Genomic DNA, 167,472 nt, shown 5'->3' with positions numbered 1-167,472 from the left:
CGACTCGTGCGGCGCCGCCCACAGCCATGACTCACTGGCTCCTCATGGCTCAGGCCGCGTACCCCTTCGGCGGGATCAGGGTGGCGAGCTGGTCGAAGGAGAGCCAGTAGATCTGGTTGCCGCCGAAGGAGGCGGGGTCGGCGATGAGGACGGTACGGTTCGCCTCGTCGTAACCGATGACCGTGAAGTAGTGGTAGATCGTCTGGTCCGACGGGTAGCCGGGCGGCTGGTTGCCGGGCGGGGCCACGATGTTGGTCACGAGCGGGTAGTTGCTGTCGATGTCCAGGACGATGTCGTGCCACAGCAGGTCCTTCTGGGCCTGGGTGGGCGGATCGTTCGGCATCTCCTTGGTCTCGTACCAGCCGGTGCCGAGGTTGGCGTTGAGCACGCCGGTCACCTGGCTGATGTGGTCGGTGCCCGCCTCGGTGGTGCCGAGCTGCGCGGCCAGTGCGCCCTGGCTCGGCGGGGCGATCCGTGCGGACAGGGCGATGCGGGTGGCGGCGGGGCCGCACCAGTAGCCGGTCTCCTGGACCTGGTAGTCCACCGGGAGCGTGTGCGCGCTCGCCGTCCGCGCCCCGCCGATACGCAGCCGGGTTCCGGGCTCGTTCTGTCCGCTGACGACGGCGGTCCCGGCCTTCGAGCCGTCGCCGAGCACCGACACGCTCCGGGGGTGCGCGGGTTCCGCCTGGGCGGCGGCCGGAGTGAGGAGGGCGCCGGCCGCGGTCACGGCGATCGCTGTGGAGACAAGTCTCTTGCGCATACGGGCTCCTGGTGTGAGGGCATGCCTGCTGTGAGGGGTGGGGAGTGCGGGGGTGTGTGCGTGCGTACGCGGTTCAGGGAATCGGCGGAACCGAAGGACCTTCCTGGGCGAGCAGGTCACGGGCGAACTGCTCCCACTGCGCGTAGCGGTCGGGGTAGGCCGAGACCTGGACGGCCTGGCAGACCTCACCCGGCGGCATCGTCTCCCATCCCGCGATCTGGATCAGTCCCGGATTGCTGCCGAAGGGGGCCACTCCGTAGAAGGACTTGGACGAGGTGGCGACGTCGGTGATCTGCTCGGGAGTGCCCCAGCCGGTGCTGGGGCGCTGCTGGAAGATGCCCAGGGAGTCGTGGTCCACAGGCGTCAGGTAGTTGACGAACTTGGACTCCTGCATGGCTGTCATCAACGCGATGACCTGGCCCTGTTCGGGAATCTGGGCACCCTTGCCGACACCGATGACGGTGCGCGCGTTGGCCAGTTCCTCGGGTCCGAGGTCGGCCGCGGTCCGGAACGTCCGGTGCAGTTCGGCGTCGGAGGCCCGGCTCAGGGCGTCGGCGGTAGCGCCGTCGACCGAGCCGGTCCGGGGCAGGCCGTGCCGCTCCTGGAACCACTTGACGCCGTGCCCGGAGGACGCCGCCGAGGCCGAGGGGGGCACGGCACAGAGGGTGCCGGCCACGACGAGTACGGCGGCGACGGCCGCGCGGCGGGTGAGGATACGAGTAGTGCGCAACGCCACTCCTTCATCGGATCGTCGATGCGTTCCCTCGTACCGTGCCCGGGAGTTCACACGTGGACGCGCGTTGAACGGCGCGCGGGGCAAGGTGGCGGGACGCAACGCGGTGGGGGGATGCGTGGGTAGGTGGGGGGTGCGTGTGCGACAGCTCGGACAGCTTCCTTGCATGCCCATGCCAGGCGCAATCAATGAAAGCCCAGACTTACGACCCGCTGCCGCGCAGCAGCGCGCGCCCCTCCGCGGTCGCGACATGGAGCGACCGTCCCGCCCTGCGGACCGTGGTCACAAGTCCCGCCGCACGCAGCACCTTGATGTGCTGGCTTATGGCCGGGTGGGTGACCTCCAGGAGGCGGGCGAGCTCGACCGTGGACGAGCCGGTGCGGGCCGCCCTGAGGACGGCGGCACGTGTGTGCCCGATGAGCGGACCCAGCGCGCCGCCGTCCGGACGGTCCAGGGGTGTGGGGTGGGTCCAGTCCATCGCGTGGTCGATGGGATACACCAGGACGGGGCGCAGTTCACCGTCGGCGAGCGTGATGGGAGTGGGCCAGCAGAAGAACGAGGGCTGCAGGGTGATCCCCCTGCCGTCGAGACGCAGATCCTGATCCACGGGGTAGTCGACCTCCAACACCGGTGGATGCCAGCGCAGTTGGGGCCCGAGTCCCGCGAGGAGCCCATTGGTGCCGCCGTCGAGGAGGCTGTGCAGCCGGATGATGCGGTCGGCGTCGATCTGGGCGTGGACGCGCGGCCAGAAGGGCTCGAGCGCCTCCAGGTGATACGTGTGGAGGGCCTGCCCCAACTGCCGCAGGGCGGCGCCGTCGCCGCGCGCGAGCGACTCCGTCCACCCCGGGAGCCGACGCGAGGCGGCCACTCGCGTCAAGTCCGTGCGCAACCGCGGACGGGGGGTGCGCACAAGGGTGTCGACCGCCGCGTGGAGCGTCTCGCCCTCTCCGTGGGTGGGGGTGAGGAAGTCCGGGGAGCAGCCGTGCGGCGGCAGGAGCGGCGACAGAAGCCGGGCACTGTCCGAGAGGCGCGGCCTCGCCCACCGGCGCCACTCCCCGAACACCCGCGCCCCGTCACGACGTTGGAGCGTCTGCACGCTGTTGCTGATCTCCCAGAGGAAGTCGGGCCCCGAGGCGACCCGCACCCGCGCCAGGTCCTCGGCCGTGAAGTGCACCCGCAACATGACCTGCCCCTCCCCCTGTGCCCGCGCCCGGCTCCGTGGCCGCCGCGTCGCCGCGCGGCAGGGCACCAGGCCATCGCCGCGAGGCGGGTGCTGTCAAGAGAGGCGGGTGGGGCCAGGGCCCTCAAGTCCTGCTCTGAAGCGGCGGGAGAGAGGTGCGCGCTGGCCGTGAAGGCGGCGGGGGCGACTGAGGGGGGGAACACCGCAGCAGCCCCCGCGCGCGGGTTACTGCGGCACGTTCAACACGAAGTCGAAGTCCGCCTCCTTCGCGTTGCCGACGGTGCGTACGTTCATGAGCAGCCGGTCGTCGAAGAGCGGGTCCGTGTTGTTGCGCGGCTCGCCGGGGAAGTACAGCTGGGTCGTGAGGACCGGGCGTCCCGGTGCCTGCACCTTGACGTGCAGGTGCCGGGTGCGGCCCGGGTAGAGGCCGGGCACGATCGTGGTGAGCCTGAACGCGCCTGAGGCGTCGGTGAATTGATGGCCTCGGAAGCGAAATCCCGTGTTGTCGTACGTCCCGTAGGTGTCGGCCTGCCAGAAGTCCATCAGGACCCGTGGGATCGGCCGGCAGGCACGCCCGAAGACATAGCCGGTGGCGGTGAGCCGTAAGCCCGGCACGCCGGGCTGGAGGAGCGAGGTGCGCTGGGGGGAGTTGGGTTTGAAGTACGGCCCCTCCATCTGCGGGGGCGTCGGGTCGTCGCCGTCGTCACAGGCCGGGGTCGCCTCGGGGACCACGCCCCGCTCGCCCGCGGTCCGGGCGAGGGCGGGAACTCCCATGAGGGCCACGGGCAGGGCCATGCCCACCGCTGCGGCCGCTCTCAGTACGGTCTTCCGGCTGGGTCCGCTTCCGTCTCCGGTCGTGCCGATCTCGTGCTCCATCGCTCCTCCTGAGGGGTGGGGTGGGTTCCGGATCGGCACCGAAGCTATGCGGAAGGCCGGGCGCGGGCGATGGACTCAAGACGGTGGTCGTGGTGAATATCGCCGCCGCCGCGCCGGAAGTCCCCGGGACTCGCGCCGGTCTCGCGGCGGAAGAAACGGCAGAAGTAGGCCGGGTCCCCGAAACCGACCCGAGCGGCTACCTGACGGACCGACAACTCCGTACGCAGGAGCAGGCGTTTGGCCTCGTGCACCCGCGTCTGCCGGATCAGTTCGCCGGGCGTGCGGCCGGTGGAAGCCTTCACCGCCTCGCCGAGGTAGCTCACGGAGACACCGAGGTGCCCCGCGCAGGCGCGCACGGACAGCGGGGAACCCTCCGGGGTGCCGAGCAGGGCCACGAACTCCGCGGCGACCGCGCCGGGCCGTGAGCGCGGTGCGGACGGGGCCGCCGCCGGATGCCGCGCGGGCAGCCGCGCCGAACGCACCACGAGAACATGGAGCAAGGCCCGCAGCACGCTCTGGAATCCGTCGGCCCCCGCCCGGTACTCGCCGTCCAACTCGGCGACGAGGCGCGCGGCCTGGTCCGCCGACTCGTCGGGCAGTTCGAGCCAGGAGCGCCGCCCGAGCCCCCGCAGCGCCCGGCGGTCCGCGGGGTGGTCGAGGAGAAAGTCGTCGGTGAAGAGGATGACGCTCCCCTCGAGGCCGGTGACGTTCTCCCAGTGGTGGACCTGGCCGGGGGCGATGAAGCACAGGTTCGGCGGCCGCAGCGGGAAGCGGGTCAGGTCGACGACGTGCCTGCCGGTGCCGCCGGTGACGTGGACGATCTCGTGGAAGGTGTGCCGGTGCGGGAACGACGCACGCGACATCGGCCCGATGGTGTCGAACGTGCCGATGGCGAACGGCAGCGCGTTGGGCATGGGCACTTCCAGGCGATGCGTCGGCAGGCCCTCCTCACCGGGTAATCCGCTGTTCCCCTCGCCGGGCAAGACCGTTGTACCGCGCATGCGTACGCTCCTCACCACACCGGAGACTGGTCCAGACCAGTCGACTCCCCCACCATGGCATGCGCGGTCACCTACGGGGCAGAGGGTGGCCACGGGCCGTCACTGAGCCGTGAGCGGCCGTCGGCGTGACAATGGTGGTGCGGAGCACGCCTGCCGTTACGGAGAGGCGGGACAGGGATGCCGTACATAACAGTCACCGCGCTGAGCCACCCGGGGCTCGCACGCGACAACAACGAGGACAGTCTGGGCGTCGGTCCATGGACGCTGTGCGGGACCATGACCGAGAACCCGCAGACCCTGGGGTTCCCGCTCGGCACCCCCCTCGTCGTCGCGGTCGCCGACGGCATCGGCGGCCAGCCCGGCGGCGAGGTGGCCAGTGGCATCGTCGTACGACGGCTGGCGTCGCTCGGGCCCTTGCTGGACAGCGAGCAGGCCGTTCGTGACGCGCTGAACGCCTGCAATCACGCCGTGTACGAGGCGGCCGAGCACGATCCCAAGCTGGCCACCATGGGGACGACGGTCGCGGGTGTCGTGGTCCTGGGGACGGAACTCCTCGTGTTCAACGTCGGTGACAGCAGGGTGCTCGACGTGAGCCGCAGCGGCGCCCCCAGGCCGCTCCGCCAGGTGAGCGTCGACGACAGCCCACCTCCGGTGCCGGGGCGGCGCACCACGTCGATCGTCACGCAGGCGCTCGGCGGCGCGCTCCGGTTCAGCGCGGTCACCCCGCACGTCAGCACACTGCCGCTCGTCGCGGGTGAACGCTATGTGGTGTGCAGCGACGGCCTGACCGACCCTGTGCCCGAGGACGTCCTCGACGAGCTGCTCGCGGCCCACGACGGCGGCCGGGCGGTCTTCGAGCTGTGGAAGGCCGCCATCGACGCGGGTGGCCCCGACAACATCACGCTCGCGCTGATCAGCGTGGTCGACGACGACTGACCGCACCGACCGCACCCTGCGCGACCGGGGATGCGGCTGTGGCCTCGGACCTTGCGGCTGCGCCCGCTGGGGAACCGGGGACTTCTGTTGCGATCACGTACGCTCGGCGGATGGCCAAGTATTTTGACGTGCATCCCGACAATCCCCAGCCGCGCAGCATCGGCACCGTGGCCGACAGCATCCGCTCCGGCGCGCTCATCGCGTATCCGACGGACTCCTGTTTCGCCCTGGGATGCCAGCTGGGCAACCGTGACGGCCTCGACCGCATCCGCAAGATCCGCAACCTCGACGATCGCCACCACTTCACCCTGGTCTGCCAGAACTTCGCGCAGCTGGGTCAGTTCGTGCACGTCGACAACGACGTGTTCCGCGCGATCAAGGCCGCGACGCCGGGCAGTTACACCTTCATCCTCCCCGCGACGAAGGAGGTGCCGCGTCAGCTCCTGCACCCGAAGAAGAAGACCGTCGGGGTCCGGATTCCCGACCATGTCGTCACGCAGGCCCTGCTCACCGAGCTCGGTGAGCCGCTGCTCTCCAGCACCCTGCTCCTGCCCGACGAGGAGGAGCCGCTGACGCAGGGCTGGGAGATCAAGGAACGGCTCGACCACCAGGTGGACGCCGTGGTCGACTCGGGTGACTGCGGCACGAGCCCGACCACCGTCATCGACTTCTCCGGTGGCGAGGCCGAGATCGTGCGCCGCGGGGCGGGCGACACCTCGCGGTTCGAGTAACCGCTTTCGCGTAGCCGCGCGGGTCCGGGCATCCTGGTCAGCCGGTGAGACCGGTGACCCGCATCGTGATGTTCAGGCGGCCCGAGGTCAGACCGGTCGCGGGGTCCGCGGTGCCCTCGTGGACCTTGGGCACGCCGTGGAAGATGTAGCGCGAGGGCCCGCCGAAGACGAACAGGTCACCCGAGGTCAGTTCGATGTCGGTGTAGGGCTTGGTGCGGGTCTCGGTGTTGCCCACGCGGAACACGCAGGTGTCGCCGATGGACAGGGAGACCACAGGGGCCGACGACCGCTCGTCCTTGTCCTGGTGCATGCCCATCTTGGCCTGCCCGTCATAGAAGTTGATCAGCGCCGTGTCCGGCGTGTAGTCGGCCGCGGCCGCCGCGTCCGCGTACGCCTCGGTCAGCGCCCGGCGGCCGAGCTCGACCATCCAGTCCGGGAACGCCGCGACCTGCCGGCCGTTCACGTCGCCGGCGGTGCGGGTGTACCGGTACGGCTGCCAGTGCCAGCCGACGCACACCGTCTGTACGGACATGACCCCGCCGCGCGGCAGCTCGGTGTGGCGGATCGGCACAGGACCGGTGGCCCAGCTTCGGCACGCCGTGACGAGTTCACGCTGCTGTTCCAGGGTGAGCCACTGCGGCACGTGCACCGCGCCGGGGGCGATCTCCGTGGCGGGGCGGGGGATCAGGGCGCTCACGCGGTCACCTCGGCGGGCAGGTGGGTGGTGACCCAGCGGTGGCGTACGTCCCAGGTGGCGCCGTCGGCTGTCGCGCCGCGCAGTCCGTGGAGCACGTCGTCTCCGGCGAGGGCCGGAACGCGGGAGTCCTTGAGCGAGGCGAAGGCGTAACTGCGGGCCGGGTCCCAGTCGGTGGAGTGGCGCAGGCGACGGGCCAGCTGGGCGAGGCCGAGCGGCGCGGCTGCCATGACCCAGGCGTCCGGGAGCTCCGTGGTGAGGCGGCGGGCGGGGCGCAGCCAGGACGCGGCCGTCTCGGGCCAGCTCACCGTGGTGAGGATCGTGCCGCCGCGGTCCTTCCACGCGGCGGCGAAGGCCTCGGCGGCGGCCCGGGATGCGGTGTCGCGGCTGTGGCCGACGGTGACGGTCTCGATTCGCGCCTTCGGCAGGGTCAACAGGCCGATCAGGGCGGCGAGTTCGGCCTCGGTGTGCGCTGCCGGGGCGGGCAGGTCCGCGTGGGCGGCCAGGTCGGCGGCGCCGATCAGGGGTGAGCGGGAGTTCTCCCGCTCCTTCAGGATGCTCATGGTGTGCCGGTGCTTTCTGGGTCTGCTTTCCATCGAGCGTACTGAGCGGGCAGGCACACCGCGCAGGGACGGTAACCGGCCGCGACCGCGGTGCCCTCGTCGGGGAAGAACACCCGGTGGGTGGAGTAGGGGCCGCGGGCGAGGGCCCGCAGCGCGGAAGGGCAGTCCAGGCGGCCGTACAGTCGCCCGCGGCGATGTCCGGCCAGAGTGCCCGGAGCGCTGCTGGGGTACGGCTTTCCGTCCTGGCCGCACAGGGTGTACGAACGCGGGTACGGGCGCCCGGCGGCCGGGTCGGGGTTCATGCCGCGTCGTGGAAGACCAGGCCGAGCGTGCGCCGCCGCCCGGAGCGGACGGTGCTCACGCCGTGCCGCATCGGCGCGGTCGACCAGCCGCGCTTGGAGGCCACGGGCCGGTCCCGGGTCGTGAAGACGAGCCCGTGGCCCAGCGGCAGGGTCGTGGACGATCCGCGCGACTGGGCGCGGGGGCGCTGCTCGGTCATGATGAACTCGCCACCGGTGAAATCGGCCCCGGGGGCGTCGAGGCCGATGACGACCTGGAGCGGGAAGAGCATGTCGCCGAAGACGTCGCGGTGCAGGGCGTTCCAGTCGCCGGGCCCGTAGCGCAGGAGGATCTGGGCGGACTTGACCTGCCCGGCCGCGTGGCACATCCCCACCCACTCCTCCAGGCTCCCGGGCCAGGGGGCGGGCTTGCCGAGCTTCTCGGCCCAGTCGCGGGCGATGGGCAGCAGGCGAGGGTAGAACGCTGCACGCAACTCGCGTACTACATCGGGGAGTTCGTGGGTGAAGTAGCGGTAGCGGCCGGAGCCGAAGCGGTAGCGGCCCATGTCGACGGTCGCGCGGAAGCGGTCGGTGTCGTCGTACAGGGCGGCGATGTCGCGGCAGACGCCGGGGGTCAGAAGCGGGCCGGTGAGGGCGTGGCCGTACTCGTCGAGCTCGGCGGTCAGCGCGTCCCAGTTCTCGGCGGCGACGCGTTCACCGACACGGGTATCCGCCACGTGAGTGGTGTCGATCATGATCAGAACCCTTCGTGGTCGTGCGGATCGGAGGCGGGTGTCGCGATCACGCGTGTTGACGGCATGGGGACGTCACGCCGCGCACTGCCGTCAGCGGGCATTGTGGAAGATCACGCCGAGCGTGTTGCGGTGGCCGGATTCCACGGCGTTGGTGCCGTGCCGCATGGGGTGACGTCGGTAGCCGTCGCGGCCGCGGACGGGCCGGTGCCGGACAGGGAAGATCATGCCCTGGCCGAGCTGCGGCTTGACGACCACGGCGCGCGACTGGAAGCGCGGCCGCTGCTCCACGAAGACGTTCTCCCCGCCGGTGAAGTCCTCGCCGGCCTCGTTCAGCATGACGGCGATCTGCAGCGGGAAGACGATGTCTCCGTAGACGTCTTGATGCAGACAGGCGTAGTCGCCCTCGCCGTAGTTCAGGATCAGCGGGGTGGGGCGCCGCTGCCCGTTCTCCGCGCACTCGGCGAGCAACTCCTCCAGCGTGGGCGGGAAGGTGCGCTCGTCGAGCTGCGGGGCCCACTGGTTGGCCATCCACGCCATCGGCGGATACAGCTTCTCGCGCAGTGTCCGCACGAGCGGGACGGAGGCCGGGTCGGCGAAGTACTTGTAGGTGCCACGGCCGAAGTTGTGCCGCTGCATGACCACGGTCGAGCGGAAGCGGCTCGGCTCGTCGAACGTGGCGATGATCTCCTGACACTGCTCACGCGACAGCAGCGGAGGCGTGAGCGCCACGCCCTCCGCGTTCAACTGGGCATAGAGATCAGCCCACTTCAGTTCTCCGAGTGCGGGAATCGTCGGTTCGGACGGACCGCGGGGCGGGGCGTCCGACCCGGGCTCGGGGCCGAAGAGGTCGGGGGTGAGGATGGTCTTGTGCATGATTCCGTGTCCTTCGTACCGTGGGGCAGGCTGGCCCGCGCGTACTCGATGTTCGCCGCCCGCGGGTACGCGTGCTGGCGGCATTCGGACACGGCGTTCCGCCGACGGGTCATGCCGACGCCGACAAGCACGACCGCCATCCCCACGGCCACCCGGATGCTGAACGCCTCGTCGAGCACGATGGCGCCCAGCGCCACGGAGACCACCGGCAGCAGATACCCGACGGTCGCCGCGTTGGTCGCGCCCTCGTCCGCGATGATCCGGTAGGTGAGGTGGAAGGTGACGCCGGTGGCGAAGATCCCCAGGACGACCACGGCGATCAGCGCGGTGCGATCCACGTGGATCGTCTCCAGGCCGCCGACCGGCAGGGCCAGTGCCGTCAGGCCCGTGGCCGCCATGAGCTGGGCGGCGGAGAGGGAGAGGGTGGGCACACCCTTCCCGACGAGGTGGTGCCCCATGTACGCGAAACCGACGGCGTAGCTCGCCGCCGCGCCCACGATGGCGAGCGCGCCCCAACTCGTCAGGCCTGACTGCTGCCATGGCGCGAAGATCAGCGACGTACCCGCGAAACCGATGAGGAGCCCGGCGAGGCGGATGGGGCGCAGGCCTCGTTCCGTACCGATGGCGAGGCCGATCAGGACGGACCACAGCGGAGTCGTCGCGTTCAGGGCGCCCGCCACACCGGAGTCGACGGTCTGCTGGCCGACGCTGAAGAGGCCGAAGGGCAGGGCGTTGCAGAAGAAGGCGGCGACGAAGACGTGCTTCCACGTCGCACGGCCCCGGGGAAGGCGGCCCCGCGTACCGAAGAGCAGGACCGTCAGGGTCGCCGCGCCGAGTGCGCAGCGAAGGAGGGTGACCTGCACGGGAGACAGGCCTTCCAGGGCCAGTTTGATCCAGAGGAAGGTCGATCCCCACAGGAGGGCGAGTACGCCCACTCTCACCGCTGCCCGGGTTCTTCCGGGGACGCCATTCACTGTTCGCTCTCGCTCTCCTTGGCCGGATCCTTGTCAGGGAACGATGCCGTCACCGACATGAAAGGACAAGCAACAAGATTTGAACTTTCATTAAGCTCAGCTACATCCGCAATACCAGCGCCCCTCGTCCCGCACCGTCCCTTAGGCTGAGAGGCGGGCCGTGACTGGCGCTGAGGTGGAGCACCACCGGGGAGCGGCCTGACATCGTGTCGATGCCGCGCGCCTGGGCGACTCACCCTGAAGCTCAGGAGTGGCACATGCCCCAGACGCAGACAGCTCGCCCGATGGACGGCACCGGCCTCGCCCGTCGCATCGTCGAATCGAGCTCCGCGACCGCCGCCGACATCCGCCGTCGCACCGGTGTGTCCCCGTGCCTCGCGACCGTCCTCGTCGGTGAGGACCCCGCCTCGGTGACCTACGTCCGTATGAAGCGCTCCCGCTGCGAGAAGGCCGGCATCGAGTCACGGCACGTCGCCCTGCCCGCTTCGGTCGGCACCGCCGAACTGGTCGCGACGATCACCGCGCTCTCCCAGGACCCGACCGTCCACGGCATCCTGCTGCAGCACCCCGCAGGTCCCCACATCGACGAGCGCGCCGCCTTCGAGGCGATCGCGCCGGACAAGGACGTCGACGGGGTGACCATGCACTCCTTCGCGGCGATGGGCTTCGGCCTGCCCGGCTTCGTGTCCTGCACCCCCGGCGGCATCATGCGCCTGCTCGACGAGTACGACGTCGACCTCACCGGCAAGCACGCAGTCGTCGTGGGACGCAGCGCCATCCTCGGCAAGCCCGCGGGGATGCTGCTCCTGGGCAGGGACGCGACGGTCACGTACTGCCACTCGCGCACCGCGGACCTGTCAGCGATCGTGCGGCAGGCCGATGTCCTGCTCGCCGCGGTCGGACGCCCGCGCTTCATCACCGGCGCGGACATCAAGCCCGGCGCCGTGGTGATCGACGCGGGCTACAACCCGGGGAACGTCGGCGACATCGACTTCGACACCGCCCGTGACCGGGCGAGCCTGATCACGCCCGTACCCGGCGGCGTCGGACCCATGACCATCGCCGTGCTCCTCGCCCAGACGGTCGAGGCGGCGACGCGGCAGCTCGGCCTGAGCTGATCACGGTCGTCTGAGAAGGGAGTGGCTCAGGAACGGCTCAGGACGCTGACCCCGTTCGCCGTCACGATCGCCGCGATGGCGAGGCACTCCACCCAGTCGAGGGCCTGGCCCAGGACGACCATGCCCACCAGCGCCGCGAGGACCGGGTTGACGCTCATGAAGATCCCGAAGAAGCGGGCGTCGACCCGGCGCAGGGCGAGCAGGTCGGCGAGGAAGGGGACCGCGGAGGAGAGGATGCCCGCGGTGGCGGCGCAGGCAAGGGCGGTGGCCGTCGGCGGGTGGTGGGCGAGGACCACGATGCCGACCGGCAGATAGAGGAGCCCGGAGATCCCCGCGGCGGCGGCCGAGCCCTCGACGCCCGGGAGGCGGGCTCCGACCGTACGGTTGAGCAGGATGTACGAGGCCCAGCAGGCCGCGGCGAGCAGGCCGAGCGCGATACCGACGTAATCCGTGCTGGGCCGCGGGCGGGCCAGGGCCACCACCGCCACCCCCGCGACGGCCGCACAGCCGAGGTCCACCGCACGGCGGGACGCGGCCAGCGCGACCGACAGCGGGCCCAGGAACTCAAGGGTCACCGCGAGGCCGAGGCCCACGCGGTCGATCGCGGTGTAGAGGGAGAGGTTCATGGTGGCGAAGACCGCCGCCAGGCACAGCAGCGGCCACCACTGACGCCAGGTGAAGGCGCGTATCCTGGGCCTGCCCACCGTCAGGAGCACGGCTCCCGCGACCCACTGCCGCACGGCCACGACACCGGCGGGGCCGATGACACCGAACGCCAAGGCGCCTGTGGCAGCGCCGACTTGGTTGGACAGGCCGCTGCCGAACATCATCGCCATGCCCGGCAGACGGCCTCGTGCACTCGCGCCCTCGCCGGCCGGGCCGCCCTGACCGGCCGGAACGACAGCGGACGCGGCTTGGCTCTGAGACGTTCGCATGCATCGCAGGATGCATCACCCGCGCGCATACTAAAAATGCATGCACGCGCTCATCTATACGCTCTGGTCATCCATACGTCCCGGTTGTGTCTACGCTGTGGTCATGGATCTGGAACTGCGGCATCTGCGCTGCCTGGTCGCCATCGTCGACACGGGCGGCTTCACCGATGCCGCCGCCGAGTTGGGGGTCTCCCAGGCGGCCGTCTCACGGACCCTCGGCGGGCTCGAGGAGGTGCTGGGGGCGCGCCTCCTGCACCGCACCAGCCGGAGCGTCACGCCCACGACCGCGGGGGTGCAGGTTCTCGCCCGGGCCCGGCATCTGCTCGCGGAGGCCGACGACCTCATCCGGGAGGCGACCACCGGACACACGCGGCTGCGCATCGGCCACGCCTGGTCGGCGATGGGCCGCCACACGGCGGAGTTCCAGCGCCGCTGGGCCGCCGGACATCCCGACGTCGAGCTGTACTTGATCCGGACGAACTCCGCGACCGGCGGCCTAGCCGAGGGCCTGTGCGACCTCGCCGTCGTCCGCACCACCTTCAACGAGGCCCGCTTCGCCAGCGCCGTCGTCGGTCACGAGCGCCGCTTCTGCGCACTGGCGAGCGACGACCCATGGGCCAGGCGGCGTTCCGTTCCGCTGGCCGACATACAGGGCCGTACGCTCCTCATCGACCGGCGCACCGGCACCACCACCGCCGAGCTGTGGCCCGAAGAGGCCCGGCCCCCGGTGGAGTACACCCAGGACATCGACGACTGGCTCGCCATCATCGCGTCGGGCCGCTGCGTCGGTCTCACCCCGGAGAGCACCGCCAATCAGTACCGCCGCGACGGCGTCGTGTTCCGCCCGCTGCGCGACGCCGACCCGATCGCCGTACACCTCATCTGGCGCCGCCACGACCCGCATCCCATGACGCACGCCGCCGTGGCTCTCCTGACGGACCTCTACCGGAACTGAGGCGGCGGTTCGCCCGTGCCGAGCTGCAGACCGGGCCGCCCCACGGTCGCGCCCACCGACTCACCGCCGGGTCCCTTGGGCCCGGGGCCCGCGAGGATCCGCTTCCCCGCGGCTCCGTACACGTGCTTGACGTGCAGCCGGATCACCAGGCGACGCTCCCTCACCATCGCCGCGCGGAACCCTTCCCAGTCGGGATGCTCGCCCTGGAACCCCTGGAAGACCAGCGCCAGTTCATCCGCGACCGCGTCATGCGGATCGGTCACGACCGGCGTCAGCTCGGCGTCGCCCTCGGCGATCATGTAGGAGAAGCCCGCGCCGTCGGTGACGAGGAAGCTCGCGCGCGGATCGCGGCGCAGATTGCGGGTCTTGGCGCGGCTGTCGGTGACCATGAGGCGGATGAGGCGGGCCTCGGGGTCGTAGGCGTAGCCGACGTTGGAGAGTTGCGGGCGGCCGTCACGTTTGAGGGTGACGAGCGTGCCGATGCGCTGTTCCTGGAGCAGGTCGAGCAGGCTGCTTTCGTCGACTTTCCCTAAGTGCTCAGTCATGTGGTGAGAATACGAGAGGCGGTGGCCGTCCAGACAGCGCGGCCGGGGTGGGCGGCACAGAGCGATGCCCTCGTCGCCCGCGGGGGATTTAGGCTGACGAAGGCACCGCGTCCGCTGGGGCGAGTTCCTGCGAAGTCGCCCCCTATGGCCATCTGGTCAGGTCGTGGCGAGCGCCTCCGTGGGAGGAAGCCGCGCCGCGCGGACCGCGGGGTAGAACCCGGCAAGACCGCCGATGACCAAGGTCGCGCCCACCCCGCCCGCCATCGCCCAGACTGGCACCACCGATGGCCAGCCCTGGTAGGTGGAGTAGCCGGAGGTGACGGCGATGCCGAGCAGGACTCCGCCCAGGCCGCCGAGCGCGGAGAGCAGCAGGGCCTCGCAGAGGAACTGCGTACGGATCTGGCCGCGGGTGGCGCCGAGGGAGCGGCGCAGCCCTATCTCGGAGCGCCGCTCAAGGACCGAGATGACCATGGTGTTGGCGACGCCGACCCCGCCGACGAGCAGGGCCACAGCGCCCAGGCCCAGGAGCAGACCGCTGAGGGTGTCGTCGGTGGCCGCCTTGGCCTCAAGGACGTCGGAGGGGCGGGAGACGTTGGCCTCGCTGGGGTTCTCCGGGTTGGCGGTGGCGCCGAGCACGGACTGGACGTCGCTCACGGCGGATTCCTCGGCGCGGGTGTAGACCGTCGTCGGGTGGCCGTCGAAGTCCAGCTCCTGCTCCGCGACGGGCCAGCCGACCAGCGCGGCCGAGTCCAGATCGGGTACGAGCTCGTTGGGCGCGAGAATCCCCACCACGGTGAACCACTGCCCGCCGAGCCACACCTTGGTGTCGGGTCCTGCGCTGAAGACACCCAGTTGCTCGGCGGCCTTGGGGCCGAGCACGACGGCCGGGTAGCGGCGGTTCGCGGCGTTGAGCCAGCGGCCGTCGACGATCTCCGCGCCCGCGGTCTTCGGCAGGTCGGTGCGGGAGGCGTAGACGTTGAGTCCGCCGGTCTCCTCCTTCTTGATGTGGTCGTTGCGGTAGACCTTGGCGCTCGTCTTGCCGATGGCGGAGACCGAATCGACGTCCTTGATGTTGCCGATCATGTCGACGGAGGAGTCGGGCAGATGGGCCGCGTCGCCGGCGAAGGACTGGCCCGGGGAGACGGTGAGCAGGTTGGTGCCGAGCGCCGCGAGCCGCCGGTTGAGGTCTTCGCTGCTCGATGTGGAGATGCCCACCACGCCGACCATCGCCGCGATGCCGATGGCGATGCCGAGAGCCGAGAGGAAGACCCGCATGGGGCGCGAGCGCAGGCCCGAGCCGCCGACCCGCAGCACGTCGGCCGGGCCCATCCGGGCCGGTTTGGGGCGCGGCGGTGGCGCGGGGCGGGGCAGCTCGTGCGCCGCGCCCCGCTCCCCTGTCGTGCTCAACTCCTTGGTGGCGCTCATCGCAGGGCCTCCTCGAGGAGCGGGGCGGGCGTGTCTTCTTCCGGGTGGTTCGCGTCTTCCTCGATGCGGCCGTCCTTGATCCGGACCTCGCGCGGCAGGGAGCCCGCGATGTCCCGGTCGTGGGTGATGACCACGACCGTGGTCCCCGCCCGGTGCAGTTCGTGCAGGAGCTCGATCACCACCGCGCCGGAACGGGAGTCGAGTGCGCCGGTCGGCTCGTCCGCCAGGAGCAGCGGAGGATCGCCCAGTACCGCGCGCGCGATGGCGACGCGCTGCTTCTCGCCGCCGGAGAGCTGATGCGGCTCGTGGTAGAGCCGGTGGCCGAGGCCGACCCGGCGCAGGGCCCGCTCGGCGAGTCCGCGCCGCTCGGGCCGCGGCCTGCCGCTGTAGAGGAGCCCGTTCGCGACGCTGTCCAACGCCGGTACGCCGGGGGCGAGATGGAACTGCTGGAAGACGAATCCGATCGTCCCGGCCCGCAGCGCGGAGAGCTCCCGGTCGCTGAGCCGGTCGATGTCGTGACCGTCGATGTGCACGGTGCCGGTGGTGGGGCGGTCGAGGGTGCCCATGATGTTGAGCATGGTGGACTTGCCCGAGCCGGAGGGTCCGACGACGGCGAGCAGCTCGCCGCGCCGGATGACGAGATCGGCGCCTTTGAGCGCCGCGACCTCTCCGTACGTCTTGGAGACTCCGGCGAGTTCGACCACCGGGTGGGCCGCAGTGGTCACTTGGGGACCCCCACGACGGTGCCATCCGTGATGCCGGTACCGGACACCTCGACCGTGCTGTCGGCGAACATGCCGACCTTGACCGTCCGCGTCCTCACGTCGCCGTTCGCCGCGACGACCTGCACGGCGTAGCCACCTCCGCGCTGTGCCACCAGGGCGTTGACGGGGACGACGAGCACGTCCTTCCGGGTCTCCGCCTTCAGGGAGATCTGCACGGCCGCCGCCTGGTAGCGGCCGAGGCCCTTCTGGTTGGCGACCTTCATCTCGACCGGCAGGGTGGGCTTGTCGTTGCCTCCCGACTGGCCGCCGCCCGAGCCGCCGGAGCCGCTGTCCTGGGAAGGCGTGGAGGGGGTACCGACGTCGGTCACCTCGGCCTGGACGGTGCTGTCGTCGGGAAGGGTGACGGTGGCCTTGGTGCCCTTGTCGACCATGTCCTCGTACTGCACGTCGAGGTCGATGGTCACGGTGCGCTCGGTGCCGGTCCAGGTGAGGACGGGCCCGTTCGACGGGGCTCCGGCCGTGGCCTTCACCTGGGCGACGCGCCTGGCGCCAGGGGCGACCACAGCGTCGGACGGCTGCACTGCCCCGGTCCGCGCACGCCCCAGGTCGTCCTGCCAGTTCTTCACGGCCTCGGCGGTGCCCGCGTCGTACGTGTCGTCGACGGTGAAGCCGGTGTAGCCGAGCGCGGAGAGGTTCTTCTCCAGGATCTCCACGTCCCTGCCCTCGCTGCCCGTCTTCAGCGGGCGGTAGAAGGGTGTGGAGCCGTAGAGCAGCGGGACCTTCTGCTCCGCCACCTTGTAGGCGCTCTCGCCGCGCTTGATGGTGTCGCCGTCTCCCGGCACCCAGGTGATGATCCCGGCGCCCGCCCTGGTGGCGGCCGGGGCCTGTACGGCTGTCGCGTCGCCGTAGCCGAGGTTTCCGTCCACGCTCTCCGTGCGCGTCAGCGTGGTCCGTTCCACCTTGGCGGTCTTCGGCGGCCCCGAGGGTGCGTCGGCGGCCGATCCGGAGCCGTCGTCACCGAGGACGCCGGTGGTGGCGGCGCCCGCGGCGGCGACCACGGCGATCGCGGCGACGACGATCAGCGACATCCGCAGCGGGCGGCGCCTGCGGCGGGCCTCCGGTGGGGGTGTGGTCCCTTCCCCACCGGATCCGCCGTCTCCGCCGTCCGCCTCGGGGGCGGTCTCGTCACGTTCGGGTGCGACGCCGTCGGGAGTCCGTTCGGACACCGCCGCAGGCTTGTGCAGTTCCAGAGCGGCTCCGGAGCCGGCGGCCGGCTCTTCGGTCTCCGGCTCTTCGGTCCCCGGCTCTTCGGTCCCGGGTCGCCCCGCATCGGGCTCCCGTAATCCGGGCTCCCTCTCCCGGGTCTCGTCCGGCGCGGTCATCAGGCACCGCCGCCGGAACCGGTGAGGCCGCCGCCGGGCCACTTGTCCTGGCAGGCGACCCTGGCCTTCTGGAACGCGTCGCTGCCGGGGTCGATGCCGCTCGCCCCGAAGTCGAGCGACATGTTGCCGCCGTTGATCTCCGGGTCCGGCAGCTTGGGCAGGCCGTTCTCGCGCATGCACTTCGCCCAGGCCGAGACCTTGGCCGAGTCGAGGGCTTTGCCGCCGCCTCCGCCCCCGCCGAGCTGGCCGCCCTGGGGCATCTTGTCGCGGCAGGCCTCCGTCGCGCTCTGGAACTCCTGGGAGTTGGGGTCGACATCGCCGCCCGGTGTGAGCGCGATGCCGCCGCCCGCGTCCTTCTGCGGGTCGGGGAAGCCGGACACGCCGTTCTTGCGCATGCACTGGGAGAAGGCCAGAGCCTGGTCGAAGGGGCTGGTGGGCGAGGCGTCCGGCTTCTTCGGGTCGTCTTTCGACGCGGCCGACGAGTCTCCGGAGCAGCCGCTGACGAAGACGCCGGCCACGAGCGCCGACGCCGCGAGCAGTGTCTGTGCGGTTCGCTTGTGTGTGGTGGACATGGGGCCAAGTTCTACGCGGGCACCGGTCACACGGCGGATACAAGCGGTGGTGTCCGTACAGGCTCGCCCGGCAGTCGGACGTCAGCGTGGACGGCACCCCGCCTCAGCCACTGCGTGCGGCACTTCACTTCGCGCGGCGGGAGGCGGCCTGTCCAGTTCCCCCACCCCGGCGGCACCGCGGTCGAGGAGGTCCACCAGGGTGTGCCTGCTCTTGCCGGACAGCTCCCTCCCCCGTTCCGGGTCGGCGAGGTCGTACAGGGCGGCGACGACGCTCGTGAGGTCCTCCTGGACACGGGTGAGGATGTCGGCGACCGCCGCCGCGTTCGACTCGACGATGTCGCTCCACAGCCGGGAGTCGCCGCGGGCGATCCTGGTGGTGTCGCGCAGCCCCTGCCCCGCCAGATGGGCCGCCTCCGCGGGCCCTTCGCGCAGGCGCGCCGCCATCAGGCTCGCGACCAGGTGCGGGGCGTGGGAGGTCAGTGCCACCGCGTCGTCGTGGGCACGGGCCCGCATCACGCGGGGCACCGCGCCGCACAGCCCGATGAGGTCCAGGGCGCGGCCGAAAGCGGCCCTGGAGGTGAGGCGGGTCGGGGTGAGCACCCAGGGCCTGTCCCGGAACAGTTCCGCGCGGGCCGCGAGGGGGCCCGACCGCTCGCGGCCCGCCAGGGGGTGGCCGCCGATGTAGCGGGACGGCTCGGGGGCGGTGTCCAGGATCTCCCGCTCGGCGTGCACCTTCACGCTCGCCACGTCGGTGTAGCTCAACGCGAGACCATCCGCCTGGAGTTCGGCGAGGACCGGGGCGATCTGGCTGGGCGGTACCGCTAGCACGGCCAGGTCCACGGGAGCCTGCGGGGACTCGGGCCGTCCGGCGCCGAGGACCGCTGCGGCGCGGACGGCCGACTCGTCGCGGTCCGAGAGGTAGACGGTCACACCGTGCAGGCGGGCCGCGAGGGCCACGGAGGTGCCGATCAGGCCGGTGCCGACGACGGCCATGGTGCGGATCGTCACGCGACCTCACCCGGCGATGACTCCCCGGCCCCCTCCTGCGCCGAAGACGCGTCGAACTGGGCGAGCCGCTCTCCCGGCCGCTCCCCCAGTTGCTCGTCGATCAGGGCGGCCAGGCGGTCAAGGCCCTCTTCGATCCGCTCGTACGTCAACGTACTGATCGAAAGCCGGAGTTGGCGGAATCCGTCCGACGCGCCGTAGAAGTGGTGCATGGGCGTGAACAGCACGCCGTGGCGGCGCGCGGCATGTTCAAGGAGTGCGTCGTCGACGGTGAACGGCACGGTGAGCACGATGAAGAACCCGCCGGTCGGCGCGTTCCAGGTGACTTCCGCGCGCCCTTCGAGGCGCCGGTCCAGGCCGTCGAGCACCTGCCGCAGATTGCGCTCGTAGACCTCCGTCTCCTGGCGGTTGGCGGCGACGAGGCTGCAGTCGTGGGCGAGGAGTTTGCCGCCGATCACCGCCTGCGCGATCGGTGAGGTGTTCACGGTGAGCATGCTCTTGAGCTTCGACAGCTCGTCGGCGAGCAGGACCTCGCCGCTGCTGGTGCCGGTCACCCGCTGATCGGCGACCACGTAGCCCACGCGGGCGCCCGGCATCCCGGTCTTGGCGAACGAGCCGAGATATACGACGCGTTGGTGTCGGTCGAGGGCCTTGAGCGTGGGCGGCCGGTCGGTGGCGCTGCTCAGCAGGCCGTACGCGTTGTCCTCCAGGAGCAGGAGGTCCTCGTCGGCGGCGATGTCCAGGAGGCGGTGCCGGTCGGCGAGCGGCAGACTGACACCCACCGGATTGGCGAAGTCGGGCGTCACGTAACAGGCGCGGACCCGTTTTCCTTCGGCGCGCGCCCGGCGCAACTGGACCAGCAGGTCGTCGAGGTCGATGCCGTGCTCCCCGGTGCGCACCGGGAGCACGGGCATGTCGGCGAGCAGCGCCGCCCCCGTCAGGCCGACATAGGTAGGGCTCGGCGCGAGCACGGCATCGCTGCCGTCGGCGCGCAGCGCGCGAAGGAGCAGGAACATCGCCTCCTGGCAGCCGACCGTGACGACCACGGACGAAGGGTCGACGTCGATGCCCTCGTCCACGGCGAGGCCGCGCGCCACGAGGTCGCCGATGATCCCCTTCGTCGCGCCGTACTGGAACAGCGTGCGGGCGGTCTCCGCCTCGCTCAGGCCGACGCGGGTGCGGAGGTGGTCGCAGAAGACCTGGAGGTATTCGTGGATCTGGGCCACGTCGTAGAAGCCCTCGTAAGGGCGTCCCGCCGCGAACGAGATCGCGTCCGGATAGGTGTCGGCGACCTGGTTGAGGAGGTTCATGGACTCCATCGACACATCGGCGAGCGACGCGTGCAGCGTGGCCGCCCTCAACTCGGCGACGGCGATTTCCGTTTGCAGGATTTCCATGACGTCAGCGTCTCCCGACCGCTGATCCACAGCAATGGCTTGACAGGTGCGGAAACCGCGAAGGCAGTCATATCATCGGGCCGCAACGAGAATTCAGCCTCGCGACCCGACGACAAGGTCCGGAATTTTCCGCGGCACATTCCGCGGTCCGGAATTCCGTGATCCGGCGCGACGGAGCCTATCCGCATTCTTCTTCCCACGAGGACTCTGATGACGGATTTACCCGCAACGGCCCAGAACAATGAACTCACGGATCTCGCGATCGACTATGTGGAGATGTACGTCGACGGCCTGGAGGCGGCAGTGTTCGCCTGGGTCGACAAGTACGCCTTCACGGTCGTCGGCACCGGCGGATCCACCGATCACCGCAGCATCGCCCTGCGCCAGGGACGGATGACCCTGGTGCTCACCGAGGCGACCGCGGAGCGCCACCCCGCCACCACGTACGTCACCACGCACGGCGACGGCGTGGCCGACATCGCCCTGCGCACCGCCGACGTGTCGGCGGCCTTCGCCTCCGCCGTGGCGGGCGGCGCCCGTCCCGTGCGCAGGCCGACACGGCACGCGGGCGAAGGCCCCGCGGTCACGGCCGCCGTCTCGGGCTTCGGCGACGTGGTGCACACACTCGTCGAGCGGACCCCGGGGGAAGGCCCCGGGCTGCCGCCCGGATTCGTTCCGGCGCTCGGCTCGCGCGAGGCACGCACCAGTGAGGCGGGACTCCTGGACATCGACCACATCGCGGTGTGCCTGAACGCCGGCGATCTCGAATCGACGGCCCTCTTCTATCAACAGGCCCTGGGGTTCCGTGAGGTCTTCGAGGAGCACATCGTCGTAGGCGCCCAGGCAATGGACTCCAAGGTCGTGCAGAGCGCGGCGACCGGAGCGGTCACACTGACGCTGATAGAGCCCGATCCGCTGGCACAGCCCGGTCAGATCGACGAATTCCTCAAGAGCCACCACGGTGCCGGTGTCCAGCATCTGGCTTTCTCCAGCAAAGACGCCGTCCGCTCGGTGCGCACGCTCTCCTCGCGCGGTGTCGCATTTCTCCAGACCCCGTCGACGTACTACGACCTGCTCTCCGAAAGGATCGGGCTCAAGTCCCACACCCTGGACGAGCTGCGCGCGACGAATCTCCTCGTCGACGAGGACCACGACGGCCAGCTGTTCCAGATCTTCACCGCGTCGGCGCACCCGCGAGGGACGATCTTCTTCGAGGTCATCGAGCGCAAGGGCGCGCAGACCTTCGGCAGCTCCAACATCAAGGCGCTGTACGAGGCCGTGGAGCTGGAACGGACCGGGCAGCGTGCGGCGCGCTGACCCCACGGCCGTGCGCGATCTGGGCGACATCGAGAGGGCCGCGGCCGCGGCCCTGCCACCCGAGGTGTGGGACTTCATCTCGGGTGGCAGCGGCCGCGAGCGGTCCCTCACCGCGAACCGGGAGGCGTTCGACCGCATCTACATCGCGTCGCGGGTGCTCAGGGACGTCTCGCGATGCACCACGGACGCGACGCTCCTGGGGCGTCCGGTGCGGATGCCGGTGGCGATCGCCCCGGTCGCGTACCACCGACTCGTGCACCCGGAGGGCGAGTTGGCCACCGCGCGGGCGGCGAAGGCGGCGGGGGTGCCGTTCACGGTCGCCACGCTGAGCAGCGTCCCCGTCGAGGAGGTCACGGCCGTCGGCGGCTCGGTGTGGTTCCAGCTCTACTGGCTCCGCGAGCGGCGGCGCTCCCTGGACCTGGCGCGGCGGGCCGAGGACGCCGGCTGTGAGGCGTTGATGCTGACCGTGGACGTGCCCTGGATGGGCCGCCGCCTGCGGGACGTCCGCAACGGCTTCGCTCTGCCGGGCCATGTGCGGGCGGCGCATCTGGACGGCGGTGCGGCCTCGGCGGCGCACCGCCCCTCGGGGAACGGCTCGGCGGTGGCCGCGCACACGGCCGAGGCGTTCTCGCCCGCGGTGACCTGGTCGTGCGTGCGGGAGCTGCGGGCGGCCACCCGTATCCCCCTGGTGGTGAAGGGGATTCTCGCCCCCGAGGACGCGGTACGGGCGGCGGAACTCGGCGCGGACGCCGTCGTGGTGTCGAACCACGGCGGCCGCCAGCTCGACGGCGCGCTGCCCGGCGTCGACGCCCTGCCCGAGGTCGTCGACTCGGTCGGCGGCGCGTGCGAGGTCATGGTGGACGGCGGCGTCCGCGGCGGAACGGACGTACTCAAGGCGCTGGCGTCGGGAGCCGACGCGGTCCTGGTGGGGCGCCCGCCGGTGTGGGGGCTCGCCGCCGCCGGAGAGGCCGGTGTCCGGCAGGTGCTCGACCTGCTTGCCGACGAACTCCACGACGCGATGGGGCTCGCGGGCTGCGCCGATGTCGGGGCGGCCGGGGAGCTGCGTACGGTACGCATCGCCGAGCACGCACGGAGGTGAGCGGGCGGCGGCGGGCGTCAGCGGGCGGCGGTGTCGTGTTCGTGCAGCGTGATCGCGCCGGACGGGCAGCGCGCGGCAGCCGCGCGCACGGCCCCGGCCAGTTCGGGGCCGGGGCTCGGTGCGTTGAGCAGGACCTTGCCGTCTTCGTCCGACTGGTCGAAGACGGCGGGGACCTGGGCCATGCAGAGTCCGGAGCCCGCGCATCGTTGGCGGTCGACCCGTATGTCCATGTGTTCGTCCTCCGCGTTCTCATTCACTGGATGAGGGCTCACCAGGTGACCGGCAGTCGGTCCACGCCGTGGGCGAGCGCGTGCACCCGGAACGGCACCTCGTGCTCGGGCACGGCGAGGCGCAGGCCGGGGAAGCGCCGCAGCAGCGCGGGGTAGGCGATCCGCAGTTCCATCCGGGCCAGTGCCGCGCCCAGGCAGTGGTGGATGCCGTGGCCGAAGGCGACATGGGCGCCGGGCTCGCGCGTGATGTCGAACCGGTCGGGCTCGGCGAGCAACGCGGGGTCGCGGTTGGCCATGGGCAGCGAGCACAGGACGTGTTCACCCGCGCTGATGAGCTGCTCCCCGACGACGACGTCCTCCAGGGCCCTCCGGGGTGTCGGCGCGTGCGGCACCGACAGATGGCGCAGCAGCTCCTCGACGGCTCGGTCCACCGTCCCGGGGTCGTCGCGCACCGCGGCGAGCTGCTCGGGGTGGCCGAGGAGAAGCAGGGTGCCGAGCCCCAGCATCCCCGAGATGTTGTCGAGGCCGGCGAGCACCAACAGGACGCAGACGCCCCGCAGTTCCTTGTCCGTGACCTGGTCGCCGTGGTCGCGGACCAGCGCGCCGAGAAAGCCTTCGTCGGGGTCCGAGCGCTGCCGGGCGACCATCGCGGCGACGTACCGCGAGAGCAGTTCCCCTGCCGCCGCCCGGCGCTGGCGCCCCCGGCCGGGGGCGAGGAAGGCATGGCAGCGGCGCAGGAAGTCGCCGCGGTCGTCGCGGGGCACGCCGATCAGTTCGCACAGCGCGGCTCCGGGGACGGGCGACGCGAACGCCCCCACGAGTTCGGCGGGCGGACCCGTGCGCTCCATGGCGTCGAGGTGCTCGGTGACGATGGCGGTGATTCCCGGCTCGATCCTGCGCATCCGGCGCAGGGTGAACTCCGGCGTGAGGATCTGCCGGAGCCGGGTGTGTTCGGGCGGGTCGTAGTCCATGAGCTGCCCGATCAGCTCCTCGGGCCGCGGGCCCTCGGCCCGCCCCGCCGACGAGGGCGGCCCGAAGCGCCGCCGGGTGGAGAACCGCCGGTGGTCACCCAGGACTTGGCGTACCTCGGCGTGGCCCGTGACGAGCCAGACGGGCACGCCGTCGGTCCCCGGGCCCACGTCGATCCGGGTGACGGGCCGCCCCTCGGACAGCCTGCGCAGCTCCTCGGCCGGGCCGAAGCGTTCGCGCCGGGTGTGGACGAGGCCGTGCTCGGTCGTCGATGTCATCACTCCACCACTCCCCTACCAGGTGACCGGCAGTGTCTCCACGCCGTACGGCGCCTGGGTCCTGAAGCGGATCTCCTGGGGCGGCACTGCGCAGCGCAGCTCGGGAAAGCGGCGCAGTACCGCCAGATAGGCGCTCCTGAGCTCCATCCGCACCAGCGAGGCGCCGATGCAGTAGTGGATGCCGTGGCCGAGCCCGACATGGGCGGTGGCCTCCCGGGTGATGTCGAGGACGTCCGGCGGCGCGCCGGGCGGCCTGACGCGGTTGGCCGCGAACAGCGAACAGGCCACCTGGTCACCGGCCTTGATCACCTTGCCCGCGAGGGGTACGTCCTCGCGTGCGGTGCGCGGCGACGCCGTCGGGATGATCGAGAGGTAGCGGATGAACTCCTCCACCGCCTGGTCGATCAGGTGCGGGCACTGCCGCAACAGGCCCAGCTGGTCGGGGTGTTCGAGCAGCGTGAGGATGCCCAGGCCCAGCATGCTGGCCATGTTCTCGACGCCGGAGCCCATGACGAACGCGGTGAGGCCGACCAGTTCGTCGTCGTCGATGTCGTCGCCGTGCTGGCGCACCAGCCTGCCGAGCAGGTCGTCGCCGGGTGCGCGCCGGTTCCGGGCCACGAGTTGGTCGACGTACGCGAGATAGGCGGCGCCTGCGGTCATCTGCAGCTGCCTGCCGCGGAAGGCGGGGCGGCTGACCTTGAGCAGCCGCGCGAGCTCCGCCCGGTCGTCGCGGGGTACGCCGAACAGCTCGCACATGACGAGGCCCGGCACGGACCAGGCGACGTGCCGCATGAAGTCGGCGGGCCGCCCGGCCTTCTCCATGATGTCGAGGCAGTCCGCCACGACGGCTTCGACGGCGGGTTCCAGGCCACGCATCCGGCGGACCGTGAACTCCGGTGTGAGCAGCAGCCGCAGCCGGGCGTGGTCGGGCGGGTCGTACTGGATGAGGTTGCCCGCCTGGACCGGCCGGCTGCCGCCCGCGGGCGGGGCCGTACTGAACCGCTCCGCGTCGCCGAGGACCGCGCGCACCTCGTCGTGGCCCGTGACGAGCCAGCCCGTGGACGAGCTGGGTCCGTCGCCGAGTTCGACCTCGGACAGCGGTGCCCGCGCGCTGAGTTCGCTGAGCTCGGGCAGTGGGTCGAGTCGGTCCCTGCGGTTGTGCATGGAGAGGTCTGACGGCCGCGCCATGCGCGGACCTCCTTCTCTGCTCGGCTGCTGCTCGGCTGCTACTCGGCCGGGCTCGGGGCGGGCTGGGGCTGCTGCCAGAACATGCCGTCCGGTGAGGGCACCAGACCACCGCTGAACAGGGGGGCCTCCACTTCGGCGTCCTCCCCGAGCAGGGCGCGCATCTGGACCTGGCCGCCCTCCTGCATGACTTCGCGCACCACCGAGGACTTGAACAGCGGCACCATGCTTCCCTCCTCGCTGCCGGCCAGTTCGTCGACGGCGGCGGCGAACTCCGCGGAGTCCGACGAGAAGCGCTTGGCGAGGATCTCGGCCTCCGTCAGGACCCGCTCGCCGGAGGAGACACCGCCGATGAGCTCGACGAACGACTGGAGTTCGGGCCGCTCGGTCCTTGTGACCTTCTTGGCCCGCCAGAAGTAGGAGTCCTCGTCGTGGTGCATCTCGTAGAAGGACAGCAGGAATTCGTAGAAGACGCCGTACTCGCGCCGGTAGCGGTCCTCGAACTCCTTCAACGCCCTTTCCTCGTCGACGCGCTCGGACAGGACGCTGTTGATGGAACGTGCCGCGAGCAGCGCGCTGTACGTCGCCAGGTGCACGCCCGATGAGAACACCGGGTCGACGAAGCACGCCGCGTCACCGATGAGGACGAGCCCGGGACGGGAGAAGGTCGTCTGGTGGTACGAGTAGTCCTTGCGGACGCGCAGCTCGCCGTACTGCCCGGTGGTGACCCGCGTGGCGTCCGCGAGGTACTCGCCGATCAGGGGGCACTCGTCGACGAGCGCCATGAGCGCCTTCTCCCGGTCCCCCTGGATCTTCTCGGCCATCTCGCGCCGCACCACGACGCCGACGCTCGTCAGCGTGTCGCTCAGGGGGATGTACCAGAACCAGCCGCTCGGGAACGCGACCGACAGGATGTTGCCCGAGTTCGGTTCCGGCAGCCGCTTGCCGCCTTCGAAGTAGCCGAACAGGGCCAGGCTGCGGAAGAACTCCGAGTACTCGCGCGTGCCTCCCACCCGCTGGTACACGCGGCTCTTGTTCCCCGAAGCGTCCACGACGAACGTGGCGAGCGCCCGGCGTTCGTTGCCGTCGGCGTCGGTGTACGTGACGCCCCGGACCCGCTCGTCGTCGTCGATGACGTCGAGCACCGAGCAGCCTTCGCGCACCTCGGCGCCCACCTTGCGGGCGTGCTTGAGCAGGATGTCGTCGAACTTGGACCGCTCCACCTGGTAGGCGTACGACGTGGGGCCGCTCATGCGCGGGGAGACCGCGAAGGAGAAGGTCCAGGGATCCGGGTTGGCCCCCCACCGGAACGTGCCGCCGCGCTTGCGCGGGAACCCCGCCTTCGCCAGTTCGTCCGCGACACCGGTCAGCCTGCACACACCGTGCACGGTGGACGGCAGCAGCGACTCGCCGATCTGGTGGCGCGGAAAGAACTCCTTCTCCAGGACAAGGACCCGCCGCCCCTGCATGGCCACCAGTGCGGCGAGCGTCGATCCGGCGGGCCCTCCGCCGACCACCACCACGTCGAATTCCTCGGATTTAGGCAAGGTCATCCCTCTTCCCCTTTCCTCCCGGGCGGGAACCGAATAGTCCGGCACCCGCCCGGGGAGCCCCATTGCTCGATCCCCATTGCTCAATTGATTCTGAAATCGCCCCTACTGGGCGTCAAGGTTGTCCATCCGCCAGCGCGCGAACGACCTTCTCCTTCGGGCCGAGCGGGGTTTCCCGCTCGCGCCTGCGCCCTATCAGAGAAAGCAGCGGCCCCGTCATGAAGGTGGTGACCAATGCCATGAGTACGAGAACGGTGAAAAGCGCCGGGCCGATGATTCCCGCGTCAAGGGCGACGTTCAGAACGATCAGTTCCGTGAGCCCCCGGGTGTTCACCAGCGCGGCGACGGTGGCCGACCGGTGCGGGTCCATGCCGCTGATCCGCGATGCCGCGTACGCGGGACCGAACTTGCCCAGGGTGGCGATGGCGAGGATCAACAGCAGCAGGAGGCCGCCGTTCCCGTCCAGCGAGCCGATGTTGAAGGAGAGTCCCGTCGTCACGAAGAACAGCGGGAGCAGCAGGTCGGAGGTCTGCTCCATCGGCCGCAGCACGTCGGCGTCCGGCACACCGTCCCTGCGGGGCATCGCGAGGCCCGCGAGGAGACCACCGAACACGGGGTGCAGACCGAGCTCCGCGGTCACCCAGGCGCTGCCCAGGGCGAGGCCGAGCGCGATCGTGAGCTGGTGGGACGTCACCACTCTGGACCGACGCATCCACCACGCGAGCACCGGACGCACCACCAGGAACAGGGCCGCCACGAACAGGGAGATCAGAAGCAGCGTCAGCTGCCACGAATACCCCGTGGCGTGACCGGTGCCGGCGAGCGCGGCTGCGAGGACCAGCCACGCCACCACGTCCATGAGCCCGGCGGCGGTCGTGGCCACGGTGCCCTCGGGGCTGCCCGCGAGCCCTCGCTCGCGGACGATCGCCGCGAGCACGGGCAGCGCGGTGACGGAGACCGCCACTGCCATGAACAGCCAGAACGTCCTGCCGTCCGCGTGCCCCGGCTGGACCGCGTCGAACGCCCCGTGGAACACCCCCACCGCGCCCATGCCGAGTCCCGCGGGGACCAGGAACGCGCACAGGGCCACCGTGGCCGAGGCTCTCCCGCCCTGGCGCAGCTGCCGCCAGTCCATCTCGTACCCCACGACGAACATGAAGATCACGATGGCGATCTGCGAGAGCACGGTCAGGAACGGCAGCACCTCCGACGGGAAGAGCCGCGAGGTCGGATCGCCTGGCAGGCGGCCGAGCAGCGTCGGGCCAAGGGCGATTCCGGCGACGATCTGGCCGATGACCACGGGCTGTCCGCAGCGGCGGGCGAGGGCTCCAAGGAGGCGAGAGGCGATGACGATGAGGGCTACATCGCCGATCGCCACGGTCACCATTGATTCCGTGTCCACCTAGGGAACCGCCGTCTCGTTCCTGCTCATCTCCGCGACGAGGCTCTTGGGGCGCATGTCCGTCCAGTTCTCCTCGATGTACGCGAGGCATTCCTGCCGGGTGCCTTCACCGTGTGCGGTGGTCCAGCCTTCCGGGATCTCGGCGAACGCGGGCCACAGGGAATGCTGTCCCTCGTCGTTGACGAGAACCAGGAAGGTGCCGTCTTCGTTGTCGAACGGGTTGGTCATCGTTCAGTCCTTTTCGGTCGCTGTCCGCTGTTCCGGATTCTTTTCCTTCGCCTTGCCTGTCGTCGCGCCGAGTTTCTGCGCGACGACGCGCGTGATGCGCGAGAGGGCTTCGGGCTTGAGCATGTCGTAATGGCCGACGGGCACTTCGTGCGATTCGATGTCGCCCTCGATGAAGGGCTCCCAGCTCGCGACGGAATCCGCCACGGACTGTTCCTCGGTCCGGTCGGCCGCCGCCACGAAGAGCAGCAGGTCGCCGCGGGAGACGCTGGGCGTGTGGTCCGGCGCGAACCCGGACATGTTGCGAACGACCGTCTCCAGGTTCGACAGGGCCTGTTCGCTCATGCCCGACGAGCGGTAGAGGTCGGCCACGTCGGCGCCCTGCCTCTGTTGCAGTACGCCATATCCCTCCGCCGCCTGTCCTTCCTCGCCGCGGAACCGCGACTTGGCGGCGCCGCTGGCGGGATAGGCGTCGAGCAGCGCCAGCAGCGCCACCTCTTCGCCCAGTTCCTCGAGACGGGCGGCGACGGCTTGAGCGATGGTTCCGCCGATGGACCAGCCCAGGAGGTGGTAGGGGCCGACGGGCTGTACGGCGCGGATCTCGTCCGCGTAGTCGGCCGCCATCTCCGCGACGCTGCGCGGCAGTTGACCTGACTGCGGCTGCGTGATCCCGCGTGCCTGCACCCCGTACACCGGCTGGTCCTGCGGGAGGTACGGCAGGAGAGCCGCGTACGTCCAGCTCAGGCCCATGCCGGTGTGCAGGCAGAACAGCGGGGGGCGGCTGCCTTCCGGCCGCAGGGGCAGGATGACTCCCAGGTCGCCGCGGTTCCTGCCCATCCGCCGCCCTGCGCCGGCGCCCCGCTTCGGCTCCTGGTCCTCGGGCTGTACGGCGATGCGGCCCGTGTGTGTCAGCTTCGCGCGTTCGCCGGTACGGAACATGCGCTCTCCCGCGAGGCCGAAGGGGTACGCGACGAACCGCCCGCCCGTGCGCCCGGAGTCGCCCGCGTAGCCGCGCGCCAGCGTGGTGCCTGCCAGGTAGAGGTCACCCGTGACGCCCGGCGGCACCGGACGCAGGCGCTCGTCGAGCACGAAGGCACGGGTGTCCAGGACGGGGGCGCCGGTGCGGGGCTCCCACCCGACGGACTCGTCGGGGCCTGGCCCGTGCTCCAGCTCTGGGCCTGTCCGGTGTTCCAGCCACACTCCGCCCGTCTCCGGCGCTCCGTAGCCGCTCACCAGCGGGGTCGAGGGGTGCCGCTCCTGCCATCCGTGCAACTGGTCCACGGCCTGCGGTTCGCCCGCCAGGTCCACGACCAGGGCCGCGGGAGCGGCGTCAAGGAGTTCGGGGGTGGTGACCACCAGTGTCCCGGCCTCCCCCGCCACGAGGTCCTCGCCGGGTACGCCGAGCCGCACGCTCCCTCCCGCGCAGAGCGCCGCGAGCAGTGGCGTCACGAGCGCCGCGGACGGAGCCCGGGCGTCAAGGAGCGGCGCCGCGCCCAACGCCGGGGAGGCATGCATGCGGTACGTCGTGTGGGAGGCGAGCGTGCGGTGTTCGATGACGGCGCCCGCCAGGACGAGCGCCGGGTGCCCCAGGAGGACGGAACGTGCCTTCGCCGTCGCCCTGGTGGTCGCGTCCGGCTCAGAGTCTTCGAGTACCACCACCGGAATCCCGGCGCTGCCGGCCACCGAAGCGACGGACGCCTCGGAGCAGACCAGGATCCCGCCGTCCGGGAGTTCGGCGCCCTCCAGCGGGCGTGCGGGATCCTCGGCGAGGCAGCAGGCCGCACCGGATTTCAGCACTCCGAGCAGCGCGACAACCAGGGCGTTGCCGACGGGCTGGGCCACGACGACGACGCTCTCCGGGCCCGCCCCCTGCTCGATCAGCCGCCCGGCGAGCCGCTCCGCCGCGGCGCCCAACGCCTCGTACGTCAAGGAGCCGTGGAGATCCGTGACGGCGATCGCATCCGGTGTACGTGCCGCCTGCGCGTCCAGCGCCTCCACCACGGTGCGCGTGACGGGCTGCGCCGCCGTGTCGTTCGCGCTCGCCACGAGCCGCCGGGCTTCGTCGGTGTCCAGCAGCACGTCGAGCGCGCTCAGCCGCTGCTCCGGATCGGTCGTCACCTGCTCGAGCACGCGGACGAACCGCTGCGCGAGTGTCTGGGCGGTCCGCCGGTCGAACAGCTCGGTCGCGTAGCGGAGTTGTCCTTCGACGCCTCCGAGATCGCCGTCGGACTCGTACCGTTCGGTGAGGCTGAACGACAGGTCGAGCTCGGTGGCTTGCGTACCGACGTCCAGGCGCGTGGTGCGCAGTCCTGGCAGCTCCCACGGATCCCACGGCTCGTCGACGCTGTCGTCGACCTCCAGGAGGACCTGGAACACCGGGTGGCGTGCGAGGGACGGCGGCAGCTCAAGGGCGTCCACCAGGCGTTCGAACGGTACGTCCCTGTGTTCGCGCGCCTCCTGGTTCACCGCGAGGACCCTGCCGAGCAGCTCGCGGAACGTGGGATCGCCGGACGCGTCCGTACGCAGGGCGAGCGCCCCCGCGAAGGGGCCCACCAGTGTTTCGAGACCGGACTCGTCCCGGCGCGGGACCCGTGTGCCGATCGTGATGTCGGTGCCCGCGCCGAGCCGGGCGAGCAGCATCACGAGAGCCGCCTGCACCACCATGAACGTCGTCGTCGCGTCGTCCTCGGTCAGATCGGCGAGTCGCCCGTGCGTCTCGGCGTCGAGGCGCAGCGGGACGCTGCCTGCCCGGTGCGACGCGACGGACGGCCGTGGCCGGTCGGCGGGCAGCTCGATCTCGGCGTCGATGCCCGCCAAGGTGTCATGCCAGTAGGAGAGTTGATCGTTGACCAGGCTCTCCGGTTCCTGCTCGCCCTGGAGCAGGGCCTGTTCCCAGAGCGCGTAGTCGGCGAACTGGAGGGGCAGCGGGGCCCGTTCCGGCACCCGCCCCTCGCGGCGCGCGCCGTACGCGGTGGCCAGGTCACGGACCAGAACGTCCAGGGAGGTGTCGTCGGCGGCGATCCGGTGCACCACCAGAAGCAGTACGTGCTCGGTGTCCGAGAGGCGCAGGAGCGTCTGCGTCCACGGCGTCCGGCTGCCGAGGTCGAACGCGTGCCCGGCGCGGGCGGCCAGCAGGTCCGGCAGCTCCGCCTCGGCCGCCCCCGTCACGTCCGGCGCCGGACGTGACTCGGCGGCGTCCAGGACGCGCTGCCGCATGGCGCCGCCCCGCGTCCCGTCGAAGGTGGTGCGCAGGATCTCGTGCCGTGCGGCCACATCGCCGAGGGCCGCCCGCAGCGCCTCCTGGTCGAGATCACCGCTCAGCCGCAGCGCCACCGGGATGCGGTCGATCCCCGACTCGTCATCGAGCCGTGACATCAGCCAGGTGCGGAACTGTCCCGCTGTGACGGGGACTTCGTCTCGGTGCTCGACGGGTTGCAGCACGGGCCGCGCCTTCGTGGCGAGCAGTCGGGCCACCCCGACCGGTGTCGGCGAGCCGAAGAACTGCCGGATGCCTACCTCGGCGTCGAACTCCTCGCGGATCCGTCCCGCGAGGCGCATCGCGAGGCCCGAGTCGCCTCCCAGGTCGAAGAAGCTGTCGTCGGGCCCGACCCGCTCCAGGTCGAGCACCTCGGCGAACAGACGGCACAGCGTCTCCTCGGCGGCGGTCTGGGGCTTGCGCCCCGAGACGCGCTCGGCGAAGTCCGGGGCGGGCAGTGCCTTGCGGTCGACCTTGCCGTTGCGGGTCACGGGCAGGGCGCCCAGGGCCAGTACGGCGGCCGGGACCATGTAGTCGGGCAGGCTCTCGGCGACGTGGGCGCGGACGAGTTGGGGGTCGATGGCCTCCGTCCCCTCGGGGACGACGTAGCCGACGAGGCGGCGCTCGCCCGGCCCGTCCTCGCGGGCGACGACGACCGCCTGGGCCACGTCGGGATGAGCGGCCAGCGCCGCCTCCACCTCTCCCAGCTCCACCCGGAAGCCCCGGATCTTGACCTGCGCGTCCGCACGGCCGGCGAAGAGCAGTTCGCCGTCCTTGGACCGGCGCACCAGATCCCCGGTGCGGTACATCCGCTCTCCCGGTACGTACGGGCAGGCCACGAAGCGTTCAGCGGTCAGGCCTTGGCCGTTCCAGTAGCCCTGCGCCAACCCGGCGCCCGCGATATACAGCTCACCGGTCACGCCCGGCGGCACCGGCTGCAGGAACGCGTCCAGGACGAAAGCCCGCCGGTGGGGCAGCGGGCTCCCGATCGGGAGTACGGGGCCCATCTCGTCGCCCGGCTCCAGTACATGCCAGGTCGCGCACAGTGTCGTCTCGGTCGGCCCGTACATGTGCCGGACCGACACATCCGGGCAGACCTCGCGCACACGGGCGACCGAGGCGGCCGGAACCACGTCGCCGCCGGTCAGCACCTCGCGCAGCCCGGTGAAGCAGTCGGGGGATTCCTCGGCGAGGACGCGGAACGAACCGGCGGTCAGATGCACCGCCGTCACACCGCCCTTGACGTGCTCACGCACCTGCTGGGCATCCACCACGCCGGGCTCGGCCAGCACCACACGGCCTCCCGCGACCAGCGGGACCCACATCTCGAAGAGCGACGCGTCGAAGGCGTGCGGGGCGTGCATGAGGACCGCGTCCGCCGGGCCCACCGCCCAGTCCCGCTCCCCCACCAGGGCCGCCACACTCCCGTGCGGCACCGCGACTCCCTTGGGCACGCCGGTCGAGCCCGACGTGTACATCACGTACGCCACGTCCTGCGCCACCAACGGAACGATCGGCTTGTCGGTTCCGCACGCCTCAAGCGCCACCCGCACCCGCGGGTCGTCGAGGACCACAAGGCGCGTGGCAGCTTCCTCCGGCACCAAGCCCCGGCTCTCCGCCGTGCACACCACCCTCGCCGGAGCCGCGTCGTCCAGGACGAACGCGACCCGCTCCACCGGCCACCCCACGTCCACGGGCACGTAGGCGGCACCGGCCCGCCAGATCCCCAGCAGGAGCTTCACCAGGTCCGGCGACCGCTCCATGACCACCGCGACACGGTCGCCCCGCCGCACCCCCATGCCCGCCAGGTACTGGGCCCAGCGACCGGACTGCGCCCACAACTCCCCGTACGAGCACGCTTGTTCACCTTGGACGGCCACGGCACCCGGAGACGACACCACCCGACCGGCGATCAGTTCGGGCACCACCTCGCGCGGCGGCACGGTAGCCGCCCCACGCTCGACCGTCGCCATCGCCCCGACGCGCCCCACCACCACGGCGGGGTCGCTCACCACCCGCTCCAGCACCCGCATCAGCGATTCGAGCGCCGCCACGGCGACGCCCCGGTCGAACAGGTCCGGTCGGTACTCGAGCTTCAGGTGCATGCGTTCACCGGGGCCGACCACCAGCGTCAGCGGATAGTGCGCCGCCTCACGCGTGAACCCCGCCGGCCTGAGCGAGAGGCTCTCGCGGTCCGGTGCGGGGGAGGCGGCCGGAGGCTGGGGAAAGCTCTCGAACACCAGGAGCGTGTCGAATCCCGCTCCCGGGCCCGCGGCCTTCTGGATCTGCGGGAGGCCCAGGTGCTGATGGGCCATTAGCGCCGACTGACGCTCCTGCAGTGCACGGAACATGTCCCATACCGGCTGCGCTCCGTCGATTGGGACCCGGACCGGCAGCGTGTTGATGAGGAGTCCCACCATCGATTCCACGCCCGGCAGCTCAGGAGGCCGTCCCGCCACCGTCGCGCCGAACACCACATCCGTGCGCCCCGCGAGCCGGGCGAGGACCAGTGCCCAGGCGCCCTGCACCACGGTGTTCACCGTCAGGCCATGGGTACGGGCCAGTTCCGCCACGCCTCGTGTGACCTTCTCGGTGAGGTCCACGCTCACGTTCTCGGGGAAGACGGGGAGCCGGTCGGGGACGGCCGGTGCCACGAGTGTCGGCTCGTCCGTGCCCGCGAGCTCTGCCTGCCAGGCGGCCTGCGCGGCTTCCCTGTCCTGCCGGGCGAGCCACTTCAGGTACTCGCTGTACGAGGTGGTGCGCCCCAGCCGGGACGCGTCGCCTCCCGCCGCGTAGATCTCGGAGAGTTCACCGATCAGGACCGGGGCCGACCAGCCGTCCATGAGGATGTGGTGGCTGGTGATGACGAGGCGGTGGCGGTGCGCGCCGCGGCGGATCAGGAGGAGGCGCAGCAGCGGCGGCGCCGCCAGGTCGAAGGGCTCGGCCCGTTCGCTCTCCGCCAGGTGTTCCAGGGCGGCGGGCTCATCGGACTCGGCCAGGCCCGACACGTCCTTGGTACGCCAGGGCAGCACCACGTCCCGCGCGATGACCTGCACCATCTGCGCCCCGCTCACCTGCCGGAAGCAGGCGCGCAGCGCGGCGTGCCGGGTGAGGAGCGCCTCCCACGATGCCCGCAGCCTGGCCGGGTCCACGGGTCCTTCGATGTCGAGCGCGGACTGCACGGTGTACACGTCCGGACCCTGGTCGTCGAAGGCGGCGTGGAAGAGCATCCCTTCCTGCAGCGGCGACAGCGGCCACACGTCCTCGACCGGTGATCGGGTCATCTCGTCTCTCCTCGGAGCCTTGGAGCCTCAGGGCTTCAGAGCGGGTTGAATCCGGCTTCGAGATCCTCGATCTGGCTCTGCGCGAGGCCGAGGAGGGGGAAGTCGGAAGGTGTGTGTCCACCGGCCGTGGGATCGGTGGTGTGGGCGGCGAGGCCGCCGAGCATGTCCAGCCAGAGTCGGCCGATGCGTTGTGCCGAGGCACCGTCGATGACCTGGCCCGCCCAGCTGAGCGAGATGGTCAGCTCGGGCCCGTCAGCAGTGTCCACGATGGCCGCGCCCGCTTCCAGGGCGTGCATGGACGGCATGTCCGGATCGGCCGAACCGCCGATCGCCGTGTCCGTGGCCATCTGCCAGGCCGCGACCGTACGGCTTTCGGACGGGTCACCGGCGGTGAACCGGCCCAGGTAGTTGAAGCCGATCTGCGGGCGCGGCAGGGCGGCGAGCACCGGGCCCGTCTCGGGGTTCAGGTGCCGCAGCAGCCCGTATCCGAGCCCGTCGCCCGGCACCGCACGCACCTGTTCCTTGACCGCCTTCAGGAGCGAGCCGGCCGCCGGACCGCCGTCCGTCACTTCGGTCAGGGCCACGTCGGCGACGGCGAGGCGCAGTGGGTGGGTGTTGGTGAACCAGCCCAGCGTGCGCGAGAGTTCAGCGCCTTCGACCGGTTCACGGCCGTGGCCCTCCACATCGAGCAGTACGTGATCCGGCGGTGCCTGATCGGGAGTCGTGTGCCCGCCCTCGCCTCGCCAGCGTGTGATGGAGCCCGCGAGCGTCGCCAGGAGCACCTCGTGCACCCCGCAGTGGAACAGCGCGGGGGTCTGGCCTGCCAGCGTGGCCGCCTCTTCCCGCGGGACCCGCCAGGACGCGCGGTGTGTGGTCGCGGCGGTGTCGAGCGCCGGGTCCAGCGGACGCCGGCCCAGGAGCGGTTCCGCGCCGCCGAGCAAATCGCTCCACGCGTCGAGTTCCGCCACCCGGTCCGGTGCCGCGGCCTGCGCGGACAGGAGTTCCGACCAGCGCCTGAACGATGTCCCCACGGGGTCGAGCACGGGTTCCTGTCCCGCCGCGGCGGCCTCGCAGGCGAGGGCCAGGTCGGGCACCAGGACCCGCCAGGACACTCCGTCCACGGCCAGGTGATGGACCATGAGGACCAGTCGGCCTACGCGCTCCGGGCCCGCGTCCACCCACACGACCTGGAGCATCGCGCCCCGCGCAGGGTCGAGGCGCTCGACGGCCTCCTTCGCCGCGCGTTCCGCGATCTCGTCGAGTGATTCGTCCGCCGTCTCCTCGGCGGCCACCCGGGTGACCAGGTCCGCGGGGTCCACGGATCCTTGTTCTCCGACGACGAGACGCGGCTCGGCGCCGCCGTCGTCCGCCGTGACCACGCGTGCGCGCAACATGTCGTGCGTGTCCAGGACGGCGGTCAGACCGGTCAGGAGCACGTCTTGTTCGAGGCCGGCCGGAGCACCGATGACGGCCCACTGCGCGAACCTCGGGCGGCGTGCGGGCTCGCCCAACTCGCGCATCACCGGGGTCCATGGCACCTCGCCGACGCCGATGTCCTCGACGGCGTCCTGCCCGGCGCCGTCGGCCGCCTCCGCCACCGTCGCGAGGCGCTCGGGGGTCTTTTCCTCGAAGATCTGCCGGGGTGTCACCACGAGTCCCGAGCGCCGGGCGCGGGAGGCCAGTTGCATCGAGGAGATCGAGTCGCCGCCCAGCACGAAGAAGCTGTCCGTCACGCCGACCCGTTCCAGGCCGAGCACCTCGGCGAACAGACCGCACAGCAGTGCCTCGGTCTCCGTGCGCGGCTCCCGTCCCGACACCTTCCCCGCGAAGTCGGGGGCGGGCAGCGCACGCCTGTCCACCTTCCCGTTCGCGGTGAGGGGCAGGCGGTCCAGCGGGACGAACGCCGACGGGACCATGAAGGCGGGAAGCCGCTCCACCGCGATGTCCCGGACAGAGGTGAGGAGTTGATCGGTGCGCCATGCCTCCGAAGGGTCGGCGACAACGTACGCGACCAGCTGGTGCTCACCGGCCCGCCGGTCGTCACGCGCCACGACCACCACTTGGGCGACCCCGGCGTGCGCGGCGATGGCCGCTTCGACCTCGCCGGGTTCGATCCGGTGGCCCCGCACCTTCACCTGCGCGTCCGCGCGGCCGGCGAAGACGAGTTCGCCGTCGTCCGTCCAGCGCCCCAGGTCCCCGGTCCGGTACATCCGCTCCCCGGGCGCGTAGGGGCACGCCACGAAGCGCTCGGCGGTCAGGCCGGGCCGCGCCCAGTATCCGCGGGCCACCCCCGCCCCCGCGACGTACAGCTCACCGGGCGTTCCCGGCGGGACCGGCTGGAGGAAGCGGTCCAGGACGAACACCTTCACGTTGGCCATCGGGCGGCCGATCGGCACCGCGTCCCGGCCTGTCTCCTCGCACGGTGACAGGGGCGCGCTCATGGCCGCGCACACCGTCAGCTCGGTGGGCCCGTACGCGTTCACCATCCGCCGCCCGCCGGACCACCGGTCCACGAGCGCCGGGGGGCACGTCTCCCCCGCCACCACCAGCGTCTCCAGTGCCGTGGGGAGTTCCTCCTCCGCGGCGAGGACGCTCGGGGGCACGGTGACATGGGTGGCGCCCAGGGCCCGGAGCGCCTGCCCGAGGGGCACCTGTGGCGGCAGCGCGTCCGCCCCGGCCACCACGAGCGATCCTCCCGAGAGCAACGCCATGCACAGTTCGGAGACCGCCGCGTCGAAGCTCAGCGAGGCGAACTGGAGCACCCGTGCGTCAGGACCCACCGCGAACCGCTCGATCTGGGCCCGCGCGAGATTGGCCAACCCCACATGCGGCACGACCACGCCCTTCGGGGTCCCCGTCGATCCCGAGGTGTAGATCACGTACGCCGCGTTGTCCGCGCCGAGCGGCCCGGCCTGCTCTTCGGGGCCGATGGATCCCGCCGCCTGCCCGGCGACGGCCTCGGCGGTGTCAGGATCATCGAGGACGATCAGAGGGCCCGCGAACCCCGTCGGCACCGCGGCCCGCGTCTGACGCGTGCACAGCACCACGGCCGGGTCCGCGTCGGCGAGCACGAACGCCACCCGCTCCGGCGGGTATCCCGGGTCCACCGGCACGAATACCCCGCCCGCCATGGAAACGGCGAGTACGCAGACCACCGTCGCCACCGATCCCGGCGCGAGGACGGCCACCCTGCGCTCCGGCCCCACACCGGCCGCGATCAGGCAGCGGGCCCAGCGTCCGGCCTCGTCCTCCAGTTCCGCGTACGACAGTGAGCGCTCGCCCGACTCCAGGGCGACGGCATCCGGCGATCGCTCCACCTGGCGCCGGAACAGCGCGGGCAGCGTCTCCGCGGCCACCGGCGCCTGCGTACGGTTCCACTCGCCCACGACGAGGTCGCGCCGGTCCCCGCCCAGTACGCCCACCCGTGCGACGGGCGCCGACGGGTCGGCGGCCATTCCTTCGAGCACGCAGCCGAGCGCCGCCACCATCTCCTCGGCCCAGGCGCGGTGGAACACGCCGGGCCGGTAGATGAACTCGCCGTGCAGGCGATCGCCCGGCACCGCGATCAACGTCAGCGGATAGTGGCCCGTGTCCTGCGGTGTGCCGCCGGGGCGGATCGACAGGGTGTCGGGTTCGAAGTCGCTAAGAGGCGGGCGCGGGTAGTTCTCGTACACGACGAGCGTGTCGAAGGCGGCGCCGGGACCCGCGGCCTTGCGGATCTCGGAGAGGCCGATGTGCTGGTGGGACATGAGCGCGACCTGTCGCTCCTGGAGACTGGTCAGCATCGCGGCCACCGACTGCTCCGCCGACAGTTCGACCCGTACGGGCAGCGTGTTGATGAAGAGGCCGACCATCGACTCCACGCGCGGCAGCTCGGCGGGGCGTCCCGCGGCCGTCGCGCCGAACACCACGTCCGTACGCCCGACGAGCCGGGCGAGCAGCAGCGCCCAGGCGCCCTGCACGACCGTGTTCACCGTCAGACCATGGCCGCGCGCCAAGTCGACGACGCCCCGGGTGAGTTCTTCGCTGAACTCGAAGGCAACGCGTTCCGGTACGGCGGGCGCCGCGGACGGGTCCTCCGGCACCGTGAGCGTCGCCTCCTCCGTACCCGCGAACTCCGTGCGCCAGGCGCTCCGTGCGGCTTCCCCGTCCTGGCGCTCCAGCCAGGACAGGTACTCCCGGTACGAGGTCGCGGCGGGCAGGGCGTGCCCGTCACCGCCCGCCGCGTAGATCGTGGACATCTCGGCGATCAGGACCGGCAGCGACCAGCCGTCCGTGACGATGTGGTGGTTGATGACCACCTGGGCATGACGGTTCTCGCCGAGCCGGATCAGCAGCAGGCGAAGCAGCGGGGCCGCGGTCACGTCCAGTCGGCGGGTGCGCTCGCCCTCGACGATCCGGTCCATCTCGGTGCGCGCCTCGGCTGCCGGGAGGCCCGACAAGTCGGCCTCGCGCCAGGGCAGTTCCACGTGCCGTGAGATGACCTGCACCGCCTGGCCGGATGTGCGCCGGTGGAAGCCGGCCCGCAGAATCGGGTGCCGGGCGAGGATCGCCTCCCACGAGGCCCGCAGCCGGTCCACGTCCAGTGGCCCGTCGAGGTCGAGTACGCGCAGCCCTTCGTAGAGGTCCGGTCCCTGCTCGTCGAAGCCCGCGTGGAACAGCAGCCCTTCCTGCAACGGCGAGAGCGGCCATATGTCCGCCAACTCCGGTACGGCGGATTCGAGTGCGTCGACCTCGTGCTGCGTGAGGTCGAGGAGGGAGAAGTCGGAGGGAGTGTGTCCGCCCGCCGTGGTGCCGGTAAGGGCGTCGGTGGCGGGGGCCGGGTCCGTGGTGTGCGCGGCCAGACCCGCGAGCAGGTCGAGCCAGATCCGGGCGAGGTGCTCCGCACCGGCCTCGTCCACCACTCCGGTGGGCCATGTCAGCGTGACGGTCAGTTTCGGCCCTTCAGGGGTGTCCCGCACCGCGGCGCCCGCTTCCAGGGCGTGCAGGGCCGGCATGTCCGGGTCGACGGAACCGCCGATCGCCTCACCGCCGGCGAGCTGCCAGGGAGCGACAGGTCCGGCCGCCGTCTCCGTCGCGAACCTGCCCAGGTAGTTGAAGCCGATCTGCGGGGTCGCCAGCGCCGCCAGGGCCGGTGCGGTGGTGGGGTTGAGATGGCGCAGGAGGCCGAAGCCGAGCCCGTCGGCGGGTATCGCCCGCGCCTGCTCCTTGACCGACTTCAGCAGCGCTCCGGCCGCGGGGCCACCGGCCCTTGCTTCGTCCAGGTCGATACCGGCCGCGTCAAGGCGAACCGGGTGTGTGGTGGTGAACCAGCCGACCGTGCGCGACAGTTCCGCGCCCGCGAGCGGGTCCCTGCCGTGCCCCTCCACGTCGAGGAGTACGGGACCGTCCTCGCCGCTCCTCCACCGCGTGATGGCGCCCGCGAGCGTCGACAGGAGCACCTCGTGCACCCCGCAGTGGAACAGCGCGGGGGTAGGGCCCGCCAGCGTGGCCGCGAGGTGCGTCGGCACGGTCCAGGAACGGCGGCGCATGGTGGCCGCGGTGTCCAGGGCCGGGTCCAGGTCCCGCTTGCCGAGCGGGGGTTCGGGTGCCCCGAGCAGCGCGGTCCAGTCCGCGAGCTCGGCGGTCCGGCTCTCGCTGGTGGACTGCTCGACCAGGACGTCCGACCAGTGTTTGAACGACGTCCCGACCGGGTCGAGCTCCGGCTCCCGACCGGCCGCCAACGCCTCGCACGCGGCCCGCAGATCCGGCACGAGGATGCGCCACGACAGCCCGTCGACCACCAAGTGATGGACGGCGATGGCCAGTCGGCCGGTCCGCTCCGGTCCCGCGTCCACCCAGACGGCCTGGAACAGCACACCCGCCGACGGATCGAGACGCCTGGTGGCCTCACGGGCCGACTCCTGCGCCAGGCCGTCCAGGGAGTCGTCCGGCGCGTCCGCCGCGTCGATGCGCGTGACCAGGTCCGCGGCATCGACGGAACCACGCTGCCCTACGGACAGCTTGAGGCCGTCCTCGCCGTCCCCGCCGTTCATGGCGTCCCCGCCGTCCCCGCCGTTCGTGGCGCGGGCCCGCAGCATGTCGTGCGTGTCGAGGACGGCAGCCACCCCACTCACCAGGACGTCACGGCCCAGGCCCGCCGGAGCGCCGACGATCGTCCACTGCGCGAACCTGCCCCGCAGACCCCGCTCGCCGAGCCCCCGCATCACTGGTGTCCAGGGCACGTTCCCGATGCCGGAAGCCGACGTGGCCGTCTCGGCACCCACATGCCCGGCCACAGCCGCGAGGCCCGCGGGCGTCTCGTGCTCGAAGACGTCCTGCACCTTGAGGATGAGGTTCGCGCGTCGGGCGCGGGCCACCAGTTGCATCGACATGATCGAGTCGCCGCCGAGCTCGAAGAAGCTGTCGTCGGGTCCGACCCGTTCCAGGCCAAGGAGTTCGGCGATCAGCGCGCACAGGATCGCTTCGGTCTCCGTACGCGGCGCGCGCTCGGTGACCTTGCCGGCGAAGTCGGGGGCGGGCAGGGCGTCGCGGTCCACCTTGCCGTTGCGGGTCACCGGGAGCGTGTCCAGGGTGAGTACCGCCGTGGGGACCATGTACTCGGGCAGGGTCTTGGCCGCGTGGGCGCGGATGGTTTCCGGGTCGGGCGACGTACCGTCCGGGACCACGTAGCCGACGAGGCGGCGTTCCGCCTGCCGGTCCTCGCGGGCGACGACGACCGCCTGAGCCACGGAGGGGTGGGCGGCCAGGACCGCCTCAACCTCACCCAGCTCAACTCGGTAGCCACGGATCTTGACCTGCGCGTCCGCGCGGCCGACGAAGAGGAGCTCGCCGTCCGCGGACCACCGCACCAGGTCGCCGGTGCGGTACATCCGCTCTCCCGGTACGTACGGGCAGGCCACGAACCGCTCGGCGGTCAGGCCCGCCCGACGCCAGTAGCCCTGCGCCAACCCGGCGCCCGCTACGTACAGTTCGCCGGTCACACCCGGTGCCACCGGCCGCAGGAACGCGTCCAGGACGAAGGTCCGCCGGCTGCTCATCGGACGCCCGATGGGCAGTACGGGACCCATCTCGTCGCCCGGCTCCAGCACATGCCAGGTCGCGCACAAGGTCACCTCGGTCGGCCCGTACATGTGCCGCACCGTGACGTCCGGGCAGGCCTCCCGCAGCCGGGCGACCGAGGCGCGCGGAACGACGTCTCCGCCCGTCAGCACCTCACGCAGCCCGCTGAAGCACTCGGGGGTCTCCTCGGTGAGCGCCCGGAACTGGCCGGCCGTGGCATGGACGGACGTCACCCCGCGCTTCACGTGCTCGCGCACCTGCTGGGCGTCCACCACACCCGGCCCGGCCATGACCACACGGCCACCGGCGGCCAGCGGAACCCACATCTCGTAGAGCGATACGTCAAAGGCATGCGGAGCGTGCATCAGCACGGCATCCCCCCGACCCACCGACCAGCCACGCTCCCCCACCAACGCCGCCACACTCCCATGCGGCACCGCCACCCCCTTGGGCACACCCGTCGAACCCGACGTATACATCACATACGCCACGTCCCCCGCCACCACGGGCACCATCTGCCGCCCGGTGTCCCGACCGGCCAGCGCTGCCCGCACCTGCGGGTCGTCGATGACCACGACGTGGGCGGCAGCCCCGTCCGGCACCACACCCCGGCTTCCCGATGTGCACACCACGGCCACCGGAGCCGCGTCCTCCACGACGAAGGCGACCCGCTCGACCGGCCATCCCACATCCACCGGCACATAGGCGGCGCCCGCCCGCCAGATCCCCAGGAGCAGCGTCGGCAGGTCCGGCGAACGCTCCATCACCACCGCGACACGCTCACCCCGCCGCACCCCCACGTCCGCCAAGTACTGGGCCCAGCGACCGGACTGATCCCACAACTCCCCGTAGAGCAGCGTCCGTTCCCCCTCGACCGCCACCATGTCCGGCGCCGATTCCACCCGCCCGGCGATCAGTTCAGGCACGGTTCCCTCGAAGGCCCGCTCCCCTGTGGCGTTCCACTCCTCCACGACCGACACGCGATCCGCGGCGTCCAGCGCGTCCACCCGTGCCACAAGCACCGAGGGGTCCGCCACCAGTTGTTCAAGGATCCGGATGACCTGACGGGCCGTCCGGAGAGAGCTCTCCCGATCGATCAGATCGGGCCTGTAGGTCACAAGGACACGGAGCCGCTCGGCGGGGACGACTCCGACCGCGAGCGGGTAGTGGGTTCCGGCCAGGGTGCTCAGCTGGCTGATCGTGATCTCGTCGCCGTCGGCCGTTCCGGGCAGGGTGGCCGAGTTCCGCGGGTAGTTCTCGAACATCAGCATGGTGTCGAAGGTCGCGCCGGGACCGGCGAGTTGCTGGATCTCCGACAGGCCCAGGTGCTGGTGGGCGATCAGCGCCGACTGGTGCTCCTGGACCTCGGCGAGCATCTTCAGGACCGGCTGGCCGGCGTCGAGCCGCACGCGTACGGGCAGGGTGTTGATGAAGAGGCCGATCATGGACTCGGCGTCGGGCAGCTCCGGGGGGCGCCCTGCCACGGTGCCGCCGAACACGACGTCCGTGCGCCCGGCGAGGCGCGCGAGAACCAGTGCCCAGGCGCCCTGCACGACGGTGTTCACCGTAAGACCATGGGTGCGGGCCAGCTCGGTCAGCGCACGGGTCTTCTCCGGGGAGAGCTCCGCCGAGCCGACCTCGGGCACGACCGGCGGCCGGCCGGGGTCCACGGGCGCCACCAGTGTCGGTTCGTCCGCGCCGGTCAGCTCCGTCTGCCAGGCGGTACGAGCGGCCTCCTTGTCCTGCTGCTCCAGCCACGCCAGGTAATCGCGATAGGAGGCGGTCGGCTTCAGGTGCGCCGCGTGATCACTCGACGCGTCGCCGCTCGCCGCGTACAGCGCGGACACCTCGTTGAGGATGACCGGCATCGACCAGCCGTCCACCAGGATGTGGTGGCTCGTGACGGCGAGACGGTGCCGGTTCTCGCCGAAGCGGATGAGCAGCAGGCGCAGCAGAGGCCCCCTCGTCAGATCGAAGCGCTCAGCCATCTCGTGCTCGGCCAGGCGCTCGGCCTCGGCGTGCGCGTCGGCGTCCGCCAGCCGCGACACATCGGCCTCGCGCCAGGGGAGTTCAACTCGCCGCGCGACGACCTGCACCGCCCGGCCCGACGCGGGCCGGTGGAAGCTCGCCCGCAGTGCCGCGTGCCGGGTGAGGAGGGCCTCCCAGGACGCACGCAACCTGTCCACGTCCAGCGGCCCGTCCAGTGCCATGAGCCGCTGGCTCTGATAGACGTCCGGCCCTTCCTCGTCGAACGTGGCGTGGAACAGCATCCCCTCCTGCAACGGCGACAGCGGCCATACGTCAGCCAACTCACCCGGCACAGACTCCAGTTCCGTGACGTTGTGCTGTGTGAGGTCCAGGAGAGGGAAGTCGGAGGGGGTGTGTCCGCCGGCGCCGGGGTCGGTGGCGTGGGCGGCCAGACCGCCGAGCACCTGTTCCCAGACGTGGCCGAGCTCTGCCGCCTCGGCGTCGTCGAGAAGCCCGGTGGGCCAGCTCAACGTGACGGTCAACTCCGGCCCGTCAGGCGTGTCCTGTACGGCGGCGCTCGCTTCCAGGGTGTGCAAGACCGGCGTTTCCGGGTCGATCGAGCCCCCGATGGCCTCGCTTCCGGACAGCTGCCAGGGAGCCGCCGCGCCGTTCGCCGTGTCCGTGGTGAAGCGGCCCAGGTAGTTGAAGCCGATCTGCGGGCGCGGCAGGGCGGCGAGCACCGGTGCCGTCTCGGGATTGAGATGACGCAGAAGACCGAACCCGAGCCCGTCACCCGGCACCGCCCGCGCCTGCTCCTTGACCGACTTCAACAACACCCCGGCCGCCGGACCACCCGCCACCACCTGACCCACATCGACGGCACCGACATCCAACCTGACAGGGTGCGAGCTGGTGAACCAGCCCACCGTGCGCGACAGATCCGCACCGCCGAGCGCCACCCGCCCATGCCCCTCCACATCCACCAGCACCGAGGCCGCGGACTGACCCCACCACCCGGCGACCGCACCGGCCAGGGACGCGAGAAGCACCTCATGCACACCGCAGTGAAAGACCGTCGGCGCCCTGCCCACCAGAGTCGCGGCGCGTTCCGCCGTCACTGTCCACGAACGGCGGTGCATGGTCGCCGCGGTGTCTCGACTCGGCACCAACTCACTTACGCCTATGGGGAGTTCGGCCGCGCCGAGCAGCTCCGACCATTGCGCCAGTTCGGCCGTCCGCCCCTCACCCCTCGCCTCTTCGACCAGTGCCCCGGCCCACTGCTTGAACGGTGTTCCCACCGGGTCCGGCTGTGGATCCCGACCTGCCGCCACCGACTCGCAGGCGGCTTTCAGGTCCGGCAGAAGAATCCGCCACGAAACGCCGTCCACCACCAAGTGATGCACCACGAAGGCCAGTCGACCGACGCGCCCCGGCCCCGCATCCACCCACACCACCTGGACCATCACGCCTGCGCCGGGATCAAGCCTCCCCACCGCCTCGCGTGCGGCCCCCGCCGCGACGTCGTCCAGCGAATCGGCCGACGCGTCCTGAGCATCGACACGGACGACCAGAGCCTCGGCAGCCACCGAACCCCTGGGCCCCACCGACAACTTGGGTTCGACTCCACCATCCGCCACGCGCGCCCGCAGCATGTCGTGGGTGTCGAGTACGGCACCCACACCGCCCACCAGCACATCCCGGCCGAGGCTTTCCGGAGCGCCGACGATCATCCACTGCGCGAACCCGCCGCGCAGACCGCGCTCGCCCAGCTCCCGCATCACCGGTGTCCAGGGCACATCGCCCACCCCCGCGTCCCGCGAGGATTCGACGCCGTGCCCCCGCTGCCCGGTCTGTCCGGCGACGAGCGCGAGCCGCTCCGGGGTCTTCTCGTCGAAGACCTGCCGAGGCGTGAGGACCAGGCCGGCGCGGCGTGCTCGGGCGACCAATTGCATCGACATGATCGAGTCGCCGCCGAGCTCGAAGAAGCTGTCCTCGACGCCCACCCGCTCAAGACCGAGCAGTTCGGTGAACAGGCCGCACAGGATCGACTCGGCCTGGGTGCGCGGCGCGCGCCCGGTCGCCCGTGCCGCGAAGTCGGGGGCGGGCAGGGCCCTGTGGTCGACCTTGCCGTTGCGGGTGACGGGGAGTTCGTCCAGGGGGAGCACCGCGGTCGGCACCATGTAGTCGGGCAGTGTCCTGGCCACGTGCGCGCGGACCAGGGCGGGGTCCACGCCTGCTGGACTCCTGGGTACGACGTAGCCGACCAGACGGCGCTCGCCCGGACCGTCCTCACGGGCGACCACCACCGCCTGCGCCACGTCGGGATGAGCGGCCAGCGCGGCCTCCACCTCTCCCAGCTCCACCCGGAAGCCGCGCACCTTGACCTGCGCGTCCGCGCGGCCGACGAAGAGCAGTTCGCCGGTGTCCGACCAGCGCACCAGGTCACCGGTGCGGTACATCCGCCCGCCCAGCACGAACGGGCAGGCCACAAAGCGTTCCGCCGTCAGTTCCGCCCGGCCCCAGTACCCCTGTGCCAGGCCGTCGCCCGCCACGTACAGCTCCCCGGTCACGCCCGACGGCACGGGCTGGAGGAACGCGTCCAGGACGAAGACACGCCGGTTTTCCAAGGGGCGCCCGATCGGCAGTACCGACCCCACCGCGTCACTCGGGCCCCAGACCCGCCAGGTCGCGCACAGGGTCACCTCGGTGGGCCCGTACAGATGCCGTACGACCACGTCGGGGCAGGCCTCGCGCACCCGTGCCACCGACGCGACCGGGACCACGTCCCCGCCCGTCAGGACCTCGCGCAGGCCGGCGAAGCAGTCCGGCGACTCCCCTGCCAGAACACGGAACGAACCGGCGGTCAGATGTACCGAGGTGACCCCGTGCGCCGCGTGCTCCCGCACCTGCTCGGCGTCCACCGCACCCGGTCCCGCGACCACCACACGGGCACCCGCGGCCAGCGGGACCCACACCTCGAAGAGCGATACGTCGAAGGCGTGCGGAGCGTGCATGAGGACCGCGTCGTCCGGGCCGACCGACCAGCCACGCTCCCCCACCAGCGCCACGACACTGCCGTGCGACACCGCCACGCCCTTCGGCACCCCCGTGGAACCCGACGTGTACATCACGTACGCCACGTCGTCCGCGCCCACGAGCACAGGGGAGTCGCCGGCAGCGGACGCGGCCAGTGCCTCCCGCACGCGCGGGTCATCGATCACGACCAGTTCGGCGGCGCCCTCCGGCACAGCGGCCCGGGTCTTCTCCGTGCACAGCACGACGGCCGGAGCCGAGTCCTCAAGGACGAAGCCCACGCGCTCCAGCGGAGAGCCCGCGTCGACCGGCACATGGGCGGCGCCCGCCCGCCACACCCCAAGGAGCAGCGGAAGGAGATCGGCCGACCGCTCCATCACGACCGCCACGCGGTCTCCGCGTCGCACCCCCGCATCCGCCAAGTAGCGAGCCCAGCGACCGGACTCCGTCCACAACTCCGCGTACGACAGTGTCCGTTCACCCTCGACCGCCACCGCGCCCGGAGACGACTCCACCCGTCCCGCTATCAGCTCCGGCACCAGGCCGCCCGGCAGCTCGCCCGACGTCCCGCCCCACCCCTCCACGACCAGGCCGCGCTCGGGCTCCGTGAGGACCCCGACCCGCCCCACGGGGACCGAGGGATCCGTCACCAGTTGATCGAGCACCCGCACCAGCCACGCGAACACCGACTCCGCGGTCTCCCGGTCGAAGAGGTCGGGCCGGTAGTCGAGCTTGCAGAGCATCCGTTCGCCGACGGGCGCCACCACCAGCGTGAACGGATAGTGCGCGGTCTCCTGACCAGCGGCGACGCGCACAGTGAAAGTGTCCTGCGACGGGGGCCGTGCGGGCGGGAGGGGATAGTTCTCATACACCACGAGCGTGTCGAAGACCGCGCCGCCCGATTCGGCGAGCCCTTGCACCTCGGGCAGGCCCAGATGCTGATGCGCCATCAGCGACGACTGGCGTTCCTGGAGTCCGGCCAGCATCCGCGCGACCGGCTGTTCGGCGTCGAGCCGGACGCGTACGGGCAGGGTGTTGATGAACAGGCCGACCATCGACTCGACGCCCTGCAGTTCCATGGGCCGTCCCGCCACGGTGGCACCGAACACCACGTCCGTGCGTCCGGCGAGCCGCGCGAGGACCAGCGCCCACGCGCCCTGCACCACCGTGTTGACGGTCAGACCATGGCCGCGGGCGAACCGGGTCAGGCCCTCCGTCAGTTCCTCGGGGATCTCGTTGACCAGACTCTCCGGGGGCATGGGCGACCGGCCCGAGTCCGCCGGTGCCACCAGCGTCGGCTCGTCCGTCCCCGCCAGTTCCGCCTGCCAGGCGGCCCGTGCCGCGTCCTTGTCCTGGCGGGACAGCCAGGACAGGTACTCCCGGTAGGACGTGACGGGCGGCAGCCCGGAGGTGTCGCCGCCCGCCGCATAGGTGGCCGAGAGTTCACCCAGGAGCACCGGCATGGACCATCCGTCCATCAGGACGTGGTGGCTCGTGACCACCAGGCGGTGCCGCTCCGCCCCGATCCGGATCAGCAGGAGCCGCAGCAGCGGCGCGGCAGCGAGGTCGAAGCGCTCGGCCCGCTCCCGGCCCGCGAGCCGGTCCGCCTCGGCCGACGCGTCCTCTTCCGCGAGCCCGGAGAGGTCGGCCGCACGCCACGGCAGCTCCACGTCCCGCGCGATGACCTGCACCGCCTCCCCCGTCTTGCGCCTGCGGAAGCCCGCCCGCAGTGCCGCGTGCCGGGCGAGGAGCGCCTGCCATGAGGCCCGCAGCCGGTCCGCGTCCAGAGGGCCGGTCAGTTCGAGCAGCCGCTGCCCTTGGTAGACGTCGGGACCCTCGCTGTCGAAGGCGGCGTGGAAGAGCAGCCCTTCCTGCAGTGGCGACAGCGGCCACACGTCCTCGACAAGGGATCGGGTCATCGCTTCTCTCCTCAGAGCGAGTTGCTTCGAGCGGGTTCAGGGCCTGGACCGGCCGGATGGCTGATGACGGCTGACGGCTACGGGATGCCGTCGGCGAAACCGGCTTCGAGCTCGTCGACCTCGTCCTGCGCGAGGTCGAGCAGCGGGAAGTCGGAGGACGTGTGTCCGCCCGCCGTGGGGTCGGCGGTGTGGGCGGCCAGACCGCCGAGCAGGTCGATCCAGAGCCGGCCGAGGCGTTCTGCCGCCGCCTCGGCCAACAGCGCGGCGGCCCAGCTCAGCGTGAGGGTCAGCCTGGGTCCGTCTGCCGTGTCGACGATCACCGCGCCCGCCTCGATGGTGTGGATCGCGGGCATGGACGGGTCGAGCGAGCCGCCGATCGTGACGTTCGCCGTGTCCGCCGTGAAGCGGCCCAGGTAGTTGAAGCCGATCTGCGGGCGCGGCAACGCCGCGAGCACCGGTGCGGTCTCGGGATTGAGATGACGCAGAAGACCGAACCCGAGCCCGTCACCCGGCACCGCCCGCGCCTGCTCCTTGACCGACTTCAACAACACCCCGGCCGCCGGACCACCCGCCACCACCTGACCCACATCGACGGCACCGACATCCAACCTGACAGGGTGCGAGCTGGTGAACCAGCCCACCGTCCGCGACAGATCCGCACCACCGAGCGCCACCCGCCCATGCCCCTCCACATCCACCAGCACCGAGGCCGCGGACTGACCCCGCCACCCGGCGACCGCACCGGCCAGGGACGCGAGAAGCACCTCATGCACACCACAGTGAAAGACCGTCGGCGTCCGGCTCGTCAACGTCTCGGCCTGCCGGGTCGGCACGGTCCACGACCGGCGGCGCACGGTCGCCGCGGTGTCGTGCTCGGGGTCCAGCTCACGCTCGCCCAGGAAGGGTTCCCGCTGCCCCAGCAGAGCGGACCACTCCAGGAGTTCGGCGACCCGCGCCTCCCCGGCGGCCTGCTCGACCAGCAGTCGCGACCAGTGCCTGAAGGTCGTACCCACCGGGTCGAGCCGCGGCTCACGACCGGCCGCCGCCGCTTCGCACGCGGACTTCAGGTCCGGGACCAGGATCCGCCACGAGACGCCGTCGACCGCCAGGTGGTGGGCCACGAAGACCAGTCGACCGACCCGCCCCGGACCGGCGTCCACCCAAACCACCTGAAGCATCACGCCCGCCGAGGGGTCAAGGCGCTCCACGGCCTCCTGTGCCGCCTCGTCCGCGATGTCGTCAAGGGTGCCGGCCACCGCATAGGTCGCGTTCACGCGGGTGACCAGAGCCCCGGCATCGACCGTCCCCTGCTCGCGGACGAGCAGCCGCGGCCCCGCCGCGCTCCCGGCCACCACCGAGCGGAGCACGTCATGGGTGTCGACAACGGCGCTCAACGCGGCGACCAGAACCTGTCGTTCAAGCCTGGAGGGCGCGCTGACGATCGTCCACTGGGCGAACTTCGGGCGGACGGCGGCCCGCTCGCCGAGCTCCCGCATCACGGGCGTCCAGGGCACCTCGCCCACACCCACGTCCGGCGGGGCCGACACCTCGTCGGCCAGGCGGCCGACGGCCGCGAGCCCGGCGGGGGTCTCGTGCTCGAAGACGTCCTGCGCCTTGAAGAGCAGGTTCGCGCGGCGGGCGCGCGCGGCCAGCTGCATCGACATGATCGAGTCGCCGCCCAGCTCGAAGAAGCTGTCCTCGACGCCCACCCGCTCAAGACCGAGCACCTCGGCGAAGAGACGGCACAGCGTCTCCTCGGCCTCGGTCCGGGGCTCACGGCCGACGACGCGTTCCGCGAAGTCGGGCGCGGGCAGAGCCGCGCGGTCGACCTTGCCGTTGCGGGTCACCGGCAGAGCGTCAAGGACGAGCACGACGCCGGGCACCATGTAGTCGGGCAGCGCCTGAGCGACGTCATCGCGTACGCGCTGCGGATCGAGCGCCTGACCGTCCGGGAGGACGTAGCCGACGAGGCGGCGCTCGCCCGGACCGTCCTCGCGGGCGACCACCACCGCCTGCGCCACGTCGGGATGAGCGGCCAGGGCCGCCTCCACCTCACCCAGCTCCACCCGGTAGCCCCGGATCTTGACCTGCGCGTCCGCGCGGCCGACGAAGAGCAGCTCGCCGTCCGCGGACCGGCGCACCAGGTCGCCGGTGCGGTACATCCGCTGCCCAGGCGCGTACGGGCAGGCCACGAACCGTTCAGCGGTCAGACCTCGGCCGTTCCAGTAGCCCTGCGCCAACCCGGCGCCCGCCACATACAACTCTCCGGCCACGCCCGGCGGAACGGCCTTGAGGAACGCGTCCAGGACGAACGTCCGGCGTTGCGGCAGCGGGCTCCCGATCGGCAGTGCGGGACCCATCTCGTCGCCCGGCTCCAGCACGTGCCAGGTCGCGCACAAGGTCGTCTCCGTCGGCCCGTACATGTGCCGGACGGAAACATCCGGGCACGCCTCGCGCACACGGGCGACCGAGGCGGCCGGAACCACGTCCCCGCCGGTCAGCACCTCCCGCAGTCCCACAAGGCATTCCGGGGACTCCTCCGCAAGCACCCGGAACGACCCGGCGGTCAGATGCACCGCCGTCACGCCACCCGCCACGTGCTCGCGCACCTGCTGGGCGTCCACCACACCCGGCCCGGCCATGACCACACGGCCACCGGCGGCCAGCGGAACCCACATCTCGTAGAGCGATACGTCAAAGGCATGCGGAGCATGCATCAGCACGGCATCCCCCCGACCCACCGACCAGCCCCGCTCCCCCACCAGCGCCGCCACACTCCCATGCGGCACCGCCACCCCCTTGGGCACACCCGTCGAACCCGACGTATACATCACATACGCCACGTCCCCCGCCACCACCGGCGCGGCGGACCCGCCGCCGTCAACAGCAGCCAGCGCCCCCACGACCCTCGGGTCATCCGCGATCAGCAGCCGCTCGGCAACGCCCTCCGGCACCACACCCCGGCTCGCCGCCGCGCACACCACCACCACCGGAGCCGCGTCCCGCAGCACGAAAGCCACCCGCTCCAGCGGCGAACCCACATCCACCGGCACATAGGCGGCGCCCGCCCGCCACACCCCGAGGAGCACGGCCACCAGCTCCGGCGACCGCTCCATCACCACCGCGACACGCTCACCCCGTGTCACGCCGAGTGAGGTCAGATGCGCCGCCCAGCGCCCCGCCCGATCCCACAACTCCCCGTACGTCTGGTTCCGTTCGCCCTGGACGGCCACCGCACCCGGTGTCGCCTCCACCTGCCTCGCGATCAACTGCGGCACCGACTCACCCGCCTCCGAAGCGGCCGTCTCCGCCCCGGACTCGGACAGCGCGCCTGCGACACCTACGCGCCCGACCGCCACCGCCGGATCCACCACCATGCGTTCCAGCACGCCCGTGAGCAGCCCGGCCAGTGCCTCGCCCACCCCCTCGTCGACCATGTCGGGCTGGTAGGTCACATCCACCCGGAGACGCTCGCCGGGGGCGACGCCGATCGACAGCGGATAGTGGGTGGCCTGGCGCGACTTGACCGTCGTCAAGGAGATCGTGTCGCGTGTGGGCGCGTCTTGGGGCGGCCGAGGGTAGTTCTCGTACACCAGGAGGCTGTCGAAACCGGCGCCGGGACCGGCCAGTTGCTGGATCTCCGAGAGGCCCAGGTGCTGGTGGGCAAGGAGCGCGGACTGACGTTCCTGAAGCTCCCGGAGCAGGTCGAGCAGCGGCTGCGATCCGTCGAGCCGTACCCGTACCGGCAGTGTGTTGATGAAGAGACCGATCATGGAATCGGCGCCGGGCAGCTCCGGGGGGCGTCCGGCCACCGTCGCGCCGAAGACCACGTCCCTGCGTCCGGCGAGACGGGCGAGCACCAGTGCCCAGGCGCCCTGCACCACGGTGTTCACCGTCAGGCCGTTGACGCGGGCCAGCGCGGCGAGCGCCACGGTCGTCGTCTCGGTGAGGGAGGCGGAGCGTTTCTTCGGAGGTGTGTCGCCGCGTGCCGGGTTCGCGGGGCCCACGACCAGCGTCGGTTCCTCGGCTCCGGCCAGCTCCGCCTTCCAGGCGGCTCGTGCGGCCTCCTTGTCCTGGCGGGAGAGCCAGGCCAGGTACTCCCGGTAGGAGGTCACCGGCGTGAGTCCCGAGGCGTCGCCGCCTGCCGCGTAGATCGCGGAGAGTTCGTTCAGCAGGATCGGGGCCGACCAGCCGTCCATGAGGATGTGATGGCTGGTCATCACCAGGCTGTGCCGGTGCTCGCCGGTGCGGATCAGGAGCAGACGCATCAGCGGCGCCGCCGCCGGATCGATCCTGTGTGCGCGTTCGCGTGCGGCCAGGCGTTCCGCCTCGGCCGTCGCCTCGGGCTCGGTGAGGTCCGCGACGTCGGCCTCGCTCCACGGCAGGACGACCTCGCGGGTGATGAGCTGCACGGCCTCGCCCGTCTTGCGCCGCTGGAAGCTCGCCCGCAGCGCCGCGTGCCGGGCGAGCAGCGCCTCCCAGGAGGCTCGGAAGCGGTTCGCGTCCAGGCGCCCTTCGACCGCCAGGATGTTCTGCACGGTGTAGACGTCGGGTCCCTGCCCGTTGAAGTCGGCGTGGAACAGGAGCCCTTCCTGCAAGGGCGACAGCGGCCAGACCTCCGCGAGCGCCGAACCCTTGGCCTGGGGCACCGGCCGGTGGGCGGCGGGTGTGTGACTTATGGCGGGAATGGGAGTCTTCACAGCGAACGCCCTCCTTCGAGCTCTGCTGCTATCGCTTCGAACTGCTCGACCTCGTCCTGTGCGAGCTCGATGAGGGGGAAGTCGGACGGGGTGTGGCCGCCCGCCGTCGGGTCCGTGGTGTGGGCGGCGAGGCCCGCGAGAAGATCCAGCCAGCGGCGGCCGACGCGTTCCGCCACCGCTTCGTCGACGACCTCGCTGTGCCAGCTCAGCGAGACGGTCAGCTCCGGCCCTTCGGCCGCGTCGCGGATGGTCGCACCGGCCTCAAGCGTGTGCGTGGCGGGCATGGCATCGGCGGTGGAGCTTCCTATCGCCTCTTCACCGGCCATCTGCCAGGGCTCCACGGCACCTGTTCCGGTGACGGCGGGGAAGCGGCCCATGTAGTTGAAGCCGATCTGCGGGCGCGGCAGGGCGGCGAGCACCGGGCCCGTCTCGGGGTTCAGGTGCCGCAGCAGCCCGTATCCGAGTCCGTCGCCCGGGACCGCCCGCGCCTGTTCCTTGACCGCCTTCAGGAGCGAGCCGGTGTCCGGGGCACCGGCTGCCGTCTCCGTGGTGTCGATGCCGGACCGACCGGTGCCGGGCAGACCGATGCCGGAAAGGTCCAGGCGGATGGGATGCACGCTGGTGAACCAACCGACGGTGCGCAGCAGATCCGCGTCGCCGACCGGCTTGCGTCCATGTCCCTCGACGTCGATGAGGACTGTTGCGTGCGTGCCTCGCCGCTCTTGGACGACCGCCCCGGCCAGCGTGGCGAGCAGCACCTCGTGCACACCGCAGTGGAAGAGCGCCGGTGTCGGTCCCGCGAGCGTGGCCGCCTGCCGGGCCTGCACCGTCCAGGACCGGTGGCGCATGCCTGCCGCCGTGTCCCGCGCCGGGTCGAGGGCCCGGTCGCCGAGGAGTGGTTCCGCCCGGCTGCCGAGGAGGGCGGTCCAGTCTTCGAGTTCCGCGACGCGATTCCTGCCGGTCGCCTCCTCCACCAGGAGCCGCGACCAGCGCCTGAAGGACGTTCCCACCGGGTCGAGCCCCGGCTCCTGCCCGGCGGCTGCCGCCTCGCAGGCGGCGCGCAGGTCCGGGGCCAGGATCCGCCACGAGACCCCGTCGACCACCAAGTGGTGTACCACCAGGGCGAGTCGGCCGACTCGCTCCGGACCCGCGTCGAGCCACACCACCTGGACCATCACTCCGGTGAAGGGGTCCAGCCGCAGGACCGCGTCCCGCGCGGCGCGGCCCGCGAGCGCGTCCAGATCGTCCGTCGGTACGTTCGCCGCGTCGACCCGGGTGATCAGGCGGGCGGCGTCCACGGATCCGCGCTCGCCCGCGACCAGGCGGGGCCCGGTGTCGCCGTCCGCCACGGCCCGCGCGCGCAGCATGTCGTGGGTGTCGAGCACGGCGCCCACACCCGCGGTGAGGACTTCGCCGCCGAGGCCCGCGGGAGTGCCCATCACCACCCACTGGGTGAAACCGCCGCCGAGGGCCTGCTCGCCCAGGGCCCGCATCACGGGCGTCCAGGCCACCTCGCCCTCGCCGACGTCGGGTCCCGACAGGTGCCCGGCGCCGAGCCTGACGACCCGTGCGAGGCCCTCCGGCGACCCGTGCTCGAAGACGTCCTGGGCGCTGAAGAAGGCGCCTGCCCTGCGGGCGCGGCTCACCAGCTGCATCGAGCTGATCGAGTCCCCGCCGAGCCGGAAGAAGTTGTCGTCGGCGCCGACCCGCTCAAGGCCGAGTACCTCTGCGAACAGGACACAGAGGATCTTCTCCGCCTCGCCCTCCGGCGCCCGGCCCACCGCGTGGTCGGCGAAGTCGGGAGCGGGCAGCGCGGGGACGTCGACCTTGCCGTTGGGGGTGACCGGCAGTGCGTCGAGACCGATCACGGCCGCGGGCACCATGTAGTCGGGCAGCGCCTTCACGGCGTACTCGCGTACCGACGGCCCGTCCACGGTCCGTGTGTCGGCCCGGGCGTCGGTCCCCACCACGTACCCGACCAGGCGGCGCTCCCCTTTCCTGTCCTGCTTGAGGATCACCACGGCCCGGTCGACGGCGGGATGCCCGGTGAGGGCCGCCTCGATCTCGCCCAGCTCCACCCGGAACCCGCGCACCTTCACCTGGGCATCGGCCCGACCGGCGTAGACGAGATCGCCGGCGCCGGTCCTGCGCACCAGGTCCCCGGTCCGGTACATCCGCTCGCCGTGCGCGAACGGGCTGGCCACGAAACGCCGCGCCGTCAGCCTCGTCCGCCGCAGGTAGCCGCGCGCCAGGCCCGCGCCCGCCACATACAGCTCGCCCACCGTGCCCGCGGGCACCGGATGCAGGAACGCGTCAAGGACATGGGCGGAGGTGTTGGCGACCGGGCGGCCGATCGACGGCTCGTCGTGCGTGTTGAGCGGGCGGCTCACCGTCGAGGCGACCGTCGCCTCGGTGACTCCGTACTCGCTGTAGATCTCGCGGTTCGCCGACCACTGACGGCGCAGTTCGTCGGAGACGGGTTCGCCGCCGATGACCAGGACGCGCAGCGCGGGCAGTTCCTCCGGCGGCAGCTGCGCCAGGAGGGTCGGTGTCATCGCGACGTGCGTCACCCGCTCCGCGCGCATCAGGTGGACCAGCTCCTCGCCGGTCGCGTGCCGTCGCGCGGGTGGCGCGAGGACCAGTCGGCCGCCCGCGCAGAGCACCGGCCAGATGTCCGACATGGAGACGTCGAAACTCGGCGAGACGAGTTGGAGCACCGCGCTGTCCGCGTCGATCCGGTAGCGCTCGACACGGTCGTCGACGAGGTTGCGCAGGCCTCGGTGGGGAACGACCGCGCCCTTGGGGGTGCCGGTCGAACCGGAGGTGTAGATGATGTACGCCGCGTTGGACGCGGTCAGCGGTGTGTGCCGCTCCGCGTCCCTCATCCGGCTATCCGGGTACTCGGCCACGGTCTGGGAGCTCAACGGGTCGTCCAATATCACCAGTTGGCCGGTGAACTCATCCGGTACCGCGTCCCGGCTCTCCCGCACGCAGATCAGGACCGATGGGGCCACGTCGTCGAGGAGCATGCGCAGCCGCGCCGGCGGAAGTCCCGGGTCCACGGGGACGTAGACGCCGCCCGCCGTCGAGACCGCGAGGAGGGCGGTCACCAGTTCCGTCGAGCGGTCCGCCATGACGGCCACCCGTGTCTCCGGCCTCACTCCCCTGTCTGTCAAGTACCGGGCGAGACTAGCTGCTTGGGCGGCCAGTTCGCCGTACGTCAGTACTCGCCGCCCGTCCACCACCGCCACCGCGGCGGGCGTGGCCGCCGCCTGTTCGGCGAAGAGGTCCGGTGCTGTCACGTCGGGCACGGGCAGTGCCGATGCGTCCCGTTCCCGCGCCGCGATCGCCCGGTCAGCGGCCGGAAGGACGTCGAGCCGTCCCACTGGCGCCGACGGGTCCGCCACCATCTGTTCAAGAACCCGGATCAGCGAGGAGATCACAGCCTGGGCCCGTTCGCGTCCCACCACGTCCGGGCGGTGCACGAGCAGCCCCCGCAGCCGGGCGTCGGGGACAACGATCAGCGCCATCGGGTAGTGCCCCCTGTCCTCGGGCTCCCCGACGGGGCGGATGGCCAGACCGGCTTCGGCGCCAGGATCGCCGGATGTCCGGGGAAGGTTCTCGAACACCACGAGGGTGTCGAACGCCGCGCCGGGCCCGGCCAGTTGACGGATCTCGCGGAGGCCAAGGTGCTGCCCGGCCATCAGCCCGACCTGCCGCTCCCGCAGGTCCGCGAGCATCCCGGCGACCGACTGATCCGCCGCCAGACTCACCCGCACGGGAACGGTGTTGATGAACAGGCCGACCGCCGACTCCACGCCCGGCAGATCGGCGGGCCTGCCCGCCACGGGAGTACCGAACACGACGTCCGCCCGCCCCACGAGCCGGGCGAGGATCTGAGCCCACGCTCCCTGTACGACGGTGTTGACGGTCACCCCTTGGGAGCGTGCCAACTCCACCACACCGCGCGTGAGTTCCTCGGCCAGTTCGAACGGCACCGGCTCCGGAACGACCTGCGCCCCGGTCAGCTCCCCGGGCACCACCAGCGTCGGCTCGTCCGCACCGGCGAACTCCGCGCGCCATGCCTCACGCGCCGCTTCCTTGTCCTGCCGGTCGAGCCAGGCCAGGTACGTCCGGTACGACGTCGTCGTGGGCAGCGTCCGGCCATCACCGCCCGCCGCGTACACCTGGGACAGTTCCGCGAAGACGACGTCGGTGGACCAGCCGTCCACCAGGGAATGGTGGACGGTGACGATCTGGCGATGGCGATCGGCACCGAGGCGTATCAGCAACAGCCGCAGCAGCGGCGGCGACCCGAGATCGAACCTCTCGGCCCGCTCGGCCTGGGCCAGGCGCGCCACCTCGGCGGACACCTCGCCCTCCGGCAGCCCCGAAAGGTCCGCCTCGCGCCAGGGCAACTCCGCCCCGGCCGTGACGACTTGCACCGTCCGTCCCGAGTCGCGCTGATGGAAGCTCGCGCGCAGCACGGCGTGTCGGGCGAGCAGCGTCCTCCACGACGTCCGCAGGCGGTCCGCGTCAAGGGGGCCGTCCAGTGCGAGCGTCCGCTGGCTCGCGTACACGTCGGGACCGTCGTCCCCGTCGTCCCCGTCGTCGTCGAAGGTGGCGTGGAAGAGGATCCCTTCCTGCAGCGGCGACAGCGGCCACACGTCCACCATGCCGGGCACCGCGGCCCGCAGCCGGTCGGCCTCGTCCTGCCGGAGGTCGGCCATGAGCGAACCGGCGAAGGCGTCGCGCACGGCGGGTTCCTGGTGTTCCCCGGATCGCGCGATCGCGGCCAGGGCCGCCGGTGTCGCGTGCTCGAAGACGTCCTCCGCCTTGAAGAACAGCTTCGCGCGGCGGGCGCGTGCGGCCAGTTGCATCGACATGATCGAGTCGCCGCCCAGCTCGAAGAAGCTGTCCTCGACGCCGACGCGTTCCAGACCGAGCAGCCCCGCCATCAGCGCACACAGGATCGCCTCGACCTCGGTGCGGGGCGCGCGTCCGGTGACCATCCCGGCGAAGTCGGGGGCGGGCAGGGCGTCGCGGTCGACCTTGCCGTTGCGGGTCACGGGGAGAGCTGTGAGGGGCAGTACCGCGGTGGGGACCATGTAGTCGGGCAGGGTCCTGGCGACGCCGTCGCGGACGAGTCGGGGGTCGAGACCGTCCGGCTCCTCGGGGACGACGTAACCGACCAGGCGGCGCTCGCCCTGTCGGTCCTCGCGGGCGACGACGACCGCCTGGGCCACGGCGGGGTGGGCGGCCAGAGCCGCCTCCACCTCTCCCAGTTCTACGCGGAAGCCCCGCACTTTGACCTGGTCGTCCGCGCGGCCGACGAAGAGGAGGTCACCGGCGTCGGTCTCGCGCACCAGGTCGCCGGTACGGTACATCCGCTCGCCCGGTACGTACGGGCAGGCCACGAAGCGTTCGGCGCTCTGTCCCGGCCGGTTCCAGTAACCCCGCGCCAGGCTCGATCCCGCCACGTACAGCTCCCCGACCGTGCCGGCGGGCAGCCGCCGGAGAGCCGTGTCCAGGACGAAGGTCCGCCTGTGGGACAGGGCGCGGCCGATCGGGAGTACGGCTCCCTGCTCGTCGCCCGGCCTCAGCACGTGCCAGGTGGCGCACAGGGTCGTCTCGGTCGGCCCGTACAGATGCCGGACCGTCACGTCCGGGCAGGCCTCGCGCACCCTGGCCACCGCACCGGGCGGTACCACGTCCCCGCCGGTGAGCACCTCCCGTAATCCGGTGAAGCAGTCCGGCGACTCCTCGGCGAGCACGCGGAACGACCCCGCGGTCACATGCACGGCGCTCACCCCGCCCCGCACCTGCTCGCGCACCCGCCGGCCGTCCACCACGCCCGGCTCGGCGATCACCACGCGGGCTCCCGCGGCGAGCGGCACCCACACCTCGAAGAGCGTGACGTCGAAGGCGTGCGGGGCGTGCATCAGGACCGCGTCGCCCTGGCCGACCGGCCAGCCGTCCTCGCCCACCAGTGCCGCCACGCTCGCGTGCGGCACCGCGACGCCCTTCGGCACCCCGGTCGAACCCGACGTGTACATCACGTACGCCACGTCCTGTCCGCCCACCGGTTCGTGGACGTCCGCGCCGTCACAGGCGGCCACCGCCGCCCGCACCCGCGGGTCGTCGACCACCTGCACGGCGGCGCCGCGCGGCACCACACCCTGGCTCCGCGCGGTGCACAGCACCACCGCCGGAGCCGAGTCCTCGATGACGAGGGCGACGCGCTCCGCCGGGGAGCCCGCGTCGACGGGGACGTAGGCGGCGCCCGCCCGCCATACGCCCAGGAGCAGCGCCACCAGGTCCGGCGACCGCTCCATCACCACCGCGACGCGCTCACCCCGGCCCACGCCGAGCGCGGCCAGGTATGCCGCCCACTGCCCGGACTCCGCCCACAACTCCCCGTACGACAGGGCCCGTTCGCCCTCGACCGCCACCGCACCGGGCGTTGACTCCACCCGTGCGGCGATCAGCTCCGCCACCACCGACGACTCCACTACTTCCCCCTTCAGGCGGGCGCTCAGCGCTCGTCCGGTTCGCCACCGAGGCGCAGGATGTGCTCCCCGCCGACTCCAGGCGGCGGCCCGCCGCCGCCGAGCACGGGTCCGCTCCCGCCCAGGACGGGGCCGCCCCCGAGGACCGGTCCCCGCAGTGCAGGCTCCTTGTGTCCGTTCGGGCCCGCTCCGTTGGTGCCCGGGCGGTTGAACTGCGTGTGGTAGAGCTCGGCGTAGAGACCTCCTGCCGCGAGGAGTTCCTCGTGCGTCCCGCTCTCGCGCACCTCGCCCTCGTCGATGACGAGGATCTGGTCCGCCTCGCGGATGGTGGACAGACGGTGCGCGATGACCAGGGAGGTCCTGTCCCGCAGCGCGGTGGTCAGCGCCTGTTGGATGGCCGCCTCGGACTCGGAGTCCAGGTGCGCGGTGGCCTCGTCGAGCACGACGACGGAAGGTGCCTTGAGGAGCAGCCTGGCGAGGGCGAGACGTTGTTTCTCGCCGCCGGAGAGGCGGTGGCCGCGGTCGCCGACCACGGTGTCGAGGCCGCTCGGCAGTGAGCGGATCAGGTCCCCGATCTGGGCCGCGTCGCAGGCTCGGAGCAGATCGCGCTGCGTGGCGTCGGGGCGTGCGTAGGACAGGTTGACGCGAATCGTGTCGTGGTAGAAGTGCGCGTCCTGGCTGACCACGCCGACGACGTCGCGCAGCGAGTCGAGGCTGACGTCGCGGATGTCGTGGCCGTCGATGCGGACGCTTCCCGACGTCGGGTCGTAGAGGCGGGACACGAGATGGGTGGTGGTGGTCTTGCCGCCGCCCGACGGGCCGACGAGGGCCGTGAGTTTGCCGGCCGGCACCCGGAAGGTCATCCCGTGGAGCACCTCCGCCGTCTCCTTGGCCCGTTCGACCGCGGACAGGGCGTTGGACTCCAGGGAGGCGAGGGACACCTCGCTGGCGCGCGGATAGCGGAAGGACACCTGGTCGAACTCGATCTCCGGCGCGGGGCCGCCGCCCGGCGCGGGGAGAGCGACCGCGTCCGGCTTCTCCTCGATGAGGGGCTTGAGGTCGAGGACCTCGAAGATCCGGTCGAAGCTGACGATCGCGGTCAGCGCGTTGGACTGCAGGGCGGACAGTTGCGTGATCGGCCCGTACAGCCGGCCGAGCAGCGCGGCCAGGGCCACCAGCGTGCCGATGCGGAACACGTCGTCGAGCACCAGGCGGCCGCCGACGCCGTAGACGAGGGCGGTCGTCAGTGACGCGAGGAGCGCCATGAAGATGAAGGAGAGCCTGCTGTAGACCGTCCAGACGACGCCGATCTGGCGCACGTCGCCCGCTCGGGCCTCGAACGCGGCGGCCTCCTCGCGCGGACGCCCGAAGAGCTTGGCGAGCATCGCGCCGCCCACGTTGAACCGCTCGTTGATGATGCCGCCCAGCTCGCCGTTCGCCTGCATCTGCGCCCTGGAGTAGTGCTGCAGGCGCCGCCCCACATAGATGCCGGGCGCGATGAACAGCGGCAGCATGACGATGGCGATCAGACTGATGAGCCAGGACAGATAGAACATCTCGGTGAGTACGAGCAGGACGGTGAGCACGCTGGTCGCGGAGACGAGCATCGTGGTGAGCGCCTGCTGGGCCAGCATGACGTCGCCGTTGAGGCGGCTGGCGAGCAGCCCCGTCTGCGTCCGGGTGAAGAACGCCATCGGCTGCCGCTGCACGTGCTTGAAGGCCTCGACCCGCAGATCGCGGCTGACGCCCTGTCCGATGCGCCCCGAGAAGTAGCTCTGTACGAGCTGCGCCACCGCGTCGACGAGGGCGAGTCCGGCGACGACGAGAGCCACGGCCGTGATGACTCCCGCATCGTCCTTGAGTATTCCGTCGTCGATGATCTTTTTCAGCAACAAGGGAGTCGACACGACGACGACGGAATCCACCACGGTAGTCAGCAGCAGAAAGAAGAACGCGGTTTTGTGCGGCTTCATGTAGGACATCGCCCGGCGCACTGATCCCGGCCGGAGCGATTGCCTCTGGGCCCCGGATTGTGGCCCTCCGACGGTAGGCCCACCAGGCCCTTGGGTGATCAACACTCGACGGAATCCTCCTGCTTCGGCATTACAGAACAGGGCTTGCTGATATTTCCTGAATTTCACTCACCCGCAGGACGATACCTTTCTGCATTCCAGCCATCTAGGCCCGGAATTTGGCACGGCAATGCGCAAGCGTAGAAAAAGCAACACGCGTGATTGCGCAGGGTGAACTGGCCCAGCGGAGAGGAGTGACTGAACAGGCGGAAGCGGTTGAGCAGGGCAGTGCTCACCTGGAGATTTCGACGGTCAGACGGTCATGGGAATTCCGGCGGTTTACGAGACCCGGCGTCCAACCGGGCAGTCTGCCCACTTGGACGCCCAGGACGTCCTACGCCGTCTCGGCGACCTTGCGCTGGACGCGGACCGCGACCTCCGCCCACATATCGGCGCACTCGTTGGCCAGGTAGGCCACGATCCGGCCGCAGTGCGGCGGCGTCTTGTCGATGATCTCGTCCCATTCCTCCGCGCTGATCGAGTGGAAGTTCAGCAGCCGCAGCAAGGTGCGGCCGGTCTCGCTGAAGCGCAGCGCCGGGTCCGCGTTGAGGCGTTTGATGACCGCGGCACGGTCCTGGACCGCGTCACGGACCGGCACGACGGTGGGTCCGGTGCCGCTCCTCGGGGCGCTCGTGAGGCTTTCGCCGCCACCTCGTTTCCCGCGCTGCGGCAGCGGGTCCTCCCCGCGCATCATCCGGTTGCGTACGTCGCGGACCGTCTCCGGGGAGATGGACGCGACCCGCGCTACCTGACGCAGGGACAACTGGGGGTTCTCCGCGATGAGTTCGCTCGCCACCCTGCGCCCCTCGGCGCCGTTGACCGGGCGCACCCGGCCGTCGTGGCCGATCCTGCTCGCTTCGCCGGCCTGCTCGGCCGGAGCGCGTCTGCGGATCTCCGCGACGGTTCCCGGGGCGATGCCGCTCACCGAGGCGATCATCCGGTCCGACCACTGCGGGTGCGAGGCGATGATGCGCCCCGCGGCACGCTTGCGATCCGCCGTGGTCAGCGGCAGACCGTGCGTGACGTTGGACTCGACGGCCAGGACGAAGGCGTCGGCCGTACCCCCTTCGAAGAACTTCACCGCGATCTTGCGTTGCCCCCGCAGCTCGGCGGCCCGCAGGCGGTGCAGTCCGTCGATGACGCGCATGGTCGAGCGGTGCACCGTGATGGGCGGCAGCGGGCTCTGCACCACCGCCAGCGCTTCCACGTGGTCCTGGTCTATTCCGGAGATCCGCGGTGAGTCGGCCGTCGACAGCGAACTGATCTCGATTTCGACGACCATAAGATGGTCTAACTGCTCATGCCCGAGTATTACCAACTCAAGTCCCCCTAGTGATCTGTTTTCACCCGTGCGCGCATGACCACCCGCCGGTCAGAATCGGCGCGGCATACGGGAGAGATCGACCATGAAGTGAAAAGTGGCACACACTCGGAAGACCGGTGCCCCCGGTGTCCGGGTGACGAACGAGGTGCATGGAAATACATCACCGCCACCGCGGTGATGAGCCCGAGCCGCACACCTCTCGTCGATTCGCAGAACTACACCCGCACTCGACGCCACTTCCCCTCCGGCGGGATTCCGCTCCGGTCCTGAACAAGAGCGGAATCCCACTGGCCGAACCACGCTCACCCTAACAACGTGCTTACAGGCCTGGTACCCCTCACTAGCAGAATTGATCTAGAGCTGGAAACCCCTATTCACCCCTATCGGGCGCCCAGTCCGACCCCGGCTCGCGCCGGAGGCCGCGTCAGCGTGCGGCCCATCAGCGGCGAAAGGACCGCGGCGATGTTCGCGAGCTCGCCGATCTCCGCCCCGGTCACGGCCTGATCGCCGTCGCAGAGCGCCGTACCGGGGTCGGGATGTACGTCGATGATGACGCCGTCCGCGCCGACGGCGACGGCGGCACGGGTGAGGGGGACGACGAGGTCGCGGCGGCCGCCCGAGTGCGAGGGGTCCACGATCACCGGCAGGTGGGAGAGCCGCTGGACCACCGGCACCGCGCTGATGTCAAGGGTGTTGCGGGTGGCGGTCTCGAACGTACGGATGCCGCGCTCGCAGAGCACGATGTCGAGGTTGCCCCGCTGCGCGATGTACTCCGCCGCCATCAGCCACTCCTCGATCGTGGCGCCGAAGCCGCGCTTGAGCAGCACGGGCCGCCCGGCCGCGCCGACCGCCTGAAGGAGCGCGAAGTTGTGCATGTTGCGGGTGCCGATCTGCAGCATGTCCGCGTAGGGGGCGACCAGTTCGACACCGGCCGGGTCGATGACCTCGGTGACCACCGGGAGCCCCGTCTCGTCCCTGACGTCGGCGAGGATGCGCAGCCCCCTCTCGCCGAGGCCCTGGTAGGCGTACGGGGATGTACGCGGTTTGAAGGCCCCGCCGCGCAGCAGCGAGGCCCCGGCCGCCTTGGCCAAGTGCGCCGCGGCCAGCGCCTGTTCGGGGCTCTCCACCGCGCACGGCCCCGCGATCACGGTCAGGGTGTCGGGCCCGATGGGTACGCCTGACACCCTGACCACGGACCGGTCGGGGTGGTGCTCCCTGCTGACCAGCTTGTACGGCACCGAGATCCGCACGACGTCGAGGACACCGCGCCGGTTGGACAGATTGAGGGAGTCGAAGGCGTCCACGTCTCCCACGAGACCGACGATGGTGCGAGTCACGCCGCGGCTGACGAACGCGTCACCGCCCGCCGCCCGCACCAGCTCGACGACCGCGTCCACGTCCTGCTGTGTGGCCTCGGGGGCCATCACGACCACCATGTGGGTTCCTCCCGTTGTCTGGGACGGCTTCGCCGTGTCCGGTGGCGCGTGCGGTCGGGGGATTCCGTCAAGCGCCGTGACCACGCTAAGAGTTCGCGGCCGGACCCTCAACGGATTGCCGGGTCATCGTCCAACTGCGCAAATTCCAGCCCACGTTGGAGCGGGCCCGTCCGCGGCGGGAAGGAGACCTCGATCACGAGTCCGCCACCGGGGCGGGCGTGAGCGCTGATCACGGCGTCGTGAGCGGTGGCGATGGCGCGGACGATGGAGAGACCGAGCCCGTGATGGCCGTCGCCCGCGGTGCGGCCGAGCCGCTGGAACGGTTCGAAGAGCTGCTCCACCTGGTCGGGCGGCACCTTGGGCCCGGTGTTCGCCACGGCGACGACCGCCCGCCCGGCGTCGGTGCGCGTGGTGATCTCCACCCGCCCGCCGGGGGTGTTGTAGCCCATCGCGTTGTCCACCAGATTGGCCACGAGGCGTTGGACGAGCGCCGTGTCGCCCGACGCTTCGGCGGGCCCGATGGTCGTCTCGATGCGCACACGCCGTGGCCCCGCCTCCGGGCGCGAGGCCTCCACGACCTCCTCGGCGACGGCCGCCAGGTCGAGCGGTTCGCGGCGGTCGAGACCGCGCTCGCTGCTGGACAGGGTGAGCAGCGACTCCAGGAGCCGGGCCTGCTGCTCGCTGATCGCGAGGAGCCGTTCGAAGTTCGACCGGAACGATTCACGGGTGGCGTCGCGGTCGATGAGGGACTCCTCAAGAAGCGCGTGCTCCAGGGTGAGCGGCGTACGCAGCTCGTGCGCGGCGTTGGCGACGAAGCGTTTGTGGGAGTCCAGAGCCGTCTCCAGACGGCCGAGGAGTCCGTCGACGGTGTCGGCGAGGTCCTTCAGCTCGTCGGCGGGACCGACGACGGCAAGCCGCTCGTGGACGTTGCGGGCCGAGATGCGCTGGATGCTGCCCGTCATCGTGCGCAGGGGACGCAGGACGCGCCCGGCGACCAGCCAGCCGAGGACGATCGCGATCACGGCCATGATCGCCAGCGCGATGCCCGACTGGACAAGGAGGTGGTCCATCTCGATCTCGTGCTGCCGCAGCGCCTGGTCGCGCAGTTGCTGCGTGATGTCGTTCAGCTGGACGGAGGAGTTGGCCTCGGGATAGCCGAGGTAGAGCCGTCCGTCCGCGCCCGGCGAGAGCACGGGTTCGCCGCCCCGGTTCTTGACGAGGACGAGGTTCGCCGGAGTGCGGGCGACGAGCAGATTGGTGATGGCGAGCAGCACCACGCCCGAGGCGACGAACAGCACCCCGTACAGAAGGGTCAGGCGGACGCGGACGCGCCGCGGCAGCAGTCGGCGGACCAGTCCCTGTGACACGGTGACGAGCGAGCGCAGGCGCATGGGCATCTCAAATCCGGTAGCCGCCCCGGGGAACGGTCTCGATCACGGGCGGGTCGCCGAGCTTCGGGCGCAGCCGGTTGATGGTCGCCTTGACCGTCGTGGTGAACGGATCGGCCGCCTCGTCCCACACCCGCTCGAGGAGCTCCTCCGCCGGCACCACCCGGCCCTGGGCGGCGAGCAGATACTCGAGTACCGCGAATTCCTTGGGTGTCAGCGCGAGGCGCACCCCGGCACGCGACGCGATCCGCTGGGCCGGGTCGAGCCGCAGGTCGCCCTGTTCGAGGATCGGCGGCAGCGCGGGCTGCGAACGGCGGGCGAGCGCGCGGATGCGGGCGACGAGTTCGGCGTACGCGAAGGGCTTGGGGAGGTAGTCGTCCGCGCCGAGGCTGAACCCCTCCACCCGGTGGGCGATCGTGCCGGACGCGGTGAGCATCAGGACCCGGGCGTGCACCGGCTGGGTGGCGAGCGCGCTGCACACCTGGTCGCCGTGGACTCCGGGGAGGTCCCGGTCGAGCACGACCACGTCGTATTCGACAACCGTTGTGCGCTCCAGTGCATCGGAGCCGTCGTACACGACGTCGACCGCCATCCCCTCGCGGCGCAGCACGCGCGCCACCGAATGTGCGAGCTCGGCGTGATCCTCGACCACCAGTACCCTCATCGCCCACCCCTCGTCCGGCACGTCACGAACGGAGGGGAGGAGTGGCGGACAACGCCGCCGCGGCAGAGGCTGATCATGCGGCACCACGTTGCCCGATCCCACGTCACACACCGGTCACAGCTCCGGCGACGGCCCCCCGCCAACATGCTCTCGTGTTCGACCTTCCGCTGACGGAAGCCTACCGCCGCGGTGGCGGATCCTCCGGTCACAGATTCGCGGACCGCAGTGTGACCGGCCGCCGCGTAGAAACGGAAGCGCGATCGCAACGCCCTTACGTGGAGCGCCCGTACATGGTCAGAGAGGAGATGCAGGCCGTGGTCACCCACCCGCACGGCGACCCGCATCTCCCGCAGCCTCTACACGACGCGAAGACGGTCGCAGGCCCCACCGTCCTTGTGCCCCTCGCGGCGCCCCTCCCGGCGCCCCTCCCGCCTGCCGGGCACCGCGACGGGTACGGGAGCGGGGCTGAGTTTCGCCGCCAGGTCAGCCCGGCGTTGGACGGCGAGCTTGCGGTAGGCGCGCGTGAGGTGCTGCTCGACGGTACTGATCGTGATGAACAGCTTGTCGGCGATCTGCCGGTTGGTGTGACCGCGGGCCGCGAGCGTCGCCACCCGCAGCTCCGCGTCGCTGAGCTCGTCGGCCTTGCGGCGGGCACCGGACGGCCATGGCTCGGCGGCGGTGAGGGAGTTCCCGGTGTCGGCCACCGACGACACCCTGGGGACGGGGACCCCGCACTCCCGTCCCAACTGCTGCGCCTTGCGGGCCAGTGCCCGTGCCTGACCGCTGTTGCCGAGCTCTCGATGGGCGCGGGCCAGCTCGTCCGTCGCGCGGGCCAGCTCCACGCGGTGGCCGCGCTCCCGCAGGATGTCGATGGCTTCGCCGAGGAGCGGCAGCCGGCGCCCCGGGCGGAGCGCGCTCGCCAGGACCCGCAGCGAGACGCCTCGTGTCCACGCCTCCGGGCCGGACGTGCCGCCGGACAGGACCAGTTGCTCCTGCGCGAGCGTCCGGGCCCGGTCCTCGTCACCGAGCAGCAGGTGGGCCTCGGCCGCGTCGGTCCGCCACGGGACCAGGGCGGGCAGGTCGAACTCCCAGCGGGCCATGAGGTCGCCGCAGGTGTGGAAGTCGTCGAGCGCGGCATAGGGGCGTCCGGCGGCGAGGTAGTAGTGACCGCGCGCCCGGAGGTAGAGCAGTCCGTCGGGGGTGTGGAACGCCGTCTCCGGTATCGGGACGCCCAGTTGGGCCGCGGCCTCGTCGAGCCGGCCCATGGCGGTCTTGGCGTAGACCGAGGTGGCGATCGGCGAGGCGATGGCCACGCCCCACCCCTCGGGCGGTACGAGCGTGACCGCCAGGTCCGCCGACTCCGCCGCGGCGGCGAGCCCGCCAAGCCTGAGTTCGACGCGCGCCTTGGCCGCGGCGAGCAGGGCCTGCCACATGGGTGCGCGACGCTCGGCGGCTTCCTTGCACAGGGTCTCGCACCAGAAGGCCGCCGTGTCCAGACGGTCGGCGAGGACAAGGGAGTTGAGGGCGACCATGAGCGCCGTCAGCGTGCCGTCGTCGAGACGGGTGCTCTGCAGGATCTGCTCCGCCCGGACCACCACGTCGTCGCCCGCGCCGTCGAGAACCGACTTCATCAGGGTCGCCGCACGCTGATGGGGACTGCGCGCCGGCGTCCGCGCGCGCCGCTCGGTTTCGCCGTGGCGGGCGCGGGCGCGGGCGGAGCCGGGGAGTCCCGGATATTCGTACGCCATCCAGGACCGGACGGAGTCGAGCCCGCGCGAGGCTTCCGCCTCCGGCTGCCGGGAGACTTCGGTGCCGTTCCCGGTGCCGTTTCGCTCGGCGGCGCCGAGTATCTCAAGGGCCGGGTCCACCTGGCCGAACCAGAGCAGGTGGCAGACGAGTTCGAGGGTTTGCCGACTACCGAGGCCGCCGTCGAGCGCGTCGGCCGTGAGCTCGGGCAGATGCCGGGCGGCGGTGGCCGGGTTCTGCCGCCATCCGGCCCGGGTGAGCGCCTCCCTGATCGCCACGGACTGCCGGGCGTCGGTGCAGGTGTCGCGAGCCGCGCGCAGGCAGGTGAGGGCCAGCTCGACCTCGTCGTCGGCCAGCGCGCGCTCGGCCGCTTCGAGGAGCGTGCTGAGCGCCCATGGGGCGTCGATGGGCTCGGCCGCGATCAGATGCTGCACCACCACGGTCGCCGCCTCGCCGTGCTCGTGCAGCACTTGGGCGACGCGGGCCTCGAGGCGGGCGCGGTGTGCGGGCTCCATGCTCCGCAGGACCGCCGCCTTGCCCGCTTCGTGGCGGAACCAGCCGGAGTCGAGCAGCCCCGCGTCGTTCAGGGCGCGCAGGCTGCGGTGGACCGACTCCCGGCTGGTTCCCAGGACTTCCACCAGTTCGGCGAGCGGCACCTCCGGGCCGACGACCGCGAGGGCCCACGCGGTGTGCCGCGTCGACACGTCGTTGCGGAACAGGCCGGTGGCGACGGCCTGTGCGAAGGCCTCGCCCGGCACGAGGCCCGTGGTGCCGCAGCCGCCGCCGTCCGACGCACGGCGGTCCTCGATCAACGCCCGCGTGAGGAGCGGATTGCCGCCGCCCGTCCGATGGAGCTCCGAGACGAGCTGGCGCGTCCCCCACCCCTCGCCACCGAATCCGGAGATCATTTCGGCCACTCCATGCCGCCCGAGTGGCCCGAGCCTGATACTGCGGCAGCCCGGCAGACGCAGCAAGTCAACGTGTAATCGCGTATTTCCGGCCAGAAATCCGTTGTTCTCTCCCAGGACCACCAGAATTCGGCTGGCGTCAAGTCGACGTGCCAGGTACAGGACGCATTCCAGGGAGTGCCTGTCGGCGTGATGCACGTCGTCGATGCTGAGGACCACCGGCCTTTCTCTGGCCTGCTCCAGGACAATCCCACAGAGCTTGGGAATCTCATTCATCATGGCGGCCGGCAACACCCCCTCGGCCCGGCGAATCTGTGCGGCCACCGCCATCAGCTCCACGAGGCGGGCCGCCCGCCTGGCGTCGGCGCCCGGCAGATCCGCGCCGAGCAACAACTGCCCCATCACACCAAGAGGCAGATCACTCTCCGCCTCTGACGCCGTGGCCTGCAGGAACAACGCACCCGCAGCATTTGCGCGTTCACTGAACGCACGCAACAGCGCGGTTTTCCCGCTGGCCACCGCGCCGCTTACCAAGAGAACTCCACCATGCCCCGCCACGCAGGCGTCGAGCATGCCATCCATGATCGAGAATTCTTCCCCACGCTCCACCAAGTTCATGAGCCGACTTCTCCCCCGCGCCTGACGGCTGATCCTAGAGCGGCCGGACGGTCAGCCGGTTCTCACCTTTCGACATGCCCGGCCACTTGCTTGAATACTCTGCCATATCTGAAAATCAACCACCAGCGTTATTTGACTCAATGGTGTCGAATAACCGTCGTGAACGCGCCACTTGGCCGACGACCGGACCTCCCTGTTCCATATCGACGACAAACTCCCGCGATATTGCCGGAGACACGGAAAACAATGGATTCCCGGAAGGTTCTGCCGGAGACGCGCAAAGAGACTCCAGAGACGGCAGACAACCCTTGTGACGATTGAACCGACAGAACGATTGGCGCGATCGGCACGGCTCGGCCGCACGGGGTGTGACTGATTCATCGCACTCACGCACCCGCGACGACTTCCGCATCGCCCGTCGCTTCCCCACTGTCTGCGACGCATCCGTGACCTGCGGCGATCGGTGCCCAACACCCCATGCTCAAGGTGATGTTGCTATGGCAGACTGCGGCAGTCCAAGCGCCGCTCAGCAGCAACGGAGTACGTCATGAACGCAGATGCGCCCAGGCAGACGATCGACACCAGCCACCCGCATCCCGCGCGTGTCTACGACTGGCTGCTCGGCGGCAAGGACAACTACCCCGTGGACGAGGCGGTGGGCGAGAAGCTGCCGCCCGAGGCGAAGGACGCCGCACGGCAGAACCGCGCGTTCATGAACCGCGCGGCCGCCTGGCTCGCCTCCCAGGGCGTGGACCAGTTCCTCGACATCGGCACCGGAATCCCCACCGCTCCGAACCTGCACCAGATCGTCCAGGAGGTCGTGCCGTCGGCGCGCGTCGTCTACACCGACAACGACCCCATCGTGCTGCGCCATGCGGAGGCCCTGCTGGTCAGCCGTCCCGAGGGGATGACCGACTACATACAGGCGGATGTCCGCGAGCCGCGGGAGATCCTCGACCACGCCCGCACCCTGCTCGACTTCGAGCGCCCGATCGCCCTCTCCCTGATCGCGCTCATGCACTTCCTGCCCGACGACCAGGACCCCTACGGCATCGTGGGCACACTGGTCGACGCCCTGCCCTCCGGCAGCCACCTGGTCCTCTCGCACGCCTCGTCCGACGTCTTCCCGGAGCTGTCCGCGCAGGTCACCGCGGAGTACGCGAAGGGCGGCATCGAGCTCGGCTTCCGTACCCGCGCCGAGTTCGGCCGCTTCTTCGACGGCCTCGACCTCGTTGAGCCGGGCCTGGTGACGGCCACGGAGTGGTTCAAGGACACCGCGCGGCCGGACACGGCGGACGGCGGGATCTACGCGGCCGTGGCGCGCATTCCCTGACCCGCACGAGGGTGCCGGTCACATGGTCCGGGCAGAGAGGCTCAGGGGGAACGCTGAGCCTCGTACGCCTCAGCCTCAGCCGTCACCCGAGCCGTCGGCCGCCGATTCGCTGCGCTCATTGGCGCGGTCGATCTCCACCATGTGCTCCTCGGCCCACGCCCTGACCGCGGCGAGCGGAACCTCCAGGGAAAGCCCCAGGCCGGTCAGCCGGTAGTGCACCCGTGGCGGCACCGTCGGCTCCACCCGGCGGGCGACCAGGCCGTCGCGCGCCATGCCCCGCAGGGTCGTGGACAGCATCTTCTGCGATACGCCAGGCATCCGGCGCCGCAGCTCGGCGAAGCGCACCTCGTCCGGCTCGGCCTCCGCGAGGATCTTGACCGCCATCGACGTCCACTTCGTACCGATGCGGTCGAGGAGGCGACGCGTCGGGCATTCGGGATCGAAGAGATCGCCGCGCGCCCCCGGCTTGGGAGGGGTGGTCACTTCGGGCTCACCACCTGTCCAGAAAGTGCCTTCTTGGCAGTCCAGGCACGGTTACCTAGCCTCATTTAGTCACCAATGGTAACCACCTCGGAGTCAACCCATCATGCGCCTCCCCCCGACTGAACCCCCCTCGCCCGCCACCCCTGCCCCCACCGTCTCCGCGCCCGCCGTCTCCCTGCGGCAGATCACCACCAACGGCATCACCGCCAACGTGGCGATCGCCGGCACCGGCCCCGCCGTCCTGCTGCTCCACGGCTTCCCCCACACCTGGCAGCTCTGGAGCGAGGTCATTGAGCAGCTCGCCCTGCGGCACCGCGTCATCGCCCCGGACCTGCGCGGACTCGGCGCCAGCACGCGCGCGGCCGACGGCTACGACGCGGGGACTCTCGCCACCGACGCCGAAGGTCTCCTCGACGCGCTCGGGGAGCGGAGTGCGGCGGTCGTCGGCATCGACGCGGGCACGCCGCCCGCCTTCCTTCTCGCGCACCGACGACCCGATCTCGTACGCAGGCTCGTGGTCATGGAGTCACTCCTGGGGCCGCTGCCCGGCGCGGAGGACTTCCTCGCCGGTGGTCCGCCGTGGTGGTTCGGCTTCCACTCGGTGCCGGGGCTCGCCGAGAGCGTCCTGGCCGGGCACGAGGCGGAGTACGTCGACTATTTCCTGAGCACCGGCACGCGGGGCCGCGGTGTCTCCGAGCACGTCCGCGACGCCTTCCTCGGCGCCTACACCGGGCATGACGCTCTGCGTTGCGCCTTCTCCCACTACCGGGCCATGCCCACGAGCGGGCGGCAGATCCAGGACGCCGCCGCACACGCCCGGCTCACCATGCCGACGATGGCGATCGGCTCCCACCCCGTCGGAGCGGCTCTTGAACGGCAGCTGCGCCCCATAGCCGACGACCTGACCGGCCACCTCATCGAGGACTGCGGCCACATCATCCCGCTGGACCGCCCCCGGGCCCTGCTCGACCTGATCGCCCCTTTCCTCGCCGCCGATCGCCCCGGCCGGGAGGGCCGGTGACCCGGCTAGTGACCGGTTAGTGACCGGCGAACATGTCGAGAAGGCCCTGCGGCGCGTCGGCCCGGAAGCAGCGGACGAGACTGTCGGCGGACTCGGCGGCGGCGTTCTCGCTGCGCGGGAACAGCGCCTCTTCGTAGGCGGCGAGCGCGGCTTCGGTGTCGCCGGGGCGCGCGGCGATGGCACCGGCGAGTTCGGCCCCGTCGAACATGGCGAGGTTGGCACCCTCCCCCGCGAAGGGGGACATGAGGTGGGCCGCGTCGCCGAGCAGCGTGACCCCCGGGACACGGTCCCAGCGGTGGCCGATCGGCAGGGTGTGGACGCGGCGCGGGATCAGTGCGCCGTCGGCGTCGGCGACGAGTGCCTGGAGGCTCTTGTCCCAGTCGGCGAAGTGCTCCAGTACGGCGGCCTTGGCGAGGTCGGTGCGGTCGGCGGTGAAGTCGATGGAGGAGATCCAGTCCTCCGGGACCTTGAGCGCGGTGTAGATGTGCAGGCTGCCGTCGATCTCGCGGTGGGCGAGGAATCCCTTGCCCTCGCCGAGCGCGAAGAGCATGCCGCCGCCCACGACGGCGGCGCTGTCGGGGTGACGGACATCGGCGTCGACGAGGTCCACCTCGACGAAGGAGATGCCGGAGTAGGCGGGGGAGGCGTCCGAGACCAGGGGGCGGATCCGGGACCAGGCCCCGTCGGCGCCGATGAGCAGGTCGGTGGTGAAGGTGGAGTCGTCGGCGAGGGTCACCTCGTGGCGACCGCCACCGAGCGGACGCGCACCGGTGACCTTCGCGCCCCAGTGGACTGCGCCGTCGGGCAGCGAACCGAGCAGCAGGTCGCGCAGTTGGCCGCGCTCGACCTCGGGGCGCCCGCCGTCCCCGTCGTCCGCCTCCTCCATGCGGACGACGGCGTCCTTGTCGAGGACGCGCATGGCCTGGCCGCCGGAGTGGATGAGCGCGCGGAAGTCTTCGTACAGGTCGGCGGCGCGCAGGGCCGCCTGCCCGGACTCCTCGTGGATGTCGAGCATGCCGCCCTGGCCGCGGGCGGCCTGTGACGCCTCCAGGTCGTACAGGGCGGCGTCGATGCCGTTGACGTGCAGAACGCGGGCGAGGGTAAGGCCCCCGAGGCCCGCGCCGACGATGGCGATGGGGTGATGAGGCCGGTGAGCGGTCTGGGAGTGGTGCGTGGTCATGGCGCTGCTCCTTCGCGTGACGGGGGTGCGGTGGGGGTGCCGGCGCTCAGCTCCGGATGCCGTCGGCCGGGACGGGTGTGCTCAGGATTCCGTTGATCAGCGTGCGGAAGCCCCAGGAGACGCGGGCCTCCGGCCGGCCGGACAGGAGCTCGGCAGCCAGTCCGGCGACGTGCGGATGGGTCTCTTCCGACGCGCCCCTCAGCGCTCCGGCGACCGCGTCCCACTCCCCCTGGGCGGCGCCGGGAGCCCGGTCGTCCGGGGAGTGCTCGGCGGCGGTCGCTGTGGCGTACTGCAGCAGCAGGTCGACGCCCCAGGCCGCCTGCCCGGGCGGGACCCCGCCCTCGTCGAGCAGGGCGAGCAGCGTCTCGATCAGACGCAGGTAGTGCTCACCGCTCGGCCGCGCCACGAGCGCGGCCCTGGCGAGGCCGCGGTACCGGAAGAGCACGCCGGTGTAGGAGGTGAGCACCTCCTCCAGGCGCTCGCGCCAGTCGCCCCCGTCCGGCGCCGCCTCGACCGTGCCGAGGAGCTCGTCGAGGATCGCCGCGTGCAGCTCGGCGGTGCCGCCGACGTAGACGTAGAGGGAGGCGGGCCCGGTGTCGAGCTCCTGGGCGAGCCGACGCATGGTCACCTTGCCCAGGCCGTCGGCGCGCACGATCTCCACGGCGACGGCCACGATCCCGGCCCGTGTCAGGGCCGGTTTCGCCGGGCGCTCACGGCGGCTGCGCGGGGCATCGGAATCAGCTGTCATACGAACAGCATAACGAACATGTTCGTCACGAGCACGTTCGGAGCGAACGCGTTCGCTCCGAAGCCGCCCACAAGGTCTCGCGGCACTGTGACATCCGCGCTTGCAGTGGCTTGGTTGGCGATCAGCAGGGGCGGGCATCACCGTGGGGCAGGATCGACCACGCAAGACATGCCGGGGGCCCGGTGAGTGGATCCCGTCACGAACGCACCGGTTGTCCCAGGGGAGGGAAGTGAGTCGCCATGCGTGCGTACCAGCGCACCCATCGGCACGTCGCCCGCGTCGAGTACGCACTGCCGCAGGAGGCCGCATCGGCCGGCCGGGCGCGGAGGTTGACCTCCGCGTTCCTGACCCGGCCCCGTCGGCACCTCACGGAAGTGGACGCCGAACGGGTGGACGACGCCACGCTGATCGTGTCCGAACTTGTCACCAACGCCACCCAGCACGGTCACAGCCCCTGCCGCCTGCGCCTTGAGGTGTCCGACGACCACGTGACCGTCGAAGTCCACGACGCGAGCCCTGTCGGCCCACGGGTCCTCAAGCCGAGCACCGAGCGGGACAGCGGACGGGGCCTCGCGATGGTGCGGCACCTCGCCGCGCGCCTCGAGGTCGTCGGCAGCGGCCGCCACGGCAAGGCGGTCCGTGCGGTGCTCGCCCTACGGCACCTGGAGCCCCGGCCTCGGCTGCAACCTCCGCGCAACCTCGTCCGGAGTTGACTGGGCCACCGCCTCGACGGCGGCCCGGTGACCGGTGACCAAGGAGCGGCAGCCCATGACCGACGACCCGCGCGTGGAGCTGACCCCCGCCGCAGCCGATCTGCTGCGGCGGCTGCGGGAGGCCCACGGACCGCTGATGTTCCATCAGTCCGGCGGCTGCTGCGACGGCAGCGCGCCCATGTGCTACCCGGAGGGCGAGTTCCGGACCGGCGACTCCGATGTGCGCCTGGCGTCGCTCGACGTCGAAGGGGTGGCGGAACCGGTCGCGTTCTGGATGTCGAGGAGTCAGTTCGACGTGTGGAGCCATACCCGGCTGATCGTCGACGTGGTGCCGGGCCGCGGCAGCGGCTTCTCCCTCGAAGCCCCGGAAGGCGTACGTTTCCTCATTCGTTCCCGGCTGATCGGCGCCTAGCCACCGGCCCTGCACCCGTCCGGCGGTGCCCTCTGGTGCGCTCTCCGACCGGCCCTCACACTGGGTCAGTTGGTCGGCCAGGGCGACTTCAGGGGGCACGGTGGCAACAGGGCGCAAGCAGACCTCAAGACGGTTCAGAACAGCGAGAGTCGCACTCTCGGTACTGACGGCATTCGGCACGCTGGCCGGTGCGGCTCTGATGGGAGCGGCACCGGCCGGCGGCGTGGAGGCGGACGGAAAGACGGTCACGTCGCGGATCGCGCCGGGCGTGCAGTACTGGCACTTCGACATCCCGGCGTCGCACGGCACGACCCGCGCGCACGTGCTCGACATCGACCTGAACGATCCCCGGACCGGCGTCGGGCTGCTCTATCCGGGTGAAGTCGGCGCCCGTTCCGCCGTGTCCACGCTCGCGGACGGGGCGGGAGCGGTCGGCGGGATCAACGGCGACTTCTTCAACATCTCCGAGGGCCAGCATCCGGGCGTCGAGGCCACCGGCGCGCCCGTCGGCCCGGCGGTCGCACAAGGCCGCGCCCTCAAGGGTGCGGTGCCGGACGGTCAGCGCTTCGGCCCCGCGATGCCTCCCGGTGTGACCACCCAAGCGGTGCTCGGCGTGGGCTTCGACCGCCGGGCCCGCCTGGACAGCCTCCGGCTCGAAGGCGAAGTACGCACCCCCCGGACCCGGCTGCCGCTCGGCGGGCTCAATCAGTACGCCCTTCCCGTGGGTTCCGTCGGCGCGTTCACCAGCGACTGGGGCAGCACCTCCCGGGTGCGCTCCACCTGCGGCACCGACACGAATCGTGGCGCCCCGTGCAGCACGGACACCCATGAGGTGGCGGTGCGCGGCGGCCGAGTCGTGCAGTCGGCGGACACGCCGGGCAGCGGACCCGTCGCCGCCGGCACCACGGTCCTCGTCGGGCGTGAGGCGGGCGCGCAGGCGTTGCGCAAGCTCTCGATCGGCGACCGGGTGCACGAGTGGCACCGCCTGGTGGCGGCCCGGTCGCACGTCCCGTTCCGTTTCGCGCTCGGCGGCTTTCCGGTCCTGCGCGGCGGCGCCCCGCTGCCCGGCCTCGACTCCGTCACCTCGGCCGTGCGGACGGCTGCCGGAATCTCCGCCGACGGCAGGCGCCTCCTGCTCCTCTCCCTCGACGGCTCCCCCGAGTTCCGTACGGGGCTGACCATCGCCGAAGTGGCCCGGACACTCAAGGGGCTGGGCGCGCAGGAGGGCTTCAGCCTGGACGGCGGCGGTTCCTCCACCCTGGTCTCGTCCGCCACCCTGGTCGCGAGGGCCCCGGGCGCGGAGGCCGTCACCGTACGCAATCACCCGAGCGGCGGCGCCGAACGCCCGGTGGCGAACGGCATCGGCGTGTTCTCGCGGGGCTAGCCGGTGACGGGGCGCGAACTCAGGTCGGGGATCTCGACAGCTCTCCACGGCTACTTCGCGCGCCGGGCACCCGCTGCCGCCGACGATCTGCTCGCCGAGCTCTGGCTCCAGGCGTACGCGGCCAGGCGTGGCTTCGACGCGATCCGCGGACCCGCCAGGGCCTGGTTGTTCGGCGTGGCCCGCAACGTGTTGTCGGCGCACTGGCGGCGGATCGAGCGGCAGCGCCCAGGACCGCCGGGCGACGGCCGTGACGATCCGTGGGAGGCGGTGGACGCGCGGCTCGACGCGGCGGCGGTGACTGCGCACCTTCGCGAGCTGCTTGCCTCAATCCCTGCGGAGGAACGGGAGTTGCCGCTTCTGGAGACGAACCACAAGAGTCGCGGCGAGAACGCCGCCACGGACCGCTGCACCTGGCTGGACGTGGGCCCGGCCGACCGCGTCGGCTGAGCCCTGGCCCATCGTGCGAGTGCGGGCGTGGCACCTTCACTCGGTGTCCCGGACCGCCACCAGACCGTTGAACACGCCCACGTACGCCGTGCCGTCCGGCCCCAGGGTGACCGGCGCCCAGTTGTTGTCGTACGCGATGCCCGTGCCTGCGAGACGCTTCCACTTGGTCCCGCCGGTGCGGAAGTCGACGGCCGTCAGGTACCAGGCATCGATGCCGAGGCTGTTGGGCTCCTTCGTGTAGAAGTACAGCAGTCCGGAGGCGGTCGACAGTTTGGGCACGTTCGAGGGGGCGCGGACGTCGCTCTCCCACACGGTGTCGCAGCCGCTGCCGTCCTCGCGTACGTCGATCCTGCTGACGCCGCCGACGACGCTGCGGCCGAAGGTGAGCGAGGTGATGTTCTCGTAGCCGTAGTTGTTCTCGACGACGAGGCTGTTGCCCCAGGTGATCAGTGAGTTGTCGGTGGTGGACGCGCCGGAGCCGAAGACGGGGACCTTGCACACCAGGCGCTTGTCGTCGGCGACGTCGGCGCCCCTGCGGTAGACGAGGACGTTCATGCGGTCGTCGGCGTTGTCGGTGATCGCCACGTAGTCGGCGTCGCCCTTGCCGAAGAGGTCGGGCGTGGTGCCCGAACCCTGGTTCACCGAGCCGGGCTTGGTGCCTGTCCCCCGTTCGTAGGTCTGGCGCCAGTCGGCCTTCGGGGTGCCGTCCGGCCCGGCCCGGAAACTGTAGAGCGCGTGGTCGGAGACGATCGACACGCCGTCCCGCGCGACGGAGAACGAGTTCTGGATCTCCTCGCCGTCGAGCCGGATGGAGTGGATGTCACCGGACCCGGGGTCCACCGTGCCGACGCGCCCCTGCCGGGTCACCCACCAGATACGGCCTTCCCAGTCGGGCATGACCGAGGTGACCGGGTCGCATTCGCCACTCGGGTAGAGATTTGACCAGGTGACGCAGTCGTGCGGGACCTGTGCCGTCAGATCCCAGTCCTTGTCGACGACGAAGCGCCAACTGCCGTCCGCCGCCTGCTCGTGCGCGAGCCGGACGATGTGCTGCCGGGAGTCGGCCAGGACGAGCCGGTCCTCGTTGTCGAGATACGAGTAGGCACCGCCCGAGGTGTCCTTGAAGATCTTCGAGAAGTCGAGGCGCGTGATGGCCTCGACGGTGGAGGGGCGCTGCGGCAGCTTGTACTCGGCGAGCGTCGTCATCGTGTCCGGGTCGAGCAGCTTGACCAGGAAGCCGGTGAACGTGCCGCAGACAGTGACGATGCGGCCGTCCTTGTCGAAGGTGACGGTGGCGCACTCACCGCCGAGCGCCGCCATCTTCTCGCTGCTGACCTGCGGCTTCTTCCCCAGGGGGCCGTTCCAGGGATACGTTCCGCTGCCCGCCGCGTCCGCGTGCATCCCGCTGCGGCCGTTGGCTGCCAGGTACGGGTGCTGGGGCGGTTGTTCGCCGGGCAGGGGGCGGGCGTCCGCGGGCCCGCCGGTGTACTGGTCGACGAGCCTGTGCCCCGGCGCCTTCGGTATGTCGTCCGCCTGGGCCGGAGACGCGAAGGACACGCCGAAGACCGTGAGCGCGGTCAGGACGAGGGCACTGTTGAGGGTTCTGCGACGCGGCATGCGCCGAAGCTAGGGCCAGCTCCCTGAAGTGTCCATGGAAAGATGACAGTTGTTCATGAACACGCAATGATCATGACTGAACGATCACGGTTGCAGGCCGCTGACGATGTCCGCGGCGGCCGTGACCCCGTTGTGAATGGTCGGCGCCATGCTCGAACTCGCCAGATAGAAGCCGAGCAGCGCACAGACCAGGGCGTGCGAGAACTTCAGTGCGCCGTTGCGCAGAAAAACCACCGCCAGGATCACCAGCAGCAGCACCACAGAGACCGAAATGGCCATCGGGACAACCTCCTCCGCCACGTCGGCACCGCGGCTCTGGGCCGAGTGTGGCGCAGCGGAGGGACCGTCCGGGCGACCGGCATGTCCTCCGAACGGGTGTTATGTGCCGGGGCGTTGCTTCAGCCGAGCCGCATCCGAACCGTATCCGGGCCGGGAACTACTGTCCGTGGGCTCCGAGGAAGGCCTCGAGCCCCGCGAGGTCGTCCGTGTTCAGGTGGTCGACACCGGCGGCGAGGAGCTCGCCCCACACCGCGTCGCGTGCCGGTCCCGCCAGATCCGGTGTCGCCCAGAAGCGGACGCGCTGCCCGCGCTTGTGGGCGGCCGAGACGATGCCGCGCAGCTTGTCGCGTTCGGCGGCGGAAATCTCGCCGACTCCCTGCCAGCCGAAGTTGAGCGTCCAGTTGTCGCTGATCAGCGGGATGAGTGAGGCAGGCGCCGCGCTGCCCAGGTCGGCGAGGCGGCCGTCGTAGAAGGCGCGGCGCACACGCTGGGCCTCCATCGGCGCGCGGGCGGCACGGTCACCTGATATCACCGCCGTCACGGGGCCGCGGCGCACCTTGCCGTAGGAGTACGTGGTGAACAGGTGCCGGTAGCGGCTCAGGTGACGGTCGAGTTCGAGGTACGTCGCCGCGCCCTCGGTCTTGATGTCGATCAGGAGTTGAAAGGGGGTGCGGTGATAACCCCGGTACACGGACCCGCGGTTGGCGCGCACCCGGGTGGACAGGGGGTCCAGGTAGAGCGATTCGAGGGTGCGGGTGGGGTCGAGGTCGATCGGGTCGTGTGCGACCAGGAGTTGGCCGTCGACGAGGTAGATGTCGGCCTCGACGCTGCCGAAGCGGTGGCCGAGCGCGTCGAACAGGGGCCGGGGGTGGTCGTAGTCGTTGTGCGCGTGGGCCCGGATGAGGGGGCGGGGGCCGTGTCCGCGCTCGCTCGCCTGGGCGTACGCGGGGACGGCGGCGGTGCCGGCGAGCGCGGCACCGATGGTGAGGGCTCTACGACGGGTGACAAGTGCCATGGAGACTCCCGGAAGGGGCGGGGGGACGACGGGGGGCCTCAGTGAGTATGAGGCCATGCCCGCGTCAAGAAACCCCTTGCAGAACGGAGTTGGCGCTTTCGACGCTCCGCGTTAACTCCGGGAGACGCGCGCCGCCTCACGCCCGTTCGCCAGCTCCTGTGGCCACGTTCTCATCGGTGACGAGATCGCCCCAGTGGACGGTCCGTTCGCACCAACGCTCCAGGAGCACCCGGTCGTGCCCGACAGCGAGCAGCCCTGCGCCGCTCCCTCGCCGGTACTCCTCCACGGCGTGCACGAGTGCCGCCGTCGTAGAGGCGTCCAGCATCGCCGTCATCTCGTCGCAGATCAGCCAGCGCGGGCGGAGCACCAGGGCGCGGGCCAGGCAGGCGCGCTGCAACTGGCCGTCGCTCACCTCGTGCGGCCTGCGGCTCAGGAGGTCGTCGCCGAGTCCGACCGTGGCCGTCAACTCCCGTACCCGGTCGACGGCTTCGCTCCCGCGCCCGGTCGCGCGGAGCGGCTCGGCGATCAGGTTCGAGAGGGTCAGGCGCGGGTCGGCGGACAGCCGGGGCTGCTGGAAGACGACGCCGAAGGCGGTGCGCTGGGCGCGGGGAGCACGGTGCCGCCAGCCGCGCGCGGGCTCGCCGTCGATGACGACACGGCCCGCGTCGGGCTTGTGGAGCAGGGCGGCGACCCGGGCCAGGGTCGACTTGCCGCAGCCGCTGGGGCCGAGGAGGCCGACGGAGTCGCCGGGCGCGAGGGTGAGGTCAACGCCGCGCACGACGGGGGCGCGGCGGTCGTATCCGGCGGTGATGGAACGGAGTTCAAGCACGGGGCGCCTCCAGCACGGCCGCCGGATCGGGGTGGTGGCAGGCGACGCCGCTCTTGGGCCGCGGCACGGCTTCGCAGGCCTCGTCCGCCCTGGGGCAGCGCGCCGCGAACGCACACCCCGAGGGCAGCGCGGAGAGTTCGGGCGGCATGCCGGGGATTGGCGTGAACTCCCGCTCCGGGAGGGCGTTCAGGAGGCCGCGCGCGTAGGGGTGCCGGGGCCCGGGGGTACCGAAGAAGTCCTCGGCTTCGGCGATCTCGACGATGCGTCCCGCGTACATCACGGCGACGCGGTCCGCGATGCGTTCGGCGGCGGCCAGATCGTGGGTGATCAGGAGCAGCGCGCGGTCGTCGCCCACGTGCCGTCGCAGCTCGTCCACCGTGCGGTCGACGAGGTCGCGGTCGAGGCCCGTCGTCGGCTCGTCGGCGAGCAGCAGCGGCGCGTCACCGATGAGCGCGAGCGCGGTGGCGGCGCGCTGGGCGAGGCCGCCGGAGAGCTCGTGCGGGTAGCGGTCCAGGTGTCCGGCGGGGAATGCGGCACGCTCGGCGGCGGCCTCGGCGGCACTGCGCAGCTGCGGGCGGCGTACATCCGTCAGCTCCCGCAGGGTCTCCTCCAGCTGGGCGCGGACCGTCCGCACCGGCGTCAGGTGCGCGGCCGGGCTCTGCGGTACGAGACCGACGCGGCGCCCCCGGACCGTGCGGGCCAGGGTGCGTTCGTCGGCGGTCGGCAGGTCCACGTCGCCGATGAGCGCGGACCCGGCCGTCTCCGCGTTCCGCGGAAGGAGTCCGAGCAGCGCGGACGCCAGCACGGACTTTCCGCAGCCGCTCTCGCCGACGAGGGCCAGGCACTCCCCCGCCGCCAGGTCGAAGTGGGCGTCGGTGACGGCGGAGACGAAGGTGGCGCCACGCATGCGGAACCGTACGGAGAGACCTCGTACGGAGAGCACCGGGGACGAAGGAGATGAGTGCGAGAGGGACGGGTTCGAGACGGGCTCGGTCACAGCATCAGCTCCGATCGGCGCCGGGGATTGATCCGTTCCCGCCAGGCGCCCGCGAGGCCCGCGATCGCCAGGGTGGGCACGATGATGAACAGGCCGGGGAAGAGCGTCGGCCACCAGTCCCCCGCGAGGAGCGAGCCGCGCGCGCTCTGCACGAGGGTGCCCAGGCTCGCCTGGTGGGTGGGGAGTCCAAGGCCCAGGAAGGACAGCGCGGACTCGTGCCAGATGGCGTGCGGCACCATCAGGACGGCGGCGAGTCCGGCCTGCGGAAGGACGCCGGGCAGCAGATGGCGCAGGGTGACGCGCACGCGGGAAGCGCCGCCGGAGATGGCCGCGTCGACGTACGGACGCGAGCGCAGCGACAGGACCTCGGCGCGCACGATGCGGGCCGTGGACAGCCAGTGCGTGAGCGCGACGGATACGACCACCGGCCACACGCCGGGGCGGAACATCGCCACGATGAAGATGCCGAGCAGCAGGTGGGGTACGGACGAGAAGACGTCCACGAGCCGCATCACGACCCGGTCCACCCAGCCGCCCGACGCGGCGGCGAGCGCGCCCACGGCCGTACCGATGACGGTCGCCACGACCGCCGCCACCACGCCCACGAGCAGCGAGACCCGCAGCCCGTACACACAGCGCAGGAGCAGGTCGCGCCCTACGTCATCGGTGCCGAAGGGGTGCGACCAGGAGGGTGGTCGAAGCTTGGCCGCGAGGTTCACGGCCTGTTCGTCGAGGTTCACCAGCGGGGGTACGAGGAGCACGGCGAGCACGATGGCCGCGACGATCACCGCGGATGAACGCACCCGCCACGCGCGCGTGGAGCGAGTTTTGGAGGCGCCGCCCGAGGAGGCGCGCCACGTCGTCGTCTCAGCCATCGAATCCCACCCTCGGGTCGGCGAGTCCGTACAGCAGGTCGGCGAGGAGGTTGCCCAGGAGCACCGCCACCGTGGCGAGGACCGTGAGCGCGGCGAGCAGCGGGAAGTCCACGGCGGTCGCCGCCGACACGGTGGCCGCCGCGATGCCGGGCCAGCTGAAGACGGTCTCCACCAGGAGCGCCCCGGTGATCAGTTCGGGCACGCGTGAGCCGATCAGGGTGAGTACCGGCAGCATCCCCGAGCGCAGTGCGTGTCCCAGGAGCACGGTCCGCTCGACGAGCCCGCGCGCGCGGGCGCCACGTACGGGGTCGTCACCGAGTGCGTCGCCGACCCCTTGGCGTACGTAGAGCACGAACCACGGAAGCTGCGAGATCGCGAGGACGCCGGCGGGCAGCACGAGATGACTCGCGACCTGTCCGGCCGTGACGGCCGAGCTCGCGGTGTCCGTGAGCCCGCCCGATGGCAGCACCCCCAGCTTCAGGGCGAAGAGCCAGACGGCGAGGAGGCCGATCCAGAACGGCGGCGCCGCTTCGAGTGTGTACGCGAGCGAGGCCACGGCGCGGTCGAGCCAGCCGCCGGGGCGGCGCGCGGCGAGGACGCCGAGCGTGGTGCCGACGAGGATGGCGAGCAGGAACGCGGTGGCGGCGAGCAGTACGGACCAGCCGATGCGTTCACCGATGACGTCGGAGACGGGCTGGCGCAGGGTGCTGGAGTCCCCTAGGTCGCCGCTCACGGCCGACGTCAGCCAGTGCCACCAGCGCTGCACGAGCGGCTGGTCGACGCCGAGGTTGGCGCGCAGCTGGTCGAGGTTCTCCTGCGACGCGGTGAGTCCGGCGGTGCCCGCGTATGCCTTGACGGGGTCGAAGGGGGACGCGGCGGCGATCGCGAAGACGCCGAAGGTCACGGCGAGCAGGACAGGGACGGCGAACAGGGCCCGCCGTCCCGTCATGCGCGCCATCGGCCCCCAGGGGAGCTTGTGGAGCGCGGATCTCACTGCTCGGGCTGCCAGTCCTCGACGTTCCACCACGGCCCGGACGCGAGGCCGTGGTCGTGCGGCTCGGTCTGGGTGGTCAGGTCGCCGAAGCGCTTGTCGACGACGTAGAGGTGGTCGATGTGGGTGAGGAAGGTGTAGCCCGGGTTCTTCACGAGCTCACGCTGGACGGTGTCGTACGCGGCCTGCCGCTCGGCGTGCTCACCGCTCTCGCGGGCCTTGTCGAGCGCCTTGTCCACCTTGGGGTTGTCGTAGTGGGCCATGTTGTTGAAGCCGTCACCGGCGAGCGAGGACTTCAGGAGCGTGTACTGGTCGAAGTCCGGGTCGGCCGGGGAGCCGCCGCCCGCGAGGACCGCGTCCTTGGGCATGCGCGGCTGGATGACCTCCCACGTACCGGCCTGCACCGCTACCTTGATGCCGAGCTTCTTGGCGTCGGAGGCGTAGGCGAGCGCGTGGTCCTGGCGGAGCTTGTCGCCGGAGAGGTACCAGAGCGGGAACGCGGCCTGGACGCCGTCCTTCTCGCGGACGCCGCTCTTGCCCGGCTTCCAGCCCGCCTTGTCGAGGATCCTCTTCGCCGCGGCGAGGTCGTGCCTCCGCTCGGTGCCCTTGGTGAACCAGGGGCTGTCGGTCGGGACCGGGCCATAGGCCTCCTTGCCCGCGCCGTCCAGGATCGAGTCGACCATCGCCTTGCGGTCGACGCCGGTGTCGAGCGCGCGCCGGATGTCGGCGTCGCCCGCGACCTTGTTGCCGGTGGGCAGGGTCACCACGCGGTAGTCGAAGGTCTTGGCGGCGTACGAGGCCTTATTGCCGTCGTTGCCGTCGTTCTTGTACTTCTTCGCGAGGTTGGGCGGCAGGATCGCGCCGTCGAGCTCACCGGCGTCGAGCCGGGTGGCCCGGATGTCGTCGTCCTTGATGATCGCCATGGTGAAGTTCTTGACCTTCGGGGCCCCGCCCCAGTAGCCGGGGTTGGCCTTGAAGGTGAGCTTCTCGCCCTTGGACCACTTCACGAGCTCGTACGGGCCCGTGCCGACCGGCTTGGTGGTGAACTCACCAGTGTTCACATCCTGCTTGCCCGCTATGTGCTCGGGCGCGATCGGCAGGACGGTGCGCTCGGCGAACGGCGCGTAGGGGTACTTGAGGTGGAAGACGACGGTGTCGTCACCCTTCGCCTCGACCTGTCTGACGGCGTCGAGCTCGGTCTTGGCGGCGTTGTTGGTCTTCTTGTCGAGGATCGTCTCGTAGGTGAAGACGACGTCCTTGGCCGTGAAGGGCTTCCCGTCGCTGAACTTGACGCCTTCGCGCAGCTTGAAGGTGTAGGTCTTGCCGTCGTCACCGACCTTGGGGAGCGCGGCGGCGAGCGCGGGCTTGAGCTTCATGTCGGCGTCGTGTGTGAGCAGACCGTCGAAGATCTTGGAGTTGCCGTCCTTGCCGTAACCGAGGAGCGGGCTCAGGGTGTCCGGTTCGTACGCGATGCCGACGACCGCTGAGTCCTTGGCCCCGCCCGCGCCCTTGCCGTCGCCCGGCGCCGAACAGGCCGTAGCGGCGACCGCCAGTGAGGCGGCCGCCGCTACCGCGCCCGTACCCCGTATCGATCGGGCCCTCATGCTCCACACTCCTACTGAAGATCAAACGTTATTGCGAACGAGTCGCAATTATGCCTGAAGTAATGGGTGGGTAAACCGCGCGGGCCGTACCGAGCGGATCACGGCGACCGCGCAGTCGTCGAGGTCAGGGCGCGGGCAGGTCGACCAGTGCGGCCAGCTCCTCCCGGTGGCGTCCCACCGTGCCGAGCGCGATCGAGTCGGCCTTGGCCCGCTTGAGGTAGAGGTGGACGGGGTGCTCCCAGGTCATGCCGATCCCGCCGTGCAGTTGGAGAGCCTCCTCGGCGATGTGCACCGTGGCGGGCGACGCGTACGCCTGCGCGAGAGCCGCCGCGACATCCGCGTCCTCGCTGCCCGCGGCGAGGGTGTCGGCCGCGTTGCGGGCGGCGGCACGCATGTTGACCACCTCCAGCCAGAGCTGGGCGAGCCGGTGCTTGAGCGCCTGGAAGGAGCCGACGGGCCGGTTGAACTGATGCCGTTCCTTCGTGTGACGGACGGTCTCGGTCAAGCACCAGTCGGCGAGGCCCAGTTGCTCGGACGCCAGGAGCCCGGCCCCCGCCCGCAGTCCGCGCCGTACGGCGGGTCCGGATCGCGCACCGACCACGCGCGCGCGTGCCCCTTCGAAGGTGACCGTGGCGAGCGGCCGCGTGAGGTCGAGCGAGGTCTGCGGCACGATGGTCACACCGTCCAGGCCCGCGTCCACCGCGAAGAGCCCGGCGCTCGTCGGTACGAGGAGCACATCCGCGGCGACCGCGTCGGCGACACCGGTGACGCTGCCGTGCAGCACCTGCCCCTCCGCCCGTACGTCGGGCAGGATGCCGCCCGGAGCGGTGGCCAGTGGCACGGTGAGCACGCCGATCCTGCGTCCCGACGCGAGCGCGCCCAGGAGTTCCCTCGCCGCGTCGCTGTCGCAGGCAAGGAGCGCCTCGGTCGCGATGACGGCACTGGTCAGATAGGGCACGGGTGCGACCGCGCGCCCCAACTCCTCAAGGACGAGGGCGGCTTCACGGTGCGTGGCCCCTTGCCCGCCGAGCTCATCGGGCACAAGAAGACCGGCGAGACCCATGCCGTCCGTGAGCGCCTTCCACAGCTCACGGTCGTGCGGCTCGGCGGACTCGGTGCGGGTGATCACTGCGGCGGCGTCGCAGTGATCGGCGAGCAGACCGCGCACCACCGCGCGCAGCGCCTCTTCGTCCTCGGAGTACAGCAGGTCGCGCTGCGAGCTCTGTGATGTCGGCGTCGGCGGCGTCGGCGGCGTTGTCGGCGTTGTCGGCGTGTTCATCGGGCGAGGTCCTTCCACGCGACGTCCTTGTCGGTACGCGGCTCGGAGGGCAGTCCAAGGACGCGCTCGGCGACGATGTTGAGCAGCACTTCGCTGGTGCCGCCCTCGATGCTGTTGCCCTTGGCCCGCAGATAGCGGTAGCCCGCGTCACGGCCGACGAAGTCGACCTTCGCGGGGCGCCGCATCGTCCAGTCCTCGTACAACAGCCCCTCCGCGCCGAGGAGTTCCACCTCCAGGCCGCTGATCTCCTGGTTCAGGCGCGCGAACCCGAGCTTCATGCCCGAACCCTCGGGACCCGGGTGCCCCGCGACGAGCTGCTGGCGAAGCCGCTCCCCGGTGACCCGGGCGACCTCGGCCTCGACCCACAGCTTGAGGAGCCGTTGGTGCAGGTCGTGCGTGCGCAGCTCGGGGCGCTCCCGCCAAGCGTCGACCACCGGGCCGATCATGCCGCCCTCGCGCGGTATGCGGGAGCCGCCGATGGACACGCGCTCGTTCATGAGGGTGGTCTGCGCGACCTTCCATCCGTCGCCGATCTCGCCGAGGCGGTGCGCGTCAGGGATCCTCACATCGGTGAGGAAGACCTCGTTGAACTCGGCCTCGCCGGTGATCTGACGCAGCGGGCGCACCTCGACGCCGGGGTCGGTCATGTCGCAGACGAAGTAGGTGATGCCTCGGTGCTTGGGGACCTCCGGGTCGGTGCGGGCGATGAGGATGGCCCAGCGGGCGGCGTGCGCGCCGGACGTCCACACCTTCTGCCCGTTGACCACCCAGGCGTCGCCGTCACGAACGGCGCGGGTCCCGAGCGCCGCGAGGTCGGACCCGGCGCCCGGCTCGCTGAAGAGCTGGCACCACACCTCGTCGCCGACCCACAGCGGACGCAGGAAGCCGCGCTTCTGCTCCTCGGTGCCAAAGCGCAGGATGGTCGGTGCCGCCATGCCGAGGCCGATCCCGATGCGGCGCGGGTCGTTGTCGGGCGCGCCCGCGGCCTCCAACTCGGCGTCCACGACGGCCTGCAGGGAGCGTGGGGCCCCGAGCCCGCCGAGCCCTATCGGGTAGTGCACCCATGCGAGTCCGGCGTCGAAGCGGGCTTTGAGGAACACCGCCCGCTCCGTCGTCGCGGGCGGATGCGCGGCGAGGAACTCCTCGGTGCGGCGGCGCAGTTCAGCGGCATCCGGCACGGCATCCGTCATACGTCGCCTCCCTCGGGGAGCACGGCCACCCGTCCCGTGGTGACGCCGTCGGCGACCCGCTGGACAGCGGCGGCAGCGTCGCTCAGCCCCACGCGCTCACTGATGAGCGGTTTGATCGCACCCTTCGCCGCGAGCTGGGTGAGCTCCTCGTGGCAGCGGAGGATCGCCTGCGGATCCTTGGCGTTGTACAGGCCCCAGTGCAGGCCGACGACCGAGTAGTTCTTCACCAGGGCGTGGTTGAGGCCGGGAGTCGGGATGACACCGCTCACGAAGCCGACGACGACGATCCGCCCCTCGAAGGCGACGCACTTGGTCGACTGGAGGTACGCGTCGCCGCCGACGGGGTCGTAGATGACGTCGGCGCCACGGCCGCCGGTGGCTTCCTTGACGGCGCCGATGACATTCTCCGTACGCCGGTCGATGACCACGTCGCAGCCGAGCTCGCGCGCCACCTCGACCTTCGCGGCGCCGCCGACGACACCGATGACCTTGGCGCCCGCCGCCTTGCCGAGCTGGACGGCGGCGGTGCCGACGCCGCCGGCGGCCGCGTGCACCAGAAGGGTCTCGCCCTCCTGGAGGTGCGCGCGGCGGTGCAGGCCGAACCAGCCGGTCTGGTAGCCGATGTGCAGCGCGGCGGCTTCCGCGTCGTCCAGGGAGTCGGGCGCGGGCAGTACGGCCGCCGCGTCCGCGATCGCGTACTCGGCGAAGCCGCCGTACGGAAGAGCGGGGTTGGCGATCACGCGCCGCCCGTCCTCGGTCTCACCGCAGATCTCCACGCCGGGCGTGAACGGCAGCGGCGGCGTGACCTGGTACTGCCCTCGGCAGAGCAGCGCGTCGGGAAAGTTGATGTTGGCGGCGCGGACCTTGAGGAGCAGTTGCCCCTCGCCCGGCACCGGCCGGTCCACCTCTTCGAGGCGCATCACCGCGCCCGGCTCGCCGTTCTGGTGCACTTGCCATGCCTGCATGCGGGGCCTCCACGGGGCTTTCGTAGACCGGGCTCCGTCGCATACTAAGCGGTCGCTTGCGGGCAGGGGAACCGTCTCGTCAGTCCGCTTCGGGCTTGTGCCGCGCGGACCGCTGAGCGGGCCGCGCCCGGACGTGCATCCGCTCCCCCTGCGGCCCGAACAGGCTGAGGAATTCCGCGGGCCCCTCCCCCGTGGACCCGAACCAGTGCGGAAGGCGCGTGTCGAACTCCGCGGCCTCGCCCGCCGTGAGGACCACGTCATGATCGGCGAGCACGAGCCGCAGCCGCCCTGACAGGACGTACAGCCACTCGTACCCCTCGTGCGTCTGCGGGTCGGGCCGGACGGAGCGGGAGGGTTCGACCACCTTGTACGCCTGGAGGCCACCGGGCTGCCGGGTCAGCGGGACCATCGTGCGGCCGTGGCGGACGATCGGCTTGGCCCGCACCCGGGGGTCGCCGACGGGCGGGGCGCCCACGAGCTCGTCCAGGGCGACCTGGTGGGCGCGGGCGATGGGGAGCAGGAGTTCGAGGCTGGGCTTGCGGTGTCCGGACTCCAGACGCGAGAGGGTACTCACGGAGATGCCGGTGGCGGCGGCGAGACCCGCGAGCGTCGCGCCGCGTTCCTTGCGGATGCGGCGCAGGCGGGGGCCCACCTCGGCAAGAACGCCGTTCATGGCCGCGTCGTCTTCGTCGCCTTCCACGCCTTCCACGCCGTCGGCTCCGGTGACGGTCGCGGTCTTGCTGCTTTCGGTCGCCTTCATGACTCCATTGCAGAATCGGCAAAGGCATTTGTCAATCCTTACCCACACCCGGGCGGGTGACGCCGTCCATCAGGAGGTCGAGCAGCCGCTCGGCCTGCTCGCGCTGATGGAGATCCCCGGCCACGAGGGTGACACCCGCAAGGGCCATGAGGATGTCGGGCGACGGCACGTCCGCGCGGATCACCCCCTGAGTGATCCCGGCGAGACGGAACTCCTCGATCGCGCCGGTCAGCTGCTCGCGCGTCTGCGAGCTCAGCCGCTCGTCGTTCCGCAGAAGAGTCTTGAGCGTGTCGGCCATCCCGTGCTTGGCGGCGAGATAGTCGAGCACCTGGGACATCCACGTCCGCAGGGCCCGGTCGGCGGGCAGCTCACCGAGGAGGTCCGACGTCCGGGCGGCGAGCCGAGCCGTCTCGTAGCGGTAGGTGGCGTCGACCAGTTGCTCGCGGGTCGGGAAGCGTCGGTAGAGGGTGGCGATCCCTACGCCCGCGTCCTTCGCGATCTGCTTCAGGGTCGCGGCTCCGCCGTCACGGGCGAAGGCCAGGGCGGCCGCGGCGAGCAGCTTGTCCTCGTTGGCCCGCGCGTCGGCCCGGATCGGTCGGCCTGACGGCTCAGGCATGCGGTTCTCCCTCTCGGCTTGCGGCTTCAGCTGCGGCTTGCGGCTTGCGGCTTGCGGCTTGCGGCTTGCGGCTTGCAATGCGGAGTCGACTCCGTTTAGCGTGAAGAGCAAGCGGAGTCGACTCCGTTTAAGGTGACGGTAGCAGGTTCCGCAGGCCGTCCCCTCGCACCAGCGCGACCACAGAAGGACCGCCCACGTCATGCAGTACCGCACGCTCGGCAGTACAGGAGTCCGCGTCAGCTCGTTGTGTCTGGGCGCGATGATGTTCGGGGAGTGGGGAAACCCGGATCACGACGCCTCGATCGGCATCATCCGCACGGCACTCGACGCGGGCGTCAACATCATCGACACGGCCGACGTCTATTCGGGCGGCGAGTCCGAGACCATCGTCGGGAAGGCGGTCGCCGGACGGCGCGACGATGTCGTCCTGGCGACCAAGGTGTCGAGCCCCATGGGTCCTGGCCTCAACGAGCGCGGAGCTTCACGGCGCTGGATCGTCCGGGCCTGCGAGGAGAGCCTGCGCCGTCTGGGCACCGATCACATCGACCTGTACCAGGTACACCGGCCCGATGACGCGACGGACCTCGACGAGACCTTGGGCGCGCTCTCCGATCTCGTCCGCGCGGGAAAGATCCGCTACGCGGGCTCCTCGACGTTCGCCCCCTCGACGATCGTGCGGGCGCAGTGGACCGCCGAGCGACGGCATCGCGAACGCTTCGTCTGCGAACAGCCGCCCTACTCCCTCCTGGCCCGGGGCATCGAGGGTGACGTACTACCCACCTGCGAGACGTATCGGATGGGGGTACTCACCTGGAGTCCGCTGGCCGGAGGCTGGCTCTCCGGCCGCTGGCACCGCGAGGCGGCCGACCTCGGCAGTCACCGCACACGGACGATGCCCTTCCGCACCACGCTCTCCCATTACGACCTGGCCGTACCGGGCAACCAGGCCAAGCTCGACGCCGCCACCGAACTCGCCGGCATCGCCGACGAAGCGGGCCTGACACTGATCCAGCTGGCGCTGGCCTTCGTCACCACGCACCCCGCGGTCACCGCAGCGATCATCGGCCCCCGCACCGCCGGGCATCTGCACGACCAGCTCAGCGCCGCGGACATCGTCCTGGAGCCCGACGTCCTCGACCGCATCGACCGCGTCGTGGCACCCGGCACCGACCTCAACTCCGAGGACACGGGCTACCACGCGGCCGTCCTGGCCGACCCGAAGCGTCGCCGCCGTACCCCCGAAGGGGCCTGAGGGCATGGCACTTTGAGGCGTTCCGCGATATCGATGCGGCCATGACGGACGATGCGAACGAAGGGACCCCGCCGGGGCTTGCGGCTCCCGCCCCGCCGGGCACGAGCGCCTTGCCGGAGGGGACGTACGACGGGGCGGCCGTCCTCGTGACCGGTGGCGGGACAGGCCTGGGCAGAGCGATCGCCGCGGAGTTCGCGCGACTCGGCGCCGACCTGGTGATCGCCAGCCGCAAGGAGGAGCGGCTGAAGGCGGCGCGGGACGAACTCGGCGCTCTCGGTGGGCGGGTGGCGGCGGTGGCGTGCGACATCCGGGACCCCGAGCGCGTCGCCGAGGTCTTCGACGCGGCGCAGGACGCGTTCGGCCTGCCGGGCGTCCTGGTCAACAACGCGGCGGCGAACTTCCCCGTGCCGGCCGAGGACATGTCCCCGAACGCGTGGCGAGCGGTCGTGGACACCACCCTGACCGGGACGTTCTTCATGACGCGCGAGTTCGCCCGCCGTCATCTCGCGGCGGGCTCACCCGGCTCCGTCATCAACATCGGGGCGTCGTACGCGTGGACGGGCGGCCCCGGCTTCGCACACAGCGCGGCGGCGAAGGCGGGCGTGAAGAGCCTCGTCGAGAGCCTGGCGGTGGAGTGGGGTCCGTACGGGATCCAGGTCAACGGCCTGGTGCCGGGGCTGATGCCGCACGAGGACATGACCGACGACATCCGCGACAATCTGGACCGGGCGGCGCCCGCACAAGCTTCGCAGGCAGGGCAGTTGGGCGCTCGCCAGCCCGCCCTCCGCGTCGGCGCCCCGCGCGAACTGGGCTGGGCCGCGACCTTCCTCGCCTCGCCCTACGCCCGCTTCATCACCGGGCACACGTTGGTGGTCGACGGCGCGAACTGGCAGCGGCGGGGTCTGGTGAGCCCGGAAGTGGTGACGGTGCGCGAACAGATGGGGCGAGGTCCCTTCGAGCGATAACCGCGCGCCTCACTCCCCATCCAGCGACAGCCGCGCACCTCACTTCCCCTCGAACGTCGCCGCCCGCCGCTCCCGCTTCGCCGCGTACCCCGCACGCGAGTCCTCCGACGTCAGCGTGATCGCCGCGTTCATCGCGACCCGGTCGAGGGCGGCGTCCATCCCCGCGTCCGCGTACGCGTCGATGGCCCGCTTGATGCCCTGGACGGCCAGCGGACCGTTCGCCGCGATCTCCTCGGCGACTTCACGGGCCGTCCCGCCCACCTCAGCGAGCCGGGTGACGAGTTGGACAAGACGCAGCCGCTCGGCCGTGGCCGCGTCGATGCGGCGTCCGGTGAGCGAGAGCAGCTTGGCCCAGCCCGCGCCCGCGTCGCGCGCGATGCGCAGATCGCCGCCCGCGTCCACCGCGAGGCCGATCTGCGCCTCGGGCAGCGCGAACACCGCGTCGTCGGACGCGATCCGCACATCCGCCATCAGCGCCAGCTCGAAGCCGAAGCCCAGGCAGTATCCCTGCACGGCGGCGACGATGGGCTGCGGCAGACCCGCGAAGGCACGGAAACGTTCGTGGACCCAGCGCAGGCCCTCGTAGTAATTGCGGGTGCGCTCTGATCCCGAACGTCCGCCGATCGCACCGCTGTTGCTCGCGGTGACGTCGATCCCGGCGCAGAACGCCCGCCCCTCGGCCCGCAGGAGCACCACCCTGACCGAGTCGTCGAAGCGGATCCGGTCGGCGAAGATGCCCAGCTGGCGCGTGGACTCCCAACTCCACGCGTTGAGCTTGCGCGGACAGCAGAGGGTGAGGACGCCGATGCCGTCCTCGATGTCGAGGCGCAGCCGTTCCTCACCCTCCGCGATGTGCGTACCGATGGTGTCGATCATCCAGGACCAGCTCCTGCCGACGCTCCTGACGGCCCGTCAATTAGCTGACGGGCCGTCAGCTTAGCGGGAGCCGCTCAGCGGCTGAAGACCTCGAAGGACACCGCGGGCCTCCCGCCGAAGCGCGGAGCCAGCCGCTCCGCGTTGCCGGTGAGGAACTCGCGGCAGTACTTCTCGGGGTCCTCCCGCGTCAACACCTCGATGTACGTGCGGTGTTCGAGGAGCGAGCGCACGGAACGCTCAAGACCGGCCGTCGCGTCCACCGCGTGCGTGGGCGACGAGGAACCGGCGACGGCCACCCATCGCACACCGCCCCAGGGCTCGAGCCCGTCCTCCTCGATCAGCTCGGGAAAGATCCAGCGGTTGCCCGCGTCCCCCACGGCGTCCAAAGTGGCGCGGCCGACGGCGACGTGGTCCGGGGTGTTCCAGGCGACGCCGCCCCAGGTGTCGCGGTGGTTGAGCGTGATCACGAGCTCGGGGCGGTGCCTGCGGACCGCGACGGCGATGTCGCGGCGCAGGGCCGTCCCGTACTCGATCACGCCGTCCTTGTGGTCGAGGAACTCCACGGTCGACACACCGACGACCGCCGCGCTTGCCCGCTGCTCCCTCTCGCGCAGCGGCCCGCAGGTGACGGGGTCCAGGGTGTCGATGCCCGCCTCACCACGACTGGCCAGGAGGTAGGCGACCTCGTGACCGCCGTCCGTCCAACCGGCGACCGCGGCCGAGCAGCCGTACTCCAGGTCGTCGGGGTGGGCCACGACGGCGAGGGCGCGCTGCCAGTCCTCGGGCATGGGTGTGAGCTGGTCGTTCACATGCAACGGCTCTGTCATGCCCGCAGCCTAGCTTCGCGGATCCCCCGGGCGGGGTGACCTCAGGCCTCGCCCCGGGCGAGCGCGAGGAGCCGGTCCAGGACGCGCGGTGAACCCACCCGCAGGCCGTCGTGCTCGTACTCGTCGGTGACCCAGGTCCGCAGGCCGCGGATGGAGCGCGCCGTACGCAGTGAGTGCTCGGTGTCCACATACAGATCGTCGTGGTAGATGGCAGCGGCGGCGGGCACCTCGTTCGCGGCGAGGCGTGCCGTGTCGTACAGAGGCGCCCAATCGGTGCGTGCGGCGAGGAGCTCGGCGGTCTCGCGCAAGGGCCGCAGGGCCGGATCGCAGTCGAACTGCCAGCGCTGGACCGCTTCCCCGGTGAACAGCAGCGGCGCGTCCCCGGCGAGAGTCCTGCCGGGGTCGAACTGCGGGAACTCGCCGCGCAGCCGCTCGGCCGACCAGTCGGTGGGCCGCTCGCCCTGGCCGTAGATCGTCTCGTGCATCAGCGCGAAGAGCGGGCGGCTCGCGAGGGACAGGCTGGCCTGTACGTCTTCCTGGAACGCGTCGGAGAGCGTGTGCCCCGCCGGGGTCCGCACGAAGGCGTCCTCGATGAGGTAGTGCAGGCGGTGGCTGCCGTCCTTCGAGCCGAGCAGCATGCCGAGGGACTGGAACGCCTCGACGGTGAGGCGGTAGCCGCCGTTCAGGACCGGCTCGTGCTCGGCGAGGTGGGCGGCGATGCGGCGGGCGCGCTCCACGTCCTGGGGGTAGCGGGCGTAGTGGGCGGCGGTCTTGCGTTCCATGCGCGGGTAGGCGGCGCGGTAGACGTCGTCCGCGTGGCCGTCGAGCGTGGGCAGGCCGCCGGTGATGATGGCGGTGTGCAGGCCTTCGGGAGCCGCCGACAGGTAGTGGGTCGCGCAGAAGCCGCCGAAGCTCTGGCCGAGGACGGTCCAGGGTGCTCCGCCGGTCAGCTCGCGCCGGATCAGCTCGCAGTCGCGGACGATGGAGTCGGCGCGGAAGTGCGTGAGGTGGTCGGCCTGTTCGCGGGGGCCGCCGCGCAGCGGAAGCGTCTGGCGCGTGGCCGGAGTGGAGCTGCCCGTTCCGCGCTGGTCGAGAAGCAGCACCCTGAAGTCCTGCAGCGCCCGGCCGAGCCACGCCTCCTTGCCCGCGAACCGGTTGGCCCCGCATCCCGGGCCGCCCTGCAGATACACCAGCCACGGCAGGTCCGCGGCGTCCCCGTGCGCGCTCGCCACGGCCTCGCGGGCGAAGACCTCGATCCGCTCCCCCGCCGGGTCGTCGTGGTCGAGGGGAACGGAGAAGCGGTGGTCGGTGAGGACGACGCCGGGCTGACGGTAGGAGGCGGTGGCGGTCAAGAGGGCTCCTGGACGTGGGCGAATACGGAACGGGACACTTCGCCACAGTTCAGCACACCCGCCGTGGGAGCGTTCAGCGGGGCGCAAGGCTGGAGCGCCGCACCACCAGCTCCGGCTGGAGCACCACGCGCCGGTGATCATGTTCTTCGGAGTCGGCGTCCGACTCGGACTCCTCCAGGAGGAGTTCCGCGGCCATCGCGCCCATCTTGATGGCGGGCTGACGCACCGAGGTGAGCGGGACGACGGCCGCGGCGGCGAATTCGATGTCGTCGTAGCCGACGATGGCGATGTCCTCGGGCACGCCGACCCCGGCCGCGTACATCGACTGGAGCACCCCGAGGGCGAGCAGGTCGTTGGCGCAGAAGACGGCGGTCGGCCGCTCGGCGAGCCCCAGGACGCGGGCGCCCGCGTCGCGCCCCGCGGCCACGTCGAGGTGTTCGGTGGGCAGTTCCCGCAGCGCCGACGCCGGCAGACCGGCCTCGGCCAGGGCCTGCAACGCTCCCTGCCTGCGGTCCTTGACCTGGTTGAGTCCGGGCGGGCCACTCACGTACGCGATGCTGCGGTGCCCCGTGTCGAGAAGGTGGCGCACGGCGAGTGCTCCGCCGAGGACGTCGTCCACGGAGACGGAGCACTCGGTGGCGCCTTCGGCGACCCGGTCGACCAGGACGAACGGGATGGCGTGTCTGCGAAAAGCCTCGATGTTGCGCCCCGTCGCGTCGGCCGGGGTCAGCAGGACGCCACGTACCCGCTGTTCCGCGAAGAGCGCCAGATACTCGGCCTCTTCGGAGGGGCTCTGTCCGCTGTTGCACATCATGACGCGGAGCCCGGCGTCGCGCGCGGCCCGCTCGGCACCGCGCGCGACGTCCACGAAGAAGGGGTTGCCCATGTCGAGCACGAGGAGCGCCATGATGCGGCTCTGGCCCGCGCGCAGCTGCCGTGCGGACTCGCTGCGGACGTAGCCGAGCCGTTCGATCACGGACTGCACCCGGTGACGGGTCTCTTCGGAGACCACGTCCGGACGGTTGATCACGTTCGACACCGTGCCCACCGACACACCGGCGTGCTTCGCCACGTCTTTGATGCCGACCATGCGTCCCCTTGTTCCTCTGCTCGTGCGACGCCTTGTGCGGTGCCGCGTGCGATCCCCTCAGAATTTGTACTGGTCGATGTTCTTCTTGTCGAAAACGGTCGGTTCGCCGAGATCGACGACTCCCTTGTCACCGATGGTGAAGGTGCCGAGGTCGCCCGCCTCGAACTTCTCGCCCTTCTTGCCCGTGATCTGGCCGGACTTCAGAGCCACGGCGGCGTGGGCGGCGAGCGCGCCGAGCTTGGCCGGGTCCCACAGTTCGAAGCCCTCGACGGTGCCGTTCTTCACGTACTGGCGCATGTCGTTGGGCGTGCCGAGGCCGGTGAGCTTCACCTTGCCCTTGTACTTGGATCCCGAGAGGTACTGGGCGGCCGCCTTGATGCCGACCGTCGTCGGCGAGATGATCCCGGCCAGCTTCGGGTGCTCCTGCAACAGTCCCTGGGTCTGCTGGAAGGACTGCTGGGCGTCGTCGTTGCCGTAGGCCGTCTTGACCAGCTTCATGTCCTTGTACTTGGGCTTCTTCAGCTCCTTCTTCATGTAGCCGATCCAGGTGTTCTGGTTCGTCGCGGTCTGGGCGGCGGAGAGGATCGCGATGTCGCCCTTGTAGCCGAGCTGCTTGCCGAGGAGCTCCACCTGGGTGCGGCCGAGCGCCTCCGCGCTGGACTGCGAGACGAAGACGTCACGGCATCCGGGGTTGGTGTCGGAGTCGTACGTGACGATCTTGATGTCGTTCTTCATGGCCTGCTTGAGGGCGGTGCACAGGGCGCCGGGGTCCTGCGCGGAGACGGCCATGGCGTCGACCTGCTGCTGGGTGAGCGTGTTGACGTAGCTGACCTGCCCGCTGGTGTCGGTGGCGCTGTTGGGCCCTGTCTCCTTGTACGAGGAACCGAGCTCCTTGAGCGCCTTCTCGCCGCCCTTGTCGGCGACGGTGAAGTACGGGTTGTTGACCTGCTTGGGCAGGAAGGCGACGGTGAGGCCCTTCTTGGTGGCCGCGTCCGGGTCGGCCTTGGCGTTCGAGGCCTTGCCCGCGTCGTCGTTCTTCGAGGACTCCTTGGTGGTGCCTGAGCAGGCGGTGGCGGTGAGGGCGAGCGAGGTGACGGCGGCCAGGGTCACACAGGCGCGGGTGAGGGCGGAGCGGCGGACAGATCGGCGAGGAGAGAGCATCGGTGGTCCCTTTCGGACTTATCGACTTGTCGGCGGTACGAGGGGTCAGCGGGCGGGCGCGGCGGCGCGGCGGCCCGCTCTGGCGACGGCGATCTGACGGGCCACGCGCGGCCCGAGCACGGAGACCACGAGCAGCACGCCGGTGACGACGATCTGCGACTGTGCGGAGACGTTGAGCAGGCTCATCGCGTTCTGAAGGCCGCCGAGCAGGAAGACTCCGGCGATCGCGCCGCCGAGGGTCCCCTTGCCGCCGTCGAAGTCGATGCCGCCGAGCAGTACGGCGGCGACGACGGACAGTTCGAGCCCGGTGGCGTTGTCGTAGCGGGCGCTCGCGTAGTGCAGGGCCCAGAAGATTCCCGTGAGCGAGGCCATGAGCCCGGTGAGGACGAACAGCCAGAGCTTGTGCCGCTTGACCCGGACGCCGGCGAACCGCGCCGCCTCCTCGTTGGCGCCGATCGCGAAGAGCGAGCGGCCGAAGGGCGTGGCGTGCAGGACGACGACGGCGATCGCGAGCAGCGCGAGGAAGGGCAGGAAAGCGTACGGCAGGAATGTGCCGCCGACTTGTCCGGCCGCGAAGTCCAGGTACCGCGAGGGAAAGTCGGTGACGGCGTCGGAGCCGAGGACGATCTGCGCGATGCCCCGGTAGGCGGCCATGGTGCCGATGGTCACGGCGAGCGAGGGCAGCCCCAGGCGGGTCACCAGGAGGCCGTTGACGAGGCCGCAGACGACTCCGAGGAGGAGCACGAGCGGAATGATCGTCTCGATGGCCATGCCCGCGTTCCAGAGAGCGCCCATCACCGCTCCGGAGAGCCCCGCCGTCGAGGCCACCGACAGATCGATCTCTCCGGAGACGACGAGGAGCGTCATCGGTAGGGCGATGAGGGCGATGGGCAACGTGTTTCCGATGAGGAACGACAGGTTGAGGGCGTTCCCGAATCCGTCCACAAAGGAGAACGACATCAGGAGGAGGACGACAAGGAGAGCGCCGACAACGGTGTCCCAGCGGATGGCGTGCGTCAGCGTGAACCGGTTCGTGAGCCGGTTGGAGTCAGCCATGGCGGGCGTTCCTCTTCTTCAGGGCCTTGGCGACGCGCAGGGCGACGACCCGGTCGACGGCGATGGCCAGGACGAGCAGTACGCCGTTGATGGCGAGCACCCATACAGAGCTGACGCCGAGCGCGGGAAGCACGCTGTTGATGGACGTGAGCAGCAAGGCGCCGAGTGCCGCACCGTAGACGCTGCCGGAGCCGCCGGTGAACACGACGCCACCGACCACTACGGCGCTGACGACGGTGAGTTCATAGCCGTTGCCTGTGGCGGAGTCGACGTTGCCGAAGCGGGCCAGGTAGAGCGCGCCGGCCAGTCCGGCGAGCGCTCCGCACGCGGTGTAGGCGGCGAGGATGCGCTTGCGTACCGGGATGCCCGCGAGCCGCGCGGCCTCGGGGTTGGATCCGAGTGCGTAGAGCTCGCGTCCGCCGCCGAAGTGCCGCAGGTAGTACGCGACCGCGACCAGGACGGCGAGCGCGATCAGCGCCAGATACGGCACGGCCGAGATCCCGCCCGAGCCGAAGTCGACGAAGCCGTCCGGCAGGTCGGACGCAGTGATCTGCCGGGAGCCCACCCAGATCGAGTCGATGCCCCGGATGATGTAGAGGGTGCCGAGTGTCACGACGAGCGCGGGCACCTGGCCGAGGCTGACGAGTGCTCCGTTGAGCAGGCCGCAGCCGACGCCGAGCGCCACGGCGAGGAGGATCGCGAGTGTCGGGTCGCCGCCGCCCTGGAGGTAGTTGCCCGCGGCGAAGGCGCTGATCCCGAGTGTGGAGCCGACCGACAGGTCGACGTTGCGGGTGATGACGACCAGGGCCTGTCCCGTCGCGACGAGGACGAGGATGGTCGCGTTCAGAAGCAGGTCCTTGATGCCCTGCTCGGACAGGAACTCGCTGTTGCCCGCCTGGGTGATGCCGATCATCACCAGGAAGACAAGCAGGATGGCCAGTTCGCGCATCTTGAAGACGCGGTCGACCAGGCGCGTACCCGCGGCCTTCTCCGGGTCGACGGCGGGTGCGGGGCTCCGCGTGGTCACGCTCATGCCGTCCTTCCTGTGGCGGCCGCCATCACGGTCTCCTCGGTCGCCCGCGCGCGCGGGATCTCGGCGGTGAGCCGTCCTTCGTGCATGACGAGGACCCGGTCGGCCATGCCGAGGATCTCGGGCAGATCGGAGGAGATCATCAGGACCGCGACCCCCTCGGCGGCGAGTTCGGAGAGCAAGCGGTGCACTTCGGCCTTGGTGCCGACGTCGATGCCGCGGGTGGGTTCGTCCACGATCAGCACCTGGGGCCTGGTGGCCAGCCACTTGGCGAGGACGACCTTCTGCTGGTTGCCGCCCGACAGGGTGCCGACGGCGTCGGCGATCCGCGCGTACTTCACCTGGAGCCGCACCGCCCAGTCGAGCGAGCGGCTGCGTTCGGCGCCGCGGTCCATGAGGCCGGCCCGCACGGTCGTACGCAGCCCGGTGAGCCCGATGTTGCGCTCGATGGACATGTCCATCACCAGGCCCTGCGCGCGACGGTCCTCGGGGACGAGCGCGAGCCCGGCGGCCATGGCGGTGCTGGGGGCGCCGTTGATCAGCGTCTTCCCCTGCACCTCGACCGTTCCGGCATCCCACCGGTCGACGCCGAACACGGCCCGCGCGACCTCACTGCGACCGGCGCCGACGAGTCCCGCGAGCCCGACGATCTCGCCGCGCCGCACGTCGAACGACACGTCGGTGAAGACGCCCTCACGGGTCAGCCTGCGGACGCTGAGCGCGACTTCGCCGACCTGTGTGTCCTGCTTCGGGTAGAGCTCGTCGAGATCGCGGCCCACCATGCGGCGCACGAGATCGTCCTCGGCCAGGCCGTCCAGCGGCTCGCTCGCGATCAGGCCACCGTCCCGGAGCGTGGTGACGCGCTGGCACAGCTCGAAGATCTCCTCGAGACGGTGCGAGATGAAGAGCACCGCGGCGCCCTGTTCGCGCAGGGTGCGCACGACGCCGAAGAGGCGGGCCACTTCGCTGCCGGTGAGCGCCGCGGTCGGTTCGTCCATGATCAGGACCCGGGCGTCGAAGGAGAGCGCCTTGGCGATCTCGACGATCTGCTGGTCAGCGATGGAGAGCCCGCGAGCGGGCTGTTCGGGGTCGAGGTCCACGGCAAGGCGCTTGAAGAGCGCGTCGGCCGCCGCGTGTACGGCCTTGTGGTCGACGCGGCCGAAGGAACGGCGAGGCTGACGCCCCATGAAGATGTTCTCCGCGACGGAGAGGTCGGGGAAGAGCGTCGGCTCCTGGTAGATGACGGCGACGCCCGCGTCCCTGGCGTCACCGGGGCCGTGGAAGACGACCGGGGACCCCTCGAGCGACAGCTCCCCCGTGTCCGGCCGGTGGACCCCGGCGAGGGTCTTGATGAGGGTGGATTTCCCTGCGCCGTTCTCGCCCGCGAGGGCGTGCGCCTCACCGGCGTACAGCTCCAGGGAGACATCGTGCAGGGCGCGCACGGCCCCGAAGGACTTGCTCAGGCCCTGCACGGCAAGGACGGGGGGCTCTCTCATAGGTAGCACCGATCGGTCACGAAGGGCATGCGGCTCTGGCATGGGGAATCAGGTGTCGTGCGTACGGCATCCGACGCGCTGGGCGTCGGGTGTCGGACGTCATGGGGAGTCACTCGCCGGACACTTGGCGTGAAAGGTTTCAATCAATTTTCAGGGAAGCTAAACCCGCACCAACTCCGGCGTCAATGGTCGTGACTTGAAAATCCTGCTGTCACTCCATGCACCAAGGGTGAAGCACTCAAGGCCCCTTGACAGGAGTCAGCAGGCTCCCTAGCTTCGCCTCTCGTGAAACGATTCATCGTCGAGTCGTTACGGAGTCGAGTTGTGATCAGCAGAAGACGACTGCTCAGCACCACCGCCACGGCCGCCCTGGGCACGGCCATGGCCGCCGGAGCCGTTTCCCCCGTACAGGCCGCCCGAGCCGTACCCTCCGCCAAAGGACGCGCCCTACGTGTGACCAGACCGACCGTCGAGTACGTGCGAAACCCGCTCGGCCTCGACGTGCCGCGTCCCAGGCTGAGTTGGCCCCTGACGTCCGACAAGGACGGCCAGGAGCAGACGGCCTATCAGGTGCGCGTCGCCACCGCCCCGGGCCGCCTCACCGAGCCCAACGTCTGGGACAGCGGCAAGGTCGCGTCCAGCGACTCCGTCCTGGTCCCATACACGGGCCCCGACCTCAAGTCCCGTACGCGCTACCACTGGTCGGTCCGGGTCTGGGACGCCTCGGGCAAGGCCTCCGCCTGGAGTGAGCCCTCCTGGTGGGAGACCGGGCTCTCCGCGGCGAAGGACTGGTCGGCACAGTGGATCGGCGCACCCGCCTCCCTGGTAGGCGCGCCCGCCCTGGACGACGCCTCGTGGATCTGGTTTCCCGAGGGAGACCCCGCGACCAGCGCCCCTGCGGCCACCCGTTGGTTCCGCGGCCGCGTCGATGTCCCCGAAGGGGTCACTCGCGCGCGGGTGGTCATGACGGCCGACGACGGCTACACCGCGTACGTGAACGGCGCGCAGGTGGCACACACCGAGGCGGACGGCGCCGCCGACAACTGGCGCCGCCCCGTGGTCGTCGACGTGACCGACCGGCTGCGCCCCGGTGCCGCGGTCGTCGCCGTCTCCGCCACCAATGCCACGACCGGGCCAGCCGGTCTGCTCGGCGTGCTCGAACTGACGACCGCCGACGGCGTACGCACCCTCACCACCGACGGCACGTGGAGGACGACCGACAAGGAACCTTCGGGCGACTGGCAGTCGGCGGAGTACGACGACGGTTCCTGGGCCGCGTCGAAGACCCTCGCCCCTTGGGGTTCGGGTCCCTGGGGCAAGGTCGCCCCCAACCACTGCCCCGCCGCCCAGTTGCGCCACGAGTTCCGTCTGCGGGCGGGCAGGAAGGTCGCGCGGGCCCGGCTGTACTCCACGGCCCTGGGCCTCTACGACGCGTGGCTGAACGGCGAGCGTGTCGGCGACGACCGTCTGGCGCCGGGCTGGACCGACTACAACAAGCGGGTCCAGTACCAGACGTACGACGTGACCGAGCAGCTCAAGTCCGGCGCCAACGCGCTCGGCGTGACGGTCGCGGTCGGTTGGTACGCGGGGAACGTCGGCATGTTCGGTCCGCACCAGTACGGCGATCGACCGGCGTTCCTTGGCCAGCTTGAGGTCACGTACACCGACGGCTCGACCGACCGTGTGCTCTCCGGCACCCAATGGCGCGCCACCACCGGTCCGGTGACCGCCGCCGACCTGCTGTCGGGCGAGGACTACGACGCCCGTCTGGAGACCGCGGGCTGGACGCGCGCCGGGTTCGACGACTCGGACTGGATCGCGGCGGACGCCGTCGACAAGGTCAAGGCCGCTGTCGTGGCCCAGATCGACGGGCACGCGCGCGTGGAGAGCGAGATATCCGCCCGGAAGGTGAGTGAGCCCAAGCCCGGCGTGTTCGTCTTCGACCTCGGTCAGAACATGGTCGGAGCGGTCCGCCTGAACGTCTCCGGGAAGGCCGGCACGAAGGTCCGGCTGCGCCACGCGGAGGTCCTCAACCCCGACGGCACGCCCTACACCACCAATCTGCGGACCGCGCGTGCCACGGACACCTACACGCTCAAGGGCGGCGGCAAGGAGACGTACGAGCCGCGGTTCACCTTCCACGGCTTCCGCTACGTCGAGGTGACGGGCTATCCGGGCAAGCCACCGCTGGACGCCGTGGTGGGCCGCGTGATCCACACGTCGGCGCCGTTCACCATGGACTTCAAGACGAACGTTCCCATGCTCAACCAGCTGCACAGCAACATCACATGGGGGCAGCGCGGCAACTTCCTCTCCATCCCCACCGACACCCCCGCACGCGACGAGCGGCTCGGCTGGACCGGCGATATCAACGTCTTCGCGCCGACCGCCGCCTACACGATGGAGTCGGCGCGCTTCCTCACCAAGTGGCTCGACGACCTGCGCGACGGGCAGCCGGACGACGGCGCCTTCCCGGACGTGGCCCCGTTCGTCGGTACGGTGGGCAAGGGCGTGGCCGGCTGGGGCGACGCGGGAGTGACCGTCCCCTGGGCGCTGTACCAGGCCTACGGGGACAAACGCGTCCTGGAGCAGTCCTGGTCGTCGATGCTGAAGTGGCTGGCGTACCTGGAGAAGCACAGCAGCGGATATCTGCGCCCCGCCGAGGGCTACGGGGACTGGCTCAACATCCAGGACGAGACCCCCAAGGACGTCATCGGCACGGCCTACTTCGCGCACAGCGCCGACCTGGTCTCGCGGACCGCCGAGGCGCTCGGCAAGGACCCGGCCCCGTACAAGAAGCTCTTCGGCAGTGTCCGGGACGCCTTCCGTGCGGCGTACGTGACCGGCGGCGGCCGGGTGAAGGGCGACACGCAGACCGCGTACGTCCTGGCCCTGTCCATGGACCTGCTCACGGACGGCGACCGCGCACCGGCGGCCGCCCGCCTGGTGGAGCTCATCAAGTCCAAGGAATGGCACCTGTCGACGGGCTTCCTGGGCACCCCGCGCCTGCTGCCCGTCCTCACCGCCACCGGCCACACGGACGTGGCCTATCGCCTCCTCGTCCAGAAGTCCTTCCCCAGCTGGGGTTACCAGATCGACAAGGGCGCCACGACGATGTGGGAGCGCTGGGACTCCATCAAGCCTGACGGCAGCTTCCAGGACGCCGGCATGAACTCCTTCAACCACTACGCGTACGGCTCGGTGGGCGAGTGGATGTACGCGAACATCGCGGGCATCGCACCGGCCGACCCTGGCTTCCGCAAGATCCTCGTCCGCCCGCGCCCCGGCGGCGGCGTGACCGAGGCGACGAGCAGCTTCGACGCGCTCTACGGCCCCGTCACCACCCACTGGAAGACGGACTCCGACGGATTCCGTCTCACTCTCACCCTGCCCGCCAACACCACCGCGGAGGTGTGGATCCCCGCCGACGAACGCACGCAAGTGGAGCACGACGCGGCGGAGTTCCTGCGCATGGAGGACGGCTGCGCCGTATTCGCCGCCGCCTCCGGCACCCACCGCTTCTCCAACTGACCCACCTCGACCGCTCTTTCGGAAGGCTGCGCGATGACCGCCGGAACCAGCAAGGACGCCGTGAAAGCGGCACTCACCACCCAGGCCCTGGAGACCCCGTCCTGGGCGTACGGCAACTCCGGTACGCGCTTCAAGGTCTTCGCGCAGCCAGGTGTCCCCCGCACGACCCGGGAGAAGATCGATGACGCCGCCCGGGTGCACGCACACACAGGTGTGGCGCCCAGGGTGGCTCTGCACATCCCCTGGGACAGGGTCGACGACTACGCGGCCCTCGCGGAGTACGCCACCGGGCAAGGCGTGCGGCTCGGAGCGATCAACACCAATGTCTTCCAGGACGACGACTACAGGCTCGGCTCGGTCACCAACCCGGACCCGGCGATCCGGCGCAAGGCACTCGGCCATCTCCTGGAGTGCGTGGACGTCATGGACGCGACGGGTTCGCGCGACCTGAAGCTCTGGTTCTCCGACGGCATCAACTACCCCGGCCAGGACGACATCCGCAGCCGCCAGGACCGCCTGTCCGAAGCCCTGCGGGCCACCTACGAACGTCTCGGCGACGACCAGCGCATGCTCATCGAGTACAAGCTCTTCGAGCCTGCCTTCTACGCCACGGACATCCCGGACTGGGGCACGGCGTACGCGCACTGCCTGAAGCTCGGGCCCAAGGCACAGGTCGTCGTCGACACCGGCCACCACGCGCCCGGCACCAACATCGAGTTCATCGTCGCCACGCTGCTGCGCGAGGGCCGTCTCGGCGCCTTCGACTTCAACTCGCGCTTCTACGCGGACGACGACCTGATGGCGGGCGCCGCCGACCCCTTCCAGCTGTTCCGGATCATGTACGAGGTCATCCGCGGCGGCGGCTTGAACTCCGACATCGCGTTCATGCTCGACCAGTGCCACAACATCGAGGCGAAGATCCCGGCGATCATCCGCTCGGTGATGAACGTGCAGGAGGCCACGGCGAAGGCACTTCTCGTCGACGCCGACGCGCTGGCCGATGCCCAGCGGACCGGCGACGTCCTCGCCGCCAACGCCGCCCTGATGGACGCCTTCAACACGGACGTTCGTCCCCTACTGGCAGAAGTCAGGGAGGACTCGGGGATCGACCCGGATCCCATGAGGGCCTATCAGCGGTCAGGCTGGCAGGAGCAGATCGTCAAGGACCGCGTGGGCGGCGAGCAGGCCGGATGGGGGGCATGAGCGACATGACACAGCACGCACGGATCAAGGAACTCCTGGAGCGCGCGCACCGCTTGGGCGCCGACCCGCGCAACACGAATTACGCGGGCGGCAACGCCTCGGCGAAGGGCACGGCCCCCGACCCGGTCACCGGCGCGGACACGGACCTGATGTGGGTCAAGGGCTCGGGCGGCGACCTGGGCACCCTCACCGAGGAGGGCCTCGCGGTCCTGCGCCTCGACCGCCTCCACGCGCTCAAGGAGGTGTACGGGGGCGCGGACCGTGAGGACGAGATGGTCGCCGCCTTCGACTACTGCCTGCACGGCAAGGGCGGCGCGGCCCCTTCCATCGACACGGCGATGCACGCCCTGGTGGACGCACCGCACGTGGACCACCTCCACCCCGACTCGGGCATCGCCCTGGCGTGCGCCGCGGACGGCGAGAAGCTGACGGCCGAGTGCTTCGGCTCCACGGTGGCCTGGGTGCCCTGGCGCCGCCCCGGCTTCCAACTGGGCCTGGACATCGCCGAAGTACAGGCGGCGAACCCCGATGCGATCGGCTGCGTCCTTGGCGGTCACGGCATCACGGCGTGGGGCGCCACGGCGGACGAGTGCGAGCGCAACTCCCTGCACATCATCCGCACGGCGGAGGCGTTCCTCGCCGAACGCGGCAAGAGCACCCCCTTCGGCGACCCCCTGGACGACTGCGCCCCTCTCCCCACCGCCGCCCGCCACCGGCGCGCGGCCGAACTGGCTCCGCACATCCGCTCGCTGGCCTCGCGGGACCGCGTCCAGATCGGCCACTTCACCGACACGGACACCGTCCTCGACTTCCTGGCCTCCACCGAACACCCGCGCCTGGCAGCCCTGGGCACCTCCTGCCCGGACCACTTCCTGCGCACGAAGGTCAGGCCGCTGGTCCTGGACCTCCCGCCCACCGCCCCGCTCTCCGAGGCCATCACCCGCCTCAAGGAGTTGCACACCGCGTACCGAGAGGAGTACGCGGCCTACTACACCCGCCACGCCGACCCGGCCTCGCCCGCGATGCGCGGTGCCGACCCGGCGATCGTTCTCGTTCCAGGCGTGGGCATGTTCTCCTTCGGCAAGGACAAGCAGACAGCGCGCGTGGCGGGCGAGTTCTATGTGAACGCCATCAACGTCATGCACGGCGCCGAGGCCGTCTCCACGTACGCCCCGATCGACGAGTCGGAGAAGTTCCGCATCGAGTACTGGCCGCTGGAGGAGGCAAAACTCCAGCGCCTGCCCAAGCCCAAGCCGCTGGCCACCCGAGTGGCCCTGGTGACCGGCGCGGGCAGCGGCATCGGCAAGGCGATCGCGCACCGCCTGGTCGCTGAGGGTGCCTGCGTAGCGGTGGCGGACCTCGACACGGAGAACGCCGAGACGGTGGCGCGGGAGTTGGGCGGGCCCGACAAGGCCATCGCCGTCTCCATGGACGTCACGTCCGAAGACCAGATCACTGCCGCCTTCAACGCCACAGCCCTGGCTTTCGGCGGAGTGGACCTGGTGGTGAACAACGCGGGCATCTCCATCTCCAAGCCGCTGCTCGACACCACGGCCCGTGACTGGGACCTGCAGCACGACATCATGGCCCGCGGCTCCTTCCTCGTCTCCCGCGAGGCGGCCCGCGTCATGCGGGACCAGGCCTTGGGCGGCGACATCATCTACATCACGTCCAAGAACGCGGTGTTCGCGGGCCCGAACAACATCGCGTACTCCGCCACCAAGGCCGACCAGGCCCACCAGGTCCGCCTGCTGGCAGCCGAGTTGGGCGAGTTCGGCATACGCGTCAACGGCATCAACCCGGACGGCGTGGTCCGCGGCTCGGGCATTTTCGCGGGCGGCTGGGGCGCGCAGCGCGCGGCGACGTACGGGATCGAGGAGGAGAACCTGGGCGCCTTCTACGCCCAACGAACCCTCCTCAAGCGAGAGGTGCTCCCCGAGCACGTGGCCAACGCGGTCTTCGCCCTGACGGCGGGCGACCTCACTCACACGACAGGCCTGCACATACCCGTGGACGCGGGCGTCGCGGCAGCGTTCCTCAGGTAGCCACAGCCCCCTCCGGTCGGCGCAGCACACCCGGCCGGAGGGACGTTCCCGAGTCGGCCGAGAGGACACCGGCCCGCAGCCGCCCACCACACCGAGCGGAAGCGGTCCTCGGGCGGCCGGGAGGCCCCCACCGACCCGCGGACGCCCACCCGACCGGAGGGACGCTCCCGACGTGACCGAGGGGACACATCGCCCCGCAGCCGCACACCGCCCCGAGAGGACGATCCTCCAGACGCCGAGAGTCACCGGCCGCCAGCACCGCGCATCCGACCCGAGGAGGCGTCCGCGGGCGCCCGCGAATGCCCACCGGCCCGCAGCCGCCCGCCCGACCAGAAGGGACGTGCAGGTAGGTCCGCCCGGAGCACGGCCCACAGCACTCCTGATCCGAAGTAGCCAGCGCCCAGTAGCGGATGGCGAGGACGGACACACCGGCCCGCCCCGCCCCGCCCCGAAGAATCACGACGCGACCACCACGCACCCGTACGGGCACCCACACCGCACCCGCACCTACCCCCGCACCCTCGTCCTCGACCCTGAACCCTTGCGAGCCCCGATGCCCATCGTCAGCCCCCATGCCAAAGCCGGCCCTCGCTCACCCCACCGCTTCGCCGCGATCGACCTGGGCGCCTCCAGCGGACGCGTCATGCTGGCCCGGACAGGCCCCGACACCCTCGACCTCCAAGAGGCACACCGCTTCCCCAACCGCCCGGTCCGCGCCGCCGGCACCCTGCACTGGGACGTCCTCTCCCTGTACGCCGGAATCCTCGACGGCCTCCGCGCCGCCGGCTCCGCCGCCCCCCTCACCTCCATCGGCATGGACGGCTGGGCAGTCGACTACGGCCTACTGGACGCCGACGGCGCGCTCCTCGGCAATCCGGTGCACTACCGGGACCCTCGCACCGAGGGCTTCGCGGCCAGGGCAGGGACTACCGTCCCGGCCGCCGAGCTCTACGCCGCAACGGGCATCCAGCACGCCCCCTTCAACACCCTGTACCAACTCATGGCCGCTCAGGGATCAGCCCAACTGGCCGCCGCCCAGCACCTGCTGCTCATCCCGGATCTGCTGACGTACTGGCTGACGGGCGAACTCGGCACAGAACTGACCAACGCCTCCACCACGCAGCTCATGGACCCCGGCACAGGAGACTGGTCTCAGGAGGTGGCGACGCGTCTCGGCATCGACCTCGGACTGTTCTCGCCCCTGCGACAACCGGGCGACCCCGCGGGCCACCTGCTTCCGCAGGTACTGCACGACACCGGCCTGAACACGCCCACCCCCGTCACAACGGTCGCCTCCCACGACACCGCGTCAGCGGTAGCCGCCGTCCCCGCCACCACCGAGAACTTCGCCTACATCTGCACCGGCACATGGTCGCTCGCGGGCCTGGAACTGACCGCCCCCATCCGCACGGAGGAGAGCCGCGAAGCCAACTTCACCAACGAGCTTGGCATCGAAGGCACGGTCCGCTACCTGCGCAACATCATGGGCCTGTGGCTGCTCCAGGAGTGCCTGCGCACCTGGGCCACCGATACCGATACCGGCACCAGCATCCCCACCACCACAGGCGCCCCCGACCTGGAAAGCCTCCTCCACGACGCCGCCACCGCCCCCGCTCTCCGCTCGCTCGTCGACGCGGCCGACCCCGCCTTCCTCTCCCCCGGCGACATGCCGCACCGCATCGCCCAGGCCTGCCGGGCCACGGGCCAGCCCGCCCCCGGCACCCCCGCCGAGACGACGCGCTGCATCCTCGACTCCCTGGCCCTGGCCCACCGCCGCGCCATCGAGGACGCCCAACGCCTCGCGGACCGGGCCGTGGACGTCGTCCACATAGTCGGCGGCGGTGCCCGCAACGCCCTCCTGTGCCAGCTGACCGCGGACGCCTGCGGTCTGCCCGTCGTCGCGGGCCCGGCAGAGGCCGCCGCGCTCGGCAACGTACTCGTGCAGGCGAGAGCGCACGGCCTCATGCGCGACCGTCATGAGATGCGCGCCCTGCTGGCCCGCACCCAGCACCTGACTCGCTACGAGCCGACCAGCGACCCGGCGCGCCGCGCGGCATGGGACGAGGCAGCCCGACGCGTCCCGGCATCATGACTCCCGCAAAGTCCGCGTAGCGCATACGCTGCATCCATCCGATGACCGACGAGGAGGAACCCGCGGTGCGAGTCGCTCTGTTCCTGACCTGTGTCAACGACACGCTCTACCCGGACACAGGACGAGCGGTGGTGAAACTGCTGACCAGACTGGGAGTTCACGTCGACTTCCCGATGGCGCAGACCTGCTGCGGGCAGGCGCACTACAACACGGGCTACCGCCACCAGACAGAGCCGCTCGCTCGCCACTTCTCCGATGTTTTCGGTTCGGACGAGTACGACGCGATCGTGACGCCCTCCGGCTCGTGCGGCGCGATGGTCCGCGAGCTGTACCCCCGTATGGGAGAACGGGCCCGCTCCGAGGGGCGCGGGAACGGCCTCGCCGCCACGCTGGCCCCGGTCGTCCCCAAGACGTACGAACTCACCGAATTCCTGGTGGACATCCTCGGTGTGACGGACGTCGGGGCGTACTACCCGCACACGGTGACGTACCACCCGACCTGCCACGGACTGCGCAGTCTCGGACTGGGCGACCGTCCCACGCGGCTGCTCCAAGCGGTCAAGGGTCTTGAACTGGTCGAGCTCCCCGGCGCCGAGGAGTGCTGCGGTTTCGGCGGCACCTTCGCGATGAAGAACTCCGATGTCTCGTCGGCGATGGGCACGGACAAGGTGCGCAACGCCGAGTCGACGGGCGCCGACACCCTGTGCGCGGCGGACAACTCCTGCCTGATGCACATCGGGGGCACGATGACCCGCCTCAGGAGCGGCGTGCGCCCGGTCCACATCGCGGAGATCCTGGCGAGCACGGAAGAGGAGCCCCTCTCATGAGCGGCACGAGCAGCACGTTCGTAGGCATGCCCGCCTTCCCCACGGCCGCCCGCGAGGCCGTGGGCAACAAGACCCTGCGCGCCAATCTGCGGCACGCCACGCACACCATCCGCGACAAACGGGCCCGCGCGGTCGCCGAGCTGGACGACTGGGCGCAGCTGCGCGAGGCGGGCAAACGGATCAAGGACGAGACCCTGCGCCATCTCGACCGTCACCTGGTCCGGCTCGAGGAGTCGGTCACCGCGGCGGGCGGCACCGTGCACTGGGCGGCGGACGCCGACGAGGCGAACCGCATCGTGACAGCGCTGGTCAAGGACACCGGCGAGACCGAAGTGGTCAAGGTCAAGTCGATGGCCACCCAGGAGATCGGGCTCAACGAAGCGCTGGAGGCCGAGGGCATCCACGCGTACGAGACCGACCTCGCCGAGCTCATCGTGCAGCTCGGCAAGGACCGCCCCTCGCACATCCTCGTCCCGGCCATCCACCGCAACCGCGGCGAGATCCGTGACATCTTCGCGCGCGAGATGAGCGAATGGGGCCGCCCCGCCCCGGACGGACTCACCGACACCCCGGCCGAACTGGCGGAGGCCGCCCGTCTCCACCTCCGGGAGAAGTTCCTGCGCGCCAAGGTCGGTGTCTCCGGGGCGAACTTCATGGTCGCCGAGACGGGCACGCTGGTGGTCGTCGAGTCGGAGGGCAACGGCCGTATGTGCCTCACGCTCCCCGAGACGCTGATCTCGGTCGTCGGCATCGAGAAGATCGTGCCGACCTGGCGGGACCTGGAGGTCTTCCTCCAGACGCTCCCGCGCTCCTCGACGGCCGAGCGGATGAACCCGTACACGTCGATGTGGACCGGCACTGCTCAGGAGGACGGCCCGAGCACCTTCCACCTGGTGCTCCTCGACAACGGCCGCACCGACACGCTCGCCGACGAGGTGGGCCGCCAGGCACTGCGCTGCATCCGCTGTTCGGCCTGTCTCAACGTCTGCCCCGTGTACGAACGAGCGGGCGGCCACGCGTACGGCTCGGTCTACCCCGGCCCTATCGGAGCGATCCTCAGCCCTCAACTACGCGGCACCCAGAGCGAGATCGACGCCTCGCTCCCTTACGCATCCTCCCTCTGCGGCGCCTGCTACGAGGTGTGCCCGGTCGCCATCGACATCCCCGAAGTCCTCGTCCACCTGCGCGAACGGGTGGTCCAGGGCGGCGAAGTGGTACGCCACGGCACGAAGGTGACCCTGCGGCCCGCGAAGGGGCACGCATCCGAGCGGGCCGCGATGCGTGCGGCGGGCTGGGCGTTCAGCCGTCCGGGGACGCTGCGAGCCGGGCAGCGGCTCGCGTCCGGGACCCGGCGCTTCCACCCGCGCACGCTTCCCGGCCCCGGCCGGGCGTGGAGCGCGACGCGGGATCTGCCGAAGGTGCCCGCGGAGCCGTTCCGCGACTGGTGGCGGCGTACGAATGGCGGCCAGGCGGAGAAGGGCGGCGCGAAGTGAGCAGCAGGGACCAGATCCTGGGCCGCGTCCGACGCGCCCTTGCGGACGTACCGGACGCGGAGCCGAAGGACACCTACGGCACCTCCGTCCCCCGCGACTACCTGCGCGAGCACGGTGACCGCACGGCCGAGCAGACCGTCGAGCTGCTCGCGGAGAACCTCGCCGACTATCGCGCGCTCGTGCACCGCTGCGCCGAGGAGGAGCTGCCCGAGCTGCTCACTCGGCTGCTCGCGGCACGCGACGCGCGGACCGTGCTCGTGCCGTCCGGCCTGCCGCCGCACTGGCTCGAGGCCGCCGACGCGACCCGTGTCGCCGACCGCGCCACGAGCACCCCGGGCGAACTCGACGAAGTCAGCAGCGTCGTCACCGGCTGCGCGGTGGCCGTGGCCGAGACCGGCACGATCGTCCTGGACGGCGGCCACGACCAGGGCCGCCGGCGCATCACGCTCGTCCCCGATCACCACATCTGTGTCGTACGGGTCCCTGACCAGGTCGTCTCCTCCGTCCCGCAGGCACTCGAACGGCTCGATCCCGTCCGCCCACTGACCTGGATCTCGGGACCGTCCGCGACCAGCGACATCGAACTGGACCGGGTGGAGGGCGTGCACGGCCCGCGCACTCTGGAGGTGGTGCTGGTGAGCGGAGTCTGAAGGGCGCGGTTAGCGTGAGTGCATGATCCGGTTCGAGCAGGTGAGCAAGCGCTACCCGGACGGCACGATGGCCGTGGACGACCTGTCCTTCGAGGTCGCCCAGGGGGAACTCGTCACGCTCGTCGGACCGTCCGGGTGCGGCAAGACGACCACGATGATGATGGTGAACCGTCTCATCGAGCCGACCGCGGGCCGCATCTTCGTCAACGGCGAGAACATCGCGGACGTCGACCCGGTCCGCCTCCGCCGCCGTATCGGCTATGTCATCCAGCAGGTGGGGCTCTTCCCGCACCGCACGGTCCTCGACAACACGGCGACGGTCCCCGCCCTCGTGGGCTGGAAGAAGTCGAAGGCGCGGGCCCGGGCGGCCGAGCTGCTCGACCTGGTGGGCCTCGACCCGAAGACCTACGGCTCCCGCTACCCCGAACAGCTGTCCGGCGGCCAGCGCCAGCGCGTCGGTGTGGCACGAGCCCTCGCGGCCGATCCGCCCGTACTCCTCATGGACGAGCCGTTCGGGGCCGTCGACCCCGTCGTGCGCGAGCAGTTGCAGGACGAGTTCCTGCGGATGCAGGCGGCGGTCCGCAAGACGGTTCTCCTGGTCACGCACGACATCGAGGAGGCCGTCAGGCTCGGTGACCGGATCGCGGTGTACGGGCAGGGGCACATCGAGCAGTTCGACACGCCCGGGGCGGTGCTCGGCACCCCGGCGACGCCTTACGTCGCCGAGTTCGTGGGCGCCGACCGGGGCCTGAAGCGTCTGTCGGTCACCGAGATCCAGGCGGACGATCTGGAGCAGCCGTCGGTGGTGCGCCTGGACGAGCCGGCAGCGCACGCCGCGGCTCGCCTTCGCGAGCAGGGCGCCCGCTGGGGCGTCGTCCTGGACACGGACGGAGATCTGCACGGCTGGGTCGGCATCGACGAGGTGGCGCTCGCCGGTGAGGGCCGCGGAGTGGGCGATCTGGCCCACCGTATGAAGGCGTGGGTCCCGGTCGGCGCCCCGCTCAAGCAGGCGTTCGGCGTGATGCTCCAGCACGACGCGGGCTGGGTCGCGGTCCTCGACGGGGCACGCTTCCTCGGCGTGCTGACCCCGGCGAAGCTGCACGAGGCACTGCGCCGCTCGGTGGACGCCGACGCGCAGGGCGTGCCCCGGGACCAGGTGGATTTCGACTCCGTGGCCGACGCGTAGAGCACTGGTCGTGGGCCGGTCGTGGGCTACAGCAGCCCCTTGTCCTCCAGGTAGGTCCGAGCCACGTCCTCGGGCAGCCTGCGCCAGCTGTCCACCTGTTCGTTCATGGACGCCAGGTCCGCCGTCGTCAGTACGGCGTTGAGGCGGCCGAGTGCCTTCGCGACGCCCTCGCTTCCCGCGCGGGAGCGGTTGACGACCGGCACGATGTAGTCGGCGTTCTGGAGCTTCTTGTCGTCCTTCAGGAGGACGAGCCCGAAGTCGTCGAGCGTGGCGTCCGTCGACGTGGTCAGGACCATCTGGTCCTGACCGCTCTGCACGGCCTTCTTCGCCTGGGTCGTGCCCACGCCCTTGGGGTCGACGGAGGTGATGTCGATGCCGTAGACCTTCTTCAGACCGGGTTCGCAGTACGGGCGTTGCACGCATTCGTCACCCGCGGCGAGGCGTACCTTCAAGCCGGACTTGCCGAGGTCGCTCAGTGTCTTCAGGCGGTGCTGCTCGGCGTAGGACGCGGTGACGGCGAACGCGTTCTGGTCGACGGCCTTGCCCGGGTCGAGGACGGTGAGACCTCGCGGCGCCGCGAGGCCACGCAGGGCGCTCAGGGTGGCGTCGAGGTCGGGCGATCCGACCGGCTCGGCGTCCGCGCCGTTCTTCTTGGCGTTCAGCCAGTCCGCGAACGTAGCCGCGTACTCGGGGACGACGTCGATCTGCCCGGACTCCAGAGCGGGTTCGTACAGCTCGCGGTTGGCCACGGAGAGGATCTCCGCGCCGTATCCGGCCTTCCGCAGGAGCAGGGAGTACATCTGGGCGAGCAGATCGCTCTCGGTGAACCCGGCCGAACCGACGACCAGCTGATGGCTGTCGCCGGGCGGTGCGGTGACCTCGCCCTGGGTCTCCAGGGACGGCCCCGACGCACACCCGGAGAGCAGCAGAGCGATCCCGGCCGCGGCAGCCGTCGCGCCCCGCGCCGTACGCGGCCCCGTGTCCCGCCTCATCCGGTCCGCCCTCTCCCCCGCGCCCACCCGGGGGCGAGCCGTTCGCCGATCTCGAAGAGTCCCTCGACGATCAGCGCGAACACGGCGACAAGGACGGCGCCCGCCACCACCTGCGGGGTGCTCGCGAGGTTGAACCCGGCCGTGATGATCCGGCCGAGCCCCCCGCCGCCCGCGAGCGCCGCGATCGTGGCGGTGGCCACGAGCTGCACGGCGGCGATCCGCACCCCGCTCAGGACCAGCGGCATCGCGAGCGGCAGCTCGACCCGCCACAGCATCTGCCGTCCCGTCATTCCCATGCCGCGAGCGGCCTGTACGACGCTGCGGTCGACCCCGCGCATCCCGACGTACGCGTTGGTGAGCAGCGGCGGCACGGCGAACAGGACGAGCGCGACGACGGTGGGCCCCTCGCCCCACTGTCCGATGGGGGTGAGCAGGAGCAGGACGAGGACCGCGAAGGTCGGCACCGCGCGGCCGACGTTGGAAATGTTGACCGCAAGGGCCCCGCCCTTGCCGAGGTGGCCCAGGACGAGTGCGACCGGAAGGGCGATCAGGCAGCTCAGCACCAGGCAGACCACGGTGAGGACGAGGTGCTGGGTGAGCCGGTGCCAGATGCCGTCGTCGCCGGCCCAGTGCGCCGAGTCGGTGAGCCACTGCCAGGCGTCGCTGATGGTGTTCATGAGCGGACCGCCCTCGTCCACGGAGTGAGGATCCGCTGCACGCCCAGGAGCAGCAGATCTGCCAGTACGGCGATGACGACACACAGCACGGAGGCGGTGAGTACCTGCGCCTTGAAGTAGGTGTTCATGCCCGCGTAGATGAGGTTGCCGAGCCCGCCGAAGCCGACGATCGCGCCGACCGTGACCAGGGAGACCGCGGAGACGGTGGCGATGCGCAGGCCCGCCATCGCGGCGGGAAGGGCGAGCGGAAGTTCGACGGTGAGCAGCAGCCGGATCGGCCCGTAGCCCATGCCGCGGGCGGCCTGCCGGGTGTCCTCGGGGACGGCGCGCAGGCCGGCCAGGATGTTGCGCACGAGCAGCGTCAGTGAGTACAGGACGAGTCCCGCGACGACGAGGGACGCGGAGAGGCCGTACACGGGAAGCAGCAGCGAGAACATCGCGAGCGAGGGAATCGTGTAGAGGACCGTGGTGAGCGCGAGCACGGGACCGGCCGCAAGGGCCCAGCGGCGCGCGACGACGGCCAGCGGGACGGCGATGACGAGCGCGATGAGCACGGAGACCGCCGTCAGCTCCAGATGCTGGAGGACCGCGTCGACGATGATCTGGCGGCGGGTGCTCAGATACTCACCGCAGATCCACTCGTTGCGCGCGAGGCAGTCGTCCGGGGGCGCGGTCACCTCTCCATTCCAGCGGGAAGAGGCGGGGGTCAGCGCGTTCTGGTCCCCCGTACGGGCGTCGGGGCGATCCCCCGCGCCGTCCCCGCCCCCTTCACTGCTCCTATTCGCGCGTCCGCAACCCCCTGCGCAGGCGGGCGAGGGTCTGGGAGAGCAACCGCGACACGTGCACCTGCGAAAGCCCCATCGCCGTGCCGATCTCGGCCTGCGTCATCTCCTGTCCGAAGCGCATCTCGATGATCCGGCGTTCGCGCTCGTCGAGCTCCGCCAGGAGCGGCGCCAGGGCGTGGAGGTGCTCGAAGACCTCTATGGCGGGGTCCGGGGCACCCATGGCGTCGGCGAGCGAGCGGCCTTTCCGGTACGTGTCTGCGGCCTCACCCGGGTCCTGCGGGGCGTCCAGGGAGCCTGCCGCGTAGCCGTTGGCGGCCACGACCCCCTCCAGGACCTCCTCCTCGGCCACCGCGAGATCGGCCGCGAGCTCCTTGACCGTCGGTTCACGGCCGAGCACGGAGGCGAGCCGCTCCTGGGCCTTGACCAGTTCACCCCGGAGCTCCTGCAGTCTGCGCGGGACGTGCACGGCCCAGCTGGTGTCACGGAAGTGGCGCTTGATCTCCCCGAGGATGCACGGGACGGCGAACGAGACGAACTCGCAGCCTCGGCTCACGTCGAACCGGTCGATCGCCTTGATCAGGCCGATGGTCCCGACCTGGACGAGATCCTCCAGCTGACCGTTGCCGCGGTTGCGGTAACGGCCCGCGACGTAGTGCACCAGGGTCAGGTTCATCTCGATCAGGGTGTCGCGCGTGTACGTATGGTCGGGCGATCCTCGTTCCAGCGTCCGGAGCCGCTCGAAGAAGAGCTTCGACAGCTCCCGCGCGTCCACGGGCGCGACCTGGTCGGCTTCCTCGATCCACGGCAGCCCGACGGCCTCCCCCCGCGACCGCTCAGCCGGCCGCGACGAATCCGCCGACACCACCGAATCCGCCGGGCGGAACGTCGTCTGCTCGCCCTCCACACTCTCGACCGGCATGCCTCACTCCGCCACGATCGCGAAGGGAATCCCTTCGTGGTCCGCCAGCACGGCCTCGCGCGGGGTGTGGGAGCCCCGCGGTGGTGAGATGACACGTCCGCCGCAGGCCACGGCCGCTTCCGCGGTCGCGTCGACATCGGCCACGCGGAAGCACGTGTGCCAGCGGTGCCGCCCCTCGAGGCCCGGTACGGCGTCCTCCCTGAGCGCGGCGACCGGACGCGATCCGGCACGCACCACGATGCGTCCGCCGGTGTACTCCACCTGGCAGCTGTCGCCGGTCTCGCCTGCCCAGCCGAGCACGCCACCGTAGAACAGGGCTGCCGCGAAGACGTCCCCCGTGTGCAGTTCGAGCCGTGCCACAGGGCCATCCCCCACCGTCCAGCGGCGGTCGAGGGCCTGGTGCCGCAGACCGAACACCACGTCGTGGGGTCCGGCCGCCACGGCGGCACGTCCGGCCGCTGTGGTCAGCGGTCCGACCGCCACGGTGGCGCCCCGGTCACGGATCCGTCCCACCGCGCGGTCCAGGTCGTCGACGGCGAAGTGCGGCATCCAGCCCGCGTGGACCCCCAGGTCGCGGGATGCCTCACTGATGGTCCCCACCGGCGCTCCGGCCTTCAGGGCCAGGGACCGTGCGGTGCCTGGCGAGCCCAGGAGCGGCACGTGGCACCAGCCGAGGACCCGCTCGTAGAACTCCTTGGCGGCCTTCGCGTCACGCGAGGCCAGACTCAGCCAGCACGGCGCGCCGCCCGCTCTTCGCAAGGCACGCGGTGCGCGGCTTCCCCCGAGCACGGCGGACCGCCGCTCACCGGACGGAACGAGACGGACCCCACGTTCCCTCTCGTCGGTGACCCCGATGTCCCTTGTCACAGCGCCTTCTCCTCACCCGAGTTTCTGCGGTCCTGACTGTGGTTCCGCGGACGACGGGTTCGGATACGGGACCTTCTTCACTGATCCCGGGGACCAAGGCCATCTGACCGCAGGACCGAAGGGCCCGAGCGGTCAGACGGCGTCAGGCCATGTCAGGCGGCGCGGCGCGCCTGCCCCTGGTGGCCGCGGATGATGTCGGTGTAGCGGCGGCCGCTGCCCTTGACGGTGCGGCGCTGCGTCTCGTAATCGACGTGCACGAGGCCGAACCGCTTGTCGTAGCCGTAGGCCCACTCGAAGTTGTCGAGCAGCGACCAGGCGTAGTACCCGGCGATGGGCGCTCCCTTGCGGGCGGCGCTCGCACAGGCGGCGAGGTGGCGGACCAGGTAGTCGGTGCGCTCCGGGTCGTCGATCGTTCCGTCGGGGCGTACGACGTCGGGATAGGCCGAGCCGTTCTCGGTGACGTACAGCTTGCGCGCCCCGTACTCGTTCGTGAGGCGCAGCAGGAGCGTCTCGATGCCGTTCGCGTCGATCTCCCAGTCCATGCCGGTGCGGGGCACGCCGTCGCGGCGCACCTCGTGGGCGTAGGGGGCGGGGCCCGTGGGGTCGTCGGAGACGACGGCCGGGAAGTAGTAGTTCAGGCCCAGCCAGTCGAGCGGCTGCGCGATGGTCGCCAAGTCGCCTGCGCGCTCCGGGAGTTCGACGCCGTAGACCTCTTGCATGTCGGCGGGAAAGCCGCGGCCGTGGACCGGGTCGAGCCACCAGCGATTGGTGTGGCCGTCCACCCGGCGGGCGGCGGCGACATCCTCGGGGCGGTCGCTCGCGGGCTCGACCGTGGAGAGGTTGTTGACGATGCCGATCTGCGCGCCGGGCGCCGCGGCGCGGATCGCCTGGGTGGCGAGGCCGTGCCCGAGCAGCAGGTGGTACGAGGCGCGTACGGCGGCGGTCAGGTCGGTCAGGCCGGGTGCCATCCGGCCTTCGAGGTGGCCGATCCAGGCCGAGCAGAGGGGCTCGTTGAGCGTGGCCCACTGGGTGACGCGGTCACCGAAGCGCTCGGCGGCGATGGAGGCGTACGCGGCGAAGTGCTCGGCGCTCTCGCGCTCGGGCCAGCCGCCGCGGTCCTGGAGGACCTGCGGCAGGTCCCAGTGGTAGAGGGTCACCGACGGCGTGATGCCCGCGTCGAGCAGTCCGTCGATCAACTGGTCGTAGAAGTCGAGACCCTTGGCGTTGGGCGGCCCGTCGCCGCCGGGCACGACGCGCGGCCAGGCGAGGGACAACCGGTAGGCGTTGGTGCCCAGTTGCTTCATCAGCGCGATGTCCTCGCGCCAGCGATTGTAGTGGTCGCAGGCCACATCGCCGTGATCGTCGTTGTCGATCTTTCCGGGGGTGTGCGAGAAGGTGTCCCAGATCGAGGGAGACCGGCCGTCCTGGGTGACGGCCCCCTCGATCTGGTACGCCGATGTGGCCGTGCCCCACGCGAAGTCGTGCGGGAGTGCGGCAAGGTCGATGAGCTCGGACACGGACGTCCTCTCAGACGGGGTTGTGGCAAGGAGATGGGTCACTTGACGGCTCCGGCGGTCAGGCCGGCGACCAGATAGCGCTGGAGCAGGAGGAAGCCCGCCACCACCGGGATGCTCACGACCAGCGACGCGGCCATGATCTGGTTCCAGTAGACGTCGTTCTGCGTGGAGTAGCCCTGCAGGCCGATGGCGAGCGTGCGGGTGGCGTCGTTCGTCATGACGGAGGCGAAGAGCACTTCTCCCCACGCGGTCATGAAGGCGTAGACGCCGACCGCGACGATGCCTGGGATCGCGGCAGGAACGACGACCCTGAAGAGCGCGCCGATCGGCCCGCAGCCGTCGACGAGCGCCGCCTCGTCCAGATCGCGCGGCACCGAGTCGAAGTACCCGATCAGCATCCAGATCGAGAAGGGCAGCGAGAAGGTCAGATAGGTGAGGATGAGCCCGCCCCGCGAGCCGAACAGGGCGATCCCCGTGGCGTTGCCGATGTTGACGTACATCAGGAACAGCGGCAGCAGGAACAGGATGCCGGGGAACATCTGGGTGGACAGGACCGTCACCGTGAAGACGCGCTTGCCGCGGAACTGGTAGCGGCTGACGGCGTAGGCGGCGAAGACCGCGATCACCACCGAGCAGACGGTGGCCGCACCCGCCACGATCAGCGAGTTCATGAAGTACTTCGCCAGCGGAACGGTCTTCCAGATGTCGATGTACGGGCGGATCGTGAACCCGCTCGGAATCCAGCGGAACTTGCCCGACACGTCCTCAAGGGGCTTGAGCGAGCTGGACACCATCACGAACACCGGGAGCAGCACGAAGGCCGTGAGCAGCGTCAGGAAGATCCGCCGCGACCAGAGGAAGGACCGGGGGGCCGCCATCGGCGACCGGGGTTTCGCGGCCCCGCGGGGACGCGCGGCCATGCGGACGCTAGACATGCACGGACTTCCTCTCGCGCGAGGTGACCCACAGATAGACGCCCGTCACCGCGAGCAGGAACAGGAGCAGCAGTACGGACATGGCGGAGCCTGTGCCGAAGTTCCAGGTGGCGAACGAGGACTGGTAGATGTGGATCGAGATCAGATCCGCCGCCTCGGGCGCCGACCTGCCGAACAGGACGTACGGAGTGTTGAAGTCGTTGAACGTCCACAGGAAGAGGACGAGCACGAGGACCTGGTTGACGGAGCGCAGGGAGGGCAGTGTGATGCGGCGGATCTGCTGCCACATGCCCGCGCCGTCGAGCGCCGCCGCCTCGTACATCTCCCTGGGAATGTTCTGCAGCCCGGCCATCATGATGAGGAAGGCGAACGGCCAGCCCTTCCACACCGACACGGTGAGCAGCGCCACGAAGCTGTTGTCGCCGATGAGCCAGAACGGCGCGGTGTCGGTGAGGCCCAACTGGTCGTGAAGGACGTGGTTGATGAGGCCGTTGTCACGCTGGAACATGAATCCCCAGGTGATCACGGCGGCATAGACGGGCAGCGCGTACGGGATGAGGAAGAGCGCCCTGAGGAAGCCCCGCCCCTTGAACGTCTCCTGCAGATAGATCGCGGCGGTCGTCCCGATCAGCCAGCAGAGGCCGACGGAGAGCAGGGTGAACGCACAGGTGACCAAGAACGAGTGCAGCAGCGCCTCGCCCACCGGGGCGTCGAAGTCCACCGACACCTTGTAGTTGTCCAGGCCCGACCAGGGCGCGGCGCCCCAGTCGCGGATGAAGAACTGGGTGAGCTCCTTGAAGCTCATCACGGCGCCGATGACGATCGGCAGCAGATGGACGAGGAGTTCGAGCAGGAGGGCGGGGAGCAGCAGGAGGTACGGGAGGGCGATACGGCGGAGCCGGCCGGGACGGCGGGGGCGCGGGCCCCGCCCCGCGTGCGGGGCGGTCGCGGGCGGCTCCTTCGCACCCTGGACGACGGTCGTGGTTCCGGTGGTTCCCGTGTTCACGGTCGTGTCGCTCACTGCTTGGACATCTGCTGCTGAGCCTTGACCAGTTCGGCCTTCACGGACGCGGTGGTGACCTCGCGGCCGGCCGCGGCGTTCGCGAAGAGGTTCTTCACGGCGGTGCCGACCGCGGTCTCGAACTGCGACTCGTTGGCCACCTGGGGCAGGGGCGCGGCACTCTTGGCCAGGGTGTCGCGCAGGACCTTCAGTTCGGGGCGGTCGAAGGCGGCGTCCTCCTGTGCGGCCTTGACGGGCGGCACGGAGCCGTAGGACTTGCAGAGCAGCTTCTGCTCCGCGTCGCTCGTCATGAACTTCACGAACTTCAACGAGCCGTCGATGTTCTTGGTGTTCTTGAAGACGGCCATGTTGATCCCGGCCACCATCGAGTTGGTGGCCTTGCCCTGCCCCGGAGCACCGGCCTGGACCGGCACGGGCGCCACGCCCCACTCGTCGTCGCTCATGCCCTGCGACTTGAAGGTGGTGGCGGCGGCCTGCCACAGCACCATCGCGGTCTTGCCCTTGGAGAAGTCGCTCAGGGACTGGTTCTGCGCGTACTCGGCGTTGCCAGGGGCGACGATCTTGTCCTTCGCCATCATGTCGACGTACTGCTTCACGGCCGCGACGGCGCCGTCGGAGGCGAAGTCGGGCTTGCCGTCCTCGGTGAAGAAGTCGGCGCCGTGCTGCTTGCCGAGGGCGAAGACCTGGTGGATGTTGTTGGAGAGGTTCGACCCCTCCGCGCCGAGGGCCCACTTGCCGCCCTTGGAGATCTTCTTGCCGTCCTCGACCATCTCGTCCCAGGTGGCGGGCGCCTTGTCGATGCCTGCCTCCTTGAACATCTTCTTGTTGTAGTAGAGGGCGTACGCCATGGAGTACAGCGGGACGGCGGCCGGGTCCTTGTCCGACGCCCCGGCCGAACCGAGCGCCGACTCCACGAAGCGGTCCTTGCCGCCGATCTTGGCGAAGTTCTTCTCGTCCCAGGGCAGCAGGGCTCCGCTTGCCTGCAGCGACGCGCTCCAGGTGTTGCCGATGTTCAGGACGTCGGGGCCCTGGCCCGACGTCGTCGCGGTCAGGATCCGGTTGAGCAGCTCCGACCAGGGGACGACCTCGAGCTTCACCTTGATGCCCGTCTGCTTCTCGAACTTGGCGAGTTCGGGCCCCAGGATCTTCTTGTCCGCCTCTAGGTTGGGCCCTTGGTTCGAGGCCCAGTAGGTCAACGTCTTCGGCGAGTCGTTGGACCCCTCACCGCCCGTCGACGAACCTCCGCCACAGGCGGACGCGGTGAGGGCGAGCGAGAGAGTGACGGCGCCGACGGCGGCGGCTCGGATTCTGCGCATGGCTCCAGGTGTCCCTTCCGGAGGGAGTCATGGGGCGGATGGCTCAGCGCCGGCTGGAGGCAGCGCTGCGTTCAACTCTTGAATGGCCTCATGACTTAATTTAGGACGTGAGTTAAACCGGCAGGGAAGATACCGTCAAGGGGTCGCACAGAACCAACTTCGAGGCAGAGCAGGCCGGAAGGAACCACATGGCTGGGCAGCGCAACGGGCGCACGGTGCACGACCTGCGGCGGGAGAACCGCGCCGCCGTACTGCAGCGGTTGTATTTCGAGGGGCCGATGAGCCGCTTCACGCTGGGCCCCGCCACCGGGCTGAGTTCAGGTTCCATCAGCAACGTCGTGGCCGAGCTGGTGACGGAGGGGTGGGTGGAGGAGGCGGGCAGCGTGGAGTCCGACGGCGGACGCCCGCGTACGCTGCTTCGGGTCGCGCCGGGCCGTGGTCAGCTGATCGGGGTGGACGTCGGCGAGACCCGCGTACGCATCGAGCTCTTCGACCTCTCCCTCTCCGAACTCGCCCGCACCGAACGCCCGTTGACGCTCAAGGGCCATGACGTCGGCGGCATCGCGGAGCACATCCGTGACGGGATCGGCGAGGTGCTCGCCGCGGCGGGCGTCACGGATGAGGGGCTGCTCGGCGTCGGGATCGGCGTACCCGGAATCGTCGCGCGCCAAGGCGAACTCGGCGCCGTCGTGCACGGGCAGACCATCGGCTGGGACGCGGTGCCGCTGGAGTCACTGCTGCGGGATTCGAGTCGGGGGTCGCACCAACTGCCGCACTCCGTACCGTACTTCATCGACAACGGAGCCAAGACGCTCGGCCAGGCGGAGATGTGGTTCGGCGCCGGTCGCGGGACCCGCAACGCGGTGGTGGTCCTGTTCGGCTCGGGTGTCGGAGCGTGCGTCGTCACCGAGGACGTGGAGCAGGGCCGCGCCGTCGAGTGGGGGCACCTCACGGTGCGGGTGCAGGGCAGGCGGTGCCGGTGCGGGTCGCTGGGGTGCCTGGAGGCGTACGCGGGTGCGGAGGCGCTGCTCGAACGGTGGCAGGAGGCGGGCGGGCGGCCACCCGGGGGGACGGACGAGGAGCACGCGCTCACCGCCATGCTCAACGCCGCCTACCCGCAGGACGACGGCGCGGCCGACCCGACGGCCCTGATGGTCCTGGAGGAAACCGCCGAGTACCTCGGCGCCGGCCTTTCCGACCTCATCAACCTCTTCCAGCCCGAGCGGATCCTCGTCGGCGGCTGGGCCGGGCTCCAGCTGGGGCAGCGCTTCCTGACCGCGGTGAAGCGCTACATCCCCACGTACGCCCTCTCCTACCCGGCGGGGCGCGTCACCATCGGCCTGGGCCGCCTCGGCCCGGACGCGGTGACGGTGGGAGCGGCCACGCTGCCGCTCGCCGACTTCTTCGCGCGGGGCGGGCGGCGGGCGGCACCGGCGCGCGAGGCCGAACTGCCGGGCTGGCAGACCGCGTTGCAGGGGCGCGGGCCGTCCTAGGGCTGCTCTGCTCCGGGGCCACGGGCGACGCTCACGGCGGTGGCGGTGTCAGTACCGGTGGCGGTGGCGGCTTGCCCGAGGAGTGTCACCGCCTCCCTCGACGGCGAGCCGGGCTCGGTGACGGCGAGCACCAGGTTCTGGTCCGCGGCCTGGGGGAGATGGAGGCTCTGCTGGGTCACGGTGAGGGTGCCGACAAGGGGGTGACGCATCTCGTAGCTGGCGAAGTCGCAGGGGCGCACCCCGTGATCGGCCCACATCGCGGCGAACTCGTCGCTCTTGACGGTGAGTTCGCCGATGAGTGAGGTGAGCAGCGTGTCGTCGGGGTAGCGTCCCGCGACCATCCGGAGATTCTCGACGACGGCCTTGGCCTTCCCGGTCCAGTCGGTGTACAACGCGCGGGTGTGGGGGTCGAGGAACAGCATCCTGGCGAGGTTCGGGCGCTCCGCCACCCGCTCGGGGCTGTCCGGACTCACGTGCGCCGCGAACAGCGCGTGGCCGAGCCGGTTCCAGGCGAGCACGTCGGCGCGACGGCCGCTGACCAGCGCCGGGACACTCTCCAGCGTGCTCAGCAGATGGAGCGTGGTGGTCCCCACGTGCTCGGGCCGCGGTCGGCGAGACGGGGCCCGCCTTCTGCCGGCGTCGGCGAGGTCGTGCAGGTGTCCGCGCTCCGACTCGTCGAGGCCCAGGGCCCGGGCGACGGCGTCCAGGATCTCCGGGGACGCCCCTACCGACTGGCCCTGCTCCAGCCTCGTGTAGTACGAGGCACTGACACCGGCGAGCAACGCGAGCTCTTCCCTGCGCAGGCCCGTCACACGCCGCCGCTCGCCGTAATCCTTCAGGCCGACGTCCGCGGGACGCAGCTGGGAGCGCCGTACGTACAGGAAGTCGCCGAGCCGGCCTCGTTCACCCATGTCCCCCAGTCTGCATCCGGCCGCGCGCGACAGCCTGACCCTGTGCGGGGTAGGCAGCGGCGGGTCTGGCTGACCTGCGGGGATGCGGCGACGGTGGTGGTCCGAAGCCATTCACCCGGTCATGGAGCACCCCGATGGAACACATGGAACTGACGGAACAGATCACCCTCGGCGATGTCACCGTCACCCGCGTCAAGGAGTACTACGGCCCCGTCGGCATGACGCCCGGCGCCTTCATTCCCACCAGCCCGGAGGGCGCCTGGCGCGACACCGACGCCTGGCACGCGCCCGACTTCCTCGACCCTGTGACGAACATCGTCAACGCCGCGGTCCAGAGCTGGCTGCTGCGCAGCGAGGGAAAGACCATCCTCGTCGACACCGGCGCCGGCAACCACAAGGAGCGTCCGTACTCCCCGGTCTGGAGTCACCTGCGCACCGACTTCCTGGCCACCCTTGCGCGCGCCGGTGTCGCCCCCGAAGACGTGGACATCGTGATCAACACGCATCTGCACGTGGACCACGTCGGCTGGAACACCCGCCTGGACGACAGGGACTGGGTTCCCACCTTCCCGAACGCCACCTATCTGCTGCCCAAGGACGACTTCGACTTCTGGAATCCCGAGAACGGCCACAAGCCCCTGCTCGGCCGCGGCAACCAGAACGTCTTCGAGGACAGCGTCGCCCCCGTGCACCGGGCGGGACAGGTTCACCTGTGGGAGGGAGGTCACCGGATCGACGCCAATCTGCGCCTCGACGCGGCCCCCGGACACACCCCCGGCTCCAGCGTTCTCACCCTCGTCAGCGGCACGGACCGCGCGGTCTTCGTCGGCGATCTGCTGCACAGTCCCGTCCAGCTCGTCGACCCGGACCACAACAGCTGCTTCTGCGAGGACCCCGTCGGCGCCCGCGCCACCCGCCGTCGGTTCCTCGGCTGGGCCGCCGACCACAACGCGCTCGTCGTCCCCGCACACCTGGGAGGCCACGGCGCCGCCGAGGTCGAACGTTCGGGCGGCGCGTTCGCCATCAAGGGGTGGGCGCCCTTCACGCCGTACACGCGCGCGAAGGGAGACGAGACTCAGGTGACGAACGCATGACCACAGCGAACCGCACCACGAACCGCCGCACCGCGCACCGCACCGTGTCCACAGCGCAGGGCGCGGTCGTCGGCGCCCGCCACGGGAACGTCACGGTCTTCCGCGGCATCCCGTACGCCGCGCCCCCGGCCCGGGCCGGACGCTTCGCCGCGCCCGCGCCGCACGCCCCGTGGGACGGCGTCCGGGACGCGACCGCCGCGGGCCCGACAGCGCCGCAGGCCGAGCGGAACCTGGGCGCCATCGACATGTCGCCCTACTTCGGGCCCGGTTGGATCCCCGGCGACGACTACCTCACCCTCGACATCTGGACCCCTGACCGCCCCGGCCGACAAGGGCAGGACCACGCCCTTCCCGTCATGGTCTTCGTGCACGGCGGAGGCTTCGTGGCGGGCTCGACGAGGGCGGGCCTGTACGACGGCACCGCTTTCGCGCGCGACGGCGTCGTCCTGGTGAGCGTCAACTACCGCCTCGGGATCGCCGGTTTCCTCGACCTGCCCCGAGCTCCGCGCAACCGCGGCCTCCTCGACATCCTCGCCGCCCTGCGCTGGGTACGCGAGAACATCGCCGCGTTCGGCGGGGACCCCGACCACGTCACGCTCTTCGGCCAGTCCGCCGGCGCCACCCTCACCGGTGCCGTCATCGCCATGCCACAGAGCAGGGGCCTGGTCCGGCGGGCAGTCGTGCAGAGCGGCAGCGGACTGGGGGCCTTCTCGCCCGAGCAGGCCGCCCGGGTGACGAAGGCGGCAGCGTCCGCCCTGGGCATCGCGCCGCACGCCGACGCCTTCGACGCCGTCCCCGACACGCGCCTGGTCGAGGCCTCGGCCCGAATCGGCGGGATCGACCTGCGGACCGCGACCGCCCACGACCCGCTGATCGGGCTCAGCCCCTTCAGCGTGGTCGCGGACCGTCAGCCCGCCGATGCCGTCGCCGCCGGACAGGGCAGTGCCGATATCGATCTCCTCATCGGCACCAACGCCGAGGAGGGCAACCTCTACCTCGTCCCCTCCGGCGCCCACACCACCTCGACCATGGCCGATGTCCGGGCCGCCGCCGAGCGCTCGCACCCCCGGCCGGACTTGCTTCTCGACACGTACCGCGCGGCGCACCCCGAAGCGGCACCGGGACGGCTGCGGTCCGCCGTCATGGGTGACGCCCTGTTCGGCGCGGGAAGCTGGGCCCTGGCGGACGCGCACGCCGACCGGTCCTCGGGCGGCACCTACAGCTACCGGTTCGACTGGCGCTCGCGCGCCTTCGACGGCCTGCTCGGCGCCACGCACACGATGGAACTCCCCTTCGTCTTCGACCTCGACACGGAGCAACTCAGCGCCCCCGGCGGCCTGTTCGGCCCCGATTCCGTCCCTCCTCCCGACCTGGCACCCCGCATGCACGCCGCCTGGGTCCGCTTCGCCCGGACCGGCGACCCCGGCTGGGTTCCGTACGACACCGTCCGCCGGACCACGATGGTCATCGGGCACTCGTGGACGCCCCGTGAGGACCTCCGTGGCGATGTGCGCCGAGCCTGGGAGGTGAGCAGGTAGGCGCACGCGGGTCGGGCCGCCGGGTGTCCCTGCCGAAGAGACGGTATGAACTCAATTCTCGGCCGGGCCGCCGTCTTCCTCTTCCCCGACGCCGAGGGGCACCACGGCGTGCTGCCTCCGCTCCTCGTCCTGTTGACCTTTGTCACGGGTCTTGTCGACGCCGTCAGCTATCTGGGCCTCGACCGTGTCTTCGTCGCCAACATGACCGGCAATGTGGTCTTCCTGGGCTTCGCGCTCGCGGGCGACGTACAGCTGTCCGCGACGGCGTCGCTCCTCGCGGGCTCTGCCTTCGTGGCCGGAGCGTGGGCGGGCGGTCGCATCGCGCCACGGGTCGCGGATCCGCACCGGCTGTTCGCGCTCCTTGTCGCGGCGCACGCCGTACTGGTGGCCGCCGCCCTGGTGCTCGACCTGGCCGCCGACGTCGGTCAGGTACTGATCGTGCTGCTCGCGCTCGGCATGGGGGCGCAGAACGCCGTGGTCGGCAAACTCGCCGTACCCGATCTGAACACCACCGTCCTGACCCGCACCCTGACGGGTCTTGCCGCCGACCGCTTCGGCCCGGCTTCCGTACGCAGGTTCGTGTCGGTCGCCGCGATGTTCGCCGGTGCCCTCGTGGGTGGGCTGCTGCAGCTCCGTCACGGCACGGCCGCCGCGCTGGCGCCCGCGATCGCGCTGCTCGCCGTCGTCGCCCTCGCGGCGTACCTGTCCGGACGTACTCGCGACTGAGCCGCCCGATCCACCACGCGGCTGCTACCGCGCCCCTTCGACGAGCCGGGCCAGATTCGCCAACGCCATGCGCGTCCCCGTCTCGTTGTCGGCGGCGGGGACACTGTCGGGGATCCCCTCGTGCACGACGAGGACATCGGTTCCGCCGTCCACGTCGGTGAGTGTGGTCGTCATCGTCATCGTGCCGCGCAGCGCGGGATCCTCGGTCTCGAAGGCGAGCACTTCGACCACCTGCTCGTTCGGCACGAGCTTCGCGAAGTGGCCGTGGTACGTGTCGGTGTGCGCGGCCGACTTGCCGGTGCCGGACCGCTCGTCGTAGGTGAGCGAGACGCGGAACTGCCCGCCCTCGCACGCGTCGAAGGTGTGCACGTGGCCGCTCATGCCGTCCGGCACCCGCCAGCGTGCGATCGCGTCGGCGTCAAGAAGCGCCTGGTACACCGCGGCCCGCGGCGCGTTCACGTGACCGGACACCTGTGTCGAGTACATGAGCGCCAATCTAGAGCGCCCCTCGCCGGACGGCGACATCGTCCTGGGCCGGGAGCTGGTTCCCCAGGCGCGCCAGCGGGGAGAGTGCCATGAACAGCGGGGAGAGCGCCAGACAGACAGCGGTGAGCAGCAGACTCGTGCGCGGCCCCCACGCGCCTGCCAGGAAGCCGCCGAGCAGCGAGCCGAGCGGTGTCAGTCCCATGCCGACGAAGTTGATGGTCGCGACGGCACGCCCCTGCATACGGACGGGCGTGCTGGCCTGCCGTACGGCCATCATCGTGACGTTGACCAGCTGGCCGAAGGCGCCGAAGACGAAGTTGATCGCCATGAGCGAGCCGATGGTGACGGCCGAGGAGCCGTGCAGCGCGGGAGCGCAGAGCATCACGCCGTCGGCTAGCACCGCCGAGGCCACAAGGACCGTGCCGTAACCGAACCTCCCCGGCAGCCTCGCCGAGAGCAGGGAGCCCACCACCGCGCCCGGCCCCATGGCGGCGAGAGCCAGGCCGACCGCCATGCCCGACAGGTGCAACTCGCGCGGCAGGAAGAGCAGATAGACGGTCATCACGGCGGCGAACGAGAACTGGAAGAGGGCTGTGGCGACACCCACGGCCCGCAACGACGTGTTGCCGACCACGAGGCGGAGACCTTCCAGGATCTGCCGCCGGACGCGCGAGGGCCGCTCTCCCCGCTCGGCGCCCGCCGTCCCCTCGACCGAATCCGGCAGCGACTCACCTCGTCGGACGCGCCGGATCGACAGGAAGGACAGCGCGAAGAAGAACGCGGCGACCACAGTGGCGATCGGCGCGGAGAACAGCGAAACCGTCGCGCCGCCGAGCGCGGGCCCGCCGATCTGTGCCGCGGATCTGCTGCCTTCCAGCGCACTGTTTCCCGCCAGCAGCCGATCGCGGTCCAACAGCCTTACGAGCGAGGCCTGGTAGGCCACATCGAAGAACACGCTGAGCACGCCGACGAGGAAGGCGACCACGAGCAACGCCGGAATCCCGAGCACTCCGAGTACGTACGCCAGAGGGATCGCGGCCAGCGCGAGAGCGCGCCCGAGATCCGCGACGACCATCACGTTGCGGGAGCGCCGACGGTCCACCCACGCCCCGGCGAAGAGCGAGAAGAGCAGAATCGGCGCCTGCTCCACCGCACGAAGGACACCGAGCTGACCGGCGCCCGCGTCGAGTGCCACCACGGCGATGAGCGGCAGCGTCACCTGCCCTGCCTGCGCTCCGAGTTGCGAGGCGGTCTGCCCCAGCCAGAGCCTTCGGAAGTCGGCGTCCCGCCACAGGCTCGAAGGAGGACGCGCGGAAACAGCATGAGAAGCGGCACGAGAGAGGGACGGCACCGGGACCCCTTGAGGCAGCGAAAGGTTCGCCGTGCCGCAGCTCGATGGCAGCACGCGATGACAGGCCGACAGCGGCCTACGACGTCAACGCGTGCTCAGTGACCGGGCATCTCGATCTCGACTCCTCGGGGGATCATGTGGAGTTGGCACACTAGCCTTCCGCCCGCGTGCCCCGGAAGCCCCCGCGACGGCCGGCCCGCACGGAGTACGGGCCGGCCGATGGAGCCTTCTGCTGTCCGGAGCCTTTCCCAGAAGCGTCAGGCCGCGGCGGGCGCCGCCTTCTCGGTGAGGCGGGTGACGACCTCGGTGAGGGCCGCGGTGACCTCGGTGTCGTCGGCCGGGTGGATTTCGGCGAAGCGCGTCAGGGAGGCGGGGATGGACAGCTTGACGTCCTCCAGGACCGCGCCACCGGCGAGGCCCGCGGCCTTGCGGGCCTCGTCCTGCGCCCACACGCCGCCGTACTGGCCGAACGCGGTACCGACGACGGCGACCGGCTTGCCGGAGATCGCACCGGCGCCGAACGGGCGGGACAGCCAGTCGATCGCGTTCTTGAGGACGGCGGGCATGGTGCCGTTGTACTCGGGCGAGAAGAGGAGGAAGGCGTCGACGCCGCCGGCCACCTCGCGCAGACGGGCCGCGGCGGCCGGGACGCTGCCCTCGACGTCGATGTCCTCGTTGTAGAAGGGCACGTCCGCGAGACCCTCGAACAGCTCGACGTCGACGCCCGCGGGCGCGTGCTTGGCGGCGGCCTCGGCGAGCTGGCGGTTGTGGGAGCCGGCGCGGAGGCTGCCGACGAGGGCGAGGATGCGTACAGACATGGCGGAACTCCTGAAAAAGGTGCGGACGGAACTCACCTGCGGGACATGAGAACAAGCGGACCGGGGTCCGTTTAAAGTTGTACCACCTATCCGGACTGCGGTCCACTTAGCTGCTCACGGCGTTACGCTGGTCCCATGACCGGCTCCCTTCCTCCGCCCCTCCCCCTGCCCGACCCACCGGGCGGGGCGGCTGAGCTCGTCATCACCCCGGTCGGCGGACCGCCGTCGCTCAGGGCCGACGCGGCACGCAACCGCACGCGCCTGCTGGAGGCCGCCTCACAGCTGATGGCCGGGTGCGGGGCCGCGCAGCTGACCATGGACGCGGTGGCCGCGGCGGCCGGAGTCGGCAAGGGGACCGTCTTCCGGCGCTTCGGTGACCGCACCGGGCTCCTCGTCGCCCTGCTCGACCACCACGAGCAGCAGCTCCAGGCCGCCTTCCTCTCGGGCCCCGCTCCGCTGGGCCCCGGCGCTCCGCCCCTGGAGCGCCTGCACGCGTTCGGTCCCGCCCTCATCCGCCACGAACGCGACCACCACGAGCTGATCCTGTCCTCACGGACCGATCCACTGCGCACCTACGACGTCCCCGCGAACCGGCTGCGCTTCACGCACATCGCGATGCTGCTGCGCCGGGCGGGCGTCGCGGGAGACACGGAACTCCTCGCGCACACCCTGCTCGGCTCCGTCGACAGCGCGCTGGTCCATCACCTGGTCGTCGAGCGCGGCCTGTCGATCGACCGCGTGGAGGCCGGGTGGCACGACCTCGTCACCCGCCTGGTGACTCGACCGCACTCAGCTGCCTGATTCCGCCGCCCCGTGAACGGCGTGCGGCGCACCCGTCCCGTTCTTCCACTGGTCTTCCACTGGTCGTGCCGGCCATCCGACCCGGGAGGTCACGTGCGGGGCCAGTAGTCGGCGGCGGCCGGGGCGATCATGTGGTCGTCGCGAGGAACTGCGTCGCCGCAAGCTCCCCGTACAGCGGATCGGCCGCCACCAGCTCCTCGTGGGTGCCGGAGGCGCGGACCCGTCCCGCGTCCATCACCACGATCCGGTCGGCCAGCGTCACCGTCGAGAGGCGGTGCGCCACCACGAGGACCGTCACATCGCGGGAGACCTCGGCGACGGCGTCGCGCAGCGCCAGTTCGTTCACCGCGTCGAGCTGTGAGGTCGCCTCGTCCAGGAGCAGGAGGCGCGGCTTGCGCAGCAGCGCCCTGGCGATGGCCACGCGTTGGCGTTCACCGCCGGACAGCTGGGACCCGCGGTGTCCGACCAGCGTCTCCAGGCCGTCCGGCAACCGTTCGACGAGGGTGTCGAGGCGGGCGCGTACGAGTACGTCCTGGATCTCGTCGCCGGTCGCGCCGGGTGCCCCGAAGAGGAGGTTCTCGCGCAGGGTGCCGGCGAGGACGGGCGCGTCCTGCTCCACGTATCCGATGACGGAGCGCAGTTCGGCGAGCGGCCACTCGTGCACATCACGGCCGTCGACGAGGACACGGCCGCCCGTCGCGTCGTAGAACCGCTCCAGGAGGCCGAAGACGGTGGTCTTGCCCGCGCCCGACGGGCCGACGAAGGCGGTCATGCCGGGGCCCGGGATGTCGAAGCTCACGCCGTGGTGGACGTACGGAAGGCCCTCGCGGTAGCGGAAGGTCACGTCCTCGAAGGCGACGGCGGCGGGTCCCTGCCGCTCCGGCGGGCGCGCGGGCTCGGTGACGTCCTCCGTCTCCAGGCGTTCCGCCCGTACGATCCGCGCGATGGCCGCCGAGCCGACCTGATACTGCGTGACACCCTCGACGAGTCGGGACACGGGGTCGATCAGATAGAAGAGGAAGAGCAGGAAGGCCACGAGCGTCGAGACCGAGATCGCGCCGGACGCGACCCGCGCGCCGCCGATGCCCAGGACGGCCAGGAACGAGACCTGCACGGCCAGACCGACCGAACTCCAGGCCACCGCCTGCCACTTGGCGGACCGCACCCCGTACCGCCAGGCCTCCTGCGCGGCGGCCTGCACGGCGGCGGTCTCGCGCTCTTCGGCGCCCGAGGCCTTGAGGGTACGGAACGCGCCGAACGCGCGCTCCAACGCGGTCGAGATGGTGCCGACCGCCTCCTGGGCCCGCTCGGTCGACCGCGCGATCCTGGGCATCACCAGACTCACCGCGCCGCCGATGAGCACGATCACGCCGAGCGTGACGCCGAGCAGGACGGCGTCCATGAGGCCCATCATCACGATCGTCGCGATGAAGGTGAGCCCGCCCGCCACGGCGGCCACCACGGACTGTGTGGTGACCGCGCGCAGCAGTGTCGTGTCCGAGGTGATCCGGGACATCAGGTCGCCGGGCTGGGTCCGCTCCACCTCCGGCAGGCGCAGCCGCAGCAGCCGCCCTATGAGGGTGCGCCGCGCCGCGAGCACCACGGATTCGGCGGTGCGCTCAAGGACGTACGCGCCGACGGACTCGATGGCGGTGCCGAGCACCACGAGCGCGGTGAGCAGGAGGATGATCCCTGCGATCGAGTCGTCGCTGCCGAGCCGGTCCACCAGGGCTTTCGCGGCGAGCGGCTGGGCGAGGCCGGTCGCCGCGCCGATCAATGTGCACAGGGCGCCGAGGGCGACGGCCGCGCGGTGCGGGCGGAAGTAGCGGTACAGCGCCCGCCAGGTCTCGGCTGCGGGGAGCCGCTCCCGCATCGCTCTCGTCGGCGCCGACGTCGGCCTCTCCTGGGCCGGCTGCTCCGGCTCGCTCTTGGTCACGTCAGGCAGGACGCGGACAACGGGTGATCTGCCTGACAGTTGTCCGCCGCGATCGAGCGCGGGCGCGCCCCCGATGATGAGCCATCAGATCTTACGCTCCGTCACTCGCCCGGCGGGGCAGCGACTCCGCTTCCGCGTGTCATACCCCCTGAAAACTACCCGTTTCGGGTCAAAAAACGTAAAAACATATCTTCAGCCGATTCGTTGATCTTCCTGCGGTCTACACATGGTTGCGAACAGGAAGCGAGCGAACGGAGTGAGTATGCGCTCAGTCGGCCGAAGGCACGCGCTGGGTCTCGGACTTGCGGTGACAGCGGGCGCGGGTCTTGCCGGGTGCGGTGCGAAGGAGTGGGGATCCGAGGATTCCGCTTCCCCGTCGCCGTCGGGACGGCAGGGGCATGGGCGCGGGCATGGCCACGAGGGAGAGGACGGTCAGCACGGCGCCCAGCGGAAGCAGCATCCGGCGAGGCCGATCGGCGACGGTTCGACGACGTATACCGGGAAGCAGCCGAAGCAGCCGGATGCCCCGGTGCCCCTGGAGCCGGGTGAGACGCCCCCGCAGTTCGTCGTCTTCTCCTGGGACGGCGCGGGCGAGGTCGGCAACGGCCTCTTCCCGCGCTTCCTGAAGCTGGCCGAGGACCACGACGCGAAGATGACGTTCTTCCTCTCCGGGCTCTATCTCCTTCCCGAATCCAAGAAGCGTCTCTACAAGCCGCCGAACAACGCGGTCGGCGCCTCCGACATCGGTTATCTCACCGACGGTCACATCAAGGAGACGCTGAAGTACGTCCGGCAGGCCTGGCTCGAAGGCCATGAGATCGGCACGCACTTCAACGGGCACTTCTGCACGGGCACGGGCAGCGTCGCCAACTGGACGCCCGCGCAATGGCACAGCGAAATCGACCAGGCCGCCGCCTTCGTGAAGGAATGGCGCACGAATACCGGCTGGACCGATCTGCCGTCGCTGCCTTTCGACTACGACAAGGAACTCGTCGGCGGCCGCACCCCCTGCCTCCTCGGCCAGAACAACCTGCTGCCCGTCGCCCGCGAACGCGGCTGGCGTTACGACTCCTCGTCACCCGGCGGATCACAGCGGTGGCCGGGGAAACGCCACGGTGTATGGGACCTGCCGCTCCAGCAGATCCCTTTCCCCGGGCACCGTTTCGAGGTCCTGTCCATGGATTACAACGTCCTGGCCAACCAGTCGAAGAATTCGACGCGGGCACCCTCGTACAACTATCCCGGCTGGCGCACCCAGGCGACCCACTCGTATCTCGCCGGTTTCCGGCGCGCGTACGAGACGAACCGTGCCCCCTATTTCATCGGCAACCACTTCGAGGAGTGGAACGGCGGCATCTACATGGACGCCGTCGAGGAAGCCTTCAGGGGAATGGCCGGGAAGAAGGACGTACGCCTCGTCTCCTTCCGGCAGTTCGTCGACTGGCTCGACGTCCAGGATCCAGCCGTCCTCGCCAAGTTGCGCGGGCTCGAAGTGGGAGAGCGCCCCGAAGGCGGCTGGCACAGCTTTCTCGGCAAGTCGACCAAGCGAGAAATCAACAGAGAGATGGAGACAAGAAGTTGACCGCGAATCGGTTGAAGCAGAAGTACGCGCCGGTGAAGTACACGTCGGTGAAGTACGCGACGGTGGCGGGAATCGCGGCCGTCGCCGTTCTGGCGGGCCCGGCGGCGGCCGGTGCCGCTGCCGTGAGCCCGCACGCCCCGCACCCGCCCGGGGCCGCCGCGACCGCGGCCCCGCGACCCACGCTGACGGCGAAGTCCACCGTGGGCAGCGTGCACGCGTGGCATGACTTCCACATCTACGGCGTCAGCCACCACATGCGGGCGGGCACGCGCGTCACGCTGCAGCAGAAGCAGGGCAAGCGGTGGGTGTCGCTGCCCGCGTCGGTGTACACCGCGCGCTCCGGGGCGTACAACATGCGGGTCAAGCTCGGCTGGAAGGGACGCAACTCCCTGCGCGTCGTGGGCGGCGGCGCCATCTCGCCCGTCATCTATGTGACGGTGCTGCGCTGAGCCGACGGCCCCACCCGGTTGCCCGAACCCGGGCATGAGCTCACGAGCCCGTGCCCGGGCGACGGCGGTCGGGGGCCTCAGCCGACGTCCCGCTTGCCGAGCCCGGTCCGGGGCGCGAGCCCGAGCACGCCGACCTTTCCGGTGTGGCGGTTGGTCTTTTCACGCACAAGGCGTTCAAGGCGGCCCGCCCCTGAAGATCGCCCTCGCGGTGGCCAGGGCGCACTGCCTGCTCGGGACGATCTCGACGCTCGCGGGCCAGAAGATCGAGGACAACACCACGGACGGACTGAGCCTTGAGCGGCTCTACGCGCTCAAGGGCACGGACGGCAGGACGTGGGGCCAGGTCGTCGACGGGCAGAAGCTCGGCGTCGGCATCGGCCGCGCGGGCTCCGGCGCCACGCACGAGATCGGCTTCCCCGTCCTTCAGTACCGCGGCTCGCTGGAGGAAGTCATCCCGATCGAGACCGAGGACGCGACGCGCGAGGCGTACCGCAAGGCCAACATCACCACCCGGTGGAAGACCTATCCGGGCGAGCACCTGACGGCCGATCAACTGGCGAAGGACGACACGGTGAAGTGGCTCGGCGACCGCTTCGAAGGCAAGCCGGAGTTCGGCAACTGTCTGCTCCCGTGAGTTGTCTCGCACTCGCTGCCTCTTGTCACCCGGGTGACAAGAGGCAGCATCATGTCCATCCGTCCTTGATGGGCCGCCGCGCACCCGTGGCGGTATCTTCACCCAACCTTTGTCCCCCGCGCGCAGAGGGAGCACTCCATGGTGAACGGTTCGCCGCTGCCCGCCGGTGTACCCCCGGCAGGCGGCCCCGCGTCCGCGGGCACCCCGGCAGAGGAGTCGCACGCCGCGTTCAGAGCGTTCCCCTCGGGCCTCCACGATCACGTGAGACCGTTCCTCGACGACATCACGTCGGAGGTGGTGCGGGCGATCCGCACGGAGATACCGGAGTACGCGCGCCCGACCAATGACACGTACATGCATGTCGTGAACCGGGGCGTGGAACAGGCCCTGGAGGGTTTTCTGGCCCGGATGGCCCACCCGGACACCGACTGGGAGTCGGTGAAGGCCACGTACCAGAACATCGGCAGGGGCGAGGCGGACGAGGGCCGCAGCCTCGACTCCTTCCAGTCGGCGCTGCGTCTGGGCGCGCGCGTCACCTGGCGCCGGGTGAACGCGATGGTCGACGCCGACCTGCTGCCCCGGCATGTGCTCGCCGCGTTCGGCGAGGCGCTGTTCCTGCACCTGGACGAGATGGCCGCGGCGACGACCGCCGGCTACACCGAGGCCAGGCTGCACGCGGCGGGCGAACTGCAGCAGCGCCGGGCCCGCCTCATCGACCTGCTGACTGCCGATCCTCCCGCGTCGGCGGAGGCCATCGCCGACCTCGCGCAGACCGCCCAGTGGCCCATCCCGCGCGAGGTGGCGGTCGTCGTCATCGACCACGCCCTCACCCCGGAGACCGTCAGGCCCATCGTGCCGCCGGAGTTCCTCGCGCGCTTCTCCGAGCAGCCCGGCTGCATCGTGGTGCCCGACCCGGAGGGCCCGGGGCGGGCCCGCTCGATCGCCGCCGCGCTGCAAGGGCTGCGTGCGGTGATCGGCCCCACGGTCCCGCTGCACGAGGGCGCGCGCTCGCTGCGCTGGGCGCTCGATGCCCTGGAGCTGTCCCGGCGCGGCATCCTGCCCCGGGCGGGCCTGCTGCACTGCGCCGACCATCTGGCGACGCTGCTGCTCTTCCACGACGAGGCGCTGATCGACGCGCTCGCACAGCGGCATCTGCTGCCCCTTGACGAGGTGCGCTCACCACAGCGGGAGCGCCTGGCCGAGACCCTGCTGTGCTGGCTGCGGTGCGGGCACAACGCGAGCGAGGTCGCCACGCGCCTCGCCGTGCACCCGCAGACGGTCCGCTACCGCCTGCGGCAGCTGGAAGAGGTCTTCGGTGACCGGCTGCACGATCCGGTGGCGCAGTTCGAGATGCAGTTGGCGCTGCACGCGTTGAGCCTGCGCCCGGCTCCCGGTTAGGCCCACAGGCGTGTCCCCGGCACGTCACCCGGACGCGCCGCGGGGGCGGCCGCCCCCGACCGTTATCGAGCCGTAATGTCCCCTTCGTCCCACGTCCCAGGCGAAGGAGAGTTCTTACGTGCGTGCCCGCCTCATGGCCGCTGCCATCGAACCGACCGCCCCGACCGTCCTGACCACGACGCGGACCCCCTCCCGGCCCCTCCCGCGCCTCGTGGTTCTCTTCCTCCTCCCCCTGCTCACCGCCCTCAGCGGCCCCCTGCTCGCCCCGGCGCACGCCCACGCGGACGCGCCGGTACGGCACGCCCCGTCCGTCACCAGCCTGCTGGCCCCGCCGCGCGCCCCCGACGACCCCTGCACCAGCAAGGACCCAGCGGTCTGCCTGATCCGGCAGATGACTCCGGAGGAGCGGGAGCGGGCGCGCGAGGTGCGGCTGCGTTACCACGCGCTCCTGGACACCATGGAGCGCGTGGCCGACCGTATGCACGAGGAAGGGCGCTCCGACGAGGAGATCGCCCGCGTCCTCGTCGACATGCGCAACGATGCCAAGGACATCACCCGCGCCGGAATGACCCCCGAGGCGGTGCAGGCCCTGGAGCAGCGGAACATGAAGAAGTACGGCAATCCCCTGGGCCCGACGGCGGAGCAGCAGTTCCTCAAGTACGGCAGCTGGCACAAGGTCATCGAGGCGGCGACCCGCAGCAGCGCCGCCGTCGACCAGGAACTCGGCATCCCGCCGCGCGTCTGACCTCCATGCTGCTTCAGGATTACGACCGTCACGGCCGGACGTGGGCCCTCGACCCCCGGACGGGTCTCGTCTCCCCCGGGTCCGGCCGCTGTCACGGCTTCGTCCACGTGAGCGACGAGGCGACAGCGGCGCTGTACGCCGACCCCTCCGACGGCGAACCGGCCCTCTGGCTCCAGTACCGCCAACGCCGCTGGAACTGCGCCACGGTGATGGCCCATCAGTCGCCCGGGCCGAACGGCACCCGCCGCTTCACCGTCGAGGACGCGCGGGGAACAGCTCTCGAACTGCTCTACCCCGCGCCGGATCCCGGCCCCTTCGACCCGACATACGACTGGATCGACGCGGAGGGCGACGATTTCTTCCTCTGGGCGGCCGGTCGCCTGAGGGACGCGAACGCGGACACCACGGCGCGTACCACACTCCTGTCGCACTTCCGGGCCGGTTTCCTCCCCGCCTGAGATCGCAAGTAGCCTTTCCGAGCGATGAGTTGATGCCTCCCGCCGAGTCTTCACTCACACGAGGAGCAACCGAACAAGACCGGGCCGCGCACAAGGTTCGCGACCCCCACCAGGAGGTACACCATGTGCGCCCACCAGCCCCCGTGCCCGCCCGCCGAGAGCCCCGACCACGTCGCGGCCCGGATCCTCTCCGCCCACCCTGAACAGGGCTGGAGCCTGCTGTGCAACGGCACGATCGTCTTCGACGACACCGGCGAACTGCTGCCGGACGGACGCGTGGTCGCTGTGGCGCGGACGCTGGCGATGGCGGCCTGATCCCGCGCGGGTCACCTCACGGCGCGATCGCGCCCAGCAGCGCCCTCGCGCACAGGTCCCGCACCTGTGCGCGCGCCAGCTGCTCCGGCTCCTCCAGCCACTCCAGGCAGACGGCCACCATGAAGGCCAGCCAGCCGCGCACAGCCAGGCGCAGAGTGGGCAGTTCGTGCGGGGTGGATGCCGTCTCGGGGTCCGCGGCGAGGGCCTCCAGGATCTGGTCCTCGTGGGCCGCCAGGCCCTCGCGGTAGATCCTGCGGACCGTGGCGTCGCCCGTCTCCTGCGCCCGGTGGAAGGCGCGGAAGCCCTCCGCGTGCGATTCGACGTACGCCAGGAACATGTCGAGGCCCGTGCCGATCTGCTCGCGGACCGGCACTCCGGGCACGGCCGCCGTCAGGCGCAGCATGCGATGGCTCTCGCGCCGCACCACGGCGGCGAAGAAATCGCTCTTGGTCGGGAAGTAGTGGTAGAGCAGGCCGCGTGAGACTCCGGCGATCTCCGCCACCCGCTCGATCCACACATCGTCGTACGGACTCTGGGCGAAGAGACACGCCCCTGCCGAGAGCAGCTGCTCCCTGCGCTCCTCGCTGCTGAGTCTGCGGCGCGTGCGCTCCCGCGGGTTCGTGCGCTCCTGCGGGTCCGCGGCCATGGGAGCACCTTACTTGACGTGGATTCAACAGCGGGACCAGACTGTGAGTCCTTATTGAATCCGCGTACAACAGGCTCAATGGGTCTGCGGCACAAGGGAGATGGCACACATGGCGCAGGTGTCGCAGTCGTCGCAGGCGACGGAGGGAGCCGAGCAGGGTGGGTCCGCCGGACCCACTGAGCCCGGCGGACCCGCCGGGCTCCCCAAGGGGTTCCGCAGTGCCGAGCTGGGGTGGCCGCGCCTCGACCTCGTCCCGCATCCGCCGCGCCGCCTGCCCCTGATCGGTGATGTCCTGGGCTCCCATGTCCGCACACCCGTACAGGACTCGATGCGGATCGGCGGCAGCCTGGGGCCCATATTCCGCCGCAAGGCCTTCGGCAAGGAGATCGTCTTCGTCTGGGGCGCCGAACTCGCGGCCGAGCTCGCCGACGAGTCGCGGTTCGCCAAGCACGTGGGCCTGGGGGTGGCCAATCTGCGGCCGGTCGCCGGGGACGGCCTGTTCACCGCGTACAACCACGAACCCAACTGGCAGCTGGCGCACGACATCCTCGCGCCGGGCTTCAGCCGGGACGCGATGGCCGGCTACCACCCGCTGATGCTGGACGTCGCCCGGCATCTGACCGCCCGCTGGGACGAGCGCGAGGAGACCGGGCGGTCCGTGGACGTGCCCGGCGACATGACGAAGCTGACCCTGGAGACGATCGCCCGCACCGGCTTCGGGCACGACTTCGGTTCCTTCGAGCGGTCCAGGCCCCACCCCTTCGTGTCGGCCATGGTCGGCACGCTCTCCCACGCCCAGCGCCGCAACGTCGTGCCGCCCGCGCTCGCCCCGCTGCTGCTGCGCGGCGCCACCCGGCGCAACGCCGCCGACATGGCCTACCTCAACCGCACCGTCGACGACGTGGTCGCAGCCCGCCGCGCCGCGTCAGGTCCGGGCGACGGAGATCTGCTCGACCGGATGCTGGAGGTCGCCCACCCCGACACCGGCGAGCGGCTCTCCGCCGAGAACATCCGCCGGCAGGTCATCACCTTCCTGGTCGCCGGGCACGAGACGACCTCGGGCGCCCTGTCGTTCGCCCTGCACTACCTCGCGCGCTCACCCGAAGTCCTGGCACGCGCCCAGGCGGAGGTGGACGAGGTCTGGGGCGACGCCGCGGAACCGGCGTACGAACAGGTCGCCAAGCTCCGCTATCTGCGCCGCGTCCTCGACGAGTCGCTGCGGCTGTGGCCGACCGCCCCCGGCTTCTCCCGCCAGGCCCTGCGGGACACGACCATCGGTGGCGTGCACCCCATGCGCCAGGGAGCCTGGGCGCTCGTCCTCGCCACGCTCCTGCACCGCGATCCGGCGGCCTGGGGCGAGCGGCCCGAGGAGTTCGACCCCGACCGGTTCGCCCCTTCGGCGGTACGTGCGCGGCCCGCCCATGTCTTCAAGCCGTTCGGCACGGGCGCGCGGGCCTGCATCGGCCGTCAGTTCGCGCTGCACGAGGCGACGTTGGTCCTCGGCCTTCTCCTGCGCCGCTACGACCTGCACGCCGATCCCGGGTACCGCCTGCGGGTCGCCGAGCGCCTCACTCTCATGCCCGAAGGCCTCACACTGCGGCTCAGCCGCCGCGCCAAGGCCGGGTAGGACCCGATTGTCAGACCCGTGCGCAAGAGTGGAGGGTCCACCGGTGCGAGCCGCCGGACCGTCCGACCCCGCGCAGAGGAGCTCTCGACATGACCAGCACGTCGACCCCCGAACTGGCCGCCGCCCAGGCCTGCTTGCGGCTGCTGCACACCGCACGCGCCGCGCTGTCCGGTCCCTCACCGGCCGCGGCGGCCTCGCTGCTCGCAGGGCCCATCGCGGAGGCGGACGAAGCGCTGCGCCGCGCGGGCCTGACGGGCAACGAGGCCGAGCTCCTGAACAGGATCTACGACCTCGAGCCCGACCGCCCCGATCCCCGGACCTGCCCCGCTTCTGCTGGTTCCGCCGGTTCGGCTATGTCGGCTGGTTCGGGTCCGTCGGCTTCGGTTCCATAGGGTTCGGCTCCTTGGGCTTCCAGGTGAACTTGTCGCCGCCCACCCAGCGCACCAGATCCGGGTCGTCCACGTCGTGCACGACGACACCCACCTGTGCGGCCACCTCAAGGACGTCGACGAGTTCCCTGGCCTCGCCGACCACCTCGCCGTCGAGCTCCACGATGCGGAAGGGCGGTCGGCCGGGGTTGACGCCAAGGACCGTGATCCGAGGGTTCGCCATATAGAGGTGCGCGCTTTCGGTCATATCTGCAGGCTTCCACGCTCCGGCTCCGTCATGACCTTCACGACCTGCCCGTTCGGCCGCTCGGGCTACGCGACCCGTCGCCTCGGGGCGCCCGGCCTCCGCTCACGCGAGGCGCTCGACCGCCTTCAGGACCTGACCGGCACCGTCCTCCGGGCTCATCCGACGGGAGACGACACGGGCGGCTTCCCTGTACGTGGCCTCGCGTACCGCGCGCCCGAGCTGCTCGGTTACCGCGCGCCCGCGCTGCTCGGCGAGGCGTTTCCACGGTCACCCGACGCCCAAGGACCGCCCGTGCTCGACGCTCAACGGCGCGAAGGCTATCCGCGTCAGGGAGCCGTCGTCCGCCCACCGCACCTCGACGGTGTCCGCCGTCGCGCTGACCACCGTGGCCGCCTCGGCGAGGGACGCGGGTTCGGGCTCCGCGGTGAGCGTGGCCAGAGCCGCGTACAGCGCCGTGCCCTCGGCCTCGGCCGTGAGGCGTGGCAGGCGGGCCCACCGGGTGAAGGCCGTGCCCTGGGGCGCGCGCTGTTCGTCCTGGCCCGTCCAGCCGTGCAAGGGGTGCAGCGCCGAGAGCAGGGACTCCTCGGGCCCTGTCGCCCAGCCCGTGTGGGTGACGCGGGCGCCGTGCGGAGCGCCGACGACGCGGTGCACACGCAGTTCGTGCCGCCCCTTGGCCACGGTGACGCTCTCCACGCGCAGCCCCGGCACCATGGGCGGCCCGCTCACGAACGCCGGGGTGTGCCGGGACGCGGCCCAGCCCCAGCCGTCGCCCTGACCCGCGCCCAGCGGATGGATGCGGCTGCGAGCACCGCGTACTCCCGCCACCTCCACCGCCATGTGGTTGTCCGCGGTGTTGCCGCGTGCCGTGGGGCCGGTGCTCGTGGAGTAGGCCTGGCGGGCGTAGAGCGGATCCTCGTGCGCCGCCGTCTCGGCCTCGTGCGGGCGCGCGTGGTCGCTGCCGTGGTTGTGCAGCCGTACGATCCCGTCGGCGCTGGTGCTCTGTACCAGGAGGCCGGGTGCGGGCAGCGCGAGGACATGGTCGCCGCTCTCGCTGGGGGCGGGTTCCTCCGTGGCGGTCCACAGAGGGTGGGTGGCGGGCGCCAGGAGACCGACGAACGCCTTCGACGCCCAGTAAGGGGACGCGGGGCCCGAGTAGGGCTGCAGGGACGACTCGTGCGGGCCGTGCCAGCCGAGGCTGAGCAGTCCGTCGGCGCCGACGGAGCCGCGGTCGAGGAAGTAGCGAAGGGATCCGCTGAGGAGTCGGCGCGAGGTGCCCGGCGTCAGGGGCGTGTGGCCGGTGACCGCGCCGAGCGCCACGGACGCTCCCGCGGCGAAGCGGTAGGTCAGGGAGCGGCCGAAGTGGATCGGGGCGCCGTCGGCCCCGAAGAGGAGCCCGAAGCTCGCCAGGTGCTCGTGCAGGCGGGGGCCGTGCCGGGCCGACTGATCCTGATCGTCCGCCAAGTGGGCGTCGAGCGTCGGGTAGAGGTGCAGGGCCCAGCCGTTGTAGTGGTCGAAGGCGCGGCCGTCTCCGTCGGCGTACCAGCCCTGGCCTCGGTACCAGGTCTCCAGGAGTTCGAGTGCCCGCTCGCGTGCCCGGGCCGTCTCCGCGTCGCCCCGGCCCACCGACTCCAGGAATCCCGCCACGGTGTAGGGGAAGAGGTACCAGTTGTTGGGCGCGGGGACGTGGCGGATCGCGCCGCGCAGCCACTCTTCCGCTCGGTCCTGCACGTCGGTGTCGAGCCGGTCCCACAGCCAGGGGCGGGTGAGGCGCAGTCCGAGTGCGACGGACGCGGACTCCACCATCGGCTGGCCCTGGACGTCGTGTTCGAGGATCACCGGCCAGGACTCGGCGTCGTCGCGGCCGGGGGTGCGGGTGCCCGCGTCGAGCCCTCGCGCGTACCGGTCGAGCCAGCCGTGCGGGTCCTTGCCGTCGGCGCCGGCCACCCTGAAGGCGGCGGCGAGGAGGGTGCGGGCGTATCCCTCCAGACCGTCCGACCGCACACCCGAGGCCGAAGGCCGCCCCGGCAGGTCGAGCAGGGCGCCGCGTGGCGTCGCCCACCGCCAGGCGGCGTCCAGGAGACCGTCGGCGGCGGCCTCCCAGTGCTCACGCGTGTAACCGGTGAAAGGGCTCAACTCACGGTCTTCTGCGGGCAGCCCGGGGGCTCCGGACAGTGCGGTGATGCTCATGCGAGGTAGGCCAGCCTTTCGCGTCGTACGGCATGGGCGAAACCGTCGCCCGCGGCCCAGCGGCCGAGTTCGGCGACGGCGAGATCCGCGAGGCGACCCCACTCGTTGCCCTGTGAACCGGCCAGATGGGGAGTGATCATGACGTTGTCGCACTCCCACAACGGGTGTTCGGGGGGCAGGACTTCGGGGACGGTGACATCGAGGACGGCGCGGACGCGGCCCGCGAGGGCGGCCTCGGTGAGGGCGTCCTGGTCGAGCACCGCGCCACGGGCCGTGTTGATGAGCACCGCCTCGTGGCGCATGGCCCCGATCAGCTCACGGCCGACCAGACCGCGGGTGGCGGGCAGCAGCGGCGTGTGGACGCTGACGACATCGCTGCTCCCGAACAACTCGGCGATGCCGACCGGTTGCGCCCCGAGTGCCAGGGCCTCCTCGTCCGAGACGTACGGGTCGTGGAGGAGGACCTTGAGGTCGTAGGGGCGGAGGAGTTCGATGACGCGGCGGCCGATCATCGAGGCGGAGAGGACGCCGACCGTACGGCCGTAGTTGCCCACGTCGTGCGACAGGCTGAGCCAGTCGTCGCGGCGACGCGTGTCCCTGAACTCCGCCGCACGCTCCACGACTTGTTTGCCGGTGAGCAGGATCATGGCGACGGTGTACTCCGCGACGGGCAGGGCGTTGGCCGCGGCGGCCGACGACACCGCGATACCGCGGTCCCAGCACTCGGGGGTGATGTGGCCGCGTACGGAGCCCGCGGTGTGGACGACGGCCCGCAGCCGTGGCGCGGTCGCGAGCACGGCCGCGTCAAGGGGCGGGCAGCCCCAGCCGGTGACCAGGACCTCCACGTCCCGCAGCACGGAGCGGGCCCGCTCCGTGGTGAAGTCGTCCAGGACGGTGTCCGGAACCAGATCACAGACCCGGCCGAGGGCGGCGAGCGCGTCGGGGCCGAGCACGGCCGTCGCCGCGTCCCGCGCCATGGCGAGCGCGGTGTGCGGACGGTGGCTGCCGTTCTTCAACAGATTCCCTTTCCCATGGCTCACGTGTTCCCGTCTTCACGTACTCACGAGTTCACGTGGCCCACTTGTTCACTTGGCTCACTTGGCTCACTTGACCGAGCCCGCGGTGAGACCCGACTTCCAGAAGCGTTGCAGCAGCATGAAGGCGAGGATCAGCGGCAGCACCGCAAGGAGCGAGCCCATGATCACCACGGGGTAGTACTCGGGCGAGACGGTGGCCGAACTGTTCCAGGTGTAGAGGCCCAGACTGACCGGATACAGCTTCTGGTCCGAGAGCATCACCATGGGCAGGAAGAAGTTGTTCCAGATGGCGGTGAGCTGGAAGAGGAACACCGTCACCAGGCCGGGTGCCAGCATCCGCAGGGAGACGCGCACATACGTGGTCAGCTCCCCCGCGCCGTCGACGCGCGCCGCTTCGAGCACCTCGTCGGGCACGTACCCCTGGCTGAAGATCCGCCCGAGATAGACACCGAACGGGTTGAACAGGACCGGTATGAACACCGCCCAGAAGGTGTCGACGACGCCTGTGGCCGAGGCCATCAGATACAGCGGAAGGGCGAGCACCGTCTGCGGCACCATCACCGCGGCGAGCACCAGGCCGAAGACCTTCTCTTTGTGCGCGAAGCGGTATTTGTCGAAGGCGTAGCCGCAGGCGACGCTCACCAGTGCGCTGATCGCGGCGCCCAGGACGGCGTAGAGCAGGCTGTTGGTGTACCAGCGGCCGTAGAGCCCGCCGTCCATCGCGAACAGGTCGCGCAGGTTCTGCACGAAGGAGAAGTCGGTCAGCGAGAAGAAGTCGCTGCTGAACAGCGCGTCCCGGTTCTTGGACGCGGCGAGCACCAGCCACAGGACGGGCAGCAGGGTGTAGAGCACCGCGATGCCGACCACGGTGTTGACGACGGTGCGGCCCAGGAGGCGGGGGCGGCCCGCGGTGAGGGTGTCGGCGCTCATCGCGCGGCCTCCTTCTGGGAGCGGTTGGTCCAGCGGGTGACGCCGTAGGACAGGGCGACCGTGCAGAGCAGGAGGATCACCGAAGCGGCGGCGGCGAGGCCGTAGTTGTTGCGGGTGAAGGCCGCGTCGTAGATGTACATGCTGGGCGAGAAGCGCGAGTTGATCATCGGTGACGACTGGCTGAGCAGCATGGGTTCGGTGAACAGCTGCATCGCCCAGATCAGGGTGAACATGGCGACCATGACGATCGAGGAGCGCACCAGGGGCGCCTTGATCCCCAGTGCGGTGCGCACCGGTCCCGCGCCGTCGACCACGGCGGCCTCGATCACTTCTCGGGGTACGGCCTGCAGCGCGGCGTAGAAGATCACCATGTTGTAGCCGAGGTTGCTCCACAGGGCGATGTTCACGATGGAGGGCAGGACGGTGTTCACGCCGAGGAAGTCGATGGTGATGTCGCCCTTGGCGAGCAGATCGACGACCGGGCTGAGTCCTGGCGTGTAGAGGTACAGCCAGATGAGGGCGGCGATGATGCCGGGCACCGCGTGCGGCAGGAAGAGCGCCAACTGGGCCCAGGCGCGCAGCCGTACGACTCCCGAGTCGAGCAGCAGGGCGAGGGCGAGGGCACCGATCACCATGAGCGGGATGTAGATCAGGCAGTAGAGGACGACCGTGCCGAGGCTGCCGAGGAAGGTCGGGTCGGTGAGAACTGCCGTGTAGCTGCGCAGTCCCACGAAGACCGTGCGTTCCGGGCCGAAGCCGAGGCCGGGCTGGTCGTCGCTGAAGAAGCTCAGCCAGACCGCGGTGGCGACGGGTATCAGGAAGACCGTCACCAACAGGATCAGGAACGGGGCCATCAGGACACCGCACGCCACATGCTCACGGCGCCGGGCTCGCGCGCGGGCGCGGCGGGCGGGGACGGGGGCATCGGCGGTGCGCTTCGCGCGGGCCGGGGGCGCGGTCGTGGTCATCGGGGTCACCTGCCTTTCTGCTGGTGCTCGTCGGCGAACGGGGGCTTCGAACGCGCCGGAGCGCTCGGGGCACTCGGGGCACTCGGGGCACTCGGGGCACTCGGGCAGCTCATGTGCTGCGCTCCGTGATGGAGAGGCCGAGGGCCTTGAGGTCCGGCATGGTTCCGTCCTGCGCCGCGCGTACGGCGTCGATGAGCGAGCCCTTGCCGCCGCCCGCACGGGCGAAGCCGTCCTGCATCACCCGCTGGGTCGCGGTCATCCGCGGCCCCCAGACCCAGCCGTCGCGGATCGTCTCGGCCTGTTCCTCGAAGAGGCGGTAGATGTCCTGGCCGGAGTAGTAGGCCCGGTCGAAGGCCTTGCGGCCCACGGCGACCAGGTCGGGGACGGCCGGGTACTGGCTGCTTGTGCCGCTGGAGAGGCGGGCGCGCAGGGCGTCGGGGTGCGAGACCTGCCACTCGATGAACTCCATGGCGGCTTCCGGGTGCCCGCTGTCCTTGGTGACGGCGAAGGTGGAACCGCCGTGCGTGCCGACGACCGGGTTGTCGGGGTCCCACTGCGGGAGCGGAGCGATGGCCCACTGGCCCTTCTGGCCCGGTCTGGCGTTCATCTGCGAGCCCGCGTCCCAGGCGCCGCTGAGCCGGCTGAGGACCAGCCCCTCACTGAGCTGGGAGTCGTAGTGCCTGCTCTCGGTGGCGTTGACGAGCAGCAGGTCCTCGTCGATGAGCCGCTGCCAGTACGCCGCCACCTTCCGGGTCGGACGGTCCGTGAGCGACACGTTCCAGGCGCCGTCGCGGGTGTCGAACCATTCGGCGCCCGCCTGCCACGCCCACGAGGCGAACTGGGTGCCGCCGTCGGTGGGGAAGACGGCGATACGCCTCTCGCGCGCCTTGTCCCGTACGGTGCGGGCGGCCTCGGTGAACTCGTCCCAGGTGCGCGGGACTTCGATGCCGTACTCGTCGAACAGATCGGCGCGGTAGTGCAGCACCATCGGCTCGACGTCGAGCGGGACGGCGTAGACCTTCTTCTCGAAGGTGGTGAGTCCGAGTGCCTGCGGCAGCAGTTTGGCGCGCAGCCTCTCACTCATCAGTGAGGTGATGTCCCGGGCTACGCCGTCGATGGCGAAGCCGGGGACCTGGGGGTATTCGAGGGTGGCGACGTCGGGGGCGTTTCCGGCCCGGGCGGCGTTGCTGAGCTTGGCGTAGCCGCCCATGGCGCCCGACGGAATCTGCTGGAAGTCGACCTGGATGCGGTCGTGGGTCTTGTTGAACGCGTCGACCACTTCCTGGCTGCCGCGCAGTGCGGACCAGAAGGTGATGCGTGTGGTGCCGCCCTTGTCGCGTGACGTGCTGCCCGCGCTGCCCGAACAGGCGCTGAGAGCACCTGCCATGGGAACTGCGGCTGTCACGGCGAGCAGGGACCGGCGGCTCGGTCGACCAGGCATGGGTGGGCGCCTCCCGCGGCTCTTGTTCGGGACACGGGAATCCTGATCGCGTGAACGATGACGGTCAATAGATCGATCAAAAGAAACTAAAGCGGTCAAACGATCCCGATGTGAGCGGTGGATCCACGGACCTTGAGCTCCGGCAGCAGCTCCGCCCGCTGGGTCGTCACGGCGCCCGGCTCCGCCAACTCGTCGAACCTGCGCAGCAGAAGCCTCGCCGCCGTCCTTCCCACCTCGTACTTCGGCGGGGACACGGCGGTCAGCGGAGTACTGCCGAGGGCGGCCACCACGTCGTCGTACGCCACCACCGAGCAGTCCTGCGGCACCCGCACGCCGTGGTCCATGAGCTGCTGCACGAGCATCAGCGCGTCGACGTCGCCGTGCAGCACGGCGCCCGTCGCCCCGTGCTCGCGCAACCGCGCCGCGAGGTCGAGCGGCTCGCGAACCCGGCCGGGCCCCGCGTGCGCGGCACTGAGCATCACGGTCCAGTCCTCGATCTCGGGCCGGGACGCGGCGATCTCGGCGAAGGCGGTACGCAGCGCGCGGGCCGTCGGGCTGTCGTCGCGGGCGGCCAGGATGATCCGCCGGTGGCCGAGCCGGACGAGATGGTCGACGGCGAGGTGGATGCCGTACCAGTGGTCGGTGCAGACCGAGTCCATGGCGTGCAGCGCACTGCCCGCACGCGGTCGGCGCTCCATCAGGACCGTGGGCACGCCCGACGCGGCGAGCCAGGCGTAGTCCGCCTCCTCCTCGGCCGCGGTGCGCCAGCGCGGAGCGATCAGGAGCCCCTGCGCCTTCTCGGCCAGGACCCGCTCGACCAGTGGCCGTTCGGCGCCCTCCACCTGTGGCGCGATATGCAGAGCGACCCGCATCCCGGCCTCGTACAGGACGCTTCGGGCCCCGTGCATCGTCTCGTACAGGTAGGTGTGCCGCTCGGGCACCATCAGCGCGACGGCCCCGCCCTGCACCACCGGCTCGGCCCGCGGGGCGCCGCGCTCCACGGGTCCGACCGATCGCGCGGTGCCGTGCCCGCGCCGCAACTTGCCCTCGCGGGCGAGGTCTTCGACGTCCCGGCGCACGGTGATCACCGAGACCTCCAGGTCGTCGGCGAGATCACTCAGCCGCGCCTCGCCCCGCGACTCCACGACCGCGAGTATCCGCTGCCGCCTGACGTCCCTCGGCTCCCGCATGCTGCCGACCCCCTCGCCACACACCTGTCGGGTGTTCGTTTGAGCGTTTCTGCTGGAGGATATCGATCATTGCCCGGCCTGTGTCCAGGTCGGCGATGTTCGTTACTGGCGGCTCAGTGAGCGTGTGATGCCCGGCCGCCACCGTGGTGACGAGGACCCAGCCCGTGGCCACGAGGAGATACGAGAGCCACTGGTACCAGCCCTCCGGCGCGAACGCCGGCTCCTGCCCGAAACCGACGATCGGAAGGAGCAGGTCGAGAGTGTGGAAGACGGGGTTGAAGTCGGGGGCCTCGTCGGACTTCAACGGGCGCGGATGGTGGCGGGCGAAGGCGGGCGCGAAGGCCCGCCAGACGTGGATCTCCGCCGGTGTCGCGTCGGTGATCTCCATCAACTGGATGCTGTCCCGGGCGCGTTCGGGCTGTCGACCACGCGCTCGGATCCGCTGACGGGAGACCTAATTCGAAATGGGATTCATTTTCATATAGCCTCGGCGCCGCACGTCCGAGACACCTCCGAGACACCTCCGAGAAAGGGCCCGAACTCATGGCCGTCCCCAAGCGCAAGATGTCCCGCAGCAACACGCGCCACCGCCGAGCCCAGTGGAGGGCGAGCACCCCGCAGCTCGTGCCGGTCACCGTCGACGGCTTGGCCCACCTGGTTCCCCAGCGGCTGGCCAAGGCGTACGAGCGCGGCCTGCTGCGTCCCGAAGGCTGAGCCGGAGAGCGCCGAGCCGCCCCCCGCGCCCGCCGGGAGAGTGGAAGTTCCGCGGCCACCCAGGAGGACGCGGCCCTGCCGCGCCGGGCCCGTCGGAAGGCTGCCTCAAGATGCCGGTGAGGAATCTTTCCTATCGGCTGAGGAACTGGTGATCGACTTGCCCGGACTGTTCCACACGCACCGTGCCGGACGCCTGCTGACCGCCTTGAGCTGCGCGTTCGCCGCCGTGTCCGTCCCGCTGTTCCCCTCGGGGAACGCCTTCGCGTCGGCCGGGGATCCGCCGGTCGGCAGAGCCGTGGCCGCTCCGCTGCCCGGCGGGCTCGGCCCGTGTGTGCCGGGCACCTGCCCCTCGGGCCCGTACCCGCCCGTCACGAACGGCACGATCCGCTACCGCGACAACGCGATCAACATCTTCGCGGGCGGCGACTTCCTGGTGCGCGGGAGCGCGGCGGAGGCCGAGGGGCGTGTCGTCGTCCTCGGCGACTTCGACCAGAACAAGCGGGCCGGGGTCAGCGGCGTCTACAACGTCGGCGAGGCGGGCGTCGGCTCCCGGGTCGCGCCTCCGATCGGTTCCGACTGGCTCACGACCGGGGGTGACGTCACCGTCGCCGCGGGCCAGCGACTCCTCGCCGAGCAGGGGGTCGTACGTCACGCGGGCGCGGCGAGCGGCACGATCCTGGCCCAGGACGTGCGTCGGGACCCGGACGCCGCGGCGCCGTACACCGCGCTGCGCGGTCAGCTCAATGTGGCGAGCCAGTGCTACGCGCACGGCGAGAACGGCAGCCGTACGCCGACCGGCACGGCCGTGCACGCGGGCGGTGAGACGGTGTTCACCGGGGACGGCACATCGGCGCGTCAGGTGTTCAACGTCGACTTCGACCTGGCCAGTGCGAGCGGCGGGCAGGAGGGCATCCGGTTCGTGAACATCCCGGACGGAGCGACGGTCCTGGTCAACGTCCTTGGCTCGAAGCGGGTCGTCAACACCTACAGCGGCGGCATCGACGACGCGACGGATCCGCTCAACGCTCTTCGCGAGCGCCTGCTGTGGAACTTCCCCGACGCGACAGACCTGGAGATCAAGGGGACCGGGCAGTTCCAGGGCAGCCTGCTGATCGGCCAGAACGCGTCGGACACGACGGTCAGCGTGCCCGGCATCAACGGACGCTTCTTCACGGCCGGGTCGATCACTCACACCAGCTCGCTGAGTGGCGGAGGCGGGCAGGAGTTCCACAACTACCCCTTCGTGGGCGACCTGCCCGAGTGCGGGACCGCGCCGACGCAGACCGGCTCCGTAGAGGTCGCCAAGAAGGACTCGGCGAACGGAAAGGCGCTGCCCGGGGCGGTCTTCGAGCTCTGGCACGAGACCAACGGAGTCCCCGGCGTGCAGACCTCCGGCACCGACCCCGATACCCGGATCGGCGACCCGTGCACCACGGACACCCGGGGCGCGTGCCGCAGGGCGGTGCCGCTCGGCACGTACTACTGGGTGGAGACCAAGGCCCCGAGCGGGTACGACCTGCCCTCCCCGGCCTCCTTCGGTCCGCTCGTCGTGACCGAGGACAATGCGCACGAGGGCGTCACGGTGACCGCGAAGAACAAAAAGACGGCCGTCGTCGAGAAGGTGGGTGCCCTGCACGTCACCAAGACGGACCGCACCAACGGCCGCCCGCTGGCCGGGGCCGTGTTCGAGCTGTGGCGCGAGACCAACGGCAGGGCCGGACTCCAGACCGGAGGGGCGACCCCTGACACCCGCAGGGGACAGGGCTGCGCCACGGACGGCCGAGGCCACTGCGACTTCCCCGACCTGCCGCTCGGCTCCTACTACCTCAAGGAGACGGCCGTACCGGACGGATACCGGCTGCCCTCCCCCGCGGTCACCGGCCCCTACCGGCTGACCGAGAACAACGCCACCAAGGGCGTCACCGTCAAGCTCAGCAATGTGCGGGACGACACGGGCAAGGGCGGCAAGGGATGAGCGTTGAGCGGGGCAAGCGTGGCAAGCGGGGCTCGCGCACCGGCGGCTGACGGGCGGTCACCCGTCAGCCGCCGGTGCACGGCCTCGGTGCACGGCCTCAGTCAGCCGCCGGTACCGGGCTTCGTGCCCCACACGTAGATCCGGTCGCCCTTGTTCAGCAGCTGGTAGAGCCGCTTCGCGTCCGGCACCGTCAGGTTCACGCAGCCGCCCGACCCGGAGGAGAAGAGGTCGTGCCGGGTGCCGTGCAGGGCCTGGCCGCCGTCGAAGAACTGGGCGTAGGGCATCGGCACGTTGTAGATCGTCGAGAAGTGGTCCCGGTGCTTCCAGTAGATCCGGTGCCAGCCGCGCCGCGTCTCCAGACCGTCTCGCCCGCTGCGCACCGGCACCGGCGCGAAGACGAGACGCTGCCCCACCTGTACCCAGAGGATCTGCCGGGTCAGATCCACACAGACCACTCGGTACGCCGGGGACGGACAGCCCCGGCGGGCTGCGGGGTCGCGCCGCACCTGGTCGGCGACCATCATCCGGTACGTGCGCAGCGAAGCGAGCCCGTCGGCGGGCGAGACTCCGAGGCGCCGCTGCAACCGCCGGATCGCCGCGCAGTCCTCCGGCGACTGGACCCCGTCGACCGGTCTGCGCAGCTCCTTCTCCAGCTCCCGCTGGTAGGGAGCGGTACCGGCGGTACACGGCGGCTCCGGGCTTACGGACACCGCGGCTGCCGGGGCGGCGGGCAGCGCGAGGAGCAGGACGATCGCGGTCAGCAGGGAGCGCGGGACGGCGCTCACAAGAGCGCGAGGGCCAGGTCCAGAGCCAAGGTCACGGCCGGAACCTCGGCCGGAACCATGGCCGGAACCACAGTCAGGACCAGGACCAGGACCAGAACCAGAGAGGGTGCGGCTTCGGCGAATCATGTAATCAGATTTGCCACTTGCTCTCTTTCTAGGCTGGTCTGTTCAGGTTTCCCTCGTAGCCGTCGGGCGTGTCCAGGTCCGCCGGCATGCTGTCCAGGACGGTGAAACTGCGGTCGAGTCGAGTGATGCGCAGTACCCGCCAGACGCGCGCACTGCTGCGCACCAGCCGTAGAGGGCGCTGTCTGGCGAAGGCCTGGCCCTTGAGGCGCACCAGCAGTCGCAGGCCGCCGGCGTCCAGGAAGGACACCTGCCGCAGGTCCACCACCACACCCCCGTCCGAACGGTCCAGTAACTCCGTTATTCGCGACCCGAGTTCCTGTTCAGCCCATGCGTCCAGTTCACCGTGGAACGTCAGAACGATCGATCCGCCCACCACACGGTGATGCAGCCCAAAACCCGGGTCGGGCGTGCCCATGGTCCACCCCCTATTTCCCTACACCCCGCATACGAAGAGTTACGACAACGCGAGCGGCGCGGCCCTGAGGTCGGCGCCCGACGCCGCCGGGGTCTGGGGCGGCACCGCGAATGGCACCTACATCTTGCCCGCTCAGAGCCAGTTCATACCTCGGGGCGGTATGACCGGCCGCTGGGCGGTGCATATTCGAGGCAACTCAGCCATAGTTACTCTCCGTAATTCATGCACTGTTCGCCGGGCACAGAGGTCGCACAGAGGTCTACCGAAGAGACGCCCACCGGTGTCGCGGCATCCGGTTGCGATGGACATTTGCGAGTGCCGCACCACTCACCCGAACCCCGCCCGACCCCCTCGTTCCATTGCGCAGAACGCAACTCCGGTTGCGCCTCTTGATCGTGGGGATTCCAAGCGCCACGCTGTCTGCCACAGGCGTCACTACCGACACTCAAGGAGCGGACATGGCGGCAGGGACGAACAGTGGGCCCGAGGCGCTGCCCGCAGCGAACGTCTGGGGACGACGGGGATTCATCGGAGCCGTCGCCGCCACGGCCGCCGCCGCCATCTCCGCACCCACGCCCGCGTCCGCCTCCACGGCCGCCCTCTCCCCCGAACGGCGGCCACGCCGCACACGACAGCTCTTCCTCGGTACGTACACCAGCCAGCAAGGCGGCGGCACCGGCCTCGGCCTGGCCACGTACGACGAAGCGACCGGAAACATCACCGGTACCGGCACACTGTCCGGCGTGCCCGACCCCTCCTACCTCTGCCTCCACCCCTCGGGCAGAACGCTCTACGCCGTCAACGAGCGGGAACAGGGCGGCGTGAGCGCGATCGCCCTCTCCCCCTCGGGTCCCGAAGTCCTGGGAGCGCGTGACACCGGAGGCGCGGGGCCCTGCCATCTGTCCGTGCACCCGGGCGGACGCTGGCTGCTCAGCGCCAACTATCTCTCCGGGAACGTAGCCGTCCATCCCATTCGGTCCTCGGGCGCACTGGACGAGTTGACCGATCTGGCCACCCACTCCAGTCCGCCGCCCGGTCCCGGCCAGGACGGGCCGCACGCCCACCAGATCGTGACCAGTCCGGACGGCGGTCATGTTCTCGCCGTAGATCTGGGCAACGACACCGTCTACAGCTACCGCTTCGACACGAAGAGGGGAAAGCTCACCCAGGTCTCGTACGCCACTGTGCGACCGGGTGCGGGACCCCGCCACCTCGCCTTCCATCCCTCCGGACGCTTCGCCTATCTGGCCAACGAGGTCGACAACACGGTGGTCGTCTGTGCGTACGATCCCGCGAGCGGTCGGCTGACCCCCGGTGCGCCGCAGTCCACCGGCACGGGCGAAGGCACCAGCTATCCGGCGCAGTTCGCCGTCACCAATGAGGGCACCTTCGCCTTTCTCGCCAACCGCGGGCACAACAGCCTTACGCGGTACGCCATCGAGGCGGACGGCGCCCGGCTGCGACTGCTCGACACCGTCCCCGTGGGCGGGGACTTCCCCCGGCACATCGCCTTCTCGCCGTCCCAGCGGCTGCTGTTCACGGCGAACCAGAAGTCGAACTCGGTGAGCGTCTTCGAGGTGGGCAGCGGTGGCCAACTACGCCTGACCGGCACACCGTTCGCCGCCCCGATCGCGGTATGCGCGCTGCCTTCGTAGGCAAGTGGCAGGCACGTGGCAGCACCGGGTGGGCGATCGCCGCGCCCGTCCCCGAAAGCCGAACGAAGGAAAGGCCGCACCCGTCCCATGACGTCCTTCCGCCCCGCCCCCGCATGGCTCTCCGACGCCGTCTTCTACCAGATCTATCCGCAGTCCTTCGCCGACTCCGACGGCGACGGCATCGGTGACTTCAACGGCATCACCGCGCATCTGGACCACCTGGCCTGGCTCGGGGTCAACGCCGTCTGGATCAACCCCTGCTTCACCTCACCTTTCAGGGACGCGGGTTACGACGTGTCCGACTACCTCTCCCTCGCGCCCCGCTACGGCACCGACGCCGACCTGGCCGAGCTGGTGCAGGAGGCGGGGCGGCGCGGTATCCGGGTCCTGCTCGACCTGGTGGCCGGGCACACCTCCGACCGCCACCCGTGGTTCACCGCGTCGGCCGACGACCCCGACGACCACCGCTACATCTGGGCTCCAGAAGGCGGTCCGGACGGTTTCGTACGGTCCCCCGGGAGCCGCCCCGGCGCGTATCTGCCGAACTTCTTCGACTCCCAGCCCGCCCTCAACTTCGGTTACGCGCACCTGGATCCGGCCGAGCCGTGGCGACAGACCGTCGACGCCGAGGGGCCGCGCGCCAACCGGGCCGCGCTGCGCGACATCATGGACCACTGGCTGCGCCTGGGCCTCGCCGGATTCCGTGTCGACATGGCGCACTCCCTCGTGAAGGACGACCCGGACCGCGGCGCCACGGCCGCGGTGTGGACGGAGCTGCGCGGCTGGCTGGATTCCGCCCATCCGGACGCGGTACTGCTCTCGGAGTGGGGCGATCCGGCCGTGTCCGTCCCCGCCGGGTTCCACGCCGACTTCTTCCTGCAGTTCGGCGGCCCCACCAACGGCGGCCCCCTGCGCTCCCTGTGGAACAACGGCGAGGGCACCGCGGACGAGGGGTGGGACCCGCTCGGCTGCTTCTTCGACCCCGGAGGCCAGGGGTCGCCCCGTACGTTCGTCGAGGCGTGGCGGGCGGCCCAGGAGGCCGTCGGGGACGCCGGGCACATCTCGCTGCCCACCTCCAACCACGACTTCTCCCGCCTCAACTGCGGCCCGCGCACCGCCGAGCAGCTTCCGGCGGCGTTCGCCTTCCAGCTCACCTGGCCCACGCTCCCCGCGATCTACTACGGCGAGGAGATCGGCATGCGTTACGTGCCCGGCCTTCCCGACACCGAGGGCAGTGTGCTCGGCCCGCGCTACAACCGGGCCGGCTCGCGCACCCCCATGCAGTGGGACGACGGCGCGAACGCCGGTTTCTCCACAGCCCCGGCCGACCGTCTCTACCTCCCCGTCGACCCCGACCCGCTGCGCCCCTCCGTCGCCGCGCAGCGGGCCGACGGCACCTCTCTCCTGCACCTCGTGCACCGCCTGATCGCCCTGCGCAAGGCCACCCCTGAACTAGGTCCCGACGGATCGGTGGAGGTGCTGCACAGCGGCTATCCGTTCGTGTACGTCAGGGGCGGGCGCCATCTCGTGGTGATCAATCCCCGCAGCACACCGGCGGCGTTCACCTCCCGTCTCGTGGACGGGGCGGGCCCCCAGGCACTTGAGGCGAAGGGCGTGGAGGCCGACAGCGGCGTTGTCACGGCGCGGGGATTCGGGTACGGCGTCTTCGATCTGCGTTCCGCGTGAGTCTTTGACAGCCGATTGAGTCCCGACGGGACAGGTGTCTCATTGGGACATCTCAGGTGTACAGTCGAAGACATGAACAAGGCGACGGAATCCGGTCCAGGAGCCCTGCGGCCGACTCCGGCTCCGGCCACCGACCGGAGCGGCGAGGACCGCAGGCAGCGCAAGGCCCGCCAGACGCGGGAAGCGCTCGCCGACGCGGCCATCGACCTGATCCTGGAGCACGGCCTCGCGGCCGTCACCGTGGAGGCCGTCGCCGACCGCGCCGACGTCACGCGCCGCACCTTCAGCCGCCACTTCGGCAGCAAGGAGGCCGCGGCGCTCGACTTCACCCGCGCCGACGGAGACAGCATCAACGCGGCCCTGCGCGCCCGCCCCGTCGACGAGCCCCCGCTGGCCGCCTATCGCGCGGCAGTGCGGGACTGGCTCGACGCCCCGGAGGCTCCGGCCCTGCACCGTCGGGCCCGGAGGCGCGAGCTGCTCGCCCTCGTCGACACGGAGCCCGCCCTGTTCGCCGCGTACGAGCGTGTCCGGGTCGACGCCCAGGACGAGTCCGTCCGGATCATCGCCGACCGGCTCGGCACCGACCCCGCCCGGGACCAGCGCCCGGCCGTCGTCGTCGGCGCCGCCGCCGGAGTCCTGACCGCGGCCCTGCGCAGCTGGGCACGCGGCGGGCACGAGTACGACGCAGACCTCACCGCGCATGTGGAGCGGGCCTACGCCGTCCTGACCGGGGAGGCAGCCCTCGCGGCCCCCCACATCGCACAAGGAAAGTGAAAAGCACCATGAGCGCCACCCCCGCCACCACCGTCCCCGACTACGCCACCGAGTTCGCGGGCAAGACCGCCCTGATCACGGGCGCCGCCTCCGGCATAGGCCTGGCCACCGCCCGCCGCCTGGGCGGGGGCGGCGCGAACGTCGTCATCGCCGACTACAACGCCGAGGGCGCCGAGAAGGCCGCCGCCGAGCTCCTCGCGGAGGGCGTCAAGGCCGCCGCGGTCGCCGTGGACGTCACCGAGCCCGCGTCGGTCGAAGCCGCCGTGCGGTTCGCCGTCGACACGTTCGGCGGGCTCGACCTCGCGGTCAACAACGCGGGCATCGGCGGCGAGAGCAAGCCGACGGGCGAGTACGACATCGATGTCTACAACCGCGTCGTACGCACGAACCTCGACGGCGTCTTCTACTCGATGCGCTACGAGCTCCCGGTCCTCGAGGCCGCGGGCGCGGGCGCCATCGTGAACGTCGCCTCGATCCTCGGCTCCGTCGGCTTCGCGGGCTCCCCCGCCTACGTCGCCGCCAAGCACGGTGTCGTCGGCCTCACCAAGACCGCCGCCGCCGAGTACGCGGCGAAGGGCGTCCGTGTGAACGCGGTCGGCCCCGGCTTCATCGAGACCCCGCTCCTGCAGAAGATGAACCAGGGCGAGTACGACGCGCTCGTCTCCCTGCACCCGGCGGGCCGCCTCGGTCACTCCGAGGAGGTCGCCGAGCTGATCGTGTTCCTGCTCTCGGAGCGCGCCTCGTTCATCCACGGCAGCTACCACCTGGTGGACGGCGCGTACACCGCCCGCTGACCTCCGGTCGCCACCCGGCCGGGTCTACGGCCTGGTGAAGTCGACGTCCTGGGCCCTCGCGACGATCTCGACCTCGTCGCCGAGGGCCCATTCGGCCACCCGGGACACCATCGCCGCCGGGACCATGTCGCTGATGCCCTCGGCGGCCGGGATGTCGTACGTCGCGTGTGCGTCGTGCGGCAGGACGACGCGGAAGTCGAGATCCAGGGCGGTGCGCGCGGTCGCGAGGACGCACATCTCGGACTGCACCCCGCACACGGCGAGGTCGCGCACTCCCGACTCCGCGAGCAGTTCCGCGAGCCCGGTCTCCTCGAAGCCGTCGTCGCCGGTCTTGCGCAGGACACTCTCGCCCCGGCCGGCGTCCATCGGGAGGTGCAGCTCCCAGCCGGGGGCGCCGGGTTCGTCGGCGGTCCCTGGCTCACCGTCGTTCTGGAGCTGTACGACGAGGGCACCGGCGGCGCGGGCCCGCGTGATCAGGTCGGTCGTCCGGTCGAGGACACGGGCGGCTTCGGGCACGGCGCCGTCGCCGGTGACGAAGGCGGACTGCATGTCGACGACGATCAGTGCCTGGACGGGCTTCGTGGGGCGTACCGATTCATGTGCCGATCTCTCACTCACGTCGCTCACTCATGTCGCTCACTCACGTCGCTCACTCATGTCGCTCATTCTTGTCTCTCACTCCTGGTCCACGGTCCTGCCGTTCGCCATGACCAGGCGTACGTCGCCCAGGGCCGCCACGTCCGTGAGCGGATCTCCGTGCACCGCGATCAGGTCGGCGCGGTAGCCCGCGGCGAGGCGTCCCACCTGGTCGGCGATGCCCAGTGCGTCGGCGGCCTCCGTGGTCGCCATGTCGATGACGCGGTGGGGTTCGACCCCCAGGTGCTGGTAGAAACCGAGGCTCTGGGCCAGGCCGTCGCAGCCCGCCCGTTGCACTCCCGCGTCCGTCCCCGCGATCAGCCGCGCGCCGTGCTCCGCCATCGTGCGGACCTGGTCGAACATCGCCTGGGCGCGTTCGGCGCCGAAGAACATGGGCAGCATCCGCCAGTTCGGGCTGATGGTGGGGCAGATGCGGATGCCCTTGTCGACAATGGTGTCCAGGACGTCTTCACGCAGGTCGAGGCCATCGCGGGTCAGCCAGGTGCAGTGCTCGATGGTGTCGACACCGGCCATCACCGCGGCCACGATGCCCGCCGTGCCGTGTCCATGGGCGGCCACCCGCAGCCCGGCCCGGTGCGCCTCGCGGACGATCACGCGCAGTTCGGGGGCGTCGAACTGGGCCTGCCAGGTGGCGGGGCCGCTCTTGGTGAGGCCGCCGCCGGTGGCCATGACCTTGATGACGTCCGCGCCGAGCTCCGCGTTCTGCCGCACCAGGGCCCGGATCTCGCTCTCACCCTCGACCTCACCGCCCAGGAACCAGCAGTGGCCGCCCTTGGTGGTCAGCGGTGTGGTGGCGGCGACGATCCGCGGGCCCGGCACCCGGGACGCGGTGATCTCCTCACGCAGACGCAGGGTGATGCGGCCCCGGTCACCCAGATCGCGCACCGTGGTGACACCGCTGCGCAGGAACTGGAGCGCCCGCTCCTCCATCGCCGCCATCAGAGTGGTGTCGCTGTGCGCGTCCAGGACGGCGACGGGGTCCTTGCTCGCGTCGAAGACCAGATGGACGTGGGCGTCGATGAGGCCGGGCAGCACCGTGGCGTCGGGCAGTGCGAACCGCTGCGACACGCCGTCCGCCAGGGGCTCGACCTCGGCCCGGGCGCCCGCGGCGACAATGTCGGCACCTCGCGTCAGTACGGCGCCGTCCATGACGTACTGGCCACCTGGCCCGGTCAGAACCCGCCCTGCCGTGATCAGCGTCTGGCTCGTCTGGCTCATCTCTGCCTTTCCAGGAAGGAGTTGGAGGAGCTGGCGGTGAAGCCGGCCTCCATCTTCCTTCATGGGAGGGCAGGATTCCTTCATGGGAGGGCAGAACGGGATGTTCGCGCGCCCTCCCGCGGGTACTCATAGCCTGGGCCGGGTGCCCGCGCAGGACGTCGCAGAGCGGAGGTCAGGGTCTGGTGAGCACGGAATTCACGGTCCTCCTTGTCGCAGGCGCGATCCTGGTGGCCGCGACACTCGCGGTCGCGATCGCACTGCTCGTACGTCTCGTCCGCGCACGCCGCGATCTGCGCAGAGCGGGCCTGCCGGTCGAGCGCCAGTGGGTGTTCTGGACCGCCGTCGCCTATCTCGTCCTGCCGGCCGATCTGCTGCCCGATCCGGTGTTCCTCGATGACATCGGGGTGCTCCTGCTCGCGCTGCGGTCGATGAAGCCGGCGAATTCAGGCGTCGGGCGGAGTGGGGCGCAGTAGGGGACGGCGCAGGTGCCGGGCTTTGGTCAGCAGGATGTGCATGCGTTCGGTCACCTGGCCGAGGTCCTCGACGGGCTCGTCGAAGGCGAGCCGGACGTCCGCCTGGCTGCTTGCCTTCTCCAGCCGCAGCGTGAGCGCGTAGCGGTCGATGGCCAGCGGGCGTACGCGCACCACGCCGTGCAGACTGTCCGCGCAGACGAGCCGGGTCAGCTGCTCCACGGCGTCCTCGTGGGAGTCGGCGAGATGGGTGAGCAGCCGCGCCTCGGCCTCGGCCAGCGGATCGGGCGCGGCCAGGGTCAGTTCGTCGAGGTCGATGCCGATGCGGCCGCCTGTGGAGTCGTGAAGGACGGCGCAGGTCGGCGCGAAGATGAAACCCTCCGCGTCGGGTACGAGCGACCCCGAGAGCCACAGCCGGGCCCGGATCCGGTCCCTGACCGGTACGGGGGCGACGTCGGCGAACTCCACCAGGGTGGACGGTTCGCCGCGCGGCGCGCAGATCATCGCGGTGGCCAGCGCGCTGTCCGGTGGCGGTGACAGCATGAGGATGCCCTCCGGCGTGACGCTGTGCGCGCCGACGAGTTCATCCCTGCCGATCTCCGTGGTCACCGCGCAGGACCAGGCGGTGGTGAGCAGTGAGCGAGCGCGTGCCGCTGCGGTGGGCACGGACGTGCTGACGTGACGGACACCCATCCTTCAACCTCCATTAGGTAAGCCTTGCCTAACTTATCGGAGATCGCGGAACAGGGCCAGTACGCGAAAGGCCCCGCGCGGTGAACCACGCGGGGCCGGTCGGGTGCACCGGGCAGGGCCCCGGTCGCGTACGTCAGTTGATGTCGCTCACGTCAGCTGTTGTCGGTCACGTCAGCTGTCGAGGTCAGTGCCCGCGGGCGATCCACTCCTCAAGATGCGGCGCCTCCGCACCGACCGTCGTGCTGTCGCCGTGCCCGGTCCGCACCACCGTCTCCGGGGGCAGCGTCAGGAGGCGGTCCCTGATCGACTCGACGATCGTCGGGAAGTCGCTGAACGACCGGCCCGTCGCTCCAGGGCCACCCGCGAAGAGCGTGTCGCCGGTGAAGACCGTACTCAGGGCGGGCGCGTGGAGACTGACGGCGCCCAGGCAGTGGCCCGGGGTGTGCAGGACCCGCAACTCCGTTCCCGCCACGGTGAGTTCCTGCCCGTCGGACAGCTCGCCGTCGGGGGCGCGCTCGGGGTGGGTCTGCTTCCACAGCTCCGCGTCGGCGGGGTGCAGCAGGATCGGCGCGCCGGTGCGGGCCGCGAGCGCGGGGGCCGCGTCGATGTGGTCGTCGTGGGCGTGCGTGCACACGATCGCGACGACCCGGCGCTCCCCGACCACGGCCGCGATGGCGTCCGCGTCGTGCGCGGCGTCGATGACGACGACCTCGCTGTCGTCGCCCACGATCCATACGTTGTTGTCGACGTCCCAGGTGCCCCCGTCGAGGGAGAACGTGCCCGAGGTGACCAAGTGGTCGATGCGCGCCGCCATCAGAAGACCACCACCGAACGGAGGACATCTCCGTGGTGCATCCGCTCGAACGCCTTCTCCACGTCCGCGAGCGCGATCGTCTCCGTGACGAACGCGTCCAGGTCGAGCCGCCCCTGCTGGTAGAGGTCGATGAGCATCGGGAAGTCACGTGAGGGCAGGCAGTCCCCGTACCAGCTCGACTTGAGCGCGCCGCCGCGCCCGAAGACGTCCAGGAGCGGCAGATCGATGCGCATCTCGGGTGTCGGCACGCCGACCAGGACGACCGTGCCCGCCAGGTCACGGGCGTAGAAGGCCTGCTCGTACGTCTCCGGGCGGCCGACCGCCTCGATGACGACGTCGGCTCCGTTGCCGTCGGTCAGCTCGCGGATCGCCTCGATCGGGTCCGCCGAACGGGAGTTGACGGTGTGCGTGGCGCCGAGGCTCTTCGCCGTCTGGAGCTTCTTGTCGTCGATGTCGACAGCGATGATCTTCGCGGCTCCGGCGAGCCGCGCGCCCACGACCGCCGCGTTGCCGACGCCGCCGCAGCCGATCACGGCGACCGAGTCGCCGCGGCCGACGTTGCCGGTGTTGATGGCGGCGCCGATACCGGCCATGACTCCACAGCCCAGGAGTCCCGCGGCGGCGGGCGACGCGGCCGGGTCGACCTTGGTGCACTGCCCGGCGGCGACGAGGGTCTTCTCCGCGAAGGCGCCGATACCGAGCGCGGGCGAGAGCTCGGTGCCGTCCGTGAGCGTCATCTTCTGCTTGGCGTTGTGCGTGTCGAAGCAGTACTGGGGGCGGCCACGCTTGCACGCGCGGCACTGGCCGCACACCGCGCGCCAGTTGAGGATCACGTAGTCGCCGGGTGCGACCTCCGTGACACCGTCGCCGACCGACTCGACGACGCCCGCCGCCTCATGGCCGAGAAGGAAGGGGAACTCGTCGTTGATGCCGCCCTCGCGGTAGTGCAGGTCGGTATGACAGACCCCGCAGGCCTGCACCTTCACCACGGCTTCTCCGGGCCCCGGGTCCGGCACGACGATCGTCTCGATCCGTACCGGCTCGCCCTTCGCGCGCGCGATCACGCCCTGTACCTGCTGCGCCATGAGGTCAGCCCTTCTTTCTTCCGGCGTTGCTTGCTCGTCCGGCATCGCATGCTCTTCCCGCAATCCTCACAGACCGGACCCGCCGCCGACGACCCAGGACTCCGAGTTCCGATCATCGTCTCCGCCCTCGGGTTCTTCCTTGCCCGGCGCCGCCTTAGGGTGAACCCGTGCGCGATCTCGCCGCTCAGGCTCTGCTTCCGGTCAACGCGACGCTCGGTGTGGCGCTCCTCGTGCTGCTGCTCGCCGCTGCCACGACGGCCGCCGTGTTCCGCCTCTCCCCCGACGGCTCGTACGGCAGGGCGCGGGAGATCCTCGTGGCCGGTGTGCGGGCGGCGGCGCAGCTGGGGGTGGTGTCCCTGGCGATCGGCTGGGTGATCCACCACGTCGTGGCGCTCTTCGCCTTCCTGCTCCTGATGGTCGCCGTCGCCACGCGCACCGCGGGGCGCCGCATCACCTCCAACGGCAGCTGGTGGTGGGCGGCGCTGCCGATCGCGGGCCCCGTCGTACCCGTGGTGGCCTGCCTGACCCTGTCCGGACTCCTGCCGGTGCGCGGCATCGCCATGATCCCCGTGACCGGCATCCTGATCGGCGGCGCCCTGACGGCGGCGGTGCTCGGCGGACGCCGGGCGCTGGACGAACTCCATTCCCGCAAGGGCGAGTTCGAGGCGGGCCTGGCCATCGGCCTGCTCGAACGGGACGCCCGCCTGGAGGTGATCCGCCCCGTAGCGTCGGACGCCCTGCTCCCCGGCCTCGACCAGACCCGCACGGTGGGCCTCGTCACGCTGCCAGGAGCCTTCGTCGGCATGCTCCTGGGTGGAGCATCGCCCATCCTCGCGGGCGCGGTACAGCTGTTCGTGCTCATCGCCCTCATGGCGATCCAGGCGATCGCGGTGGCCATGACGGTCGAGCTGATCGCCTGCGGCCGCCTGAACCGGACGGGACCGGAGTGACCGGCGGAGCCCCGTGAGCGTAGGTTCCGGATCTCCGAATCATGTGCCACTCACGAGAGGCGTCCCGATGTGACCAGCGGTCGGTGCCGCGAGGGCCTCGGTCCGCACACTGTCGAATCCGGCACGCGTGAGGTGCGCCTTGCGCGTACCGGTGGGCGTGCTGCGACGCGCGACCAGCGGAGCGTAGGCTCCGGATCATGTCTGTCTACGAAGATGCAGAGATCGGCGCCCTCCAGGGCGGCTCGGCGAACCTGGGCCAGTACCTGGGCAAGGCCGTCCTGATCGTCAATGTCGCCTCCAAGTGCGGTCTCACCCCGCAGTACGGCGGCCTCGAGCGCCTGCACGAGCAGTACGCGGCCCGTGGCTTCACCGTCCTCGGCGTGCCCTGCAACCAGTTCATGGGCCAGGAGCCGGGTACGTCGGAGGAGATCGCCGAGTTCTGCTCGGCCACGTACGGCGTGACGTTCCCGATGACCGAGAAGGTCGACGTGAACGGCGACGACCGGCACCCGCTGTACAAGAACCTCGTCGGCACGGCGGACGCCGAGGGACACACCGGCGACGTCCGCTGGAACTTCGAGAAGTTCCTCACGAACGCGGACGGCGACGTGGTGGCCCGGTTCGGTCCGAAGACCGAGCCGGACGCTCCCGAGGTCGTCGCCGCCATCGAGGCGAACCTGCCGAAGTAACCCAGGCGCACCGACGAGGCGCGGGCCCCCCGCGGGGGGCGGGGGGGGGCGCCGGGGGGGGGGGCCCCGCCGGGGGGGCGCGGCGCGCGGGTGAGTGGGGCGGGGGGGGGGGGGCGCGGGG

General features: G+C 70.8%; 132 protein-coding genes, 3 pseudogenes and 1 riboswitch. Of the genes and pseudogenes, 45 read left to right on the top strand and 90 right to left on the bottom strand.

The features are described from left to right. Nucleotides 1-49: 49 nt before the first annotated feature. The 5 genes and pseudogenes from ACFVXC_RS35085 to ACFVXC_RS35065 all read right to left on the bottom strand — a co-directional run bounded on the left by ACFVXC_RS35085 (nt 50) and on the right by ACFVXC_RS35065 (nt 4,550). Nucleotides 50-760, bottom strand: coding sequence for a C39 family peptidase (locus tag ACFVXC_RS35085; RefSeq protein WP_389913997.1), 711 nt, complete (start codon nt 758-760; stop codon nt 50-52). 73 nt (nt 761-833) lie between these two features. Then, a complete protein-coding gene (locus ACFVXC_RS35080) occupies nt 834-1,490 on the bottom strand; it encodes a peptidoglycan-binding domain-containing protein (RefSeq protein ID WP_389913994.1) in 657 nt (218 codons plus the stop codon). A gap of 205 nt (nt 1,491-1,695) precedes the next feature. Beyond that, a complete protein-coding gene (locus ACFVXC_RS35075; RefSeq protein ID WP_389913991.1) occupies nt 1,696-2,676 on the bottom strand; it encodes an ArsR/SmtB family transcription factor in 981 nt (326 codons plus the stop codon). Nucleotides 2,677-2,901: 225 nt separating this feature from the next. Further along, nucleotides 2,902-3,549: pseudogene (locus tag ACFVXC_RS35070) on the bottom strand (dioxygenase); the annotation flags it as partial. 44 nt (nt 3,550-3,593) lie between these two features. Beyond that, nucleotides 3,594-4,550, bottom strand: a complete 957-nt coding sequence (locus ACFVXC_RS35065; protein WP_389913988.1) for an AraC family transcriptional regulator — start codon at nt 4,548-4,550, stop codon at nt 3,594-3,596. Nucleotides 4,551-4,727: 177 nt separating this feature from the next. On the opposite strand from ACFVXC_RS35065, the gene ACFVXC_RS35060 reads away from it, so the two are divergent. Further along, the gene (locus tag ACFVXC_RS35060; RefSeq protein ID WP_389913986.1) at nt 4,728-5,486 is read left to right on the top strand and encodes a PP2C family protein-serine/threonine phosphatase; all 759 of its coding nucleotides are present in this window, start codon (nt 4,728-4,730) and stop codon (nt 5,484-5,486) included. Between the two features lie 110 nt (nt 5,487-5,596). After that, nucleotides 5,597-6,217, top strand: a complete 621-nt coding sequence (locus ACFVXC_RS35055; protein WP_389913983.1) for an L-threonylcarbamoyladenylate synthase — start codon at nt 5,597-5,599, stop codon at nt 6,215-6,217. Between the two features lie 37 nt (nt 6,218-6,254). Here the strand turns inward: ACFVXC_RS35055 and ACFVXC_RS35050 are convergent, their stop codons facing one another. The 6 genes from ACFVXC_RS35050 to ACFVXC_RS35025 form a co-directional block, all read right to left on the bottom strand. Next, on the bottom strand, nt 6,255-6,914 hold the full coding sequence (locus ACFVXC_RS35050; protein WP_389913980.1) for an alpha-ketoglutarate-dependent dioxygenase AlkB family protein: 660 nt from the start codon (nt 6,912-6,914) through the stop codon (nt 6,255-6,257). Beyond that, nucleotides 6,911-7,474 carry a hypothetical protein gene (locus tag ACFVXC_RS35045; RefSeq protein WP_389913978.1) on the bottom strand — a complete coding sequence of 188 codons (564 nt, stop codon included), beginning with the start codon at nt 7,472-7,474 and terminating at the stop codon, nt 6,911-6,913. Before ACFVXC_RS35045 ends, ACFVXC_RS35050 begins: the two co-directional genes overlap by 4 nt. Further along, on the bottom strand, nt 7,471-7,776 hold the full coding sequence (locus ACFVXC_RS35040) for an Ada metal-binding domain-containing protein (RefSeq protein ID WP_389913974.1): 306 nt from the start codon (nt 7,774-7,776) through the stop codon (nt 7,471-7,473). Before ACFVXC_RS35040 ends, ACFVXC_RS35045 begins: the two co-directional genes overlap by 4 nt. Further along, nucleotides 7,773-8,507 (bottom strand): 2OG-Fe(II) oxygenase, encoded by a 735-nt coding sequence (locus ACFVXC_RS35035; RefSeq protein ID WP_389913971.1) that lies wholly within the window; start codon nt 8,505-8,507, stop codon nt 7,773-7,775. Before ACFVXC_RS35035 ends, ACFVXC_RS35040 begins: the two co-directional genes overlap by 4 nt. A gap of 90 nt (nt 8,508-8,597) precedes the next feature. Continuing rightward, the gene (locus ACFVXC_RS35030; RefSeq protein ID WP_389913968.1) at nt 8,598-9,380 is read right to left on the bottom strand and encodes a 2OG-Fe(II) oxygenase; all 783 of its coding nucleotides are present in this window, start codon (nt 9,378-9,380) and stop codon (nt 8,598-8,600) included. After that, complete coding sequence (locus tag ACFVXC_RS35025; RefSeq protein ID WP_389913964.1) at nt 9,275-10,321, bottom strand: DMT family transporter; 1,047 nt, start codon at nt 10,319-10,321, stop codon at nt 9,275-9,277. Before ACFVXC_RS35025 ends, ACFVXC_RS35030 begins: the two co-directional genes overlap by 106 nt. A gap of 183 nt (nt 10,322-10,504) precedes the next feature. Then, nucleotides 10,505-10,590, top strand: a riboswitch (ZMP/ZTP riboswitch). Between the two features lie 21 nt (nt 10,591-10,611). Here ACFVXC_RS35025 and ACFVXC_RS35020 point away from each other — a divergent pair. Next, nucleotides 10,612-11,472 (top strand): bifunctional 5,10-methylenetetrahydrofolate dehydrogenase/5,10-methenyltetrahydrofolate cyclohydrolase, encoded by an 861-nt coding sequence (locus ACFVXC_RS35020; protein WP_389913961.1) that lies wholly within the window; start codon nt 10,612-10,614, stop codon nt 11,470-11,472. Between the two features lie 26 nt (nt 11,473-11,498). On the opposite strand, the gene ACFVXC_RS35015 is transcribed toward ACFVXC_RS35020, so the two are convergent. Then, entirely contained in the window at nt 11,499-12,407 is a 909-nt protein-coding gene (locus ACFVXC_RS35015) for a DMT family transporter (RefSeq protein ID WP_389913959.1), read from the bottom strand. A gap of 103 nt (nt 12,408-12,510) precedes the next feature. Here ACFVXC_RS35015 and ACFVXC_RS35010 point away from each other — a divergent pair, with 103 nt between their 5' ends. After that, nucleotides 12,511-13,362, top strand: coding sequence for a LysR family transcriptional regulator (locus ACFVXC_RS35010; protein WP_389913956.1), 852 nt, complete (start codon nt 12,511-12,513; stop codon nt 13,360-13,362). Here the strand turns inward: ACFVXC_RS35010 and ACFVXC_RS35005 are convergent. The 7 genes from ACFVXC_RS35005 to ACFVXC_RS34975 form a co-directional block, all read right to left on the bottom strand. After that, nucleotides 13,350-13,907, bottom strand: coding sequence for a PPOX class F420-dependent oxidoreductase (locus tag ACFVXC_RS35005; RefSeq protein WP_389913953.1), 558 nt, complete (start codon nt 13,905-13,907; stop codon nt 13,350-13,352). The two genes, ACFVXC_RS35010 and ACFVXC_RS35005, sit on opposite strands and share 13 nt — an antisense overlap. A 156-nt stretch (nt 13,908-14,063) precedes the next feature. Further along, a complete protein-coding gene (locus ACFVXC_RS35000) occupies nt 14,064-15,236 on the bottom strand; it encodes an ABC transporter permease (protein ID WP_389914027.1) in 1,173 nt (390 codons plus the stop codon). Nucleotides 15,237-15,328: 92 nt separating this feature from the next. After that, nucleotides 15,329-16,057 carry an ABC transporter ATP-binding protein gene (locus ACFVXC_RS34995; RefSeq protein WP_389913950.1) on the bottom strand — a complete coding sequence of 243 codons (729 nt, stop codon included), beginning with the start codon at nt 16,055-16,057 and terminating at the stop codon, nt 15,329-15,331. Beyond that, nucleotides 16,054-17,283, bottom strand: a complete 1,230-nt coding sequence (locus tag ACFVXC_RS34990) for a peptidoglycan-binding protein (RefSeq protein WP_389913947.1) — start codon at nt 17,281-17,283, stop codon at nt 16,054-16,056. The genes ACFVXC_RS34995 and ACFVXC_RS34990 overlap by 4 nt, the downstream gene beginning before the upstream one ends. Nucleotides 17,284-17,438: 155 nt before the next feature. Beyond that, complete coding sequence (locus ACFVXC_RS34985) at nt 17,439-18,011, bottom strand: hypothetical protein (protein ID WP_389913944.1); 573 nt, start codon at nt 18,009-18,011, stop codon at nt 17,439-17,441. An 81-nt stretch (nt 18,012-18,092) separates the two neighbouring features. Then, nucleotides 18,093-19,019 (bottom strand): prephenate dehydrogenase, encoded by a 927-nt coding sequence (locus ACFVXC_RS34980; protein WP_389913941.1) that lies wholly within the window; start codon nt 19,017-19,019, stop codon nt 18,093-18,095. Continuing rightward, nucleotides 19,016-20,413, bottom strand: coding sequence for a PLP-dependent aminotransferase family protein (locus ACFVXC_RS34975; protein ID WP_389913938.1), 1,398 nt, complete (start codon nt 20,411-20,413; stop codon nt 19,016-19,018). The genes ACFVXC_RS34980 and ACFVXC_RS34975 overlap by 4 nt, the downstream gene beginning before the upstream one ends. A gap of 210 nt (nt 20,414-20,623) precedes the next feature. Between ACFVXC_RS34975 and hppD the strand changes: the two genes are divergently transcribed. Beyond that, the gene (gene hppD, locus ACFVXC_RS34970) at nt 20,624-21,730 is read left to right on the top strand and encodes a 4-hydroxyphenylpyruvate dioxygenase (RefSeq protein ID WP_389913935.1); all 1,107 of its coding nucleotides are present in this window, start codon (nt 20,624-20,626) and stop codon (nt 21,728-21,730) included. After that, the gene (locus ACFVXC_RS34965; protein WP_389913932.1) at nt 21,717-22,829 is read left to right on the top strand and encodes an alpha-hydroxy acid oxidase; all 1,113 of its coding nucleotides are present in this window, start codon (nt 21,717-21,719) and stop codon (nt 22,827-22,829) included. The genes hppD and ACFVXC_RS34965 overlap by 14 nt, the downstream gene beginning before the upstream one ends. A 17-nt stretch (nt 22,830-22,846) precedes the next feature. Here the strand turns inward: ACFVXC_RS34965 and ACFVXC_RS34960 are convergent, their stop codons facing one another. The 17 genes and pseudogenes from ACFVXC_RS34960 to ACFVXC_RS34880 form a co-directional block, all read right to left on the bottom strand. Then, a complete protein-coding gene (locus ACFVXC_RS34960) occupies nt 22,847-23,059 on the bottom strand; it encodes a ferredoxin (protein ID WP_389913929.1) in 213 nt (70 codons plus the stop codon). A 38-nt stretch (nt 23,060-23,097) separates the two neighbouring features. Then, a complete protein-coding gene (locus tag ACFVXC_RS34955; protein WP_389913926.1) occupies nt 23,098-24,306 on the bottom strand; it encodes a cytochrome P450 in 1,209 nt (402 codons plus the stop codon). A gap of 15 nt (nt 24,307-24,321) precedes the next feature. Further along, nucleotides 24,322-25,494 carry a cytochrome P450 gene (locus tag ACFVXC_RS34950; RefSeq protein WP_389913924.1) on the bottom strand — a complete coding sequence of 391 codons (1,173 nt, stop codon included), beginning with the start codon at nt 25,492-25,494 and terminating at the stop codon, nt 24,322-24,324. Nucleotides 25,495-25,532: 38 nt separating this feature from the next. Beyond that, nucleotides 25,533-27,044 (bottom strand): tryptophan 7-halogenase, encoded by a 1,512-nt coding sequence (locus ACFVXC_RS34945; protein WP_389913922.1) that lies wholly within the window; start codon nt 27,042-27,044, stop codon nt 25,533-25,535. Between the two features lie 112 nt (nt 27,045-27,156). Further along, nucleotides 27,157-28,443 (bottom strand): cation:proton antiporter, encoded by a 1,287-nt coding sequence (locus tag ACFVXC_RS34940; protein ID WP_389913919.1) that lies wholly within the window; start codon nt 28,441-28,443, stop codon nt 27,157-27,159. Continuing rightward, nucleotides 28,444-28,671 (bottom strand): MbtH family protein, encoded by a 228-nt coding sequence (locus ACFVXC_RS34935; RefSeq protein WP_389913916.1) that lies wholly within the window; start codon nt 28,669-28,671, stop codon nt 28,444-28,446. Between the two features lie 3 nt (nt 28,672-28,674). Continuing rightward, nucleotides 28,675-35,208 (bottom strand): amino acid adenylation domain-containing protein, encoded by a 6,534-nt coding sequence (locus ACFVXC_RS34930; RefSeq protein ID WP_389913914.1) that lies wholly within the window; start codon nt 35,206-35,208, stop codon nt 28,675-28,677. A gap of 35 nt (nt 35,209-35,243) precedes the next feature. After that, the gene (locus ACFVXC_RS34925) at nt 35,244-49,190 is read right to left on the bottom strand and encodes an amino acid adenylation domain-containing protein (protein ID WP_389913911.1); all 13,947 of its coding nucleotides are present in this window, start codon (nt 49,188-49,190) and stop codon (nt 35,244-35,246) included. Between the two features lie 77 nt (nt 49,191-49,267). After that, entirely contained in the window at nt 49,268-53,890 is a 4,623-nt protein-coding gene (locus tag ACFVXC_RS34920; RefSeq protein ID WP_389913908.1) for an amino acid adenylation domain-containing protein, read from the bottom strand. Further along, on the bottom strand, nt 53,887-60,402 hold the full coding sequence (locus tag ACFVXC_RS34915) for an amino acid adenylation domain-containing protein (protein WP_389913905.1): 6,516 nt from the start codon (nt 60,400-60,402) through the stop codon (nt 53,887-53,889). The genes ACFVXC_RS34920 and ACFVXC_RS34915 overlap by 4 nt, the downstream gene beginning before the upstream one ends. Before the next feature lie 23 nt (nt 60,403-60,425). Beyond that, entirely contained in the window at nt 60,426-62,372 is a 1,947-nt protein-coding gene (locus ACFVXC_RS34910; RefSeq protein WP_389913902.1) for an ABC transporter ATP-binding protein, read from the bottom strand. A 433-nt stretch (nt 62,373-62,805) separates the two neighbouring features. Then, on the bottom strand, nt 62,806-63,753 hold the full coding sequence (locus ACFVXC_RS34905; RefSeq protein WP_389913899.1) for a streptomycin biosynthesis protein: 948 nt from the start codon (nt 63,751-63,753) through the stop codon (nt 62,806-62,808). 422 nt (nt 63,754-64,175) lie between these two features. Further along, a complete protein-coding gene (aroF, locus tag ACFVXC_RS34900) occupies nt 64,176-65,231 on the bottom strand; it encodes a 3-deoxy-7-phosphoheptulonate synthase (RefSeq protein WP_389913897.1) in 1,056 nt (351 codons plus the stop codon). Between the two features lie 107 nt (nt 65,232-65,338). Further along, a complete protein-coding gene (locus ACFVXC_RS34895) occupies nt 65,339-66,628 on the bottom strand; it encodes a sensor histidine kinase (protein WP_389913894.1) in 1,290 nt (429 codons plus the stop codon). A gap of 1 nt (nt 66,629) precedes the next feature. Beyond that, nucleotides 66,630-67,283, bottom strand: coding sequence for a response regulator transcription factor (locus ACFVXC_RS34890; protein WP_389913891.1), 654 nt, complete (start codon nt 67,281-67,283; stop codon nt 66,630-66,632). 356 nt (nt 67,284-67,639) lie between these two features. Further along, nucleotides 67,640-69,937, bottom strand: coding sequence for a LuxR C-terminal-related transcriptional regulator (locus tag ACFVXC_RS34885; protein WP_389914024.1), 2,298 nt, complete (start codon nt 69,935-69,937; stop codon nt 67,640-67,642). A gap of 129 nt (nt 69,938-70,066) precedes the next feature. Then, a pseudogene (locus ACFVXC_RS34880) lies at nt 70,067-70,555 on the bottom strand (ATP-binding protein); the annotation flags it as partial. A 547-nt stretch (nt 70,556-71,102) separates the two neighbouring features. On the opposite strand from ACFVXC_RS34880, the gene ACFVXC_RS34875 reads away from it, so the two are divergent. Next, the gene (locus ACFVXC_RS34875) at nt 71,103-71,888 is read left to right on the top strand and encodes an SAM-dependent methyltransferase (RefSeq protein ID WP_389913889.1); all 786 of its coding nucleotides are present in this window, start codon (nt 71,103-71,105) and stop codon (nt 71,886-71,888) included. 75 nt (nt 71,889-71,963) lie between these two features. On the opposite strand, the gene ACFVXC_RS34870 is transcribed toward ACFVXC_RS34875, so the two are convergent. Then, the gene (locus ACFVXC_RS34870) at nt 71,964-72,371 is read right to left on the bottom strand and encodes a winged helix-turn-helix transcriptional regulator (protein WP_389913886.1); all 408 of its coding nucleotides are present in this window, start codon (nt 72,369-72,371) and stop codon (nt 71,964-71,966) included. A gap of 103 nt (nt 72,372-72,474) precedes the next feature. Here ACFVXC_RS34870 and ACFVXC_RS34865 point away from each other — a divergent pair, with 103 nt between their 5' ends. Further along, a complete protein-coding gene (locus ACFVXC_RS34865) occupies nt 72,475-73,392 on the top strand; it encodes an alpha/beta fold hydrolase (protein WP_389913883.1) in 918 nt (305 codons plus the stop codon). A 16-nt stretch (nt 73,393-73,408) separates the two neighbouring features. Here the strand turns inward: ACFVXC_RS34865 and ACFVXC_RS34860 are convergent, their stop codons facing one another. Both ACFVXC_RS34860 and ACFVXC_RS34855 read right to left on the bottom strand, forming a co-directional pair. Continuing rightward, nucleotides 73,409-74,572: an FAD-dependent oxidoreductase gene (locus ACFVXC_RS34860; RefSeq protein ID WP_389913880.1), complete on the bottom strand. Its 1,164-nt coding sequence runs from the start codon at nt 74,570-74,572 to the stop codon at nt 73,409-73,411. A 46-nt stretch (nt 74,573-74,618) separates the two neighbouring features. Continuing rightward, nucleotides 74,619-75,320, bottom strand: a complete 702-nt coding sequence (locus tag ACFVXC_RS34855; RefSeq protein WP_389913877.1) for a TetR/AcrR family transcriptional regulator — start codon at nt 75,318-75,320, stop codon at nt 74,619-74,621. 239 nt (nt 75,321-75,559) lie between these two features. Between ACFVXC_RS34855 and ACFVXC_RS34850 the strand changes: the two genes are divergently transcribed. The 4 genes from ACFVXC_RS34850 to ACFVXC_RS34835 all read left to right on the top strand — a co-directional run bounded on the left by ACFVXC_RS34850 (nt 75,560) and on the right by ACFVXC_RS34835 (nt 78,276). Further along, on the top strand, nt 75,560-76,033 hold the full coding sequence (locus ACFVXC_RS34850) for an ATP-binding protein (RefSeq protein WP_389913874.1): 474 nt from the start codon (nt 75,560-75,562) through the stop codon (nt 76,031-76,033). 55 nt (nt 76,034-76,088) lie between these two features. Next, nucleotides 76,089-76,445, top strand: a complete 357-nt coding sequence (locus ACFVXC_RS34845; protein ID WP_389913872.1) for a DUF779 domain-containing protein — start codon at nt 76,089-76,091, stop codon at nt 76,443-76,445. Nucleotides 76,446-76,644: 199 nt separating this feature from the next. Beyond that, entirely contained in the window at nt 76,645-77,829 is a 1,185-nt protein-coding gene (locus tag ACFVXC_RS34840) for a phosphodiester glycosidase family protein (RefSeq protein ID WP_389913869.1), read from the top strand. 3 nt (nt 77,830-77,832) lie between these two features. Beyond that, a complete protein-coding gene (locus ACFVXC_RS34835; RefSeq protein ID WP_389913866.1) occupies nt 77,833-78,276 on the top strand; it encodes an RNA polymerase sigma factor in 444 nt (147 codons plus the stop codon). A 36-nt stretch (nt 78,277-78,312) separates the two neighbouring features. Here the strand turns inward: ACFVXC_RS34835 and ACFVXC_RS34830 are convergent, their stop codons facing one another. The 13 genes from ACFVXC_RS34830 to ACFVXC_RS34770 all read right to left on the bottom strand — a co-directional run bounded on the left by ACFVXC_RS34830 (nt 78,313) and on the right by ACFVXC_RS34770 (nt 91,293). Then, a complete protein-coding gene (locus ACFVXC_RS34830; RefSeq protein ID WP_389913864.1) occupies nt 78,313-79,893 on the bottom strand; it encodes a hypothetical protein in 1,581 nt (526 codons plus the stop codon). Between the two features lie 84 nt (nt 79,894-79,977). Next, nucleotides 79,978-80,172, bottom strand: coding sequence for a hypothetical protein (locus ACFVXC_RS34825; RefSeq protein WP_160503040.1), 195 nt, complete (start codon nt 80,170-80,172; stop codon nt 79,978-79,980). Nucleotides 80,173-80,329: 157 nt separating this feature from the next. Further along, the gene (locus tag ACFVXC_RS34820) at nt 80,330-81,187 is read right to left on the bottom strand and encodes a phosphatidylinositol-specific phospholipase C/glycerophosphodiester phosphodiesterase family protein (RefSeq protein WP_389913862.1); all 858 of its coding nucleotides are present in this window, start codon (nt 81,185-81,187) and stop codon (nt 80,330-80,332) included. 136 nt (nt 81,188-81,323) lie between these two features. Further along, nucleotides 81,324-82,016, bottom strand: a complete 693-nt coding sequence (locus ACFVXC_RS34815) for an ABC transporter ATP-binding protein (protein WP_389913859.1) — start codon at nt 82,014-82,016, stop codon at nt 81,324-81,326. Further along, on the bottom strand, nt 82,009-82,923 hold the full coding sequence (locus ACFVXC_RS34810; protein ID WP_389914021.1) for an ABC transporter ATP-binding protein: 915 nt from the start codon (nt 82,921-82,923) through the stop codon (nt 82,009-82,011). The genes ACFVXC_RS34815 and ACFVXC_RS34810 overlap by 8 nt, the downstream gene beginning before the upstream one ends. A gap of 86 nt (nt 82,924-83,009) precedes the next feature. Then, entirely contained in the window at nt 83,010-83,888 is an 879-nt protein-coding gene (locus ACFVXC_RS34805; RefSeq protein ID WP_389913856.1) for an ABC transporter permease, read from the bottom strand. After that, entirely contained in the window at nt 83,881-84,846 is a 966-nt protein-coding gene (locus tag ACFVXC_RS34800) for an ABC transporter permease (RefSeq protein ID WP_389913853.1), read from the bottom strand. Before ACFVXC_RS34800 ends, ACFVXC_RS34805 begins: the two co-directional genes overlap by 8 nt. 32 nt (nt 84,847-84,878) lie before the next feature. After that, nucleotides 84,879-86,483: an ABC transporter substrate-binding protein gene (locus tag ACFVXC_RS34795; RefSeq protein WP_389913850.1), complete on the bottom strand. Its 1,605-nt coding sequence runs from the start codon at nt 86,481-86,483 to the stop codon at nt 84,879-84,881. Nucleotides 86,484-86,607: 124 nt separating this feature from the next. After that, nucleotides 86,608-87,762: an acyl-CoA dehydrogenase family protein gene (locus tag ACFVXC_RS34790; protein ID WP_389913847.1), complete on the bottom strand. Its 1,155-nt coding sequence runs from the start codon at nt 87,760-87,762 to the stop codon at nt 86,608-86,610. Then, nucleotides 87,759-88,940 (bottom strand): acyl-CoA dehydrogenase family protein, encoded by a 1,182-nt coding sequence (locus ACFVXC_RS34785; protein WP_389914018.1) that lies wholly within the window; start codon nt 88,938-88,940, stop codon nt 87,759-87,761. Before ACFVXC_RS34785 ends, ACFVXC_RS34790 begins: the two co-directional genes overlap by 4 nt. 8 nt (nt 88,941-88,948) lie before the next feature. Further along, on the bottom strand, nt 88,949-89,917 hold the full coding sequence (locus ACFVXC_RS34780) for an NADPH:quinone oxidoreductase family protein (RefSeq protein WP_389913845.1): 969 nt from the start codon (nt 89,915-89,917) through the stop codon (nt 88,949-88,951). 79 nt (nt 89,918-89,996) lie between these two features. Continuing rightward, nucleotides 89,997-90,590, bottom strand: coding sequence for a helix-turn-helix domain-containing protein (locus tag ACFVXC_RS34775; protein ID WP_389914015.1), 594 nt, complete (start codon nt 90,588-90,590; stop codon nt 89,997-89,999). A 118-nt stretch (nt 90,591-90,708) separates the two neighbouring features. After that, nucleotides 90,709-91,293, bottom strand: coding sequence for a TetR/AcrR family transcriptional regulator (locus ACFVXC_RS34770; protein WP_389913843.1), 585 nt, complete (start codon nt 91,291-91,293; stop codon nt 90,709-90,711). A gap of 199 nt (nt 91,294-91,492) precedes the next feature. On the opposite strand from ACFVXC_RS34770, the gene ACFVXC_RS34765 reads away from it, so the two are divergent. Next, nucleotides 91,493-92,545, top strand: a complete 1,053-nt coding sequence (locus ACFVXC_RS34765; RefSeq protein WP_389913840.1) for an aldo/keto reductase — start codon at nt 91,493-91,495, stop codon at nt 92,543-92,545. Between the two features lie 41 nt (nt 92,546-92,586). Further along, the gene (locus ACFVXC_RS34760) at nt 92,587-93,510 is read left to right on the top strand and encodes an SDR family oxidoreductase (RefSeq protein ID WP_389913838.1); all 924 of its coding nucleotides are present in this window, start codon (nt 92,587-92,589) and stop codon (nt 93,508-93,510) included. Between the two features lie 39 nt (nt 93,511-93,549). Here ACFVXC_RS34760 and ACFVXC_RS34755 read toward each other — a convergent pair whose 3' ends face one another. The 8 genes from ACFVXC_RS34755 to ACFVXC_RS34720 form a co-directional block, all read right to left on the bottom strand. Continuing rightward, the gene (locus ACFVXC_RS34755; protein ID WP_389913835.1) at nt 93,550-94,386 is read right to left on the bottom strand and encodes an enoyl-CoA hydratase/isomerase family protein; all 837 of its coding nucleotides are present in this window, start codon (nt 94,384-94,386) and stop codon (nt 93,550-93,552) included. A gap of 74 nt (nt 94,387-94,460) precedes the next feature. Then, entirely contained in the window at nt 94,461-95,213 is a 753-nt protein-coding gene (locus ACFVXC_RS34750; protein ID WP_389913832.1) for a PIG-L deacetylase family protein, read from the bottom strand. Between the two features lie 41 nt (nt 95,214-95,254). Next, entirely contained in the window at nt 95,255-96,565 is a 1,311-nt protein-coding gene (locus tag ACFVXC_RS34745) for an alpha/beta fold hydrolase (RefSeq protein WP_389913828.1), read from the bottom strand. 73 nt (nt 96,566-96,638) lie between these two features. Then, nucleotides 96,639-97,655 carry a LacI family DNA-binding transcriptional regulator gene (locus ACFVXC_RS34740; protein ID WP_389913825.1) on the bottom strand — a complete coding sequence of 339 codons (1,017 nt, stop codon included), beginning with the start codon at nt 97,653-97,655 and terminating at the stop codon, nt 96,639-96,641. 57 nt (nt 97,656-97,712) lie between these two features. After that, complete coding sequence (rhaS, locus tag ACFVXC_RS34735) at nt 97,713-98,816, bottom strand: rhamnose ABC transporter substrate-binding protein (RefSeq protein WP_389913822.1); 1,104 nt, start codon at nt 98,814-98,816, stop codon at nt 97,713-97,715. A 45-nt stretch (nt 98,817-98,861) separates the two neighbouring features. Continuing rightward, nucleotides 98,862-99,872 carry an ABC transporter permease gene (locus tag ACFVXC_RS34730; protein WP_389913819.1) on the bottom strand — a complete coding sequence of 337 codons (1,011 nt, stop codon included), beginning with the start codon at nt 99,870-99,872 and terminating at the stop codon, nt 98,862-98,864. Beyond that, a complete protein-coding gene (locus ACFVXC_RS34725; RefSeq protein ID WP_389913816.1) occupies nt 99,865-100,905 on the bottom strand; it encodes an ABC transporter permease in 1,041 nt (346 codons plus the stop codon). Before ACFVXC_RS34725 ends, ACFVXC_RS34730 begins: the two co-directional genes overlap by 8 nt. Further along, complete coding sequence (locus ACFVXC_RS34720) at nt 100,902-102,398, bottom strand: sugar ABC transporter ATP-binding protein (protein WP_389913813.1); 1,497 nt, start codon at nt 102,396-102,398, stop codon at nt 100,902-100,904. The genes ACFVXC_RS34725 and ACFVXC_RS34720 overlap by 4 nt, the downstream gene beginning before the upstream one ends. A 324-nt stretch (nt 102,399-102,722) precedes the next feature. Between ACFVXC_RS34720 and ACFVXC_RS34715 the strand changes: the two genes are divergently transcribed. The 8 genes from ACFVXC_RS34715 (at nt 102,723) to ACFVXC_RS34680 (ending at nt 115,425) form a co-directional block, all read left to right on the top strand. Next, nucleotides 102,723-105,929 (top strand): alpha-L-rhamnosidase, encoded by a 3,207-nt coding sequence (locus ACFVXC_RS34715; protein WP_389913810.1) that lies wholly within the window; start codon nt 102,723-102,725, stop codon nt 105,927-105,929. 33 nt (nt 105,930-105,962) lie between these two features. Continuing rightward, the gene (gene rhaI / locus ACFVXC_RS34710; protein ID WP_389913807.1) at nt 105,963-107,132 is read left to right on the top strand and encodes an L-rhamnose isomerase; all 1,170 of its coding nucleotides are present in this window, start codon (nt 105,963-105,965) and stop codon (nt 107,130-107,132) included. A gap of 5 nt (nt 107,133-107,137) precedes the next feature. Beyond that, nucleotides 107,138-109,177, top strand: a complete 2,040-nt coding sequence (locus ACFVXC_RS34705; protein WP_389914012.1) for a bifunctional aldolase/short-chain dehydrogenase — start codon at nt 107,138-107,140, stop codon at nt 109,175-109,177. 553 nt (nt 109,178-109,730) lie between these two features. Beyond that, nucleotides 109,731-111,269 (top strand): rhamnulokinase family protein, encoded by a 1,539-nt coding sequence (locus tag ACFVXC_RS34700; protein ID WP_389913805.1) that lies wholly within the window; start codon nt 109,731-109,733, stop codon nt 111,267-111,269. Between the two features lie 65 nt (nt 111,270-111,334). Further along, nucleotides 111,335-112,096: a (Fe-S)-binding protein gene (locus tag ACFVXC_RS34695; protein ID WP_389914009.1), complete on the top strand. Its 762-nt coding sequence runs from the start codon at nt 111,335-111,337 to the stop codon at nt 112,094-112,096. Next, complete coding sequence (locus tag ACFVXC_RS34690) at nt 112,093-113,589, top strand: lactate utilization protein B (protein WP_389913803.1); 1,497 nt, start codon at nt 112,093-112,095, stop codon at nt 113,587-113,589. The genes ACFVXC_RS34695 and ACFVXC_RS34690 overlap by 4 nt, the downstream gene beginning before the upstream one ends. Further along, nucleotides 113,586-114,239, top strand: a complete 654-nt coding sequence (locus ACFVXC_RS34685) for a lactate utilization protein C (protein ID WP_389913800.1) — start codon at nt 113,586-113,588, stop codon at nt 114,237-114,239. Before ACFVXC_RS34690 ends, ACFVXC_RS34685 begins: the two co-directional genes overlap by 4 nt. 22 nt (nt 114,240-114,261) lie before the next feature. Beyond that, on the top strand, nt 114,262-115,425 hold the full coding sequence (locus tag ACFVXC_RS34680; protein ID WP_389913797.1) for an ABC transporter ATP-binding protein: 1,164 nt from the start codon (nt 114,262-114,264) through the stop codon (nt 115,423-115,425). Between the two features lie 26 nt (nt 115,426-115,451). On the opposite strand, the gene ACFVXC_RS34675 is transcribed toward ACFVXC_RS34680, so the two are convergent. The 9 genes from ACFVXC_RS34675 to ACFVXC_RS34635 all read right to left on the bottom strand — a co-directional run bounded on the left by ACFVXC_RS34675 (nt 115,452) and on the right by ACFVXC_RS34635 (nt 124,454). Beyond that, the gene (locus tag ACFVXC_RS34675) at nt 115,452-116,417 is read right to left on the bottom strand and encodes an ABC transporter substrate-binding protein (RefSeq protein ID WP_389913794.1); all 966 of its coding nucleotides are present in this window, start codon (nt 116,415-116,417) and stop codon (nt 115,452-115,454) included. Continuing rightward, nucleotides 116,414-117,094, bottom strand: a complete 681-nt coding sequence (locus ACFVXC_RS34670; protein ID WP_389913791.1) for an ABC transporter permease — start codon at nt 117,092-117,094, stop codon at nt 116,414-116,416. The genes ACFVXC_RS34675 and ACFVXC_RS34670 overlap by 4 nt, the downstream gene beginning before the upstream one ends. Further along, nucleotides 117,091-117,771 carry an ABC transporter permease gene (locus ACFVXC_RS34665; protein WP_249591883.1) on the bottom strand — a complete coding sequence of 227 codons (681 nt, stop codon included), beginning with the start codon at nt 117,769-117,771 and terminating at the stop codon, nt 117,091-117,093. Before ACFVXC_RS34665 ends, ACFVXC_RS34670 begins: the two co-directional genes overlap by 4 nt. 100 nt (nt 117,772-117,871) lie before the next feature. Further along, nucleotides 117,872-118,798, bottom strand: coding sequence for a SigB/SigF/SigG family RNA polymerase sigma factor (locus tag ACFVXC_RS34660; RefSeq protein WP_389913788.1), 927 nt, complete (start codon nt 118,796-118,798; stop codon nt 117,872-117,874). 3 nt (nt 118,799-118,801) lie between these two features. After that, on the bottom strand, nt 118,802-119,665 hold the full coding sequence (locus ACFVXC_RS34655) for a VOC family protein (protein ID WP_389913785.1): 864 nt from the start codon (nt 119,663-119,665) through the stop codon (nt 118,802-118,804). 152 nt (nt 119,666-119,817) lie between these two features. Further along, nucleotides 119,818-121,182 carry a GH1 family beta-glucosidase gene (locus tag ACFVXC_RS34650; RefSeq protein WP_389913782.1) on the bottom strand — a complete coding sequence of 455 codons (1,365 nt, stop codon included), beginning with the start codon at nt 121,180-121,182 and terminating at the stop codon, nt 119,818-119,820. Between the two features lie 38 nt (nt 121,183-121,220). Further along, the gene (locus ACFVXC_RS34645; protein WP_389914006.1) at nt 121,221-122,060 is read right to left on the bottom strand and encodes a carbohydrate ABC transporter permease; all 840 of its coding nucleotides are present in this window, start codon (nt 122,058-122,060) and stop codon (nt 121,221-121,223) included. 49 nt (nt 122,061-122,109) lie between these two features. Beyond that, entirely contained in the window at nt 122,110-123,138 is a 1,029-nt protein-coding gene (locus tag ACFVXC_RS34640; protein WP_389913779.1) for a carbohydrate ABC transporter permease, read from the bottom strand. After that, nucleotides 123,135-124,454 carry an ABC transporter substrate-binding protein gene (locus ACFVXC_RS34635; RefSeq protein WP_389913776.1) on the bottom strand — a complete coding sequence of 440 codons (1,320 nt, stop codon included), beginning with the start codon at nt 124,452-124,454 and terminating at the stop codon, nt 123,135-123,137. The genes ACFVXC_RS34640 and ACFVXC_RS34635 overlap by 4 nt, the downstream gene beginning before the upstream one ends. 188 nt (nt 124,455-124,642) lie before the next feature. On the opposite strand from ACFVXC_RS34635, the gene ACFVXC_RS34630 reads away from it, so the two are divergent. Next, complete coding sequence (locus ACFVXC_RS34630; RefSeq protein ID WP_389913774.1) at nt 124,643-125,947, top strand: ROK family protein; 1,305 nt, start codon at nt 124,643-124,645, stop codon at nt 125,945-125,947. On the opposite strand, the gene ACFVXC_RS34625 is transcribed toward ACFVXC_RS34630, so the two are convergent. Then, the gene (locus tag ACFVXC_RS34625; protein WP_389913771.1) at nt 125,944-126,858 is read right to left on the bottom strand and encodes a helix-turn-helix transcriptional regulator; all 915 of its coding nucleotides are present in this window, start codon (nt 126,856-126,858) and stop codon (nt 125,944-125,946) included. The two genes, ACFVXC_RS34630 and ACFVXC_RS34625, sit on opposite strands and share 4 nt — an antisense overlap. A 134-nt stretch (nt 126,859-126,992) precedes the next feature. Here ACFVXC_RS34625 and ACFVXC_RS34620 point away from each other — a divergent pair, with 134 nt between their 5' ends. Genes ACFVXC_RS34620 through ACFVXC_RS34610 form a run of 3 tightly spaced genes read left to right on the top strand, consistent with a single transcriptional unit; the run spans nt 126,993 to nt 130,216 of the window. Continuing rightward, entirely contained in the window at nt 126,993-127,952 is a 960-nt protein-coding gene (locus ACFVXC_RS34620; protein ID WP_389913769.1) for an MBL fold metallo-hydrolase, read from the top strand. After that, complete coding sequence (locus ACFVXC_RS34615; protein ID WP_389913766.1) at nt 127,949-129,490, top strand: carboxylesterase/lipase family protein; 1,542 nt, start codon at nt 127,949-127,951, stop codon at nt 129,488-129,490. Before ACFVXC_RS34620 ends, ACFVXC_RS34615 begins: the two co-directional genes overlap by 4 nt. A 45-nt stretch (nt 129,491-129,535) precedes the next feature. Continuing rightward, entirely contained in the window at nt 129,536-130,216 is a 681-nt protein-coding gene (locus ACFVXC_RS34610) for a YoaK family protein (RefSeq protein WP_389913763.1), read from the top strand. Between the two features lie 24 nt (nt 130,217-130,240). Here the strand turns inward: ACFVXC_RS34610 and ACFVXC_RS34605 are convergent, their stop codons facing one another. The 3 genes from ACFVXC_RS34605 to ACFVXC_RS34595 all read right to left on the bottom strand — a co-directional run bounded on the left by ACFVXC_RS34605 (nt 130,241) and on the right by ACFVXC_RS34595 (nt 132,871). Beyond that, nucleotides 130,241-130,702, bottom strand: coding sequence for an SRPBCC domain-containing protein (locus ACFVXC_RS34605; RefSeq protein ID WP_389913760.1), 462 nt, complete (start codon nt 130,700-130,702; stop codon nt 130,241-130,243). 10 nt (nt 130,703-130,712) lie between these two features. After that, the gene (locus tag ACFVXC_RS34600; protein ID WP_389913757.1) at nt 130,713-132,053 is read right to left on the bottom strand and encodes an MFS transporter; all 1,341 of its coding nucleotides are present in this window, start codon (nt 132,051-132,053) and stop codon (nt 130,713-130,715) included. Nucleotides 132,054-132,310: 257 nt separating this feature from the next. After that, on the bottom strand, nt 132,311-132,871 hold the full coding sequence (locus tag ACFVXC_RS34595; protein WP_389913754.1) for an NAD(P)H-dependent oxidoreductase: 561 nt from the start codon (nt 132,869-132,871) through the stop codon (nt 132,311-132,313). Between the two features lie 135 nt (nt 132,872-133,006). On the opposite strand from ACFVXC_RS34595, the gene ACFVXC_RS34590 reads away from it, so the two are divergent. After that, nucleotides 133,007-133,672: a TetR/AcrR family transcriptional regulator gene (locus tag ACFVXC_RS34590; RefSeq protein ID WP_389913752.1), complete on the top strand. Its 666-nt coding sequence runs from the start codon at nt 133,007-133,009 to the stop codon at nt 133,670-133,672. Nucleotides 133,673-133,799: 127 nt separating this feature from the next. Here the strand turns inward: ACFVXC_RS34590 and ACFVXC_RS34585 are convergent, their stop codons facing one another. Next, nucleotides 133,800-135,545: an ABC transporter ATP-binding protein gene (locus tag ACFVXC_RS34585; protein WP_389914003.1), complete on the bottom strand. Its 1,746-nt coding sequence runs from the start codon at nt 135,543-135,545 to the stop codon at nt 133,800-133,802. Nucleotides 135,546-135,870: 325 nt separating this feature from the next. On the opposite strand from ACFVXC_RS34585, the gene ACFVXC_RS34580 reads away from it, so the two are divergent. The 7 genes from ACFVXC_RS34580 (at nt 135,871) to ACFVXC_RS34550 (ending at nt 141,189) form a co-directional block, all read left to right on the top strand. Further along, nucleotides 135,871-137,190, top strand: a complete 1,320-nt coding sequence (locus ACFVXC_RS34580) for a hypothetical protein (protein ID WP_389913749.1) — start codon at nt 135,871-135,873, stop codon at nt 137,188-137,190. After that, nucleotides 137,187-137,639 carry a hypothetical protein gene (locus ACFVXC_RS34575; RefSeq protein WP_389913746.1) on the top strand — a complete coding sequence of 151 codons (453 nt, stop codon included), beginning with the start codon at nt 137,187-137,189 and terminating at the stop codon, nt 137,637-137,639. Before ACFVXC_RS34580 ends, ACFVXC_RS34575 begins: the two co-directional genes overlap by 4 nt. 208 nt (nt 137,640-137,847) lie before the next feature. Continuing rightward, nucleotides 137,848-138,273, top strand: coding sequence for a lipase family protein (locus ACFVXC_RS34570; protein WP_389913743.1), 426 nt, complete (start codon nt 137,848-137,850; stop codon nt 138,271-138,273). 138 nt (nt 138,274-138,411) lie between these two features. Further along, a complete protein-coding gene (locus ACFVXC_RS34565; RefSeq protein ID WP_389913740.1) occupies nt 138,412-139,671 on the top strand; it encodes a helix-turn-helix domain-containing protein in 1,260 nt (419 codons plus the stop codon). A 118-nt stretch (nt 139,672-139,789) separates the two neighbouring features. Continuing rightward, nucleotides 139,790-140,416, top strand: a complete 627-nt coding sequence (locus ACFVXC_RS34560; RefSeq protein WP_389913737.1) for a hypothetical protein — start codon at nt 139,790-139,792, stop codon at nt 140,414-140,416. A gap of 5 nt (nt 140,417-140,421) precedes the next feature. Next, the gene (locus ACFVXC_RS34555) at nt 140,422-140,874 is read left to right on the top strand and encodes a hypothetical protein (RefSeq protein ID WP_389913735.1); all 453 of its coding nucleotides are present in this window, start codon (nt 140,422-140,424) and stop codon (nt 140,872-140,874) included. 123 nt (nt 140,875-140,997) lie between these two features. After that, complete coding sequence (locus tag ACFVXC_RS34550; RefSeq protein WP_389913732.1) at nt 140,998-141,189, top strand: DUF5999 family protein; 192 nt, start codon at nt 140,998-141,000, stop codon at nt 141,187-141,189. Nucleotides 141,190-141,205: 16 nt separating this feature from the next. Here the strand turns inward: ACFVXC_RS34550 and ACFVXC_RS34545 are convergent, their stop codons facing one another. Then, entirely contained in the window at nt 141,206-141,835 is a 630-nt protein-coding gene (locus tag ACFVXC_RS34545; RefSeq protein ID WP_389913730.1) for a TetR/AcrR family transcriptional regulator, read from the bottom strand. 109 nt (nt 141,836-141,944) lie between these two features. Here ACFVXC_RS34545 and ACFVXC_RS34540 point away from each other — a divergent pair, with 109 nt between their 5' ends. Both ACFVXC_RS34540 and ACFVXC_RS34535 read left to right on the top strand, forming a co-directional pair. Beyond that, nucleotides 141,945-143,462, top strand: coding sequence for a cytochrome P450 (locus tag ACFVXC_RS34540; RefSeq protein WP_389913727.1), 1,518 nt, complete (start codon nt 141,945-141,947; stop codon nt 143,460-143,462). 89 nt (nt 143,463-143,551) lie between these two features. After that, on the top strand, nt 143,552-143,854 hold the full coding sequence (locus ACFVXC_RS34535; protein ID WP_389913724.1) for a hypothetical protein: 303 nt from the start codon (nt 143,552-143,554) through the stop codon (nt 143,852-143,854). On the opposite strand, the gene ACFVXC_RS34530 is transcribed toward ACFVXC_RS34535, so the two are convergent. The 8 genes and pseudogenes from ACFVXC_RS34530 to ACFVXC_RS34495 all read right to left on the bottom strand — a co-directional run. After that, on the bottom strand, nt 143,814-144,098 hold the full coding sequence (locus ACFVXC_RS34530; RefSeq protein WP_389913722.1) for a hypothetical protein: 285 nt from the start codon (nt 144,096-144,098) through the stop codon (nt 143,814-143,816). The two genes, ACFVXC_RS34535 and ACFVXC_RS34530, sit on opposite strands and share 41 nt — an antisense overlap. Before the next feature lie 267 nt (nt 144,099-144,365). Beyond that, a complete protein-coding gene (locus ACFVXC_RS34525) occupies nt 144,366-146,285 on the bottom strand; it encodes a DUF2264 domain-containing protein (RefSeq protein ID WP_389913719.1) in 1,920 nt (639 codons plus the stop codon). Beyond that, a complete protein-coding gene (locus tag ACFVXC_RS34520; RefSeq protein ID WP_389914000.1) occupies nt 146,282-147,262 on the bottom strand; it encodes a hydroxyacid dehydrogenase in 981 nt (326 codons plus the stop codon). Before ACFVXC_RS34520 ends, ACFVXC_RS34525 begins: the two co-directional genes overlap by 4 nt. Nucleotides 147,263-147,388: 126 nt before the next feature. Then, complete coding sequence (locus tag ACFVXC_RS34515) at nt 147,389-148,252, bottom strand: carbohydrate ABC transporter permease (protein ID WP_389913716.1); 864 nt, start codon at nt 148,250-148,252, stop codon at nt 147,389-147,391. Beyond that, nucleotides 148,249-149,220 carry a carbohydrate ABC transporter permease gene (locus tag ACFVXC_RS34510; RefSeq protein WP_389913714.1) on the bottom strand — a complete coding sequence of 324 codons (972 nt, stop codon included), beginning with the start codon at nt 149,218-149,220 and terminating at the stop codon, nt 148,249-148,251. Before ACFVXC_RS34510 ends, ACFVXC_RS34515 begins: the two co-directional genes overlap by 4 nt. A gap of 109 nt (nt 149,221-149,329) precedes the next feature. Next, nucleotides 149,330-150,661, bottom strand: a complete 1,332-nt coding sequence (locus tag ACFVXC_RS34505; protein ID WP_389913711.1) for an ABC transporter substrate-binding protein — start codon at nt 150,659-150,661, stop codon at nt 149,330-149,332. 95 nt (nt 150,662-150,756) lie between these two features. Further along, nucleotides 150,757-151,851 carry a substrate-binding domain-containing protein gene (locus ACFVXC_RS34500; RefSeq protein ID WP_389913708.1) on the bottom strand — a complete coding sequence of 365 codons (1,095 nt, stop codon included), beginning with the start codon at nt 151,849-151,851 and terminating at the stop codon, nt 150,757-150,759. Between the two features lie 102 nt (nt 151,852-151,953). After that, a pseudogene (locus tag ACFVXC_RS34495) lies at nt 151,954-152,182 on the bottom strand (membrane-associated oxidoreductase); the annotation flags it as partial. 212 nt (nt 152,183-152,394) lie between these two features. Here ACFVXC_RS34495 and rpmF point away from each other — a divergent pair. Next, nucleotides 152,395-152,565 carry a 50S ribosomal protein L32 gene (rpmF, locus tag ACFVXC_RS34490; protein WP_389913705.1) on the top strand — a complete coding sequence of 57 codons (171 nt, stop codon included), beginning with the start codon at nt 152,395-152,397 and terminating at the stop codon, nt 152,563-152,565. Nucleotides 152,566-152,713: 148 nt separating this feature from the next. Next, nucleotides 152,714-154,540 (top strand): choice-of-anchor A family protein, encoded by a 1,827-nt coding sequence (locus ACFVXC_RS34485; protein ID WP_389913702.1) that lies wholly within the window; start codon nt 152,714-152,716, stop codon nt 154,538-154,540. Between the two features lie 101 nt (nt 154,541-154,641). Here ACFVXC_RS34485 and ACFVXC_RS34480 read toward each other — a convergent pair whose 3' ends face one another. After that, complete coding sequence (locus ACFVXC_RS34480; protein ID WP_389913700.1) at nt 154,642-155,325, bottom strand: L,D-transpeptidase; 684 nt, start codon at nt 155,323-155,325, stop codon at nt 154,642-154,644. Between the two features lie 154 nt (nt 155,326-155,479). Beyond that, entirely contained in the window at nt 155,480-155,866 is a 387-nt protein-coding gene (locus ACFVXC_RS34475) for an STAS domain-containing protein (RefSeq protein ID WP_389913697.1), read from the bottom strand. Between the two features lie 458 nt (nt 155,867-156,324). On the opposite strand from ACFVXC_RS34475, the gene ACFVXC_RS34470 reads away from it, so the two are divergent. The 4 genes from ACFVXC_RS34470 (at nt 156,325) to ACFVXC_RS34455 (ending at nt 160,775) form a co-directional block, all read left to right on the top strand. Next, nucleotides 156,325-157,521, top strand: a complete 1,197-nt coding sequence (locus ACFVXC_RS34470) for a lactonase family protein (protein ID WP_389913694.1) — start codon at nt 156,325-156,327, stop codon at nt 157,519-157,521. 87 nt (nt 157,522-157,608) lie between these two features. Further along, nucleotides 157,609-159,207, top strand: coding sequence for an alpha-amylase family glycosyl hydrolase (locus tag ACFVXC_RS34465; RefSeq protein WP_389913691.1), 1,599 nt, complete (start codon nt 157,609-157,611; stop codon nt 159,205-159,207). 72 nt (nt 159,208-159,279) lie between these two features. Further along, nucleotides 159,280-159,981 (top strand): TetR/AcrR family transcriptional regulator, encoded by a 702-nt coding sequence (locus tag ACFVXC_RS34460; RefSeq protein ID WP_389913688.1) that lies wholly within the window; start codon nt 159,280-159,282, stop codon nt 159,979-159,981. Nucleotides 159,982-159,989: 8 nt separating this feature from the next. Continuing rightward, nucleotides 159,990-160,775, top strand: coding sequence for an SDR family NAD(P)-dependent oxidoreductase (locus ACFVXC_RS34455; protein WP_389913686.1), 786 nt, complete (start codon nt 159,990-159,992; stop codon nt 160,773-160,775). A gap of 24 nt (nt 160,776-160,799) precedes the next feature. Here ACFVXC_RS34455 and ACFVXC_RS34450 read toward each other — a convergent pair whose 3' ends face one another. Both ACFVXC_RS34450 and ACFVXC_RS34445 read right to left on the bottom strand, forming a co-directional pair. Further along, nucleotides 160,800-161,393, bottom strand: a complete 594-nt coding sequence (locus ACFVXC_RS34450) for an isochorismatase family protein (RefSeq protein ID WP_389913683.1) — start codon at nt 161,391-161,393, stop codon at nt 160,800-160,802. 57 nt (nt 161,394-161,450) lie between these two features. Further along, a complete protein-coding gene (locus ACFVXC_RS34445) occupies nt 161,451-162,650 on the bottom strand; it encodes an amidohydrolase family protein (protein ID WP_389913680.1) in 1,200 nt (399 codons plus the stop codon). Nucleotides 162,651-162,832: 182 nt separating this feature from the next. Between ACFVXC_RS34445 and ACFVXC_RS34440 the strand changes: the two genes are divergently transcribed. After that, nucleotides 162,833-163,123, top strand: coding sequence for a hypothetical protein (locus ACFVXC_RS34440; protein WP_389913678.1), 291 nt, complete (start codon nt 162,833-162,835; stop codon nt 163,121-163,123). Here ACFVXC_RS34440 and ACFVXC_RS34435 read toward each other — a convergent pair. The 3 genes from ACFVXC_RS34435 to ACFVXC_RS34425 form a co-directional block, all read right to left on the bottom strand. Then, nucleotides 163,094-163,813 carry a DUF2470 domain-containing protein gene (locus ACFVXC_RS34435; RefSeq protein ID WP_389913675.1) on the bottom strand — a complete coding sequence of 240 codons (720 nt, stop codon included), beginning with the start codon at nt 163,811-163,813 and terminating at the stop codon, nt 163,094-163,096. The two genes, ACFVXC_RS34440 and ACFVXC_RS34435, sit on opposite strands and share 30 nt — an antisense overlap. A gap of 184 nt (nt 163,814-163,997) precedes the next feature. After that, nucleotides 163,998-164,627 carry an MBL fold metallo-hydrolase gene (locus ACFVXC_RS34430; RefSeq protein WP_389913672.1) on the bottom strand — a complete coding sequence of 210 codons (630 nt, stop codon included), beginning with the start codon at nt 164,625-164,627 and terminating at the stop codon, nt 163,998-164,000. Further along, the gene (locus ACFVXC_RS34425; protein WP_389913669.1) at nt 164,627-165,712 is read right to left on the bottom strand and encodes an S-(hydroxymethyl)mycothiol dehydrogenase; all 1,086 of its coding nucleotides are present in this window, start codon (nt 165,710-165,712) and stop codon (nt 164,627-164,629) included. Before ACFVXC_RS34425 ends, ACFVXC_RS34430 begins: the two co-directional genes overlap by 1 nt. 167 nt (nt 165,713-165,879) lie before the next feature. Here ACFVXC_RS34425 and ACFVXC_RS34420 point away from each other — a divergent pair, with 167 nt between their 5' ends. Both ACFVXC_RS34420 and ACFVXC_RS34415 read left to right on the top strand, forming a co-directional pair. After that, nucleotides 165,880-166,662: an ABC transporter permease gene (locus tag ACFVXC_RS34420; protein ID WP_389913666.1), complete on the top strand. Its 783-nt coding sequence runs from the start codon at nt 165,880-165,882 to the stop codon at nt 166,660-166,662. A gap of 197 nt (nt 166,663-166,859) precedes the next feature. Beyond that, entirely contained in the window at nt 166,860-167,351 is a 492-nt protein-coding gene (locus ACFVXC_RS34415; RefSeq protein WP_389913663.1) for a glutathione peroxidase, read from the top strand. The last annotated feature ends 121 nt before the right edge of the window (nt 167,352-167,472 follow it).

This window comes from Streptomyces sp. NPDC058257, from assembly GCF_042881845.1.
GTDB lineage: Bacteria > Actinomycetota > Actinomycetes > Streptomycetales > Streptomycetaceae > Streptomyces.
This window is presented reverse-complemented; position numbering and strand designations above follow the sequence as displayed.

Bases quoted from the DNA above. Each gene is read 5' to 3' on its own strand.
- ACFVXC_RS35085 (WP_389913997.1), bottom strand. From the start codon at position 760: ATGCGCAAGAGACTTGTCTCCACAGCGATCGCCGTGACCGCGGCCGGC.
- ACFVXC_RS35075 (WP_389913991.1), bottom strand. From the start codon at position 2,676: ATGTTGCGGGTGCACTTCACGGCCGAGGACCTGGCGCGGGTGCGGGTC.
- ACFVXC_RS35065 (WP_389913988.1), bottom strand. From the start codon at position 4,550: ATGCGCGGTACAACGGTCTTGCCCGGCGAGGGGAACAGCGGATTACCC.
- ACFVXC_RS35060 (WP_389913986.1), top strand. From the start codon at position 4,728: ATGCCGTACATAACAGTCACCGCGCTGAGCCACCCGGGGCTCGCACGC.
- ACFVXC_RS35055 (WP_389913983.1), top strand. From the start codon at position 5,597: ATGGCCAAGTATTTTGACGTGCATCCCGACAATCCCCAGCCGCGCAGC.
- ACFVXC_RS35045 (WP_389913978.1), bottom strand. From the start codon at position 7,474: ATGAGCATCCTGAAGGAGCGGGAGAACTCCCGCTCACCCCTGATCGGC.
- ACFVXC_RS35040 (WP_389913974.1), bottom strand. From the start codon at position 7,776: ATGAACCCCGACCCGGCCGCCGGGCGCCCGTACCCGCGTTCGTACACC.
- ACFVXC_RS35035 (WP_389913971.1), bottom strand. From the start codon at position 8,507: ATGATCGACACCACTCACGTGGCGGATACCCGTGTCGGTGAACGCGTC.
- ACFVXC_RS35030 (WP_389913968.1), bottom strand. From the start codon at position 9,380: ATGCACAAGACCATCCTCACCCCCGACCTCTTCGGCCCCGAGCCCGGG.
- ACFVXC_RS35020 (WP_389913961.1), top strand. From the start codon at position 10,612: ATGCCCCAGACGCAGACAGCTCGCCCGATGGACGGCACCGGCCTCGCC.
- ACFVXC_RS35015 (WP_389913959.1), bottom strand. From the start codon at position 12,407: ATGCGAACGTCTCAGAGCCAAGCCGCGTCCGCTGTCGTTCCGGCCGGT.
- ACFVXC_RS35010 (WP_389913956.1), top strand. From the start codon at position 12,511: ATGGATCTGGAACTGCGGCATCTGCGCTGCCTGGTCGCCATCGTCGAC.
- ACFVXC_RS35005 (WP_389913953.1), bottom strand. From the start codon at position 13,907: ATGACTGAGCACTTAGGGAAAGTCGACGAAAGCAGCCTGCTCGACCTG.
- ACFVXC_RS35000 (WP_389914027.1), bottom strand. From the start codon at position 15,236: ATGGGCCCGGCCGACGTGCTGCGGGTCGGCGGCTCGGGCCTGCGCTCG.
- ACFVXC_RS34985 (WP_389913944.1), bottom strand. From the start codon at position 18,011: ATGTCCACCACACACAAGCGAACCGCACAGACACTGCTCGCGGCGTCG.
- ACFVXC_RS34975 (WP_389913938.1), bottom strand. From the start codon at position 20,413: ATGGAAATCCTGCAAACGGAAATCGCCGTCGCCGAGTTGAGGGCGGCC.
- hppD (WP_389913935.1), top strand. From the start codon at position 20,624: ATGACGGATTTACCCGCAACGGCCCAGAACAATGAACTCACGGATCTC.
- ACFVXC_RS34960 (WP_389913929.1), bottom strand. From the start codon at position 23,059: ATGGACATACGGGTCGACCGCCAACGATGCGCGGGCTCCGGACTCTGC.
- ACFVXC_RS34955 (WP_389913926.1), bottom strand. From the start codon at position 24,306: ATGACATCGACGACCGAGCACGGCCTCGTCCACACCCGGCGCGAACGC.
- ACFVXC_RS34950 (WP_389913924.1), bottom strand. From the start codon at position 25,494: ATGGCGCGGCCGTCAGACCTCTCCATGCACAACCGCAGGGACCGACTC.
- ACFVXC_RS34945 (WP_389913922.1), bottom strand. From the start codon at position 27,044: ATGACCTTGCCTAAATCCGAGGAATTCGACGTGGTGGTGGTCGGCGGA.
- ACFVXC_RS34935 (WP_389913916.1), bottom strand. From the start codon at position 28,671: ATGACCAACCCGTTCGACAACGAAGACGGCACCTTCCTGGTTCTCGTC.
- ACFVXC_RS34930 (WP_389913914.1), bottom strand. From the start codon at position 35,208: ATGACCCGATCACCGGTCGAGGACGTGTGGCCGCTGTCGCCGCTGCAG.
- ACFVXC_RS34925 (WP_389913911.1), bottom strand. From the start codon at position 49,190: ATGACCCGATCCCTTGTCGAGGACGTGTGGCCGCTGTCGCCACTGCAG.
- ACFVXC_RS34910 (WP_389913902.1), bottom strand. From the start codon at position 62,372: ATGAAGCCGCACAAAACCGCGTTCTTCTTTCTGCTGCTGACTACCGTG.
- ACFVXC_RS34905 (WP_389913899.1), bottom strand. From the start codon at position 63,753: ATGGTCGTCGAAATCGAGATCAGTTCGCTGTCGACGGCCGACTCACCG.
- aroF (WP_389913897.1), bottom strand. From the start codon at position 65,231: ATGGTGGTCGTGATGGCCCCCGAGGCCACACAGCAGGACGTGGACGCG.
- ACFVXC_RS34895 (WP_389913894.1), bottom strand. From the start codon at position 66,628: ATGCCCATGCGCCTGCGCTCGCTCGTCACCGTGTCACAGGGACTGGTC.
- ACFVXC_RS34890 (WP_389913891.1), bottom strand. From the start codon at position 67,283: ATGAGGGTACTGGTGGTCGAGGATCACGCCGAGCTCGCACATTCGGTG.
- ACFVXC_RS34885 (WP_389914024.1), bottom strand. From the start codon at position 69,937: ATGATCTCCGGATTCGGTGGCGAGGGGTGGGGGACGCGCCAGCTCGTC.
- ACFVXC_RS34875 (WP_389913889.1), top strand. From the start codon at position 71,103: ATGAACGCAGATGCGCCCAGGCAGACGATCGACACCAGCCACCCGCAT.
- ACFVXC_RS34865 (WP_389913883.1), top strand. From the start codon at position 72,475: ATGCGCCTCCCCCCGACTGAACCCCCCTCGCCCGCCACCCCTGCCCCC.
- ACFVXC_RS34860 (WP_389913880.1), bottom strand. From the start codon at position 74,572: ATGACCACGCACCACTCCCAGACCGCTCACCGGCCTCATCACCCCATC.
- ACFVXC_RS34855 (WP_389913877.1), bottom strand. From the start codon at position 75,320: ATGACAGCTGATTCCGATGCCCCGCGCAGCCGCCGTGAGCGCCCGGCG.
- ACFVXC_RS34850 (WP_389913874.1), top strand. From the start codon at position 75,560: ATGCGTGCGTACCAGCGCACCCATCGGCACGTCGCCCGCGTCGAGTAC.
- ACFVXC_RS34845 (WP_389913872.1), top strand. From the start codon at position 76,089: ATGACCGACGACCCGCGCGTGGAGCTGACCCCCGCCGCAGCCGATCTG.
- ACFVXC_RS34840 (WP_389913869.1), top strand. From the start codon at position 76,645: ATGGGAGCGGCACCGGCCGGCGGCGTGGAGGCGGACGGAAAGACGGTC.
- ACFVXC_RS34830 (WP_389913864.1), bottom strand. From the start codon at position 79,893: ATGCCGCGTCGCAGAACCCTCAACAGTGCCCTCGTCCTGACCGCGCTC.
- ACFVXC_RS34825 (WP_160503040.1), bottom strand. From the start codon at position 80,172: ATGGCCATTTCGGTCTCTGTGGTGCTGCTGCTGGTGATCCTGGCGGTG.
- ACFVXC_RS34820 (WP_389913862.1), bottom strand. From the start codon at position 81,187: ATGGCACTTGTCACCCGTCGTAGAGCCCTCACCATCGGTGCCGCGCTC.
- ACFVXC_RS34810 (WP_389914021.1), bottom strand. From the start codon at position 82,923: ATGCGTGGCGCCACCTTCGTCTCCGCCGTCACCGACGCCCACTTCGAC.
- ACFVXC_RS34805 (WP_389913856.1), bottom strand. From the start codon at position 83,888: ATGGCTGAGACGACGACGTGGCGCGCCTCCTCGGGCGGCGCCTCCAAA.
- ACFVXC_RS34800 (WP_389913853.1), bottom strand. From the start codon at position 84,846: ATGGCGCGCATGACGGGACGGCGGGCCCTGTTCGCCGTCCCTGTCCTG.
- ACFVXC_RS34795 (WP_389913850.1), bottom strand. From the start codon at position 86,483: ATGAGGGCCCGATCGATACGGGGTACGGGCGCGGTAGCGGCGGCCGCC.
- ACFVXC_RS34790 (WP_389913847.1), bottom strand. From the start codon at position 87,762: ATGAACACGCCGACAACGCCGACAACGCCGCCGACGCCGCCGACGCCG.
- ACFVXC_RS34780 (WP_389913845.1), bottom strand. From the start codon at position 89,917: ATGCAGGCATGGCAAGTGCACCAGAACGGCGAGCCGGGCGCGGTGATG.
- ACFVXC_RS34775 (WP_389914015.1), bottom strand. From the start codon at position 90,590: ATGAACGGCGTTCTTGCCGAGGTGGGCCCCCGCCTGCGCCGCATCCGC.
- ACFVXC_RS34770 (WP_389913843.1), bottom strand. From the start codon at position 91,293: ATGCCTGAGCCGTCAGGCCGACCGATCCGGGCCGACGCGCGGGCCAAC.
- ACFVXC_RS34765 (WP_389913840.1), top strand. From the start codon at position 91,493: ATGCAGTACCGCACGCTCGGCAGTACAGGAGTCCGCGTCAGCTCGTTG.
- ACFVXC_RS34760 (WP_389913838.1), top strand. From the start codon at position 92,587: ATGACGGACGATGCGAACGAAGGGACCCCGCCGGGGCTTGCGGCTCCC.
- ACFVXC_RS34755 (WP_389913835.1), bottom strand. From the start codon at position 94,386: ATGATCGACACCATCGGTACGCACATCGCGGAGGGTGAGGAACGGCTG.
- ACFVXC_RS34750 (WP_389913832.1), bottom strand. From the start codon at position 95,213: ATGACAGAGCCGTTGCATGTGAACGACCAGCTCACACCCATGCCCGAG.
- ACFVXC_RS34740 (WP_389913825.1), bottom strand. From the start codon at position 97,655: ATGGTCGGCATCAAAGACGTGGCGAAGCACGCCGGTGTGTCGGTGGGC.
- rhaS (WP_389913822.1), bottom strand. From the start codon at position 98,816: ATGCTCTCTCCTCGCCGATCTGTCCGCCGCTCCGCCCTCACCCGCGCC.
- ACFVXC_RS34730 (WP_389913819.1), bottom strand. From the start codon at position 99,872: ATGGCTGACTCCAACCGGCTCACGAACCGGTTCACGCTGACGCACGCC.
- ACFVXC_RS34725 (WP_389913816.1), bottom strand. From the start codon at position 100,905: ATGAGCGTGACCACGCGGAGCCCCGCACCCGCCGTCGACCCGGAGAAG.
- ACFVXC_RS34720 (WP_389913813.1), bottom strand. From the start codon at position 102,398: ATGAGAGAGCCCCCCGTCCTTGCCGTGCAGGGCCTGAGCAAGTCCTTC.
- rhaI (WP_389913807.1), top strand. From the start codon at position 105,963: ATGACCGCCGGAACCAGCAAGGACGCCGTGAAAGCGGCACTCACCACC.
- ACFVXC_RS34705 (WP_389914012.1), top strand. From the start codon at position 107,138: ATGACACAGCACGCACGGATCAAGGAACTCCTGGAGCGCGCGCACCGC.
- ACFVXC_RS34700 (WP_389913805.1), top strand. From the start codon at position 109,731: ATGCCCATCGTCAGCCCCCATGCCAAAGCCGGCCCTCGCTCACCCCAC.
- ACFVXC_RS34690 (WP_389913803.1), top strand. From the start codon at position 112,093: ATGAGCGGCACGAGCAGCACGTTCGTAGGCATGCCCGCCTTCCCCACG.
- ACFVXC_RS34680 (WP_389913797.1), top strand. From the start codon at position 114,262: ATGATCCGGTTCGAGCAGGTGAGCAAGCGCTACCCGGACGGCACGATG.
- ACFVXC_RS34675 (WP_389913794.1), bottom strand. From the start codon at position 116,417: ATGAGGCGGGACACGGGGCCGCGTACGGCGCGGGGCGCGACGGCTGCC.
- ACFVXC_RS34670 (WP_389913791.1), bottom strand. From the start codon at position 117,094: ATGAACACCATCAGCGACGCCTGGCAGTGGCTCACCGACTCGGCGCAC.
- ACFVXC_RS34660 (WP_389913788.1), bottom strand. From the start codon at position 118,798: ATGCCGGTCGAGAGTGTGGAGGGCGAGCAGACGACGTTCCGCCCGGCG.
- ACFVXC_RS34645 (WP_389914006.1), bottom strand. From the start codon at position 122,060: ATGGCGGCCCCCCGGTCCTTCCTCTGGTCGCGGCGGATCTTCCTGACG.
- ACFVXC_RS34635 (WP_389913776.1), bottom strand. From the start codon at position 124,454: ATGCGCAGAATCCGAGCCGCCGCCGTCGGCGCCGTCACTCTCTCGCTC.
- ACFVXC_RS34630 (WP_389913774.1), top strand. From the start codon at position 124,643: ATGGCTGGGCAGCGCAACGGGCGCACGGTGCACGACCTGCGGCGGGAG.
- ACFVXC_RS34625 (WP_389913771.1), bottom strand. From the start codon at position 126,858: ATGGGTGAACGAGGCCGGCTCGGCGACTTCCTGTACGTACGGCGCTCC.
- ACFVXC_RS34620 (WP_389913769.1), top strand. From the start codon at position 126,993: ATGGAACACATGGAACTGACGGAACAGATCACCCTCGGCGATGTCACC.
- ACFVXC_RS34615 (WP_389913766.1), top strand. From the start codon at position 127,949: ATGACCACAGCGAACCGCACCACGAACCGCCGCACCGCGCACCGCACC.
- ACFVXC_RS34610 (WP_389913763.1), top strand. From the start codon at position 129,536: ATGAACTCAATTCTCGGCCGGGCCGCCGTCTTCCTCTTCCCCGACGCC.
- ACFVXC_RS34605 (WP_389913760.1), bottom strand. From the start codon at position 130,702: ATGTACTCGACACAGGTGTCCGGTCACGTGAACGCGCCGCGGGCCGCG.
- ACFVXC_RS34595 (WP_389913754.1), bottom strand. From the start codon at position 132,871: ATGTCTGTACGCATCCTCGCCCTCGTCGGCAGCCTCCGCGCCGGCTCC.
- ACFVXC_RS34590 (WP_389913752.1), top strand. From the start codon at position 133,007: ATGACCGGCTCCCTTCCTCCGCCCCTCCCCCTGCCCGACCCACCGGGC.
- ACFVXC_RS34585 (WP_389914003.1), bottom strand. From the start codon at position 135,545: ATGCGGGAGCGGCTCCCCGCAGCCGAGACCTGGCGGGCGCTGTACCGC.
- ACFVXC_RS34580 (WP_389913749.1), top strand. From the start codon at position 135,871: ATGCGCTCAGTCGGCCGAAGGCACGCGCTGGGTCTCGGACTTGCGGTG.
- ACFVXC_RS34565 (WP_389913740.1), top strand. From the start codon at position 138,412: ATGGTGAACGGTTCGCCGCTGCCCGCCGGTGTACCCCCGGCAGGCGGC.
- ACFVXC_RS34555 (WP_389913735.1), top strand. From the start codon at position 140,422: ATGCTGCTTCAGGATTACGACCGTCACGGCCGGACGTGGGCCCTCGAC.
- ACFVXC_RS34550 (WP_389913732.1), top strand. From the start codon at position 140,998: ATGTGCGCCCACCAGCCCCCGTGCCCGCCCGCCGAGAGCCCCGACCAC.
- ACFVXC_RS34545 (WP_389913730.1), bottom strand. From the start codon at position 141,835: ATGGCCGCGGACCCGCAGGAGCGCACGAACCCGCGGGAGCGCACGCGC.
- ACFVXC_RS34540 (WP_389913727.1), top strand. From the start codon at position 141,945: ATGGCGCAGGTGTCGCAGTCGTCGCAGGCGACGGAGGGAGCCGAGCAG.
- ACFVXC_RS34535 (WP_389913724.1), top strand. From the start codon at position 143,552: ATGACCAGCACGTCGACCCCCGAACTGGCCGCCGCCCAGGCCTGCTTG.
- ACFVXC_RS34530 (WP_389913722.1), bottom strand. From the start codon at position 144,098: ATGACCGAAAGCGCGCACCTCTATATGGCGAACCCTCGGATCACGGTC.
- ACFVXC_RS34525 (WP_389913719.1), bottom strand. From the start codon at position 146,285: ATGAGCATCACCGCACTGTCCGGAGCCCCCGGGCTGCCCGCAGAAGAC.
- ACFVXC_RS34520 (WP_389914000.1), bottom strand. From the start codon at position 147,262: ATGGCGCGGGACGCGGCGACGGCCGTGCTCGGCCCCGACGCGCTCGCC.
- ACFVXC_RS34515 (WP_389913716.1), bottom strand. From the start codon at position 148,252: ATGAGCGCCGACACCCTCACCGCGGGCCGCCCCCGCCTCCTGGGCCGC.
- ACFVXC_RS34510 (WP_389913714.1), bottom strand. From the start codon at position 149,220: ATGACCACGACCGCGCCCCCGGCCCGCGCGAAGCGCACCGCCGATGCC.
- ACFVXC_RS34505 (WP_389913711.1), bottom strand. From the start codon at position 150,661: ATGCCTGGTCGACCGAGCCGCCGGTCCCTGCTCGCCGTGACAGCCGCA.
- ACFVXC_RS34500 (WP_389913708.1), bottom strand. From the start codon at position 151,851: ATGCGGGAGCCGAGGGACGTCAGGCGGCAGCGGATACTCGCGGTCGTG.
- rpmF (WP_389913705.1), top strand. From the start codon at position 152,395: ATGGCCGTCCCCAAGCGCAAGATGTCCCGCAGCAACACGCGCCACCGC.
- ACFVXC_RS34475 (WP_389913697.1), bottom strand. From the start codon at position 155,866: ATGGGCACGCCCGACCCGGGTTTTGGGCTGCATCACCGTGTGGTGGGC.
- ACFVXC_RS34470 (WP_389913694.1), top strand. From the start codon at position 156,325: ATGGCGGCAGGGACGAACAGTGGGCCCGAGGCGCTGCCCGCAGCGAAC.
- ACFVXC_RS34465 (WP_389913691.1), top strand. From the start codon at position 157,609: ATGACGTCCTTCCGCCCCGCCCCCGCATGGCTCTCCGACGCCGTCTTC.
- ACFVXC_RS34460 (WP_389913688.1), top strand. From the start codon at position 159,280: ATGAACAAGGCGACGGAATCCGGTCCAGGAGCCCTGCGGCCGACTCCG.
- ACFVXC_RS34455 (WP_389913686.1), top strand. From the start codon at position 159,990: ATGAGCGCCACCCCCGCCACCACCGTCCCCGACTACGCCACCGAGTTC.
- ACFVXC_RS34445 (WP_389913680.1), bottom strand. From the start codon at position 162,650: ATGAGCCAGACGAGCCAGACGCTGATCACGGCAGGGCGGGTTCTGACC.
- ACFVXC_RS34435 (WP_389913675.1), bottom strand. From the start codon at position 163,813: ATGGGTGTCCGTCACGTCAGCACGTCCGTGCCCACCGCAGCGGCACGC.
- ACFVXC_RS34430 (WP_389913672.1), bottom strand. From the start codon at position 164,627: ATGGCGGCGCGCATCGACCACTTGGTCACCTCGGGCACGTTCTCCCTC.
- ACFVXC_RS34425 (WP_389913669.1), bottom strand. From the start codon at position 165,712: ATGGCGCAGCAGGTACAGGGCGTGATCGCGCGCGCGAAGGGCGAGCCG.
- ACFVXC_RS34415 (WP_389913663.1), top strand. From the start codon at position 166,860: ATGTCTGTCTACGAAGATGCAGAGATCGGCGCCCTCCAGGGCGGCTCG.